Raw genomic sequence first — 227,654 nt, forward strand, 5'->3', positions numbered from 1 at the left:
GTGCACGACACCACCGCCATGCTTATCGAACTCGGGGCGATCATCCTCGCCCTGGGGCTCCTGGGACGCCTCGCCGGACGGGTGGGCTTCTCGCCCATACCCCTGTACCTGCTGGCCGGACTCGCCTTCGGCCAGGGCGGCATCCTGCCGCTGCAGGCCAGTGAGGAGTTCGTCGCCACCGGCGCCGAGATAGGCGTCATCCTCCTGCTGCTCCTGCTCGGCCTGGAGTACAGCGCCTCCGAACTCGTCACGACGCTGAAGACCCAATACCCCTCCGGCGCGGTCGACTTCGTCCTCAACGCCGTGCCGGGGGCCGCGATGGCGTTCCTGCTGGGCTGGGGACCGGTGGCCGCCGTCGCCCTGGCCGGAGTCACCTGGATCTCCTCGTCCGGGGTCATCGCGAAGGTGCTGGGCGACCTGCGCAGGCTCGGCAACCGCGAGACGCCGGTCGTCCTCGGCGTGCTGGTCCTGGAAGACCTGGCCATGGCGGTCTATCTGCCGATCCTCACCGCGCTGCTGGCCGGGGCGGGCCTGGCGGGCGGGGCCGTCACCCTGCTGATCTCGCTGGGCACGGTCGGCGCCGTCCTCTACGTGGCGCTGCGGCACGGCAGGCTGGTCAGCCGGGCGGTGTCCTCGGACAGCGCCGAGATGCTCCTCCTGGCCGTCCTCGGGCTGACCCTTCTCGTGGCGGGTCTCGCCCAGCACTTGCACGTGTCCGCGGCCGTGGGTGCGTTCCTGGTCGGCATAGCCCTGTCCGGCGAGGTCGCCGAGGGCGCCAGCAGTCTCCTGACCCCGCTGCGGGACCTGTTCGCCGCGGTGTTCTTCGTCTTCTTCGGTCTGCACACGGACCCCGCCGCCATCCCGCCCGTGCTGCTGCCCGCGCTCGCCCTGGCCGCCGTCACGACCCTGACGAAGATCGCCACCGGCTACTGGGCCGCCCGCCGTGCCGGGATCTCGCCCCGGGGCCGCTGGCGGGCGGGCGGCACGCTCGTCGCGCGCGGCGAGTTCTCCATCGTCATCGCCGGCCTCGCCGTCGGCACCGAACCCCGCATCGGCCCCCTGGCCACGGCCTACGTCCTGATCCTGGTCGTCCTGGGGCCCTTGGCCACCCGCTGGACGGAGCCCCTCGCCACCCGCGTCACCCGCCGAGCGGCTGCCCGGACATCGCTCGCCGGCCCGCCCAAGGAACCGGCCCCGGCGCACCGTTGACCTGACCCGCCGGGGGGATCCCGGCACGGCCGTCGTGCCGCTCGAGGAGGGCGCCCGTGTCCGCCGACCCGCCGACCCGCCGACCCGCCGCACCAGGGCGCCCGGGACCACCCCGCCGCTCCCGCCGACCGCCCTGATGCGCTGCCCGCCCGGCCGGGTCGGCTGTCCGGATCGGGTGTTCTCCCGGAGCCGAGCTTGCTGGCACCCTGGCGAGCACCCGGGGGAACGGCCGGGGGCCAGGGGAGAATTGCCGTTCAAGTGGACCGGAGGGAAGCGCCGGCATGATCGAGTGGAAGCCCCTGGGCACCGGAGCGAGGCCCGTCCCCCAGCCCGTGGCCACACCGCTGGTGTGGGCCGGGGCCGGCGGTGGCGCGCTGGTGCTGGTGGCGCTCACCAACACCGTGGTGGGGTCGGACCGGCCCGAACTGGCCCTGTCCGCCCTGTCCCTGCTGGCCGCCCTGCTGGGCCTGTGCGCACGGTTCACGGCCGCCCCCGGGACGGCCGTGCTGTGCTGGCTGTTCCTCAACGGCTTCGCCATCCCGCCCGCAGGTGTCCTCACCTGGGCCGGTCACCGCGACACCACCTGGCTGGCCTGCCTGTTCACCGCCGCCCTCGTCGGCACCGGCCTGGCCCGCCTCGTCCACGCCCGCGCCGCCTACCGCCGTCTGGCCCCCGACCGGCCCCGCCCCGGCACCGCGGCCGGCGACGTACCGTACGACTCCTGACACGAGGTCACGGAACCGAGGGGACACCGGACGTGGGGCGGGTACTCGTCATCGGCGGCGGAGCGGCCGGCACCGCCGCCGCGCTCGCCCTGCACAAGGCCGGCTTCGGCGTCACGGTGTACGAGGCCCACCCGGACGCGGCAGAGGACATCGGCGCGTTCCTCACCCTGGCGAGCAACGGCATGCGCGCCCTCGCACAGATCGACGCCGCCACCGCGGTCACCGCCCTCGGCTTCCCGCTGACCGGGATGAGGATGCTCGACGGCTCCGGCGCCCAGAGGGCGGCCCGGCCCCTCGGGGAAGCGGAGGACCCGGTCCTGCGATACCGGTGCCTGCGCCGCGGCGACCTCAACGTCGCCCTCCAGGCCGAGGCGGCACGCCGAGGCATCCCGGTCCGGCACGGCGCCCGCCTCGTCTCCGTCCGGGACGGCCCGGACCACGTCACCGCGCACTTCGCCGACGGCAGCGCCGCGACCGGTGACCTGCTCATCGGCGCCGACGGCCTGAACTCCACCGTCCGCCGGTCGATCGCCCCCACCGCCCGCCCCCGGTACGCGGGGGAGCGGGTCTTCTACGGCCGCACCACCGACGCGCCCCGCACCGCCGCGACCGGCCTCATCACCTTCATCCGCGGCAGCACCGCCGTCTTCGGTCATACGGTGTCTCCCGAGGGCGAGACGTACTGGTTCGCCCGCGTCGCCGCCGACCCGCTGTCCCCCGAGGAGCTCGCGTACGGCACAGCGGCCCGCCGTGACCTCCTCGTCAGGCTCCTGCGCGAGGACCCCACCCCGGCCGCCGGCATCGTCGCGGCCACGGGCGACGACATCCTGGTCACCGGCGCCACGGAACTGCCCACGGGCATGCCCTGGCGCTCGGCCCGCTGCCTGCTCATCGGCGACGCGGCCCACGCGGCCTCCCCGGCCACCGGCCAAGGCGCCTCGATGGCCCTGGAGGACGCCGTCATCCTGGCCAAGGCCCTGCGCGACGCCCCGGACCCCGGCACCGCGCTGACCACCTACGAAACCCTCCGCCGCCCCCGGGTGGAACACAACATCACCGTCAGCGGCCACATCTCCCGGGGCATCCCCATCCGCCCGGCCGCGCCCGCGCCCCGCCCCGGCGACGAGGATCTGATCCGCCGGCTGGAGTGGGACGGCCGTTGACCCCCGTGCGGTGAGGCGGGGAGTCAGACGGCGACAGCCGACACGGTGACCGGGATGTTGCCGCGGGTGGCCTTGGAGTAGGGGCAGATCCGATGCGCCGCGGCGCCCAGTTCCGTGGCCGTCTCCTGGTCGACGCCGCCGAGTTCCAGGTTCAGGACGGCGGCCAGGCCGAACTCGCCGTCGTCCCCGTGGTGGAGGGTGATCTCGGCGGTGATGGCGGTGCTCGCCGGCCTGACCTTGCGCTCGGCGGCGGCTCGGCGCACGGCCCCCAGGAAGCAGGCCGCCCAGCCCGCCGCGAACAACTGCTCCGGGTTGGTGGCGTCTCCGGCGCCGCCCAGCTCCTTCGGTAGGGCCAGCGTGGTCCGCAGCAGTCCGTCCTCGGACCGCACGGTACCGCCGTTGCGGCCCTCTCCGTCGACCTGCACGACGGCGGTGTAGCTGACTGCCATGACTCTCTCCATTCGTCACCGGTTCAAGCGGTGACGAGATCGTGGCAGCACATGCCATCGGTCGTCAAGGTCGGGCTTCGAGGGCGACTGAATCCATTCGTCACCGGTTTGACCGGTGATGAATCGCGTGCCACAGTCAGGCATCGCACAAGCCGGTGCATGTCACACCACGGAGGTCCACGTGATCGACAGGCGGAGTTTCGGCAAGGCCCTGGGAGTGGGCGCGGGCGCGGCCGCCGTGGCACTGGCCGGGCCGCGTAGCGCGTCAGCGGTTGCGGCTGTGCCCGCCGTCGGCGACACCCCGGGCGCACCCACCGCATTTCCGCGGATCAAGCAGATCAGGGCCGGTGTGCTGGACGTCGGCTACGCCGAACTGGGCCCCGCCCACGGCCCCGCGGTCATCTGCCTGCACGGCTGGCCCTACGACATCCACAGCTACGTCGAGGTCGCCCCGCTGCTCGCCGAGCGGGGATACCGGGTGATCGTCCCGTATCTGCGCGGCCACGGCACCACGCGCTTCCTGTCCGCCCGGACGTTCCGCAACGCCCAGCAGTCGGCGATCGCCATGGACGTCATCGCGCTGATGGACGCCCTGAAGATCGAGCGGGCCGTGCTCGCGGGTTTCGACTGGGGCTCACGGACCGCCGACATCGTCGCCGCGCTCCACCCCGAACGCTGCAAGGCGCTGGTGTCGGTGAGCGGCTACCTCGTCACCAACCTCGAGGCCAACCTGAGGCCGCTGGCGCCCAAGGCCGAACTGGCCTGGTGGTACCAGTACTACTTCGCCACCGAGCGCGGCCGGCTCGCCATGGAGGACAAGGCCCTGCGCCACGACCTGACCCGGCTCGTCTGGGACACGGTCTCCCCGACCTGGGACTTCGACGACGCCACGTTCGAGCGCACCGCCGCGGCCTTCGACAACCCCGACTACGCGGCCGTCGTCGTCCACAACTACCGCTGGCGGCTGAGCCTCGCCGACGGGGAACGCCGCTACGACGGTCTCGAGAAGCGCCTCGCCGCCCGCCCCACGATCGGTGTCCCCACCCTCACCCTCGACGCCGAGCGGGATCCCTTCACCGCTCCGGGCGACGGCGCCTCCTACCGGGACCGTTTCACGGGCCCGTACGAGCACCGGACCCTGCCGGGCATCGGCCACAACGTGCCCCAGGAGGCGCCCACGGCCTTCGCCCGGGCCGTCATCGACGCGGATCACCTGACCGGTCGAGGGACGATGTGAACAACGGCTCCCACAAGGGGTGTTCGTCCGATCGCGGGGCACGCGCGACTCCACTGACCCGCCCACCCGCATGCCCCGCGTCGGTCCGGACGACGGCGCTCAGCCGCCGACGTACCAGCTGAAACCGCCGTTGCTGCTGGCCACGGCCACGAGCACGAGCCACAGCACCACGTCGACGACGCCGAGGATGATGCCCGCCTTCGCCATGCCGGCGCCGTTCTTGACCGATGCCTGGCGACGGGCGACGGCACCGAAGATGATGGCCAGCGGGCCGAGGACGATGTTCAGCAGGAACAGGCCGATGATGCCGCAGCACAGGCTCGCGATCGCCAGGCCGTTGGTGCGCGAACCGGAGGACGCGGCAGAGGAACCGCCATAACTCGCCATGGAAAACTCCCAGTTGTCGATGGCACGGACCGAATGGGCCGCACTCTCCTCACTTTCGACTTGTTTTGTTCGAATGCCCCTCTGTGGCGTTCCCATGACAACCAATTCGGGAGAGTGTCCCCGTCAGCCCTCGTGCACCAGCCCGGCGACGTGTGCGGTGACCGTGTCGAGGATGCCCGTCCAGGCCGAGTCGTCGCCCAACACGAGGAAGTTGAGGGTCAGTCCGTCGGTCATGGCGGCCAGATAACGGGCCAGGACGGGCACGGGTACGCGCAGGCGCAGCCCCATGGACTGCGCCAGCTGGTCGATGAGCTCGGTGTACGCCTCGGCGTACAGCTCGTACTGACGGCGCGCCAGGTGTTCGAACCCGGGCTGACGCAGGGCGTACTGCGTCAGCTCATAGGTGAGCATGTGCTCGTCGGGATGGGCCCGGACGTGGTCCCAGTACGCCTGGAAGCCGGCCCGGACGGTCTCCTCGAGGGTGGTCCTGGGTTGTAGGGCCTCCTTCACCACCGTCACATAGTGCCCGGTGATGGTGGTGATGACGGACTCGATCAACCGCTGCTTGGAGTCGAAGCAGTAGTGGACGACGCTCAGCGAGACGCCCGCCTCGGCGGCGATGGACCGGGTCGTCGTCCTGGGGACGCCGTCCCGGGCCATCGCCCTGATCGCCGCTTCGGTGAGCTGTCGCCGCCGCTCGGCGGACGGCAACCGTGCCATGGAGCCCCTCTCGTGGGCGTCAGCCGCTGTGGACGCCGACCTCGTGGAGGGAGTAGCCCCAGCCGGTGCCGCGCTCCAGCCCGTGGACGCGGACGTACCGGGCCGGTGTGCCGGCGAACCGCGCGGTGTCCAGGCCGCCGTCGCCGGCGGCTGTCGACCAGGCGGTCCGCCAGTTCGTCCCGTCGGCGGAGAGCTCGATCCGGTACGACTTCGCGTACGCGCGCTCCCAGTCGAGGGTGACCCGCCCGACGGCCCGGGTGGAGCCGAGGTCGACCTGGTACCACTGGTCGTCGCTCCAGTCGCTGGCCCAGCGGGTGCGGCGGTCCCCGTCGACGGCCCGGTGCGGCTGGTAGCTCGTGAACAGGCTCCACTCCGAGGAACTGGCCGACGCGGCGGAACCGGCCGCCAGATCGACCCCGGCCTCGTGGTTCTCGGAGGCCGCCCAGGTGTCGAGGTAGGACTCGGCGCCCCGGAACAGGTCGTCGACCGTGTCCTGGCCGCCGACCCGGCGGATGTCCTCGATCCAGTCCGGGACGAGGCCGTAGTGCGCGGCGCCGTCGGTGTTCAGGTCCCAGGTGCGCTCGCCGGTGGTCTGCCGGTCGATGACCGAGCCGCCGTCGACGCTCTTGAAGGGATACGTGACCTTGTTCGGCGCGTCGGCCCCGCGCGGCCCCGGCCAGCCGCCGACACCGTTCATGTCGGTGCCGTACCCGTAGCCCACGCCGTACTCGTCCCGCAGGGCCTCGGTGCGCCTCGCCTCCGCGACGAAGCCCTCGGAGCCGTGCATGTACTGGGCGATGAAGCCGCCGAGCCCGTAGACCCGCTCGGTCCAGTCCATGTCCATCCAGCTGTGCGAGGAGAGCACGCCGGGGTACGACTCGGCCTCGAAGATGTCGAGCACCCGGCCGGTGGCCTTGACGCTCATGTGGTCGATCTCCAGCATCATCTTGCGTTTCATCATGCCGCGCACGGCGTATTCGCCGAGGTCGGTGAGCCCTCGCACGTTGCACTGGGCGTCCGCGCCGTACGACGGGACCTCCTCGCCGGCCGGGAGCTTCTTCTCGGCCGCGGGCGCCGCCGCGTTGCCGATGGGGTTGTCGTGCTGCGGGCCCGTGCACTTCTCGGTCTTCCAGTACGTGCCGGTCGACAGGAACTGCCCGACGTTGATGGCCGTCCCGAGCGATCCCGAGTCGAAGCGCACGCCGCACAGGGCGTTGTCGAACTTGTGGCACAGGAACATGCTGCGCACACCCAGCGCGTGCAGTTCGTCCAGGCCCTTGTCGATGTCGGCCCTGCTGCACTGCGCGATGTCCAGGACCTGCTTGCAGCCGAAGGGCTCGGAGGTCTCGACCCCCATGATCACCGCGAGCTTGCCCTGCTCGATGACCTCGCGGGCCTGTGCGCTGTCGGTGACGACCCGGAACCAGCCCTTGCCGGGCCCGCCGTACATCCGGTCGACGAAGGCCTGCATGTCGTACGTCAGCTTGGCCTGGAGCCGGATGGACGTCATCTCGTCGCAGGAGCGGTCCTTGAAGAAGTACACCGAGCAGATCACACCGTTGGTGACGAGGTCGTTGACCAGCACCCGCTGCCCGCCGCGCCAGGCCCGCTCGATCCAGGCGTAGTAGTTCTGCTGGTGGGTCAGCGAGTCGTGCGCCGGCCAGTCCTTGAAGGTGGGCCAGCCGGTCGGGTCGTGCTTGCCGTCGCCCCCGTTGGTGATGAAGTCGAAGATCGCGAGCGAGCCGTCCGGGTAGTGCTCGGGGCAGTCCTTGAGCGCGTCGGCCACGCCCTGCTCGGAGAAGGCCTTTCCGCAGATCAGACGGCCGCCGAAGGCCTCGTTGGAGAAGATGTGGTCGTGCGCGTCGACGAAGCCGCGCACCTCGCCCTCGGCGTTCGTGCCGGTGAAGGGCTCGCCCGTGACGTTGATCCGGGAGTCCGGAGCGGGCCGCGCGGTCGGGTCCCACCAGCCGGTCCCGGCGGCCGAGCTCGGTGTCGGGCCGAGCGCGATCGACAGCACGAGCAGGAGGAGCGACACAACGGTGACGTGCTTGCGTCTGCGGTACGGGCGTCCGGAACTGGTCACAGCCCACGTCCCTCGGTCGGCGGGTCGCGCGGTCGTCTTGTCATGACCTCGCAAAGTGTGCGACGAGAATCGCCACTGCCGCTGAACGAGTCAAGGGTCCGGGACGGTTGACCTGATGACGGGGGGCCGGTTCACCCCGCGGCGGATTCCGGACCGGCCGGGGCGACAACAAACCCCAGGCCGCCGACCTGGGGTTCTCATGGGGCGGATGACCGGCCCCCGGCCGTCACGCGATCAGCGCGGACCGGGGTCGGATCCGGCGGCCGCTTGGTTCGCGGCGCGGCGGTACTCGGCGTTGATGCGCTGAGCCTCTTCGAGCTGGTCCTCGAGGATGACGATGCGGCAGGCGGCCTCGATCGGCGTACCCCGGTCGACGAGCTCGCGGGCGCGCGCGGCGATCCGCAGCTGGTAGCGGGAGTAGCGGCGGTGTCCGCCCTCCGAGCGCAGCGGAGTGATCAGGCGGGCCTCACCGATGGCTCGGAGGAAGCCCGGGGTGGTGCCGAGCATCTCTGCGGCCCTGCCCATGGTGTAGGCGGGGTAGTCGTCGTCGTCCAGCCGGTCGCTGAGCGGGGTATCTGCTTCCATGTCACCTCGTAGTACAACGCGTCGAGGGGCCCTGGTGCCGTACGGCACCAGGGCCCCGAAGGAAATTCAACACCATCTGTCGGCCCTCATGCTGTGCCGACCTTCTGTTTCCGCTACCCGGCCCGACAACGGGAGGGGTGCGGGGATCGCGGCTGCGTGACCGGGGACCACCATCCATTCCGGGGTCTTGCGGTACCCGGACCGAGAGCCTCCCGGGCCGGGCGATCCTGATGGCGTCTGCTCCTCCGTCCTTCCTTGCGTCTAGCTCGACTGTGTCTGACTGTGTCAACACGAAGAAGAGTAACCGCGGCACGTGCCAATGTCTACTCTGACAAAGACAGATTTTGGAGTGCGGGCGGTGCAGGGTTCCGGGAGCTCCAGTCGGCGGACGGAGGAGGCCGGCGGGCCGGGCACATGACAATGAGGGCCCTGCCGACGCGCGTCGGCAGGGCCCTCACTGGTTCCTGGTGGCGGCTGACCGCCCGTGTTTCACCCCTGGGGGAGGTCCCGGACCCGGACCCGGTCCGTGTAGGCGGGGGCGTCCCGGAGAACGCTGAGCCCGGCCAGGGTGACCAGACCCGTGCTCCGGTCGTCCCCGTCACAGAGGACGAGGTGGTCGACCCGGGCCCCGGCCATCAGGGACAGCGCCACCTCGACCGTCATGTCGTCACTGATCCGCGGCGCGTGGGCCATGGCGTGGTGCTGCGCCTGTACCGGCGTCAAGGGTGTCTCCTGCCGTAAAGGGGGTGGCTGGTGGGCGCGGGGCTCTACGCAGCCGAGCCGAAGCCGGTCCGCTGACCCCTGGGGCGCGCCGCCTCGCCGACGGGGCGGCCCTGGCCGGCGGGGCGGCGGCCCCGGCGGCCCCGGGACGGGGCGGACGCGCCGCGGGGGCGTTCCGCGCGCGGCGCGGGGATGACGACCGGGACACCGGAAGGGGCCTGGGCGCCGGTGATGCGGTTCAGCTCCGCCTCGCCGGACCGTACCTGGGCGATCTGCGGGGTGATGCCCGCCGACGTCATCAGCCGGCTCATGCCACGACGCTGGGCCGGGGTCACCAGGGTGACCACGCTGCCGGACTCGCCGGCGCGGGCGGTACGGCCGCCGCGGTGCAGGTAGTCCTTGTGGTCGCTGGGCGGGTCCACGTTGACGACCAGGTCGAGGTTGTCCACGTGGATGCCGCGGGCGGCGACGTTGGTCGCCACCAGTACGGTCACGTCCCCGCTCTTGAACTGGGCGAGGGTCCGGGTCCGCTGCGGCTGGGACTTGCCGCCGTGCAGGGCCGCGGCGCGCACGCCGCTGCTCAGCAGGTGAGCGGTCAGCCGGTCCACCGCGTGCTTGGTGTCGAGGAACATGATCACCCGGCCGTCGCGGGCCGCGATCTCGGTGGTCGTCCGGTGCTTGTCCGCGTCGTGCACGTGGAGGACGTGGTGCTCCATGGTGGTGACCGCGCCCGCGGACGGGTCGACGGAGTGCACCACCGGGTCGTTCAGGTACGTGCGGACCAGCCGGTCGACGTTGCGGTCCAGGGTGGCGGAGAAGAGCATCCGCTGTCCGCCCGGGCGCACCTGGTCGAGCAGGGCGGTGACCTGCGGCATGAAGCCCATGTCGGCCATCTGGTCGGCCTCGTCGAGGACGGTGATGCCGACGTCGTTCAGGCGGCAGTCGCCCCGGTCGATGAGGTCCTTGAGCCGGCCGGGCGTCGCGACGACGACCTCGGCCCCGGAGCGCAGCGCGCCGGCCTGCTTGCCGAGGGACATCCCACCGACGACGGTGGCCAGCCGCAGGCTGACGGAGCGGGCGTACGGAGTGAGCGCGTCGGTGACCTGCTGGGCGAGCTCACGGGTGGGCACGAGGACGAGCGCGAGCGGCTGCCGCGGCTCGGCACGCTGCCCCGCCGTACGGGCCAGCACGGCGAGACCGAAGGCCAGGGTCTTGCCCGAGCCGGTGCGGCCACGGCCGAGTACGTCCCGGCCGGCCAGGGAGTTCGGCAGGGTCGCGCCCTGGATCGGGAACGGCGCGGTCACGCCTTCGCGGCCGAGCGTGGCCAGCAGCCGCGCGGGCATGTCGAGATCGGCGAACGCCTCGACGGCGGGCAGCGGGGGTGTGACCGTCTTCGGCAGGGCGAACTCGCCCTGGGGAGCCCGGCGGCTGCCGTAGCTCTGGGCGCGGCGCGGAGCACCGGAGCGGCGGCCGGCGCCGTCGCCTGTGGAGAAACGGTCACGGGTACGGGATGTGTGGGCACGCTTCATGCGGGACCTTCCTTGATGGGCACGTAGCAAGGAAAATCCGCAGCAGAGGAGCGGCGCAGAGAATCTCGAGACGAGCCGAATCGATACGGCCGGTTCGGACCGGCGGGAAAAAAGCAGCGAGCTGGGGCCCGCACCCCAGAGGTGCGGGCCCCAGCTGCGAAATATGCGCGAGCGCCGGTGTCAGGCGGGCACGATGTTCTCGGCCGTCGGGCCCTTCTGGCCCTGCGCGATGTCGAACGACACCTTCTGGCCTTCCAGCAGCTCGCGGAAGCCCTGGGTGGCGATGTTCGAGTAGTGGGCGAAGACGTCGGCGCCGCCGCCGTCCTGCTCGATGAAGCCGAAGCCCTTTTCCGCGTTGAACCACTTCACGGTGCCAGTAGCCATTTTGTTTCTCCTTCGGAGGCGGTTTCGGGAATCCACCCTGTGTGAATTCCGTGTCGCCGTGATGATTACCCCGTAGGAAATGAACCTTCTGGCAACCACACCTGCAACTGAGATCGACAGTAGCACGGTGCGATCGGGCCGGTGCCGTGCGAAATTTCCGTGCGGGACGGCGTGCGAGGAATATTCGGCGGGCCCCGCTTCTATTTCTCATTTTGCGAGCACAGATATTGCCGTCCGGGGGCGCGCCCCTTCCTGACGTGCCCGCGCGTGCCGGCGCTGTGACCTCCGGCAACGGTGGCGAGCGACCGCCACCGCCGTCGGCGCGCGGCGCGGTGGCGAACGCGCCGGAATCCCGCTCCCGCGACGAAGGTCACATCACCCGTGCGGACGTGCCCGGCCGATGACTACGTGGACATGTCACGCCCATGGCTCCCGCCGCTCTACCAGGGCACCACTCCCTCGTCGTCGAAGAAGCCGCCGGACGGACCGTCGTCGGGCAGCGTCGAGAGCCGGATCGCGACCGCCGCGCCCTGCTCCGGGGTGCGGACGCCGCGAAAGCCGTTGAGGTCGGTCGCGCAGTAGCCCGGGCAGGCGGCGTTGACGAGGATGCCCGTGTCGCGGAGTTCCTTGGCGTACTGGACGGTGACGGCGTTGAGGAAGGTCTTGGACGGCGTGTAGGCGACGGAGATCGGGCCGGTGTCGCTGCCGGGGGTGGTCTGCCGGGTGAGTGACCCGACGCCGCTGGACATGTTCACGATCCGCGGGGACGCCGAGCGGCGCAGCAACGGCAGCATCGCGTTGGTGACGCGGATGACGCCGATCACGTTGGTCTCCACCACCGTCCGCACCGTCGCCGGGCCGACCGTGGTGGGCATCTGCGGCACACCGCCGGTGATCCCGGCGTTGTTGACCAGCACGTCGAGACGCCCGGCGCTCTCCTCGATCAGCCCGGCGGCGCCGGTCACACTCGCGTCGTCGGTCACGTCGAGCGGTACGCCGAACGCGTCGACGCCGGCCGCCCGCAGTTTCGCCACGGCCGTCTCGCGCCGCTCCTCGTCCCGGGCGCCGACCCCGACCCGCCAGCCGAGGGCGCCCAGGCCGACGGCGATCTCGTATCCGATGCCCTTGTTCGCGCCGGTCACCAGCGCGATGGTCTGTTCGCTCATGCGGTCGATCCTGTGCGAGCCCGGGGGCGGCCGGCCAACACCGATCGGGTGGTGCGCGATACCGCACAGGTATCGACCCAGGTCGGAGCAGTAGCATGACGGCGTGGAGACAAGGGAGCTGCGGTACTTCGTCGCCGTCGCCGAGGAGCTGCACTTCGGCAGGGCCGCGGAGCGGCTCGGGATCGCGCAGCCCCCGCTGTCCCGGGCGATCGCCCGGCTGGAACGGCGTCTCCAGGCGCCGCTGCTGGAGCGGACCAGTCGCGTGGTCACCCTGACGGAGGCCGGGGCGGTACTCCTGCGGGAGGCCCGGGCGGCGCTCGCCGCCGTGGAGGCCGCCGAACGCCGCACCCGTCGCGCCGCACTCGCCGCGACCGGCCAGGCCGGCGTGGTCCTCGCCACGAAGGCCGGCGCGTCCAGCGAACTGCTGGCGAAGCTGCTCGACGCCTACGCGGCCGAACCCGACGCGGTCAGCGTCGATCTGCTCCTGTGCGGCATGGGCGAGCAGGGCCCGATGCTGCGCGACGGCCGGGCCGACGTGGCACTGCTGCACCTGCCGTTCGACACCACGGCCGGCCTCGACACCGAAGAGCTCGGCACGGAGGGCCAGGTCGCGGTTCTCCCGGCCGGACACCCGCTCACCGCGCGGCCCCACGTCCGCACGGCCGACGTCACCGGCCTGCCCGACCTGCCGATGCCGCGCTGGCCGGGCCCCGACGGCAGCTACCCGGACGGCCCCGGCCCGCAAGCCCGGGACCATACGCAGCTGCTCCAGTTGATCGCACTGGGCCGTGCCTGCTGGATCGCGCCGGAGTCGTGCCGGACCCACCTGCGGGAGGGTCTCACCGCCGTACCGGTCCTGGACGCGCCGGCGGTCACCACACTGATCGCCTGGCCGCCCCACAGCAGGTCCCGGGCGGTGGCGGGGCTGATCCGGACGGCGATGCGGGTGAGCTCGTGAGAGGGCGGTGCCGCCATGCGCCCCTGACATCCGCCGACACTCCGATAGCATGTTCGAGCTCGCGATGGTCCCTCCATCGCTCTCCATCTCCCCAGCCATTCGGATGAATCGGCCAACAGATTGAAAGCCAGGGCATCGCGGGTGTCTTCGCGAATAAGCGGCGTGACGTCACGGGGCGCGTGGCGCCATGGGCGCGCGATGCTGTGGATCGCGGCGGCCGTGGTCGCGTGCGGATTTCTCATCGCGCTGGAGATCGCCGCCCGCCGCTACGGCGAACCGGGGCCGATCACCACCCAGGTGCAGGCCCTGATCCTCGCTCCCAAGGCGGGCCCCCTGTACGGCGGTCTGGTGCTGATGATGGTGGTGCTCACCTGGCGGCAACGGCTCATCGCGGCCGGCGCCGCCCTGGGCATCGACGCCGCCCTCCTGCCGGTGCGATGGGCTGTGGGCGCCGACATGTCCGACGGCAACGTCCTCGGCACCGGTGCCCTGTGGGTGATGCTGGGCTTCGCGGTCGTCGCCGTCACGCGCCGCACCGGCGGTGAACGCGTCCTGCTGCTCAAGGGCGTCGGCCTGGGCCTGTTGCTGGTGGCCGCCCGCAAGACCGGCGACACCTGGCTCCTCATCACGTCCAAGACCCGCCCGACGGTCCTCGACCAGTACGTGGCGATGGCCGATCACGCGCTCGGCAACCCGTCATGGCTGGCGGGCCGGCTGGTCGAGGCCACCGACCCGGTCAGCAGCCATGTTCTGCAACTGGTCTACGGCCAGCTCGCGGTGGCCGCGGTCGTCGTCGCCTTCCACCAGCTGCGCCACGTGGCGGTCGAGCGCCGCTTCCCGAGCCATCACCTGGTGCGCACGTTCCTGGTGATCGGCCTTCTCGGGCCGGGCATCTACATGCTCTTCCCGGTGGTCGGCCCGGTCTTCGCCTACGGCCCGGGCGCCTCCGGCACCGGCGGCGTGGAGTGGGCGGCGGCCAACCTGTGGCCGCACACGTCACTGCCGATCAGCACCCCGGCCCCGATGACGTACGACGGGATCACCCCCCGCAACTGCATGCCCAGCCTGCACACGGCGTGGGCCGTCGCGATCTTCATCCACACCCGCGGGACCCCGCGGATCCTGCGGTACGCGGGCACGTTCTGGCTGATCACCACGCTGGCCGCGACCCTGGGATTCGGCTACCACTACGGCGTGGACCTCGTCGCAGGGGTGGTCTTCGCCCTCACCATCGAGGCAGCCCTGCGCTCGCTCCAGCGCGGCTGGGACCGGCGAGGAATCCGGCTGGTCGTCCACGGCACCGCGATCTTCGTCGCGCTCCTGCTGTCCTACCGCTACCTGCCGATGGACATGGCCCGGTATCCGGAGGTGTCCGGGCCCCTTCTCATCCTGGCGATGGCCTCGGTGATCCACGGCTATGTACGCACCACCGCACGGTGGGCGGCCGACCCGGCCGAACCCGCCGGGAGCCCCCCTGTGCGGCTGGGCGGCCCCCGGGCCCCGGAAGCGGACACCGCACGGGAGGACGCCGTGCCGGAAGGGCACGAGGGTCCTGCTCCCGCGCCGGCTCCTTCACCGGAGCTGCGCTGACCCCTCGCCCGCCGCTCCGGCCGGAGCGGCCGGGGCGACGTCCCTCATCCGCGTGCGGCGGTCCAGGTGATGTGCGGGGGTTCGACCCGTGCGCACAGGGGCCCGCCCTGCGCGTCGGTCAGGCCGAGGCGTCCGACCAGCAGCCCTTCGCGGGCCGCGGCGGCGAGCACATCGGCGGGGATGACATCGAGCATGAGCTTGGCGCGACGGAACATCGTGAACATGCCCGACTCGTCGACCGTCCCCCACGACAGGTAGATGAACCGCCGGCCCAGACGGTCCTGCACGTACGGCCCCCGGACCTCGGTGCCGGCCGGCGAGGTGCTCGTGGTGCACTCCAGGGTCCAGGTCGCGCGGGACGCGTCACCGGGCTGTGGATCGAGGAGTTCGGCCGGACGGTCGCGGCGTTGCACGGCGACGTGGATGTTGCCGCGGGCGGGCACTTCGCCGTCGGCGGAGGCGGGGCGGGTGCGGCCGGGCAGGTCGACGGCGTCGATGCGGATGCGCATGACGGCCATCATCCCCTCCTGCCCTTCCCGGTGTCCGGGCACCGCCCGGATCGTGGCCCCCGCCCTGAACGAACCGGCCTCGCGCCCCCCGCAGGTCACTGCGGGAACTCACCCTCGGCGCCGTCGGCGTGGTGCTGGGGCAGCGGTATCACCACCCGCCCGACGTCACCCCCCGAGGCGTCGAGGTCTCGCCGCTGCTCGACGACCCGCTGCTCGCTCACCACGGCCGGCCGGGGATGGAGGGCCGCATCGACCACGCCGAGCTGGCGACGCCGCTCAGCTTCAACCACTTCCTCGGCAGGGAGAGGGGCGACTTCATGTCTCTCACCCACACCCCGCAGCGGTTCGCCTTGCGTGACCTCGGCGCCCACACCCACGTCCCCGGCCTCCTTCCTCACCGGCCAGGACGTGGCCTCGGCAGGCGTCAGCGGCGCCATCATGGGCGGCGTCGTCGCGGCCTCCGCCGCCCTGGAGCGCGACGTGCTCCAGGACCTCGCGACCGGGTGAGTTCCTCACCGAGGGAGCCCACGCCGACACCCGCTTCCATGAAGGGTGTCGGCGGCCCGGCCGGAGTCACCGGTCCTCCCGCCGGGGGCCGTCCGCGGTGGCCGGAACGGCCGGACGGGTCCGGCCCGTGCCGGTGTCGATCAGGATCTGCTGAGCCTGCTTGGGGCTGCCGGTGCGCACCGCTTCGGTCATCGCGGCCCGCGCCGCCTCGGGGGACGCGTCCGGTGGGACCACCAGCAGGGAGAAGTGGTCCTGGTCCCCTCGGGTCACGAGCGCGGTGTCGTCGCCCACGGAGAAGACGTCGATGTGCACCACACGGTCGTCGACGGACATCCGCGTCGGCATGTCGTCCCAGGCCGCGGAGTCCAGGCCGATCCGTGTGATCGGCCCGAGGCGCTCGGTCAGTGCGCTGATCAGGCCGGGCAGTTCGGCGGCGAGATTCCTGGAGCGGGGCCACCACGCACCGTCGAGGATGCTCCGGCGTTCGTGGGTGGTGGTGAGCCGCAGGAGCGCCGTTCCGGGACGCAGGGATTCGTGTGCGCCGTCCGCCAGCAAACCGGCCGGAGGCGCGGAATCGGGATCGGGCATCGTGCTCACCTGCCTGTTCGGGGCGGCCCTCCTCGCGTCCACGCTACTCCTGGAGCGTCAGGCGCGGTCGCCGAGCGCGGCGGTCATGATCGGCTCGGCCGCCTCCTCGGTGGTGCCGGGCGGCACGACCAGCAGGTCCCAGCGGCCGTGGCCGGGGGCGAGCAGGACGACGGTGTCCGGGGCGTGCGCCGCGACCGTCTTCCGCAGCCGGACGACCTGGTTGGCGACGAGCATCCGGCCGGGCGCCGCGGACCAGGCCGCTCCGTTCACCGTGACGCCGGCGATGTGCCCCCAGGCGCGTGGCAGTGCGGCGAGCAACTGCGGAAGCTCGGCCAGAAGGTCGTAGGAGCGCGGCCACCACACGCCGTCGAGGCGACGCGGCAGTGCGCTGTGGGGCGCGAGGCGCAGGCGGAGGCGAGGGCGGACGGGCGGTGCGGGCGGCGATGCTGTGGTGATCACGGTGTCTCCTTCGACGGGTCGGGAAGCGGTGGGCCCGGGTCGGGCGCGGCGGGCGGCGAGACGGTCCGGCCTGGGCCAGCGCACGTCGGACACCCGGCCGAGGCGTTCGAGGAGGCGGATGACGGCGGCCGAGGGGTCGAGGTCTGGCCCCGGTCGTCGCCGCGGGCGGGCACCGCGCCGTCGGACGGGAAGGGCGCCGTTCCGTCGTACCCCTGCGGCGGGCGGGCGGGACCCGGCGGGACCTGTGCCGGTGAGGGGGAACGGTCGCGGAAGAATCGAGCGGCATGACGGGGCTCCTCGGCCTCGTGCGGGGGATTCCTCCCGCCGGGCCGACACGAGGGACCGAGAGGGACGCGGCCGGGTGCTCGGCCACTGTTGTGACGTGGAAGGGGGGCCGTCAGGCGAGGCACGCTCTCCTGAGCCGCTGCGGGTGGGGCGGTGTTCCGGCTGCGCGCCGGTCGCCTGCGGAAACGCGGTGCCACGACAGGGGCGTCGAGGGCGGGTGACACAGGCCGCCAGGTGCGGAACCCGTCCGGGCGGGGAACCGCCCGGTGTCATCGTGTGCCGGGGGTCGGAAGCCGGTCCGTCACCGGTGTGCGTCGTCCCCTCGGTCCCTTCAGCCTACCTGGCGGGCAGCGAAAAGGGGGTTACGGACCGTAACAGATGCGGGAGGGGAGCGGAGCCGGGGCGCGCCTCGGTGCTGCGCCGAGGTGGTCGGCCGCAGCGGCCCGAGCCGCGCGGCTGCGGCGGTTTCCGTCCGGGGCGGGAGGACGAGCCCGCAAGGGGGCGTGGCCGCGGGAGTACGGTGGAAGACACCGAGGGCATGTCGCACGCCGGCTCCGACACCGGTGCCGCTCTCGGCGACCGACGACGCCGGGCCGGATCGCCCGTGCCCGGGGCAGGGCTTGCCTCATGACCGTGAACGTGCCGGTTCCGCCGACGACCACAGAATGTCCCGGGCGTCCTGTTGGTTCGAATCCGCCCGCGATGCGGAAGCCCGGCACGGCGAGGCCGGAACGCGGCTCCTCACCGCGAGAGGGACAGCGCGTCCGCGCGCTGACCCGGCGTCAGATCGAGGACCATCTGCAGGAACTGGGCGATCTGTACGCGGAGACGTCCGGCGGCGGCCCCTGGGCGTGGAACCAGGCCCGCGGCGCCTTCCTGCGGCGGCTGGCGGCCGACGTACAACGACCGGGGTTCGAGCTGCTGGTCGCGGAGACCACCGCGCTGACCGGATGCGCCTACGGCTTTCCCGTACGTGGCGACGGCCCTTGGTGGGAGGGCTTCGACGGATACCTTCCGGGGCGGCTGCTCCGTCTCGCCGCCTCCGGACGGCTCTTCGTGATCTCGGGGATCCACGTTCCCTCCCGCGTACGCCGGCAGAACCAGGACCGTGCCTGGAACCTCGCCCGGCGGTTGCAGAGACGGCTGCTCACCGACCACGGTGCCGCCGTCGCCGTCACACTGGTCAACCGCTCCGACCACAGGACCGTCGAGGCGCTGCTGTCCTGGGGGTGGCGCTCCATCGAGGGCGACACACCTCCGCTCGGCCCGTTCCGCGTTCTGGTCCTCGAGGCCTGAGCACCGTCTCCCGCCTCACCGCGGCCCGGTTCTCACGGCGACGGCAGGCGCAGGGCGAGGAGGGCCACGTCGTCCGTGCTGCCGGGCGGCATGCGGGCGGGCAGCTGGTCACACAGTGTGTCCAGCGGCTCGTGGGCGAGCGCGAGGGCGTGGCGGCGCAGACGGGCGAGGCCGGTGTCCAGGTCGCTGCCGGGGATCTCGATCAGACCGTCGGTGTAGAGCAGCAGGGTGGAACCCGGCGGCAGGACCTCCGCGGCGCTCGGCCGGCCGGCGCCGGTGCCCGGAGGGGCGCCGAGGAGGACTCCTTGTCCGGCTTCGAGGTACCGCGCCTGTCCGTCCTCGGTCAGCAGGAGGGGCGGCGGATGCCCGGCGCTGGTCCACCGCAGCGTCCACGGGCCGGTGTGCGGGTCGCCTTCGAGCAGGGCGAGGACGAGGGTGGCCATGGGGACGGTGGTGATGGCGGGCATGGCGTCGTCGAGGCGGTCGACGACGGCACCGGGCGGGCCGCTGTGGTCCCAGGCCAGTGAGCGCAGGATGCCGTGCAGTTGCGCCATTCCGGCCGCCGCGGTCAGGTCGTGGCCCACGACGTCGCCGATCACCAGCGCGAGCGTGCCGTCCTTCCGCTCGAACGCGTCGTACCAGTCGCCGCCCACCTGGGAGCCGGCCGGGGCGGGCTGGTAGCGGGCGGCCAGCCGCAGGCGGCCGGGCTGGGGCAGCGGGGCGAGCAGGTTGCGCTGCATGGCCTCGGCGACGGCGCGCTGGCGGCCGAAGCGGCGGGCGTTGTCGATGACCAGGCCGACCCGGCGGCCGATGTCGCTCACCACGGTCAGGTCGTCGGTGTCGAAGGGGTGCGCCGGGTCGGTGCGCACCAGCGTCAGGGCGCCGGTGACCTGCTGCCGGGAGCCCAGCGGCACCGTGACGGCGGAGGTGGCACGGGCGGCCCGCAGGAAGCCGCTGTGAACGGCGGCCAGGGCCGAGTCGGTCGGTGCGGTCACGTCGGCCTCGCGCTGCAGGACGGGATCACCGCCGTTCAGCACCCGGACCAGAGGGGAGCGGGCTTCCTCCCCGGCCTCGGGAAGGCGCTCGTGCCAGTCCTCCTGTGCGGCGTCCCGGCCCTCGGGGCCCGTCACCGCCACGCGGTGGACCTGTCCGGAACCGGACCGGAGGTCGACCGCCGCCCAGTCGGCGAGGCGCGGCACCAGCAGGCGGCCCAGTCGGGCGAGGGCCTCATCGGTCTCCAGCGTCTGACCGAGTACGTCCGTGATCTCCGCGACCAGTGTCAGCCGCTCGGTGAGGTCCTCCAGAGCACGTGTGTAGGCCGCACGCTCCCGACGCGCGCTGCGGTCGGCGGCCGCGTCGGTGAACAGCACGGCCATGCCCGTGAAGACGCCGTCGTCCGTCAGGGGAGAAGCGGACCAGGAGATCGCGACCAGGCGGCCGTCACCGCGCCGGCAGAGGTGGCCCTCCCCGCGTGCCTCGGCCCTCTCGGCCACGGCCCGCAGCAGCGGGCACTGCTCCCGGGGGACGCTGCCGCCGTCCGCGTCGCGGTGCAGCAGGTCGTGTGCGTCCTCCCCGCGCATCGACGACGCGGCGCGCCCCAGCAGCCGCTCGGCGGCCGGATTGACCGCGAGGATCCGTCCGGCGGGATCCACCACGATCAGGGCCGTGCCCAGCTGCCCGACGACCCGCTGCCAGAATCCCGGCTCGGCCGCCGACCGCCACCGCCCTTCACCTGCCACACCCTCCACGATGCCGCCCCCTCCGTCATGGAAACCCTCTCCGAAGACCGCGGGCGCATCGGCGGACCGACACACCAGTGGATCGATAATCCCCCGACTCGGTGCCGATCAGCTCGGCGATCTCGCCTGGTCATGCGTTCCCTCGGCGCGAGCCGCTGCCTGCTGCCCCCGACGCACTGTCCGCGGCCTCTTCGCCTCGCGTGCGAACCGAGCGGCGGCCACCCTGTACGGCACAGCCCCAGACTGCCGGAACAACGCCCGCTCGATGAACGCGACTTCGGCCTCGGCCCCCGGCCTGCCCTGGACGACGAAGCATCCCCGGGTCGCTGACCTGGGGGTTTCACATGGAGCGGGTGACGGGAATCGAACTTGCGCTCTGAGCTCGGCAAACCGCGATCACACGCGGCCCGTTCGAGCACCGGGCGGGGCTCAGATCCAGGAACGCGACGAGCCCCGGGCCTCGGGAACGCTCGTGGAAGTCGCCGGAGTCGCTGAAGTCGTTCGTACCGCCGCCGGCCGCCTCAGTGCGCGGCTTGCCGCATGACCAACCTCTTTGCGCGACCAGGGGATTGACCCCTCGCTCGAACCAGTGCTCACCGTGAACAAGGCAACGGCTACGGCTTCTTACAGCACGCGCAAAGCCTGGTCGGCGTCACGTTCACGCCTGGCGAGCGCGTGGAGCACGGCCTGATCGCCGTGCCGGTCACGGGCGGCTGCGACAAGGACATCGACTGCAATGGCGAGCGTGGCTTCGGGCGTCTGCCCGTCAGCGCCCACGCTCAGAACCAGGTCATCAAGGTGCACTGCCAATTCGACGCATCGGGTTTGGAGATAGCCGTCGAGCAGCATTTCCTCTCCAGGCCGGTGGAGGATGGCCACGCGCCGATCGGCTGGCTCTTGGCCCAGCCGTTGTGCCAGCCTTTGCCATGCAGCGCGCGCCTGCTCAGCCACGGCGGCGGGGCCGGCGGCTGCCGTCTCCTCGCTCCGCGCGCGCACGCCGACGTTGAGCGCGGAGTCCGGCAAAGACGTGCCGACGAGCCGCGCGTAGTAGCGCACGGGCGATACCGGCTCCGAGCCGGCCGTCTCGCCGTCGAGAAACCATTCGACCTGCAGGACGCTGCGCGCAAGGTGACCGGCCAGTCCACCCACCGTCATCCCCGGCAGCACTGACTCCTCGCCCCAGCAACGCGCCACCTCTTCCGTGGCCAGCAGCTGCACAGCCCGCTCGGCGCCCAGCAGGTATGCCTTGCGTATTCCCTCAGTCATGCGAGGCATCTTGCCCGCGCCAAGATCGTCACGGCCGGGGCGTTCACATGATGGAACCTTCGCCATGATGGGGACGAGCGATCGGTCTCCTCACCCGGGCGGACACCGGCAAGGGTGGTGGAGACGACGTACTTCGGTGTCACCTTGTAGTCGGCGAAGTAGTCGGCGAAGTCCTCCATGTCGGCCACACCGGGCGGGCTGAACACCTCGCAGCTCGCGCAACAGCGACGAGCGGTGCATGACCCGCCTCAACCGGTGTCACGGCATTTGACGCGGTCCTGGCTCGGTGGTCCAAACGAAACCGCCCAGCGCTTACGCAGCGGCTGGACCCGGGCGTCAGCCGTCACCGGCCCTTGCCTTGGAGCGCGATCCAGCACCTAGCGTCTCCGTCATGACGACACCTCAGCACAAGATCGGGTCGGGTTTCGGTGCCCGGAGCACCGCGGACGACGTCCTGAGCGGGATCGACCTGTCCGGCAGCACTGCGATCGTCACCGGTGGCTACTCGGGACTCGGGCTGGAGACAACGCGCGCCCTGGCGGGTGCCGGAGCCCGCGTCGTGGTCCCCGCCCGGCGACGGGCGGCCGCTCAGGAAGCGGTCGAGGGCATCGACGGCGTCGAGATCCACGACCTCGACCTGTCCGACCTCGAAAGCGTCCGCGGTTTCGCCGAGCGGTTCCTGGCCTCGGGTCGCGAGGTCGACATCGTGATCAACAATGCGGGGATCATGGCCTGCCCCGAGACACGTGTCGGCCCGGGGTGGGAGGCACAGTTCGCCACCAACCACCTCGGTCACTATGCGCTGATCAACCATCTCTGGCCGGCGATCGCGCGCGGTGGTGCGCGGGTGGTCGCCGTGTCCTCCGGCGCCCACGGCATCACCGGCATGCGGTGGGACGACGTGCAGTTCGAGCGTGGCTACGACAGATGGCAGGCGTACGGGCAGGCGAAGACGGCGAACGTGCTGTTCGCCGTGCAGCTCGACGCGCTCGGCCGCGACGCCGGAGTCAGAGCGTTCGCGCTGCATCCGGGCAGCATCCTCACCCCGCTGCAGCGCCACCTCGCGAAGGCGGAGATGGTCGACGCGGGCTGGATCGATGAGAACGGCACCCCGACCGATCCCACCTTCAAGACGCCCGGGCAGGGGGCGGCGACGCAGGTGTGGGCGGCGACCTCCCCCCGGCTGGCGGGCATGGGCGGCGTGTACTGCGAGGACTGCGACATAGCCGAGCCGGCCGGCGACGGCTCGGAAGGCGGCGTGCACGCCCACGCGACCGACCCCGAGCAGGCCGCCCGCCTGTGGGCGCTGTCGGCCGACCTCACGGGCGTCGACGCTTTCGCGGCGGCACCGTAGGCCCGGACGTCGCGGGTCACCCCTTCAGGTCTGTGGCCGGCCCCCGGGCCGGCCGCACCATACGAATCAACGACCCGCGAGGTAAGGGCCTACTGTCTCCTCATCCGGATACCGACGGCCTTCGTCCGTCAAGCGGGGAGAACCTCCCGCCGGCCACCGCCTGATCAGTCGGGCGTGGGAAGGCGCGCGGGCGCGGTGTTGCTCACCTGCTGGAAGATGTCTGCACGTCACCCCGCACCGCCGGTGAACGGGTCTCGGCACCGCGCTGCTCTCCCGCGCCGCGGCGGCCGTCGCCGAGTGCGCGAGGGGAAACGCCATGTACCTGTGGGTGCTCGAACAGAACGCGGCGGCCCAGGAGTTCTACCGAGCCCTGGGTGGCACCTGCGTCGAAGAAGCACCGGTTTCACCGCCCGGCGGCGTGGCGTCCCGGCTCGCAGGATCCCCCGCCAAGCTTCGCTTCACCTGGCCCGACGCCTCGCTGCTCGCGCCGGCCGGCGCACGGCACGGCATGCCGACCATCCGAAGGAGCACGCCATGACCCCTGACGCGCGTACCGGCGTCGACCACTACGACCGGCTGCTCGCCGAGCACTACACCTGGATGCTGGGGGGCCACGTCCACGAAGTCGCCGCCCGGCAGGCCGAGTTGCTTGCGGAACTCGGCCTGGCGGGGACCGAAGACGATACAGCCGTCGACCTGGGCTGCGGCTCCGGTGCGCAGACGCTGGCGCTGATCCGCCTCGGTTTCTCCCCCGTGATCGCGGTGGACACCAGCCGCCGGCTGCTCGACGAACTCCTCTCGTACGTCGGGGACACCGAGGCGGTGCGGCCGATGCACGGCGACATCCGCACCGTGCTGCCCGAGGCGGCCGAACCGGGCACGGTCGCGGCAGTCGTCTGCATGGGGGACACGCTTCCCCACCTCCCGTCCAAGGCGGACGTCCCCGTACTGCTCGGCCACATCTGCCGTGCCCTCGTCCCGGGCGGCCACTTCGTGGTCACTTACCGCGATCTCACCACGGAGTTGCGCGGCACGGACCGTTTCATCCCGGTCCGCAGCAGCGACGACCGGCTGCTCACCTGCTTCCTCGAATACCGCGACGAGGACACGGTGATCGTCCACGACCTGCTCCACACTCGGACGAACGGCGCCTGGCAACAACACACGGGCAGCTACCCCGAGCTGCGACTCGGGTCCTCCTGGCTGGTGGAACAGTGCCGGGCCGCAGGACTGGACGTCCGCCACGACGCCGCGGACTCCAGAGGGATGCGGATCCTGCACGCCGTGAAGCCCTGACGGGCGTTCGGCTCTCGTGCGGCACCGGCGACGACCGTGCGGTGACGACCTCGCGGACGGCTGCGGTCTCGGGCCCGGCGCCTTCCCGGTCGGCGAACGGCGGGTGCCCGGCGCCGACCAGAGGCGAGGGGCGGCGGCCTCACTTTGAGAGGGCGGGTTGGAGTGCCGGTCGCAGACCGGTGCGGCCATCAGCGCACGTCGTCGAATGATCGACTGGCAGGGACGCCGGGCCCTGCACGTCGAGTGGCGGGCTATCGATTTCGTCTGTCGCGGCCAACCTCGCGACAGACGAAAAGGCTCCCCTCGGAAATGCTGCTCCAGACGCACTGCCCCCCGCTTCCTTTGCGATCGCTGGGTCACCTGGTCGGAATAGCCCGGTCCGTGTATCGCTGCTTTTCGGCCGTCGAGTGGGCGTGCATGCCCATCGGCATGGCGACCGGCATGCGCAGGCTCAGGTCGGCGGAGCGAGGGTGGCCAGGGGCCTCGATGGCCGAGCCGTGGCCTTGTGGCGCACCGCACCGGCGAGGGCGGCAGCTGGTCTCGGAGAGCGTGTGCGCGGCAGCCGGCGATCGCCGCAGCGAAATCGACAGACCCGGCATCAGTGACGCACGCCGTCTGACCGCACCGCATCGGCCCGATGGTTTCGAGTTCACCGGCCGGTGCGGCGCTCGCACTGAAAGCCAGTGGCGCCGGTAGGAAGATTACTGCATCCGGCCCAGATTTCCCGAAGTCAAATTATTTTCGGAATGCTGTGCGCCGTTTGACTGAGTATCAATTCTTCTGTCTTGTTGCCACCGTTTTCACGGATATTTCTGCGTAATATGCGGCGGCGTAAGAGCAACAAGGCTTCCCGGGTGATCGGTAGGGCCCGGTACGCCACGGTCCTCACAGGAAATGGCCTTTAAATGAAGCTGAAGATCCCTCAAGCGGCTGACCGGCGTTCCCTGTCCGGCGTGCTCGCTTCGACCCTTGCGGCGACGGTCGCTGCCGTGATGGTCGCCGTGACGCCGACCCCCGCGCTCGCGATCGCCACGGCCCCGGGACTGGGCACAGCGGCCAGCTATTCCGTTCTGGCGGGTCAGGGAGTGACCAACACCGGCCCGACCGTGCTCTACAACGACCTCGGGACCGCCCCGAATCCGGCCGTGACCGGTTTCCCGCCCGGCGAGGTGCGCGGCGCGGTGCACCGCGCGGACGCCCAGGCCTTCCAGGCCAAGGCCGACCTGGTCCAGGCGTACAACAACGCGGCCGGCCAGGCACAGGACTTCGCGCTCGATTCGGTGATCGGCGCGGGCCAGACGCTGGACCCCGGTGTCTACACCCGTGAGTCCGGCGGTGTCCAGATCAACGGCACTCTGACCCTGGACGCCCACGGAGACCCCAACGCCGTCTGGGTCTTCCAGATCCCCTCGACCCTGATCACGGCGTCGTCCAGCCAGATCCTCCTCACCAACGGCGCTTCGGCGTGCAACGTGTACTGGCAGGTCGGAAGTTCGGCCACCCTCGGCACCAACTCCGTCTTCGTGGGCACCATCATGGCGCTGACCTCGATCAGCGTGACGACGGGGACGAACATCGAGGGCCGGGCGCTGGCGCGTAACGGCTCCGTGACGCTCGACAACAACAGGATCTTCCTCGGCGGGTGCGCGGGTGCCACCACGGGGGGCACGACGACGGGCACGACGACGGGCACGACGACGGGCACGACCACGGGCACGACCACGGGCACGACCACGGGCACGACCACGGGCACGACGACCGGAACCACCGCGGGTAGCACCGGCGGAGGGCTCCTCGGCGGCGGCCTCGTCAGCGGCGGCCTCGTGACCGGCGGCCTGCTGGGCGGACCCATCGCCTCGCCCGGCAGCACCGCGGGCAACGTCGCCGGCAGCACGTCCGGGAACACCGAGGGCAACACGGCCGGCAACACCACCGGCGGTAACGGAGGCGCCAACGGCGGCGCCAACGGCGGCGCCAACGGTGGCGGGCACGGCGGCGACCACGACAACGGGCCGGGCCACGACGACAAGCCCGGCAGGCCCGGTCACCACAAGCCCGGTGGGCCCGGCCACGACGACAAGCCCGGCAGGCCCGGCCACCACAAGCCCGGTCACGGCGACGAGTCCGACCACGGCAAGCGGCCCCACGAGGAGTACGGCTACGGCAAGCAGCCCCACGAGGCCTACGGCTACGGCAAGCAGCCCCACGAGAACTACGGCTACGGCGGGACGCCCGAGGGCCATGAGGTCGGCGACGACTCCAAGGGCCACGACGGCTAGGCAACGCACTGCGATCAGCCGGCTCGCCTGAGGACGGCGTGCGGCGGAATCTCTTCGAGTCCGCCGCACGCCGCCTCGGCGTGAGCGGCCGATGCGAGAAAGGCAGGTAGGCGATGTCGAGCGGAATTGACGCAGCGGACGTCAAGGAAATCCGGCATTCCGAATCCGGTCCGGTTGTTCAGGACCGTCCTGACGCCACGGCGGCTCCACCCAAGGTGCCGAGAGGTGCCCGTCTACTGAAAGCGGGCCTTTGCGCCGTAGTGGTCTCGTGCCTGGCGGCGAGTGTCGTCCATGTGCTTCTGGTGTTCCTCCATGTGGCACCGGCCAACACCGTCTCCAAGCGTTACGGCTCGCAGATCAATGGGTGGGTGTTCCCCTTCTTCGAGCAGAATTGGCGGCTTTTCGCGCCGGATCCGGAGTCCGTCAACCGGCAGATCCTGGCCAGAACCGCCCACACCGATTCCGATGGTTCGGTCCGGGTGAGTCCCTGGTTCGACCTGACCGCCGTGGACGGCTCCGCGGTCGAACACCAGGCGTTCCCTAGCCACACGGCGCAGAACATGCTGCGCCGTGCCTGGTCCGGCTATGCCGACTCGCACGGAGGAGATGACAGCGTGCGCACGGAACGCGCCGTGATGATGCGGAAGTACCTGGCCAACATCGCCGCGGACCGTCTCGCCGCCCATGGAGGCGGCACTTTCGACTTCGTCCAGCTCCGTGTCGTCACGCGGCCCGTCGCCGCGCCCGGACCGGCGGTCGGTGATCGCCCGCCGAAGCCCTCCGAGAACCGGCTTCTGCCCTGGTGGAAGGTGACCCGCCATGCGAAATGAGACGCAGAGGACGGGGCTTGCCCGCGCCGACCGGTGGCTCGGCGACCGGATGCACGCGGTGTGGGACCTCCTGACCGGGCGTCCGGTGTCCCTCTACGCCGCGTCGGTGCTGCGCATCGGCTACGGGCTGCTCTACCTGGTCTTCCTCCTGCGCGAGTTCCCGCACCGGGACGAGATCTGGGGCCCCGGATCTCCGTGGACACCCGCCCTGGCCCAGGAGCTCTTCGAACAGACGGGCTGGGTCAGCGTCCTGGCCCTGTCCGGCAGCCGGGCCTACTTCGAGCTCTGCTACGCGCTGGCCCTCGTCACGTCCGCGCTGTTCATGCTGGGCTGGCGTACCCGCATCATGTCCGTCCTCTTCGCCGTCGTGGTGACCTCGTTCCACGCTCGCGCGATCTTCATGACGGACGGGGGCGACAACCTGATCCTGCTGATGGCCCTCTATCTCGTCCTCACCGCCTCCGGCCGGCGCTGGTCTCTCGACGCGCGCAGAAACAGGAGGAAGCCGGCCCCTGCCGACAGCGCGCCGCAACCGCCGGGAAAGCCCCTCGCACGGCAACTCCGCGACAGCCGGACCACCTTGGTCACGGCGGTGCACAACTGCGGCATGTTCCTCATCGCGGCGCAGGTCTGTCTTCTCTACGGATCAGCCGGCCTGTACAAGGTCCAGGGCGGTACCTGGGGCAGCGGCACCGCGCTCCATTACGCCCTGAACCTCGAGCTGTTCCGGCCCTGGCCGGTGCTCTCGCACTTCGTCGACGAGCACACGCTCCTGATCGCCGTCGCCGGTTACCTGACCGTGCTCCTCCAGGTGGCCTTCCCGTTCGTGCTGTTCGGCAGACTCAAGTACCCCGTCCTCACCATGCTGCTGGGCATGCACATCGGCATCGCCGTGCTCATGGGCCTGCCTCTGTTCTCCGGGGCGATGATCGTCGCGGACGCGGTGTTCCTTCCCGACCGCTTCTACACCCTTCTGCCTCACCTCCGCCGACGCGTGGGACGGCGGAGGACCAGCACAGGGCCGGCACCGGCCCGAGCGGCGGACGCCGGGGTGGTACCCGCGCAAGGCGGGCCCGGCGGAGCACTCGGCTCGCAGCATCCCGTCGTGCTCCCCGCCGAGCGGAAAGACACCCATGACCGCGCTGAGGCCGCGCCCCCTCGGCTTCCCTCCCCAGGGTCCTGACCCAGTGCCCGGGCGGCAGGCATCCTCCGGCACCGCCCAAGGGGAGCACCTGGTCACGGCTGCCGCTTCTCGCGGACGGCCGAGGCCTGCCGGGTGTCCGCCCCGGAGTTGACGTGCCGCTGGGTCTCGTGGGGGCCGTGCCAGTCCAGACACATGACGGTGGCGTCGTCCTCGAGCCGGCCACCGGCGGCGTCCCGGACCTCCGACGTCAGGGCCAGCGCGGCCTCCCGCGGGTGCAGGTCCCGGGTGTGCTTCACCAGGGCGGCGAGGTCGACCTTGCCGCCATGACGTTCGACCATGCCGTCGGTGAACATCAGCAGACGGTCACCGGGGCGCAGATCGAGGTCCTGGACGCGGTAGGGGTGGGGCGCGAACACGGACAGCCCGAAGGGATGGTCCACCTCGCAGGGGACCACTTCCACATCCCCCTGGCGCATGCGGAGCGGCCAGGGGTGACCGGCGTTGACGAACTGGGCCTGCCCCGTGCGCAGATGGATGCGCAGCAACTGCCCGGTGGCGTGACCGTGGCCGTGATCGGCCAGGGCCCGGTCCGCCAGACGGGCCTGCTCCAGGAGACCGGCTCCCGCGCGGCGGGCGCCGCGCAGGGCGCTCACCAGGACCGTGGCGGCCAGGGCGGCGTCGAGGTCGTGGCCCATGGGGTCGGTCACCGACACATGCAGGGTGTCGCGGTCCAGGGTGTAGTCGAACGTGTCGCCGCTGAGGTTCTCGGAGGGCTCCAGGCTCCCGCACAGGGTGAACTGCGCGGCCTCGCAGGACAGTGAGGGGGGCAGGAGCTGGTACTGGATCTCTGCCGCCAGGGTGGGAGGCCTGGAGCGCTTTCCCCAGGTGTAGAGATCGGTGAAGCGCCCGTTGGCGATCACGATGTAGGCCAGGACGTGGGCGGCCTCCCCGACCGCGTCGAGGACGTCCTCGCCGGGATCGGCCGGCAGGAGCAGTTCCAGCAGCCCGATCGCGTCCCCCCGGTTCGTCACCGGCATGATCACCCGATGCCCCTGGCCCGTCGCCTCCTGATACAGCCGCTGGGTGCGGATCACCTCTTCGTAGACGCTGCCGAACATCGGGATCCGTTCCGCCTCCCGGCCACCCGTCGCAGGGGCGGTCGACAGCCGCGCCACGGCCTTTCCCGTCAGATCCACGATGAGGAACGAGACCCTCGCCGCCTCGAAGCGCTGCCGCAGGTCCTCCGCGACCACGTCGGCGGCGTCCACCGGCGCTGCCGTCTCCGCCGCTGTCAGCAACCGGGGAAGCCCACTCTGCCCACCACTCACGACCGTGGTTCCTTCCGCCGGCCCCTTGTCAGCTTGAGATCCTCTGCGATGAACGTCGATCCGCGGACGGTCACCATGAGGGAAAGCTGTCGCGTCATGCGATCGCGGACCGGGGCGGGTCCCGACGTACGCCCGCGGACCGGGGCGGGCCCTGACGTAGGCCCGCGGACCGGGTTGCGCGATCCAGCCCGTCGCGCTCCGTGTGCATTCACGCCGAACAACTCCTCATCGGGCAGCCGATGTCATCCGGCCGGCCGAAGCGCGGTTTCTGTGATGAGAACGGCGGCGGTGACCGGGCCGGGGGTGTCGGAGGCGGCTGCCTCCGCCACGGCGGCCCGGACGGCGCGGGCGACTTCCAGCGGATGGTGTCCGGGGGCGACCGCGATCTGGACCTCGATGTGGCGGCTGGGCGGGTCGCCCTCGTGCCTCACCTTGATCGGGCGGCCTCCCAGCACCGCGGTGAGGCGGGCGACGCCGGGAACGGCCGCCGCGACACCGGCCAGCCTCCCGGCGGGTCCTGGCGCGGGTCCTGTTCCGGTCATGGGCGAGCTTCGCCCGGCTGTGGCTTCCCGCTGTGGCCTCATGGCCCTCTTCGCGATCGGCGGCCTGACGACCGTCTCCGGGCCCTCCTCGAGATCCGTGACGCTCAGGTCAGCCGTCACGACGGTCAGGCCGAGCCCTTCGGTGGCCGCGCGGAGCAGTGTGCTCCGCACCTGTTCCGCCGTCTGCGGCAGTGGTCGCCCGAGGGAGGCCGTGAAGGCGGCCTCCATCCTGAGCGGGCCGGGCGGTAGCGCGCCGACCGGCGGACGGACGGCCGGCTCGGACACGGGCTCGAGCGGCGCCGCCCCGATGCGCAGAGAGTCCACCCGGGCGTCGGGAATCCCGGTGACAGCCCCTCTGAGGGCCCGGACTGCTGCTTGCTCGGTGATCCATGTCCCGTCCTCGGACCCACCGAGCGGGAGCAGCCGGCCCAGCTCGAGCTGATATCGGGCCGCCTGCGTCCACGTCTCAGTTTTCACTGGCCTCTCGCTTCTTTTTCTGTCCCAATCCCCGAAACCATACTAAAAGGAATATATTGGAAAGATGTGATAGCCGGGCTTGTTGAGGGAGGAATATCCCGATGACTGAGAACGCCGGCGTAAGGCACGGTGGAGCGCCCGGGTCCCGCGGCCGGACGGCGATCGCCGACGTGGTGGTGGAGAAGATCGCCGGAATGGCGGCGCGGGACGTGCGCGGCGTCTATGCCCTGGGCAGCGGATTCGCCCGCTCGATGGGCTCCGTGCGCGAGCGGGTGCCCGGCGCCGGTGGTGGCAAGTCCGTCACGCGCGGGGTCAGCGTCGAGGTCGGTGAGCAGCAGGCGGCCATCGATCTGGAGATCGTCGTGGACTACGGCGTCTCCATCACGGACGTGGCCGGTGAGGTGCGGGAGAGCGTGATCTCCGCTGTGGAACGGATGGCGGGCCGGGACGTCGTGGAAGTCAACATCATGGTCAGCGACGTGAAGCTCCCCGAAGAGGAGGACGAAGAGGAAGAGCGCCAGCGGATCCGGTAGCCGGGGCGGAGCAGTCCACTTGAGTGAAGGAGCGCGTGATGAGCAGGGCCGTGGTGGGCCTGATCGCGGGAATGGCGCTGGGTTTCGCCGCCTATTTCGGTAGCTTCTGGGCTTTCGTGCTGGTGCTCGGGCTGGGCGTCGTCGGTCTCGTGGTCGGGCGGTTGACGGAAGGTGACCTCCAACCGGGCGACTTCGTCCGCCGCCGAGACCGGCAGGACCGGATCCGCGATGACCGGCGACGGGCACGGGGAGACTGGCGGCAGTGACCGGTGAGGCCGGCCGGCGCCCTGGCATCCCCCGCCGGGAGCGCGGGGCGATCACCGTCGCCGACCGGGTCGTCGAGAAGATCGCTTCCCAGGTGGCGGGCGAGGCACTGAGCCGGTTCACCGGGTCGGTCGGTCACGTCCCACCCGGTCGCCGGGTGCCACGCGTGACCGCGTCCGTGCGGCGGGCACCGGAGCGGGCTGCCGCCCGAGGGGACGGCGAGTCCGCCGCCGGGCGGCAGGCGGTGGTCGGCGAGGTACGGATGCGTATCACCGTCGAGCTCGGCTATCCGTCCGACATCGGGGCGCAGTGCGCCGCTGTGCGCCGGGAGGTTGCCGAACGTCTCAGGACCTGGGCCGGCATGGAGGTCTCCGACGTCGCGGTGTCGGTCGAGCGGCTGCACTCGGTGCACGCGCTGCACACGGACCAGGAGAGGGTGAGATGAGCGCGCACACCCGGCGGCAGCCGACCGGTGACAGCGACCTTTCCTCCGGCCCCGGACAGGCGGACCCCTCCGTGGACGGCACCCCGGGCACGGGCTCGACGGCAGGGGCCGAGGCACCGCGCCGGCCGGCGCGCCGTTTCTGGTCCGCGCGGCGGTTCCCCGCGGCGTTGGTGGCCCTGCTGTCCGTCGCGGCCGTCGGACTGCTCCTGTACGACGTGGTCTCGGTTCGGGCGGGCCGGTCCGCGATGCGCTGGCGGCGTCGGCTCGCCGAGGAACTGGCCACACGTCCGCTCGATGACGTCTGGGTGATCGTCGGAGCCGCGGTGGCGCTGGCGCTCGGCCTGTGGCTCGTCCTGCTGGCGGTGACGCCGGGGCGGCGCGGACTGCTGCCCATGCGGCGGCCCACCGGCGTCTCCGGGACGCAGGAGGTCCGCGCCGGGCTGGACCGCCGCGCGGCAGCGCTGATCCTGCGCGACCGGGCCGTGCGGGTGCCCGGCGTCCGGTCGGCGCGGGTCATGGTCGGCCGCCGGAAGGTCAAAGCCCGGGCGTGGGCGCATTTCCGCGATCCCGAGGAGGTTCGCTCGGACCTGGACGCCGCGCTGGGCGAAGCCGTGACGTCCTTGGGCCTCGCCCGCCACCCCACGCTGACCGTGCGCGTCAGGCGCCCGAAGAAGGACTGAGGGGGTCCCGATGCGCACGAAGGTGAACCGGGTGCTGCTGGGACTGCTCGGCCTCGCGCTCTTCGTCCTGGGCGGCGGCGTGCTACTGGGCGGGCTGGACCTGCAGCGCCGCTGGGGCTTCGGCATGCCGGGCTGGTGGCCCTTCCGCGGACCGGACGACGTGGTGCTGGGCACCGAGGGACGCCTCCGGTGGCGGGACGAAGGATGGTGGTGGCCGACCGTCATCGCGGTGCTCGCCGTGCTGCTGGTCCTGCTGATGTGGTGGCTGCTCGCACAGCGCAGACACCGCCTGGGCCAGGTCGTCGTCGACGGCGAGGACGGCGCGGCGTCCTCTCTCGACGGCCGCGCGCTGGAGGGCGTGATCAGGGAGGAGGCGCAGGCCTTGGACGGGGTCTCGCGGGCAGCGGTACGGCTGGCGGGCCGCCGTACCGCTCCGGCCGCACGCGTGCGGCTGGTGCTGGAGCCGCACGCGGACCCGGAACGGATGCTGGAGCGACTGAGCCGCGAGACGCTCGCCCACGCGCGGGAGTCGGCGGGCCTGGACCGTCTGCCGTCTGAAGTCCGGCTCCGGGAAGCCCGTCACCGCGCCGACCGGGTCGCCTGAAAGCCGCGTTCCCCGGCCCCTACGAGGGGCCCCTACGAGGGGACCCGGGCGTTCCGGAGCGGAGCTCCGGCCTGATGGAGGCTGAGGAGGGCCAGCCGGTAGGAGGTGATCAGCCCGGTCTCCACGTAGTCCACGCCCAGCTCCTCGCAGTAGCGCCGGACGATGGTCCGGGCCTTGCGCAGGTTGGGGCTGGGCATGCTGGGAAACAAGTGGTGCTCGATCTGGTGGTTCAGCCCGCCCAGAGCGATGTCGGTGAGCCGGCCGCCGCTGACGTTGCGCGAGGTGAGGACCTGGCGGCGCAGGAAGTCCGGGCGGTCCTCGCCCTTCAGGATCGGCATGCCCTTGTGGTTGGGCGCGAAGAGGGAGCCGAGGTAGACGCCGAACAGGCACTGGTGGACGGCGAGGAACGCGAACGCCATACCGGGCGGCAGCAGCCAGAACAGGACGCTCAGATAGACGACGAAGTGTCCGAACAGCAGCGCCCCGTCGAGGCCTCGGTGCTTGAGTGAGCGATTGGCCAGCGCCTTCACACTCGACACGTGGAGGTTGAAGCCCTCCAGCGTGAGGAGCGGGAAGAACAGGAACGCCTGCCAGCGGCCGATCAGGCGGGGGAGCCCCTTGGCGGCCCGGGCCTGGTCCTGGGACCAGACCAGCAGGTCGGGGTCGAGGTCGGGGTCGAGTTCCTCGTGGTTGGGGTTGGCGTGGTGGCGGGTGTGCTTGTCCTGCCACCAGCCGTAGCCCATTCCGATGCCGGCGCCGGCCATCCGTCCGGACACCTCGCTGGCCCGGCGTCGGCGGAAGACCTGGCGGTGGGCCGCGTCATGCGCGAGCAGGGCGACCTGGCCGAACACGACCGCCAGGAAAGCGGCGACCGCCAGGGTCCACCAACTGTCGCCGATGAGTGCGACGACCGCCCATCCGCTGACGTAGAGCCCGGTCACGACTGTGATCCGCAGTGCGTAGTAGCCGGGACGGCGCCCCATCAGGCCGGCATCGGCGATCTTTCTGGACAGTCGGGCGAAGTCGCTGCCGGACGTCCCCGAGGGCGGGGGGCGGACCGTGGTGTTCGTGGCCATGGTGGTGACACTCTCTCCGGGAGGGAAGATCGGCGCCGCCCCGGGGCCGCTGAGACCGGACCGCAGACGGGGTTGCGCTTGCTGCTTCGTCGGCCGACGGCCGCGCAGGCCCTCCTCTGCATGGGGTTCCCTGCCGGGCAGGTCTCACACCGCGTCAGCACAGGCTTCCGAGACGGTCCCCGGGGCACCGCGGCGGCGGGAGTGCCGGCCGCGTGGGAGGACGGAACGCGCGAGGGGTGACCCAACAGGCCTTCCCACTGTGCCGGCAGGCCCCCTGGGCGCTGTCCGGCTGCGTTCACCTGCGGTCATGGGCGGCTGACCGAAGGCTCCGGCACGGGTCCTCGCCGCTGTGCGCAGGGGCCTGCGCGTGCCCACTCCGGAGAATCGTTACCGCAGCGTAACTTATCAAGGCGCTACCAACTTTAACTACCAGTGCTAGTTTTCGCGCACCCTGCATCGAAGCAGCGCGAGGAGTGCACTGTGAGCCGCTACAGAAGCCGTCCGCGTTCCACGTTCAACCGCCTGACCGCCGCCGCGATCGCCGCCGTCGCCTGCGTCGGTGTCGGCGCGACCCCCGCCGGCGCCGCCACCGGGACCGACACCGAACCTGTTGTGTCCCGGGGAGTCACCATCCCGGCCTTCTACACCCCGCCCGCCCAACTGCCGACCGCCAACGGCGCCTTGATCCGGCAAGAGCCCCTCCCCCTCGGACTCTCGCTGCCCGGCCTCGACGGCCGTCCCCTGCCGGGCACGGCCACCCGCCTGATGTACAAGTCCACCGACTCGAGCGGAACGCCCGTCGCGGTGACCGGCGCCTACATCGAGCCGTCGGCGCAGTGGAAGGGCGACGGGCCCCGCCCCCTGGTGGCGGTGGCCTCGGGGACCATGGGCCAGGGCGACCAGTGCGCGCCGTCGTTCGCCCTGCAACACCCGCTCACCGTCGGCGCGGAGACCCTGTCCATCGCCTACGACAACCTGGCGGTCTACCGTCTCCTCGCCACCGGAGCGGCGGTCGTCGTCACCGACTACGTCGGTCTGGGCGCAACCGACCGTCTGCACACCTACGTCAACCGCCTGGACGAGGCGCACGCGGTGCTGGACGCCGTCCGTGCGGCGCGCAATCTCCCCGGCACGTCCCTCACCTCCGGCTCCCGCGTCGGCCTGTACGGCTACAGCGAGGGTGGCGGCGCCAGCGCCTCGGCGGCCGAAATCCAGCCCAGCTACGCGCCCGACGTGCGGCTGGCCGGCACATACGCGGGCGCGCCCCCCGCCAACCTGACGGCGGTCATGAAGGGGATCGACGGAAGCGCCCTGGTCAGCGCTCTGGGCTGGGCGATCAACGGCTTCTCCCAGACCTACCCCGACCTGCGCAGCGTCACCGAGGCGAACCTCAACGACGCCGGACGCAAGGCTCTGGCCGACACGTCGACCATGTGCGTCGGCGAAGCGGTCATCGGCTACGGCTTCACCCGGAGCACGGCGTGGACGACCAGTGGCAAGTCCATCGCCGACATCATCGCCGCCGAACCCCGCGCGCAGGCCGTCCTCGACGAACAGCGCATCGGGACGCTCAAGCCGTCCGGTCCGGTCCGTGTCGCCACCGGCGTCTACGACGACATCGTTCCGCACGCCCAGGCCCGCCAGCTGGCCGTGGACTGGTGCCGCAAGGGCGGCAACGTCACCTACGCGGCCGTCGACCTGCCCAACCTCGGCGACAGGATCCTCACCAACCACCTCGCCCCCCTCCTCACCGACCAGGGAGCGGCGATCTCCTGGCTCACCGACCGTCTGGAGGGCGACCCGACCGCGTCCAACTGCTGGACGATGCCCTTCCAGCCCTGATGGAGCCGTCCGGCGGCCCGCCCACCGCGGCGGCCGCCGGCCGAGCGTCGCTCATTCGGCGCGAGTAGCCCGCTGAGCCGTGAAGGAACGGCGGATCCACGCTCCGAGGCGGTGCCGTGCGTGTGCGGGTTCGCACTGCGGCTTGTGCCGCTCGGCAGTGCCGGCCTGTCCGTGGAGAGCCCTTGACGAGTCCCGAAAGGTGACGGCATGTCAGGACACCGTCTCGCCGGTGATCATCCGCAGGGAGGATGTAAGGCGCATTGATGGCCCATGAGGATTACCCCGACCTCGGCCGAGACCAGGGAAGGACAAGCCTTGCGCATCACCCGATTCGTCGGAATCATCCTCGGCGCCACGCTGTTGACGGCCACCGCGGTGCCGACTGCGTCAGCCGGCACCGAAAACGCGTCGACGACCGAGTCCTTAGACCGTGCCGCTCTGCGCACCACGCTGGGTGCCGTCCACGAAGCGGGCATGTACGGCAGCTACTCGTCCGTCCGTGAGGGGTCCGAGCGGTGGACCGGCGCGTCCGGGCTCGCCGACGTGGACACCGGACGTCCGGTCAGGCCCGGCATGCGACACCGAGTGGGCAGCATCAGCAAGACGTTCACCGCCGTCGCGGTGCTCCAGCAGGTGGAACGCGGCCGAATACGGCTCGACGCGCCCATCGGCGAGTACCTCCCGGACCTGATCCAGGGGGAGCGGGGCCGGGACGTGACCGTGCGGATGCTTCTCAACCACACCAGCGGTATCGGCGACTACATAGGGGGCGCCTTCCCGTCCCTCACCCACAACTCGACGGCCAGCCTCGACGAAGAACGCTTCCGTTCCATCCGGCCCGAGGAACTGGTGCGGCTCGGTCTGACAGCACCCGCCACGGGACGGCCCGGCGAGCAGCCGGGGTCGTACTCCAACACCAACTACGTGATCGCCGGGCTGCTCCTGGAGAAGGTCACCGGCAAGGACGCCGGGACGTACATCACCCGCAACGTCATAGACCGGGCCGGGCTGCGCGCCACCTCCTATCCGCGAACCCCGTACATCAAGGGCCCGCACTCCCGGATGTACGAATCGTTCTACGGCCTGATCGACCCGCCGCGTGACTACAGCGTCTACAACATGTCCTGGGCGTCCACCGCGGGCTCGATCGTCTCGACCACCGACGACCTGAACCGCTTCTATCGCGGCCTGCTGGCGGGCAGGCTGATCGGACCAGCGGCCCTGGAGGAGATGCTGCGCACGGTCCGCGTCACCGCCGGCGGCACCACTATCGACTACGGCCTCGGCATCTACACGCTCGACCTGCCCGGCTGCGGCCGCTTCTGGGGCCACGACGGAGCGGTCTTCGGAGCCGGCACGATCGCGCTGTCCAGCCGCGACGGCAAGCGCCAACTCGCCATGGGCTGGAACCTCATGAAGTACCAGCGCCTCAACGAGGACGGCACCGCGCTCGAGCCGAGCGCGATCGACGACGCCATCAACGTGCACATCGTCAAGGCGCTCTGCCGTACCCCGAAGTCCCGTGAGGCGGCCGCAGACGCCCGGCGACCGCTTCCCGAGGGGCTGCCCGGCGCGGACCTCTCTTCCGGTCAGTGGGTCACCCGCCGCTGAGACCGGGCCGGTCCGGCGCCGCATGGCGTCAGGGCGCGGGCGCTATGGCCCGTGCCCCGGCGGGTGGGCCCAGGGCCCCGCTCGATGCAGACATCGGTGATCCAGACGATCAGCGGTTCTGGCACGCGCCCACTGATCACAGCGGACAGCACAAGGGCCCAGGTCCTTGACCTGGGCCCTCATCATGGAGCGGGTGACGAGAATCGAACTCGCGCTCTTGGCTTGGGAAGCGACGGCGCTTACAGGTCGGCATGGCTTTTGACCTGCGGGTATACCGTTGTGGTGGCGCGGCCGCACGGCCTGGTCGCACCGCTGCCGACCGTGGCTGTCCGCGTGTACGGGCACGCCAGGGGCACGCGTCAGAGGACCCGAGTCGGGCCCTGCCGCCCAGAAGCGGCGTGGAAGCAGCCATCGCCATCGCACAGACCCGCTCCCGCCCGCGCTCAGCCGGTTCTCCAGGCGTCCGGCGACGGCCACGACCTCTGGCCAGGCGGATGCCTGGAGATACTCTGCGTCGGTGTCGTGGGGTGCCTCGGCCGCCGCGGCGTTGAGCGCGGCACCGAGCTGTCTCATCAGGACGACCTCTTCGTCACTTCGAAGGCTGACGCCGAGGTACCGCTCTGGCTCGTCGGCGTCGCAGAAGTCGTCGAAGAGTGTGTGGAAGACATGGTCCAAGTCTTCGAACGCCGATGGGTGAAGCCACACGTCCCGCTGCCATGGTGGATTGGCCAGAGCCAAGACAACGGGTACGACGTGGACTCGGTGGTTCGCTATGAGTCGGGCGGCTTCGCTCACGGGTCGAGCGTAGCGACGGTAGCCGGTGGGAGGCGCCGGCGTTCCTGGAACACCGCTTGAGGAGTTCGAACCGAAACTCTCACCGGTCGGATGCCGCGGTGTCTGAGCCGATGCCGACGAGCGCCCGAGGCTGCTGGCGTACGTCGTCGTTGATGTCGACCGGGGATGTCAGGTGACACCCACGGGATCGGTGACGGACGGCGGTCGACTGCACAGTTGATTCCGCGTTCCGGTTCCCGGGGACAGAGTTACGTAGCACGGGCCCTCAGGGGCGGGTGGGGATGGCCGCCGTCGAGGGGCGGGCGGACTGTCCGGTGAGGTTTTCGGGCCGCAGGAGTGCGTCCAGTCGGTCGGCGGTGAGCAAGCCGGCCTCGGCGGCGAGGTCCCTGACGGCGCGGCCGGTGGCCAGGGCCTGGCGGGCGAGGGAGGTGCTGGCGGCGTACCCGATGTGCGGGGCGAGCGCGGTGACCAGTCCGATGGAGCGGTGGACACTGTCGTGAAGGTGTTCGCGGTTGGCGGTGATGCCCAGGACGCAGCGGGTGGCGAGGGTGTCGCAGGCGGCCCGCAGGTGGGTCAGGGAGCGCAACAGGCTGTAGGCGATGACGGGTTCGAAGGCGTTGAGCTGGAGCTGCCCGGCTTCGGCGGCCATGGTGACGGTCAGGTCGTTGCCGATGACCTCGAAGGCGACCTGGTTGACGACTTCGGGGATCACCGGGTTGACCTTGCCGGGCATGATCGACGAACCCGCCTGTACCGGCGGCAAGTTGATCTCGCCGAGTCCGGTGGTGGGGCCGGACGAGGTCAGGCGCAGGTCGTTGCAGGTCTTGGAGAGTTTCACGGCGACGCGCTTGAGGACGCCGGAGAGCTGGACGAAGGCCCCGCAGTCCTGGGTGGCCTCGATGAAGTCGCCCGCGGGCCGGACGGGTTCGCCGCTGATCTCGGCTAGATACGCGCAGGCGAGTTCGGCGTAGCGGGGGTGGGCGTTGATGCCTGTGCCGATGGCGGTGCCGCCGAGATGGGACTCCAGCAGCAGTGCGGCGGCCTCGGTGAGGCGGTGGCGGTCCTCCTGGATCATGACGGCGTAGGTGGTGAATTCCTGGCCCAGCGTCATGGGGACGGCGTCCTGGAGTTGGGTTCGGCCCATCTTCAGTACGTCGCCGAACTCCGTCGCCTTCTCGCTGAACGCCGTGGCGAGCGCCCTCAGCGAGTCACCGAGCCGGCGCAGTGAGGTGACCAGGGCCAGGCGTACGGCGGTGGGGTAGACGTCGTTGGTGCTCTGGCCGAGGTTGACGTGGTCGAGGGGGTGGATCACGTCGTACCGGCCGCGAGAGTGGCCCAGGATCTCCAGGGCTCGGTTGGCGATGACCTCGTTGGTGTTCATGTTCGTGGAGGTTCCGGCCCCGCCCTGGACGGGGTCGACGACGAACTGCTCGGTGAACTCTCCGGCCCGGATCTCCTCGCAGGCGCGGATGATCGCTCCGGCGATGTAGGGATGCAGCAGGCCGAGGTCGCGGTTGGCCTGGGCGGCAGCCTGCTTGACCGCGGCCAGAGCGGCGATCAGATCGGGGAACTGGGCGATGGCCGACCCCGTGATCGCGAAATTCTCCACGGCCCGCACGGTGTGCACCCCGTAGTAGGCGTCGGCCGGGACCTCCTTGTCTCCGACCAGGTCGTTCTCGATGCGCGTGGGCTGCGCCATCTACTGCTCCTCGTTCGTGGGCCCCTTGACAGGCCATCGTTCTCGGCCTCAGTGTTACCGCCCAACATGCAGAACGCAATATATTGCGCACGTCAGGAGGTCTCATGGACACCGCTCGTCCCCGCCCAACCAGCACAGACACCCCACCGGTCCGCCCCTCGGTGTTCTGGCGGCGCTGTCTCCGTATGCCGATCGGCGTCCAGTCGGTCATCGCCGTCGGCCTCGGCGCTCTCATCGGATCTCTCGCCCCTTCCGCGGGCGAGCAGATGAAGATCCTCGGAGACGTGTTCCTGAACCTGGTGCAGGTCGTCGTCCTGCCCCTGGTCTTCCCGCTCATCGTGCTGGGCATCGCCCGCATGGAGTCGGTCAAGAAGGTCGGCCGGATCGCCGGCAAGGCCATCCTCTACTTCGAGATCGTCACCACCGTCGTCCTGCTGATCGCGGTGGGGCTGGCCAAGCTCACGGGGATCGGCAAGGGCGCCCCCGTCCACGGAGCCGACGCCGAGGGCCTGGACGGTCTGAGCCAGGGCATCGACTTCCACGAACTGGTCCTGCACGCCGTACCGAAGAACATCTTCGCCGCGTTCGGCGAGGGCAACCTGCTCGGCGCGATCGTCTTCGCCCTCCTCGTGGGCGTGGCGATGGCCGCGATCGGGGAGAAGTCCGAACCCTTCGCCTCGGTCCTGGAGTCCGTCGCCGCGGTGATGTTCAAGGTCGTCGGCTACGTCATCCGGGTCGCGCCGCTGGGCGTGCTCGGCTTCATCTCGTACGACGTCGCCTACTACGGCTTCGGTAACCTGCGCAGCCTGCTGGGCTTCATCGCCGTGGTCTACGCGGGTCTGGCCATCGTCATCGGCGTGCTCTTCCCGCTCATCGCCGCGATCTACCGCGTCCGCTACGTCGAGTTGCTGAAGTCGATCGCCGGGCTGGCCGGGATCGCCTTCGTCACCCGCAGCTCCGAGTCCGTACTGGCGCCCCTGATGGGCAAGTTGGAGGACTTCGGCGTCAGCCGCTCCACGACCTCCTTCGTCGTTCCCCTCGGCTACTCCTTCAACACCGACGGCTCGGTCCTCTACCAGGCGGCCGCGCTGGTCTTCCTCGCCAACGCCTACGGCGCGGACACCTCCCTGCCCGCCCTGCTGCTCATGGTCGGCGTGCTGGTGATCCTCTCCAAAGGCATGGCCGGCGTCGCCTCCGCCTCGATCGTCGTCCTCATCGCCGCCGGAAACTCCATCGGCCTGCCCGCCGAAGGCGTCGCCCTGCTCCTCGGCGTCGACTTCATCGTCGACATGGCCCGCACCGGTGTGAACGTCATCGGCAACTCCCTTGCAGCCGCCGTCGTCGACAGCTCCGAGAACCGGCGCGAAATCAAACGCGGCAGCCGCCGACCCTCCCACACCCCGGCCGAGCCCGAGGCCACGGCCCTCCAGAAGGAACCCGCACAGTGATCCCCCCTTCTCCCACCACCGAGATCATCGGCGTCCTCGGCGGTATGGGGCCGGCAGCCACCGCCGACTTCTACGCCAAGCTCGTCTCGACGACCCCCGGCTCCAGCGACCAGAACCACCTCCGGACGGTCATCTGGTCCGACCCCACCATCCCCGACCGCACCGAGGCCCTCCTGGGCGACGGACCCGACCCCACCCCCTGGCTCCTCCACGGCTGCCGCGTCCTGCGTGAGGCAGGCGCCACCGTCATCGCCATCCCCTGCAACACCGCCCACGCCTTCGTCCCGCGTATCGCCGACCACGTCGGCCTGCCCATCGTCCACATGATCGGCGAGGCCGCACATCGCCTCACCAGCCTGCGGCCGCGCGTGCACACCGCCGGACTGCTCGCCACGACCGGCACCGTCCGGGTCGGCCTGTACCAGGAGTGGCTGGACCGCTTCGGCATCCGCCTCGTACTCCCCGATGCCCCCAGCCAGGACCACGAAGTCATGACCGCCATCCACGCGGTGAAGGCGGGCACCCGCGACGACACGACGACCGCGCTCCTGTCCCGCGCAGCACGACGCCTGACCGAACAAGGCGCGCAGGCGGTCATCGCCGGCTGCACCGAAATCCCGCTCGGCCTTCCCGCCGACGCCGTGGACGTCCCCCTCATCGACCCGGCGCTCGCCCTGGCCCAGGCCCTGATCCGCAGGGCCACAACCGAAAGGACAACCGAAAGCACAGCCGGGTAGGACGAGAAGCAGCGATGTACTGTACGCAATATGTCACTCGACCGTCCCGTCTCTCGCCGCCTCCTCAGTGACGAGGTCTTCGACCGCCTGCGCGACTCCATCGTGCGTGGGGAACTCGTCCCCGGTGAGAAGGTCAAGGACGGTGAGCTCGCCGAGCGCCTCGGCCTCAGCCGCACCCCGGTGCGCGAGGCGCTCGCCCGGCTCGCCGACATCGGCCTGGTCGAAGCGAAGCCCGGTGTCTACACCCGCATCACCACCCTCAACCGCCGCGACGTCGAAAAGACCCTCGCCGTCCTGCGCGCGCTCGACCAACTCGCCGTGGAGACAGCGGTTCCGGTCATGACCGAGCAGGACCTGCAGCGCATGCGCGAGGCCAACCGCGACTTCGAACGGGCCGTCGCCGCCAACGACACCGCAGCAGCCCTGGCCGCGGACGACCGCTTCCACGCCGTCCCCATCGCGGCCGCGGACAACCCCGTGCTCAGCCGAATCGTCGAGCAGCTCCATCCGCAGATCCACCGCATCCTCTACCGCAAGTTCTCCACTCTGCTGGGCGGCCGCAACACCATCGAACACCACGACCATCTCGTGGAGGTCTGCGCCGACGGCGACGCACGCGCAGCCGCCGAACTCTCCGGACGCCACTGGTCCGAACTCGGCGGACACATCAACGAACTGTTCGACACCAACCAGTTCGCCGAAGCAGCGACCGGCTGAACGCCGACGCCGACGCCGGCGTGACGCTCCCGTTGGAGTAGCCGGCTGCGAACGTCTCCGCCCCTGAGGACGAGGAAGGCCCCGACCACAACCGGTCGGGGCCTTCCTCGTTCTCTCACGGCGTCGGATCAGAAGAGTGCCTTGTAGCCCTGCCATCCGGTGGCGATCTTCACCCGGCCGGAGAACGAGCCGTTGCCGTTGCCGCTGTTGCGCCACAGGTTGCCGGAGGTGTCCCGGGAGACGAGGTCCGCCTTCCCGTCACGGGTGATGTCCCCGACGCCGACGACGACGTCGTACGCCGCACCCCAGTCGTCGAACACCTTCGTCCGGGACGCGAACTTCCCTGTGCCCGTGCCGTTGTAGCGCCACAGCTCGTTCGAGGCGTCCTGCGCCAGCAGTTCCCCGTGGCCGTCGCCGTTCAGATCCCCGACCCCGACGATCTTCTTGTAGCCCCGCCAGTCGTCGTACAGCTTCACCCGCGTCGCCAGCTTCCCGTCGCTGGTGCCCTTGTGCAGGTACACCGCCCCGGTGGAGGAGTTGCGGGTGATCAGATCCGCCAGCCCGTCACCGGTGATGTCCCCCGGCGAGGTCAGCACGTTGTACTGGTTCCAGCCCGTGCCCAGCGAGACGTACGACGTCGACGGCGTGACCGCCTTCCCGCAGCCCGGCCGGTATGCCCGCAGGGAGCCGTCGGCCATCCGCACCAGCACGTCGTTGCACCGGTCACCGTTCACGTCCCCGAACGGGATCGCCCTGACCGATGCCGACCAGCCCGAGCCGCTGGTCTTGCCCGAGAAGACACCCGTACCGGAACCATGGTGGAAGGTGAGCGAGCCGCTGGAGTTCAGCGTCAGCAGATCCCCGACGCCGTCCGGCACCGAACCGGTACCCGCGTGGTCCCTGGGCGCCGCCGTGATGACGCGTGCGGAGGACTCGGCAGTCGTGCTCTCCCAGCCGCTCTTGCGTGCGGTGACGGCCACGGTCACCTTCTTGCCGCGCAGCGAGGCGGGCACCAGGTACGTGGAGGCGGTGGCCCCCGAGATCACCTGGCCGTCGGCCTTCCACTGGTAGGTGTACGAGTCGGGGGCCGGCGTCCAGGAGCCGGGCGCGGCGGTGAGCTTGGAGCCGACCCGGGCGGTGCCGGTGACGGCCGGCGCCGTGGTGTTCTTCAGCGGGGCCGCGCTGACCGTGAAGGAGCCACGCGGGTACTCCCAGCCGTTGTGGGTGAGGACGCTGAGGTTCCAGTCGCCCGGGGTGAGTCCGGTCAGGTCCAGAACGGCCGTCAGGGACTTCCGGTCGGAGGCCACCGAGGTGGTGGTGGACACGACCGTCTTGCCGGACTTGCTGATCCGGACCTTGTCGTCCTCGTGCAGGGCGGTGCCCGTCACGGTCACCGTGGTCTTGGTGCCGCTGACGCCGCTGGCCGGGGTGACCGTGCCGACGGTGATCTTCTCGGTGCCGCAGAGTGAGGACGTGCAGACGAGTTCCGCCCTGTAGGCGGTCTGCGAGGCCTTCTCGGGCAGCCCGACGACCAGGATGCTCGGGGTGACCTCCGTCGTGTACGGCTCATTCACGGAGCACTTGTAGCCGGTCGGGATGTGCAGCGTGCAGGTGTTGTCCAGGCTGGGGTCGTACAGCGCGGGCACGGCCGTCTGGGTCCCGCCCGCGGTGTCGCTGACCACGAAGTCGAAGCGGTCGCTGTACGCGGTGGGCAGTGCTGCGCAGACCGCGGTGTGCTGTTCGTCCAGGGTGCCGGTGACCGGCCCGTACCCGTAGCTGACGTTCGGGGCCTTGGCGCACTCGGCGGCCGGTCCGGCGGATGTCGCGATGCGCAGCGCGTCGAACCGGTAGGACTCGGCGGCCGACCGGTTCGTCGGGACGGTGACGAGGACCTGGTAGCTGGTGGAGCCGGTGACCGCGCACGCCTTGTTGCGGTACGAGCAGACGGCGTCGCCCTCCGCGTCGTACACCAGGATGTTGGCGGTGCCCAGCGGGTCGCGGACATCGAGGTGCAGGGTGTCGCCGGCGTCGGCGGTGGTCACCTGACGGCATCGCAGCAGGCCGGGTGCGGCCGGAGTGCCGCCCGTGGACGGGCCGTCCACCGCGGTCGCCGGGTTCGCCGCGCAGCCCTGGGCGGTGGCGGTGACGTCACGCCGGGCGAGGGTGTACTCGGCGGCGGTGTCGCGGCCGGTGACCAGCACCGTGTGCGCGACGCCCGGGGCGAGGGCACAGGTGGTCCAGGTGGACAGGGAGGGCGAGACGTCACAGACCTGCTTGCCGTCGGCGTCCAGCACCGAGAACTCGGCGGTGGAGCCACCGGAGACGGCCCGCAGCTGGAGGTTCTCCATCGCACTGTGGTCGTCCGCCGGGATGGACAGGCAGTGTGAGAAGACGCCGTCGCCGGTGCCGAACCGGGCCGTGGCGCCGCCGACGGTGAAGTCGCCCGCAGGAATGGCCGGGCAGCCGTTCGCCGTGTCGGTGCGGTGCAGGGCGAGGCGGTACGAGCCGGTCGCCGTGTTGTCGTCGTCGGTGGACACCAGGGCGCGGAACGGGGCGGAGCCGGTCAGCGCGCAGGTGCCCGTGCCGAGGGACTCCCAGTCGCATCGCTGGACGCCGTCGGCGTCGACGACCACGACCTCCGGCTGCGGAGCAGGGCCGCTCAGGGGCGTCAGCGCGGCCATCCGGGCACCCACGGGCAGCGGCAGTGTCAGGCAGTCGATCTCGCCCGCCGTGGCGAAGGTGCCCCGGTGGGTGCCGAGTTCGACGGGCTCGCAGCCGGCAGTGCCGGCGCGGTCGAGGATGAGGGTGGCGTGGTCGGTGAGGACGGTGTAGTCACCGGCGGGGATGCCGCAGCCGGCGCACACGGTCTTCCCCTCGCGGTTGTACACGGCGAGGGAGGAACGGGCCCCGTCCGTCACCTCGTACACCCTGTACCGTCCCGCCGCCGCGGCGGTGAAGACCTTGCAGCCGGTGGCCGGATCCACCGTGGTGGCCGCGGAGTTGTACGCGTTCACGGGGACACGCGCACACCCCGCGGGGTCGGACAACCGGCGGATCTTCAGGGTGTACGGGGCGGGGAAGCCGCGCTCGGCCTGGCGGACGTGCCCCAGCACCCGGTACGGCCCGTCGCCGGGCAGCACACACCCGTCGCTGTCGTCCTCGTTGAAGTGCGGGCAGATATGGGCACCCGTCTCATCGGTGATCCAGTCGACGCTCTCGCCGTACGTGTCGGTGCCGAAGTCGACCGTGATCCGCTCGCCGGCCTTTCCCTTGAACGGATGACACACGAGGCCGTACGGGGAGACCGCGGATCCGGTGACCGGGGGCAGGTCCCACGAGGTGCCGGTCTCCTGCGCACAGCCCGCGGTGGCGGCCAGCGGGGTGACGGTCACGGGGATCTCGCGGCTCCCGGTCCCCCAGCTGGTGTTGGTCAGCTTCAGGGTGAAGGCGCCGGCGCGCGGCAGCACGCACCAGCCGCTGCCCCACGTGGCGTCGTAGCAGTCCAACTGGGTCTCACCGTCGAAGACCTCGGCGGTCGTCGCGGTCCTCTCCGTCAACACGCGGTGCAGGCCGGGCTGCTCGGCGGTGAAGGTGAAGCAGGCACTGCCGTCGGAGTCGACCGTCGCCTTGCCCACCGCGGAACCCGGGTCGCCGAAGGGGGCGAGCGGAAGGGTGGCGCAGTCTTCGGCGGCGGAGGCCGGGGCGGACGACGCGGTACTGCCGGCCATGGTGGCCGATGTGGTGGCATCGGACGCGGCCGTGGTCATGGTGCCGTCGGACGCCTGTGCCGCGCCGACCGGGAGAAAGGTCGTCAGCAGGACCGACAGTGTGAGTGTGAACAGGAGCGCGGTGTACGCCGCGGATCTCCCGCGTACGCACAGGCGGTAGGGCATTGCGTTCCCCCCGGGACGGCGTCGAGCGACGCAGGTGAATGCCGGGGCCCCGGGTGACCGCGGGTCGAGGGCGGCGCACGGCGAAATCAGGCGAATGATCGCACAGGTGTGCCTCTTGATACACCTGTTGTCGGGGGTCTCGGAGCCACCCGCCGAACTGGGCACGCGACACCGCCGCGAAGAAGAACGCGACGAGCCGTGCGGAACGAATCTGGCACGCGGCGAGGGATCGCTGCGAGCAACTGAAGGCCCAGGTCTTTGCGACGACGGGGCTACTCGTCGCCGTAGGCCCCTGGGATGTGGCGCCGCGATGCCGCACACCCGGGCCACCGGTCTGGACAACAAAGAACCCCCGGGCCTCTGACCTGGGGGTTTCACATGGAGCGGGTGACGAGAATCGAACTCGCGCTCTCAGCTTGGGAAGCTGATGTTCTACCATTAAACTACACCCGCGTAAGACGCCGACGGAGTCGGTGTCCGAACGGTCGCCACTTTACCTCATGCCAGGCCCCCGGTGTTCGCGCCGCGGGGCCTGAAGCCGTTTCAGGGGTGGGATGCGGCTGCGGGGGAACGGAGTTGGGGCGTACGGTGGAGGGCCTGAGAGGGTCCGGGCGGGACCGGAGTGCCGCCTGGAGGGCCGTTCCTTTGATCCCGTACTGTGGCTTTTGTCGTCAGGCAAGCAGCAGCCAGACGCGGCTCTTGGGGAAGGGACTCTTGGACTTGATGGAGCGCACCGTCGTCCGTTGTGCCGATGGGCACGTGTTCAGCACCGCTTCGTTCCCGATGCAGCAGGCCGAGCGGCTCGGCCCCGGGCGGCTGCTTCGGTGTCCGCGATGTGCGCGGCTCCGGAGCGTGGTGCCCGTCAGCTATCAGAAGCGGTAGCAGCAGCGGCGGCCGCAGCAGCGGTAACGGACAAAGCTAGAGGCAACAGGCATAAGGCGCGCGGAGACGTCCGGTTGTGGTCGCTCCGCGCGCCTTGCGTATCCTCGGGGCGTGCTTCTCTCAGACAAGGACATCCGGGCCGAGATCGACGCCGGACGCGTACGCATCGATCCGTATGACGAATCGATGGTGCAGCCGTCGAGCATCGACGTGCGCCTCGACCGCTACTTCCGGGTGTTCGAGAATCACCGGTACCCCCACATCGACCCCGCCGTCGAGCAGTCCGACCTGACCCGGCTCGTGGAGCCGGAGGGGGACGAGCCGTTCATCCTGCACCCCGGCGAGTTCGTCCTGGCCAGCACCTACGAGGTCATCACGCTGCCCGACGATCTCGCCTCCCGGCTGGAGGGGAAGAGTTCGCTGGGCCGGCTGGGGCTGGTCACGCACTCGACCGCCGGGTTCATCGATCCCGGGTTCAGCGGCCACGTGACCCTGGAGCTGTCCAACCTCGCCACCCTGCCGATCAAGCTCTGGCCGGGCATGAAGATCGGGCAGCTGTGCATGTTCAAGCTGAGCTCGCCCGCCGACTTCCCGTACGGGAGCGAGCGGTACGGGTCCCGGTACCAGGGGCAGCGCGGGCCGACCGCCTCGCGGTCCTTCCTCAACTTCCATCGGACCCAGGTGTGAGCGGCACGGGCATGAGTGACGTACGGGAAAACCTGACCTACGAGAAGTTCGGCGTCGCCGTGCGCGAGCTCGCGCAGGCCATCGCCGACGACGGGTACGAGCCCGACGTGGTCCTCAGCATCGCCCGCGGCGGCGTCTTCGTGGCCGGCGGGCTCGCCTACGCCCTCGACTGCAAGAACATCCACCTGGTGAACGTCGAGTTCTACACCGGTGTGGGGACGACGCTCGAGATGCCGGTCATGCTCGCGCCCGTCCCGAACGTGATCGACTTCTCGCAGAAGAAGGTCCTGATCACCGACGACGTCGCCGACACCGGCAAGACGCTCAAGCTGGTGCGCGACTTCTGCCTCGACACCGTCGCCGAGGTGCGCAGCGCCGTCGTCTACGAGAAGTCGCAGTCGCTGGTGAAGTGCGAGTACGTGTGGAAGCGGACCGACGACTGGATCAACTTCCCGTGGAGTGTGGAACCGCCCGTGGTACGGCGGGCCGGCCAGGTGCTCGACGCCTGACCGGCGTGAGAAGAAGAGGGGCTCCCCGGTGGGGAGCCCCTCTCTCGTGTGTGCGGGACCTCAGACCGTGCCCAGCTTCACGATCGACAGCAGGGCGATCAGCTGGATCGCCGACGCGCCGAGCGCCTTCGGCCAGGGCAGGTCGTGGGAGCGGCCGACCATGAGGGTCAGCAGCGCACCGCCCGCGACCCAGGTGGCCCAGCCCAGCACCTGGACGAACATCGCGTCGCCGCCCGCGAACATCGCGAAGACCAGCCGGGGCGCGTCCGAGAGGGACATGATCAGCATCGACAGGCCCACCGTGGGCTGCCAGGCGCCGTCGCCGCCGAGCTGGCGGGCCAGGGTGTGGGTGACCACGCCCAGGACGAAGGCGCTCAGCACCATCGCGACGGCCGTCGTCAGGACGATCGGCACCGCGTTCGACAGTGTGGCGTTTATGGCATCCGCGCGGGCGCCGTCGAAGCCGAAGACGGCGAGCAGGCCGTAGAGGAACGTGACGATGAGGGCCGGGCCCCACATCGAGTAGTCCCGCATCTGGAGGAACGTCTGGTTGGGGGCGAGGACGATCCCCCGGAGCAGGGCCTTCCAGTGCAGGCGCGGGCCGATGGGGCCGGGCGGCGGGGCGGCCGCGCCGGCCCGGTAGGTGTCGCCCTGCGTGTAGGGGTCCTCGCCGACCGAGAAGGCCTGGGTGTGGCCCGGGTTGTTCGCCGCGTACGGGTCGGGCGGGCCCTGCGGGCCGGGCGGGTACGCGCCGTCGCCGAAGTACTCCGGCTCGCCCTGGCCGCCGTAGCCCCCGCCGTGCCCGGCGTTCGGCTGCGGCCAGGAGGGGCCGCCGCCGTTGCCGTAGGGCTGCGGCGCCTGCGGGTACGGCTGCGGCGCCTGCGGGTAGCCGTACGACGGCCCCTGCGGCGTCTGCTGCCCGTTCGGAGGGTTGTGCGGTCGCGTCTGAGGAGCGCCGTTGTTCCGGCCGCGTCCGATCCTGAATCCAGCCACGCCTTCGAACGTACCTGGTCCCCGGCGGTGGCGTGCCGGGCCCGGGCTTCCGGGCCCGGCTTTGCGGCCGAGCTGTGACATCCCTTAAGGGACTGGGGCCTTGGGGATCCGTGGGGGGGTTCGGCCGTACGGGCCCTTGCCCCGGTCCGCGTCGACCGGAGTCGGGCTTCGCCCGGGGCCCGGACCGGACCCCTCGCCCGGGTCCGGCCGCGCTCGGTCTCCGTCAGTCGGGGAGCGAGCCCCCGAGCTCCGGCAGGGTGATCGCGCCGGTCTTCGTCGGCACCGTGCCCGTGCCCGGCATGAGCAGCGCGCCGTTCGCCGCGCCGACGGCCAGATCGGCCTTGCCGTCGGCGGTCAGGTCGCGCAGGCGGACGGTGTAGCCGAAGGCGGCGTGGGAGTCGGCCGGGCCGAGTACCGTCTGGGCGATCCACGAGGAGCGCGCGCCGCTGAGGCCGCCGGAGCCGCCGCGGAAGACGTGGACTCCGCCCTGGTCCTGGTCGCCCGCGACGTCCTCGTGCGGGACGCCGACCGCGAGGTCCGCGTAGCCGTCGCCGTTGGCGTCGGCGGCCGAGATCGCGTAGCCGAAGTTGTCGTCGGCCTCCGGGCTGCCGGAGACGCCCGAGGTGGCCTGGGTGAGGGTGACCGACGTGCCCGGGCCCGACGAGGTGCCGCGCCAGATGGTGACCGCGCCCTTGCCGTTGTCCTTGTCGGGCACGCCGAGGACGATGTCGCCGTAGCCGTTCTTGTCGAAGTCGCCGACGACAGGGCTCGGGTAGAGGCCCTCCTGCCGGTCGCTGAGGGTCTTGGACGCGCCCGAGGCGAGGCCGGAGGAGGTGCCCTTCAGGTACCAGGCGCGCTCGCGGATGTCGCTGCCGGTGATCTCCGTGCCGATGACCACCAGGTCGGTCCTGCCGTCCCCGTCGACCTTTCCGGCCCCGAGAGCGGAGGAGTACCAGCCGCCGGACTCCTTGTCGATCTTGCTCACCTTGCCGGTGGTGCCGGACTTGGTGAAGGGGCCGCGGTACAGCCACGCCTCCTCGCCGCCGATCACGGCCAGGTCGGGGGAGCCGTCGCCGGTGAAGTCGCCGGTCGCCAGGTCGCGGCCGAAGTGGCCGACGGAGCCGCCGAGGGGGGTGATGCCGGTGCCGCCGGACAGGCCGGACTTCGAGCCCCACAGGACGGTGACCGTGCCGCGGTAGTCGTCGGCGCCCACGTGCTCGAACGGGTTGCCGACGACGAGGTCCGCGTAGCCGTCCTTGTTGAGGTCGGCGCTCGCGAGGGACGCGCCGAACTGGTCGTCCTCCTCACCGGAGCCGGGGACGCCGGCGCTGTCCTGGTGGAGGAACGTCGGATGGGTGGTGTCGAGGCCGGTGGCGGTGCCGTACACGACGGTGATCGTGCCGCCCTCGCGGCCGACGTCGTCGTAGCCGCCGTAGGCGAGGTCGCGGCGGCCGTCGCCGTTGAAGTCGTCGTAGTGCTTGGCCGGCGCCGCGGCGGCGGGGCCGGCGAGGAACACGGGGGTGACGCCGGTCGCCAGCAGGGCGGCGACCAGGGCGGTCGTGGCGGATCTGCGCATGGGGTTCTCCTGGTTCGTCAGCCGGTGAGGCCGGTGCCGAAGGCACCGTAGGAGCGGGTCTGGCCGAGGCTGCCCGGGCCGAAGGTGCGGGCGCCCTCGGTGACGGGGCCGCCGGCGGAACCGCGCAGGGTCGTGATCGCGCCGATGCCCTCGTCCTCGAAGCCGGCGGTGACGGTGAAGTCGGCGTGGCCGTCCTTGGTGACATCGGCCAGCAGGACGTCGGAGCCGAAGTAGTCGATGGCCTCGGCCGAGCCCGGGACGCCGGCGGTGTCCTGGGTGACGGTGCGGGCGCCGGTGCGCGAGACGCCGGAGGCCGAGCCGTTCATCAGGATCGTGGCGCCGGTGTCCTCGATGGTGCCGACGTCCTCGAAGACGACGCCGATCGCGAGGTCGCCGTAGCCGTCGCCGTCGGCGTCGCCGATGGAGACCGCCCCGCCGAAGCCGTCGTTCGCCTCGTCGGCGCCGGGGACGCCCTCGGAGTCCTGGGTGAGCTCGGCCATGGGCGCGTCGCCGTTGACGGGGCCGCCCTCGGAGCCGCGGATGACGACGACCCGGCCGCCGAGGCTGCCGCTGTGGTCGTCGTCCCTGGTGAAGACGTTGCCGAGGGCGATCTCGTCGTAACCGTCGCCGTCGATGTCGCCGAGGGCGATCGACGTGCCGCCGTTCAGGGGCCGGGGGACCGAGGTGTCCGGGCCGCTGGGGGAGCCGAGGTAGGCGACGCCCTTGGACCAGCTGCCCGACTCGTCCGAGTCGAGACGGACGCGATAGGTGAGGACCAGGTCCGAGCGGCCGTCCTTGTTCGTGTCGCCCGCGTCCATGGCGTCGACGAGGTACGCCGTCTCCGGTGTGGAGATCTTCTGCGCGGCGCCGGTGGTGCCGGTCGTGGTGAAGGGGCCGCGAACGGCGTAGACGTGCGACGAGCCCGTGCCTACGGCCAGGTCGGCCTTGCCGTCGCCGTCGAAGTCGCCGGCGGTCAGCAGCCTGCCCCAGTTGTCGTGCCCGGAGACGGCCGGGTCCTTGACCGTCGTGCCGTTCTTCAGGCCGCTCGCCGAGCCCCACAGCACGGTGACGGAGCCGCCGTCCTCGTCCGTGCCGACGTCCTCGCCGGAGGAGCCGACCGCGAGGTCGGTGTAGCCGTCGCCGTTGAGGTCGGCCACGGCGAGCGCGTCACCGAAGGTGTCCTCGGCCTCGGCGGCGCCGGGCACGCCGGCGGTGTTCTGGCTGACCACGGTCCGCCTGACCGGGTCGAGACCGTCGGCGCCGCCGTAGACCACGGCGACGTAGCCGGCCATGCCCAGGCCGTCGACCTTGGCGTAGGGGGCGGCGAACGCGACGTCACCGTAGCCGTCGCCGTTGAAGTCGGCCCTGGGGCCGGTGGCGGGCGCGGCGGTGGCCGCCGTCACGGGCAGCGCCGTGAGCAGGCCGGACGTCAGGGCCGTGGCCAGGAGGAGGGTGCGCTTGCGCATCGGGGTCCTCATCGGGTCGTCGGGTCGGGTGGTGGTGATCAGGAGGTGAGGGCGGTGCCGTAGCCCGGGGCGCCGGCCGTCGAGATGCCGGTCGTGCCCGGGCCGAAGCTCGTCGAGCCCGAGGCCGTCGGACCGGTCGAAGTGGAGCGCAGGGACCAGACCGCGCCGTCGCCGGCGTTCTCGCCGGGCGCGGAGACGGACAGGTCGGCGCGGCGGTCGCCGGTGTGGTCGGTGAGCGCGACGCGCTCGCCGAACCGGTCGCCCTGCTCCGAGGCGCCGGGCACACCGGCGGTGTTCTGGGTGTACGACGTCGCGCCCTTGGTCGTCAGGCCGGACGCCGAGCCGTACAGCACGGTGACCGCCCCGGCGGAGCCGTTCTCGCCCGGGGCGCCGATCGCCAGGTCGGCGTACCCGTCGCCGTTGGCGTCGCCGAGCGAGACGCCGCTGCCGAAGCGGTCGCCCTTCTCGGAGGCGCCGGGCACACCGGAGGTGTCCTGGGTGAGGACGAGCGGGGCGCGGTCCGGGTCCGGGCCCTCGGGGCCGCCGTAGACGACGGCGACCTTGCCGCCGAGGACGCCCGCCGGGTCGGCGGAGGCCTCCCGGTCGTTGCCCACGGCTATGTCGTCGTGGCCGTCGCCGTCGATGTCCCCGACGGCGGAGACGTACCCGGCGGGCAGCCGTTGCAGCCAGTCGTTGTAGTTGCCGATCTTCATGTCGGCCAGGGCGGTCGTCGCGTCGTCGGTGTGCGCGGCGCGGCCGTGCAGGACCACCCGGGGGTGACCGTCGCCGGTGATGTCACCGGCGGACAGGTGGGTGACACCGTAGGAGGAGGCCCACCCGTCGTTGCGCGAGCCGGAACCGCCGTTGGAGGCGCTGGTCCTGGTGATCGGGCCGCTCACCAGGGAGAGAGTGATCGGTCCGGTGGAGCCGACCGCCACGTCGGTGCCCCCGTCGCCGTCGAAGTCGCCGGCGGCCAGGGTCTGGCCGTAGCGGTCGTAGTCGGTGCTGAAGAAGCTGAACAGGGAACGGGCGCCGGACAGGCCGGAGGCGCCGCCCCAGACGATGGTGACCGTGCCGTCGTTGTTGTCGCTGCCGTCCTCGCCGGGCGTGCCGATCAGCAGATCGGCGTAGCCGTCGGTGTCGAGGTCCGCGGAGGTGAGCGCGGAGCCGAAGGCGTCGTCGGCCTCGGCGGCGCCCGGCATGCCGGCGGTGTTCTGCGTCAGGAGCGTGCGCGTGGAGCTCTTCGGGCCGCTCGTGCTGCCGTAGACGACGGTCACGGCGCCCGCCTTCGCCTGCCCCGAGACCGTGGCGCCCGGCGCGCCGATGGCGAGGTCGGTGCGGCCGTCGCCGTTGAAGTCGTAGGGGGCGGCGGCCGTCGCCGCGTGCGCGGCGGGGACGGACAGGGTGAGGGCGAGCGGGCTCAGGGCCGCGGCGAGGACGGCGGTGGTGATGCGGGTGCGCCGGGGCGTACGTGCCTCATGGGGGAGTCGTCGGATCGTCACTGGGCCACCGCCGAACCGAGGTTGACGCTGCCCTTGAGGGAGACGGCGGTGGTGGTGATGCCCTGTGCGCCGCTCGTGGTCAGGCCGGAGGCGGAGCCGCGCAGGGTCCACAGGCCGCCCGTGGAGTTCTCGCCGTGGACGCCGACGACCAGGTCCGCCTTGCCGTCCTTGGTCACGTCGCTCAGGCCGACCGAGGAACCGAAACGGTCCGAGGACTCGGCGGATCCGGGCACGCCGGCGGTGTCCTGGGTGTACGACTTCGCGCCGGTGGTCTTCAGGCCGGAGGCGGAGCCGAACAGCACGGTCACCGAGCCCGCGTCCGTCGCCGAGCCGATGTCCTCGCCAGGGGCGGAGACCACGACGTCGGCGTACCCGTCGCCGTTGATGTCGCCGGTGCTCACCGCGCCGCCGAAACCGTCCTCGGCCTCGCCCGCGCCGGGCACGCCCTCGGTGTCCTGGTGGACGACGGTGGGCTGCTGGGCCGGGTCGGGGCCGTTCGGGCCGCCGTACCAGACGGTGATCTGGCCGCCCTTGTGGCCGCCGGGCTTGAGGTCGTACGGGTCCGCGTAGTCGCCGAGGACGAGGTCGCCGTAGCCGTCGCGGTTGATGTCGCCGATGGAGCCGGGGTAACCGTCGGCGTTCGGCAGATCGGCCATCTTGTACGTCATGCCGGTCCAGCTGAAGTAGTCGATCTGGCCGCGGGTGTCGCCGTCCACGTTGAACGGGTAGACGCGCTCGGCCGCGCCGTCGCCGGTCATGTCACCCGCGAACACCTCGAACGTCGTGCCGACCTCGCCGACGCGGGTGTGGGTCAGCGGGCCGCCGGTGCGGGTGAAGGGGCCCTGGTAGAGGCGGGTGTGGCTCTGGCCGGTGAGGGTGACGTCCGTGTCGCCGTCCCCGTCGAAGTCGCCGGTGGCGATGCCCCGGGAGAAGTTGCCGTACTCGGCGAGCGTCGACGGCTGCGGCAGTCCCTTTCCGCTGGTCAGGCCCGACTTGCTGCCCCACAGGACGGTGCCGGAGCCGACGCCGTCCCGGTCCCCGACGCTCTCGTTGCTCGCGCCGACGACGAGGTCGGAGTAGCCGTCCCGGTCCAGGTCGCCGGCAGCCAGGGCGGAGCCGAACAGGTCGCCGGACTCGGCGGTGCCGGGTACGCCCGTGGAGTCCTGGGTGATGACGGCCCTGCGGGTGGCCGAGACCCCGGACGCCGAGCCGTACAGCACGACGACGGCACCGGCGCAGGAGGCGGAACCGACATCGGCGCACGCGGCGCCGGCCGCGACGTCCCGGTATCCGTCACCGTTGAAGTCGCCGGCGAGGCCGGAGGGCGCGGCGGTGGCGGGGGTGGTGGTGAGCAGGCCGGTGGTGAGCGTGGCGGCCAGCAGAAGGGTGCGCTTGCGCAAGGTGGGGCTCCGGGTGGGAAGGGGCCGGACCTGGGAGGCCCGGCCCCGAAGCGGGTTGCGGGGTGGCTCCGCCGGCGCGGGTGGCCGAGGCGGTGCGGGTGGCTCCGCCGGGCGCGGGTGGCCCGGTGGATGCGGGTGGCTTGGTCGGGCTCGGGTGGCCCGGTGGGTGCGGGTGGCTCGGCCGGGTGTTGGCCGCTCGGCCGGACTCAGGTGGTCCGGTGGGTGCGGGTGGCTCGGCCGGGCGTTGGCCGCTCGGCCGGACTCAGGTGGCCCGGTCGGTGCGGGTGGCTTTGCCGGGCCGGTGGCTCGGCCGGTGCGGGTGGCTCCGCCGGGCGTTGGCCGCTCGGTCGGAGCCCGGTGCCTCGGTCGGTGCCGGGTGGCTCGGTCGGTGCCAGGGGCTCAGTCGGCGAAGTTGGCGCCGAAGTTCGGGTAGCCCGTCGTCGAGACGCCCGAGTCGCTGGGGGAGACGGTGCGCGAACCCGTGGCGGTGATCTTCGTACCGTTGGACGGCAGGTAGAGGACCGCGCCGTTGCCGTCGTTCTCGTACGAGCCGGCCACTACGTCGGCGTGGCCGTCGCCGGTGACGTCGTCGAGCTTCACGTCGGTGCCGAGGAAGTCGCCCTTCTCGTCCGAGCCGGGGACGCCCGCGGTGCTCTGCGCGAAGGACTGGGTGCCGGAGGAGGTGTTGATGCCGGACGCCGAGCCGTACAGCACGACGAGCTGGCCGGCGTCGGTGACGGAGCCGATGTCCTCGCCCGCGACCCCGACCACGAGGTCCTGGTAGCCGTCGCCGTCGACGTCGCCGAGGTCCAGCTCGTAGCCGAAGTAGTCGTTCTTCTCCGAGCTGCCCGGGATGCTGCCGGTGTTCTGGGTGATGCCGGTGGTGGAGCCGACGCCGTCCGCGGCGCCGTAGGTGATCCACACCTTGCCGCCGTCGGCGGCCTCCGGGAAGGTCACGCCGTCGTCGGTCTTGTTCCAGTGCATGCCGGTGACGATGTCGCCGTAGCCGTCGCCGTTGATGTCGCCGATGCCGGTGATGACACCGGACTTCAGCGGCCGGGCGCCGGTGGCGGACAGGCCGGACCCCGTGCCGAGGAGGAGATGGTTGGCGTTCCAGTACTGGCCGGTGGCGGTCTCGAAGCCGTCGACGACCAGGTCGGTGCGGCGGTCGCCGTTGACGTCGCCCGCGGTGATGTTGAGCGGCCCGGAGCCGTCGCCCGACGCCTGGACCGGCGTCTTGACGCCGTACCGGCCCTTGACCGCCGTGCCGGAGGCGCTGATGCCGCCCTTGAGCACGTAGACGGTGTCGGAGGTGTTGCCGACGGCCAGGTCCGCCTTGCCGTCGCCGTCGAAGTCGCCGGCGGCGAGGTTCCTGCCCCAGCGGTCGTGCCGGGTGGGGGCCGGGTCCGCGATCGAGACGCCCTTGCCGGTGATGCCCTGGGCCGAGCCCCACAGGACCGCGACGGCGCCGCCGTCCTTGTCGCCGCCGACGTCCTCCATCGGGGAGGAGACGGCGAGGTCGTCGTAGCCGTCGCCGTTGAAGTCGGCGTGGGCGCTGTCGGCGCCGAACACGTCACCGGTCTCGGCCGTGCCCGGGTTGCCGGTGGTGTTCTGGCTGATCGCGGACCGCTTCGCGGAGGACACTCCGGTCTTCGTGCCGTACAGGACGACGAGCTGACCGGCGTCCTTCTTGCCGCCCACGTACGCGCCGGAGGCGGAGAACGCCACGTCGCCGATGCCGTCGCCGTTGAAGTCGGCCCGCGGGGCGTGTGTGCCGTCCGCGGCCGTCGCCGGGCCGGCCGTGGCCGAGAGCAGCGTGCCGGTCAGCGCGGCTGCCGCGGCGGTCGCCAGGGCGAGCCGCAGGCGGGGGCGCCGGGACGGGTGGGCGGACATGTGCCGGCGCCCCGAGGGACGCTCGTGCTGCTGCATGCGGGGTCTCCTGCTGCATGCGGGGGATGTCTGGCGGACATCCACAGTCGATGAAGGGCCGGACTGTCCGTGTTCGCCGGGAGTTGTCCGGGCGTTCACGGGTGTTCGGCGATCAAGAGACCCCTGGAGTGACGTAAGGGTTGTACGTGAGTTCGGTGAGTTTCCGGGGTGTGCGGGGCGCGGTGATGGTCCGGCACGGCCGGGCGGCACGACGGGTGCGCGGGCCGGTCACTCGACGGGCGTCGCCGACCCGGCGCAGCCGAACGCGTGGTGCTCAGGCGTTCTGGAGATCCTTCGACCCCGCGCGGTGACGACCGGCCCCGGGCAGCGCCGTCTTCGCCGTCAGCCCCCGCGACTGCCACGCGTTGTCGCGCAGCTTGAACAGCGCCCAGTACCGCGTCGGGCACAGCAGCACGATGTTCATGAACACGGCCGCCGGGGTGCCGACGAGCCAGGAGTGCCAGCGCTGGCGCGTGGTCATGTCCGGGCGCATCAGGACGTAGAGCCCGGACTGACCGAAGCGCACCACCAGGTACACGGCGAGATACAGCAGGGCGATGCCGGGGTTGTGGTACCGCCCGCCGAGCGTCAGGAGCGACATGACGACGATCCAGGCCAGCATCACCGGCGTGATGACGAGCTGGAGCAGCCCGAACGTCGGCGATATGAGCTGCTTCAGCGACAGCCGCGCGTACACGAACGGCAGCATCCACCACCACGAGCGCGCCCAGCGCAGCCGCTGCCGGTAGGTCTTCCGCAGGGTCGTCGGCATGTCGGTGACGACCCCGGCCTCGTTGACGGCCACGACCTCGCCGCGCATGAGCGCCCTGAGCGCCAGCCAGCGGTCGTCGCCCGTGCCGCACTCCACCTCGTAGGCGTCGAGGTGGTCGTAGAGGAGCTCGGCCCGGTAGAGCGCCAGGGCGCCCGAGGTGGTCTCCAGGGCTCCGAGCATGGAGCGCGAGGAGCGCATCATCACGCACGAGGTGCCGATGTCGATGTCCGCGGCCCGGGAGACCCAGGTCTCCTCGAAGTTGCGGATGTAGATCATGCCGGTCGTGGCCTGGATCCGCGGGTTGCTCATGGCCCTCAGCTGCTGCTCCAGCGCGTCCGGGAAGGGCTCACCGTCGGAGTCGATGGTGAGCACGTACGCGAAGTGCTTGTCCTGCTCCTGGAGGTGCCGCAGCACGGTGACCTGGGCCCCGCGCTTGCCCTTGTTCTCCTGCCGGTGCCAGAAGACCCGGGGGTGCTCGAAGGGTTCGACGGGATGCCGGCGCGAGCCGTCGTCGATGACGTGGATCTCGTCGATCGGATGGGTCTGGGCCAGCAGCGACCGCACCGTGCGGTGCAGATTCCCGGTGGGCTCCTCGAAGGCCGGGACGATCGCCACCGTTCGGCCCGGGGCGACCGGGAGGTGGGTGAAGGACCGGCCTTTCAGGAACGACACCAGGCAGAGCACGATCACGGTCATGCCCAGCCACCAGTAGAACGTCAGGATCGGGCTCTTCGACTGCAGGTGCACCACCACGGTGGCGGCGGCCAGAGCCGCCACCACCACAGCGGTCACCACGGTGAGCCTCACCCGCGGAGCCCGGCCCTGGAACGCGCTCAAGCGGTCACTCGCTTGCCGCGGGTCGCCATGCGGAATGCCGCGACACCGCCGATCACGAGGAGCATGGCCGCGAGCACGATCCACCCGAGCGCGGTTCCGCCGGTCGCCGCCAGGGCGGCTCCGCCCGTGGCGGTCCCGATCGCCGCGCCCACACCGTTCTGTCCGTACATGTCGTTCCTCTTTCCTTCCGTGGCTCTCTCAGAGCCGTTCGATGTGGGGGGCGCCGGTCATGACGCCGCGGGTGTCGAGTACGTAGGCGGCCTCGGCGGCGAGCCGGACGAGGTCGAACTCGGCGTGCGGGGTGAGCAGGACGACGGCGTCGAAGTCGCCGACGGTGGCCGCCGCGGACGTCGATCCGAAGGGGATGTCCCGGCAACCGCCCTCCGCCACCGCCAGATGGGGGTCCACGACGGTGACGCCCGCGCCCATCTGCCGCAGCCGGTCGATGACTTCGACGGCAGGCGACTGGCGGGCGTCCGAGGTGCCCGGCTTGTAGGCGGCGCCGAGGGCGAGGATGCGCGCCCCGTGCACGCTCCGCCGGAACCGCCGGCTCAGGGCGTCCTGAAGCCGCCGCACCACGTAATCCGGCTGGCTCTCGTTGATGTCCTGGGCCAGCTCGATGAGCCGGAAGGTCTGCCCGTGCCGCGCCTTGACGTGGTGGCTCAGGTAGACCGGGTCGATCGGCAGGCAGTGCCCGCCCACGCCGGGCCCCGGCAGGAACTTGGTGAACCCGAACGGCTTGGTCGCCGCGAGCTCCAGTGTGTGCCAGACATCCACCCCGAGGGTGTGGGCCATCCGCGAAAGCTCGTTGACCAGCGCGATGTTGACGTGCCGATAGGTGTTCTCGAACACCTTCGCCAGCTCGGCCTCTTCGAGCCCGGAGGCGGGCACGGTGACATCGGTGACGGTGTCGTAGAAGTCCTTCACCCGCCGCAGGCAGTCCTCGGTCAGCCCGGCGACGATCTTCGGTGTGTTCTCCAGACGCCAGTCGGCGTTGCCGGGATCGATGCGCTCGGGGCTGAACCCGACGTGGAAGTCCCGCCCGGCGACGAGGCCGGAGCCCTCCTCCAGCAGCGGGACGAGGACGTCGCGGGTGGTGCCGGGGTGGGTCGTCGACTCGAGCACGACGGTGGCGCCCGGCTCGATCCAGCGAGCGAGCACGCGACCGGCGTCCCGTACGCAACTCAGGTCCGGGGCACGGTCGGTGAGCGGCGTCGGCACGGTGATGACGGCGACGTCGAACCCCTTGAGGTCCTGCGGGTCGGAAGTCGCGTAGTACGCGTCCGAACCGAGCACCGCCTGGAGCCGGTCGTCGCCGATGTCCTCGACGTACGACGACCCGGAGGCCAGCGCCTCGCAACGCGCCCGGTCGGGCTCGTAGCCGGTGACCGCGTGGCCGGCCTCGGCGGCCCTCACGGCCAGGGGCAGGCCGACATAGCCCTGCCCCAGCACACATATGTGCATGGTGGATTCCTCACCCCTGAAGTACGGCCGCCTGTTCCTGAAGCAGGCGGCCGTGGCGTGGTACTGCGTGAGAAGCGGTGTGGGAACGGCACCACCACCGCGTCACCGGTCTGCCGGGCCCCCTTGCCCGATCATGCGCAAAGCGCAACCGGCGATCTTCACAAACCCCCCTCATTTGTGGACCTTCATGGTTCAACAATAATTCGCTGAACGGAACCCTCTTTACTGTTTCGATATGTGAAGTGCGCTGCTGCTGGCGTTCGTTGAGGGATGGCGCCTGGTCAACGGCCGAAACTGGCGGTCTGTCGGATCTGACGATCTTCACAATCGATCGAACAGGCGACCCCGTCGAGCGCGTCGGGCCGGATGCGTTCGCGAATATCGCGCGCCCCCTGTGTGCGCCCCCCGTACCACCGCTGCGCGCTGATGCTGGTTACCCGTGGTCATCCCAGGTCGAGGAAACTCGCGCGACCACCGTCAACGCCGTGCGATAGAAAGGGTGTTCGGCCGTAGGGACGGCCTTGACGCATTCCTGTGGGGGGACCTTGTTCAGAAACCGGGCGGCCTCGGCCGCCATCGGTGTCGTCGCACTCCTGGTGACCGGCACTCCGGCGGCGCAGGCCGCGGAGGCGCAGGCTCCTGATGTGCGGTACGCGCACAGCGCCACGGGTGATCTCGGCACCCTGGAGGTCGGCATCAGCTCCGACAGCGCCATCACGGGCATCCGGGCCCACCTCGTCTCCGCGGCCACGGGGCAGGAGGTCGCCGTCGTGGAGAGCGACGCGTTCGGCCTCGTCTCCGGCACGCCGGAGGACGGCGTGTGGCGCACGAAGCAGCCTCTCGACCTCCCCGACCTGGGCAGCTACGACGTCCGGATCGAGGCCACGGACGCCGACGGTGACCGCGGCGTCGACAACTCCGCGGGCACGCTCGCCTATTTCGTCGCGGCGGTGTTCGAGGACGTACACCCCGACCGCACGGAGATCGACACCGACCACCGCCAGGTGCGCATCGACGGCACCCTGAAGGGACGCTGGCCGGCGACCCGCGAGCTGAAGCCCCTGGCGGATCACCGGGTGGATCTCGACGTGGACAACTGGACGGAGAACACCGTCCGCACCGACGCGCAGGGCCGCTTCTCCGGCACGGTCACCGTGAACGACGCGGTACCGGTCCAGGCCGTCTACCGGCACGACAGCGCCAACCCGTACGTGCTGTACGGGGAGTCCGAGTCGACGCGGATCGACATCCGTCAGGTGGCCACCCGCTGGACCTTCGAGACCCCGGCGGAAGTTCGGACGATCGACTACGGACAGCAGGTCACCGTCACGGCGACACTGGAGCGCGAGACCCGGCAGGGCTGGGTGCCCTTCGAGGGCCAGAGCGGCGGCGTCCTCTACGAGGCCTCCTCCGGCAACAACTGGACCAGCGTCGGCTACTTCACCACCGGCGCGGACGGCAAGGCCACCACCTTCACCCACACCCCGGGGGAGACCGGCACCTTCCGCGTGGCGTCCCACAGCGACGACCCGTTCATCGCCTCCGCCTCCGCGAACAGCGCCGAGATCACCGTCCTGCGCGCCTCGGTGTTCACCTCGTTCTCGGCCGCTCGCACACAGGACGGTGGCGTGCGCGTGGAGGGGGCGATGGACTTCCCCGACGGCTGGACCCCCGCGGACATCCCGGTGCACATCCAGTACTCGCGGGACGGCAAGCGCTGGACGGACCTGGTGACGGCGCAGGCCTCCTGGTCCGGTCAAGGCCACGCCTTCTCGGCGGACATCGCCGAAGGGCGGCGGGGTTACTACCGCGCCCGGTTCGACAAGACGGAGTCGTTCCGCGCGGCGACGTCGGAGGCCGTGAGAGTGGGCCACTGACGTCCCTGGTGTGCCGCGCGCGCCGACGCGCTCGGGACGAGCCTTCCGGACTCGACGTACCGGTGCAGGCCGTCCCGGACGCGTCGGCGCCGCGGTCGCACCGTTCAGCGGATGCCGGAAGCCGGCCGGTCCGCGATGACCCGTGTACGCGGCGAGCCGTCGGCCGTTCCCGCGTCACACCGGGGCCGGCAGAGCACGCACGTGGTCCCGTGCGTGGTCTCTGCGGCGGCGTCGCGCGGCATCGGCACCGGCATCAATTCACGGTCACGTAGATCTTGCGCACGGTTTCGATGGTCTTCCAGACACCGACGTAGCCGGGCTTCATCACGAAGCTGTCGCCTGCCTTGTAGATCACCGGCTCGCCACCTTCCGGCGTGAGTTCGACGACGCCGGAGAGGATGTGGCAGAACTCGAAGGTGTCGCCCTTGATCGAGCGGGTCTCGCCGGGCGTCGCTTCCCAGATGCCCGTTTTGATCGTCTCCTCGCAGGCGACGTCCAGGGGCCAGGTCTTGTAGGCGGGGCTGCCCGAGATCAGGCGCTCCGGGAGGGGCCCGGACTCCTTCGGGGCGAAGGAGGGGTCGGTGTCGATGGTCTTCAGAAGCGACATGATCTTGCCTTTCCTGGGTGCTTGAGCAGCCGGTGCGCCCGACGCGTCGGGCCCGGGCCCGGGCCCGGCCCCTGCCCGGCCACGGCCTCGGGCCGCCACGGGGTGGCCTGGCGAAGGCGCGGCGACAGCGGGGTCATGTTCGTCTCCCGGCCTGCGTCGTCGTTCTGCCACGGCCTCCTGAGCATGTCGATGGCTCCGGACGGCGCCAATACGTGATCTGTCCAGCCGGGGTGCGGTACCTGGACGCAGTGTCAACCGCCCCGGTCCCCGGTGGAGCCGGCACAGCCGGACCGGCTCCGGAACGCCGACGCCCCCTGCCCGATGACTCAGGGCAGGGGGCGTCAGGACGACCGGCGGGGAGCGTCTACTTCACCGGCTCCGGTTCCGGTGCGTTCTCCGAGTCCGCCGTACCGGCCGGCGGCTCGTCGTCGTCGCCGTCGTCGGCCTCCGCCTGGACCGGTGTCTTGACCGAGTCCAGCAGCAGCTGGGCGACGTCCACGACCTGGATGGACTCCTTCGCCTTGCCGTCGTTCTTCTTGCCGTTGACGGAGTCCGTGAGCATGACCAGGCAGAACGGGCAGGCCGTCGACACGATGTCGGGGTTGACCGACAGCGCCTCGTCGACGCGCTCGTTGTTGATGCGCTTGCCGATGCGCTCTTCCATCCACATCCGGGCGCCACCCGCGCCGCAGCAGAAGCCGCGCTCCTTGTGGCGGTGCATCTCCTCGTTGCGGATGCCCGGGACGCTGGCGATGATCTCGCGCGGGGGCGAGTAGATCTTGTTGTGGCGGCCCAGGTAGCACGGGTCGTGGTACGTGATGATGCCCTCGACCGGCGTGACCGGGATCAGCTTGCCCTCGTCGACGAGGTGCTGGAGCAGCTGCGTGTGGTGGATGACCTCGTAGTCGCCGCCGAGCTGCGGGTACTCGTTGCCGAGCGTGTTGAGGCAGTGCGGGCAGGTGGCGACGATCTTCTTGGAGGACTTCGGCTTCGCCGACTCGGGCGTCACCTTGCCCTCGTCGTCCATCTCCTCGCCGAACGCCATGTTCAGCGCCATGACGTTCTCCATGCCGAGCTCCTGGAACAGGGGCTCGTTGCCGAGACGCCGGGCGGAGTCACCGGTGCACTTCTCGTCGCCGCCCATGATCGCGAACTTGACGCCCGCGATGTGGAGGAGTTCCGCGAAGGCCTTCGTGGTCTTCTTCGCGCGGTCCTCCAGGGCACCGGCGCAGCCGACCCAGTACAGGTACTCGACCTCGGACAGGTCCTCGATGTCCTTGCCGACGACCGGGACCTCGAAGTCGACCTCCTTGAGCCACTCCAGGCGCTGCTTCTTCGCCAGGCCCCAGGGGTTGCCCTTCTTCTCCAGGTTCTTGAGCATCGTGCCCGCCTCGGACGGGAACGAGGACTCGATCATCACCTGGTAGCGGCGCATGTCGACGATGTGGTCGACGTGCTCGATGTCCACCGGGCACTGCTCGACGCAGGCGCCGCAGGTGGTGCAGGACCACAGGACGTCGGGGTCGATGACGCCGTTCTCCTCGGCGGTGCCGATCAGCGGGCGCTCGGCCTCCGCCAGCGCGGACGCCGGGACGTCCTTGAGCGCCTCGGGCGACGCCTTCTCCTCGCCCTCCATCGTCTTGCCGCCGCCGGCCAGCAGGTACGGCGCCTTGGCGTGCGCGTGGTCCCGCAGGGACATGATCAGCAGCTTGGGGGAGAGGGGCTTGCCCGTGTTCCAGGCGGGGCACTGCGACTGGCAGCGGCCGCACTCGGTGCAGGTGGAGAAGTCCAGCAGGCCCTTCCAGGAGAACTGCTCGACCTGGGAGACGCCGAAGACGTCGTCGTCGCCCGGGTCGGTGAAGTCGATCGGCTTGCCGCCCGACGTCATGGGCTGCAACGCCCCGAGAGCCGTTCCGCCCGACGCCTCGCGCTTGAACCAGATGTTCGGGAAGGCGAGGAAGCGGTGCCAGGCGACACCCATGTTGGTGTTGAGCGACACCACGATCATCCAGATGAACGAGGTGCCGATCTTGATCATCGCGACCAGGTAGACCAGGTTCTGCAGCGCCGTGACCGACAGGCCCTTGAAGGCGAGGACCAGGGGGTACGAGGCGAAGTACGAGGCCTCGTAGTGGTCGACGTGGTGGAGCGCGCCCTCCAGGCCCCGCAGCACGTAGATGGCCAGGCCGATGGTGAGGATGACGTACTCGACGAAGTACGCCTGGCCGGCCTTGGAGCCGGCGAAGCGGGACTTGCGGCCCGGGCGGCTGGGCAGGTTCAGCAGGCGGATCACGATGAGCACCGCGATGCCCAGGATCGTCATCACGCCGATGAACTCGATGTACAGCTCGAACGGCAGGAACTCACCGACGACCGGCAGCACCCAGTCGGCCTGGAACAGCTGGCCGAAGGCCTGGGCGAGGGTCGGCGGGAGGGTCAGGAAGCCCACGGCGACGAACCAGTGGGCGACACCGACGATGCCCCACCGGTTCATGCGCGTGTGCCCGAGGAACTCCTTCACCAGGGTCACGCTGCGCTGGTAGGGGTTGTCGGTCCGCGCACCGGCCGGGACCGGCTGGCCCAGCTTGAAGTACCGGACGAACTGGCCGATCGCGCGTGCGAGCAGCGCGACGCCGACCACGGTCAGAACCAGCGACACGATGATCGCGGCGAGTTGCATGGGGGCTCCTCGGGCCTGCGAGGGGTTTCGTCGGGGTGACCTGTCGTTCTTCAGGCTTCCCCGAAATTACTAAGCGGTAACTTATGCAGTCCGTCTGAGACTACCCTCATCCTCCGCCGCACTGTAGCCGGGTGGGCAGTGATCTGAATCGCTGAGGGTTGCCTCAGAAACGGGCCGGTTTCGGCAGGGATCCCGTCGCACGTCGCGGCGTGACCCGGCCGTGATCCCCTCGTGTTATTCATACCGAATTGTCATAATCCCGCCTACCTTATATCCGTGCTCTACGGGATCACCGCCGCCGCCACCGCCCTCCTCCTCACCGCCCTGCTCGCGGCCGCCCTGCGGGCCCCCGCCCTGCGGCTTCGGCTGACCGAGCGGCGGCGGCAGCGTGACGTGCCGTTGTCCGGGGGCGTGGCCGTCGTGCTCGTCACGGGGCTGGTCGTGGGGGCCGGGGGGTGGTGGGGGGTCGCGCCGGCCGCCGATGAGGCGCGCGGGGTGCTCGTCGCCGCGGGCGCGGTCGCCCTGCTCGGGCTGGTCGACGACGTGTGGCGGCTGCGGCGGCGGGTGCTGGTCGCCGGCACGGGCGTGGCGGCCGCGTGTGTCGTGCCGTACGGGGAGACGGGGGTGGCGACCGGCCTGCTGGCCGTCGTGTGGGTCGTGGCGGTGGTGTTCGGACTGCGGGGGCTCGACCACGCCGACGGGCTGGCGGGTACGGCCGGGGTCGTGGCCGCCTTCGGGGTGGCGGCCTGCGCGGCCGTCGAGGTGATGGACGGGATCGCGGGGCTGATGAGCGTGCTGGCCGCCGCCCTGACCGGGTTCCTGCTGCACAACTGGCACCCCGCGCGCGTGGCGCTGGGCAGTTGCGGGTCCATGTCCGCGGGGTTCGTGATCGCCGTGGGGGCCGTGTACGCCCGGGCCGGGTCCGGGATCGGGGAGAGTGCGGGGGTGCTGTTCGCGCTGACCGCGGTGGCCGCCGCCGATGCCGTCCTCGTGCTGGGGACGCGACGGCTGGCCGGCCGGGCGGTGTTCCGCAGCGGGCCCGATCATCTCGCGCACCGGCTGCGGCGGCTCGGGCTGACCGCGCCGGGGGCGGTTCTGCTGCTGGGGACCGGGGCGTTGTCGGCGATGCTCGTCGGGGTACTCGCGCATGCCGGCCGGATCGGCTCCGGCGCCCTGTGGTGGGTGGTGGGAGGGGCGCTCGTCATGGTGTTCGCCCTCGCGCGGGTCCCTGTGTACGGACCTCGACGCAGCGTATCCCCGCAGGTCAGAGCGCCATTGCGTGTAAGGAACGGATAAGAGTTGAGCCTGCCCGACTCAGCTCTGTTGACCGGTCGGGGGCCGTCGTGCACACTTGAGTCCGTTCCACTCAAGTCAGCTGGAGGAATCACAATGGCACGTGCGGTCGGCATCGACCTGGGCACGACTAACTCCGTCGTCAGCGTTCTGGAGGGCGGCGAGCCCACCGTCATCACCAACGCCGAGGGCGCCAGGACCACGCCGTCCGTCGTCGCCTTCGCCAAGAACGGTGAGGTGCTCGTCGGAGAGGTGGCCAAGCGCCAGGCGGTCACGAACGTGGACCGGACCATCCGCTCCGTCAAGCGTCACATGGGCACCGACTGGAAGATCGAGCTGGACGGGAAGCCCTTCAACCCGCAGCAGATCAGCGCCTTCGTGCTCCAGAAGCTCAAGCGCGACGCCGAGGCCTACCTGGGCGAGAAGGTGACCGACGCGGTCATCACCGTCCCGGCGTACTTCAACGACTCCGAGCGCCAGGCCACGAAGGAGGCCGGCGAGATCGCCGGTCTGAACGTGCTGCGCATCGTCAACGAGCCGACCGCGGCCGCCCTGGCGTACGGCCTCGACAAGGACGACCAGACCATCCTGGTCTTCGACCTCGGTGGCGGTACGTTCGACGTCTCGCTGCTGGAGATCGGCGACGGTGTCGTCGAGGTGAAGGCCACCAACGGTGACAACCACCTCGGTGGTGACGACTGGGACCAGCGCGTCGTCGACTACCTGGTCCAGCAGTTCCAGTCCGGTCACGGCGTGGACCTGGGCAAGGACAAGATGGCCCTGCAGCGTCTGCGCGAGGCCGCCGAGAAGGCGAAGATCGAGCTGTCCTCGTCCACCGAGACCTCGATCAACCTGCCCTACATCACCGCCTCCGCCGAGGGCCCCCTGCACCTCGACGAGAAGCTCACCCGCGCCCAGTTCCAGCAGCTGACCGCGGACCTCCTGGAGCGCTGCAAGACGCCGTTCCACAACGTCATCAAGGACGCGGGCATCTCCATCAGCGAGATCGACCACGTCGTCCTCGTCGGCGGCTCGACCCGTATGCCCGCCGTCGCCGAGCTCGTCAAGGAGCTGACCGGCGGCAAGGACGCCAACAAGGGCGTCAACCCGGACGAGGTCGTCGCCATCGGCGCCGCCCTGCAGGCCGGTGTCCTCAAGGGCGAGGTCAAGGACGTCCTGCTCCTCGACGTCACCCCGCTGTCCCTCGGCATCGAGACCAAGGGCGGCATCATGACCAAGCTCATCGAGCGGAACACGACGATCCCGACCAAGCGGTCCGAGATCTTCACCACCGCCGAGGACAACCAGCCGTCCGTGCAGATCCAGGTCTACCAGGGCGAGCGCGAGATCGCGGCGTACAACAAGAAGCTCGGGATGTTCGAGCTGACCGGTCTGCCGCCGGCGCCCCGCGGCGTCCCGCAGATCGAGGTGTCCTTCGACATCGACGCCAACGGCATCATGCACGTGACCGCCAAGGACCTGGGCACGGGCAAGGAGCAGAAGATGACCGTCACCGGCGGCTCCTCGCTGCCGAAGGACGAGGTCGACCGCATGCGCCAGGAGGCCGAGCAGTACGCGGAGGAGGACCACAAGCGCCGCGAGGCCGCCGAGTCCCGCAACCAGGGCGAGCAGCTCGTCTACCAGACCGAGAAGTTCCTCAAGGACAACGAGGACAAGGTCCCGGGCGACATCAAGACCGAGGTCGAGGAGGCCGTCGCCGAGCTGAAGGAGAAGCTCAAGGGCGAGGACTCCGCCGAGATCCGCACGGCCACGGAGAAGGTCGCGGCCGTCTCGCAGAAGCTCGGCCAGGCCATGTACGCGGACGCCAATGCGGCCCAGGCCGCCGGTGGCCCCGCGGGTGACGCCGGTGCCGCCGGTGGTGCCAAGGCCGCCGACGACGACGTCGTGGACGCCGAGATCGTGGACGACGAGCGGAAGGACGGTGCCGCGTGACGGAGGAGACCCCGGGCTTCGACGAGCAGCAGTCGCAGCAGCCCGACGTCCCTTCCGGCGCCACCTCCGACGACGCCGAGCCGAAGGCCGCCTCCCCCTCCCCGGAGGAGGGGGCGGCCCCGGCCGGGGACACGGGCCAGGACGTGGCTCTGGTGGCCCAGCTGGACCAGGCCCGCACCGCGCTCAACGAGCGCACGGCGGACCTCCAGCGCCTCCAGGCCGAGTTCCAGAACTACCGCCGCCGGGTCGAGCGTGACCGGATCGCGGTCAAGGAGATCGCCATCGCGAACCTCCTGACCGAGCTCCTGCCCGTGCTCGACGACATCGGCCGCGCGCGTGAACACGGCGAACTGGTCGGCGGCTTCAAGTCCGTCGCCGAGTCGCTGGAGAGCACCGCGGCGAAGATGGGCCTGCAGCAGTTCGGCAAGGAGGGCGAGCCCTTCGACCCGACGATCCACGAAGCCCTGATGCACAGCTACGCACCGGACGTCACCGAGACGACCTGCGTGGCGATCCTGCAGCCCGGGTACCGGATCGGCGAGCGCACCATCCGCCCCGCGCGGGTGGCGGTGGCCGAGCCCCAGCCGGGGGCGCAGACGGTCAAGGCGGACGAGTCCGCCGACGCCGACGACAAGGAGAGCGGTGGCCCGGACGAGGGCTGACGTCATAGACGAAGGGAAGGAGGGGCGTCGAGGATGAGCACCAAGGACTTCATCGAGAAGGACTACTACAAGGTCCTCGGCGTCCCCAAGGACGCCACCGAGGCCGAGATCAAGAAGGCGTACCGGAAGCTCGCCCGCGAGTTCCACCCGGACGCCAACAAGGGCAACGTCAAGGCGGAGGAGCGCTTCAAGGAGATCTCCGAGGCCAACGACATCCTCGGCGACCCCAAGAAGCGCAAGGAGTACGACGACGCGCGCGCCCTCTTCGGCAACGGCGGCTTCCGCCCGGGGCCGGGCGGCGCGGGCGGCTCCTTCAACTTCGACCTGGGTGACCTCTTCGGAGGCGGCGCCCAGGGCGGCGGTCAGGGAGCCGGCGGCTTCGGCGGCGGACTCGGTGACGTCTTCGGGGGCCTGTTCAACCGCGGCGGCGCGGGCGGACCGGGGACACGCGCGCACCCCCGGCGCGGCCAGGACATCGAGTCCGAGGTCACGCTCAGCTTCACCGAGGCGATCGAGGGCGCGACCGTCCCGCTGCGGATGTCGTCGCAGTCCCCCTGCAAGGCCTGTTCGGGCACCGGCGACAAGAACGGCACACCCCGCGTGTGCCCGACCTGCGTCGGCACCGGGCAGGTCGCCCGGGGCAGCGGCGGCGGCTTCTCCCTCACCGACCCCTGCCCGGACTGCAAGGGCCGCGGCCTGATCGCGGAGAACGCCTGCGAGGTCTGCAAGGGCAGCGGCCGGGCCAAGTCCTCGCGGACCATGCAGGTGCGCATCCCCGCGGGCGTCAGCGACGGCCAGCGGATCCGGCTGCGCGGCAAGGGAGCACCGGGCGAGCGCGGCGGCCCGGCGGGCGACCTGTACGTGGTGGTGCACGTCGACTCCCACCCGGTGTTCGGCCGCAAGGAGGACAACCTCACGGTCACCGTCCCGGTGACCTTCGCCGAGGCGGCCCTCGGTGGTGAGGTGCGGGTACCCACCCTGGGCGGCCCGCCCGTCACCCTGAAGCTGCCTCCGGGCACGCCCAACGGGCGCACCATGCGCGCCCGGGGCAAGGGCGCGGTCCGCAAGGACGGCACCCGCGGGGACCTCCTGGTCACCGTCGAGGTGAGTGTTCCGAAGGACCTGACGGGGAAGGCTCGTGACGCGCTCGAGGCGTATCGCGAGGTGACCGCGGAGGAGGATCCGCGGGCGGATCTGTTCCAGGCCGCGAAGGGAGCATGAGTCAGATGGACGGTCGTCGGCGCAACCCGTATGAACTGACCGAGGAAACCCCGGTCTACGTCATCTCGGTGGCGGCCCAGCTGTCCGGCCTGCATCCCCAGACCCTGCGCCAGTACGACCGGCTGGGCCTGGTGTCCCCCGACCGCACCGCCGGCCGGGGCCGCCGCTACTCGGCGCGCGACATCGAGCTGCTGCGCACGGTCCAGCAGTTGTCGCAGGACGAGGGCATCAACCTGGCCGGAATCAAGCGCATCATCGAACTGGAGAACCAGGTCGCCGCGCTCCAGGCCCGGGTCGCCGAGCTGGAGGACGCGCTCGACGGCGCGGCGGCGGCGATGCGCCAGCGCGAGGCGGCGGTGCACGCGTCCTACCGCCGCGATCTGGTGCCGTACCAGGAGGTGCAGCAGACCAGCGCGCTGGTGGTGTGGCGGCCGAAGAGGCAGCAGCAGTCCGACTGACGCGCAGGCGACGCGAGAGGGCCGGGAGTCGACTCCCGGCCCTTTTCGTATGCCTTGGGCCGGTTTCACCCGTTCTCCTGTGGATGACCTGAACGTGCGCGGCACTTGCAGATGATTCCGCAGGGTCTTCACAACTGCTGCGGAGCGTGGTGTTGTCATCTCGTTAAGTGGTTCCGCTTGACGCTGGGGGTCGCGTCCGCGTTGGCTTTTCAGTCACATGGGCGGAAAGCTGCGCCCACGTCCGAATCACACGCGAAGTGAGCTCCCGAATGCGTCGTATCGCCATATCCGTGGCAGCCGCCACGATGTCCGTCACGCTCGCCGGCTGCGGCGTGCTCAACGCGACCGGGAGCAGTGACGACGCGAGCCCGGCGAAGGGCAACGACATCACCGTCGGACTGCTGCTGCCGGAGAAGGCGAACACGCGGTACGAGAACTTCGACTACCCCATCATCAAGACGAAGGTCGAGTCGCTCACCAACGACAAGGGCCGCGTCGCGTACGCCAACGCGGAGGCGAGCGCGGACAAGCAGGCGAGCCAGCTGCAGCAGATGATCGACGACCGGGTCGACGTGATCCTGCTGGACGCCGTCGACTCGCACGCCATCGCGAGCGGCGTGAAGAAGGCGAAGGAGGCCGGCATTCCGGTCATCGCCTACGACCGGTTGGCCGAGGGCCCGATCGACGCCTACATCTCCTTCGACAACGAGCTGGTCGGCGAGGTCCAGGGCCGCACCCTGCTGGAGGCCATCGGCGAGAAGGCGAGCCTCTCCGACAAGATCGTCATGATGAACGGCTCGCCCACGGACCCGAACGCCAAGCAGTTCAAGGCCGGGGCGATGTCCGAGCTGAACGGCAAGGTGACGATCGCCGCGTCCTTCGACACCAAGGACTGGAAGCCGGAGAACGCCGAGGCCAACATGGCCCAGGCGATCGAGAAGATCGGCAAGGGCGACATCGCCGCGGTGTACTCCGCCAACGACGGCATGGCCGGCGGCATCGTCAAGGCGCTGCAGGCAGCGGGCGTGACCGAACTGCCGCCCATCACCGGGCAGGACGCGGAGCTGCCGGCCGTGCAGCGGATCATCAGCGGCGAGCAGTACATGAGCGTCTACAAGTCGTACCCGCAGGAGGCGGAGAACGCCGCGGAGATGGCCGTCGCCAAGGTCCAGGGCCGCGACATCCAGTTCGCCGCCCTGACCCGGGACAAGGTCGACAGCCCCACGGACAAGGGCATCCCGGCGCAGCTCGTGCCCGTGGTCGCGCTCACCAGGGAGAACATCAAGGACACGGTGGTCGCGGACGACATCTACAAGCTGGCGGACATCTGCACGGCCAAGTACAGGGCGGCGTGCCAGGCCATCGGCCTGAAGTAAGCGCGGGCGGGAGACTGACGCGGGACTGCCAACCTCCCTGCCAACGCCGCTGCGGGCGCGCGGGCGGTGGAAGGGTCGGATCGTCCGATGACGACCCGACCCTCTGGAGGTTCGAGATGAAGGCAATGCGCCGTGTCCTGGCGTCCGCGGTACTGGCCCTGTCGATCGGTGGTCTGGTGGCGCCCGCCGTGTCCGCGGCACCGGCTCAGGTGTCCGGGCAGGTGGCCGTCTCGGCCGCGGACGACCTGGCCGCCGCCCGGAACTGCCGTGCCGGGGACAACCACGACGAGGTCGCCGCCAAGTTCATCTCCCGCTGCAAGAAGGGCTCCATCCGGCGGGAGTTCCCCACGGACCGCCTGTCGCGCACGCTCGGCGAGATCTTCGCGGGCAAGCAGCGCGGCGACCGGGATGATGTCAAGGCGTGGAAGCTGCTGAACGACCGCCGCTTCGACAAGTAGCGGAGGGCGTTCGGCGCGTTGACCGACGTGCGGACAGGAGCGAGCGTGACCGACCTAACCGGTGCCGAGCAGCCGGCCCCGCAGCCCTACGTCGCCCTGGTGGTGATGGAGGCGACCACCTCCGGACCGGCCCCGGCCGGGGAACCGGAGCAGCCCCTGTACCAGGAGAACTTCGTCCTGGTGCACGCGACCGACGAGCGGTCCGCCAGAGAGCGGGCCGAGCGGCGGGCGCGCGCGGCGGAGACCAGCTACCTGAACGACCGGCAGGAGACGGTCACCTGGCGACTGAAGGCGATCGTCGACGTGAAGGAGGCCGAGGACACCGACCTCGGCAGTGACGCCGACCTGTACACGCGTCACTTCCGCGACTGGGCGGCGTACGAGCGGGTGGAGCCACTGCTCGCCCGCGAGGACGACACCCCCTAGCCGCGAGCGGCCGCTCGGCCCGGGCCGGGCACGGGGACGGACACCGTCTCCCGTGCCCGGCCCGGCCGCGTTTCGCGTCCCGTCGTGAACCGGAGCCCGGCGCGCGGCTACGTACCGGGCATGCGACACGACACGACAGCCGCCGCCCCGACGCCGGCGGAACGCGACAAGCCCTCGCTGGTGACCGTGACCGGCACGGAACTGACCCGGCTCAAGCGGGGATTCCTCGTCTGGTACCACCTGCTGGCACCGGTGATCATCACCGTTCCGCTCTTCCTCGGCGCCCTCGGCTCCTCGGAGGCCAAGTCGGGGCAGACCTTCGAGGTGTTCCGGAACGTCACGCTGGAGTTCTGGGGCGTCCTCGTCCCGATGACAGCGGGCCTCGCCGCGGCGCTCTCGGTCCGCGCGGACCAGGACGCGTGGCGGCTGCTGCTCTCCTACGGTGTGCCGCGCGGCCGGTACTTCGTGGGGAAGGTGGCCGCCCTGGGCGTGCTCGGCTTCGTCTCGTCCACCGTCCTGCTCGTGATGCTCACCCTCGGCGCCGCGCTCAGCGGGCAGTTCCCGGACGCCCTCGGAACCGTCGCCGCCGCCGTCTACCTGCCCTGGCTGGTGGGCCTGTCCATGACGGCGATGGCGACGCTGGTGGCCGTCGTGTGGGGCATGGGCCCGAGCATCGGGGTGGGCGTCGCCGGGCTGCTGTGCGGGGCGCTGGTCTCCGACAAGACGTTCTGGTTCGCTGTGCCCTTCGCCTGGCCGATGCGGGTGGTGCTGCCGCTGGCCGGGATCGGGCCGAACGGCGTGCCGCTGCCCGACGACAGCCCCGTCACCGACCCCGGTGCCATCCCGCTCGCCGTGATCCTCGCCGCGGTCCTGTCCGCCGTGCTGCTCGCCGTGGGGCGACTTCACATGATCCGTAAGGAGATCTGAGATGAGCCACGCGCTGTTGATCCGTGACCTGCACAAGCACTACGGCGCCCACCGGGCCCTGGACGGGGTGGACCTGACGGTCGAGCCGGGCGAGGTCTACGGTCTGCTCGGCCCGAACGGTGCCGGGAAGACCACCCTGATGAAGGTGCTGCTGGGGCTCCAGAGGCCGACCCGCGGCACGCTGGAGATCCTCGGCAGGCCCGTGGGGCGCGAGAGTCTCGCCGAGGTCGGGGCGCTCATCGAAGTGCCGGGCCTGTGGCCCCAGCTCACGGCCGACGAGACCCTGGGCATCCACGCCCGGCTACGCGGGGTGCCCACCGAGTGGATCGACCCGGCACTGGAACTGGTCGGCATGACCGGCGCGCGGCAGCGCAGGGTGAAGGAGTACTCGCTCGGCATGCGCTGGCGGCTCGGTATCGCGGTGGCCCTGCTGGCCCGGCCGCGGCTGATCGTCCTGGACGAGCCGACGAACGGTCTGGACCCGGTGGGCATCCGGGAGATGCGCGGCATCATCCGGTCGCTGGCCGGCCAGGGGGTGGCGGTGCTCATCGCCAGCCACCAGCTGGCGGAAGTGGCCCAGGTGTGCGACCGGGTGCAGGTTCTGGTGGCCGGCCGGACCCGGTACGAGGGGCCGGTGGACGGACTCGCCGTCGACGGGAACGTGGAAGCGGGCTTCTTCCGCTTGGTGGAGACGGCCGACGCGGGAATCCGCTAGCCCGGTGGCGCCCCGCACCACCGCGCCGGGGCCCCGCCCACCGAGAACGGCACGGGCCCGGGAGCCCGGTGGGGCCGGGTTGTGGTGCCGGAGGGGGCAGGGGAGGAGTCCCACGGCACCGGGAGTGGCCGGGCTCGGGAGCCTGGTGGGACCGGGTTGTGGTGCCGGAGGGGGCAGGGGAGGAGTCCCACGGCACCGGGAGTGGCCGGGCTCGGGAGCCTGGTGGGGCCGAATTGTGGTGCCGGAGGGGGCAGGGGAGGAGTCCCACGGCACCGGGAGTGGCCGGGCTCGGGAGCCTGGTGGGGCCGGGTTGGGGTGTTGGGAGGGGTCGGGGGAGGAGTCCCACGGCGCCGGGAAGTGGGCGGGAACTCGGTGGGGGTTGGGCGGGGTGTCGGGGTGCCGCGTCGGGCCGGGGCCGGTGCGGCACCCCCTGCGATGCCGGTGTCAGCCGGCTCGGCGGATGCGCTCGCGCGGGCCGTCCTCGCCGATCAGGCCGAGCTCGGCCGCACGGGCGTGCAGCTCGCTGCGGCCGGACACGCCGAAGGTGTCGTACAGCCGGCGGATGCGCCGGTACATCGACCGCTCCGAGCAGTAGTTGCGCCGGGCGATCTCCGACACCGTCGCCGGGGAGCACAGCATCCGCAGCAACTCGGCGTCGTAGCCGGCCCCGCCGCCCGGCTGCGGGCGGGGCGGGATCCGCGGCGACGCCGGGAGGGCCGGGCCCGGTGCCGCCGCGGCGGGCCGGTGCACGGGACCGTCCGGCAGGTAGCACAGCCGGACCGGGGTGGAGGGCGCGCCGGGCGCGCGGTGGGCGCGCAACTGCGCGAGCAACAGGTCGGTCTGCCGTTCCTCGGTGATGGCGAGGTTGAAGACGGAACTCGCCCCCGCGCGTATGGCGTCGTGGGTCAGGTGTCCCGAGACGTCGTCGGTGACCGCGACCAGCAGGGCCATGGCGTGCCGGGTGCGCAGCGCGCGCAGCCGGTCCGCCTGGAGTTCGCTGGACACCGGCAGGAGGACGGGCAGCTGGGGCTCGCCGGGAGCGGCCAGCCGGGCGTCGTCGACGAAGTCGACGCGGTCGAGCCCGGCCAGCAGGAGGCTGAGCGGGGTGTCCGGCGTCGACAGGAGGGCCTGAAGGCCGGCGTGCGCGAGGACGTGAAGACGGTTTTTGACAATGAGCTGCGGCACAGCGTTGTTCCCCCGTGGTTCGTCAATCTGCGGTGGGCAGAAGGCAGAGCGCCGCATGGTCCGGGCGGCGCTGCGAGGGCCGGTGGTCAGCCGGCGGCCCCACAGAGTCTCAGTGTCTTGGTCAGCAGGGATCCGAGACTGATCGGGTCGCCGTCGTCGCCCTTGGCGCGCAGCGGGCCGATGTCGCGGTAACCGGCGTCACGGGCGCGGTCGTTCAGCGCGTACGTGGTGCCGTCGGGGCTGGTGAAGAGGGCCTGGTTGTCCTTTCCGCACCGGGCGGTGCCGTGGTCGACGGTGAGCGGCCAGGTGTAGCCGAGGTTGCGCTCGCTGATGCGCTGGGTGGTGGAGGTCGGGCTGGGCAGGGGCTCCGGGCGGGTGGTGCTCGGATGGGAGGTGCCGCTGCCGCCGCAGGCGGTGAGCAGAAACGGCAGGGCAGCGCACAGGGCGAGGACCGGCCCGGTCCTGGACCGCAGGGCCGGTCCGGGGCGGGTGGTGTGGGGGGATGCGGTGTCGTGAGTCATGTACTGGCTACCTCGCTGGAACTCGCGGATGAACTCTCGGATGAGGCAGAAGCGTTGACGGAGCGGCCGGTGGCCTTGAGGAGCGCCGCGTAGCCGTCCTCGAGGGTGGGGGGAACGGGCCGGGCGCCGGCCGGGGCGGCGGTGGCGACGACTCGGTACTCGGGTCCCGCCGCAGTGGTGACGGCGCTGACCACCTCCGCGCCCGGCGGTGGTGCCGGCGCGCCGGCCGGCAGTACGTACGTGCAGCCGGCCGCGTGGCTGACGAGCGCGGCGGTGGTGTCGTGGAAGACCAGCCGCCCCGCCGTGAGCACGGCGACCTCCGGGCAGGTCTGGGCCACGTCGTCGAGGATGTGGGTGGACAACAGCACGGTGCGGCCGCCGCCCAGCCCGGCCAGCAGGGCGCGGAACCGCATCCGCTCGTGGGGGTCGAGGCCGGCGGTCGGTTCGTCCACGATCAGCAGGGACGGATCGCCGAGCAGCGCCTGGGCGATGCCGACCCGCCGCCGCATGCCGCCTGAGAAGCCGCCCAGCCGCTCCCGTCCGACCTCCTCGAGGCCGACCTCGGCCAGCCGTGTCTCCACCTGCCTGCGGCGTTCCCGCTTGTCGTGCAGCCCTTTCAGCACGGCGATGTAGTCGAGGAACTCCCGGGCCGACAGGTCCGGATACAGGGAGAGCTCCTGTGGCAGATACCCCAGGGCCCGCTTCATCGCGGTCAGACCCGCCGTGGTGGCCAGATCATGGCCCCCGACGACCACGCGGCCCGAGGTGGGCCGCAACACCCCGGTCAGGATGCGCAGCAGCGTGGTCTTCCCGGCACCGTTGGCACCCAGCAGACCGACCGTGCCGCCCTCGATGTGCAGGTCGACCTGGTCCAGAGCGCGCCGGCCACCCGAGTGGACCTTGGTCAGGCGTTCCGTCGTGATGTTCATCGGGGTCAGGCTCCGTGTCGTCGAAGACGTGCGGTGAGGAGACAGAGGGCGTGGCACCCCGCGGCGGTCAGCAGCACCAGGGCGAGGTTCAGCAGGGCGGACGTCGTGGTGACGTCCGGGCGCAGGGGACCGGCCGCGCCGCGCGCCGCCCAGATGTCCGGGGCGCCGGCCCAGGCCACCAGGGGGTAGCCGCCGAGCGGCGACAGCACCGTGCCGGTGGGAGTGGGCACGGGGGAGAACCGGGGCGGGAAATTGGTCGCCCACAGCCACAGCACCACCGTGACGGCCCGTGCGGCTGCCGTCGGCATCAGCACACCGAGCAGCCCGGCCACGGCCGCCGCCAGCACCGCGGCGGGCAGAACGGCCGTACCCAGGGCCGCCACGGCCGCGGCCAGGGGTCTGCCGCTGCCGGCGGTGAGCGACAGGAACGCCCCGTAGGCCAGGAGCAGCGCGGCGACCGGGGCCAGTGCGGTGAGCAGCGGACCGAGCAGGGAGCCCATGAGGCGGGGCAGCCGGCCGGCGGGGGTCGCGGCCAGCAGCTCCGGCAGGCCCCGGGCCTCCAGGTTGCGGCGCAGCCGGTCGGTCAGCGCCAGGGCCAGACCGAGCGTGCAGAAGGAGTTGACGAGCACGGCGGTGACACCGACCCGGGCCACGGGATCCGAGGCGCCGGTGACGACCGGGGAGGTGAACGCGAGCAGCAGGGTGAGCGCGACCAGCGGCAGCACGGCGGCCCAGACGGCACGGCGCCGGGCCGCCATCAGCACCTCGTAGCGGATGCTCCACAGCAGCGCGGCCGTACGGGCTCCAGGGGCCGGTACCGCCGTGCGGGCCCGGCTCTGTGGTGTTCCGTGTGCGGACACTCAACCCTCCTGGTGATCCCTCGTCAGAACGCCCGACCGTTCCGCGTCGCCGAGAGTCTGCAGGGCGAGGGCGGTCAGGGCGATGCCGGTCATGGAGGCGGGCAGCCCCTGGGGAGCGCCGTGCGGCGCGATCCGGTCGACCAGCAGCAGTTTGGCCAGGCACACCGCGGCGATCAGACCCGCGCCGGCGCCCGCCGACCCGGCCCGCACGGTGGCCCACACCGCGCAGCCCGTCAGCAGCACCGTCAGTCCGGCGAGTTCGGTCAGCAGGACGGCGATGCCCAGGGGCCGGTCGGTGGCGGTGAGCGCGACGGCCAGGCCGACAGCGGCGGCGGCCGTCACCCCGGCCGGCCAGCACAGGCGGCGGGCCACGGTCCGCGGATAGCCGGTGGGCAGCGTCAGGTGCAGTTCCGCCATCGGTTCCCGGGCGACCACGGTCGCACAGGCCAGGGCCGTGGTGGCGGGCACCGCCGTGGTGATCAGCGCCCGGGAGAGCAGCGCCCCGCCGCCCGGCCCGGTGGCCGTCGCCGCCCACGCCGTGAGTGCGGCGAGGAGCGGCAGGACCAGGGCGCCACGCCCGCAGCGACGGGCCTCGTGGAGCCATGCGTGCCAGGCGCCGGCAGTCATCACGTACTCCTCTCTGCGGCTCGGAGGCCGCCGCCTCTTCGCAGGGCCGGGGGAGTACCCGGCGAGAAGACGGCGGCCACCCTGTACGTAGCGCCAGGACGGCCAGGGGTTCACAGGAGTTGCGGTTCGCTTTTCCCGTGGTGGTCACCTCAGGGAGCGTGTCCGGACGGATAGCGGCGCATGGCCGTGGCGGCCCAGGCGAGCAGGAGAACCGACACGGCCACGGTCCACGGCGTGGTGGACAGCACGTGCCCCAGGACGGCCTCCAACGGCGACGACACCAGCCCCTGAGGCCCTGTCACGACGCCTGCCAGCCACAGGGTGCCGCCTGCCGCCGCTCCGGCCGCCGGCGCGACGCGCACCGCGAGGGACAGGGCGAGTGACGCGGCCAGCAGCGCCTCGCCCAGCCAGTCGGTCACCACCGGCCACCACCCCGGCCCCCCGACCAGCGCCGAGCACAGCACGGCCAGGAGCAGGTCGGCGCCGAGCACGACGGCCATCCGGGCGAGGAACACGGTGCCGGGAGGCAAGGGAAGGGTGAACTGCAGTTCGTGACGCGGATCCCGGCGCGGTGATGCCACGGTGAGGGCCGCCGGCAGGACCAGCAGCACGCACACCGCGCCGAACAGCCGCAGCCCGAGGCGTTCCTCGCTGAGCATGGGCGCCAGCACCGCGGCCGCGATCAGCCCGATCGCGGTCAGCGGAGCCAGTGACCGAGGCAGCATCGCGGCCTCGGTCCGGGCGAGTTGCCAGGCCAGACGCCAGGGGGAGGGGAAGCGCGGCATCCGGTGCGCGGCGGCCGGGCCGTGCGGGGAGGGAACCGGTGCCGGCGGTGCGCCCGCCCCGGCTCCGGGCGCCCGGGCGTCTTCCGGCGCATGCCCGGCCGCTCCGGCGGCGTCCCGGGGGCCGGCCGTCGCGGCGGCCAGCGCGGGCCCCAGCAACCGGTCGAAGGACGGTACGGCCAGGGTGCGGACGTCCTCCGCCTCGACCGCCGCCCGCCCGACGGCGCGCCAGTCCGCGAGCCGGGTCCGGCAGCCGGCGCACTCGGCCAGGTGCCGCGTCCGGGCGGCCTGCTGTTCACCGGGCGTGTCCCGCACCAGCCGGACCAGTTCCTCGTCCGCGAGGTGTTCACTCATCGTCGTCCTGTTCCTTCCAGCCGCGAGGCGGCGAGCATGCTGCCCAGCCGCCTGCGCGCGTGGGACATCCGGCTTTTGACGGTGCCCACCGGGATGCCGAGGACGGCGGCCACCTCCGGGTAGGCGAGTTCTTCCACGAGGACCAGCCCCAGCACTTCACGCAGGTGTTCGGGCAAGGCGCGTACGGCCTCCCGCAGCTCGGTGCGCTCGGCGGCCACCATGACCTGTTCCTCCACCCCGGGATCCGGGTGCGGCACGTGCTCCGCCTCGGCGAGATCGGTGAGGTGCGGGCGCGACCGGCGCAGCTGGTTGTGCGCCTGCCGACGCGCCACCCCGAGCAGCCAGCTGCGGACCGAGGACTCCCCGCGGAAGCCGGCCGCGGACCGCCACACCGCGAGCCAGGACTCCTGCAGGATCTCCTCCGCCACGGCCGGTTCGGAGGTGAGTCTGCGGATCAGGCGCAGCATGGCGGCCGCGTGCCGCTCGTACAGGGTCCGCAGGGCGGTCTGGTCACCACGGGCGGCGGCGGTCAGCAGGGCTTCGTCCGAACACACATGAAGTACGTAGCGCGCGGTGCTGCCATGGTTCACGTCGGCACCGAAACTTTCGGCCACTTCCGCGGGGCCGCTTCCGCGGCCACCGCAGCGGTGATTCCGGTGGCGCCCCGGCGTAACCACCGCTGCCAGGGGACTGCCATTACTGCCAGCCCGGCCGCGAGCCGTTGAGCGCCCGCCTCGGGGCATGGTTGCGTGCTCCACGGATCGATCCGACGAACACATTTCCGGTTCTTCCGACGAAGGAGCCTGACATGGGCACGCACGGAATCGCACAGCACGACGAGGCCGACCTGTTCGACCTCGACCTGGAGATCGGCGTGGAGAAGTCGGTCGCCGGCCCGGCCATCACGTCCATCTCCTACTGCACGCCGGGTTGCACCAGCGACGGCGGCGGTTCGGGCTGCAGCCACTGCTGCTGACGCCCTGCCCCCGGAGGCCGGCCGGGACCCCGGCCGGCCTCCGGGCCTCGCTCCCGTCCGAAAACGGGCCCTCGCGCAAACCGGCCCGCCCACCGATGCCGGCCCGTCCACACAAGGGGGAAGATCTTGGGGGACACGCTGTTCCGCGCGGCGGACCTCTTCCTGCTCCGCGCACCCGCGGCCCAGGCCGCCGCACCGGGCCCGACCCTCCCCGGGGACGGCACCCCGCCCGAGGACACCGGTGCCTGCGTGGCGCTGCTGGCCGGTGCCGCCGCCGATCCCGTCCTGGACGAGGCCCTTCTCCTCGCCTCACCCGCGCTCAGCGCGCTCGTGCGCCGCGTGGCCCGGCAGGGAGACGCGGGACTCACCGCGAGCCGGCTGCGCCGGGCCGCCCTGGCCGTGCTGCGCTACGACATCCGGATGCGGACCCGGCCCACCCCCTTCGGCCTCTTCGCGGGCGTGACGACAGGGGAGTTCGACTCCACGGCCAAGGCCGCGCGCGGCACCGGGCACCGCACCCGCACCCACGTCGACATGCAGTGGCTGACCAAGGTGACGCACCGTCTCGAGCAGGACCCGACCGTGCGGGCCGCCCTGGACGTGCAGGCCCACCAGGCGCTGACCGTCCGTGGCGACCGGCTGGTCCTGACCGCCCCCTCGGCCCCGGCGACGGCGCCGGGCGCGGACGGCGAAGGCCACGCCACCGTGTCCGTACGCAACACCCCGGTGGTGGCGCGGGCCGTGCGGGAGTCCCGCGGGCCGGTGCCGTACCCCTTGCTCGTCGAACGGCTCACCGCGGCCTTCCCGGGCGCGCCCGAGAACCGGGTGCGGTCCCTGCTGGACGAGCTGATCCGGCAGGAGATCCTGATCAGTTCACTGCGGCCGCCGCTGAACGGCGGCGACCCCCTGCGGCACGTGCTGACCGTCCTGGACGCGGTACCGGACGCGTCCCCGGCCGCCGAACAGGTCCGCACCGCGCTGCACCGTCTCGACCGCGACCGCGCCGCCTACGACGCGCGGCCACCGGGCGCGGGGCGGGAGTCGCTGCGCCGGATGCTCGACGCCGCACGGGAGGTCGAGCGGGACGACACGCCCCTGCACATCGACACCCGGCTCGACGCCGTCCTGCACCTGCCATACACGGTGCGCGAGGAGATCGAGCGGGCGGCGGACGTGATGTACCGGCTGTCGCGGCCGAAACGCGGGCTGTTCGCGCTGCGCGACTACCACCGGCGTTTCCTCGACGTGTACGGCGCCGACCGCCTGGTGCCCGTTCTGGACCTCCTCGACCCGGCCACCGGACTGGGGGCGCCGGCCGGTTACGGCTGGCCCAACAGCGAGGCCGCCCCGCAGCCGCCGGACGACGTGCGCACCGCCCGACGCGACCGGGCCATGGCGCGACTCGCGGCCACGGCGCTGCGCGACCGGCGGCGCGAGATCGTCATCACCGACGCGGAGCTGGCCGAACTGGCGCACGACGAGCCCGAGCCGCAGTCGGTCCAGAACTCCTGCGAGATCACCGTGCAGGTGGTCGCCGCCTCCACGGAAGCGCTGACCGACGGCGAGTTCCTCGTGTTCCTGTCGCCCTCGCCCGGGTCCCACCGCGCCGGTTCCACCTTCGCCCGCTTCGCCGACCAGGAACCCGGCTGGGGCGGCCCGTTCGCCGAACTGCACCGGCGCTCACCGGTGCACGTCGAGGGTGCCGTCGCCGCCGACCTGGCGTTCCGGACCAGGTCGGGCCGGGCGTCCAACCTCGCGCACACCGTCCCCGCGACCGGCCGGCGGATCTCCGTCGGCGTGCCCGACGCACCCGGTGTGGAGGAACTGCGCCTCGCCGACATCGGGATCGGCGCGACCCTGGACCGGCTGACCGCCGTCCACCTGCCCACGGGCCGGGAGATCGTGCCCGTGCTCGGCAACATGGTCAGCGCCCCGGCCCAGGCGCCCAACGCGGCCCGGCTGCTGTGGGAGATCGGCCTGGAGGGGCAGCGCCTGTGGGAGCCGTGGAACTGGGGGCCGCTCGCCCAGGCGCCGTGCGTGCCCAGGATCCGCTACGGCCGCTTCGTCCTGGCCGGGGCCGTCTGGCGGCTCGACGAACTGCGCGGACCCGCCGAGGACGCCCGCACCACCGGACGCGAGGGATGGGACGGGGCGGTCGGCGCGTGGCGTGAGCGGTGGGACGTGCCGCGCCAGGTCCTCGCCGTCACCGCCGACCAGCGGCTGCTGCTCGACCTCGACCACGTCTGGCACCGGGAACTGCTGCGCGACCAACTGCTGCGCAACCCCGACCTCATCGCCCAGGAGGTGCCGGGCGAACACGAAGGCCTGCTGGACAGCCCGCTCGCCGGGCACACGGCGGAACTCGTCGTGCCGCTCGCCCGCCGCTCCGCCGCCCCGGCGTACCGCCCGTACGCCGGCCACCTGTCGGCGCGGCGCACCGTCCACGGGCTCGGCGGCGACTGGCTCCACCTCAAGCTCCACGGCTCCGCGCGCACCCAGGACGACCTGGTGCGCACCCATCTGCCCGACCTGGTCGGGCGGGCCCGCGAGCTCGGTGCCGACCGGTGGTTCTTCATCCGCTACACCGACGACGCCGGCCACCACCTGAGAGTGCGGTTGCACGCCGACCGCCGCACGCTGTGGGGCCCGGTCGCCGCGTCCGTCGGCGAGCTCCTGGACGACTGGCAGCGGCGGGGTCTGCTGCGCTCCCACGTGGTGGCGCAGTACGACCCGGAGACCGAGCGGTACGGCGGCGCCGACGCCATCGAGGCCGCGGAGGACGTCTTCCGGTACGACAGCGAGGCCGCCGTGGAACTGCTGCGCATCGCCCACGAGACCGGCCGGGGCCACCCGTCCGACGCCGGCCCCGGCCCGCTGACCGGCTGCCGGGTGGACGATCTCGCCGTGATCTCCTGCGCGGCCCTCGCCCACGCCTTCGGGCCCCCCGACCCCGGGCACCCGCTGCTCGTCGAGGACTGCGGGGACGACGCCGCGGCGGCCTGGCTGTCCATGACCGGGTCGCGACGCGATCTGCCCGCCGCGTTCCGTGAACGAGCCGCCCACTGGCGCCGTGTGGTCGATCCGTACGGAGGCTGGCCGGAGTTGTCCGCCGACCCGCTGGGCGCCCGCGTGCTCAGCGCCCTGCGCGACCGGGACGACGCCGTGCGCAGGCTCGGCCGGCTCGTCAGGGACACCCGCGAGACCCCGGACGGGCGGGTCGTGGGCAGCCTGATGCACATGGTGTGCAACCGGCTGCTGGGCGGATCCACCGCCCGGGAGACGACCGTGCTCGGCATCGCCCGGGGCGCCGTACAGGACCACCTCAACCGCCGGAGGCATGTGTCATGAGCCCCACCGCCGGTACACCGGACCTCGCGCCGGCCCCCTGGGCGGAGCAGGCCCGCCACGCCGTCACCCTGGTCGCCGAGCGGCTCGCCGACCCCGAGTCGGTGGCCGCCGTGGCCTCCCGGGACGACAACCGGGACCCCGTGTACGACGCCGTCATGTGGGGCCCCCTCACCCTGGCCAACGGCCTGCCCGGCACCGCCCTGCTGTACGGCGAGCTGTCGCGCGAGAACCCCTCGTGGCGCACGGTGGCCCACCGGCACCTGGCCGCCGCCGGCCGGGCGATGGCCGACGCGCCCAGCCGGGGCCTCTTCTCCGGGCCTGCCGCCCTGCTCGCCGCCGCCCAGACCTGCGCCGGTGCCGACGGGCACTACGCCTCGCTGCGCCGGCGCCTGGCCGCCTGGGTCGCGGACGACCAGCTCGAACGGCTCGCGGCCTTCCGGGCCCGCGCCGCGCGCGGTGAGGAGGGCGTCGACTGGGCCGCCTACGACCTGATCAACGGGCTGTCGGGAACGACACGGCTGCTGCTCGACGCGGTGGACGACCCGGCGGAGGGTTCCCCGGAGGTGGCCCGGGCACTGGACGCCTCGCTGCGTCACCTGGTCGCGATCACCGAGCCGGTGGAGGCGGCGGTCCCGGGGGGCACCCGCACCGTGCCCGGCTGGTGGGTGCCGGCCGCCCTGCAGATCAGCGACCGGGACCGGCGCGACTACCCCCGGGGCGACTTCAACCTCGGCCTGGCGCACGGCATCGCCGGCCCGCTCACGGTCCTGGCGGCCGCCGCCGAACGCGGCCGGCACGTGCCGGGCCTGACGCAGGCCCTGCACCGCATCGCCGACTGGCTGCTGGGATGGACGCTGCACGACGACACCGGCCCCTACTGGCCGGCCCGGGCGGGCTGGGACGACGAGACGGCCGCCGAGCGGCCCCGGGCCCTGTTCACCCGGACCGCCTGGTGCTACGGCACGCCGGGCGTCGCCGCGGCCCTGCACCATGCGGGCCGGGTCCTGGACGAGCCGGACTGGTGCGCCGCCGCGGTGGACGCCCTGCACGCGGCGCTGCGCCGGGACGAGGCGCGCTGGGCGGTCGACGGCCCGACCGTCTGCCACGGCTACGCCGGCCTCCTCGCGGTCCTCTCCCGCGTCACCCGCGACGCACACGACCCCGTGCTGGAAACGGGCCGGACCCGGCTGACCGGCCTGATCCTGGACTGCCTCGACGAGGACGCCCCGTTCGGCTTCCGCCACCTGATGCGTTTCCCCGCCGCCGCGCACTCACCCGTCCCGCATCGCGCCCTGGATGTCGCCGGGATGCTGGAGGGTGCGGCGGGCGTCGCCCTGGCCCTGTTGCCGGACCGCCCCGGACCGCTGCCCTGGGACCGATGTCTGGGGCTGGCATGAGCGGCACACGGCCCGGCACGGCGGGCCCGCGGGACAGCCTGACGGCCATCGCGCAGGAGGAACGGACAGACATCCGGGAGGAGCGGCACGTGGGTGTACGGGTGGACGACTCGGTGAGCCACACGGCCGGCGCGGCCACCCCCCGGCCGGGACCGGCGGGAGTGGCGGCCTACGAGGTGCGGGGGCTGGTGGTCCGCTACGGGAAGGTCACCGCGGTCCACGGCGTCGACATCGCCTCCCCGCCCGGCCGGATCACGGCACTGCTCGGGCCGAACGGCGCCGGCAAGTCGAGCCTGATGCGGGTGCTGTCGACCGCCTCCCGCCCGGACGGGGGCAGTGTGCGGATCTTCGGCCACGACGTACGCCGGTCACCGACGGCCGCCCGGCGGGCGCTGGGGCTGGTCTTCCAGGAACGCACCCTGGACAAGGAACTGTCCGTGGAACGCAACCTGTGGTTCCACGCCCGGCTGTTCGGGATGCGCCGCTCCGACGCCCGGGCACGCATCACGCTGATGCTCGACCTGTTCGGGCTCGCAGACCGTCGGCGACAGCCCGTCGAGGAGCTGTCCGGCGGTCTCGCCCGGCGGGTGGAGATCGCCCGTGCCCTGCTGCACCGGCCCGGGCTGCTGCTGCTCGACGAGCCGACCAACGGCCTCGACCCGAGCGCCCGCAGCGACGTGTGGACCGACCTGACCCGGCTGCGCGACGAGCTCGGCGTGACGGTGCTGTACTCCACGCACTACATGGACGAGGCCGAGTACGCCGACGAGATCGTGATCCTGCGCGAGGGCCGGGTGGTCCGGCAGGGCAGCGCGGCCCGGCTCAAGAGCAGCCTGGACTCCTCGCGGATCGTGGTGACGAGCGACGACGACGCCCGCGCCGCCGCCCAGCTGCGCGCCGCCGGGTTCGACCCGCTCACCGAGCCGGACGGCCTCGCCGTGCACTGCTCCGATCCCGAGACGCGGATCGCCGACGTGGCGCGCGCCGTGGAGGTGCCCGGCCTGACGCTCGCCGTGCGGCACCCCTCCATGAACGACGTTTATCTGGCCGCGGCCGAGGACAGGCAGGTGAGCACCCCATGACCACCGACATCGCCGCCGGACCCGTCAGGCCTGCCCCGGGCACCGCGGACGGCGCCGGGGAAACGCTCGCGGACCGTCTGTCCACCGGCCTGCGCGCCATCTCGGTCATCGCCCACCGGGACCTGCTGCGCCAGGTCAAGCGGCCGGGCATGCTGGTCAGCCAGGCCGTGCAGATCGTGTTCTTCGTCCTCGTCTACGCCGTCGGCTTCGACGGCATGATCGGCTCGGTCGGCTCCGGGACCCCGTTCAGCGCCTATGTGTTCCCCGGCATCATCGCCATCCAGGTCGTCTCGGTCGGTGTGGCCTCCGGGCAGACGTACGCCTGGGACCGGGAGTACGGAGTGCTGCGCGAACTGCTCGTCGCCCCGGTGCCCCGGATCTGCCTGCCGCTGGGCAAGGTCGCGGCGGGCGCCGGAATGGTCACCGTGCAGAGCGTGGTGATGCTCGCCTTCGCCCCGCTCGCCGGAGTGCCGCTCACTCCGTTCCGGTTCGCCGCGGCGGCCGGCTGCTTCGCGCTCACCGCCGCGCTGTTCAGCGTCATCGGCCTGTGCCTGGCCACCCTCATCCAGCGGGTGCAGACCCTGCAGTCGACCGTCCAGCTCGCCATGTTCCCGATGCTGTTCCTGTCCGGCTCGGTGTTCAGCCCGCAGGACGCCCCGGGCTGGCTGGCCGCCGCCATGCACCTGAACCCGATGACGTACGCGGTGGACCTGGCCCGGCAGTGTCTGCTCGGGGGCGCGGGCCTCCACCCCTGGCAGGCGGACCTCGCCGCGCTGTGCGCCGTCCTGGCCCTGGCCCTGACGCTGCTGCGGCTGCGGAGCGGCCGGTGAGCGCGTCGGACACCCGCTCCCGCGCCCCGGGTGCGGCCGTCCCCGACGACCCGGCCGTAGCCCTGCTGTCGGGCGTGATCCGGTGGCTGGAGGAGCATCTGGCCTGGTTCGACCCCGACCAGTGGGAACGGATGCTGCCGCGGCGGCCGTTCCGGCCCGGACCGCTTCTCGAACTGCTCGGTCTCCTGCGCCTGCTGGACCGGGCCGCCCCGGCGCGCGTGCGTGTCCCCGCGGCCCTGCGTGAGGGCGCGCTCGCGCTGGCCGAGCGCGTCGTCGACGACCCCGGCTTCGCGACGCGGCTGCGCCGCGCCGACCCGTACTTCCCCTACCACCTCAACCTGGTCGCGCTGCTCGGGATACTGGGCCGCCCCCGGCCCGCGCTGCGCGAGGAGTGCCTGGCCCTGCTCGCCGTCGGCGCCGGCGGGCACACCCGGCCCCACAAGCCCGTCCTCAACCGGCTCGAGATGCGCTTCTTCCTCGACCGCGCGGGGATCGCGGCCCCGCCCGGGCTGCCCGACACCGCCACGCTCTACGGGCAGAGCCTGCCCGCCCTCGGGCCGGATCCGCTCTTCCTCGACGACAGCGAGACCTACGCCTTCACCCACGCGCTGTTCTACGCCACGGACTTCGGCGCGCGTCCCCTGCCGGCCGGCGAGCCGGACCCCGGCCTCCTGCTGGAGACCGTGCTCCTGCTGCTCGACGTCGACCTGACGCGCGGTCACCTCGACCTCGTCGCGGAACTGCTGCTGTGCGCGGACCTGCTGTGCCCGGCGGGACCGCGGGACGGGGACGGGCCGGACGGGGATCCCGTGACGCGAGGCTGGGACACGCTGGCCCGTGCCCAGCGACCCGACGGAGCGGTGCCCGGACCGGTGCACCGGCCGGAGCGACTGCCCGGCCTGACGGGAGAGAAGGCGGACGCCTACCTCTTCGGCACCTGCTACCACACCACGCTGGCCGCAGGGCTGGCCGCGGCGGTCCGCCTGAACTCCCGCTCCGGGGCGGGCCGCGTGGCCCGCCGGCCGGAGCCCGCCCGCGCGACGCCACCGCACACCGCACCCTTCGCCACCACGTCCCCGGACGCGGCCCCCGACGCGGACGAGATCCGCCGCTGGTCCGCGACCGTCCGCGCCGCGGCGGCCCGGGCGACCGACCAGGAGCGGACGGCCTGGTCCACCGCCGGGCAAGCGCTGTTGGTGGTGTGTGCCCAGCGGCACGACCGGCCCGGGCTGGCCGCGGTGCTGGGCGCCCTGCGGGCACTGGGGCGGGACGGCACGCCCCTGGCACGGTCCGCCGCCGCGCTGCTCGCGGCGGGCTGGTGCGCCTCCGCCACCGACGGCTCCGGTCCCGCCCCGCACGACTGACCGGCCGGTCGGTCGCGCAACGCTGCACGCACATCACCCGGCGTGCAGTCACCGGCCCGCGGCGCCCCGCACATACCGGTCTCAAGGGGGCCGAAAAGCGGTTCGGTTGGGGTCGAGCCGTGTTGCGGAGCACGGCCCGTCCGCGCATAGTTGCGCTGCGGAAAGACGGCGGAACCGGGGGTGGGATGGGCGATGGCCGGGCACGGGGCGGATGAGCATCCCCATGGTGCCGACCGACTGTGCGAGGCCGGGGACCGCGTGTACTCCCGGGCCGTACGGCGCGGCCGGGTGCCGCGCCGGGACGCGGAACCGGTGCCCTGCCTGCTGGAACTCGCCCTGCTGCACCCGGACCCCGACGACATGGACTGGCTGGTGCCGACCTCCCCGCAGGAGGTCATGACCCGGCTGCTGCGCGGGATGTACGACGAGGTCAGTGCCAGCCAGCGGCGGCTGGGCTCGGCCGTCACGGCCGTCGAGTGGTACGCCGGACTGGGCCGCCAGGTGCGGCCGGCCGCGTCGGCGGCGGAGGGCCCGGCGATCCGGGTCCTGGACGGACTCGCCCGGATCCAGGCCGCGATGGACGAGGCGACCCGGGCGTGCACGGCCGAGGTGCTCACGGTCCAGCCCGGTGGCATCCGCCGCGAGGCGGAGCTGTCCGAGGGGCTGCACCGGGCGCTGGCCCTGCGGGGCCGCGGGGTGCGGATGCGGGACCTGTACACCCATGTCGCCCGGCACGGGCAGGGGTTGCTGAACTATCTGGAGCTGATGGGCGACGCGGTGGAGGCGCGCACGCTGGACGAGGTGATCGACCGGCTGATCCTCTTCGACCGGACGGTGGCCTTCATCCCCGCCAACACCGACCGCACGATGGCCCTGGAACTGCGGCACCCCGCGCTCGTCTCCTACCTCGTCACCGTCTTCGACCGGCTGTGGCGTCTCGCCATCCCCCTCACGGCCCCGCTCCCCGACACCGGCATCGAGGGCATCTCCCACCGGGAGCAGTCCATCGCGGCGCTGCTGGCGGAGGGGCACCAGGACGCGGTGATCGCGGAGCGGCTGGGGATCAGCGTGCGGACGTGCCGGGCGCACATCGCCCGGCTGTCGGAGACGCTGGGGGCGGCGAGCCGTACGCAACTCGGCGTGCGCATCGCCCAGGCGGGCCTGGACGGCTCACAACACTCCGCACCGCCCCTCAGTCTTCCTGGTCAAGAATCCCCGAGCGTCCGATGAGGAACCCGAGCTGCGCCCTGCTCTGACTGCCCAGCGTCGCGGCGAGCTTGGCGATGTGGACGCGGGCGGTGCGGATGTTCATGCCGAGCCGGTCGGCGATCACGGCGTCGGTGTGGCCCTCGACCAGGAGGGCCGCTATGGCGTGCTGGCGGGCGGTGATGCCGTTGTGGGAGGGCTGGGGGGCGGCTTCGGGGTACATGGGCGTGGCCAGGCGCCAGAGGCGGTCGAAGGTGACGGCCAGGTGATCCACGAGGGCCGGGTGCCGGATCTCCAGAGCGAGTTTGCCGTCCTCGCCGGCCGGGACGAAGGCCACCGTGCGGTCGATGAGGACAAGGCGGTCGGGGACTTCGTCCAGCGTGCGGATCTGGACGTCGCCCTTCAGGCGCTCACAACGGGCCACGATGATCGGAAAGTGACGCAACGTGTGCGGGTACAGGGTGCGGATGCGGCAACCACGGTCCAGTGCTGCCTGGTCACGGCCGAGCGAAGCGGCGTCGGCGACCTGACCGCGTTCGCCGGTGAGGCCGGCGCGGGGCTGGACGGTGATCAATTCCTCGGAGGCATCGGCCATCGCGTCGGTGATGGCCCGATTGATCCGCTCTGTGCCGGTGAGGAGCTGGATCGTGGGAGTGCCGTCGGCCGTGCGGTGCGGGTCGGCGATCCGCATCAGGGAGCCGAATGTCTCGGCCAGCCGTGCCTCGCGCTGCCGTTCGCTCGCGATCCGTTCCTCGGAGCTCCGCAGCAGCCGGTGCAGCGCGACGACCGGGGCGACGGGCTCCAGCCGGGTGGCGTCGTCGAGGGCGGGGTGCAGCAGACCCAGGTCGACGAGGCAGGGGGCGGCCTGGGCGTCCTCGGCCGGTAACCGCCCCTGGCGCAGTGCCCGTTCGTACAGGTCCGTGCCCGCGGGGCACAGATCCTCCGTGCCGTGCTCGCGGTGCCGTGCGCTCACTGCGCCGCGCCCTGCGGCTCCAGGATGCCGGACTGCGCGATGAGGTAGCCCAGTTGGGCGCGGCTCCCGCTGCCCAATGCCGACGCCAGCTTGGCGATATGGGCCCGGCAGGTACGGACGTTCATGCCGAGGCGGCGGGCGATGGCTTCGTCGACGTGGCCCTCGACCAGGAGCTTGGCGATGGAGTGCTGGATCTCCGTGATGCCGTCGGGGGCGGTTTCGTAAGGGGCGCCGGCGCTCAGCGGGACGGCTCGGTCCCACATGAATTCGAAGACCTTGATCAGGTAGGAGACCAGCCCGGGATGACGGAGCTCGAGAGCGACCTTCTGGTCGTCGCGCGTGGGGATGAAGGCGACCGTCTCGTCGCAGATGATGAGCCGCTCGACCAGTCCGTCGATGGTCCGGTGTTCCACCTTGCCGTCGGGGAACTGGCCGGCGTAGGTGAGCCTCTCGGGGTTGTACCGCGCCGTGTGCGGATACAGCGTCCGTATGCGCACACCACGTTCGATCAGCGGCCGGTCGCGTTCCAGACCCTGGATCAGGCTGCGTTCGGGCCGGTGACCGCTCGGCTGGATCGTGAGCATCTCGGTCTGGCACTGGGCCGTGGCCAGGTTGAGTGCCGCATTGATGCGCTCGCTGCCCTCCAGCACCGTGATGGAGTCGCTGGTGGTCGTGGCCTGTGCGCTGAGCGCCATGAAAGGGGCGAAGGTGTCGGACAGTTCGATCGACACACGCCTGCGCTCGGTGATCTCGTTCTCGATGGGATTGAGCCGCTGCGCGAGCGCCACGGCCGGGGGGATGGGACGCAGCCAGTCCGGGTCGTCGGGGTCCGGGTGGAGAAGGGCGAACTCCATCAGGCAGGGCGCCGCTTCGACGTCCGTTCGCAGAACGCGTCCCGCACGCAGGGCGTTCGCGTAAAGTCGGCCACCTTCCTCGCACATCTCGGTCACCACATGGGGATGTGTCACCTTGGTCCGATTCGTTGTCAAATCTCCACCCCCCAGGGTCCTGAACATGCAGGAACATGATGCATCGATTCTGTGGCCATGACGTGCCCGAATGAGCCATCGTCGTATTCGACGGGGGAAGAGGGGACCTTCAAGTGAGGACGAAGCCGACTATGCGTAACAGAATGCTTCGCTTGGGGCTTGTCGCCGCCTTCTCTGCCGTCGTGGCCTTCGGAACTGTGAGTGGCCTGTCGGGTGCGAACGGCGATGACCGGGCGGACAGTGTCTGGCCGGCGGCTGCCAAGAGTCATGTTCTGGCCGACAGTGTGTGGCCGGCTGCGGCCCGGTCCGTGGTGCCCACGGCAGCCGGATCCGGGAGCTGACCGTGACCACTCCACCCGACGACCGCTCCTTCCGTCGTGAGATGGCCACCGCCTACCGATCGGGCTGGCACTTCATCGACCTGGTCACCGCCATCCCCCACAGCGGTGACTCGTTGATGGTGACTGTCTTCGGCGAGCCGGTGGTCGTCACGCGGGACGACGACGAGGACGTACGGGCGTACCGGTGTCTGCGGCGGCCTCGGGGGGCGCCGCAGCCAGTGCGATGTGCCGTACGGTACGGAATGATCTTTGTGAACCTGGACCAACGGGATCACCAGCAGGTGGAGGCCGACTCCCCTGTCCCGCGGACCATCTCTGCCACCCCCCGCAGTGCCTGACGCGATTCCCCCGTCGTAACAGATCGCTCAGGTGCTTCCCCCCGCAGCGGCGTCACCGTGACCTGAACACGGTGACGCCGCTGCAGTTTTCCGGGACATTTCCGGGTATCGACCCAGTCCGGGGGTGGCCGGATCCAATCGATCACCGGTGTGGATATTCACTTCGCTCAACCTCGCCCCATGGCCCGCGTCAGGTGGATCTCGATCACCACGCGCGCCGGGTTCGGCGACGGGGTCCTGCCGTAGCGCTCCGCGTAGCGCCGCACCGCCTCGGCGACCCGGTCCGGCTCCTCGCTCACGAAGGCCCGCCCCTCCAGCGTCGCCCAGCGGCGGCCCTCCAGCTGGCAGACGGCCACGGCCGCGCCCTGCTCCCCGGCGGCCCGCACGTACCGCACCTTCGCGCTCGCCCGGTTGGTGATCACCCGAGCCAGACGGGCCTCGGGATCGTATGTGACCCCGACGGGTACCAGATGCGGAGTGCCGTCCGGGCGGGGAGTCGTCAGGGTGCACAGGTGCCGCTCCCGCCAGAAGCCGAGATACGACGGGTCCGGAGCGCCCGGGTCGACGGAGTACTTGGTCGCCATGCCCCGGAACTTAGACCCTCCGGCCCTCCCGGAACCGTCCTTGAGTGCACTAGACTCAACTTTGTGCAAGCCGTTCGGGTCAGTGCAAGGAGGAGAACGCGAAGGTGGACGCCGAGCTGACCAACCGGAGCCGGGACGCGATCAACGCTGCCAGCAACCGGGCCGTGACCGAGGGGCACCCCGACCTCACCCCGGCCCATCTGCTGCTCGCGCTGCTCCAGGGACAGGACAACGAGAACATCACCGACCTGCTCGCCGCGGTCGACGCCGACCAGGCGGCCGTACGCGCCGGAGCCGAGCGCGTGCTCGCCGGGCTGCCGAGCGTGACCGGGTCGACCGTCGCGCCGCCCCAGCCCAACCGCGAGATGCTCGCCGTCGTCGCCGACGCGCAGGCCCGCGCCAAGGAGCTGGGGGACGAGTACCTCTCCACCGAGCACCTCCTCGTCGCCCTGGCCGCGAAGGGCGGCGCGGCCGGCGAGGTGCTGGCCCGGCAGGGGGCCGACGCCAAGAAGCTCCAGGCCGCCTTCCAGAAGACGCGGGGACAGCGCCGGGTGACCACGGCCGACCCCGAGGGGCAGTACAAGGCCCTGGAGAAGTTCGGGACCGACTTCACCGCCGCCGCGCGGGAGGGGAAGCTCGACCCCGTCATCGGCCGGGACCAGGAGATCCGGCGCGTGGTGCAGGTGCTGTCGCGGCGGACCAAGAACAACCCGGTGCTGATCGGCGAGCCCGGCGTCGGCAAGACCGCCGTCGTCGAGGGGCTCGCCCAGCGGATCGTCAAGGGTGACGTGCCGGAGTCGCTGAAGGACAAGCGGCTCGTCGCGCTCGACCTGGGAGCCATGGTCGCGGGCGCGAAGTACCGGGGCGAGTTCGAGGAGCGGCTCAAGACCGTCCTCGCCGAGATCAAGGACTCTGACGGGCAGATCATCACCTTCATCGACGAGCTGCACACCGTCGTCGGGGCCGGTGCCGGCGGCGACTCCGCCATGGACGCCGGCAACATGCTGAAGCCGATGCTGGCCCGCGGCGAGCTGCGCATGGTCGGTGCGACCACGCTCGACGAGTACCGCGAGCGGATCGAGAAGGACCCCGCCCTGGAGCGGCGCTTCCAGCAGGTGCTGGTCGCCGAGCCGAGCGTCGAGGACTCCATCGCGATCCTGCGCGGACTCAAGGGCCGCTACGAGGCCCACCACAAGGTGCAGATCGCCGACAGCGCCCTGGTCGCGGCGGCGACCCTGTCCGACCGGTACATCACCTCCCGCTTCCTGCCCGACAAGGCCATCGACCTCGTCGACGAGGCCGCCTCGCGGCTGCGCATGGAGATCGACTCCTCGCCCGTCGAGATCGACGAACTCCAGCGCGCCGTCGACCGGCTCAAGATGGAGGAGCTGGCGATCGGCAAGGAGACCGACGCGGCCTCCCGCGAGCGCCTGGAGAAGCTGCGCCGCGACCTCGCCGACAAGGAGGAGGAGCTGCGGGGCCTCACCGCCCGCTGGGAGAAGGAGAAGCAGTCCCTCAACCGCGTCGGTGAACTGAAGGAACGCCTCGACGAGATCCGCGGCCAGGCCGAACGCGCCCAGCGCGACGGCGACTTCGACACCGCCTCCAAGCTCCTCTACGGCGAGATCCCGGCCCTGGAGAAGGAACTGGAGGCCGCCTCCGAGGCCGAGGAGGAGGTCGCCAAGGACACCATGGTCAAGGAGGAGGTCGGCGCCGACGACATCGCCGACGTCGTCGCCTCCTGGACGGGCATCCCCGCCGGGCGGCTGCTGGAGGGCGAGACGCAGAAGCTGCTGCGCATGGAGGACGAGCTGGGCAAGCGGCTCATCGGCCAGACCGAGGCCGTGCGCGCGGTGTCCGACGCCGTACGCCGCAGCCGCGCCGGGATCGCCGACCCCGACCGGCCCACCGGATCCTTCCTCTTCCTCGGCCCGACCGGCGTCGGCAAGACCGAGCTGGCCAAGGCCCTCGCCCACTTCCTCTTCGACGACGAGCGGGCGATGGTCCGCATCGACATGTCGGAGTACAGCGAGAAGCACAGCGTGGCCCGGCTGGTCGGCGCCCCGCCCGGATACGTCGGCTACGAGGAGGGCGGCCAGCTCACGGAGGCCGTGCGCAGGCGGCCGTACTCCGTCGTCCTGCTGGACGAGGTGGAGAAGGCGCACCCCGAGGTCTTCGACATCCTGCTCCAGGTGCTGGACGACGGGCGCCTGACCGACGGACAGGGCCGCACGGTCGACTTCCGCAACACCATCCTGGTGCTGACGTCGAACCTCGGCAGCCAGTTCCTCGTCGATCCGATCACCAGCGAGCAGGAGAAGAAGGAGCAGGTCCTGGAGGTGGTGCGGACCTCCTTCAAGCCGGAGTTCCTCAACCGCCTGGACGACCTGGTCGTCTTCGCCGCGCTGACCAAGTCCGAGCTGGAGCGCATCGCGAAGCTCCAGCTGGACCGCCTGGCCAAGCGGCTCGCCGAGCGGCGCCTCGCCCTGGACATCACGCCCGAGGCCCTGGCCTGGCTCGCCGAGGAGGGCCTGGACCCGGCGTACGGCGCCCGGCCGCTGCGGCGGCTCGTCCAGTCCGCCATCGGCGACCGGCTCGCCAAGGAGATCCTGTCCGGGGAGATCAAGGACGGCGACACGGTCCGGGTGGACCGCTTCGAGGACGGGCTCCTGGTGGGCCCGGCCACGGGCAAGACGCTGTAAAACCTCACATCGTGAACGCCGAGAAGCGCACCAGCGCCGTCTCGGCGTTCTCGTACTCCACCCGCACCTGCACCACGTGCGCCTCCGCCGTGCCGGGGAGGCCGTCCTCGTGGGTCACGTCGAGGCAGAGCGCCCCGCAGACGCCGCCGCCGGTGCGGGGCTCCGGGGCGTCCGGGTACGTCTCGCGCAGCCAGTCGCTCACGTCCTCGCGGGGCATCCGCAGCACCGCCGAGTACGACGTGTCGATGCCCCGCTGCACGGTGCAGTCCCGGACGCGGGCGTGCGCGGGGGGCTCGGCGGCGCCGAAGGCCAGGGCCTCGGTGCAGGGGACCGTGGCCGCCGCGCCCGCACGGGTGCCGTCGTCGTCGTCCGAGTAGGCCCACAAGAACAGGCCGACGATCAGGACGCCGAGCACCACCACGGGCAGTGCCAGGAACGGCAGGATGATGCCCCACCGGGTATGACCTCTGTCCGCTGCCTGCATGACTGCGTCCCCCTTTGTCGGCTGCTCAGGAGGACGGTTCGGGGTACCCGGAGGTTGCGGTTGACCGGATCGTGTCAGCCGACGGCTGACAGGGTCTGTCGGGGCTTGCCACCCCCCTCCCCGCATGGGGGAGGATGGCGGAATCCGTACGAAGGGAAATTCACGGTGACCATCGACCCGTCCTCGATTCCGAACTTCGGGGGCCAGCCCGAGCCGCAGCCCGGCGGCCCGGCCGGCCCCGTCGTCCCGGATCAGGACCTCGTGAAGCAGCTCCTCGACCAGATGGAGCTCAAGTACGTCGTCGACGACGAGGGAGACCTCGCGGCGCCGTGGGAGCAGTTCCGCACCTACTTCATGTTCCGGGGTGAGGGAGACCAGCAGGTCTTCTCCGTGCGGACGTTCTACGACCGGCCTCACGAGATCGAGGCCAAGCCGCAGATCCTGGAGTCGATCGACGACTGGAACCGCCGCACGCTGTGGCCCAAGGTCTACAGCCACACCCACGACGACGGCACGGTCCGCCTGATCGGCGAGGCCCAGATGCTGATCGGCATGGGTGTCAGCCTGGAGCACTTCGTCTCCTCGACGGTCAGCTGGGTGCGCGCCGCGATCGAGTTCGACAAGTGGCTCGTCGAGCAGCTCGGTCTCGAAGAGGAGATCAACGAGGCGGAGAAGCCCGAGGACGACGAGTAGGCCCTCCCACCGGGGCCCCTACGGCGCGTCGGCGCGTACGCACAGGTACGCGCTGTACGCGCCGTTTGCCTTTTTCGCACACGGACGGACCCGGCCCTGCGCCGTTGTTTCCGAGGAATAGAGTGAACGGCTTGCTGAAGATCGTGAGAGAGGGAGCAGGGGTGCGCCGGTTACTGGGCGTAGCGGTTCTAATTGCGGGGATGGCGCTCGCGTTCTGGTTGGTCTTGGGGCCTACCGCTGACTGGGAGGGCGGCGCGAGGTTCGTGCGCTTCGCCCTCTTGCTGAGCTGCTTCCTGGTGATCGGCGGTGGCGTGCGGTTGATCTACCCCGACAAGCCCCCTCACGAGCCGACCGAGGTCGCCGGGTAATCCCGGCCAAGGTCAGCCGCTACGAGGTGATTTACGGTCGCCTGCGGGCGGCAGCACTGCCCCCGGTCACGTCACTCGACATGATCCGGTCCGCGAGGGGGGCGACTGCCGTGGCCGAATGTCCCGTCCCGGTGTTCCCGTCCCGATCTGAGCAACGCCGCCTGGCGCGAGAGCAGTTTCGTCCCTGAAGCGGCCTTTCGGGCTCACCGGGCCCTTGTCCGCGAGGGCCCGGCAGGCCACTGACCTCCTGAAAGAACCGGGGACAGAACTACCCGCCCACCCACCCTCCCCGCGCCGGAAGGCGGGCGTCACCCGTCCGAGTGACCAGCTTGCAGGCGCGGGTAACGGGCCGTTACGTTCGCCGCGACAACCGCAAACAGATACGGCCCCCGGCCGGGACGGCAATCCCGATCGAGGGCCTGACCGATCAGGAAGTAGACGCCTTCCCGATGGCTGACCCGCAGTCTAACGCGCCCCTGCGCGCCGACGCCGGAGCTCCGACTTCCGGCGTGATCCACGTACGCACCCGCCTCACCGCCGACTTCACGGTGATCTCCAACGCCCTCGCCCAGCGGCGCGGCAGCGCGGTCACGGTCGGCGTAGCGGCGTACATCGCCTCCCTGCCCGATGGCTGCCCCGTGACCATCACCGCCCTGTGCGAGCACTTCAGCGAGGGCGAGATCCTCATCTCGCGAGCGCTCAGGGAACTCGAATCGGCCGGGTACCTGGAGCGCCGCCGCGAACGGACGCCCACCGGGCAGGTGCGCACCCGGACGTACTTCTACGACGTACCCCGGAGCGAAGGCCCGGACGACCCGCCCGAGCCGCCGAAGCCACGGCCACGGAAGCAGCCCACCGTCCCGGAGACCCGACGGGCGGCGGCGCCCGCTCCCGCTCCTGAGGAGCCCGGCGGCCCGGCACCCGCACTCGCCGACGCCGACCCCGAGGCCGTCGCCGTACTGACCGCCCTGCGCCGGGTCGACCCCCGCCTCGTCCTCTCCGCCCAGGAGGCCGCCCGCCTGGCACCGGCCGTCGCCGAGTGGCTGGCGGCCGGTGTGGGGTCAGGGGAGATCACCGAGTTGCTGACGGTACGGCTCCCCGACCGTTTCCGGGCCCGCCCGGCAAGCGTCCTGGCCTTCCGCCTCCGGGAAACCCCGCTGCCGTTGCCCTCCCCTGCGCCGCTCCCGCCGAGCGCCGAGCGCCCGGCCGTGCTGCCCTTCCAGACCTGCGACGGCTGCGAGCGCGCCTTCCGCGCCCCGCGGCCCGGACACTGCCGGAGCTGCCGGGACCGTCTCGCCGGGGAACGTCTGGGTGCGGTGGGCTGAGCCGGTGGGGCTCATGGTGGCCTGTCGCCCGACATCCGAATGGAGGTAGAGCTGGGTGTCGGCTGGGTGCCGAAGGAAGGACCGGCTCGCGGTACTGTTCAGCGGGCGCGGCCTTTCCGGGAATTTCCGGAGGAATGAATTCCGGAGGAGTGAATTCCGGAGGCGCGTCGGTATCAACGGTGCTGGCATCGTGCAGGGCCTCCTGAGGAGAATCGTTGAGCGCGCGCATCCTGGTCGCCGAAGACGACGAAAAACAATCTCGTCTCATCCGGATTTATCTGGAACGGGAAGGCAACGCGGTGCAGGTCGTGGCCGACGGCCGGGCAGCGCTGGAACGGGCGCGTTCGACGGGGCCGGATCTCATCGTTCTCGATGTGATGCTGCCGCTCGTCGACGGACTCGACGTATGCCGCATTCTGCGTGCCGAGGCCTTCGAGGTGCCGATTCTGCTGCTGACCGCCCGCAGCACCGAGGAGGACATGCTCCTCGGCCTCGACCTGGGGGCCGACGACTACCTCACCAAGCCGTACAGTCCCCGCGAACTCACCGCGCGGGTACGGGCGTTGCTGCGGCGCTCCAGGAAAGGCGGCGCGGCCGGGAGCGAGGTGCTGCGGGTCGGCGCGGTCGAACTGGACACCGCCCGCTTCGAGGTCCGGGTGGCAGGCCGTCCGGTGGCGCTGACCTCCAAGGAGTTCTCGATCCTGGAGGCTCTGGCCCGCGAGCCGGGGCGGGTGTTCACCCGGGCCCAGATCATCGAGCGTGCCTTCGGCTTCGACAGCGATGTACTCGAGCGCACGGTGGACGCGCATGTGCGCAACCTGCGCCGCAAGCTGGGGGACGACCCGGCCCGGCCGCGCCATCTGGAGACCGTGTACGGCCGGGGATACCGCCTGGTGGAAGGCTCAGCGCCGGCCCGAGCACTCGCGGGGTCCTGACGGGGTCGATCAGCCGGCGTCGGCCTGCGACGGCCGGGCCATGGGGAGGGCGACGGTGAAGGTCGTGCCGACGCCAACGGCGCTCTTCACGTCTATCGTCCCCTGGTGGTCGGTCACGATCTGGCGGGCGATGGACAGCCCCAGGCCACTTCCTCCGGTGGCGCGGCCCCGTGCCGCGTCCGCCCGCCAGAAGCGGTCGAAGAGATGGGGCAGGTCCTCGGCCGGTATCCCGGTTCCGGTGTCCCGCACCTGCATGAACGCAAGATCGCCGTGCCGGCCCAGGACCAGTGCCACCGTGCCGCCCGGTGCTGTGGCCCTCAGCGCGTTGCCGACCAGATTGCCGACGACCTGGCGCAGTCGGTCGGCGTCGGCGATGACGTCCACAGGCCGCGGCGCCTCCAGCCGCAGCGCGACACCTGCCGCGTCGGCCTGGGCACGGTGAGCCGTGCCGGCGGCTTCGAGGAGCTCACGCAGGTCGACGCGCACTCGGTGGTAGGTGAGTGCACCGGCCTCGGCCAGCGCGAGATCCTGCAGGTCGTCGACGATCCGCTGCTGCAGCAGTGCCTCCTCGTGGAGGGAATCGAGCAGCTCGGGGGTCGGCTCGACGACCCCGTCCCGCAGGGCCTCCAGATAGCCGCGCAGATTGGCCAGCGGAGTGCGCAGCTCGTGGGCGATGTCACCGGTGAGGCGGCGCTGGCGTTGCTCGACGGCCTGGATGGACTCCGCCATCCGGTTGAAGGCACGGCCGAGTTGGGCGATCTCGTCCCGGCCGGAGACGGGGACCCGCCGCCCCAGGTCTCCCTCGCCCAGCCCCCCGGCGGCCAGGGTCATGGCACGGACCGGGCGCAGCACCGCCCGGCTCAGGAGCAGGGCGCCGAGCACGGCGGCGAGGGCGACGCCGCCTGCGACGGCCATCGTGGGTGCCGCGGCCAGGGTGGGCGGGGACTCGTCCCGGACGCCGAGACGGATCACCAGGCGTGGCGGGGCGGCGGAGCCCACGCGCTCGTTGAACACCCGCTGCAGGCAGGTGATGAACTGCTGCTCCGACTCGCATGTCCGGATCACCTCGAGGTCCTGCGGAGTCTGCGGGTCCGGTTCGCCTTTCGGCTCCTTGCACTGTTCCGGCCGGCCCTCTGTGCTGGTCCGCGGCACTCCGGTGGCGTCCGGCCGGGCCGTCACCTCGGCCCCCGCCCGGGTCAGACAGGCCGCGTACGCCGCTTCGGCCCGGTACTGGGCGATCGCGGTCGCCGTCAGCTTCATCGAGGTCCGCGGTAGCTGTCCCGCGGGGATCCGCACAAGGGGACGCGGATCGACCAGCACGGGCGGCTGGTCGCTCACCGGGCGGGGGGCACGGCCCGCGAGCGCGTCGGAATCGGCGAGCAGGACGTCGTTCTCGGTGGCGACCCGGATGCGCTGGCCGGTGTCCTTGGCCAGGCGGCTCACCGTCGGCGAGAGGCCCTCCCAGGTGCCGTGCGCGAATCCGTACGCGCGCAGGTCGCCGGTGATCCGGGAGACCTCCTGCCGTCCCGCGGTGACACTCTCCTGGACCTGGCGGTTCGCCTGACGCAGGGTCAACCAGGCGGTGGCGGCGGTGGCGGCCATCGCGACCAGCATCACCAGGCCGAGTACCCGCAGCCGGAAGCTCATCGCGTGCCACCCCGCCCACCTGTCAGGACGTGTGTGTTCAACGGGACTCGGATGTTCGTCAAGGGGGCGCTTCCGGACGAAAGGACTGTGGAGTGGCGCATTTCCTCTTCCGGTATTTTCGGTCTCTCGTGGGCAATTATTGGACGGTTGAGGACGGAATGCTTTCTTCAGTGTCTTTTTGGCTGTGATCGTACTGACGCCACTTGCACACCGATTGATGCAGTGGTCGCTGTTTCGCTCAGGTGTGATCCAACGGCCTGGGGGAGCAGTGCCAACAGAAAACGCATTCATGGGGGTTCAAAAGTGAAGCGTCGACTCGCGGCGGTCGTACCCGCCCTGGCGGCGGTGGCCATGGCCGTCCCGCTCGCCCTCTCCACCCCGGCCACCGCAGCCGCGTCCTGCGGCAGGACCGCCTCCGACATGGACAGCAGCGCCTGGAACAGGACGGCCAACGGCGCCAACGAGAGAAGCGGATCCAGCACCAGCTGCGCCAGCAATGGCATCGCCTACAACACCCACCGTCTCGACTACCACTGTTACACGCGCATCGGCAGCACCGATGAGACCTGGACGTACCTCCGCAACGACACCACCGGTACGTCCGGCTGGGTCCGCGACGACCTGCTGAGCGACGGCGGCAGCCTCGTGTACTGCGGCTTCTAGTACGTCGGCCGGCACTCCCGCAGGAGTGATGAGCAGGCCGGACTGATGGTGCGTCAGGGGCGGTCTCGTCGAGGCCGCCCCTGACCCGTACGACGGGCGGGCCGTTCAGGGGCCGGACAGGGCCTCCGTCGGCGACAGCCGGCTCGCCCGCACCGCCGGATACAGCCCGGCGATCATGCCGATGACGAGGGTGCAGCCGATCCCCGCCGCACTCGCCCACACCGGGACGACCGTCGGCCAGTCGCGGCTGAGGGCGTAGGCCGCCGTGATCGCGGTCCCCAGCACCGTCCCGCCGAGGCCGCCGATGAGCGACAGCAGCAGCGACTCCGTCACGAACTGGGTCCGGATCTGGCCGCGGGTCGCCCCCAGCGCCCGGCGCAGGCCGATCTCCGGGCGCCGCTCCAGGACCGAGATGACCATCGTGTTGCCGACCCCCACGCCACCGACGAGCAGGGCCACGCCACCGAGGCCGAGCAGCAGCCCGGTCAGCGCCGACTCGGTGGCCTCGCGGGCGGCGAGCGCGTCGGAGGGCCGGGAGATCTGGACCTGGCCCGGTTTCTCCGGGTACGCCGTGGCCGGCAGGACGGTCCGTACCTCCGCGACCTGGCTGTCCTCGGCGCGGACATAGACCGTCGACGGATGGCCGTCGAAGCGCAGGTACGTCCGGGCCGCCGGCCAGCCGACCAGCGCCGCGCTGTCGAGCTCCGGCGCGAGCGGTACGGGATCGAGGACGCCGACGAGGGAGAACCAGCGGCCGCCGAGCCAGACCCGGGTCCCCGGCGCGTACACGTCGAGCCGCCGCGCGGCCGTGGAGCCGAGCACGACCGCCGGGTACTCCTCGGTCGCGGAATCCAGCCAGCGGCCCCGGCGGACGTGGCCGCCGACTGCCGGCAGCAGGCCCCTGCCGGCCGCGAGGACATCGAGGGAGCCGGTGCGGCCGATGGCGATGTGCTCATTGCGGTAGACGTGTGCGGCGGTCGCGCCGGTGGCGGCGACCTGCTGCACGGGCGGGATGCGGCCGATCATCGCGACGGCCTCGTGGGGCAGCTTGGCCTCGGTGCCGTCGAGCGTGTCGCCGGGGGCGACCCGCAGCAGATTGGTGCCGAGCGCGTCGAGTCGGCGGTCCACCTCCGACCGGCCGGAGCCGGAGATTCCGACCACCGCGATCATGGCGGCGACGCCGATCGCGATCCCGAGCGCGGAGAGGAAGACCCGCAGGGGACGAGTCCGCAGCCCGGTCCCACCGAGCCGCACGACGTCCCGGGGACCGAGGCGGGCGGCCCGCAGCCGGCCGCCCCTGCCACCGGCGGCACCGCTCGCTCGTCCGCGTCCGCGTCCGCGACCGTGTCCGGCGTCCGTGCCGGTGCCGGACGGCGGGGTGGGTGGGGCGTCGTCCATGGGCAGGCCGTTCGTCGTACCGTCGGTCATCGGACCGCCTCGCTCGGTGCGTCCGTGGTCGCGGTGTCCGCCACCACGCGGCCGTCGCGCATCTCGATACGGCGGGGCAGTCCGGCCGCGATCTCCCGGTCGTGGGTGATGATCACGACCGTGGTCCCGGCGGCGTGCAGCTCGCGCAGCAGACCGAGTACGGCCTCCCCGGAAGCGGAGTCCAGGTTGCCGGTCGGCTCGTCCGCCAGCAGGACCGCCGGTTCGCCGATCACCGCCCGGGCCACCGCCACCCGCTGGCGCTCGCCGCCGGACAGCTGGTGCGGAAGGTGGTGGACGCGGTGGCTGAGGCCGACCCGTTCCAGTGCCACCGCCGCCCTGGCCCGGCGGTGGCGCAGCGGAACCCCGGCGTACAGCAGCCCGTCGGCCACCGAGTCCAGGACCGGAACTCCTACCGCCAGATGGAACTGCTGGAAGACGAAGCCGATCCGGGTGGCCCGCAGCGCAGACACCTCACGGTCCGTCAGCTTCGCCACGTCGTGGCCGTCGACCAGCACCCGTCCGGCGGAGGGCCGGTCGAGGCTGCCCATGAGGTTCAGCATGCTGGACTTGCCCGAGCCCGACGGGCCGACGACCGCGACGAGTTCGCCGCGCCCGATGCTCAGGCTCACGTCCCGAACGGCCGCCACACCACCGGGGTACGTCTTGGAGACCGCGTCGAACTCCACGACCGCCGACGCTCCGCTCACTCGGGGATCCTCACCTTCATGCCCTCGCGAACCGCGCTTCCGCTCACTTCCACCCGGCCGTCCGCGAAGAGCCCGGTCTTCACCGCGACGAACCGGCCGTCCGCGGTCTCCAGGCCGTGGCCGCCCTCGGCAAGGGCGACCAGCGCGGCGACCGGGACGGTGAGGACGTCTGTCCGTTCCCGCCCCACGTACTCGACGGTGACCGGCGCGCTCTCCAGCCTTCCCACGGATTTCTGGTCCTTGATGGTGATGGTCACCGGAACCGTCGGTGCCCCGGAGCCACCCTCCCCGCCTCCCTCCTCGGGTGCGGTCGCCTTCTTCCCCACCGAGGCCACCTCGCCCTTCACCGATGTCCCGTCGGGCAGCCCGATCGTGACGGCGGCGCCGCGCACGGCCCAGGAGTCCTCCTCCGCCGAGGCGTTGACGACGACCTTCCGAGACGTACCGGTGTACGTGAGGACGTCCTCGGTGACTGCCGAGCCGAGCCGGACCCCCGCGTGGCCGATCCGCACCTCGCCGGCGGAGTAGACGACGTCCCCGACGCCGACCGTGCCGGTCTGGGGAAGCCCGAGGGATTTCTGCCAGCGCTTGACCGCGCGGGCGGTGAGGCCGGTGAACTCCTCGTCGACTGTGAAGCCGGTGTAGCCGAGAGCGGCGAGATTGCTCTCGAACTGCAGGACGTCCATCCCGCGCAGAGTGCCCCGTGTCCCTCCGGCCCCGGCGCCACCCGGCGCCGGCGATCCGGAGGGAGCCGGGGCCTTGGAGGCGTCGTCCGTGAGGCCCTGGTCACCCCTGCCCTGGGCGTCCTCCTCGGTCCCGGCGTCCTGCCGGGTGCCCTGCCGGGCGCCCGCGGTCAGGCCCAGATCGCGGTACATCGGCAGCGTCCCGTACAGCAGCACCACCGGCCGGTCGTCGACGCGCAGCAGGGTGCCGCCGCGCTGCACCGTCCGGCTTTCCGCGGGCAGCCAGGTCACGGTGCCCGTCGCCTTGACCGGCAGCGGTATCTCAGTGCCGTAGCCCAACTGGCCGTCCACCGTGGTGCGTTCGGTCAGCGTAGCCCGGGTGACCGGGACGGTGGAGCCTGAGCGGGGCGGGGCGGAGGAGCCGTCCTCCGCGCCGCCCCCGCCGAGGCCCAGCGCACCGACCACGGCGACTGCCGCCACGACGAGCAAAGCCGAGGCCACCAGGACCGCACGCCGGCCGCGCCGTCCGCGCGGCGGCGGCGCGGGAGCCGCCCCGCGCTCGTGATCGGTCTGCATGACCGTCTCCGTCATCGTCAGCCCTTGCCCTCGGGCTGGTCCACCGGGTCGCCGATGATCGGAGCGCAGACACGGGTGGCACGCTTGGCTCCCGCCGACGTCTGGTCCCACTCGGAGCCCTGCGCGGTCCCGTCGGGACCGGGATCGGGGAAGTCGGGGGCGCCGTTCTTCTGCATGCAGTCGGCGTAGTCACGCTTGACCTTGATCTGCTCGGGAGTGAGCTTGGGCTGGTTGGCGTTCTCGAGGCTCTCGGGGACGGCCGCCTTGAGCGAGGCGCACTTTTCGGAGGCGTTCAGGAACTTCGTGTCCTTCTTCAACGCCGCGTTGTCGCCGAAGTCGACCTGCCCCTTGGCGTCCGGGTCGGGGGCGTCGACCCCGTTGTCCCGCAGACATTTCACCCACTCGCGCTGGGCGCTCACATACGCGGCCACGTCGTCGCGACCGCCCGGCGCGGCCGTCTTGCCGGACGCTTTGTCGCCGCCGGCCGTAGGGACCTTCGGGGTGTCGCCCTCGCCGCCGCAGCCGACCAGGGTGATCGCCATGACCGACGCCGACACCACGGCCATCAGCACCCGGTTCGTCCTCATTGGTTCTCCCGCCTCCTGTCGGACCCGACCGCGGGCGCGGCGGGCATCCCGACCGTAGGCCGGAGGTCGTGAAAAACCTTTGAAGAACCTGTCATCCGATCATGCGGGCGCGCTTCGCGCGAGGCGCCATGTGCCCCCAGTGCCCTCGGCACCCCGATGCGCCTCCGGGGCGACGGGGGTCCTTCTTCCCGGGCGAAGCCGGGACGGAGGAGGGCTGGGCACAGTTCCTGGTTGCGGCGGCCTCGGCCGGAACAGGGGTGACAGGGTGCGGGAGGGCCGGCCGGCCGCTCGCGTCGGCACCCTCCGTCACTCGACGCGCCGCGCGAGCGGACCCCCCAGGCGGGTGCGGCCCCCGCGGCCTGAGCTACGACTTCAGGCGCTTCACGGCCTCCTGGAGGACCTTGGTCTGCTTGCAGAACGCGAACCGTACGAAGGGCGCGCCCTCCTCGCGGTGGTCGTAGAAGACCGCGTTGGGGATGGCGACGACCCCGGCGCGTTCCGGCAGGCCGCGGCAGAAGGCGAAGCCGTCCGTCTCGCCGAGGGGGCGGATGTCGGTGGTGATGAAGTAGGTGCCCGAGGGGCGGAAGACCCGGAACCCGGCCTCCGCCAGGCCCGCCGCCAGCAGGTCCCGCTTGGCCAGCATGTCGGCGCGAAAGTCGGCGAAGTACGACTCGGGCAGGGCGAGCGCCTCGGCGACCGCGTACTGGAACGGGCCCGCCGAGACGTACGTCAGGTACTGCTTCGCCGAGCGCACCGCCGTGACCAGCTCCGGGGCCGACGTCACCCAGCCGACCTTCCAACCCGTGAACGAAAATGTTTTTCCGCTGCTTGAAATAGTGACCGTGCGCTTGCGCATCCCCGGGAACGTCGCGAGCGGCACGTGCTCGGCGTCGTCGAAGACCAGGTGCTCGTACACCTCGTCCGTCACCACCAGCAGGTCGCGCTCCACCGCCAGCTCGGCGATCGCGGCCAGCTCCTCGCGGCTGAGGACGGTGCCGGTCGGGTTGTGCGGGGTGTTGATCAGCAGCAGCCGGGTGCGGTCGGTGACGGCGTCGCGCAGCTCGTCGAGGTCGAGACGGAACCGGCCCTCCTCCTCGTGCGCCCGCAGGGTGACCGGCACCCGGCGCCCGCCGGCCATGGCGATGCACGCCGCGTAGGAGTCGTAGTACGGCTCGAAGGCGATCACCTCGTCCCCGGGCTCCACCAGGGCCAGCAGAGCGGCGGCGATGGCCTCCGTGGCGCCGGCGGTGACCAGGACCTCCGTGTCGGGGTCGTAGGACAGGCCGTAGCGGCGCTGCTGGTGGGCGGTGATCGCGGCGCGCAGCTCGGGGACGCCGGGGCCCGGCGGGTACTGGTTGCCGCGGCCGTCCCGCAGGGCCCGTACGGCCGCCTCCCGGATCTCCTCGGGGCCGTCGGTGTCGGGGAAGCCCTGCCCGAGGTTGATGGCACCGGTGCTCAGGGCCAGGGCGGACATCTCGGCGAAGATCGTCGTCCCGAACTCGGCGAGCCGGCGGTTCAGCAGGGGGCGCGCGCTGGAGGTCATGCCGGTCATCCTGCGCCGAAGCTCTGGAGTTCCTCAACTCCGCTTTGGGCCGTGAGCGGGGAGGGCATCACCGCTTCACGCAAGAGCGAGGCGCCCACGGGGGGCCGCTTCGGGGGAACGAAAGGAGGGTGACGCCATGATCGTCGGCATCATCCTGGCGGTGGTCGGAGTCGTCCTGGTCGGGGCGCTGGTCTCCAAGGCCCGCAGGGGCTCTTCCGGACGGACGGCGCGTCGCGGGGCGTGGGCGTCCACCGGCTCGAGCAGCAGCAGCCACAACAGCTGGTGGGCCGGCGGGGGAGACTCCGGCTCCTCCGGCGGCGGGCACCACGGGGGGCACTCCTGCGGCGGCGGATCGTCCTGCGGGGGCGGGTCGTCCTGCGGAGGCGGCGGCGGTGGCTGCGGCGGCGGAGGCAGCTGACCTACGCCGGCCGTCTCACCGCGGGGAAGCCGCATCCACCGAGCGCGGGGTCCGCACCCGGACCCCGCGTTGTCATGTGCGGATCGGAGCTGCCCGGACGGATGAGCCCTCGAATGTCTGTCGAGCGGCTCGGGATGATTTCGGCACAATTCCATGCCTGTAGGACAGCTGGCGCCGCGCGCTCTCGGTCAGGGCGTCACTCCGGCAACTGTGCGCGCCGCGCGGCCCCTTCGAAGGCCGGACGAAATCCCGGGCTCCCGTCCGTCGCGGCGCCGGGCGCGAACCACGGCGCACCGGCGCACGCCTCCCCGGCCCCGGCGCACGCCGTAGTTGAACAGTTGAGCTGTGGAGCCCTCTGAGGGATGGAAACCCTACGAACTTGGGTAAAAACGCTGTGGCGGTGCCACCGTTCATGATTCCCTCTAAGCCACCGACGCAGCCCCTCGGACGTCTCGCGGACACCTTCCTGTAACCGGCCGACCGGGCTGACCCGGGCCGACATCCCCCGGTGCGACCGGGGCGCAGCGGACCCCTCTCCCTCTCCTTTTGTGTGCTTGCGGAGCCGATCCATGCTCACGACCCTGAACACCTCCTACACCGACACGCGCGCGGCCGATCTCGCCTGGGCCCTGGGGCGCGAGCCGCTTCCCGCACTGGCCACGCTCGACCTCGAACTGGCGGACACCAAACTGCAGTTGCGGCTCCTCGGTGCGTCCCACCAGGTCCTGCTGGAGGAGGAGCGGGGCGTCTGTTCGGAGACGGTGGCGTGCATCGCCGGCAGCAGCACTCCGCTGCCGCTCGGCGTCGCCAAGCGGGTGGACGACTGGGAGTACGAGTTCGCGGCCCGGGTCGAGGTCCTCTCACCCGGCTCCTTCGCGGGCCGCGCCCAGGAGTTGCTGGCCCTCGTCTCCGACCACCCGCACGGCCTCGTCGGCGTCTTCCCCGGCAGCCCGTACGCCTTCACGGCCCTGCTCGCCCAGCACCACGAAGGGCAGGTGCACTGGCGGACCTGGCACGCCTACCCGCAGGACGGGCAGTTGGTGGCGACCCGTACGAAGGTGGGCGTGCGCGTACCGGCGACGGCCTTCGTCAACTGACCGCGGCCGAGGGCTGCGCGGCCCACCGGACCGCATACGGTGATCCGGATCTCGTACCGATGCCCGGCGTCTGTAAACCGGCACCACACGTGTGGGTGACGAACCGCGGTCGAGGCGTGACGTAACGTCGCAGAGTGATCGAGCCGCACGCGCCCGCCCCGCCCGGTTGCCCGCCGCCCTGGAGCGACCCGGGCGGCCCCGGCGGCCCGGCGCGACTGCCCGTCCGGCCCGGCACCGGACGGTTCCTGGTCCTCGCGGGAGTGTTCGTCTGCGCGGCCTGCGGACTCGTGTACGAACTGGAACTCGTCGCGCTCGCCTCGTACTTGATGGGCGACTCCGTCACACAGGCGTCCGTCGTGCTCTCCGTCATGGTCTTCGCGATGGGCATCGGCTCCCTCGCCGCGAAGCGGCTGCGCCGGCTCGCCGCGGCCGGCTTCGGTGCCGTCGAGGCCACCCTCGCGCTCGTCGGCGGGTGCAGCGCGATGGCCCTGTACGCCGTGTTCGCCTGGACCGGCGACTGGGGCGGCGTGTGGGCCAGCGGGCCGCGCTGCCTGCTCGTCGCCTTCTCCCTGGCCACCGGACTGCTCATCGGTGCCGAGGTCCCGCTGCTGATGGAGCTGATCCAGCGCATCCGGCGCCAGGACGCGGGCGGCGCGGTCGCCGACCTGTTCGCCGCCGACTACGTCGGTGCCCTCGTCGGCGGCCTCGCCTTCCCCTTCCTTCTGCTGCCCCACTTCGGCCAGTTGACCGGCGCGCTGCTCACCGGCGCGGTCAACGCGGTCGTCGGCGGTGCGCTGGTGCTCGGCCTGTTCCGCCGGGACCTGACCCGGCGCGCCCGGTGGCTGCTGCTGCTCGGCAACGCCCTCGTCCTCGCGATCCTCGCCTCGGCGGCCGTCCTCGTCGACGACTTCGAACAGGCCGCGCGGCAGGCGGTGTACGGCGGGGACGTCCGCGTGGCGCGCCAGAGCGGGGTGCAGGAGATCGTCCTCACCGGGGGCACGCACGGCAGGCCCCTCGACCTGTTCCTCGACGGCCGCCTGCGGGTCAGCGGACGCGACGAACCGCGCTGCCACGAGGCCCTCGTCCACCCCGCGATGAGCGGGCCGCACGCCCGCGTGCTGATCCTCGGCGGCGGCGACGGCCTGGCGGCACGCGAGGTGCTGCGCCACCCCGGAGTGGACCGGGTCGACGTCGTCGAACCGGATGCGGAGGTGGTCCGGCTGGCCCGCACCGACCCGGGCCTGTCCGCACTCAACCAGCACGCGTTCGGCGACCCGCGGGTGGGAGTGACGACCGAGGACGCCTTCGGCTGGCTGCGCGGAGCGGACCCGGCGACGTACGACGTGGTCGTCTCGGATCTGCCGGACCCGGGGATCACGGCGAGCACGAAGCTGTACTCGCAGGAGTTCTACGGCCTCGCCCGGCGCGTGCTGGCCCCCGGCGGGCGGCTGGTGGTGCACGCCGGGCCGGTCGCGGCCGGCCCCCGGGTCTACTGGACGGTCGAGGCGACGCTGCGCGCGGCCGGTTTCGACACCGCCCCCTACGGCACCGGCGGCCGCCACACCGGCTCCGACCGCTCCCGGGCGCTCCGGGACCGGGGTTTCGTCCTGGCCGCCCGCACGGACCCGCGCGCGCGGCTCGACCCGGACGGTCCGCGGCCGAGGGTCCTCACGGAGGAGCTGCTGGCGGCGGGGGAGCGGGCGGCGCGGGCGACGCGCATCGAGGGGTTGCCGGCGTCGACGCTGGTGCATCCGCGGTACTGAGGGAGCCGCGCCCCCAAGGGGCCGGGAGGATACGCCTGGCGGGGGTGGATCGGGGGCGAATCCCTCAGGCGGGGGTGCGTTTCGGGCTCCGCTGGGTAGAGTCCGTCGACATGGAGCACGAGGTGTTCGTTCCGGTTCCGGCGGAGCGGCTCAGGGAGGTGCTGGACGACCCGGCGCGGGTCGCCCGGGCTGTTCCCGGGCTCCAGCAGGACGCCGGCGCCGAGCCCGTCGCCGGACGGCTGAAGATCCGGGTCGGCAGCCACTCCGTCACGTACCGGGGTGCCATGCGGGTGCTCCGGCGGGACGACGACGCGTACGCCGTCGAGGGTGAGGTGCAGGAGGCGCGCGGCAGCGGCTCGGTCCGGTTCGCCCTGCGGATCGCCCTGCGCGAGGCCGCGGACGGCTGCACCCTCGTGTACGACGGCACCGCCTCCGCGGACGGCCGGATCAAGGACCTCCCCGCGGACGCGGTGGACGGGGCGGTCGCCCGGCTGCTGAACCGTTTCGCGGAGCAGCTGGCCGCGACGGCCGCGGACGCGGACGACGAGGCGCCGCGGCCCCCGGCCGGGGCCGGCGCGGGGGAAGGGGCGCAGGCCCCTGCCGATACCGGTCTCACCGAGGAACCCCCGGCCTCCGAGCGCCCCTCCGTCTTCGGCGCCGATGTCCCGCCGTCCCCGCTCGGAGCCGCGGACGAGGACGACGAGGAGGGCATCGCCGAGGCGGCGCACGCGCGGCGGACCATGATCGGGCGCAGTGCCGAGGAGGTGGACCACGCGCCGCCGCGCGGCCGGTACGCCCCCGTTCCGGCGCCGCAGACCGTGACGCCCGCGGCCCCCCTGCGCTGGGCGGCCCCGGCGGCGGCGCTGGCGCTGGCGTCGGCCGTCGTGGCGGTCCGGGCCCTGCGCAGACGTCGCTGAGCCGTTCGGCAGCCGGACGGGCCCGCGGGCGGGGCGGACATGGCCGAAGCACCCCGCACCCCGTGAGGCCCTCTTGATCACCGCAGTAGGGTCGTCCCGTGAGTGACGAAGACATCACGCTGACCGCGGGTGACGCGGAGGTGACCGTGCAGCCGGGCAACGGCGGCCGGGTGGGAGGGCTGCGGATCGGCGGCGTCGAACTGCTCCGCCAGGGTGAGCGGTTCGGGTGCTTCCCGATGGTGCCGTGGTGCGGACGGATCCGGGACGGACGGTTCCTTGACGGCGCCGAAGTGCGCCAGATGCCCCTCAACGCCCCGCCCCACGCCATCCACGGCACCGTCCGCGACGGCGCCTGGCGCACCGCCCGCACGAGCACGGACGAGGCCGTCCTCACGTACGAACTCGTCGACCCCTGGCCCTACCCGGGCCGCGTCACCCAGATCGTCGCCCTCACCGAGGACGCGCTGACGCTGACGATGTCCGTCGAGACGTACGAGTCGTCCTTCCCGGCGCAGATCGGCTGGCACCCCTGGTTCAACCGGAACCTCGGCGGGGAGGACGTGACCCTCCACTTCGACCCCGCCTGGCAGGAGGAGCGAGGCGAGGACCACCTGCCCACCGGCAACCGCCTCGACCCGAGGCCCGGCCCCTGGGACGACTGCTTCGGGATGCCCGGCGGCGTCGACGTCACCCTGACCTGGCCCGGGCAGCTGGAGCTGCAGGTGGCGAGCCGCCAGGAGTGGGTCGTCGTCTACGACGAGCAGGAGGCGGCCGTGTGCGTGGAGCCGCAGACCGGCCCGCCCAACGGCCTCAACACGTCGCCGCGCCTGGTCACACCCCTGGAGCCGCTGGAGGCCGCCACCACCTGGAGCTGGCGCCGCCTCTAAGCTGGGCGCCATGACGGACACGCGTGGCGCGCTGCTGCAGCAGATCAAGGACAAGGCCGTGGTGCACGGCAAGGTGACCCTGTCGTCGGGCCTCGAGGCCGACTACTACGTCGACCTGCGCCGCATCACCCTCGACGGCGAGGCCGCCCCGCTCGTCGGGCAGGTGCTGCTGGACCTGACCGGCGAGCTGGAGTTCGACGCCGTCGGCGGCCTCACCATGGGCGCCGACCCGGTCGCCGCCGCCATGCTGCACGCGGCCGCCGCGCGCGGGAAGCGCCTGGACGCCTTCGTCGTGCGCAAGGCCGCCAAGGCGCACGGTCTGCAGCGGCGCGTCGAGGGTCCGGACATCGCGGGCCGCCGCGTGCTGGTCGTCGAGGACACCTCCACCACCGGCGGCTCCCCGCTCACCGCCGTCGAGGCGGTCCGTGAGGCCGGGGCCGAGGTCGTCGCCGTCGCGACCATCGTCGACCGGGCGACCGGCGCCGCCGAGAAGATCCAGGAGGGGGCCGGGGTGCCGTACCTCTTCGCCTTCTCGAAGGACGAGCTGGGCCTCGACTGACCAGGGCGTGGACGGTGGCCTGGACCTTCCGGCCAAGTCTGGAAAGATGGGGCCGACGATGACGTCGCACCCCAAGGTCTAGGTCAGGGCCGTTAGACACAGCAGTACGTCAACCCGCAGATACAAGGAGCGGACGCATGCCCATCGCAACTCCCGAGGTCTACAACGAGATGCTGGACCGGGCGAAGGCAGGAAAGTTCGCCTACCCGGCCATCAACGTGACCTCCACCCAGACCCTGCACGCGGCCCTGCGCGGTTTCGCTGAGGCGGAGAGCGACGGCATCGTCCAGATCTCCACGGGTGGCGCCGAGTTCCTGGGCGGTCAGTACAGCAAGGACATGGTGACCGGCGCGGTCGCCCTGGCCGAGTTCGCGCACATCGTCGCCGAGAAGTACCCGGTGAACATCGCGCTGCACACCGACCACTGCCCCAAGGACAAGCTCGACGGGTACGTACGTCCGCTGCTGGCCCTGTCCCAGAAGCGTGTCGAGGCCGGTCTGAACCCGCTGTTCCAGTCGCACATGTGGGACGGCTCGGCCGAGACCCTCGCCGACAACCTCTCCATCGCGCAGGAGCTGCTGGAGCAGGCCCGCGCCGCGAAGATCATCCTCGAGGTGGAGATCACCCCGACCGGTGGCGAGGAGGACGGCGTCACCCACGAGATCAACGACTCCCTCTACACCACGGTCGACGACGCGATCCGCACCGCCGAGGCCCTCGGCCTGGGCGAGAAGGGCCGCTACCTGCTGGCCGCGTCCTTCGGCAACGTGCACGGCGTGTACAAGCCGGGCAACGTCGTCCTGCGTCCCGAGCTGCTGAAGGAGCTGAACGAGGGCGTCGCCGCCAAGTTCGGCAAGGGCTCCCCGTTCGACTTCGTCTTCCACGGCGGCTCCGGCTCCACCGAGGAGGAGATCCGCACCGCGCTGGAGAACGGCGTCGTCAAGATGAACATCGACACCGACACCCAGTACGCGTTCACGCGCCCGGTCGCGGACCACATGTTCCGCAACTACGACGGTGTCCTGAAGGTCGACGGCGAGGTCGGCAACAAGAAGACCTACGACCCGCGCACCTGGGGCAAGCTGGCCGAGGCCTCCATGTCCGCGCGCGTCGTCGAGGCCTGCGGTCACCTGCGTTCGACCGGCACGAAGATCAAGTAGTCCCGGTCCGCTCGCGTCGAGCCCGGCACCTCCTCGGGTGCCGGGCTCTTCCGTATGCTCCCTGCATGCCCGATGTCCGGTTGGCCTCCCCGCAGGGCAAGTGGGTCCTGCTCACCACCGTCCTCGGCTCCAGCATGGCGATGCTGGACTCGACCGTCGTCAACGTGGCCCTGCCGCGCATCGGCCGCGACCTCGACGCGAACCTGTCCGCGCTGCAGTGGACGGTCAACGCGTACATGGTCACGCTGGCCGGGCTGATCCTGCTGGGCGGGGCGCTCGGGGACCGGTTCGGGCGGCGGAAGGTGTTCGTCATCGGTGTGGTGTGGTTCGCGGTGGCGTCGCTGCTGTGCGGGATCGCGCCGAACGCGGGCGTGCTGATCGCGGCGCGGGCCCTGCAAGGGGTGGGCGGCGCGCTCCTCACTCCCGGGTCGCTGGCGCTGATCCAGGCGTCCTTCCATCCCGACGACCGGGGGCGGGCCGTGGGCCTGTGGTCCGGCTTCGGCGGGATCGGGGCGGCGGTCGGGCCGTTCGTCGGCGGCTGGCTGGTGGACGGGCCGGGCTGGCGGTGGGTGTTCCTGCTGAACGTGCCGCTCGCACTGCTGTGCGTGCCCGTCGCGCTGCGGCACGTGCCCGAGTCGGGCGGGGGACAGCGGGCGCACGGGCGGTTCGACGTGCTCGGGGCCGTGCTGGGGGCGCTGGCCCTCGCGCTGGTGACGTACGCGCTCATCGAGGCGAGCGGGGGCGGTGCGGTGGTGGCGGTCTCGGCGGTGGCCGGGCTGGCCGCGGCCGTCGCGTTCGTGCTCGTCGAGCGGCGCCGGCCCGATCCGATGATGCCGCCGGACATCTTCGCGTCCCGGCAGTTCACGGCCGTCAACATCGTCACGCTGTGCGTGTACGCGGCCCTCGGCGGGTTCTTCTTCCTCGCCGCGCTCCAGCTCCAGGTGGTCGTGGGCTACTCGGCCCTCGCCGCCGGTACGGCGCTGCTGCCCACGACCGTGCTGATGCTGCTGCTGTCCGCGCGCTCCGGGGAGCTGGCCGACCGGATCGGGCCGCGGATCCCGCTGACGGTGGGGCCGCTGCTGTGCGCGGCCGGGATGCTGCTGATGCTGCGGGTCGGGCCCGGGGCGTCCTACCTCGCCGATGTGCTGCCGGCGCTGGTGGTGCTCGGACTGGGCCTGGTCACGCTGGTGGCGCCGCTGACGGCGACGGTGCTGGGCTCGGTGAGCGTGGCGCGGGCCGGACTGGCCAGCGGCATCAACAACGCGGCGGCCCGGGCGGCGGGTCTGATCGCGGTGGCGGCGCTGCCGCTGCTGGTGGGGATGGGGGAGGAGGCGTACCGGGAGCCGGCCGCCTTCGACACGGCGTTCGGGAAGGCGATGGGGTGGTGTGCGGGGGCGCTGGTGGTGGGCGCGGTGATCGCGGCCGCCGTGGTGCGCAGGCCGCCGCCGGACTGCAAGCGGCCGGAGTGCCTGCGGCAGGGCGGCGTGACGGCGCCGCCGCTGGAGGGGGAGCCGGTGCGGAAGGCCTTGTCGTAGCAGCGGTTGCGGGGCCTTACGTGGGACCGGGTGTGGGGTCTCGCCGTGAAGTCGTCCGGTCCGTCCCCCCGCCCCCTGCGCTGTGCCGGTCGGCATGGCGCAGACTTGACCCCATGTCCATTCACGAGAACCTTCTCGGGGGTCCGCCCCCGACCCATCTCCCCGACGACCCCGGGCCGCGGGAAATGCTCGCGTCGGGTGCCGCGTCCGCCGAGGTCGCCGGTGCGCACCCCACCTCCTCGCTCGCCTGGGCGCAGCTCGCCGACGAGGCGTTCGAGCGGGGCGCCGCCGTGGAGTCCTACGCGTACGCCCGCACGGGCTACCACCGCGGTCTGGACGCGCTGCGCCGCAACGGCTGGAAGGGCCACGGCCCCGTGCCGTGGGAGCACGAGCCGAACCGCGGCTTCCTGCGCGCCCTGCACGCCCTCGCCCGCGCCGCGCAGGCGATCGGCGAGCAGGAGGAGTACGAGCGCTGCTCCCAGTTCCTGAAGGACTCCTCGCCGACGGCGGCGCAGGTCCTGGGCTGAGAACACGGTCCGTGCACGCGAGGCCCGTCCACGAAAGGCGGGCCTTGCGGTTTCGGGGGACCATTGCGGAAGATGCCCCTGGGGACCGGGGCCCCCGTGTCGGATTCGGCAGGGGCGGACCGCTACCCGGAGTAATACGCAGGAGACAGCGATGTCCCACGAGGCTCACGAGCCCGAGACCCCGCATCTCGACTTCCACGGCACGACGCCGTACGAGGACTACGTCAAGGCGGACGTGCTCACGCACCTCCAGCACACCCTCTCCGACGATCCCGGAGAGATGGTCTTCCTGGTGACGACCCAGGTGATGGAGCTGTGGTTCACCGTCATCGTCCACGAGTGGGAGACGGCGGCACGCGCGCTCAGGGGTGACGACATCCCCACCGCCACCGCCGCGCTCAAGAGGTCGGTACGCGAGCTGGAGGCGCTCAACCACTCCTGGAGGCCGCTCGCCCAGCTCACACCGGCCCAGTTCAACTCCTACCGCAGCGCCCTCGGTGAGGGCTCCGGCTTCCAGTCGGCGATGTACCGGCGCATGGAGTTCCTGCTCGGCGACAAGTCCGCGTCGATGCTCGTCCCGCACCGGGGCGCCCCGCGCGTGCACGCCGAGCTGGAGAAGGCGCTGCACGAGCCGAGCCTGTACGACGAGGTCGTGCGGCTGCTCGCGCGGCGCGGGTACGACATCCCGGAGACCGTGCTGGGGCGCGACGTCTCGAAGCGCTACGAGCCGTCGCCGCAGGTGGAGGCGGCCTGGACGGCCGTCTACTCGGGCGACGAGAGCGACGAGGTCGCCCGGCTGGGCGAGGCGCTGAGCGATGTCGCCGAGCTGGTGTGGCGCTGGCGCAACGACCACCTGGTCGCCACCCGCCGTGCCATGGGCGCCAAGACCGGCACCGGCGGTTCCGCCGGGGTGGCGTGGCTGGAGAAGCGCGCGCAGAAGAACGTCTTCCCCGAGCTGTGGACGGCGCGGTCCTATGTCTGAGCTGACCGTGCGCGCGGAGAAGCTGGACGCCGTCGACGAACTGGCGGCCAAGCGCGCCGAGTTCGTCCTCGACGACACGGTCTACCTCGACGGCAACTCGCTGGGCGCGCTGCCCGCCGTCGTGCCCGGCCGGGTCGAGGACGTCGTACGCCGCCAGTGGGGCGAGCTGCGCATCCGGTCGTGGGAGGAGAGCGGCTGGTGGACGGCGCCCGAGCGGATCGGTGACCGGATCGCCCCGCTGGTCGGGGCGGCGCCCGGCCAGGTCGTGGTGGGCGACTCGACGAGTGTCAACGTCTTCAAGGCACTGGTCGGCGCGGTGCGGATGGCCGGGGGCGGCCGTGACGAGCTCCTCGTCGACGCGACGACCTTCCCCACCGACGGGTACATCGCCGAGTCCGCCGCCCGTATGACCGGCTGCACCCTGCGGCCCGTGGCGCCGGCGGACGTGCCGGGCGCGCTGGGCGACCGCACCGCCGCCGTCCTGCTCAACCACGTCGACTACCGCACCGGCCGGCTGCACGACCTGCCGGGACTGACGGCCGCCGTGCACGAGGCCGGGGCGATCGCCGTCTGGGACCTGTGCCACAGCGCGGGCGCGCTGCCGGTCGGGCTGGACGAGCACGGCGTGGATCTCGCGGTCGGCTGCACCTACAAGTACCTGAACGGCGGCCCCGGTTCACCGGCGTACCTGTATGTGCGCGGCGAGCTGCAGGACCGCTTCGACTCGCCGCTGCCCGGCTGGAACTCGCACGCCGAGCCGTTCGGCATGCGGACCGGTTACGAGCCGGCCCCCGGTGCCCTGCGCGGCCGGGTCGGCACGCCCGACATCCTCTCGATGCTCGCCCTGGAGGCGGCCCTGGAGGTCTGGGACGGGGTGTCGGTCGAGGCCGTGCGGGCCAAGTCCCTCGCGCTGACGGACTTCTTCCTGGAGTGCGTGGCGGCTCATGTGCCCGAGGGCCGGGTCGAGTGCGTGACGCCGGTGCCGCACGAGGAGCGGGGCAGCCAGATCGCCCTGCGCTGCCCCGACGCCGGTGACGTCATGAAACGGCTGATCGAGCAGGGTGTGGTCGGTGACTTCAGGGCGCCGGACGTGCTGCGGTTCGGCTTCACACCGCTGTACGTCGGGTTCGCGGATGTGGAGCGGGCGGCACGGGTGCTGGCGCGGACGCTGGCCTGAGCGGCGGCGGCGGCCGGGACGCCCCTGCGGCGTCCCGGCCCCCGCCGCCCCGTCCGGGCTTCACCGAGCGTGACAACCGCGTGTCCCCGCACGTCACGCGCCTGGTACCGTCCCGGCCAACGGCTGACCCCTCAACTGGTCGGCCGCGTACGGTTCATCGCTGGAAGGTTGGAGCATGACGGACGACGTCGCAGCAGCACGGGCCGCTGCCGAGGAGAAGTCGGCCTTCTCCCACGCGCCCGTCGACCCCGACGCCACCGCGGCCTACGGCGACCACCCCGACCAGGTGATCGACTTCTTCGCACCGCGCCGCGAGGGCGGCCCCGGACCGGCCCCGGTCGTCGTCGTGCTGCACGGCGGTGCCTGGCGGGCGCCGCACGACCGGCGTCACCTCAGCCCCTTCGCGGGCTTCCTCGCCCGCCGCGGGTTCGCCGTGGCCAGCGTCGAGTACCGGCGCGGTGGCGGCGCCGACTCCGTCGCGGGCCGCTGGCCCGACACCTTCGACGACGTCGCCGCGGCGCTGGACGCCCTCCCGGCGCTGGTCCGGGAGGTGCTGCCGCAGGCCGACCCGCGCCGTACGGTCCTCACCGGTCACTCGGCGGGCGGGCATCTCGCGCTGTGGGGTGCCGCCCGGCACGTCCTGCCGGCCGGCTCGCCCTGGCGCGGCGGCAGTCCGGTGACGCTGCGCGGCGTCGTCGCCCTCGCCCCGATCGCGGATCTCGCGATCGCCGACAAGCTGGACGTGTGCGGCGGTGCCGCGCGCCAACTGCTCGGCGGGGACGAGTACTTCGCCGAGCGGCAGCCGTACGCGGACCCGGCGCTGCTGCTGCCCACCGGCATCGCCACCACCCTCGTCCAGGGCCGCGCGGACCTCGACGTGCCGCAGGCGGTCGCCGAGTCGTACGCGGAAGCGGCGGCGAAGGCCGGGGAGATGGTGGGGGTCACGCTGCTGGAGGACGTGGGGCACTTCCCGCTCATCGACCCGGCGGCGGACGCGTGCGCGGTGGTGCTGGAGGAGATCGCGCAACTGGCCTGGTGAGCGGCGCGCCGCGCGGCTTCCCGGCGGTTCCCGGGTGACGTCCTCGGCGAACCCGTAGGAGGGGTGCCCGGTCATACCCGTAGTACCTGAGAGCTACGCCGCAGGTGAGTTCCCCGGTGGGACGCGGACGAGGCGTCCCGCTCCGTAACTTCCCTTCCACGCGGACCCGATGGGCGGGTGCGCTGGAGGGGGACGGCCATGGGGCCCGCATCGGAGTACCGCCGTGGCGACGGGGGTGGCCGCCGCGCCGGCCGATGGCGCCGCGCCGCGCTCGCCGCCCTCATCACGGGTGCGGTGGTTCTCCCCCTCTCCGCGGCCGTGCGGCCGGAGACCCCCGCACCGCCCCCCGCCTCCCTCGCACCGCTCAGCGCGTCGACACTCGACGAGGCGTACGCGGCCAACCGGGCCAATGCCGCCGAGGCGGCCCGCATGGCCGCCGCGCACCACGACCGGGGCCGCGCCGCGACGGACCGCCGTCTGGCCGCCCCGGCCCGGCACCTCCTGCGCTTCGACGGCCGTGGCTCCGGCCGGGTGACGGAGGTCCTCGGCGACCTCGCCCGGGCCGACCGCGTCGCCGTCCTGGTCCCCGGCTCCGACACGAGCCTCGACACCTACGGCCGGTTCCACGCGGCGGCCGCCGCGCTGCACCGGCAGCTCGCCCGGCAGGTCCCGGCGGGCACCCACACCGCGGTCGTGGCCTGGCTGGGCTACGAGACACCGGGCACGGTCAGCACGACGGTCACGACGACCGGAAGGGCGGAGCAGGCCGCCCCGCGACTGCGCACGCTCGTCGCCGACCTGCGGGCGATCGCCGGTACCGGAGCGCGCATCTCACTGCTCTGCCACTCCTACGGCTCGGTCGTCTGCGGCCGTTCCGCCGCCGGGCTCCCCGTCGACGACATCGCGCTCGTCGGCAGCCCCGGCACCGGCGCGGACACCGCCGCCGATCTGCACACCCGCGCCCGCGTCTGGGCGGCCCGGGGCACCGACGACTGGGTGGAGCACGTACCGCACCTCAGCGCGGACCTGTTCGGCACCACCGTCGGCTTCGGCACCGACCCCGTCTCCCCGGCCTTCGGCGCCCGGGCCTTCGCGGCCGGTGACGCCGGCCACAGCACGTACTTCAGCCCCGGTTCGACCTCCCTGACCAACCTGGCCCGGATCGTCCTGGGCGAGACCAAGGCGGTGACCCATGACTGACCTCGGCCTACGAGGTGTCCGGCGGACGGTGCACCGCGGTGCCGGCCGCATCGCCACGGCCACCCCGCCCGGCCGCGACCGGGCCGTGGACGCCCTGCGGGCCGCCGCCGTCCTCGGTGTCGTCCTCGGGCACTGGCTGGTCACGGCCCTGGTCTCCGACGGCCGCACGCTGCGCACGGCGAGCCCCCTGCAGCACATGCCCTGGCTGACGCCCGTCTCCTGGGTGTTCCAGACCCTCGCCGTGTTCTTCCTGGTCGGCGGTCATGTCGCCACCCGCGGCTACACCTCGGCCCGTGCCCGTGGCGTCCCCTACCGCCAGTGGCTGACAGGCCGTCTCACCCGGTTGTTCACGCCGGTCGCGGCCGTCCTCACCCTGTGGACGGTCACCGCACTCGCACTGCTGCTGTCGGGCGCCGAGTTCGGCACGGTGCGCACCCTGGTGAAGCTGGCCCTGGCCCCGCTGTGGTTCCTCGTGGTGTTCGCGGGGCTGACGGCGGCGACCCCGCTGCTCACCCGGCTCAACCCGCTCTGGCCGCTGGCCGTCGTCCTGCACGTGGACCTGCTGCGTTTCGGCCTCGGCGGTCCCGCCTGGCTGGGCTGGGTCAACGTGGCGGCCGGCTGGACGGTGCCGTACACGCTGGGCGCGGCCTGGACCCGCGGCGAGCTGGAGCGCCCCCGCGCGGGCTGGGTCCTGCTCGGTACCGGGGCGGCGGCCACCGCGGCACTCATCGCGTGGGCGGGGTACCCGGCGTCGATGGTCGGCGTCCCGGGCGAGGGCATGTCCAACCTGGACCCGCCGACCCTGGCCGTCGTCACCTTCGGCCTGGCCCAGTGCGGTCTCGCCCTGCTGCTGCGCGAGCGGCTGCGGCACGTCTTGCGCGCGCCCGTGGCGTGGGCGGCGGTGGCGCTCGTCAACCTCTCTGCGATGACCGTCTTCCTCTGGCACCAGACGGCCCTGATGGCCACGACCGCCACCGGCCTCCTCGCGGGCCGGCTGCCCGGCCTGCACACGGTGCCCGACGGGCTCGGCTGGGTCGGAGCCCGGCTCCTGTGGCTGCCCGTGTTCGCGCTCGCCCTCACGGTCTGCTGGGCCGCCTTTCGTTCCTTCGAGCGGCGCGGCGACCGGGCCCGCGGATCCCGGGTGGTGCGGGCGCACCGTCCGTCCGACCGGGCCGCAGCGGCGAAGGCGCGTCATGTCTAGGGTGGGCCGCGTGACGGACACGGGGGTGGGCCGCGCGCTGCGAGCGCGCGGCACGGGCTGGCTGCGGGGCGTGCGCGAGGACCTGTGGACCGTCCGGGCGGACCCGTTGCCGCCCTCCACCTGGCTGCGCTGGCTGCCGCACGGGCTGCTGTGCCTGGCCGCGTTCGGCATCGTGGTCGGCGGGGCGGGCGATCTGGTGGACAACGGGAATCTCGGTTCCGGCCTGGCCCTGCTGGTCGCGGGCGGGCAGGGCGGCGCCGTGGTGCTGGGGATGTGGCGGCCGGTGCCGGCGTGGTGGCTGTCCCTGGTGGCGTTCACCCTGGGCGCTGCCACGGTGCGCACCCGGATGGGCTTCGACCTGGAGACCTACACCTGGCCCTGGACCGCCGCCGGAATCATCGCCCAGATGTTCGTGCTGCTGCTGCTGGCGCTGCGGGTGCCCACCCGTGCGGCGGTGGTGGCCCTGGCGGTGACCGGACTCGTCACCCACGTCTTCGAGAGACTGTGGACCGGGGAGCGCTACGACACCACCGGCGTGCTCGCGATCTCCCTGTTCACCGTCGTGGTGATACTCGGCACCGCCCTGCGCGGCCGGCGCGTGGCCCGCGCGCAACTCGTCGAGCAGACCACGCTCACCGCCGAGGAACGCACCCGGCGCACCCTGCTGGAGGAGCGCAGCCGCATCGCGCGGGAGCTGCACGACGTGGTGGCCCACCACATGTCGGTCATCTCCATCCAGGCGCAGGTCGCCCCGCATCTCGTCGAGAACCCGCCCGACGAGCTCAGGGAGAACCTCGCGGGCATCCGGCAGAACGCGCTGGAGGCCCTGACCGAACTGCGCCGGGTGCTGGGTGTGCTGCGCTCGGAGCACGCCGGGCCGGGTGATCCGCTCGCCGGTCCGGGCGGCGACACCACCCCGCACGCCCCGCAGCCCACGCTCGACCGGCTCGACGCGCTGGTGGAGAACACGCGGGCCGCCGGCCGCGAGGTCGTCACCGACATCAACGGCGAGCGGCGCCCGATGCCGCCCGGCGTGGAGCTGTCGGCGTACCGGATCGTGCAGGAGGCGCTGAGCAACGCCCTGCGGCACGCGCCCGGCGCGAGGATCATGGTCCGTCTCACCTACGAGCCGGACGGCCTGGAAGTGGAGATCGTCAACGGCCGCCCCACCGCACCCCCGCCCCCGTCGACGGGGGCGGGGCACGGACTGCTCGGTATGCGGGAGCGGGTCGCGATGCTCGGCGGCACCATGACCGCGCACCCGTGGCACTGGGACGGTTTCAAGGTCACCGCCTTCCTCCCCGACACCCCGCCCGCCGGCACCCCCGGCACCGACCACCCCACGGCCCCCCGCGGAGGGACTTCATGACGAGCGGCACCGGAGAGCCCATCCGGGTTCTCATCGTCGACGACCAGGCGATGGTCCGGCAGGGCTTCACCGTGCTGCTCGGCATCCAGCCCGACATAGAGGTCGTCGGCGAGGCGCGGGACGGCGCGGAGGCCCAGGTGAGAACCGCCGAGACCACCCCCGACGTCGTCCTCATGGACATCCGCATGCCCGGCGTCGGCGGCATCGAGGCGACCGAGCGCATCACGGCCGCGTACCCGGACATCAGGGTGCTGGTGCTCACCACCTTCGACCTCGACGAGTACGTGTACGACGCGCTGCGCGCCGGGGCCTCCGGGTTCCTGCTGAAGGACGCGTCGTCGGAGCAGCTCGCCGAGGCGGTCCGGGTGGTCGCGGCCGGGGACGCGCTGCTCGCCCCGGTCATCACGCGCAAGCTCATCGCCGAGTTCTCCCGGCTGGACGGCAGGCCCCGCATCCCGCTCAAGGAACGCGTCGGCGACCTCACCGAGCGGGAGACGGAGGTGCTCGCGCTGATCGCGCAGGGCCTGTCGAACGCGGAGATCTCCCGGCATCTGTTCGTGGCCGAGCAGACGGTGAAGACCCACGTCGGCCGGATCCTGGTGAAGCTGGGCCTCAGGGACCGGACGCAGGCCGCGGTGTTTGCCTACGAGTCGGGGCTGGTGCGGCCGTCGGGGTACTGAGGGCGGTGCCGGTCCTCCCCGGTCACCCCCGTAGTACCTGAGAGGGACGCTCTATGACCCCTCTCACTGGGGACGACCGCGACCCCGGGGTACGCCTACCGTTCTGTACGTGACCGAGACGACTCACATACAGACCACGCCGCCGGGGGACGGGGCGGGCGGGGCGGGCGGGGCCAAGCCGCGCAGCCCGGAGTACCGGGTGGCCGTGGACTCCCTGCGCGGGCTGCGGGAGGACCTCTTCCGCGACGCCTTCGCCTACCGGCCGCTGCCCCGAAGAAGCCCGGACGGACGCTTCCTCCGGCGGCTGCCGGCACGGCCGCGGGAGTACGCGGCCTGGGCGCCGCACGCCCTGATCATCCTGGCCGCTCTGATCACCCTGCTGCTCGCAGGCGTCGACACCGGCGGCTGGCCACTGCTCATGGTGCCGCTGACCGTGATCCCGGTGCTGATGACCATGACCCGGCCGGTGGGGGCGTTCTGGCTGTCGATGGCCGCCACTCCGATCACCGGCCTGCTCGGCAGCAGTTGGGGCGAATGGCCGTGGCAGGCCGGCAGCTTCGCCTGCCATCTCACGGTGCTGACGGTCGTGGCGATGCGCACCAGGCCGCGCACGGCGGGGTGGATGTGGGCGATGACCGCGCTGTACGCCCTCGTCGCGGACACCGGCATCGGCCCGAACGACATGTACGGCACCAACTCCGCGCCCATGCTGGTCTTCTCGGCGATGATCCTGCTCTGCGTCACCGTCTGGCACGTCCGCCGGGACGCCGTGCAGGAGGTCACTGCCCAGCAGACGGTCACCGCGCACGAGCGCTCCCGCCGCACGCTGCTGGAAGAGCGCACCACGATCGCCCGCGAGCTGCACGACGTCGTCGCCCACCACATGTCGGTGGTCGCCATCCAGGCGGAGGCCGCGCCCTACCGGGTGGACAACCCGCCGCCGGAGCTGGAGAAGGCCTTCGCCACGATCCGGGAGAACGCGGTGGCGGCCCTGACCGAACTGCGCCGCGTGCTGGGCGTCGTCCGCGCCGAGGACTACGAGGCCCCGGACGCCCCGCAGCCCACGCTCGCCGACCTGGACGGGCTGCTGGCCAACGTGCGGGAGGCCGGGCTGGCGGTGGACAAGGCGGTGACCGGGGCGGTGCGGGAACTGCCGCAGGGCGTGGAGCTGTCGGCGTACCGCATCGTGCAGGAGGCGCTCAGCAACACCCTGCGGCACGCGCCGGGCGCGACGGCCCGCGTCGAGATCGGGTACGTTCTCGGCGGCCTGGGCCTGCGCATCGTCAACGGCCCGCCGCCCAACCCGAGCCTGATCAAGCCCTCGCCCGGCGCCGGGCACGGCATCACCGGCATGCGGGAGCGGGTGTCGATGCTGAACGGCGAGATGACGGCGGGCGGCACGGACGACGGAGGTTACGAGGTGGCGGTGTTCCTGCCGGTCACCCTGCCGGACGAGGACGACGCATGACCATCCGGGTCCTGATCGCGGACGACCAGATGATGGTGCGCGAGGGCTTCTCGGTCCTGCTGAACGCGATGCCGGACATCGAGGTCGTCGGCGAGGCGGTGAACGGCCGGGAGGCCGTCGCGAAGGTCCGCGAGCTCGCCCCGGACGTGGTGCTGATGGACATCCGCATGCCCGAGCTGAACGGCATCGAGGCGACCCGCGAGATCGTCGCCGCCGACGGCGCGGCGAAGGTGCTGGTGCTGACCACCTTCGACCTCGACGAGTACGTGTACCAGGCGTTGCGCGCGGGTGCCTCCGGGTTCCTCCTCAAGGACGCCTCGGCCCGCCAGCTCGCCGACGGGGTGCGCGTGGTGGCCTCCGGGGAGGCCCTGCTGGCCCCGTCGGTGACCAGACGGCTGATCACCGAGTTCTCCAAGCTCTCCGCGACCCCGCGCCTGATGCCGTCCGCGCAGGCGGCGTACGGGGACCTCACCGACCGCGAGACGGAGGTGCTGGTCCTCATCGCGCAGGGCCTGTCGAACTCGGAGATAGCGGAGCGGCTGGTGGTCGCCGAGTCGACGATCAAGACCCATGTCAGCCGGATCCTGGTGAAGCTGGGCCTCAGGGACCGGACACAGGCGGCGGTGTTCGCCTACGAGGCGCGGCTGGTGACGCCCGGATAGCCGGCCCAGGGCAGCCGGGGACGTCGCCCCGCGGGCACGGGGGCCCGGGGCGACGCGGACGGGTCAGTCCAGCTGCATGGGGGTGCAGTCGCTGACGTACGCCTTGGAGACCCAGCCGGTGGTGCCCTTGGCCAGCCCGCTCTTCGACTAGACGCGCGGCTTGCAGGGCATCTCGGCGGCGGTGGCGGCCGGGGCGCTGGTCGCGACCGCACCGGCGGTCAGCGACAGGGCCGGCATGGCCGAGGCGGCCAGCCGAGCGGGGACGCGGGTGCGGAGCCTGGTTCGCTGCTGTGTCATGTGGTTCTTTCCGTGCGAAAGACTTGCGCCGCAGAAGCGGCAGGCCCAGCCTAACGATCTTGCTCCGGCGGCCCGCCTCGGCCATCTGAAAGAACACCCCTGGTCAGAGACGGGGGTGGGGGGCTAGCGTCCCGGCATGGCTGCATTCGACCCGTGGGACCCGGCGTTCCTCACCGACCCGTACCCCGCCTACGCCGAGCTGCGTGCCCGGGGCCGCGTGCACTGGTTCGAGCCCACGAACCAGTGGCTCGTCCCGCACCACGCGGACGTCTCGGCACTGCTGCGCGACCGGCGCCTCGGCCGGACGTACCAGCACCGGTTCACGCACGAGGAGTTCGGCCGCGCCGCGCCCCCGCCGGAGCACGAGCCGTTCCACACGCTCAACGACCACGGGATGCTCGACCTGGAGCCGCCGGACCACACCCGGATCCGCCGCCTGGTGTCGAAGGCGTTCACGCCGCGCACGGTGGAGCGGCTGAAGCCGTATGTGCGGGGGCTGGCCGACGCACTGGTGTCGGACCTGGTCGCGGCGGGTGGCGGCGATCTGCTGAAGGACGTGGCCGAGCCGCTGCCCGTAGCGGTGATCGCCGAGATGCTGGGCATCCCGGAGTCCGACCGGGCCCCGCTGCGCCCCTGGTCGGCGGACATCTGCGGGATGTACGAGCTGAACCCGTCCGAGGAGACGGCGGCGAAGGCGGTCCGGGCATCGGTCGAGTTCTCCGACTACCTGCGCGAGCTGATCGCGGCCCGCCGCAAGGAGCCGGGCGAGGACCTCGTCTCGGGTCTCATCGAGGCCCACGACGAGGGCGACCGCCTCACCGAGCAGGAGATGATCTCCACCTGCGTCCTGCTGCTCAACGCCGGCCACGAGGCCACGGTGAACGCCACGGTCAACGGCTGGTACGCCCTGTTCCGCAACCCCTCCCAGCTCGAACTGCTGCGCGCGGACCACACGCTCGTCCCCTCCGCGATCGAGGAGCTGATGCGCTACGACACCCCGCTCCAGCTGTTCGAACGCTGGGTCCTGGACGACATCGAGATCGCCGGTACGACGATCCCCCGGGGCGCGGAGATCGCCATGCTCTTCGGCTCCGCCAACCACGACGACTCGGTGTTCCCGAACCCGTCCGCCCTCGATCTGACCCGGGCGGACAACCCCCACATCTCCTTCAGCGCCGGTATCCACTACTGCATCGGCGCCCCCCTGGCCCGTATCGAGCTGGCGGCCTCGATGGGGGCGCTGCTGGAGAGGGCCCCGACGCTCCGGCTCGCCACCGAGCCGGAGAGGAAGCCGAACTTCGTGATCAGGGGGCTGGAGGGACTGGCCGTCGAGGTGGGCTGATCACGGTCGGGGCGTACCTCGGCCGATCACGTCGTCATGTCCCGCCGCCGCAACCCCGCCAGCCCGCCGGCCACCAGCACCGCCGCCAGCCCGGTCAGCACCAGCACCGGCCCCCAGTGCACGGAGCCGCCCGGCAGCTTCGGCAGGTGCCCGAACGGGGAGACGTCCAGCACCGCCTGCGGCACGTCCAGCGCGGGCCCGACCCAGCCGATCAGGAGCACCGCCCCGGCGACGCCCCATGCCGCCAGGGCCGCCCGGGGCAGGACCCCGTACAGCAGCACCGCCAGCCCGCCGATCACCCACACCGCCGGAAGCTGCACCAGACACGCGCCCAGGACGGGGCCGGTCTCCTTGCCGTAGCCGACGGCGAGGCCCAGTCCGGCCAGGAGCATGATCAGGGCGGCGCCGCCGAAGGCGATCAGCAGGTGCCCGGCGGCCCAGCGCAGGCGGCCGACCGCGTTCGCCAGGACCGGTTCCGCCCGGGCCGACGTCTCCTCGCCGTGCAGACGCAGCACCGACGCCACGATGTACAGCGATGCGACCAGGCCGAGCATGCCGGTCATCGACGCCAGGAACGCGTCCGTCAGGCCGGAGTGGCCGCCCATCCGCTCGAAGATCTTCCGGGCGTTCTCGTTGTCGCCCACCAGGTCCGCCGCACCCTCGGTCATACCGCCGTAGACGACCCCGGCCAGGAAGAAGCCGACGCTCCAGCCCAGCACGCCGCCCCGCTGCAACCTCCAGGCCAGGGCGCCCGCGCTGCCCAGACGCCCGGACGCGGGGCCGGGGCGGGTCGGCAGGAAGCTCATGCCGAGGTCCCGGCGGCCGGCCAGTGCGTAGGCCACCGCGCCCTGGAGGACCACCGCCCCGGCGGGCAGCGCCGGCACCCACCAGCGCTCGGAGGCGTACGGTCGCAGGTTCTCGAGCCAGCCCAGCGGTGAGAGCCAGGTCAGGAGGGACGAACCGTCGTCCGTGGCCGAGTCGCCCGCCGCGCGCAGGACGAACGCGGCCCCGAGCACCGCCGCTGTCAGGCCGCGTGCCAGCCGGGCGCTCTCCGTCAGTTGCGCGACGATCGCGGCCATCGTGGCGAAGACCATCCCGGTCCCGGCGATCCCGAGCCCGAGGGCCAGGGCCCCGGTGGTGCCCTGGCCGGCCAGCCCGGCCGTCAGCAGCAGCGCCAGCACCCCGTTCGCGACCGCCGCAGCCAGCAGGGCCGCCGTCAGGGAGGCCCGGCGGCCCACCGTCCCGGACGCCACCAGCTCCTGACGGCCGCTCTCCTCCTCGTCCCGGGTGTGCCGCACGACGACCAGCAGGCTCATCACGGCCGCCAGGGCACCGGCGTAGACGCCGGTCCGCCAGGCCGTCAGGGCGCCCAGCGAGTCGCCGAAGACCGGGCCGACCATCGCGCGCAGCGAGGAGTTGGTCTCCACCTGCCGGATCAGGTCTGCGCGTTCGGCGGGGGTGCCGTAGAGGCCCTCCAGCGTGCCCGGCATGGAGAGGACCATCAGCGCGTTCACCGCGATCCACACCGGGACCATCAGCCGGTCGCGGCGCAGCGCGAACCGCAACAACGTCCCCGTGCCGGCCAGTTGCCGTGAACTGCCGGGCCTCACCGCGAAGCTCGTCGTCATCGGGACTCCTCCGGGCTCTTTGCCCGGTAGTGCCGCAGGAACAGCTCCTCCAGCGTCGGCGGTGCCGACGTCAGCGACCGGACGCCCGACTCGCTCAGCGACCGCAGGGCGCCGTCCAGCCGGCCGGTGTCGACCTGGAACCGGACGCGGTGCCCCCGCACGTCGAGGTCGTGCACACCGGGCAGCTCCGCCAGGCCGTTGGGCGGGCCCGCCAGCTCGGCGACGACGCTGGTGCGGGTCAGGTGGCGCAGGTCGGCGAGCGAACCGCTCTCGACCGTACGGCCCTTGCGGATGATGCTCACCCGGTCGCACAGCTCCTCGACCTCGCTGAGGATGTGGGAGGAGAGCAGGACCGTCCGGCCCCGGTCGCGCTCCTCCTCGACGCAGCGCCGGAAGACCGCCTCCATCAGCGGGTCCAGGCCCGAGGTCGGCTCGTCCAGGATCAGCAGGTCGACGTCCGAGGCGAACGCGGCGACCAGGGCGACCTTCTGCCGGTTGCCCTTGGAGTAGGTGCGGCCCTTCTTGGTGGGGTCGAGTTCGAAGCGCTCGACCAGCTCCGCGCGGCGCCGCGCGTCGAGCCCTCCGCGCAGCCGGCCGTAGAGGTCGATGACCTCACCGCCGGTGAGGTTGCGCCACAGCGTCACGTCCCCGGGGACGTAGGCGATCCGGCGGTGCACCTCCACCGCGTCCGTCCACGGGTCGCGGCCGAGCACCTGAGCGGCGCCCGAGTCGGCGCGCAGCAGGCCGAGCAGGACCCGGATGGCGGTGGACTTCCCGGCGCCGTTGGGGCCGAGGAAGCCGTGGACCTCGCCGGCGGCGACCTCCAGGTCGAGCCCGTCGAGAGCGTGCGTCCGCCCGAAGGACTTGTGCAGTCCGGAGACTGTGATGGCTTTCGTCACGCTTCAGAACGTACGCTTCTTTCAGAAGTTTGTGAAGATAAAGAAGCCTATGAAGCGCGGCTAGGATGAGTTCCATGGCGGAATCAGCCGGGAGCGGCCGGGACGTGGAGGCCGTGTCGAGGTTCGTGGAGTCCTTCGCGGCGCAGCTCGTCGAGGCGGGGATGCAGCGCATGCCCGCCCGGGTCTTCGCCGCGCTCCTGTCCTGCGACGAGGGCTCGATGACCTCCGCCGAGCTGGGGGAGCAGCTGCGGATCAGCCCCGCGGCGGTCTCCGGGGCGGTGCGCTACCTGGCCCAGACGCACATGGTCTCGCGTGAGCGGGAACCGGGCTCGCGCCGGGAGCGCTACCGGGTGCACGGAGAGCAGTGGTACGAGGCCCTGACCAACCGGGAGGCCGTCCTGAAGCGGTGGGAGGTCGCCCTGCGCGAGGGCGTCACGAGCCTCGGCTCCGACACCCCGGCCGGCCGCCGCCTGGCGGAGACCCTCGCGTTCTTCGAGTTCCTCGAGGGCGAGATCGCGGAGCTGATGGAACGCTGGCGCGTGCACCGGGCCAGGACGTTCGGACCGGATGCCGAGCGCTGACTCACTGCCCGGACGGCACCGTCAGCCCCCACGCCCCCTCCCGCACCACCCACGTCCGGGTCCGCACCGGCCCCGACACCACCGAGTCGGCCCGGTAGCGGAAGTGTGCCCCGGACACCGTCACCGTCCGGCCCTCCGCCAGCAGCGGTGAGGCCTCCGCGCCCACGGACACCGGTCTGACCTCCACCGACGCGATCCCCGCCGCGGACGGTGACACCGACACCGCCTCCACCGGCTGGTTCAGGTCGACGAGGGTCTCGCCGTCCACCTCGACCCGCAGCCGCGACGGCCCCGGCTCCGGCGCGGCGGCGAGCCGGGACGGGCGGCCCGCCGGAACCAGGGTCCGGACCAGGGACTGGCAGGTCCGCAGCCACGGGTGGCCCGGCGCGTGGCCGGGGTCCGGCGCGGCCTGCGGGCCGGTCCCGGCCGGGGAGGGCGACAACGGCGGTATCCGCAGTGCGCCGAGCACCACCCCGTCACTGTCGTCGACCATCAGGTCCATCCGCCGCTCGACCCCGTCGAGCACCGCACGCGCCGCCGCCACCGTCCCCGTCGGCACCCCGAGCGACCGGGCCAGGGACTGCGCACCACCGACCGGCACCACCGACAGCGCGCATCCGGCCAGCTCCCGGTGGCGGTGCAGCAGCGCCACCGCACGGATCAGGGCCCGGTCGTCGCCGACCACCACCGGACGCCGGGAGCCCCGCCGGGCCAGCGCCCGCGCGAATTCCTCGGGCCCGTCCGGCAGGCACAGCTTCATGCCGGCACCCGCGCCGAGCACGTCTTTCGCGATCCTGACGGACTCTCCGTCCGACCGGCGGGCGACCGGGTCGACCACCACCAGCAGCTGCTCGGACGTCGCGGAAGTCGCCACCTCGGCCATGCCTCGCTTCCTCGGGTAGCATCTTTGTGCAAGAGCCCCTTGCGCTATTGCGCCAGGGGCTTCGTCTATTCCGGGGCATCCGGTCCGACGGTTGGCGGCCAACGGCGGTCGCGGTGCACGCGACAGCTGTTCCTCCGCGTACGCCCTCGACCATGGACATGCCCCGCCCGGAAGGGGTGTACGCGCGTGCCCGCACTTGTGCTGCTCGGTGCTCAGTGGGGTGACGAAGGCAAGGGAAAGGCCACCGACCTGCTCGGTGGTTCAGTGGATTATGTAGTGCGCTACCAGGGCGGCAACAACGCCGGCCACACGGTGGTCGTGGGTGACCAGAAGTACGCACTGCACCTCCTCCCTTCCGGAATCCTGTCTCCCGGCTGCACGCCGGTCATCGGTAACGGCGTCGTCGTCGACCCGTCGGTCCTGCTCTCCGAGCTGAGCGGTCTGAACGAGCGTGGCGTCGACACGTCCAAGCTCCTCATCAGCGGAAACGCGCACATCATCACGCCGTACAACGTGACGGTGGACAAGGTGACCGAGCGGTTCCTCGGCAAGCGGAAGATCGGCACGACCGGGCGCGGCATCGGCCCGACCTACGCCGACAAGATCAACCGCGTCGGCATCCGCGTGCAGGACCTGTACGACGAGTCGATCCTCACGCAGAAGGTCGAGGCGGCCCTCGACGTCAAGAACCAGATCCTCACCAAGCTCTACAACCGGCGCGCGATCGCCGTGGACCAGGTGGTCGAGGAACTGCTGGCCTACGCCGACAAGCTCGCGCCGTACGTCGCCGACACCGTCCTGGTCCTCAACCAGGCGCTGGAGGAGGACAAGGTCGTCCTGTTCGAGGGCGGTCAGGGCACCCTGCTCGACATCGACCACGGCACGTATCCCTTCGTGACCTCGTCGAACCCGACCGCGGGCGGCGCCTGCACCGGCGCCGGTGTCGGTCCGACGAAGATCAGCCGGGTCATCGGCATCCTCAAGGCGTACACGACCCGCGTCGGCGCCGGTCCGTTCCCGACCGAGCTGTTCGACGAGGACGGCGAGGCGCTGCGCCGCATCGGCGGTGAGCGCGGTGTCACCACCGGCCGTGACCGCCGCTGCGGCTGGTTCGACGCGGTCATCGCCCGCTACGCGACCCGCGTGAACGGCCTGACCGACTTCTTCCTCACCAAGCTCGACGTCCTCACCGGCTGGGAGCAGATCCCGGTCTGTGTGGCGTACGAGATCGACGGCAAGCGTGTCGAGGAGCTCCCGTACTCCCAGACCGACTTCCACCACGCCAAGCCGGTCTACGAGATGCTCCCGGGGTGGAACGAGGACATCTCCAAGGCGAAGACCTTCGGTGACCTGCCGAAGAACGCCCAGGCGTACGTGAAGGCGCTGGAGGAGATGTCCGGCGCCCCGATCTCCGCGATCGGTGTGGGCCCGGGCCGGGACGAGACGATCGAGATCAACTCGTTCATCTGATCCGCCCCCGCGTCCGCAGGCCGCCCCCCGTGCGCACGGGGGGCGGCCCGCGTTCTCCCGCAGGGAGAGTTGCCGGGAACGGGCATACGCTGGAAGCCATACCCCCGCGTGCGTCGACCAGAAGAAGGTGAGTGCGATGCGCGTACTGCTCAAGGCGTCCATGGACACGGAGAAGGCCAACGAGGCCATCCGGAACGGCACCATGGGGAAGCTGATCCAGGAGTCGCTGGAACAGATCAAACCCGAAGCGGCCTACTTCACCTCCGACCACGGCAAGCGCACCGCTTTCCTGGTCTTCGACATGCAGGACAGTTCGCAGATGCCGGTGCTCAGCGAGCCCTTCTTCCTCCAGCTCAACGCGGAGATCACCTACACGCCGGTGATGAACGTCGAGGACGTGCAGAAGGGCCTCTCCCAGCTGGGACGCTGAGCCCGGCGAGGCTCAGCTGAAGACGATCATCGACCCCTGGGCGAGGCTGCGGGTCACGGCCGCGTGCAGCCCGAGCCACACGTGCCGTTCACGGGCGAACGGGCTCGGGTCGTACGGGGCGGGAACGGCCGGTTCCTCCAGCTCCGTCGGTGCGAGCGGCGGCTGGGGGGCCGCCGGCGGGTTGGCCGGGTCGATGCCGAGCGCCGGGGCGACCAGCTCCAGCTCCCGCAGCAGGGCGTGCGAGGAGCCCAGCGGGCCGCCGCCCGCGAGGAGATCGTCGTCGGCGAGCGGACGGGGGAAGTCGACGGGGACGTAGGCGCCGGCGTGGTCGTAGTGCCAGACCAGGTGCGACTGCTGGGCCGTCGACTCGAACATCTCCAGCAGCTGCTCGTAGTCGCCGCCCAGTTCGTCCACCGGCGTCACCGGCAGGCCGCACACCTGGAGCAGATAGACGCGGCGCAGGAAGTGCAGCGCGTCGTAGTCGAAGCCCGCGACCGGCGCGACCTCGCCGTTCAGGCCCGGCATGTACTGGTACACCGGCACCGGCGGCAGACCGGCCTCCGCGAGCACCTTGTTGTATTGCGCGAGTTCCTCGGCGAAGGGGTTGTCCGGCGTGTGGCACAACACGTCGACGAGCGGTACCAGCCACAGGTCACAGGCCAAAGAAGGCTCCTCGCTCAGCGCGGTGGTCGGGTAGCACGATGGTCAAGAAGGGTAGCGGTGCGGCACGGTCACGGCTCCCGCCGTGCATGTCCCATACCCATACGGACAGCGACGACTCGGGTCATCCGGAGGCGAGACGCTCGATCAGGCTGAGCGAGTGCGTGTTGTACGCGGCGATGATCGCCCGGGCGGTGTCGTTGTCGCGGTCGATCAGGGCGTCGACCAGCTCGGTGTGACCGGCCCACAGCTCGCCGCGCAGATCGGTGAGCCGGCGCAGGTGCTGCACCGCGCAGACCCAGGTCTGGACGCGCAGCCGGTGCAGGAAGTCGGCGAGGTAGGGGTTGCCGAAGCAGGCGCCGAGCTCGCGCCAGAAGCGCAGGTCGTAGCCGATGAGGACGGTGAGATCACCGGCGGCTGCGGCCCGCTGTGCCTCCTCGCCGCGCCTGCGGACCCCGGCGACGACGGCGGCGGACCGGGGATCGTCCGGCCGCACCGCGTTGGGGCGTCCCTCGGTGAGCGCGAGGAACATCCCCTCGATGACCAGCCCGCGGGCCTCGATCATGCCGCGGAAGTCCTCGACCGAGTACTCGTGGACCCGGAAGCCGCGGTGCTGGTCGGCTTCCAGGAGCCCCTGTGCCGAGAGGTCGACGAGCGCCTCGCGCACCGGCGTCGCGGAGACCCCGTACTGCTCGGCGATCTCCTTGACCGTGAACTCCTGCCCCGGCTGGAGCCGCCCGGCCAGCACCTCGTCACGAAGAGCGTCGGCGATCTGCTGCCGCAGGGTGCTGCGCGTCACGGCGCCGTTGCCGGTGCTGGCGGGCATGGTCAGGGCGTCTCCCTCGTGGCGTTCGGGTGGCGTGCGCGTACATGTCTACGAGCACGCCACCTTACGCGTTCGAATGAGGCGCGAGAATGTCGGTTACTGACGGGTTTACAGGTCTTTACCGGGTGTACTCGTCCGCCACCGAGAGGGCCGAGTCCAGCGCCGCGAGCCCCTCCTTCAGCTCCGCCTCGCTGATGTTGCAGGGCGGCACCACGTGCGTCCGGTTCATGTTCACGAACGGCCACAGCCCGCCCTTCTTGGCGGCGGCGGCGAAGGCGGCCATGGGCGCGTTGGCCTCACCGGCCGCGTTGTACGGCACCAGCGGTTCCCGCGTCCCGCGGTCGCGCACCAGCTCCAGTGCCCAGAACATGCCCACGCCGCGCACCTCGCCGACGCTCGGGTGCCGCTCGGCGAGCGCCCGCAGTTCCGGCCCGACGACGGACTCGCCGAGCCGGGCCGCGTTCTCGACGACGCCCTCCTCGGCCATCACGCCGATCGTCGCGACGGCGGCGGCGCACGCCAGCGGATGCCCGGAGTAGGTCAGACCGCCGGGGTAGGGCCGCTTCCCGAAGGTCTCCGCGATCGCGGCGGAGATCGCCACCCCGCCCAGCGGCACATATCCGCTGTTCACGCCCTTGGCGAAGGTGAGCAGGTCGGGCGTGACGTCGAACAGGTCCGCCGCGAACCACTCACCGGTCCGCCCGAACCCGGCCATGACCTCGTCCAGGACGAAGACGATCCCGTGCTTGTCACAGATCTCCCGCACCCCGGCGAGATAGCCGGGCGGCGGGACCATGATCCCGGCCGTGCCCGGGATCGTCTCCAGGATGATCGCCGCGACGGTCGAGGGCCCCTCGAAGGCGATCGTCGTCTCCAGGTGCTCCAGCGCCCGCGCGCACTCCTGCTCCTCCGTCTCGGCGTAGAAGCGGGAGCGGTAGAGGTAGGGCGCCCAGAAGTGCACGACCCCGGCCGTGCCGCTGTCGGAGGCCCAGCGGCGCGGGTCGCCGGTGAGGTTCACAGCCTGCTGCGTACCGCCGTGGTACGAGCGGTACGCCGACAACACCTTCGGGCGGCCCGTGTGCAGGCGGGCCATCCGGATCGCGTGCTCGACGGCGTCGGCGCCGCCGTTGGTGAAGAAGATCTTGTCCAGGTCGCCGGGGGTCCGCTCGGCGATCAGCCGGGCCGCCTCCGACCGGGCCTCGACCGCGAAGGCGGGGGCGAAGGTGGTCATCTTCGCGGCCTGCTCCTGGATCGCGGCGACGATCTTCGGGTGCTGGTAGCCGACGTTCGTGTAGACGAGCCCGCTGGAGAAGTCGAGGTAGCGCCGGCCGTCGTAGTCCCAGAAGTACGACCCCTCGGCACCGGCGACGGCGAGCGGGTCGATGAGCTCCTGAGCGGACCAGGAGTGGAACACGTGGTCACGGTCGGCGGCCTTCACGGCGGCGCCGGCTTCGGGGTTCGGCTGAGGGGTCATGCGGGCGAGCGTAGGTGCGGGGGAGAGGGCGGTGAAATCGGCGGCCTGTCTGGCGTCGGCGGCATTCCGCGACAGGTTGTCCAGACGGGACCGAGCTATTGACAGCATGCTGCGTTCTAGACAGAATACTGTCATAAGCGCACGGGACCGAGGAGGAGCCATGAACGCCACCACCGCCCGGCACGGCAAGCCCGTCCATCTCGCCGTCTACGACACCCTCGCCGACTGGGAGACCGGCCACGCCACGGCCCAGCTCGCCCGCGCCGGCCGGGAGATCCGCACCGTCGGCCCGTCCACGGCCACGGTGAGGAGCGTCGGCGGCCTGCGCATCCGGCCCGACCTCGCCCTGGACGACCTGCGCCCCGAGGACAGCGCGCTGCTGATCCTCCCGGGCGCCGACCTCTGGGACACCTCGGGCGACCTCGCCCCCTTCGCCCGCAAGGCCCGGGAATTCCTCGGCGCGGGCGTCCCGGTCGCCGCGATCTGCGGCGCCACCGCCGGCCTCGCCCGGGAGGGCCTGCTCGACGACCGCGATCACACCAGCGCGGTCTCCTTCTACCTGGCCGCGACCGGCTACGCGGGCGGCGGACGCTACGTCGAGGCCGACGCGGTCACCGACGCCGGCCTGGTCACCGCGGGTCCGACCGAACCGGTCGCCTTCGCCCGCGAGATCCTCCGCCTGCTCGGGGTCTACGAAGGCGAGGTGCTCGACGCCTGGTACCGGCTGTTCCACGACTCCGATGCACAGGCGTACGGGGTGCTGGAGAAGGCCGGCGCGCTGTGAGCCGCGAACGCCAGGACCTGCTCAGCCGCAGCGCCCTCGGGGTGTTCCGGCTCAACGGCCAGTTCCTCGCCGTCGCGGAGGAACTGGCCCGGCCCGCCGGGCTCACGGCCGCCTGGTGGCAGGTGCTCGGCGCGGTCCTCGGGGAACCGCTGCCCGTCTCCGGCATCGCCCGCGCCATGGGCATCACACGGCAGAGCGTGCAGCGCATCGCCGACCTGCTGGTCGAGCGGGGCCTGGCGGAGTACCGGCCCAACCCGGCGCACCGCCGCGCCAAGCTCCTCGCGCCGACCGGCGAGGGCCGTGCGGCGATCGCCCGGATCGACCCCGGGCACGCGGCGTTCGCCGACCGGCTGGCCGAGGCGTTCGGGGAGACGGAGCTCACGGAGGCGGTACGGACGCTGGAACGGCTGTCGAAGGCACTCGACCAGGCGGGGCTGCCCCACCCTTCGCCTGTTACGGAACCGTAGACGTTGCCCGGGCCGCCCCGGCCCCGACCCGCACTATTCTCGATCCGTTGCTCGCGTGTGGGGGGAAGGCGGCTGAGCGATGGAGAAGCTGGGGCCCGGGGACCCGCAACGGATCGGCGCGTATCGGCTGCTGGCGCGGCTCGGTGCCGGGGGCATGGGGCACGTCTATCTGGCCCGCTCGGAGCGTGGCCGCACGGTCGCCGTGAAGCTGGTCCGTGAGGAACTCGCCGCGCAGGAGGAGTTCCGGGAGCGGTTCCGGCAGGAGGTGCAGGCCGCGCGGCGGGTCGGCGGCTACTGGACCGCGCCGGTGCTGGACGCGGACACCGAGGCGGCGGTGCCGTGGGTCGCCACGGGGTATGTCGCCGGGCCGAGTCTCCAGCAGGTCGTCGGGCACGACCACGGTGCCCTGCCCGAGCGGACGGTCCGCATCCTCGCGGCCGGGCTCGCGCACGCGCTCAAGGACATCCACGCCGCCGGCATCGTCCACCGCGACCTCAAGCCGTCCAACGTGCTGGTCACCATCGACGGCCCGCGCGTCATCGACTTCGGCATCGCCCGCGCGCTGGAGACGGTGACGGACGGCGGGCTCACGCGCACCGGCGCGCTCGTCGGATCACCCGGCTTCATGGCGCCCGAGCAGGTGCGCGGCGACCGCATCACCCCGGCGTGCGACGTCTTCTGCCTCGGCTCGGTCCTCGCCTACGCCGCGACCGGCGCCCTGCCCTTCGGCACCGCCAACAGCGGCGTGCACGCCCTGATGTTCCGCATCGCCCAGGAGGAACCGGACCTGGAGGGCGTCCCCGAGGGCATCGCCGACCTCGTCCGGGACTGCCTGCGCAAGGACCCCGCCGCCCGGCCCTCCCTCGACCGCGTCCTGCAACGCACGGGCGCCGACGACACCGTCTCCGACGGCCGCGCCCTCGACCCGTGGCTGCCGAGCGCACTGGTCGCCCAGCTGGGGCGGCACGCCGTGCGGCTGCTGGACGCGGAGGATCCGGAAGGCGAGGGGGGCGGCACTCCCGCGGCGCGGCAGGGCGGTGCCGTGGCGCTGCCGGCCGGTACCGCCGAGCGTCCCGGAGCCGAGCCGGCCGATCAGCGCGGCTCCGCCCCCGGCGCCGTCCCACCGCCTGTCCCCTCCGGGGCCCCCGGTCCCGGGCCCGGTCCCGCCGCACCGCCCGCCCCGGCCGGGTCCGGTCCCGGCCCGACCCCCGAACACGCGCCCGCCGCCGACGAGTCGTCGCCACGCCCGGCGCTGCCCGCCGCGACCCCCGGGCCGCCTCCGCCGGGCCTGCCGGGGGAGGGGCCGCCGGTGAACCATCTGCCCACCATGGTCGCGGGGCAGAGCGCGCCCCCGGCGCCCCGGCAGCTCCCGGCCGCCGGTGCCCCGTCCCACCCGCACATGCAGCCGGCTCCGGCCCCGTACCCGGCGTACGGCTACCCCCAGCAGCACCCCCAGCCCGGTGTCCCGGGCGTCGCCCCGCCCCACCCCGCCTACGGCGGTCTCGGTTCCACCCCGCCCTACGGCCCGCCGCCCTACGGCCCGACCCCGCCGTACGGCCCCCCGCAGCCGCCGCCGCGAGGAGGCGGTCGTTCCACCGCGCTGCTGGTCGTGATCGCCCTGGTCGTCGCGCTCGCCGCGGGCGGGTCGGTGTACGCGCTGATGCAGGGCGGCGGTGACGACCGGGCCGACGACGGCCCCGGCCCCACACACAGCACGGGCGCGCCCCCGACCACCCCGGGCCCGTCCCCGACGGCCTCGCGGCCCGACACCTCCTCCTCCCCGGCGGACGGCACGATCCCGACCGGGTACCTCGGCACCTGGTCCACGACCATCGACAACGCCGACGGTGAGCACAGCCGTTCGCTCACCATCCAGCAGGGTGAACCGGGCGACCCGGTCCTGTCCCTCGTGGCCGACGGCCCGACCAAGGGCGGCGGTACCTACCACTGCGTGTTCGAGGGGCGGTTGACCACGGAGCCCGGTTCGGACGGTGCGCTGAAGATCGGCCCGTCCAGCGTGAAGACCGGACAGCCCCGCACGGCGTGCACCCCGGGCGCGGCCACCGAGGTCACCCTCCTCCCGGACGGCACGCTCCAGCGTGTGAACACCAGCAGCGGGGAACGGCTGACGTACACGAAGCAGTGACCGACTCCTGTGGGACAGGAGGTCGTTGAACGTCGGGCGAATTCCGGCCGACGAACACCGGAGGGGCGCTCGCGCGGCCGTACGGTGACCGGACGATCGAAGCGTCCGGGCGGCGGCGGGGGCACCCACGAGGGAGTGGTTGAGCCTACGACGGGAACACCCTGCGCATCCCGCGCGTCCCGCTCAACCGCAGTGACCCCTTCAAGCTGCTCGTGCTCCTGTCCGGCGGGGACGTCGGCGACGAGATCCGGCGGTCGGCGGACTGCGCGACGGCGAGGTGCACCCCAACCGCAGTGCCACGCCGGACGAGAAGCCCCCGCTGTTCAGCCGGGCCGCACGGCTGATCGCCCTCGCGCTCACGGCGAGCGCGGTCACCCTGGCGGCGATCGTCGTCGCCCAGGACGACACCCCGCCCCCGATCGGCTGCGCGAGCGGCACCCTCACCCTCACCGGTTCCACCGCGTTCGCCCCCGTCCTGCGCGAGGTGGCCGCGAAGTACGAGCGGGACTGCGGCGGCGATCCGGTCATCGACGTGGACGCCCACGGCTCGACGGTCGGGATACGCGAACTCACGGCGGCCGGCGCCCGGGCGAAACGGGACTCCCGGGATCCCCCGCCGGTGGTGGCCCTGTCGGACGGCCCCAAGCCCGCCGGCCTGCCCGACCTGCGGGAGAACCGGGTGGCGGTGTCCGTCTTCGCACTCGTGGTCAACGACGACGTGAAGCTGACGAACCTGTCGACCGGCGACGTCCGGCGCCTCTACCGGGGCGGGATCCGCAACGGGCGGCAGGTCGGCGGCCCCGACCTGCCCGTGCGCCTCGTCAGCCGGGACGCCAACTCCGGGGCGAGATCGCCGACTCCTCCGTCGACTGCCTCCACAAGGACGCCCCGACGGCAGCCGTCCCGCGCTGCGAACTCGACTCGACCGAACAGGTCCTGGCCACGGTCGCCGGCCTTCCCGGCGCCCTCGGCTACAGCGAACTCAATCTGGCCGCCCGCGCCAAGGGCCTGCACTCCCTGCGCCTGGACGGTGATCCCGCCTCGGCCGACGCCATCGAGCACGGCACCAGCGACTACCCCCACCGCGAGATCGAGTACGCCTACACCTACGGCCGCCCCCCGGCCGGCTCCCTGGCGTCGAGCTTCCTCCCGTACCCGGCCCGCGGCAACGGCCAGGACGTCATCCGCACCCACCGCCCTCTGCCGTGCTGGACCCCGGAAGGGCTCACCCTGTGCGCGCGCGACGGCGGGAGCTGAGGCTCCTCAGCGCGGTTCCGGCGGCCGCTGCCGGGGCATGTTCGGTCGCGCGCCCCCCGCCGGAGGCACGGCGAACCGCCCGTTCACCCCCGCCTCGGGGCCGCGCGCCGGCCCGGGGAACACCACCGCCTGCAACCCCACCGGCGCGGCACCCCCCGACCGGAACTCCCCCATCCAGTCCGCCGTCTCCACCCGCACCAGTTCCGTCACGTCCTCGGAGAACCTCCGCAGCACCCCGAGGCACCGCTCGGCGGCCTCGCCGGCCGTCCCCTCCGCCGGCCCCAGCACCTCCCGCACGCTCTCCGCCGCCCAGTCGAACTGCAACGCCTGAAGCCGCCGCTGCACGGCCTGTGCGGTGGCCACGTCCCGCATCCACCCGGACGTCACCCCGAAGTACCGGTCGACGGCCACGCACGCGGCGCCCAGCAGCAGCGCCAGGCACCCCCAGGGGGCAATCCCGTCCGCGACGCCGGTCAGATCCAGCAGGGGCAGCGCGACCCCGGTGACCGCCCCGGCCGCGGCCCCGCAGCGCAGCACCCGCGCGCACCGCCGCTTCCACACCCGGTCCACGAGGTACCAGGCCGCCGTCCGCAGCGCCCCGCGCTCCACCCACCGGTACAGCTCGTCCAGCCGGACCGCCGGCTCGCCCCAGTCCCCGAGCGGGAAGACCCGCCCGGTCAGATCGCCCGGCCGCAGCCCGGCCGCCGCCTGCTCGCCCCGCCCGTCCTGAGGCGGCCCCTCGGGCTGCATCTCCGGCTGACCCACCCGGCACTCCTCACTGACCACGAACGACCACGCACGGTTCACTCACCGATCACGCTGCGCGAGGGGCGAAAGACCGCCTCCCGAACGCGCCCGACCCTTCCTACCTCCCAATGGGTGGCGAAGACGTAGCTTTCGCCTCTTTTCCGCCCGGAAGTATTCCTTGATCGGGTATAGGGCGCGAGGGGGACTCACTCGAAAGAGTGCTGGGGCGACGGCAGCCCCGACCACGTAGGCTCGTGCCGAACGGGAAAACCCGTACCGAGCAAGGAGCTGATCGTGATCCCCGGTGGTGGCCAGCCCAATATGCAGCAGCTGCTCCAGCAGGCCCAGAAGATGCAACAGGACCTGGCACAGGCGCAGGAGGAACTGGCGCAGACGGAGGTCGACGGGCAGGCGGGCGGCGGTCTGGTGACGGCCACCGTCACCGGCGCCGGCGAGCTGCGCGCCCTGAAGATCGACCCGAAGGCGGTGGATCCCGAGGACACCGAGACCCTCGCCGACCTGGTCGTGGCGGCCGTCCAGGCGGCCAACGAGAACGCGCAGACGCTCCAGCAGCAGAAGCTGGGCCCGCTCACGCAGGGGCTGGGCGGCGGCGGCATCCCCGGCCTGCCGTTCTGACCCGGCGCACCGCCTTCCTCGGACAGGCGGCTGACAACTACGGTACGTACGGGACGGTGCGTACCGACCCCGAAGACCCAGGAAGGGCAGTCCGTTGTACGAAGGCGTGGTCCAGGACCTGATCGACGAGCTGGGGCGGCTGCCCGGCGTCGGTCCGAAGAGCGCGCAGCGGATCGCCTTCCACATCCTCCAGGCCGAGCCGACGGACGTACGGCGTCTCGCGCAGGCCCTGATGGAGGTCAAGGCGAAGGTCCGCTTCTGCGCGGCCTGCGGCAACGTCGCGCAGGAGGAACTGTGCAGCATCTGCCGCGACACCCGGCGCGACCCGGCCGTCATCTGCGTGGTCGAGGAGCCGAAGGACGTCGTGGCGATCGAGCGCACGCGTGAGTTCCGGGGCCGCTACCACGTCCTGGGCGGCGCGATCAGCCCGATCGACGGGGTCGGCCCGGACGATCTGCGCATCAGGGAGCTGCTGGCCCGTCTCGCCGACGGCACGGTCACCGAGCTCATCCTCGCCACGGACCCGAACCTGGAGGGCGAGGCGACGGCGACGTACCTCGCCCGCATGATCAAGCCCATGGGCCTGAAGGTCACCCGCCTGGCCAGCGGCCTCCCGGTGGGTGGCGACCTGGAATACGCGGACGAGGTCACACTCGGCCGCGCCTTCGAGGGGAGACGACTCCTAGATGTCTGACGCCACGCTGCACGCGACCGACCAGAACCCGGACGATTTCGCGGTCCAGATCGCGGACCAGATCGAGAGCTTCCTGGTCGCCGTCACGGAGGTCGCGAAGGGCGACGAGCCGGAATCGGCCGTGCCCTTCCTCCTCCTGGAGGTCTCGCAACTCCTCCTGGCCGGCGGCCGGCTCGGCGCGCACGAGGACATCGTGCCCGACGAGCGCTACGAACCCGACTCGGGCCCCGAGCCGGACGTCGACGCGCTCCGCGAGAACCTGGCCCGCCTGCTGGACCCGATCGACGTCTACTCGGAGGTCTTCGACCCCTACGAGCCCCGCAAGGCGCCCGTGCCGGCCCGGATCTCCGACGACCTGGCCGACGTCATGGCCGACCTGCGCCACGGCATGTCCCACTACCGCGCGGGCCGCACCAGCGAGGCCCTGTGGTGGTGGCAGTTCTCCTACTTCTCCAACTGGGGCTCCACCGCGTCGGCCACCCTCCGGGCCCTGCAGTCGATCCTCGCCCACGTCCGCCTCAACCAGCCCCTCGCCGAACTCGACGGCCTGGACACGGACCAGGGCATGGGCGACGACACCCTGGAGATCGAGGCGGGCCGGGTGATGGCCGAGGAGATCGCCGGGCCCCTGGGTCTGCGCCCGGCGAAGTAACCGGTCAGATCCGAACGGCCGTACCGGTGACGCCGATTCCGCTGTGCGGGTCCGCCGGCACCGACACCGTGATCGTGCTCGGGCGTCCCATGTCCGCACCCTGATGGATCGTCAGCGTCGCGGGCACGGGCACGAGTTCGAGTTCCCTCAGGTAACCGCCGAACGCGGCAGCCGCCGCTCCCGTCGCCGGGTCCTCGACCACGCCGCCGGGCGGGAAGGGGTTGCGGGCGTGGTAGACGGTGGGTGACTCCCGCCGCACCAGGTCGATCGTGGTCCAGTCCCTGCGGGCCATGAGGGCGGTGAGCGCCGCCATGTCGTAGTCCAGGTCCGCCAGCCGATCCCGGCTCGCGGCGGCGACGATCGGGTGCCAGGCACCGGCGAAGGCCACACGGGGCGGCAGTGCCGGGTCCAGGTCATCGGCGGACCAGCCGAGGATCGCGAGCAGCGCGGCGAGGTCGGCCTCCTCGAGCGGGACGGTGCGCGGCGCGACGCTCACCAGGGTCGCCACGAGGGTGCCGTCCGCCGCGCGGTCCGTGGTGACGGTGACCGGGCCCGCCGCGGTGCGCAGCGGCAGTCGCCCGGTGCCGTGCCGTTCCGCGTGGGCGACGGCCGTGGCGATCGTCGCGTGGCCGCAGAACGGCACCTCCGCCAGGGGGCTGAAGTAGCGGACGTCCAGGGAGCCGTCGCCGGACTCCATCGCGAACGCCGTTTCCGAGTAGCCCAGTTCGGCCGCGGCCGCCAGCATCGCCGCGTCGTCGGCGCCGCTCGCGTCGAGCACCACCCCCGCCGGGTTGCCGCCCTCGGGATCCGTGCTGAACGCCACGTAGCGCAGTATCTCCATGCCCCGACGGTAGCGCCCGGCCCCCTGTCACGCAGCGTGATTTGGGGGCTCCTTGTACGGGCCCTGTACGCGGGCTGTACGACCCCTGACCGGTGAAACGCGAGGCTGGAGCCACTTCCACCGCAGAGAACGCGGAGGCAGGTCAACTCCCCTCGAACGCACTGGAGACGACATGAACCGTCGCCCCGTCCGCAGTCGCATAGCCGTCGCCACCGCCACCGCGGTCCTGGCCACGGGCACCTTCGCCCTCGGCGCCGGGATCGCCGGAGCCGACTCCGGGAGCAAGGGCACGAAGCACGCCGAGCCGGTGACCAAGGCGCAGGTGCTCAGTCTGTTCGACCGCTGGAACGCCGCGCTGGGGACCGGTGACCCGAAGAAGGTCGCCGACCTGTACGCGAAGGACGCGGTCCTGCTGCCGACCGTCTCCAACCAGGTCCGCACGGACAGAGCCGGGATCGTCGACTACTTCGAGCACTTCCTGCGGAACAAGCCGGTCGGGACGAAGGTCGAGTCGGTCGTCAACGTCCTCGACCGTGACACCGTCATCGACACCGGTGTGTACGAGTTCGTGCTCACCGACCACGACACGGGCGAGAAGAGAACCGTCAAGGCCCGCTACACCTACGCCTACGAGAAGCAGTCCGACGGCACGTGGCTGATCGTGAACCACCACTCCTCGAAGATGCCGCAGGGCTGAGCCGGGTCAGCCGCCGCCCCGGTGGGACGCCCGGAGCGTGATCGTCACGCACAGGCCTCCACCGGGCGAGTCCGTCAGCGCCACGGTCCCGCCGTCGTCCGTCGCCAGCTGCCTGACGACGGCGAGACCGAGGCCGGAGCCGGACTTGCCGGTCAGGCCCTGGCCACGCCAGAAACGGTCGAAGGCACGGGACTTCTCGGCGTCCGACATGCCGGGTCCCTCGTCCAGGACCGACACCCCCACCACATCGCCCCGGGGCTCCACCCGCACGGTGATCGTTCCGCCGTCGGGCGAGACCTCCAGGGCGTTGGAGAGCACGTTGTCCAGCATCTGGTCCAGGGCACCAGGGCTGGCCAGCACGGACGGCCGGCCGTCGATACTCCCCCTGAGCGCGATGGTGACTCCGCGCTCGTCGGCGGCCGGCCTCCACACGGCGAGCCGCTCCCGCACGATGTCCATCAGCGGGAGCGGCTCGGCCGCCGTCACCTTCGCCTCGGCCCGGGCCAGCACCAGCAGCCCGCTGACCAGCCGGCTCATCCGCACGACCTCCGCCGTCGCCTGCTCCACGTCCTCCCGTACGAACTCGTCGTCCACCCCGTCCGCGATGTTGTCCAGGGACAGCCGCAGCGCCGTCAGCGGGGTGCGCAGCTGGTGGGAGGCGTCCGCGACGAAGATGCGCTGGGCCGCGATCAGGGTGTCCAGGCGTTCGGCGCCCTGGTTGAGGGTGCGTGCCAGGGTCTGGGTCTCGGGCGGGCCCGTCACGGGGGAGCGGGCGGTCAGATCGCCGTCGCTGAACTTGCTGGCCATGTCGTTGAGCTGGCGCAGCGGTCTGGTCAGGCGCCGGGCCACCCCGACGCCGAGCAGGGCGGCCACCCCGAGGACGAGCACGGCGAGGACCGCCCGGAAGCCCCAGATCTGCCACAGCCGGCCGGTCATCTCGTCGGTCGAGTAGATGATGCGTACGGCGCCGACGACCCGGTCCGTGCCGGCCGCGCGGGCGGGCACGGTGATCACCAGTTCGGGGCCCCAGATGAAGGAGGAGCCCCAGTCGGTCGTGGGCGTGCCGTCCTTCAGGGCCCGGGTCAGTGCCGCGTCGGCCGTCGGCCGCGGAAGGTCCGCCGGGCAGTTCGCGGTGCGGGTCACCTGGATCTCGTCGTCGTAGGCCCTGGCCATCTTCTCCAGGGCCTCGCAGGAGGCGGGCCGGCCGTCGCCCAGCAGCAGGGCCATGGCGTCGGCCTCGCGCAGGACGGCCGACTTGGTGTCGCCGCGCAGCTGGCCCGTGAGCGTGAACGCCACCGGCACGGTGAACAGCGCGATCGCGACCGCGACGAGCAGGACGTAACTGCGGACGAGCTGGCGGATCATGAGGCGCCGCCGGCCCCGCCCGTGCCGCCGCCCCCGCTGCCGCCGCCCGCGCCCGCGCCCGCGTCGGTGTCGGCGCCGGTGTCCCTGATGATCTCCAGCCGGAAGCCGACCCCGCGCACGGCCTCGATGGTGATCGCCCCCGCGAGCTTGCGCCGCAGCGCCGCCACGTGCACGTCCAGTGTCTTCGTCGGCCCGAACCAGTTCGCGTCCCAGACCGCTTCCATGATCTGCTCGCGCGACATCAGCGCCCCGGGCTCCTCGGTGAGGAAGGCCAGCAGGTCGTACTCCTTGGGCGCGAGGGCGACCTCCTCGCCGTCGAGGCGCACCCGGGCCGCCCTGCGGTCGACGGTCAGGCGGGTGCCGTAGCGGTCGGGGCCGGGGTCGGGCGTGCCCGTCGGGGTGCGGGGCTGTGTGCGGCGCATGACCGCCCTTATCCGCGCGATGACCTCCCGGACGCCGAACGGCTTGGAGACGTAGTCGTCCGCGCCGAGCTCCAGGCCGACCACCCGGTCGGTCTCGTCGCTGCGGGCGCTGATCACGATGATCGGCACGTCGCCGCGCTCGCGCAGCGTCTTGCAGACGTCCAGGCCGTCGGTGTCGGGCAGGCCGAGATCCAGCAGGACGACGTCGTACGGACCTTCGTGCCGCAGGGCCGCCCCGCCCGTGGTGACCCACTCGACCTCGAAGCCGTAGCGCTTCAGGCCACGGCGCAGGGACTCGGCGACCGGTTCATCGTCTTCCACCAGGAGTACGCGCACAGGCGAACCCTAATGCTTGAAAGTTGGGTCACCGGGATCGTCCGGAGGAGGGTTGTGACCCCGGGCACTTTCCCGAGTGGCCCGTGCCCAGATGGGCATGAGCGACTCTGGACGGGCGGGCCGGGATCTCACCATGCGATATCGCGGAGGGGTTTTTCGGACGCTCGTTAGACTGAGCCGACCGCGGTACGAATGCGTATGAGCGGACAGAGACGGATTGAGCGAGGAGCGCACGTGGGCCTTGTCGTGCAGAAGTACGGAGGCTCCTCCGTAGCCGATGCCGAGGGCATCAAGCGCGTCGCCAAGCGGATCGTGGAAGCGAAGCAGAACGGCAACCAGGTGGTTGCCGTGGTTTCCGCGATGGGCGACACGACGGACGAGCTGATCGATCTCGCCGAGCAGGTTTCCCCGATGCCTGCCGGGCGCGAGCTCGACATGCTGCTGACCGCCGGAGAGCGGATCTCCATGGCCCTGCTGGCCATGGCGATCAAAAAGCTGGGCCACGAGGCCCAGTCGTTCACCGGCAGCCAGGCAGGTGTCATCACCGACTCGGTCCACAACAAGGCCCGGATCATCGACGTCACGCCGGGCCGGATCAAGACCTCGGTGGACGAGGGCAACATCGCGATCGTCGCCGGTTTCCAGGGCGTCAGCCAGGACACCAAGGACATCACCACCCTCGGCCGCGGCGGCTCCGACACCACGGCGGTGGCTCTCGCCGCCGCCCTCGACGCCGACGTCTGCGAGATCTACACCGACGTCGACGGCGTGTTCACCGCCGACCCGCGTGTGGTGAAGAAGGCCCGGAAGATCGACTGGATCTCCTTCGAGGACATGCTCGAACTGGCGGCATCCGGGTCGAAGGTGCTGCTCCACCGCTGCGTGGAGTACGCCCGCCGGTACAACATCCCGATCCACGTCCGGTCCAGCTTCAGCGGACTTCAGGGCACCTGGGTCAGCAGCGAGCCGATTACGCAAGGGGACAAGCAGGTGGAGCAGGCTCTCATCTCCGGTGTCGCGCACGACACCTCCGAGGCCAAGGTCACGGTCGTCGGTGTGCCGGACAAGCCGGGCGAGGCGGCCTCGATCTTCCGCACGATCGCCGACGCCGAGATCAACATCGACATGGTCGTGCAGAACGTGTCCGCCGCCTCCACGGGCCTGACGGACATCTCCTTCACGCTGCCGAAGACCGAGGGCCGCAAGGCCATCGACGCGCTCGAGAAGAACAAGGCCGGCATCGGCTTCGACTCGCTGCGCTACGACGACCAGATCGGCAAGATCTCCCTCGTCGGCGCCGGCATGAAGACCAACCCGGGCGTCACGGCCGACTTCTTCACGGCCCTGTCCGACGCGGGCGTGAACATCGAGCTGATCTCGACCTCCGAGATCCGTATCTCGGTCGTCACGCGCGCCGACGACGTGCCCGAGGCCGTCCGCGCCGTGCACTCCGCGTTCGGGCTCGACTCCGACAGCGACGAGGCCGTCGTCTACGGAGGCACCGGCCGCTGATGGCCGATCTCCGACAGGACGCCCGGACCGGACGGTCCGGGCGTCCGACGCTTGCCGTGGTGGGGGCGACCGGAGCCGTCGGCACGGTCATGCTCCGGATCCTGTCCCAGCGGGCCGACGTGTGGGGCGAGATCCGGCTGATCGCCTCCCCGCGCTCGGCCGGCCGCAAACTGACCGTGCGCGGCGAGGAGACCGAGGTCGTCGCGCTCGCCGAGGAGGCCTTCGACGGCGTCGACGTCGCCATGTTCGACGTCCCCGACGAGGTCGCCGAGCGGTGGGCGCCCGTCGCCGCCGCCAAGGGCGCGGTGGTCGTCGACAACTCCGGCGTGTTCCGGATGGACCCGGACGTGCCGCTCGTCGTGCCCGAGGTCAACCCGCACGCCGTGCGGATGCGTCCGCGCGGGATCATCGCCAACCCCAGCTGCACGACGCTCTCCATGATCGTCGCCCTGGGCGCGCTGCACGCCGAGTTCGGGCTGCGCGAGCTGGTCGCCTCCTCCTACCAGGCCGTCAGCGGCGCCGGGCGCGCCGGCGTGGAGACCCTGCGCCGGCAGCTCTCCCTCGTCGCCGGCACGGAGCTCGGCACCAGTCCCGGCGACGTCCGCCGGGCCGTCGGGGACCACACCGGGCCGTTCCCGGAGCCGGTCGCCCTGAACGTCGTGCCGTGGGCCGGTACGGCCCAGGAGGACGGCTGGTCGTCGGAGGAGCTGAAGGTGCGGGACGAGTCCCGCAAGATCCTCGGGCTGCCCGGCCTCCCCGTGACCGTCACCTGTGTCCGGGTTCCCGTGATCACCACGCACTCCCTGACCGTGCACGCCCGCTTCGAGGGCGAGGTCACCGTCGCCAAGGCCCGCGAGATCCTCGCCACAGCGCCCGGCGTCGTGCTGTTCGACAATCCGGCCGCCGGGGAGTTCCCGACCCCCGCCGACGTGGTCGGCACCGATCCGACCTGGGTCGGGCGGGTCCGGCGGGCGCTGGACGACCCCACGGCGCTCGAACTGTTCGTGTGCGGGGACAATCTGCGCAAGGGCTCCGCGCTCAACACCGCGCAGATCGCCGAGCTGGTCGCGGCCGAGTTGTCCTGAACCCGGTGGTCCGCCCGGTTTTCGTGAAGTTTCGCCGTGCCGAAAACCCCGCGGCCGATGTCATAGGCGGTTTGTAGGATCTGCGGACGACATGTGAGCCGGTCGATGGTCGGGATCACTTGTCCCGGGCGCTTCGACAGCAGAGGATTTACCTCCCCGCTCTCCGCAACCGCGCGAAGGGCGGGGAGCGTCTTTGCGGTCGCCCTTCGACCGTGGGAGCGCTTCATCAGGCGTGGGGACGCCTGGAACCGGGCGTGGGGACGTCCGTTCACATCTGGACATAGGGGAAGAGCGGGACGCATGAGGGCATTTGATGCACCATCGGTTGTGCTGCCTGACGCGGGTAGACCGTCGACGGCGACGGTCGGCGTGAAAGTGATGCCCGGCACGTACAACCCTCACAGGGGTACGCGTGTCCAACAGGCGTGGCAGAGGTACTCGACTTCAGCGCGGCACGCGGCACGGTCCTTCGACCGCCCCGTCCGGCGGCTCTCCGACCCCGCATGCCCGGTACGCCCGGTGGCATGCCGGTGATCGCGCCCGTGCCCGCAGCGCGGCCGGCCCGCATACCCAACCAGCGCGACGGCGCGGAGGACGGCGTAGCGGCCGGCACCACCGTCGACCACCTCACCGAGACCTACCGGGCGCACTACCGCTCGCTGCTGGGTCTCGCGGCGCTCCTCCTCGACGACACCGCCTCCTGCGAGGACGTCGTCCAGGAGGCGTTCATCCGTGTCCACTCCGCCCGCAAGCGGGTCCGCGAGCCCGAGAAGACCCTGGCGTACCTGCGCCAGACCGTCGTCAACCTCTCGCGCTCCGCACTGCGCCGCCGCATACTCGGCCTGAAGCTGCTGTCGAAGCCCATGCCCGACATGGCCAGCGCCGAGGAAGGTGCCTACGACCAGCTGGAGCGCGACTCCCTGATCAAGGCGATGAAGGGGCTGCAGCGCCGCCAGCGCGAGGTGCTGGTGCTGCGCTACTTCGCGGACATGACCGAGGCGCAGGTCGCCGAGACGCTCGGCATATCGCTGGGCTCGGTCAAGGCGTACGGCTCGCGCGGCATCGCGGCACTCAGGGTCGCCATGGAGGCGCCGGCATGAGTGACGGCAACGGCGCGGGCGGCAAGGGGCGCGACCGCCCCGAGCCCGCCGAGCGCCTGGACGGGTGGCAGGCGCCGACAAGGCTGCACGGGCAAGATCCGAAGCAATCGCACGCTGGGAACGGAACTGTGAACCACGGCCCCGACGATCAGAACCCCGAAGGGTTCGACTCGGACGAGCTGGACCTGCGCACGATGCTGCACCAAGTGGTGCAGGAGGTGGAACCGCGCGACGGCACCCTGGACTATCTGCGGAAGGCGGTGCCGCAGCGGCGGGCCCGCAAGCGGCAGGCCGTCGTCGGCATGGCGGCCGCCGCCCTCTTCATCGGCACCGCCATCCCCGCCCTCGTACACGTCTCCAACGCCACCGGCTCCGACGCCAACCCGTCCGTCGCCGGGCACGCCTCCGAAACCCAGGGCGGCGCGAGCGAGGGCAAGGGCCCGGACGGCGGCGAGAGCACCTCGGGCGGCTCCTCCGGCAAGGCCGAGGACAAGGAGAAGGGCGACAAGAAGGAGAAGGACAAGGGCAAGGGAACCGGCGCCTCCACCGGCGCGTCCCAGGGCGGTACCGACCCCTCCTCCACCACCGCCGCCGGCATCCCGGCCTGCACCCCGGCCCAGCTCGGCCCCGCCTCCGGAAGCAGCAACGCCCCGGACTCCACGGGCGCGGTCTCCGGCTCCTTCCGCGTCGTCAACGTCTCCGGCGCGGCCTGTACGGTCACCGGCCCCGGCTCGGTGAGCGCGCTGCCGCAGGGCGCGGCCGACATGAGCAAGGTCGGTGCGGTCCGGCACACCGCAGGGGACGCGGCGGCCGGGCTCCTGCCCGACCCGTCCCTGGAGGCCGCCCAGCTGGTGCTCCAGCCGGGCCTCGGCTACGACGTGAAGTTCGCCTGGGTGCCCTCCGAGACCTGCCCCACCCCCGGCGGCAGCGTCGGCGGCCCCGACCCGAGCCCGGACCCGACCCCGTCGGAGGACCCGGCGACCACGGCCGGCACCTCCACCGGCGGCGACACGGGCACGGCACCCCAGCTGGCCACGGAGGACGGCACGGTCGACGGCAGCGTCGCGGTGGCCTACACCCCGGGCACCGGCTCGGGCGGTACCTCGGTCACGGTGTCCAACGCGTGCGCGGGGACGGTGTACTGGACGGGAGTCCTGGCGGGGTCGTAACCGCCCGGACGCGAGCATGCGGGCGGGGGCGGGCGCACCGGCGGCCCGTTCCGCCCGGCCGCGGCCCGGGCGGAGATGCCGCTCACCTCACGGCGGCATCCACGGCGACCGGCTCCTCGTCCGCCACCAGCCCCAGCTCCGCGTCCCGCGCGAACTCCACCTCACGGCGCAGCAGCCGGAACCACATGAAGATCACGAACCCCACGAAGGCGAACCACTCGGCGGTGTAGCCCAGGTTCTGGAAGGCCTTCAGATCCAGCCCCGAGTCCGGTGGCGCGGCGGCCGGCACCGCCTTCATCCCCGAGTCGCCCTTCGACAACGTGACCCAGGCGTCGTACACGTCGTACGGCACCAGGTTCACCAGTGACGCCGCGCTGATCGCCGACGTCTGCCCGGCCGGCAGCCCGCCCTGCGCACTGACCCCGTTGTCCCCCGGCGTCTCCGAGGCCTGCAGCGCCCCGGTGACGGTGACCTCACCGGCCGGCGGGGCGGGAACCTTCGCCGTGCCGGCGGAACCGGGCAGCCATCCCCGTACCACCGGCAGCGCCTCACCCGAGCCGGTCCGCAGCAGCGTCAGCACGTAGAAGCCCTGCCTGCCGTCGAGCTCCCGCCCGGGCACCAGCAACTGCTTGCCGTAGCGTCCGGTCGCGGTGACGAGCTTGCCGGACGTCGCCTTGTCCACCGGCAGCATGTCCGCGAGCGGCCGGGGCGCCTCGTGCCGGGCCTCGGAGACCTGCTCGGTCGCGGCGCGATGGTCCTGCACGCGGTCCTCGAACCGGCCCAGCTGCCAGGACCCCATGAAGATGCAGAAGGGGATGGACAACAGCACGAAGACGTTGATCCCCCACCATCGGGGCGTCAGCAGAAACCGGTACACACCCCCACGGTACGGGGCTGTCGGGCGGCCCCGGCCCGCGGGGTCGGCGATGAAGCGGGCCCGTGGGCCGGTTCCGGACGGCGGACGAGCCCCGGACGGTCGGTCCTTGCGGGCCCGGATCGAGTACATCAGCGGAATCCGCGGCCGGTCCGCCGGAAAGCGGAAGTAGCCGTCCCGCCGCTCGAAGCTCCCGAACCGCCGGAACAGCGACACGTCGTGCTCGTGCAGGAACTCGATCCGCAGCCCGGCCGCCGCGAGCGCCGTGACGACCTCGCCGACCGGGTGCTGCCACTCGACCCGGCGGCTGTGCGTGAACTCGGCACCCTCGGCCGCGTACGACCCCGGTCCCTCCTCCACCCAGGCGCCACGGGCGAAGTAGTCGTGCGCCACCCGCGAGCCGGTCTCGGCGTCGAGCACGTCGGTGAGCGGGTGGAACTCGGAGAGGTACAGGAACCCGCCGGGCGCCACCAGCGACGCGGCGGTCTCGGCCCAGCGCCCGATGTCGGGCAGCCAGCACAGCGCGCCGACGCCGGTGTACACGATGTCGTACGCCGGGTCCGGGACCGCGTCCGCCGCGTCGTACACGTCCGCCGCGACGAACGCCGCCCGGTCCGGGCCGAGGCCGAGGTCCCCGGCCAGAGTCCGGGCCAGGTCGATCGCGGGTTCGGAGAAGTCGAGCCCGACGACACGGGCGGCGCCGTGCCGGGCCCAGGACAGCGTGTCGAGTCCGATGTGGCACTGGAGGTGCAGCAGGGAGCGGTTGCCGACCTCGCCCACCTCGGCGAGCTCGAAGTCGCGCAGGGGGTCCTGACCGGCCCGGAAGGCGTCGAGGTCGTAGAAATCACCCGCGATGTGCAGCGGGACCCGCTCGTCCCAGTGGGCGCGGTTGGCCTCGTTCCGGTCGGCCGGGGTGGGGGAGTGCAAGTGTGCGACTCCTGACCTGCTCGGAGGGGGACCGGTGGAGGTTATCCACAGGCTGGGGACCTCGCCAGCGAATTGTCGGCCGGTGCGGGCACTATGGGGCCATGACTGAGAGCAACGGGTCCGACGCGCGTCATCAGCGGGACCAGCACGAGCAGGACGTACGGGCGGGACAGCAGGAGCGGATGCCCGAGTGGGAGAAGCGCTTTCGGGCGCCGCGGGTGTCCCTGCCCGACTGGGCGGAGGACGCACCGGACCGCTCCCTGTTCGTCTCGAACGCCACCGGGACGTACGAGCTGTACGCCTGGGACCGGTCGACGGGCGAGCAGCGCCAGGTGACGGACCGGCCGAACGGCACCACGGACGGCGTGCTGTCCCCGGACGGCGCGTGGATCTGGTGGTTCGACGACAAGGACGGCGACGAGTTCGGCGTGTGGCGCCGCCAGCCCTTCGAGGGCGGCCCGGACGAACCGGCCGCCGCGGGCCTGGAGGCCTCCTACCCGGCGGGCCTCGCCCTCGGCCGCGACGGGCGCACGGCCGTCGTGGGCCGTTCCACGGACGAGGACGGCACGACCATCCACCTCGTGCGCACCGGCGGGGAACCGGTGGAGATCTACCGTCACCGCGAGTCGGCCGGCGTCGGCGACCTCTCCCACGACGGCTCGCTCATCGCCGTCGAGCACACCGAGCACGGCGACGCGATGCATTCGGCGCTGCGCGTCCTGCGCCCCGACGGCACGGCGGTCGCCGACCTCGACGACACCGAGGGCGGCACCCGTGAGCTGGGCCTGGAGGTCCTCGGCTTCGCCCCCGTCGACGGCGACACGCGCCTGCTCATCGGCCACCAGCGCCGCGGCCGCTGGGAACCCCTGGTGTGGGACGTGGCCACCGGCGAGCAGACGGACCTGGCGCTGGAGCTGCCGGGCGACGTCAGCGCCGAGTGGTACCCGGACGGCACCGGTCTGCTCATCGTGCACAGCTTCGAGGCCCGCAGCGAGCTCTTCCGCTACGACCTGGCCGGCCGCGCCCTGACGGAGATCCCGACCCCGCCCGGCACGGTCTCCGGCGCGACGGCCCGGCCCGACGGCAGCGTGGAGTACCTGTGGTCCTCGGCCGCCGAGCCGCCGGCGGTCCGCTCCACGACGGGCGGTGTCGTGCTCGACCCGCCCGGCATGAAGTCCCCCGGATCGGTGCCGGTGGAGGACGTGTGGGTGGACGGGCCGGGAGGGCGCATCCACGCCCTCGTCCAGAAGCCGCAGGGCACCACCGGCCCGCTCCCCACGGTCTTCGACATCCACGGCGGCCCCACCTGGCACGACAGCGACTCCTTCGCCGCGGCCCCGGCGGCCTGGGTCGATCACGGCTATGCGGTGATCCGTGTCAACTACCGCGGCTCCACGGGCTACGGCCGTGCCTGGACGGACGCCCTGAAGCACCGGGTCGGCCTCATCGAGCTCGAGGACATCGCCGCCGTCCGCGCATGGGCCGTCGACTCCGGTCTGGCCGACCCCGAGCGCCTGATCCTCACCGGCGGCTCCTGGGGCGGCTACCTGACGCTCCTCGGCCTCGGCGTCCAGCCCGACGCGTGGGCCCTCGGCATCGCGGCGGTCCCGGTCGCCGACTACGTCACGGCGTACCACGACGAGATGGAAGCGCTGAAGGCGATGGACCGCACCCTCCTCGGCGGCACCCCCGAGGAGGTCCCCGAGCGCTTCGAGGCCTCGTCCCCCCTCACCTACGTCGACCAGGTCAAGGCCCCGGTCTACATCTCGGCCGGTGTCAACGACCCGCGCTGCCCGATCCGCCAGATCGAGAACTACGTCAAGTGCCTGGAGGCCAGAGGCGCGGTCCACGAGGTCTACCGCTACGACGCCGGTCACGGCTCCCTGGTGGTGGACGAGCGGATCAAGCAGGTCAGGCTGGAGCTGGAGTTCGCGGAGCGGCACCTGGGCTCACGTCCGTAACCCGGGACGGCGGGCCCAGCCGGCACCCCACCGCGCCGGCTGCGACGCCGCGCATCTCGTGACGCCGAGCGTGCGAACGCACCGCTCGGCGTCACGTTCACGCCCCGGCCCGCTCCCGCCGCCTGCGCCCCAGCAGCTCCGCCAGCCCCCGCCGCGTCGCGGCCAGCACCACCCGGTCCCCAGCCCCGAGCACATACGTAGGAGGCAGATCCCACACCAGCCCCGAGGCCGACGGCAGCCGCTCCTCGCCCGGCGTCTCCGGTTCGCCCCGCCGCCCGCCAGGAGGTGACGTGTTGAGCGCCAGCACCCGCCAGGCCCCGGCCCGGAACGCCTCCGCCACGGTCCGCCCCTCCAACTGCGGATGCCCGGCCACATCCACCTCGGCGAACAGCAGCACCCGCCGCTCCACCGGAATCGCCCCGAGGATCTGCCGCCCCATCATCGCCCCGGCGAACGCGGGCGCGGCCAGATGCGACACACTCCGGCTCCGCGTCAGGGCGCGCGGGTGCGCCGCCCGCAGCGTGCGGTACACGGCCGTCGCGAAATCGTCGTCGTACAGCCGCAGCACCACCCGCAGATCGGGCCGCACGGACCGCGCGTACAGCGAGGCCTCCAGATTCGTCGTGTCCGCACTGGTCAGCGCCAGCAGCGCATGCGCGCGGTGGATCTTCGCGGCCTCCAGCACGCCCTCCTGCGTGACATCCCCGAGCACCACCGGCACCCGCAGCCGCCGCGCCGTGGCCATCCCCCGGGCGTCCGGATCGGACTCCACGCACACCACCGGGATGTGCAGCTCCCGCAGCCGCGTCAGCACCCGCGTCCCGATCTTGCCGAGCCCGAGCAGCACCACGTGCCCGCCGAGCCCTCGCGGCGGCTTCCGCAACGCGGACGCGCTGCGGAACGTGCCGAGAGCTTCCAGCACCGCGGCCAGCAGCACCGGCAGCAGCAGCAGTCCGACCAGACCGGAGAGCAGTTGCAGCACCTGCTGCCCCGTCGACTTGTGGAACGCGGGATCGTTGATGCCGAACAGATCGAGCAGCGTGACGTACGTGGCGTACAGCGGATGCTCGCCGGTCACGATCGTCAACGCCACGGCGAGAGCCAGCACACAGCCCACCAGCCCGGCCAGCGACCACCGCAGCCGCCGCGAGAACAGCGAGGCGAACGGCGGCACACCACCCCGCCCGGCAGGCAGGGACGGCCCGGAGTACGACACCTGCTCCAGAACCACGGTCCCGCGCCCGGTCGCCGACGCCACGGCCGCCTCGTCCGGCAGGAGTTGCGGCCCGAGCTCCCCGCTGCCCTCCGAACCGTCCGCACCGGCCGGGTCGTTGCTCGTCGCGGACAGCAAGGCCAGCGTGCACAGCCCCGGGTCGGCCACCTCGCCCGGCCGCGGCGGCTGCCGCTCCACCGCACGCAGCACGAGCCCTTCCGTCTGGACGACCTTGCTGGTGCCGACCAGGGCGGTGGCGGCCAGTGCGGGCGCGGCCGTGTCGGCATCGGACAGCACCGTCGTGGACGCGTCGAGGCCCGCTCCCGGTCCGTCCCCGGAGGCGACGGCGGCGGTCTGGTCCAGCAACTCCTCGATGTGCTGCCCCAACCGCCGGTTGTAGAGCCGCAGTACGAGGCGGACACGAGGGTTGAGCCGGCGGGCGGTGAGCGCGGCCCGGATGTTGGTCTCGTCGTCGTCGTACACGAGCGCCAGCGCCGCCGCCCGTTCGGCGCCCACCTCGGTGAGCACGGCCTCGGTGACCTCGGCGGCCTCCACGACCTGCTCGTTCGAGGCCGGTTCGCCACTCGTGCCGGTCCGGTTGACGGCGGCGTTCACGACCCGGTCGAGCAGCGCCGCCGAGGCGGCCCGGGCCCGCCCGACCACGGGCCGGCGCACCCGTCTGCCCGAGGGCGGCACGACGAGCGTGACCTGCTCGGCGTAGACACCGCGGAGTTCGGCGGCCAGCCGGTGCGCGAGCCCGTCGTCCCCGCACACGATCATGTGCGCGGCCGGATCACTCGGCTGACCTTGGTTCGGAACGCTCCCCACGAGGAGAAGACTGCCTCACCGGGACGGCCGGTTCCAGAAGGGGACGGTGTCGCCTGAACGCCCGGCCGTCTTCGTCCGTACGCAAGGGGAGGGAATGGGGAAAGCCCCGCGCACCACCGGAGGTACCGGGCCCGTGGCCACCACGAAGACCGCCCCGCACGACAGCGCCGAGCGCGAGGACACCGAGGCGGACGGCGGCGCGGAAGAGGGCCGGCACCTCAACTCCGCCCTCCTGCTGACTCTTCTGCTGCTCACGGCGGTGATGTTCCAGGACCCGATCCGCGGGGCCCTGGCCGCGCCGGTGATGCAGAGCTGGATGACGGTGTTCGTCGCGGTCATGGTCCAGGCGCTGCCGTTCCTGGTGCTCGGCGTGCTGCTGTCGGCGGCGATCGCGGTGTTCGTGCCACCGTCGTTCTTCGCCCGGGCCCTGCCGAAACACCCCGCCCTGGCGGTCCCCGTCGCGGGCGCGGCGGGCGCGGTTCTGCCGGGCTGCGAGTGCGCGTCCGTCCCGGTGGCCGGCGCTCTGGTCCGCCGAGGCGTCACACCCGCGGCGGCCCTGGCCTTCCTCCTCTCGGCGCCCGCCATCAACCCGATCGTGCTGACGGCCACGGCCGTGGCGTTCCCCGGCAACCCGGAGATGGTCCTGGCCCGCTTCGTCGCGAGCCTGCTGGTGGCCTGCTCGATGGGCTGGCTCTGGCACCGCCTCGGCCGCACCGACTGGCTGCGCCCCCCGGAGCGGACGTCGTACGAGGGGCAGGGCAGGGGAGAGGCCTTCTGGGGCTCGGTCCGGCACGACGTGACGCACGCGGGCGGTTACCTGGTGATCGGCGCGATGGCCGCGGCGACCCTGAAGGCGATGGTCCCGGCGGACTGGCTGAGCCTCGCGGCCGGCCACCCCGTGCTGTCGGTCCTGGTCCTCGCGGCCCTGGCCGTCCTGCTCTCCATCTGCTCGGAGGCCGACGCGTTCGTGGCGGCGTCCCTGACCCAGTTCTCCCTGACCGCACGCCTGACGTTCCTGGTGGTCGGCCCGATGATCGACCTGAAACTCTTCGCGATGCAGGCGGGCACCTTCGGCCGCGTCTTCGCCCTGCGCTTCGCCCCCGCGACCTTCGCCCTGGCCGTCGTCGTATCGGCCCTGACCGGAACGGTCCTGCTGTGAACCGCCTGGCCCAGACGGCCCTCCTCTTCCTCCTCGGCGCGACCCTCCTGCACGCCGGCACGACCGACCTCTACCTGCGCTACGTCAAGGAGGGCCTGCGCCCCCTGGTCCTCCTGGCGGGCGCGGTCCTCATCACCACGGCGGCGGCAACCCTCTGGTACGACCGCCGCAGCGCCCCCGGCCACGACCACCACCACCGCGAACCCCGCGTCTCCTGGCTCCTCACGCTCCCGGTCCTCGCCCTGATCCTGGTCGCCCCGCCGGCCCTGGGCTCCTACAGCGCGGCCCACACCGGCACGGCCCTGACGAAACCCTTCGGCTTCCCGGCGCTCCCCACCGGTGACGCGCCCCTGCGCCTCGCCGTGGCCGACTACGCCGGCCGCGCGATCTACGACGACGGCCGCTCCCTGCGCGACCGCGAGTTGAAGATCACCGGCTTCATCACCCTGGACCGGACGGGCACCCCCTACCTGGTCCGCATGGGCCTCAACTGCTGCGCGGCGGACGCCCAGCCGGTCAAGATCGCCCTGACGGGCGACATCCCACCGGTCCTGCGCCCGGACACCTGGCTGGAGATCACCGGCAGGTACACACCCCGCCGCACGAAGGACCCGGTCAACAACGGCCCCGTCCCGTACCTCCAGGTCACGACGGCCAGGCCGGTCCCCACCCCGCACGACCCGTACGACGAGACGTGGAACACCTGAACTGCGGCGTAGCACAGCCTCTTCGGGGTACTCGTGAAGGACCGCTGATCAGCGAGGGATACGCATGACCACACTCCCAGGCGAGCACACGGCGAAACTCGACCGGCCGTTCCTGCCGGAGGCGGTCCGCGAGGAACTGGCGAAGGCCGACCACCGAGCGGGCCTGACCCTGGCCACCCTCGGCGCGACCCTGACCGCCCTCCTCACCGCGATCACCGCCGGCGTCATCACCCCCACCCAGTACGCGACGATCCCCCAACTCCTCCTCTGGACCGGCTGCGCGGCCTGCGCCCCGTCCCTGGTCCTCCTGAGCCTGGCGAGAAGGCCCCACCCGGTCCCGACGGCCGACGCCCCACCCCAGCTCCTGGTTCGCACGACGTGCACGAAGCACCGCCGCATTCGGCAGGCGATGGCGTGGAGCGCGGTCTTCCTGGCGCTCACCTTGGCGGGAACGCTCGCCGGGCTGCTGTCCTAGGGCCGAACGGGCCGCGAACCGGGCGCTGAAAGCGGACCGGGACCAGTCTGCACATCAAGCCACATGTCTTCGTGTCAGTTTGCCGGAGCACGCCCCGACGACAGCATGGGCAGGCTTGAACGGCGCGCTGCGCCGCGGAGTGTGACCGCCCTGAGCCAGGGCGCCTCGATACATGACCATCTGTTACGTCCCGAACTGCTGGAGTTCGCCCACGTCGTGGCCGACGAGAATCGCCGTCCCCAAGCACAAGGCTCCTGGACGGCGTCCGCGATCTCGTAGGGGTTCTCCGTGCCTACGGCTTCACCGGATCACCGTTCCCCATGCTCAGCCACCACACATGGTCGTCGCGGGTGAGGTCGAGTGCCTGCTGCTGGCCGTCGTTGAAGCGGAGGTTCACAGTGGTCAGGCCCGGTGCGACGGGGTCGGCCACAACTGCTTCGACCGGCTTGTCGGCGTGTGTGCCGAACTCGGCGATCAGGCGTTGGGCGGCCTCCTCCCGATCGGTGTACCACGGGGCACCGATCCCGGCGAGGTCCGCGGCGTCACCGCCCCGGAGGCGTTGGGCGTACACCTTGAGGACCAATTCGACCTCGTAGGCGACCTCCTCGGCCTCGGGGTAGGTGGACTCCGCGGCGCGTACCGTCACCTTCACCTCGGGAGTGTCCCGCAATGCGTAGGGGGCCGCCGGTTCGCGGAGCAGCCACCATGCGAGGGCGCCTCCGCCCAGACACAGGGCGACGAGCGCCGCTGTGAGCCATTTGAGTCCTGAGGTCCTGGGCATCAGCACCACTCCGGCCTGACGCGATGGATGTTCGCCCACGTGCCCCTCTGGCTTCTGACGTAGGTGTCGAGGCGCTGGTTCAGACGGTTGTTGTTGTGCGCGCTCACGTAGGCCGCCGCTTCTTCCAGCCGCCGTCGGGCGGCACCTCACCCACGTTCCAAGGTGTCGAGGTCGGGCCGGAGGCTTTCCGGGCGTGAGTCTCACTCCGGACGGTGCGGCTCGACGTCGACCACCCGGCCAAGACCTTCTCCCAGAGTTTTCCCAAACGATCTCAGAAACCACTCAAGGGCCTGACCCGCGCTGCGGATCAGGCCCCTGACCTGGTACTTCACTGTCGGGGTGGCGGGATTTGAACCCACGACCTCTTCGTCCCGAACGAAGCGCGCTGCCAAGCTGCGCTACACCCCGATGTCGCTGCTGTCGCGGCGACGACGTTTACTTTAGCCCACCGGTGGCTAGAGACGAAATCCGGTTTTGCCGCGGTGGCGGATGGGGTTCGGGCGGGCATGGTCGAGGGCCACGAGGAGCACGGCCAGGGCGTAGAAGGAGAGGCCCAGGAGGAGGGCGTTGCCGAGGACGCGTTTGAAGCCGTCCTGGCCGACGTCCAGGAACGGGTAGAGGTAGCGGTCCTGGGTGCCCGGGAGGAGCAGCTCGCCTCGGACGAGGCAGAAGGCCAGGTAGGCCAACGGGTAGAGGAGCCAGGTGCTGGCCTGGCGGAGGTGCAGGCGGCCGGGGGACGTGAGCAGGAGCCAGTCCAGTACCGCTGCTATCGGGGTCACCGTGTGCAGTAGGACGTGGGGGAGGGCCTGCCAGCCCGTCGGGGCGGCGGCCTCGCCCGTGAGGGAGAAGGGGCTCGCCTCGTTCGCCAGCAGCAGGTGGTGCACCAGAGCCGCGATGACGACGTAGAGCAGCGTCGCGCCCAGCACGGCACCGGGCAAGGGGCGGCGTGCCGTCCACGCGCGGCGGGCGGCGAGGGTCATGACCAGCGCCAGCAGCATGTTGCTCTGGATCGCGAAGTGGCTGAGGGTCCGGGACGGGTCGCCGAGGAGCAGCTCCAGCGTCACGCCCGCGGCCGCCACGAGGGCGATCATCAGGCGGTAGGTCGCGGCCGCGGGGCGGCGGACCGGGGTGACGACGGCCGTGGCGGGCACGGGGGCGGGCTTCAGCGCAGGCGGGGACGGGATCGCGGGGAGGTCCGGGATGTCCCGGGGTATCGGGGCGGTCATGCCCCCACGCTGGCAGAAACGGACATAGGGGGCGATGTGGGCGGGGCTGTGTGGGTTACCCGGCCGGGCCCCGACGCGCCACGTCTTGGGCCCGCCTTTCGGGCTTCCCCCGTGCCCCTACCGGGCGGCCCGAGGGGCCCTACCCGGTAGGACCCCTCGCGCTTCCGCTCGATCCTCTCGCCCTACCTCCCCACGTCCTCGCGCGCGACCAACGTCAGCAACGTGGCCTCCGGAGGGCAAGCGAACCGTACGGGTGTGTAGCGGTTCGTGCCGCAGCCCGCCGAGACGTGGAGGTACGACGTACGACCCTCCGCCGTGTGCGTGGACAGGCCCTTCACGCGGTCCGTGTCGAGGTCGCAGTTGGTGACCAGGGCGCCGTAGAAGGGGATGCACAGCTGGCCGCCGTGGGTGTGGCCGGCCAGGATCAGGGGGTAGGCGTCGGCCGTGAAGGCGTCCAGGGTGCGCAGGTACGGGGCGTGCACGACGCCCATGGAGAAGTCCGCCGCCTCGGACGGGCCGCCCGCCACCCGCGCGTAGCGGTCCCGCTTGATGTGCGGGTCGTCCAGGCCCGTGAGCTCCACCGAGACGCCCTCGAGCTTGAGCTCGCCGCGCGCGTTCGTCAGGTTCAGCCAGCCCGCGGCGTCGAAACCGTCGCGCAGGTCCTCCCACGGGTTGTGCACCACGCCCTCGGCCGGCGCGTTGCCGTTGAGCCCGTGGCGGCCCTGGGCCTTCTCGAGCAGGTAGCGGGCGGGGTTGCGCAGCTTGGGGCCGTAGTAGTCGTTGGAGCCGAAGACGTACGCGCCGGGGAACTCCATCAGAGGACCGAGGGCGTCCAGGACCTCCGGCACGCCCTCCGGGTCGGAGAGGTTGTCGCCCGTGTTGATCACGAAGTCGGGGCGCAGACCCGCCAGGGACCGCAGCCAGCGCTGCTTCTTGCGCTGGCCGCCGACCATGTGGATGTCGGAGACCTGGAGCACACGCAGGGGGCGCATTCCCGGAGGCAGGACCGGGACGGTGACCCGGCGGAGGCGGAAGGAGCGGGCCTCGAAGCCCGCGGCGTACAACAGACCGGCGGCACCAGCCGCCGCGATTCCCAGGGGGACTCCGTATCGCGCGCGCATACGACCATCGTGTCAGACCCCGGCCGTTGCCCGTGCCCGGGCGGTGCCCGAAATCCCCTGACGGCGCCGGGCCTTTGGAGGCCCGCCCCGCAAATCGAGGGGCGCCGTTCGTCCCGCACCTGCGACAATCGGCCCATGACCACGCTCAAGTCGAAGCTGCAGGAAGACCTCAACGTTGCGATCAAGGAGCGCGACGAGCTCCGCTCCTCGACGCTCCGGCTGACGCTCGCCGCGATCACCAAGGAGGAGGTCGCGGGCAAGGAGAAGCGCGAGCTCTCCGACGACGAGGTCCAGAAGGTGATCACCCGGGAGGCGAAGAAGCGGCGTGAGGCGGCCGACGCCTTCGCGCAGGGCGGTCGTGCCGAGCAGGCCGAGCGGGAGAAGGCGGAGGGCGAGGTGCTCGCCACGTACCTGCCGCAGCAGCTGTCGGACGAGCAGCTCCAGGAGATCGTCGCCCAGGCCGTCGAGGAGGCCAAGGCGGCCGGTGCCGAGGGGCCGCGGGCCATGGGCGCGGTCATGAAGATCGTGAACCCGAAGGTGGCCGGCCAGGCCGAGGGCGGCCGTGTCGCCGCCGCGGTGAAGAAGCTGCTGGCCGGCTGACCTCTCAGCCGGACGAAAACGGCCCCCTCCTACCCATGCGGGTAAGAGGGGGCCGTCTTCGTCACACCGCCGGCTCAGCCCCGAGCCGGCCGTCACACCGCCGGCTCAGCCCCGAGTCGGCCGTCACACCGCCGGCTCCCCAGTCGGCCGCCACACGCCGGCTCAGCCGAACCGGCCACCGTTGCCGTTCCCGCCGTTGCCCTGGCCCCGGATGAAGCCCTCCGGGATGGAGAACGAAGGCGTGGGCTCGTCGCCGCCTCCGCCGTTGCTGCCGCCGACCAGGCCGCCGATGAAGCCGTCGTTGTCGCCGTTGCCCCCGTCGTCACGGCCGCCGCCGTCCCCGTCCTCGCCGTCACCGTCGCCGCGGTCCCGCGGCTTGCTGTCGGGGATGTGGACGTCGTTGAAGTCCTCGACCGGCTTGCCCTCCAGCGCGCCGGACATCATGTCGCCCCAGATCGGGCCGGGAACCTCGCCACCGAAGACCTTGCCGTACGAGCGGCCGCCGATGGTGATGCCCACCATCTTCCGCTTGTGCGCGGGGTCGCCGACCCACACGGCACCGGCCATGTTCGGCGTGTAACCCACGAACCAGGCCGCGTAGCGCTCGTCCGTCGTACCGGTCTTACCGGCGCTGGGGCGGCTGCCGAGGCCGGCCTTCTTACCCGTACCGTCCTCGACGACGCCCTTCAGCAGGGCGTTGATGGTGTCGGCGGTGTTCTCCGACATCGCGCGCGAGCAGGTCGACTTCGGGACCTTGAGCGACGTGGTCTTGTCGCCGACGCGCCGGCTGACCGACTCGATGGCGACCGGTGTGCAGTACATGCCGCGCGAGGCGAAGGTCGCGTACGCGTTCGCCATGGTCAGCGGGGACATCTCCTGGGTGCCCAGAGCGATGGAGGGCACCTGCGGCATCTTGTCGCCGTCGGCCCGCACGACGCCCATCTTCTTCGCCATGGTCGTCACCGGGCAGATGCCGATGTCGCTGATCATCTGCACGTAGTAGGTGTTGACCGACTTGGCGGTCGCCTCCCGCATGTCGTACGGGCCGACCTCGGAGGAGTTCTCGTTCTGGAGCTTGGCCGGGTTGTTGGGGTCGTTCATCCACCGCTTGCCGTCACAGGCCGAGACCGGGCTCGGGTACGGCATCTGGTACGGCGAGGAGTAGACCTTGTTCGCCGGCATGCCGTCCTCCAGGGCGGCGGCGGCCACGATCGGCTTGAACGTCGAACCGGGCTGGTAGCCCATGCCGCCGCCCATCGACTGGTCGACCGAGAGGTTGATCTGCGTCTCGTTCTTCTTGAAGCCGTACGGACGCGACTGGCCCATGGCGAGGATCTTGCCGGTGCCGGGCTGGACGAGGGTGGCGGCGGTGGCCACCTCGTCGCTCTTGTAGACGTGGTCCTTGATGGAGGCCTGCGCCGCGTTCTGGGACTGCGGGTCCATGGTCGTGCGGATCGTGAGACCGCCCTGGTTCCAGATCTTCGCGCGCTTCTCCTTGGTCTTGCCGAAGACCGGGTCGTTCAGGAAGACCTCGCGCACGTAGTCGCAGAAGAAGCCGGCGCCCTTGACCGCCGTGATGCAGCCGTTCTTGGGCTTGCTGACCTTCAGGCCGAGCGGTGCCTTCATCGCGTCGGCGGCCTGCGCCCTGGAGATGTCGCCGACGGCCGCCATGCGCTGCAGCACGGTGTTGCGGCGCTTGGTGGCCTCCGCCTCGTCGTTGACCGGGTCGTACCGGCTGGGCGACTGGACGATGCCGGCGAGCAGGGCCGACTGCTCCAGGCTGAGGTCCTTGGCGGACCTGGAGAAGTAGCGCTGGGCGGCGGCCTCGACACCGTAGGCCTGCTGGCCGAAGAACGTGATGTTCAGGTAGTTCTCGAGGATCTTCTTCTTGCCCAGCTCCTCCTCGACCTGGATCGCGTACTTGAGCTCGCGGATCTTGCGGCCGATGGTCTGCTGGGTGGCCTGCGCGACCTTGGTCGGGTCGTCGCCCGCCTCCTCGACGAAGACGTTCTTCACGTACTGCTGCGTCAGGGTGGAGGCGCCCTCGGAGACCCCGCCGGTCTGCGCGTTCTTGTTGAGGGCGCGCAGGACGCCCTTCAGGTCGACCGCGCCGTGCTCGTAGAAGCGCGAGTCCTCGATGGCGACGATCGCCTTCTGCATGTACGGCGAGATGTCCTTGAGGGGGACCACCGTGCGGTCGCGTGAGTAGACCGTGGCGATCGGGCCGCCGTCGGCGTCGAGGATGGTGGTGCGCTGACTCAGCGGCGGTGTCTTCATGGTGGCCGGGAGATCGTCGAAGCTTTCGACCGATCCCTTGGCCGCCAGTCCCAGCGCGCCCACCGCCGGGAGGGCGATGCCGGCCAGCACGGCTCCCGCGAGGACACTGACACCGAGGAACTTGGCGGCCTGCTGCGTGGGAGACAGACCACCGCCCGAGCGCTTCTTTGGCATGAGGGCAGCCTACGTTCTCATTCGCCGGACAGGCGTATAGGCCTTGGCCTAAGCTGCCCTCAACTGTCACAGCAGTGAGGTCACGTATCAATACGTCCGGCGACCCCGAATCGTTCCGGGTGTTCCCCAACTTTTTTGGTGGGGCCGTGTCCGAATCCGCCTCGTGTGTCATGCGGCGTCCGTTGTGACGCAACTGAACTGTCCCGGTTTGTCGGGAAGGTTACGCATGTCGCCAGCTCACTCCCCCGGGTGATCTGCCGCTTACCCATAGTCCGTTCGGGCCATTCAAGATTGGGCCCGAAGGGGGTGTTGCGCTGTGCCCACCTTCCGTAACGTCCTCAACTGGCGGCGGTGAATATGCCGCTGCCGCCGTGGGGGAGCCTCGATTCGGGAGAGGACGGCGCCGGTATGGGCTGGGTAACCGACTGGAGTGCGCAGGCGGCCTGCCGCACTACCGATCCGGATGAACTGTTCGTTCAAGGAGCAGCGCAGAACAGGGCCAAGGCGGTGTGCACCGGATGCCCGGTGCGCACGGAGTGCCTGGCCGACGCGCTCGACAACCGCGTCGAGTTCGGCGTGTGGGGAGGCATGACGGAGCGGGAGCGCCGCGCACTGCTGCGCAGGCGTCCCACTGTGACCTCCTGGCGCCGGCTGCTGGAGACGGCGCGCACGGAGTACGAGCGGGGGTGCGGTGTCATGCCCCTCGACGACGACGAGATCTACGAGAACTACGCGGCGGTGAGCTGAGGGCTCCCCTCCGGGAGCTCCCCAGGTCCAGGTCTGAGGGCCCCTTGCCGGGCCCTTCGCCATCGCCTGTGAGCCCTCAGCCGTCGCTCACGGGCCCTACGCCCTCGCCGGGTTGCCCTCAGGCACTCGCCTCGGGCTGGTCGGCGGGGTCGGGAAGCTCGCGTTCGTCGGCCGCGAGCCGGTTGCCGATGGCGCGCAGTCCCGAGAGGTCGTGCACGTCGCCGGGCAGCGCGGCCACTTCCGTCACGGCCACCTCGGGGTGGAGCGCGGTGAAGCGGTCACGCGTGCGCTGCTCACGGGAGAGCACCTGCATGCGATCGGCGTGCAGCCTCAGCAGGCCGGCCGTGAGCTGGTCGACGGACCGCTCGGTGTCCTCAGCGTGCTCGGTGTCCTCGGCGTCTTCGGTGGGGGAGCCATCCTCGGGAGCCGATGCCGGAGCCTGAGCTGGTGTTCCGGGCGTGGGAGATTCTGAACTGTCCTGTGTGTCGGTGGAGTTACGAAGTACTGCTTTCCCGCCCTCCTGATCCACAATGCGGGGCTCTTCAAGATTTTCCGCGGCGGCGAGCGCCCGCTCGGCCGACAGCCGGTCGGCGCCGCTGCCGTGCACCCGGTTGAGCACCAGACCGGCGAGCGGCATGTCCTCCGCGGCCAGCCGCTCCACGAAGTAGGCGGCCTCGCGCAGCGCGTCCCGCTCCGGGGCCGCGACCACGAGGAACGCCGTACCGGGTGCCTGGAGCAGCTTGTACGTCGCGTCCGCGCGGGTGCGGAAGCCGCCGAAGGTCGTGTCCATCGCGGACACGAACGTCTGGACGTCCTTGAGGAGCTGACCGCCCAGCAGCTTGCCGAGGGTGCCGGTCATCATCGACATCCCGACGTTCAGGAACTTCATCCCGGCGCGGCCGCCCAGCTTCGCCGGTGCCGTCAGCAGCCGGATCAGCCGGCCGTCCAGGAACGACCCGAGCCGCTTGGGCGCGTCCAGGAAGTCCAGCGCCGAGCGGGACGGCGGGGTGTCGACGACGATCAGGTCCCACTCGTCCCGGGCGCGCAGCTGCCCGAGCTTCTCCATCGCCATGTACTCCTGCGTGCCCGCGAAGCCCGCGGAGAGCGACTGGTAGAAGGGGTTGCCCAGGATGGCGGCCGCCCGCTCACCGTCCGCGTGCGCCTCGACGATCTCGTCGAAGGTGCGCTTCATGTCGAGCATCATCGCGTGCAGCTCGCCGCCCGCTGAGTCGTCGATGCCCTTCACCCGGCGCGGGGTGTTGTCCAGGGAGTCGATGCCCATGGACTGGGCGAGCCGGCGGGCCGGATCGATGGTCAGGACGACCACCTTGCGGCCCCGCTCGGCCGCGCGCAGGCCCAGCGCCGCCGCGGTCGTGGTCTTGCCGACCCCGCCCGAGCCGCAGCAGACCACGATCCGGGTGGTGGGGTCCTCCAGCAGCGGATCGATGTCGAGCAGGCGTGCGGGGGCGAGGTGCGGGCGGGCCGGGTCGTGGGTGTGCGCCGGGTCCGGACGACTCATGACATCCCCTGCTTCCGACTCATGACGGGCTGTGCCTGTCTGTCCTGGCTCATGACACGCCCTGCTCGCGCAGCTCGCGGGCCAGCTTGTACAGCCCCGCCAGATCCATGCCCTCGGCGAACAGCGGCAGTTCGTGCAGCGGCAGGCCCAGCTCGGTCAGGACCGCACGCTGCTCGTGCTCCAGCGTGTACCGCTCGGCGTACTCCGCGGCCTGCGCGAGCAGCGGGTCCACCAGCCGCTCGGCGTGCCCGCCGCGCCGCGCCCCGCCGAGCCCGGCGGCCGACAGGGACCGCGCGACAGTGGAACGCGGGACCGTGCGTACGAGTTCCAGGTCGGTCTCGTCCAACACCTCCGGGCGGACCATGTTCACGATGATCCGCCCCACCGGAAGCCGGGCCGAACGCAGCTCGGCGATGCCGTCCGCGGTCTCCTGGACGGGCATCTCCTCCAGCAGCGTCACCAGGTGCACGGCCGTCTCCGGCGACTTCAGCACCCGCATCACCGCCTGCGCCTGATTGTGTATCGGGCCGATCTTGGCGAGGCCCGCGACCTCGTCGTTCACGTTCAGGAAGCGGGTGATCCGCCCGGTCGGCGGGGCGTCCATCACGACGTAGTCGTACGCGAACCGGCCGCTGCGCTCCTTGCGCCGCACCGCCTCGCAGGCCTTCCCGGTCAGGAGGACGTCCCTGAGGCCGGGCGCGATGGTGGTGGCGAAGTCGATCGCGCCGAGCTTCTTCAGGGCCCGCCCGGCGCTGCCCAGCTTGTAGAACATCTGGAGGTAGTCCAGAAGGGCCAGTTCGGGGTCGATGGCGAGTGCGTACACCTCCCCGCCCCCGGGTGCTACCGCGATTTTCCGTTCCTCATAAGGCAGCGCCTCCGTTTCGAAGAGCTGCGCGATGCCCTGACGGCCCTCGACCTCGACGAGAAGCGTCCGCTTCCCCTCCGTGGCCAGGGCCAGCGCTAGGGCCGCGGCCACCGTGGTCTTGCCGGTACCGCCCTTGCCGCTGACGACCTGGAGCCTGCTCACGTATTCGAGCCTAACCAGTCCGCGCCCGGGCTACGCGGGAGGCTGTGGACAACCGCGACCGTGGCCTGTGGACGACCGGGGCCGTGGGCGGCCGTGTGACCCCCTGCGGCAGCGGCTAGAGTCGGCCGCATGACCAAGTGGGAATACGCAACCGTGCCGCTGCTCGTCCACGCCACGAAGCAGATTCTGGACACCTGGGGCGAGGACGGCTGGGAGCTCGTCCAGGTCGTGCCCGGGCCGAACAACCCCGAGCAGCTCGTGGCCTACCTGAAGCGGGCGAAGCAGTAGTGGGCGCCGTCGAGGCGAAGCTGGCCGAGCTCGGCCTGAGCCTTCCCGACGTGGTCCCGCCGCTGGCCGCGTACCAGCCGGCCGTGCAGTCCGGCCCCTACGTCTACACCGCCGGGCAGCTCCCGATGGTGGACGGCAAGCTTCCGGTCACCGGCAAGGTCGGCGCGGAGGTCACCCCGGAGGAGGCCAAGGAGCTGGCACGCACGTGTGCGCTGAACGCCCTGGCCGCCGTCAAGTCCGTCGCCGGTGACCTGGACCGCATCGCGCGCGTGGTGAAGGTGGTCGGTTTCGTGGCCTCGGCCTCGGACTTCACGGGCCAGCCCGCGGTGCTGAACGGCGCGAGCGAGCTGCTCGGCCAGGTGCTCGGCGACAAGGGCGTGCACGCGCGCAGCGCGGTGGGCGTGGCCGTGCTGCCGCTGGACGCGCCGGTCGAGGTCGAGATCCAGGTGGAGCTCGCGTAGCACCCGCCCGGCACCCTCTTCGACGGCCCCAGCTGCGCGATCCGTCTCCGGGGCCACTCGAACATCCGCCCGTCACGGGATAGCCTCGCGCCCATGGCGAACGGTCAGTGGTACCCCCCGGAGTGGCCGGACCGCATCCGCGCCCTCGCGGCCGGCACCCTCACCCCGGTGACCCCGAAGCGCGCGGCCACCGTCATGCTCCTGAAGGACACCGGCAGCGGCCCCGCCGTCCACATGCTGCGCAGACGCGCCTCCATGGCCTTCGCCGGAGGCGCGTACGCCTATCCGGGCGGCGGGGTCGATCCGCGCGACGACGACCATCACGTCCGCTGGGCGGGCCCCACGCGCGCGTGGTGGGCGGACCGGCTCGGCGTCGACGAGGCGGCGGCCCAGGCGATCGTCTGCGCGGCCGTACGGGAGACGTACGAGGAGGCGGGCGTGCTGCTCGCCGGGCCGGCCTCCGACTCGGTCGTCGGTGACACCACGGGCGCCGACTGGGAGGCGGACCGTGCCGCCCTGGTCGCCCGGGACCTGTCCTTCGCGGAGTTCCTGGACCGCCGCGGACTCGTCCTGCGCTCGGACCTGCTCGGCGCCTGGACCCGCTGGATCACCCCGGAGTTCGAGTCCCGCCGCTACGACACCTGGTTCTTCGTGGCCGCGCTCCCCGAGGGGCAGCGCACCCGCAACGCCTCGACGGAGGCCGACCGCACGGTGTGGATCGCCCCGCGTGAGGCGGCGGCCGGTTACGACAAGGGCGAGCTGCTGATGATGCCGCCGACCATCGCGACCCTGCGCCAGCTGACGGCGTACGAGACGGCCGCCCGGGCGCTCGATGCCGCCCCGGGCCGTGACCTCACGCCCGTCCTGGCCACCGCCCGTCTGGTGGACGGCGAGATCGTGCTGTCCTGGCCGGGCCACGACGAGTTCACCAAGCACATCCCGACCGGTGGAGCCACCGCATGACGGACGCAGCAGCCCTTCCCGGCCAGCCCCGCGGCGGGGTCCTCTCGGGACCCGCCACCGCGCGGGCCGTGAACGTCCTGGCGCCCAACGCGTCGGCGATGACCCTGGACGGCACCAACACCTGGATCCTCGCCGAGCCGGACTCGGACCTCGCCGTCGTGGTCGACCCGGGCCCGCTGGACGACACGCACCTGCGCCGGGTCGTCGCCACGGCCGAACAGGCCGGCAAGCGCGTCGCCCTCACCCTGCTGACCCACGGTCATCCCGACCACGCCGAGGGCGCCGCCCGGTTCGCCGAACTGACCGGCACGCGCGTGCGTGCCCTCGACCCGGCACTGCGCCTGGGCGACGAGGGCCTGGCCGCCGGAGACGTGATCACCACCGGCGGGCTGGAACTGCGCGTCGTACCGACCCCCGGCCACACCGCCGACTCGCTCTGTTTCCACCTCCCGGCCGACCGGGCGGTCCTCACCGGCGACACGATCCTCGGCCGCGGCACGACGGTCGTGGCACACCCCGACGGCCGCCTGGGCGACTACCTGGACTCCCTGCGGCGCCTGCGCTCCCTCACGGTCGACGACGGCGTGCACACGGTCCTGCCCGGCCACGGCCCGGTCCTGGACGACGCCCAGGGTGCCGTCGAGTACTACCTCGCCCACCGCGCCAACCGCCTCGCCCAGGTCGAGACAGCCGTCGAGGACGGCTACCGCACCGCCACGGAAGTCGTCACCCACGTCTACGCCGACGTGGACCGCTCCCTGTGGCCGGCGGCGGAACTGTCGGTACGGGCCCAGATGGACTACCTGGAGGAGCACGGGCTCATCTGACCGCGCCCGGACACGACGTCGGGCCCCGTCTCGTGTGAGACGGGGCCCGATGACGTACGGCAGGGGTGCGCGGGTCAGCGCGAGCGCTTGGCGAGGCGTTCCACGTCCAGGAGGATCACCGCGCGGGCCTCCAGGCGCAGCCAGCCGCGCTGGGCGAAGTCCGCGAGGGCCTTGTTGACCGTCTCGCGGGACGCGCCGACCAGCTGGGCCAGCTCCTCCTGCGTGAGGTCGTGGACGACGTGGATGCCCTCCTCGGACTGCACGCCGAACCGGCGGGACAGGTCGAGCAGGGCGCGGGCGACACGGCCCGGGACGTCCGAGAAGACGAGGTCGGACATCGCGTCGTTGGTCTTGCGCAGCCGGCGGGCGACGGCGCGCAGGAGCGCGGTGGCTACCTCCGGGCGGGCGTTCAGCCAGGGCTGGAGGTCGCCGTGGCCGAGGCCGAGCAGCTTGACCTCGGTCAGAGCCGTGGCGGTCGCCGTGCGCGGGCCCGGGTCGAACAGCGAGAGCTCGCCGATGAGCTCGCCGGGGCCGACCACGGCGAGCATGTTCTCGCGGCCGTCGGGGGATGTGCGGTGGAGCTTCACCTTGCCCTCGGTGACCACGTACAGGCGGTCACCGGGGTCGCCCTCGTGGAACAGCGAGTCACCGCGGGCGAGGGTCACCTCACTCATGGAGGCGCGGAGCTCCGCGGCCTGCTCGTCATCGAGCGCCGCGAAGAGCGGATTGCGCCGCAGAACGTCGTCCACGAGTTCTCTCCTATTCGACCTGCTCAGGGGATCTTGCTCCCCCGTGTACCGAGGGACCGTGGTGCCCATTTTGTCGGGCGGTCCAAACAGTGTGATCTGTCACAAGGATGCCGCACACGTGTCCCGGGGTACGCGGCAGGGGTCCAATTGGGCGCCGATCTTCAGGGGCCGGCGCGGATGCCGGTGCCGGGCCTTAGGCTGGCCGGGTGTCCAAATCGCCGGTGAGAGCACAGGCCGAGGGGGCTGCGCGGGTGGTTGTACGTCGCGATTCCGCTGTGGGCGAACAGAGCCCCGATGGCGGTAGGAAAACGGCGAAAGAGAACAAGACGGAACCGGTGAAGAAGACGGCCTCCGCGAAGAAGGCCGCGTCTGCGAAGAAGACGGCTTCCGCGAAGAAGGCCGTGTCTGCGAAGAAGGCCGCGACCGCGGAGAAGACGGTGACCGCGGAGAAGACCGCGACCGCGAAGAAGGCCGCGTCCAAGGCCTCCACCGCCAAGAAGGCCTCGAAGGGCGCCGCCGTGAAGAAGGCGCCCGCCGCCAAGAAGGTCGTGGTCGCGCCGCAGAAGGCCACCGCCCGTCTCGAGGGCGCCGCCCCCGCCAAGGCCGTCGTCCACCCGCCGGGCGACGAGTCGCCCACCGCCCTGGTCCGCCGGGCCCGCCGCATCAACCGCGAGCTCGCCGAGGTCTATCCGTACGCGCACCCCGAGCTGGACTTCGAGAACCCCTTCCAACTGGTCGTCGCCACCGTCCTGTCCGCCCAGACGACCGACCTGCGCGTCAACCAGACGACACCCTCCCTCTTCGCCGCGTACCCGGCCCCGGAGGACCTGGCCGCCGCCAACCCCGAGGAAGTGGAGGAGATCCTCCGCCCGTGCGGCTTCTTCCGGGCCAAGACGAAGTCGGTCATAGGGCTGTCGAAGGCCTTGGTGGAGGACTTCGGCGGTGAGGTGCCCGGCCGTCTGGAGGACCTGGTCAAGCTGCCCGGCGTCGGCCGCAAGACCGCGTTCGTCGTGCTGGGCAACGCCTTCGGGCGCCCCGGCATCACCGTCGACACGCATTTCCAGCGCCTGGTGCGCCGCTGGCGGTGGACCGCCGAGACCGACCCGGACAAGATCGAGGCCGCCGTCGGCGCGCTCTTCCCGAAGAGCGACTGGACGGATCTCTCGCATCACGTGATCTGGCACGGCCGCCGTATCTGCCACGCCCGCAAGCCCGCGTGCGGCGCCTGCCCGATCGCCCCGCTCTGCCCGGCGTACGGCGAGGGCGAGACCGACCCGGAGAAGGCGAAGAAGCTCCTCAAGTACGAGAAGGGCGGCTTCCCCGGACAGCGTCTGAAGCCCCCGCAGGCCTATCTGGACGCGGGCGGCACACCGGCGCCGCCGCTGGGGGCCGGATGAGCTGCACGAGCCTCCCGGCGCGCCGTCCGAGCCCTCCGGCTGGCCGTCCGACGAGCCCGACGCGCCTGCCTTTCAGGGGATTGAGGGCGCTCGTGGAACGATCTCGGGCTCGCCGTGCGTTGGATGCGGCAGGACGACGGGGGTGGCGATGACGCGGGCGAGCGACACACAGGGCGGCCCGGTGGCCCTGAGCAAGGAAGGACTGCCCGGCTGGCTGCACCCGGTGGTGCACGCCGTGGAGACGGTCCGGCCCGGCCAGCTGAGCCGGTTCCTGCCGCCGGCGGACGGGGCGGGGCGTCAGTCCGCCGTGCTGGTCCTGTTCGGTGAGGGCGCGCACGGACCGGAGCTGCTGCTGATGGAGCGTGCGAGCTCCCTGCGCTCGCACGCCGGCCAGCCCTCCTTCCCGGGCGGTGCCCTCGACCCGGAGGACGGCGACCCGTCCGGCGACGGCCCGCTGCGGGCCGCCCTGCGCGAGGCGGAGGAGGAGACGGGCCTGGACCCCTCGGGCGTCCAGCTCTTCGGCGTCCTGCCCCGGCTGTACATCCCGGTCAGCGGCTTCGTCGTCACACCGGTGCTGGGCTGGTGGCGCGAACCGACGCCGGTCGGAGTCGTCGATCCGAACGAGACCGCACGCGTCTTCACCGTCCCCGTGGCGGATCTCACGGATCCCGCCAACCGCGCGACCGCCGTTCACCCCAGCGGCCACCGAGGTCCGGCATTTCTGGTCGAATCGGCCCTTGTCTGGGGTTTCACGGCCGGAATCATCGACCGGCTGCTGCACTTCGCGGGCTGGGAGCGGCCCTGGGACCGGGAGAAGCAGGTCCCGCTCGACTGGCGCGCATGACAGGGTGGCTGCCGTGAACGTGCTGGACATCTTGTTGCTGGTCGCCGCCGTGTGGTTCGCGGTCGTGGGGTACCGCCAGGGGTTCGTCGTCGGCATCCTGTCGGTGACCGGCTTCCTGGGCGGCGGCCTCGTCGCGGTCTACCTGCTGCCCGTCATCTGGGACGCGCTGACGGACAACGCGGAGGTGAGCACGACCGCCGCCGTCGTCGCGGTCGTCGTCGTCATCGTCTGCGCATCCGTCGGCCAGGCCCTCACCACCCACCTCGGCAACAAGTTGCGCCGGCACATCACCTGGTCCCCGGCCCGGGCCCTGGACGCCACCGGCGGCGCCCTCGTCAACGTCGTGGCGATGCTCCTGGTCGCCTGGCTGATCGGCTCCGCCCTCGCGGGCACGACGCTGCCGACCCTCGGCAAGGAGGTCCGCAACTCCAAGGTGCTGCTGGGTGTCTCGCAGGCGCTGCCGGAGCAGGCGGCCACCTGGTTCGCGGACTTCTCCTCCGTCCTCGCACAGAACGGCTTCCCGCAGGTCTTCAGCCCGTTCTCGAACGAGCCGATCACCGACGTCCAGCCGCCCGACCCGGCGCTCGCGAACAGCGCCGTGGCCAACCGTGCCCAGCGCTCCATCGTCAAGGTCATGGGCACGGCCCCGAGCTGCGGCAAGGTCCTGGAGGGCACCGGCTTCGTCTTCTCCGGCCGCCGTGTGATGACCAACGCGCACGTGGTGGGCGGGGTCGACGAGCCGACCGTGCAGATAGGCGGCGAGGGCAGGAAGTACGACGCCAAGGTCGTGCTCTACGACTGGCGGCGCGACATCGCCGTCCTCGACGTGCCGGATCTCAAGGCGCCCGTGCTGCGGTTCACCGAGAAGGACGCGAGCAGCGGTGACGGCGCGATCGTCGCCGGCTTCCCGGAGAACGGGGCGTACGACGTCCGGGCCGCGCGCGTGCGGGGCCGCATCACGGCCAACGGCCCGGACATCTACCACCGCGGCACGGTCCGCCGCGACGTCTACTCCCTCTTCGCGACCGTCCGCCAGGGCAACTCCGGCGGCCCGCTGCTCACGCCCGACGGCAAGGTCTACGGCGTCGTCTTCGCCAAGTCGCTCGACGACGCCCAGACGGGATACGCGCTGACCGTGGACGAGATCCAGGAGGACATCACCAAGGGGCGCACCGCCGACCAGCAGGTGGGCAGCGACAGCTGCGCCCTCTAGGAGCGGTCCTGGAGCGGGAGGTGTCGGGGCGTCACTCGCGCGAGTGACGCCTCAGTCGCGTGTGGGACGCAGTCGTACGGAGACCCAGCGGGCCCGGCGGCGGAGGATACGCGGAATACCGACCCGGGGGTCCGCGGTCGCCATCTGCGGTGCGCCGCTTCGCCGGTGGGGGTTCGCACCGCCCGCCGAGCGGCGATTGCGGGTTGCGTCACTGTAGTCGTGCGTCCAGCCCATACCCCGACGTGTGCCCCCGCCCCATGGTCGATAACCGCTCCCGGGGCGTCCAATTGGCCTATGCGCCGGGCAATTGGCCGTTCGTCAGACATGCGTTCAGGTGCCGGTGGGGCGGGTGGGGCCGACCGGTCACCGGTCGGGTTCGGGATCCCGCAGCCAGTTGATGAGTTCCGAGGAGAACGCGACCGGGTCCTCCTCGTGCGGGAAGTGTCCGAGGCCGTCGAACAGGCGCCAGCGGTAGGGGGCTTCGACGTACTCGCCGGACCCGGCCGCGCTGCGCGTGCGCATCACGGGGTCGAGCGAGCCGTGCAGATGGAGCGTCGGCACCCGCACGGGCCGCTTCATCCGCCGGTTGAACTGGATGCCGTCCGGGCGGGCCAGGGAGCGCACCATCCAGCGGTACGGCTCGACCGCGCAGTGTGCGGCGGAGGGGATGCACATGGCGCGGCGGTACGTCTGCAGCGCCTCCTCCTCGGGCGGGCGCGGCCCGGACCATTCCTGGATCAGCTCCGCGACGAGCGCACCGTCGTCGGCGGTGAGCTGCCGCTCCGGGATCCAGGGCCGCTGGAACCCCCAGATGTGTGAACCGGCGCGGGTCTGCTTGACGTCCCTCAGCATGGCCGAACGCCAGCGCCGCGGGTGCGGCATGGACGCGACCGCGAGCCGCCGCACCAGCTTGGGGCGCATCGCGGCCGCCGTCCACGCGAGATATCCGCCCAGGTCGTGGCCGACCAGCGCGGCGTCCGGCTCGCCGAGGGAGCGGATGACGCCGGTGACGTCGAGCGCGAGGTTGGCGGGGTCGTAGCCGCGCGGCGTGCGGTCGCTGCCGCCGACGCCCCGCAGGTCCATGGCGACGGCCCGGAAGCCCGCGTCGGCGAGCGCGACCATCTGGTGCCGCCAGGTCCACCAGAACTGCGGGAAGCCGTGCAGCAGCAGCACCAGGGGCCCGTCACCCAGCTCGGCGATGTGGAAGCGGGCGCCGTTGGCGGCGACGTCGCGGTGGCTCCAGGGGCCGTCCAGCAGGACGGCCGGAGCCGGGGGTGCCGAAGGTGATTGCCCCGGAGGGAGGGAGGAGCCCGTCATGAGGACGAGCGTGCCACAGCCTCGATGGCCTCGGGGACCCGGTCCTTCGGGAGCTCCGGCCGCGGGTGCGGCTTGGCCTTCTGCAGCACGACCGCGGTCTTCTTCATCGACGCGGCGACCTTCTGCGGGCCCTTGCTCTTCTTGGCCTTCTTCGCGAAGGCCACGCCGACCAGTGCGAGGACGAGCGCGACCAGCACGTTCGCCGCGAACGACAGCAGGAAGCAGACCGCGAGGTTCCAGTCGCTCCAGGTGCGGATGCCGTACGCCAGCGCGAAGTTCAGCATCGGCAGGGAGAAGATCAGCACCGCACCGGCCGCCGAGAAGGCCCCGCCGCTGGTCGCGCCGCGCTTCACGTCCTGTTTGAGCTGCGCCTTCGCCAGTGCGATCTCGTCGTGCACCAGCGCCGACATTTCCGCCGTCGCCGAGGCGAACAGCTGGCCGATGCTGCGTTCGGCGCCGACCGGGCTGCCGTCGGGTGCGCTCATCGCGGTCTCCCTCTTCTGCGTACGGTCCGATGTCCGCGTCTTCTGTCTGACCCGTGCGCGGTCGTCCGACTGCGCACGGCATGACTGCGTACGGTCCCGTCTTTTGTACCGTCTCGTCAGATCATGCCGGACGGTGGTGGTCCTCGCCTGCCCCGCCCGGCACTTCGGCAAGCCCGTGGCGCGCGGCTGCCTTCTCACGGGCGATCTTGCGGTGTTCGGCGGCCTTGCGCTCGTAGAGCGCGGCGAGCCGCAGGTGGTACGCCGGATCGTCCTCCTCGTAGACGTCCGGGATGCCGTCGGCGTCCTCGTCGCGCTCCTCGTCCGCCCACAGCCTGCGGTACTTGGCGTTCCGCATTTTCAGCAGGACGGTCGCGAGTGTCGCGGCGATCAGCGAGCCCAGCAGGACGGCGGCCTTGACCTCGTTCGTCATCGTCTGGTCCCCCTCGAAGGCGAGTTCGCCGATGAGCAGCGAGACGGTGAAGCCGATGCCGGCGAGGGCCGCCACGGCGAACACGTCCGCCCAGGCGAGGTCGTCGCTGAGCGACGCCCGGGTGAAACGGGCCGCCAGCCACGTCCCGCCGAAGATGCCGAGTGCCTTGCCGAGCACGAGCCCGAGGACGACACCGAGGGTCTCGGGCCGGGTGAACACGTCGGCGAGCGCCCCGCCGGACACTGCGACCCCCGCGCTGAACAGGGCGAACAGGGGGACGGCCAGCCCCGCGGACAGGGGCCGTACGAGGTGCTCGACGCGCTCGCCGGGGGAGCGGTCCTCGCCCTCGTGGCGGTGGCAGCGCAGCATCAGGCCCATGGCGACACCGGCGATGGTGGCGTGGATGCCGCTGTTGTACATCAGCGCCCAGATGACGAGGGCGAGCGGCAGGTACACGTACCAGCCGCGGACGCCCTTGCGCAGCAGCAGCCAGAAGAGCAGCAGACCGGCGGCGGCACCGCCGAGGGTGGCGAAGTTCAGGTCGGCGGTGAAGAACACCGCGATGATCAGGATCGCGAAGAGGTCGTCGACGACGGCGAGCGTGAGCAGGAAGGCCCGCAGCGCACTCGGCAGGGACGTGCCGATGACGGCGAGCACGGCGAGCGCGAACGCGATGTCGGTGGCGGTCGGCACGGCCCAGCCGGCCAGGGAGCCACCGCCGGCGACGGTGGTGACGGTGTAGACGAGCGCCGGTACGGCCATGCCGCAGAGCGCGGCGACGACCGGGAGCGCGGCGGCCTTCGGGTCCCGCAGATCGCCCGCCACGAGTTCCCGCTTGAGCTCGATCCCCGCGACGAAGAAGAAGACCGCCAGCAGCCCGTCGGCGGCCCAGTGCGCGATCGACAGGTCGAGGCCGAGGGCGGCGGGGCCCACGTGGAAGTGGGAGACGCTCTCGTAACTGTCACGCACGGCGGGGATGTTCGCCCAGAGCAGCGCGGCGACCGCGGCCGCGAGCAGCAGCACCCCGCCGACGGTCTCCGTGCGCAGCGCGTCCGTCACGTAGGTCCGCTCGGGCAGTGACAGCCGGCCGAGGACCTTGCGAGGGGTGGTGGAGCGAGGCGCGGTCACGGAGAACCTCCGGTCGGTGGGCAGGACGGAGCACATGCCGACCAGACTTCCCGGCGCACCATGGAGCACTTGTTTTTGCTTAGTCTAGGAAAACGTACGGCTGTGCGCATCCGGCGGTCCCTCGCCGCCGGGGCGCCCCGGCGGAGGGCACCCGATGATCGGGTGCCCTCCGCCGGCTCCGCCGTTCCGCTGCCGCGATCAGTCCTCGCTGGAGGCGGCGGGCAGCTTGGCCTGGATGAGGTCCATGACCGTGGAGTCGGTCAGCGTGGTGACGTCACCCAGCTGACGGTTCTCGGCGACGTCCCGCAGCAGCCGGCGCATGATCTTGCCGGAGCGGGTCTTGGGCAGCTCGGCGACCGGCAGGATCCGCTTGGGCTTGGCGATCGGGCCGAGGGTGTTGCCGACGTGGGCGCGCAGCTCGGCGACCAGGGTCTCGGTCTCCGTGGCCGTGCCGCGCAGGATCACGAAGGCGACGATCGCCTGTCCGGTCGTCTCATCCGACGCGCCGACCACGGCCGCCTCGGCGACCGAGGGGTGGGAGACCAGCGCGGACTCGACCTCGGTGGTGGAGATGTTGTGCCCGGAGACGAGCATGACGTCGTCGACCCGGCCGAGCAGCCAGATGTCGCCGTCGTCGTCCTTCTTGGCGCCGTCACCGGCGAAGTACTTGCCCTCGAAGCGCGACCAGTAGGTGTCGATGAAGCGCTGGTCGTCGCCCCAGATGGTGCGCAGCATCGACGGCCACGGCTCGGTGAGCACCAGGTATCCGCCACCGCCGTTGGGCACCTCGTTGGCCTCGTCGTCGACGACCGTCGCGGCGATGCCGGGCAGCGGGGTCTGCGCCGAACCGGGCTTGGTCGCGGTCACGCCCGGCAGCGGCGTGATCATCATGGAGCCGGTCTCGGTCTGCCACCAGGTGTCGACGACCGGGGTGCGGTCGCCGCCGATGTTCTTGCGGTACCAGATCCACGCCTCGGGGTTGATCGGCTCGCCCACCGAGCCCAGCACGCGCAGGCTGGACAGGTCGAACTTGGCGGGGATGTCGTCGCCCCACTTCATGAACGTACGGATCGCGGTCGGCGCGGTGTACAGGATCGTGACCCCGTACTTCTGCACGATCTCCCAGAAGCGGCCCTGGTGCGGGGTGTCCGGGGTGCCCTCGTACATGACCTGCGTCGCGCCGTTGGCCAGGGGGCCGTAGACGATGTACGAGTGTCCGGTGACCCAGCCGACGTCGGCCGTGCACCAGTAGACGTCCGTCTCGGGCTTGAGGTCGAAGACGGCGTGGTGGGTGTAGGCGGTCTGCGTGAGGTAACCGCCGGAGGTGTGCAGGATGCCCTTCGGCTTACCCGTGGTGCCCGAGGTGTAGAGGATGAACAGCGGGTGCTCGGCGTTGAACGGCTGCGGGGTGTGCTCGGCGCTCTGCCGCCCCACCAGGTCGTGCCACCACACGTCGCGGCCCTCGGTGAAGGCGACCTCCTGGCCCGTGCGCCGCACGACCAGGACGTGCTCGACGGTGCCCGCCTTCTCGACGGCCTCGTCCACGGCCGGCTTGAGCGCGGAGGGCTTGCCGCGCCGGTAGCCGCCGTCGGAGGTGATGATCACGCGAGCGTCGGCGTCCTGGATGCGGGTGGCGAGCGCGTCCGAGGAGAAACCGCCGAAGACGACCGAGTGCGCGGCGCCGATCCGGGCGCAGGCCAGCATCGCGATCGCCGTCTCGGGGATCATCGGCATGTAGACGGCGACCCGGTCGCCCGCCTGGACTCCCAGCTCCAGCAGAGCGTTGGCCGCCTTGGAGACCTCGTCCTTGAGCTCGGCGTAGGTGATCGCGCGGCTGTCGCCGGGCTCGCCCTCGAAGTGGATGGCGACCCGGTCGCCGTGTCCGGCTTCCACGTGCCGGTCGACGCAGTTGTAGGCGACGTTGAGCTCGCCGTCCTGGAACCACTTGGCGAACGGCGGGTTCGACCAGTCGAGCGTCTCGGTGGGCTCCTTGGCCCAGGTCAGCCGGCGGGCCTGCTCGGCCCAGAAGCCGAGCCTGTCAGCCTTGGCCTGCTCATACGCCTCCGCGGTGACGTTGGCGTTCGCGGCCAGGTCGGCGGGGGGTGCGAACCTGCGCTCTTCCTTGAGCAGGTTGGCCAGGCTCTCGTTGCTCACGGCATCTGCCTTTCCCAGGGTGTCCGTTGTGTCCCAGGCCACAGCTCATCAGACCCGAGGGTGCGATGACAAGGGCCGACCGCCGATTGGTTTAGACCTGTTGGGTGGTGCTGTCGACGGCGGGGTTCATCCGTAGCCACGGACGCCGACCAGGGAAAGTTCACCGCGTGTGCGGCCCGTCATCGGAGCGCGGCGGAGCGGGAGGAGCCGTGGCGGTAGTCCTGCGAGGCTCGCCGACCGGACCGGAGATGGGGGCAACCGTCCGGAGCACCGACGGGGCGGGGTCGGGCCCGGGTGGGCCAGGGGTGTGCCCCCACCGCCGATCGGGGGCACACCCTCATCCGGTGCCGGGCGGGGACAGAGCCCCACCCGGCGCCGGGCTCACGCCGTCAGGTCCGACTCGCGTACCCGGTCGAAGACGCCGCCGGTGTCCGTCTCGGTGAGCAGGTACGCCTCGGCCTCGCCCACGTGGAAGTACATCCCGTGCAGCTCCAGGGCGCCCTCGCCGAGGGCCCGGGCCACCGAGTCGTGGGCACGCAGGTGCTCCAGCTGCTGGACCACGTTCGTGAGGCACAGCTGCTCGACCGCGTCCTCGGGGGAGCGCCCGGCGAGCCTGCCCCAGGAGGCGGTGTCGTCGGCCATGCGCTCCAGGCTCGGCAGCCCGTGCCGCAGCCATCGCTTCAGCGGGGTCCGGGCGCCTCCGGGCTCGGAGTTGAGCAGGGCCTGCATGGCGCCGCATCCCGAGTGCCCGCACACCGTGATGGACCGCACCCGCAGGACGTCCACGGCGTACTCGATCGCGGCCGACACCGAGTCGTCGCCGCTCTCCTCGCCGGGACGCGGGACGAGGTTGCCCACGTTGCGCACGACGAACAGGTCGCCCGGGCCACTGGCGGTGATCATCGAGGTGACCAGTCGGGAGTCGGCGCAGGTCAGGAAGAGCTGCGAGGGCCGCTGCCCCTCACGCGCCAGCCGGGCCAGCTCGCTGCGCACCAGAGGGGCGGTGTTGCGCTGGAACGCGCTGATGCCGCGCGCCAGTTCGTGCCCGCTGGCTCCGCCGGTGCCCGTCGGGTCCGGCTCGGAGCGGTCCGACCCGTCCGGGTTCTTCTCGGCGGGGGACACGGACTGCGGACCGTCGCACTGGTGGTTGCGCCAGGGTGTCCAGGGCCGGCAACGGCAGCCGGTGAGGGCCTGGGGCTCGGAGACGCGGGTGCCGGGATGCCGGCCGGTGATCTCCACCGTGCCGCCCTGTGCGGTGTGCGTCTTCTGCCAGTCCTGCAAGGTCTCGTACGCCGCGTGGTCCATGAACGACCCGTCCAGTTCGACGACGGTGTCGGCACCGTGGGGCACGAGATGCAGGGTCCGGCTGAGCCGTGGCACCGCGAGGAACGTCAACTGGCCTCTGACGTGGACGTGATGGACTCCTTCCCTTTCCTCGTGCGTGATGCGGGTGCGGGTGAGGCGGTGCAGGGCGACGCCGACGGCCATGGCGATGCCGAGCGCCACGCCCTCCAGGACGCCGAAGGAGACCACGCCGAGGGTGGTCACGGCGTAGACCCACACTTCCCGGTGGCGCGTCACGGTGCGGATGTGGTTCAGGGACACCATCTGGATACCGACGGCCATCACCAGGGCGGCGAGCGAGGCGAGCGGGATGAGCTCCAGGATGGGGACCATCAGCAGCGTGGCGATCACTACGAGAACGCCGTGCAGCATCGTGGAGTTCCGGCTGACCGCTCCCGCGTGCACATTCGCCGAACTCCGCACGGCCACACCGGCGATGGGCAGTCCGCCGAGCGAGCCGGAGACGATGTTGGCCGCGCCCTGCCCGAGCAGTTCACGGTCGAGGCGGGAGCGCCCGACGCGGGCGGGCAGGCCCGGGCGGCCGGCCACCAGCTTGTCCACGGCGACCGCGCCGAGCAGCGACTGCACGCTGCACACCAGCGTGGTCGTGAGCACGGCGGCGACCAGGCCGAGCACGGGGCCCTCGGGCAGCCCGGCCAGGGCGTGGTTGCTCCAGGACGGCAGGTCGACCTTGGGCAGGCGGAGACCGGCGAGGGCGGCGACCGCGGTGGCCCCGGCGACGGCGATGAGCGCGGCCGGGATCTTGCGCAGCAGATGTCCGGCCCGGCCGGGCAGTCTCGGCCAGAGCAGGAGCAGCGCCAGGGTCAGCACGCTGACCGACACGGCCTCGGGGCGCATGTCCGCCAACTGGGCGGGCAGCGCGCGGAGGTTGTCCGGGACGGAGCTCTGCGGTGTGCCGCCGAGCACGATGTGCAGTTGAGCGACGGCGATGGTGACGCCGATCCCGGCGAGCATGCCGTGCACGATGGCGGGGCTGACGGCGAGAGCGCCACGGGCCACGCGCAGGCAGCCCAGGCCGAGTTGCGCGAGACCGGCGAGGACGGTGATGGCGCAGGTCGTCCGCCAGCCGTAGCGCTGGATGAGGTCGGCGGTCACCACGGTGAGTCCGGCGGCGGGTCCGCTCACCTGGAGCGGGGAGCCGCCCAGCCGCCCGGCGACCAGTCCGCCGACGGCGGCGGCGACGAGGCCGGCTTGCAGAGGGGCGCCGGTCGCGAGGGCGATGCCCAGGGACAGGGGCAGGGCGATCAGGAAGACCGCGATCGAGGCCGACACATCGGCACCCGCGATGCGGAATCGGCGGGGCCCGGCCGGTGGCGGACTGTGGGGCGGATGCGTGCGCTCGGTTCGGTTCGGGTCGGCGGCGCGTGTGGGGACGCAGGCTGACATGGTTTCCCGTCTCCTCCGGGGCTGCGGCGGTCGCGTCATTGGGGGTCCCGCTCGGGGCGGGGTTCGGTCGCGGCGGTCACGGCGTAAATCGGCGGGATGAATCAACGCTCGGTAAACGGATCGTAATGCAGAGTAAAGGGCGAGCATAGACTTTACGGGCAAATGGGTGAATAGATCACTCTGAAGAGTGAAGTGGCCATTTGATCGGCTTGTCGTACTAATTCCTTCTCGATCTCGTGTGAATGTGGCGGCGCTGTCCGCACCCGAGAGAAGGAAGAAGGTGGGCGGAACATGGCCGCCACCCCCAGGATCGCCGCGGGCTCCGTGATCGCCGCGGTCTGCGCCGCATCGCTCGCCGGTTGCGCGACCGGCACCCCCCGGCAGGAGAACCCCGACCCGCAGAAGGCGACGCCGGCACAGGCGCCGAAGAGCGCGGTCCGGCTGATCGGAGACGGCTCCACCGCCTACACCGGCGCCCAGCCCCACCTGCCCAGGCCCGAACGGCTGCGGCCCGGTCAGAAGCCCCCGCAGTTCGTCGTCTTCTCCTGGGACGGCGCGGGCGAGGACGGCCAGAAGCTGTTCTCCCACTTCCGCAAGGTCGCCAAGAAGAACAACGCGACCATGACGTACTTCCTGAGCGGCGTGTACATGCTGCCGGACGAGGAACGCGACCAGTACCGCCCGCCCCAGCACTCCCCGGGCCGCTCCGACATCGGCTTCAACGACCGCCGGGGCATCGCCGCCACCGTGAAGCAGCTGCGCCTGGCCTGGCTGGAAGGCAACGAGATCGGCACCCACTTCAACGGCCACTTCTGCGGCAGCGGCGGCGGTGTCGGCGAGTGGTCCGTGCAGGACTGGAAGGACGAGATCTCCCAGGCCAAGCGGTTCGTGAAGACCTGGAAGACCAACACCGGCCTGAAAGGCGCCTCCCCGCTCCCCTTCGACTACGACAAGGAGCTCATCGGCGCCCGCACCCCCTGCCTCGAAGGCCAGCGCAACTTCATGAGGGCCGCCCGTGACCTGGGCTTCCGTTATGACACCAGCGGTGTCAACGACCAGGTCTGGCCGAAGAAGAAGCAGGGCCTGTGGGACGTGTCCATGCAGCTGGTGCCGTTCCCCGGTCACTCCTTCGAGCAGCTCACCATGGACTACAACTTCATGGTCAACCAGTCGGGCACCGCCACCCAGGGCAACCCCGCCAAGTTCGACTACTGGGGCGACCAGATGCGCGACGGCCTGCTCAAGGGCTTCTCGCGGGCCTACGACGGCAACCGCGCGCCCCTGATCATCGGCAACCACTTCGAGTCCTGGAACGGCGGCACCTACATGCGGGCCGTCGAGGAGGTCATCGAGACGGTGTGCACCAAGGAGGAGGTGCGCTGCGTGTCGTTCCGGCAGCTCGTGGACTGGCTGGACGCGCAGGACCCGAAGACGCTGGAGAAGCTGCGCAGCCTGCCGGTCGGCCAGGCGCCCAGGGAGGGCTGGGCGTCCTTCCTGTCGGACCGTCCCGCCCCGGCGCCCAAGGGCGTGCCGGGCGCTCCTGCGGCCAAGGGCTAGTCCTTCGGGCGGACGTGGCCGGGCGCACGCGCGCGTGAAGAAGGCCACTCCGCCGCGGGGCGGGGCCCCGGGGTGCGTAGGGTCGTACTCATGAGTACAGCAGGCGCGACCGCCGATCCCCTCGCGGCCCTGGGGGCGCTGCCCGGAGTGGCCGATTCCGTGGAGTCCGTACGCAAGGCCGTCGACCGGGTCTACGGGCACCGGGTCATGCGGCGGCGCAGTAACGCGATCACCTCCGAGGCCGCCCTGCGCGGCGCCCGAGGCTCGGCCGCGCTGTCCGGCGCGGACTGGGCCCTGGAGGAGGTGCGCCGGCGTACGGACTTCAGTGGTGACGACGAGGCCCGCACCGTGGGTGCCGCCCTACGGCTCACCGCGGAGGCGGGCCAGCTGCTCTCCATCTGGCGGCAGTCGCCCCTGCGTGTACTGGCCCGGCTGCACCTGGTGGCGGCCGCCGGCAAGGGCGACGAGGTGGGGCGGCCCCGCAAGGAGGGCGAGCCGGTCGACGAACCGGTCGTCGGGCTGCCGCTGCCGGGCGCCGCGGAGACGCACGGCCGGCTGGACGGGCTGGCCGGACTGATCATCGCCGGCGGCTCCGCACCGGCGCTGGTGACGGCCGCCGTCGTGCACGGCGAACTTCTCGCGCTGCGCCCCTTCACGTCCCACAACGGCCTGGTCGCGCGCACGGCCGAACGCATCGTCCTGGTGGGCAGCGGGTTGGACCCGAAGTCGGTCTGCGCGGCCGAGGTCGGCCACGCCGAGCTGGGACGCGACGCCTACCTGAAGGCCCTGGGCGGGTACGTCTCCGGTACCCCCGAGGGCGTGGCCGCCTGGATCGCCCACTGCGGCAGGGCCGTCGAACTGGGGGCCCGGGAGTCGATGGCGGTGTGCGAGGCGCTGCAACGCGGAGCGGCCTGATATCGCCCGGCGGAAAAAGTGATGCGGCGGTACGAGTTCTCGTACCGCCGCTGGCATGAGCATCGGGTTACCAAGCGTCCTCGATATATGCCCATCAGGCCGGGAACTTTGCCCGTCACCTGGTGCGGCTGGCCCGTATTCGACGGGTCGACGTCGCGTGGGTGCCCGGTGTTCATGCTCGGTCCGTGGGGCCAAATGCGTTAAAAAGGTGATCCTCGCGGATGTCCTTGGTCTCGCGGGCCGTTGAGTCCTTTGTACTCCTGACCCGCAGTGAGCGGAAGTCCAGACTGCACTTCTTTACTTTTGGGTTCAAATAGGGCGGTGCGTCGCTCCAGGTCAAGCGACCGTCGCCCGGCGCCTGTTCGCGTACCAGACGAGTCCCGCGGTGGCCGCGGCGGCGCCTATGGCGGCGACCGCGACGAGCGCCGGACGCGGCGGTACGGAGAACGCCGGGATGCGCTGCTTGAGCCGGACGGGGCGGTGGAAGTCGAGGATCGGCCACCCGCGCGCGAGGGCCTCGCGGCGCAGCGCCCGGTCCGGGTTCACGGCGTGCGGATGGCCGACGGACTCCAGCATCGGCACATCGGTCGCCGAGTCGCTGTAGGCGTAGCAGCGGCTGAGGTCGTATCCCTCGGACTCGGCCAGTTCCCTGACGGCCTCGGCCTTGGTCGGGCCGTAGGCGTAGTACTCCACCTCGCCGGTGAAGCAGCCGTCCTCGCCCACGACCATGCGGGTGGCGACCACACGGTCCGCGCCGAGCAGGTCGCCGATCGGCTCGACCACTTCGGCGCCCGACGTGGACACGATGACGACGTCGCGTCCGGCGGTGTGGTGCTCCTCGATCAGGGAGGCCGCCTCGTCGTAGATGATCGGGTCGATCAGGTCGTGCAGTGTCTCGGCGACGATCTCCTTGACCTGCTGCACGTTCCAGCCCCGGCACAGGGCGGACAGATATGCGCGCATGCGCTCCATCTGGTCGTGGTCGGCGCCGCCGGCGAGGAAGACGAACTGGGCATATGCGGTGCGCAAGACGGCCCTGCGGTTGATCAGACCGCCTTGGTAGAACGACTTGCTGAACGTGAGGGTGCTCGACTTCGCAATGACCGTCTTGTCCAGGTCAAAGAAGGCGGCTGTGCGGGGCAACGAGTGGTTTTCCACGTCCCAGAGCATAGGGGCAGCCCATTCGGCGTAAGGTGGGGCGCGTGGGTTTGCCTGAGAAGGCTCTCGGGTACACCATGGAAGTCACGGATCGTTCGCGACCGTGCTAACCCGGCCCGACTCCTCCCCCCCCGAGTCGGCCGTGGGGACGACCCCCGCTCTCCCCCCCGGCGGGGGTCGTCGCATGTCCGGGTGGGTTTTCTCCTTCTTTTCACGGCCTGACAGCCGGTCCGGCAGAGCACTGGGCGAGCATTGACATGCTCATGCTCTATCACTCTGCGTAGTGGTCAGACTGCTCTGTGGAAGTCGTGCAGAGGGTCTGAGCGGCTCACCGCTATGGGTGAAGGCGATATTCACAACCCCCGGCACGTCCACAGTTATCCACCAAGATCCACACGATTTCGGGGATCGCTGCACCGTGATTCCGACGCATCCCGCTCGCGGCGAGTTCATGGCCGGTTCCGAGTGCCCGGGGGCGTTGGGCCGGTTTTCGTCGGCCGTTCACAGGGAGGCCGCTCGTCGGTTCTTCCCACGTTTGGGAATCGCGGGGCCGCAGGGGCCGCGCGCGTCACGCAGCGAAGGGGGATGGACACCGTGGCCGGAACCGTCACACACGACCCGCCGCCGACCGCCGGAGGCCGGCAGGGCGGACCGCTGATCGTCACCGAGGACACCGAACTCCTCGACGATCTGCTCCGCCTGTGCGCGGCGGCGGGCGCCACACCCGAGGTGCACCACGGGGTGCCGGAGCGCAGAGGCGGCTGGGAGGCCGCGCCGCTGGTCCTGGTGGGCGACGACGCCGCGCGGAGGGTGCGCGGGGCCGCGCGCAGAAGGGGCGTCGTCCTCGTCGGCCGGGACCAGGACGACTCCGGGGTGTGGCGCCGGGCCGTCGAGATCGGCGCCGAGCACGTCCTGATGCTGCCCGACGGTGAGCAGTGGCTGGTCGACCGGATCGCCGACGTGGCCGAGGGCGTCGGCCGGCCCGCCCTCACCGTGGGCGTCATCGGCGGCCGGGGCGGGGCCGGAGCGTCCACGCTCTCCTGTGCCCTCGCCGTCACCTCCGCGCGGGAGGGACTGCGCACCCTCCTCGTGGACGCCGATCCGCTGGGCGGCGGACTCGACGTACTCCTCGGCGGTGAGACGGCCGAAGGGCTGCGCTGGCCCGCCTTCGCCTCCTCACGCGGCCGGGTCGGCGGGGGAGCCCTGGAGGAGTCGCTGCCCGAGCTGCACTCGCTTCGGGTGCTCAGCTGGGATCGCGGCGACCGGATCGCCGTCCCGCCGCAGGCGGTGCGCGCGGTGCTCGCGGCGGCCCGGCGCCGGGGAGGCACGGTCGTGGTCGACCTGCCGCGCCGGATCGACGACGGTGTCGCCGAGGTCCTCTCGCAGCTGGACCTGGGCGTGCTGGTGGTGCCCGCCGAGCTGCGGGCCGTCGCGGCCGCGGGGCGGGTGGCCTCCGCGGTCGGCATGGTCCTGCGGGACCTGCGGGTGGCGGTCCGCGGGCCGTACCCGCCGGGACTCGACGACCGTGAGGTGGCCCGGCTGCTCGGACTGCCCCTGGTCGGCGAGGTACCGGACGAGCCGGGGCTGGCGCGCCCGGACGAGGGCACGGCGCCACCGGGCACCGCTCCTCGGGGACCGCTCGCCCGGTTCTGCAAGGGGTTCTGGGAGCGGGCGCTCGTCGAGGCGGGTGCGGCATGAGCACCCTGGCCGCATACGAGGGCGCGGCTCTGCTCGACGGGGTGCGGCGGTGGCTGGCCGAGAGCGGGGCCGAGCCGACCCCCGCACGCGTGGCGCAGGCCCTGCGGGAGCAGGGGCGGGTCCTCGGAGACGCAGAGGTCCTGGGGGCCGCCGCACAGTTGCGGTCCGAGCTGGTCGGCAGCGGGCCGTTGGAGCCGCTCCTCGCCGATCCGTCGGTGACGGACGTGCTGGTGTCGGCCCCGGACCGGGTCTGGGTGGACCGGGGCGGCGGACTGGAGCTGACGCCGGTGCGGTTCGCGGACGCGGCGGCCGTACGACGGCTCGCCCAGCGTCTCGCCGCCGTGGCCGGACGCCGTCTGGACGATGCCCGGCCCTGGGCCGACGCCCGGCTGCCCGACGGGACGCGGTTGCACGCGGTGCTGCCGCCGGTGGCCGTCGGCTGCGCCTGCCTGTCGCTGCGGGTCGTGCGGCCCCGTGCCTTCACCCTCGGCGAGCTGGTCGCGGCGGGCACGGTGCCGCCCGGCGGGGACCGCGTGCTGCGGGCGCTGCTCGACGCCCGGCTGTCCTTCCTGGTCAGCGGCGGAACCGGCACCGGCAAGACCACGCTGCTGAGCGCCCTGCTGGGACTGGTGGGGCCGGACGAGCGGATCGTCCTCGCCGAGGACTCGGCGGAACTGCGACCCGATCATCCGCACGTCGTGCGGCTGGAGACCAGACCCGCCAACCAGGAGGGCGCGGGCCTCGTCACCCTCGAGGATCTGGTGCGTCAGGCGCTGCGGATGCGGCCCGACCGGCTGGTCGTGGGCGAGGTGCGCGGGCCCGAAGTGGTGCATCTGCTGGCCGCGTTGAACACCGGGCACGAGGGCGGCTGCGGGACCGTGCACGCCAACGCCGCCGCCGATGTACCGGCCCGGCTGGAGGCGCTCGGCACGGCCGCCGGGCTCGACCGGGCCGCGCTGCACAGCCAACTGGCGGCCGCCCTCTCGGTGGTGCTGCATCTGGTGCGCGACCGCTCCGGGCGGCGGCGGATCGCCGAGGTGCACGTGCTGGAGCGGGACCCGTCGGGTCTGGTGCGGACGGTGCCGGCGCTGCGGTGGGGAGCGCAGGCGTTCGTGCGGGAGCGGGGCTGGGAGCGGCTGCGGGGGCTGCTTCGGGGTGAGGCGAGCGGGAGCGGGCCGGACGAGGCCGCGGTGTTGGGGGCCGGTCATGACGGGGGTGCCTGAGATGTCGGCGGGTGTGGCGGTGGTGTGCATGGGGGCGGCCGTCTGGCTGCTGGGCGAGCGGGAGGAGGCGGCGCGGCGGGCGCGGTTGCTGTTCGCGGGTGGCGGGGCCGTCGCGCACGGACCGCCCGGGTGGCGGTGGCTGACCGGTGGTCTGCGGCGCGTCCGCGGGCGGCTCGGGGCCGAATGGTGGTCGGCGGTGGCCGGGCTGGTGCTGGCGGTGCCCGGGGCGTCGGTGCTGCCGGTCGTCCTGGGGGCGGCCGGGGTGCCGTTGCTGCGGCGGGCCCGGCTGGCCGGCGGGGCGCGGCGGGACCGGGAACAGCGGGCCGACGCGGTGATCGCGTTGTGCGGGGCGCTCGCCGGGGAGGTACGGGCCGGACGCCAGCCGGGCGAGGCGCTGCTGCGGGCCGCGCGGGACTGCGGCGGACTCGCGGACGCCCAGGTGACGGTGCTGGCGGCGGCGCGGTTCGGCGGTGATGTGCCGGACGCGCTCGCGACGGCGGCACGGCAACCGGGTGCCGAGGGACTGCTCGGCCTGGCGGCGTGCTGGCGGGTCGCCGTGGACCAAGGCGCGGGACTGGCGGCCGGACTCGACCGGCTCGCCGCCGCCTTGCGCGCCGAACGTGATCAACGGTCCGACCTGCGTGCCCAGTTGGCGGGCGCCCGGGCCACAGCGGTGATGCTCGCCGGGCTGCCGGCCCTGGGCCTCGCCATCGGCACCGCGCTCGGTGCCGATCCCCTCCACGTCCTGCTGCACACGGGGGCGGGGCTGGGCTGCCTGGCGACCGGCGGGGTGCTGGAGGGCCTGGGGCTGTGGTGGGTGGGGCGGATCGTACGGAGCGCGGAGGAAGTGGCATGAGCGGAGACGTTGTCCACAGGCTGGGGGTGGCCGTGGGGATCGTGGCGCTCTGCGCATGGTCGGCGCGGTGGTTGGTCACCTCCCGGCGCCGCCGGAGGACGCGCCGGCGACTGGCCGGGCTGTCGAGGGCCCGGGAGGTGACAGCTCCTGTCCCACGCCTGGCCCTGCGCGAGATCGCCCGGGCTTGGCTGCCCCCGGCGGGCGTGGCGTGCGCCGGATGGGCGCTGGTCGGGGGTCTCGCCGGGGTCGCCGTGGGGCTGGCCGGCGCGGTGGGCGTGTGGCGGTGGCGGCTGAGGCGGGAGACGGCCGGCGCGGACCCGCGAGCATCCGGCCTCGCCGAGGCGGCGCGGCAACTGCCCCTCGCCGCCGACCTGCTGGCGGCCTGCATCGCGGCGGGCGCCGGCCCGGTGATCGCGGCGCAGGCGGTGGGTGAGGCCCTCGGTGGCCCCGTCGGCGATGCCCTCGCCCGAGGTGCGGCGGAGGTGCGGCTGGGTGGGGAACCGGGTGCAGCCTGGCGGAGGTTGGGTGCCCTCCCGGGCGCCGGAGGCCTGGCCGGGCTGCTGGAACGAGCCGGTGTGTCCGGGCTGCCCGCCGCCGCGCCGGTCGCACGGCTCGCCGCCGAGGCCCGTGCCGACTGGGGCCGCGCCGCGACGGTCAGGGCCCGCCGGGCGGGCGTGATGGTCAGTGCGCCGGTCGGGCTGTGCTTCCTGCCCGCGTTCATCGCGGTCGGCGTGCTGCCCGTGGTGATCGGGCTCGCCGGCGGGGTGCTCGGAGGGGGTGGTGGATGACGCGAGGACGGACCGGAAGCAAGTGAGCGACAACCAGCAGAAGTTCGGACTCTTTCCTACGGAGGTCGAGATGTATCAGGTGGTACGGGCACGACTGCGTGCCCTGGTGAGCGGGATGCGCACGGCACGGAGCGACAGGGGGATGGTCACCTCCGAGTACGCGATGGGAATCATCGCCGCGGTGGCGTTCGCGGTGGTGCTCTACAAGGTCGTCACGAGCGGGCCGGTCAGCGCGGAGCTGCAAGCCATCGTGAAGGGAGCCCTCAATGCGCGGATGTGAGCGGGGCGCCGACCGGGGGTTCGTCACGGCGGAGTCGGCCGTGGTGCTGCCCGTGCTGGTGATGTTCGCGACGGCTCTGGTGTGGGGGCTGCTGGCCGTGGCCGCACAGATCCAGTGTGTGGACGCGGCGCGGACGGGAGCGCGTGCGGCGGCCCGCCAGGACCCGCCCGGCGCGGTCGTGAAGCTGACCCGTGAGGCCGCGCCGCCCGGCGCGAAGGTGACCGTCAGCCGGGACGCGGAGCAGGTCCGGGTGGTCGTCGTGGCCGCACCGCCGGTGCTGCGCGGTCTGTCCTTCACCGTGCGCGAGGAGGCCGTGGCGTCGGTGGAGGAGGCGGTGGGCACGTGAGGCGCCGCCGGGCGAGGGCCGGATCCGGCCGGAGGACGGCGGCCATGGGCCGGCGCGCCGGTTCGGACCGCGGGTCCGCGACCGTCTGGAGCGTGGGGGCGATCGCCGTCCTGTGCGTGGTGTTCGGTGTGGTCCTCGCGCTCGGGCAGGCCGTCGTGATCCGGCATCGTGCGGCGGGCGGTGCGGATCTCGCGGCGCTCGCCGCGGCGGACCACTGGGCCGAGGGCGGTGCGGCCGCCTGTGCCCGGGCAGGCCGGGTGGCCCGGGCACAGGGCGTGCGGCTCGCGCGGTGCGAGGTCACCGGACAGATCTCGGACGTCACGGCGGCGTCGGGACGGGGGCCGTTCACGGCGGAGGTCAGGGCGCGGGCGGGGCCTGCGACGGCTTCGCCGGGCCTCCCGTCGGCTGCTCAGCTGCTCCGTCCGCCGTCTCCTCCTCCCGCGGAGCGCCCTCCTTCGCTTCGGGAGCCCCCTCCAGCAGCACCGTGAGGAGGCGCACCGCCCCCCTCTTGTGCAACGGATCGTTGCCGTTGCCGCACTTGGGGGACTGGATGCAGGACGGACAGCCGGCCTCGCACTCGCAGGAGGCGATGGCCTGGCGGGTGGCGGACAGCCACGTGCGGGCGGTGTGGAAGGCGCGCTCCGCGAAGCCCGCGCCGCCCGGATGGCCGTCGTAGACGAAGACCGTGGGCAGGAGCGTGTCGGGGTGGAGCGGGACCGACACGCCGCCGATGTCCCAGCGGTCGCAGGTCGCGAAGAGGGGCAGCAGGCCGATCGACGCGTGTTCGGCCGCGTGCAGGGAGCCGCCGAGGATCTCCGGGTTGATCCGCGCCCGGTCCAGCTGGTCCTCGGTGACGGTCCACCACACGGCGCGGGTGCGCAGCGTACGGGGAGGGAGGTCGAGTTTGGTCTCGCCGAGCACTTCACCGGTGATGAGCCGTCTGCGCAGGAAGGAGACGACCTGGTTGGTGACCTCGACGGAGCCGTAGCAGAGGCGGCCGTCGCCCCAGGGGATCTCGACGTCCGTCTCCAGGACGGAGATCGACGTCGTGTCCCGGGCGACCGTGGAGTACGGCGGGGCGGCCTCCTCGACGAGGGCGACGGAGTCCTCCAGGTCCAGCGACCGCACCAGGTAGGTGCGGCCCTGGTGGAGGTGGACCGCCCCCTCGTGCACCGTCGAGTGCGCGGCGCCGGCGTCCACTGTGCCGAGCAGCCGGCCCGTGCCGGTCTCCACGACCTGGACCGGGCGTCCGCCCTCGCCCCGGATGTCCGTCAGGTCGGCGGCGCGCTCCCGGCGGGTCCAGTGCCAGGCCTTGGTGCGGCGGCGCAGCAGCTTCGCGGCCTCCAGCTGGGGCAGCAGGCCCTCGCTGGCGGGGCCGAACAGGTCGAGGTCCTCGTCCGTCAGGGGCAGCTCCGCGGCGGCGGCGCACAGGTGCGGAGCCAGCACGTAGGGGTTGTCGGGGTCGAGGACGGTCGATTCGACGGGCTGGTCGAACAGGGCCTCGGGGTGGTGGACGAGGAAGGTGTCCAGCGGGTCGTCACGGGCGACCAGAACGGCCAGCGCCCCCTGCCCCGACCGTCCGGCCCGGCCCGCCTGCTGCCACAGAGAGGCTCGCGTGCCCGGGTAGCCGGCGATGACGACCGCGTCGAGGCCGGAGATGTCGATGCCGAGTTCGAGGGCGTTCGTCGCCGCGAGGCCCAGCAGTTCACCCGAATGGAGGGCTTGTTCGAGTGCGCGGCGCTCCTCCGGCAGGTAACCGCCCCGGTACGCCGCGACACGCCGGGCCAGCGACCGGTCGACCTCGGCCAGACGCTCCTTGGAGATGACCGAGATCAGCTCGGCGCCACGCCGGGAGCGGACGAAGGTGACCGAGCGCACGCCCTGCAGGGTGAGGTCGGTCAGCAGGTCGGCGGCCTCGGCGGTGGCCGTACGGCGGACGGGGGCGCCCCTTTCCCCGTGCAGTTCGGTCAGCGGCGGTTCCCAGAGGGCGAACACCAGTTCACCGCGCGGAGAGGCGTCGTCGGCCACCTCCAGCACCGGCACGCCGGTGAGGCGGCGGGCGGCCACCGCGGGCTCGGCGGCGGTCGCGGAGGCCAGCAGGAACACGGGCGACGCGCCGTAGCGGGCGCACAGGCGGCGCAATCGGCGCAGCACTTGGGCGACGTGGGAGCCGAAGACGCCGCGGTAGGTGTGGCACTCGTCGATGACGACGTACTTCAGCGACTTCAGGAAGGAGGACCAGCGGGGGTGGGAGGGCAGGATGCCGCGGTGCAGCATGTCCGGGTTGGTCAGGACGTAGTTGGCGTACTGACGGATCCACTCGCGTTCCTCGAACGGAGTATCGCCGTCGTACACGGCTGCGCGTACCGAATTGCCCAGGGGATGTGAAAGTTCCTTCACGGAGCGGCACTGGTCCGCCGCGAGGGCCTTGGTCGGAGCCAGGTAGAGAGTGGTCGCGCCGCGGCCGTTCGGGGCCTCGGCGCCCTCCAGGAGAGTGGACAGGACCGGCACGAGGTAGGCCAGGGACTTGCCGGAGGCCGTGCCGGTGGCGACGACGACCGAGTCGCCGTCGAGGGCGTGCTCGGCGGCGCGTGCCTGGTGGGCCCAGGGATGTTCGATGCCCGCGGCCCGCACGGCGGCGACGACCTCCGCGCGGATCCGGTCCGGCCAGACGGCATGCCGACCCGCACGCGGGGGCAAGTGCTCCGTATGAGTAATGCGCGAAGCCCTGCCCGGGCCGGACGCGAGCCGGTCCAGGACCGCGCCCGGCGCGGGTCGGGAGGCGGGGTCCGTCGGGGTTCGATCGGATCGGTGATTCTTGGCCATCGGCACCGAGTGTGTCACTGGCGTGACGGACAATGGAGCCAAGGCGTCGTGCACGCCTGCCGGTAAGTGATTGAATGCCATCGCGGCTGGCGAAGCGTCCAGGGGCTGAAGCCGAATGCCCCTAGGGCGACCGCTCGATAGCAAGGTGCTGGAGGATCCGTGGACCTGTCCCTGTCGACCGAAACCATGGGCGATCGCACGATCGTCAGGGTCGGTGGCGAAATCGACGTATATACCGCGCCCAAGCTGCGCGAGCAGTTGGTCGAGCTGGTGAACGACGGCAGTTTCCACCTTGTCGTCGACATGGAGGGCGTGGACTTCCTCGACTCCACCGGGCTCGGCGTACTGGTCGGCGGCCTGAAGCGTGTGCGGGCCCATGAGGGCTCCCTGCGCCTGGTCTGCAACCAGGAGCGCATTTTGAAGATCTTCCGCATCACCGGCCTCACCAAGGTGTTCCCGATTCACACCTCGGTCGAGGAAGCGGTTGCGGCCACCGACTGACACCGGTCCCGGGCCATGTGCCCGGGCCGGCCGGCATTCGGCAGAAGTGACAAGCGAGGGGGCCCGGGTTTCGCCGGCCCGGAGCCTCCCGACAGCACGCCCGTAGTTGCGAGGGGGATGCATGGCCACCGTTGAGCTCCGCTTCAGCGCGCTGCCCGAGCACGTCAGGACCGCCCGGCTGGTGGCGGCAGCGGTGGCGCGCAGGGCCGGAGTGGACGAGGCCGTCCTCGACGAGGTCAGGCTCGCCGTCGGCGAGGCGTGCACCCGAGCCGTCGGGCTGCACCAGACCGGCGGGATCTCGGCACCGGTGAAGGTGCTGTTGATCGAGGAGGAGAAGCAGTTCTCCATCGAGGTCGGCGACGAGGCCCCGCACGCGGTCTCCGGCGAGCGCGGACCCGGCGACTCCGACGGGGAGGCCGACGAGGACGAGATGGGCCTCGCGGTCATCAGTGGACTCGTCGACGACGTCGAGGTCAGCGCGGGCGAGCACGGCGGGCTGATCAAGATGACCTGGCCGACCACACCGCCGCCGACGATTCTGGTCTGACCCCGCCACCGCACACCCCGTTCTCGACGAAGGGCCCCACCCGTGGGGCCCTTCGTCATGTGCGGGTGTCAGTGCTCGCCTTTACAGTAGTTCCTGTGCCGTTCATCGCGTGAATTCGTTCACGATCATTCGCGCGCCCCGCGGCAGCCTCAGAATGCTTTCAGGGCATTACCTCGGAAGACCAATTCCGTTTATCGCGCTCTGTTTTGATCAGGTTCCGGTACCTACAATCCCGTCCACATCTTGAGCTCAGCCCAAGCGTCAAGGAGGACGAATGGCGGGGCTTTCCCTCTCACAACAGTCGGGCCATCCCACCGACCTCGCAGCCGCCGTACTGACCGATGGCAACCGCGTTCTCATCGTGGTCATCGCGGTCGTGGCACTGGCGGCACTGGCGGTCGCGGGCGTCCTGGTGCGCCAGGTACTCGCGGCCGGCGAGGGCACCGACAGCATGAAGAAGATCGCGGCAGCGGTCCAGGAAGGCGCGAACGCCTATCTGGCCCGTCAGCTGCGCACGCTCGGCGTATTCGCCGTGGTCGTGTTCTTCCTGCTCATGCTGCTGCCCGCGGACGACTGGAATCAGCGTGCCGGACGTTCGGTGTTCTTCCTGATCGGAGCGGCGTTCTCGGCAGCCACCGGCTATATCGGCATGTGGCTCGCCGTACGCAGCAATGTGCGTGTCGCCGCGGCGGCGCGTGAAGCCACCCCGGCTCAAGGCGAGCCGGAAAAGGATCTGACCACCGTCTCGCACAAGGCGATGAAGATCGCCTTTCGCACGGGCGGCGTGGTCGGCATGTTCACGGTGGGCCTCGGCCTGCTCGGCGCCTCCTGCGTGGTGCTGGTGTACGCGGCCGACGCGCCGAAGGTGCTCGAGGGCTTCGGCCTCGGAGCCGCGCTGATCGCGATGTTCATGCGTGTCGGCGGCGGCATCTTCACCAAGGCCGCCGACGTCGGCGCCGACCTGGTCGGCAAGGTCGAGCAGGGCATTCCGGAGGACGACCCGCGCAATGCCGCGACCATCGCCGACAACGTGGGCGACAACGTCGGCGACTGCGCGGGCATGGCGGCCGACCTCTTCGAGTCGTACGCCGTGACCCTCGTCGCCGCGCTGATCCTGGGCTCGGCCGCCTTCGGCGACGCCGGGCTCGGCTTCCCGCTGCTGGTGCCGGCGATCGGCGTGATCACCGCCATGATCGGCATCTTCGCGGTGGCGCCCAGGCGCGCCGACCGCAGCGGCATGAGCGCCATCAACCGCGGGTTCTTCATCTCCGCGGTGATCTCGCTGGTGCTGGTGGCGGTGGCCGTCTTCGTCTATCTGCCCGGGAAGTACTCCGAGCTCGACGGGGTCTCCGACACCGCGATCCTGGGCAAGGACGGCGACCCGCGGGTCCTCGCGCTGATCGCGGTGGCCATCGGCATCGTGCTCGCCGCCCTGATCCAGCAACTGACCGGCTATTTCACCGAGACCACCCGCCGCCCCGTCAGGGACATCGGCAAGAGCTCGCTCACCGGCCCGGCCACCGTCGTCCTCGCCGGTATCTCCGTCGGTCTCGAATCCGCCGTCTACACCGCCCTGTTGATCGGCCTCGGGGTGTACGGGGCGTTCCTGCTCGGCGGCACGTCCATCATGCTGGCGCTGTTCGCGGTGGCACTGGCCGGCACCGGTCTGCTCACCACGGTCGGTGTGATCGTCGCGATGGACACCTTCGGGCCGGTCTCCGACAACGCGCAGGGCATCGCGGAGATGTCCGGCGACGTCGAGGGTGCGGGCGCGCAGGTGCTCACCAACCTGGACGCGGTCGGCAACACCACCAAGGCGATCACCAAGGGCATCGCCATCGCCACGGCCGTGCTCGCGGCGGCGGCGCTGTTCGGGTCGTACCGCGACGCGATCTTCACCGGCGCGCGGGACGTGGGCGAGAAACTCAGCGGGGACGGCGCCCCGATGAGTCTGATGATGGACATCTCGCAGCCCAACAACCTCGTGGGTCTCATCGCCGGCGCGGCGGTCGTCTTCCTCTTCTCGGGACTGGCGATCAACGCCGTGTCGCGGTCGGCGGGTTCCGTGGTCTACGAGGTACGGCGGCAGTTCCGCGAGAAGCCCGGGATCATGGACTACACCGAGACTCCGGAGTACGGCAAGGTCGTCGACATCTGCACCAAGGACGCCCTGCGCGAGCTGGCAACCCCCGGTCTGCTGGCCGTGCTGGCGCCCATCTTCATCGGGTTCACGCTCGGCGTCGGCCCGCTCGGCGCGTTCCTGGCGGGCGCGATCGGCGCGGGCACGCTGATGGCGGTGTTCCTCGCCAACTCCGGTGGCGCCTGGGACAACGCCAAGAAACTCGTCGAGGACGGCCACCATGGAGGCAAGGGTGGCGAGGCCCACGCGGCGACCGTGATCGGCGACACCGTCGGCGACCCGTTCAAGGACACCGCCGGTCCCGCGATCAACCCGCTGCTGAAGGTCATGAACCTGGTGGCCCTGCTCATCGCGCCCGCGGTGATCAAGTTCTCCTACGGCCCGGACAAGAGCATCGGGGTGCGGATCCTGATCGCCGCCCTCGCGTTCGTCGTGATCGCCGGGGCGGTGTACGTGTCGAAGCGGCGAGGAATCGCCATGGGTGACGAAGACAACGCCGGGACGGAGCCCAAGTCGGCCGATCCGGCGGTGGTTTCGTAGGGAGGTCCTTCGAGCCCCGGCTCAAGGTGCGGGCGGGCGGCGCGCATTGACGCGTCGCCCGCCCGCTCTTTGTGGGTACACGATCACGCGTGAGCCTTCTCTCGCTTGGTGCAAAAGGTTACAAAATGGTCTTAATAGACGTTCGGCGTGCGGTTGCCGTGCATCCGGCGTGTATGTTCCGGGGCCGAGAGCCATGGAAGGGACCAAACCGGTGAACAAGAAGCTCGCGGCCGCACTGTCCGGCGGTGCGGTACTGGTACTGGCGCTGTCGGGCTGCGGCGGCGACGACGGCAACGACAAGCTGGACTCCTGGGCCAAGCAGGTCTGTGACGCCGTGCAGCCGCAGGCCAAGAAGATCGAGTCGGCCAATGCCGCGATCCAGAAGGAGACCTCCGACAACAGCACGCCGGAGGACGTCCAGAAGACCGACGCGCAGGCCTTCCAGGACATGTCCGACGCCTACAAGGCGATCGGAACCGCCGTGAACAAGGCCGGGGCGCCGGACGTCGAGAACGGCGAGAAGAAGCAGCAGGACGCGGTCAAGGAGCTCAACGCGATCTCCACCTCGTACGCCTCCCTGAAGAAGCAGGTCGACGGGCTCGACACCAAGGACCAGGGCAAGTTCGCCGACGGCCTGAAGGACATCGCCACCGAGCTGGACAAGCTGAGCCAGAGCGGGAACGACGCCCTCAGGAACCTGGAGGAGGGCGAGGTCGGCCAGGCCATGGCCCAGCAGTCCAGCTGCAAGGCGGCCACGGCGTCGGCGGGAGCCACCCAGAGCTGAGGGACCGAGCAGCACACGGCGGGGCGACGGGAGCACGACGGCTGACCCGGTGGTGACCGCACCGACGGCACTTGATGTAGCGGGTGGCACGCACGCGCCCGGCCGTACACGCGCAAGCGCCCGCGCGATACCCCGCGGCACGAGCACGTGCGACACCCGTAGCGGCGGCCACAATGGGGGCGTGAGTAACGCCAGCCAGTCACCCCTGCCCCCGCTGCCCGCCTCCGACCGCCCCGATGTCGCCGCCCGGCTCCGGGACGCCCTGCTCGCGGCCTCCTTCACCGCCGACGGACTGCTCGACCTGCTCGGCGCCCCCGCGTACGCGGCGCTGGCCCGGAGCGAGACCGTGCCCGCGCTCCGGGCGACCCGCGGCGACACGCCGCTGGAGATGCTCGTCCGGCTGTTCCTGCTCCAGCAGCCCGTGCCGCACGCGCGCGTGGCGGACGTCCTGCCCGTCGACGCCTGCCTGGAGAGCGGCTGGCTGGCCCCGGCCGGCGGGGACGAACTCGCCGCCACGGTGGATGTCCGGCCCTATGGCGGGCCCGGCGGCGAGGACTGGTTCATCGTCTCGGACCTCGGCTGCGCGGTCGGCGGCGCCGGCGGCATCGGCCGGCGTGAGGAAGGGGTCGTCCTCGGAGTCGGCGGCGCCTCCACGACCCTCGCCGGCATCACCGTCCGCACGCCCGTCGCGGCCGCGCTCGACCTCGGCACCGGCTCCGGCATCCAGGCCCTGCACGCGGCGCAGCACGCCACGCGCGTGGCGGCCACCGACCTCAACCCGCGTGCTCTGCACATCACCGCCCTCACGCTGGCGCTGTCCGGCGCGGCGGCCGCCGAGCTGCGCGAGGGATCCCTCTTCGAGCCGGTCCGGGCTGACGAGACGTTCGACCTGATCGTCTCGAACCCGCCCTTCGTGATCTCTCCCGGTGCGCGGCTCACCTACCGTGACGGCGGGATGGGCGGGGACGATCTGTGCCGCACGCTCGTTCACGGAGCGGGCGATCGCCTGAACGAGGGCGGGTTCGCGCAGTTCCTCGCCAACTGGCAGCACGTGGAAGGAGAGGACTGGCAGGACCGGCTCAGGTCATGGGTGCCCCAGGGCTGCGACGCGTGGATCGTGCAGCGCGAGGTGCAGGACATCAACCAGTACGCCGAGCTGTGGCTGCGTGACGCCGGCGATCACCAGGGCGACGCGGCGGAGTACCAGGCGCGGTACGACGCGTGGCTCGACGAGTTCGAGGCGCGCAAGGTGAAGGCCGTCGGCTTCGGCTGGATCACCCTGCGCAGGACGAGCGCGGCCGTGCCCTCGATCACCGTGGAGGAGTGGCCGCACCCGGTCGAGCAGCCGCTCGGTGACACGATCCGGGCCCACTTCGACCGGCTCGACCACCTGCGCGACCACGACGACGCCGCGCTGCTCGAAGGGCATTTCCGGCTCGCCGCGGAGGTCGTGCAGGAGCAGGTCGGGCTGCCGGGGGCCGAGGACCCCGAGCACGTCGTACTGCGCCAGAACCGCGGCATGCGCCGGGCGACCCGGGTGGACACGGTCGGCGCGGGCTTCGCGGGTGTCTGCGACGGCACGATGAGCGCGGGGCGCATCCTCGACGCCATCGCCCAGCTGATCGGGGAGGACCCGGTGCTGCTGCGTGACCGCACCCCGGCCCAGATCCGGCTGCTGGTCGAGCAGGGGTACCTGGAGCCGGTCCGCTGAGAGGGCGGCCGGGCCGGAGGAGATCCCTCGCCGAGAGCCGCTTCATCGGGTCCGCCGAGGAGGCTCGCCAACAAATTCGAGTCGATTTGGACACCTCGTCCGAGACGGTTCGTGAGGAACCGGACGCCCTTGATCCACCGCTGTGCCGCGCCCGTGTTCACCTCGGGTTCGCCTGCCCGCCGCCCGCGCGTGTCAGCCTCCCGGGGCTGACACGGGGCGGACAGGAGACAAGGGGCACGGCGGGCCATGGAGAGCGAACCGGCGATCTTCGCGGGAGTGGTGTTCTCCCTGTTCGGAGGCGGGCTGCTGGCGTGGACCGCGACCTGCGTGCGCCGGCGCAGGCCCGTCGCCCACGGGGTGAGCTCTGTCCCGTCGGCGACCCTCGCGGGGGTCGTCGCGGTGCTCGCCCTGGCGATCGGAACGTGGTGCTTCAGCCGCCTCTGAGGCTCCCACCGCGGACGTGTCCGCCGGTGACCGGGAGGTCGCACTCCGCACAGGGCCCGGCCTGCTCCGGGCACTCCGGGCGGCAGGATTGGTGGTAGTCGGGTTACCGTTCGAGTGGCCGTTGCGGGCTTTTCCCGTTTGACACGGGGGCGGGATGTACCGTCACACTCCGCAGCGTCACCACGTACCCCAGCCCCGGTAAGCGACTCCGGGGAGGCCCCAGCGTCGACCGGAGAGAAGAGCGAAGTTGTCCCCGACCAGCGAGACCGCGAAGGGCGGCCGCCGACTCGTCATCGTCGAGTCGCCTGCCAAGGCGAAGACGATCAAGGGCTATCTCGGTCCCGGATACATTGTCGAGGCGAGCGTCGGGCACATCCGCGACCTTCCCAACGGCGCCGCCGAGGTGCCCGAGAAGTACACCGGCGAGGTCCGCCGCCTCGGTGTGGACGTCGAACATGACTTCCAGCCGATCTATGTGGTCAACGCCGACAAGAAGGCGCAGGTCAAGAAGCTCAAGGACCTGCTGAAGGAGTCGGACGAACTCTTCCTCGCCACCGATGAGGACCGCGAGGGCGAGGCCATCGCCTGGCACCTCCAGGAGGTGCTCAAGCCCAAGGTCCCGGTCAAGCGGATGGTCTTCCACGAGATCACCAAGGCCGCGATCCAGGCCGCCGTGGCCAACCCGCGCGAGCTCAACCAGAAGCTCGTCGACGCCCAGGAGACCCGCCGCATCCTCGACCGCCTCTACGGCTACGAGGTCTCGCCGGTCCTGTGGAAGAAGGTCATGCCGCGGTTGTCCGCGGGCCGTGTCCAGTCGGTGGCCACACGACTCGTCGTGGAGCGGGAACGCGAGCGCATCGCGTTCCGTTCGGCTGAGTACTGGGACCTGACGGGCACCTTCGCGACCGGCCGCGCCGGAGACTCGTCGGACCCGTCGTCGCTGGTCGCGCGCCTGCAGACCGTCGACGGCAGGCGGGTCGCGCAGGGCCGCGACTTCGACTCCCTGGGACAACCGAAGAGCGCGAACACCCTCCACCTCGACGAGGCGAACGCCCGCGCCCTGGCCGCCGCGCTGGAGCAGACGCGGTTCGCCGTCCGCTCCGTCGAGTCCAAGCCGTACCGCCGCTCGCCGTACGCCCCGTTCCGTACGACGACGCTGCAGCAGGAGGCCAGCCGCAAGCTCGGCTTCGGCGCGAAGGCCACGATGCAGGTCGCGCAGAAGCTGTACGAGAACGGCTACATCACCTACATGCGTACGGACTCCACGACCCTGAGCGACACGGCGGTCTCCGCCGCCCGCGCCCAGGTCACGCAGCTGTACGGCGCCGACTACCTGCCGCCGCAGCCGAGGACGTACGCCGGGAAGGTCAAGAACGCGCAGGAGGCGCACGAGGCGATCCGCCCCTCGGGTGATCGTTTCCGCACTCCCGCCGAGACCGGACTGACCGGTGACCAGTTCAAGCTGTACGAGCTGATCTGGAAGCGGACCGTCGCCTCCCAGATGAAGGACGCCACCGGCAACAGCGTCACGGTGAAGATCGGCGGCACGGCGGCCGACGGCCGGGACGTCGAGTTCAGCGCGTCCGGCAAGACGATCACCTTCCACGGCTTCCTGAAGGCCTACGTCGAGGGTGCCGACGACCCGAACGCCGAGCTGGACGACCGCGAGCGCCGGCTGCCGCAGGTCTCCGAGGGTGACGCCCTGAGCGCCGAGGAGATCACGGTCGACGGGCACGCCACCAAGCCCCCGGCCCGCTACACCGAGGCGTCCCTGGTCAAGGAGCTCGAAGAGCGCGAGATCGGCCGTCCGTCGACGTACGCGTCGATCATCGGCACGATCCTCGACCGCGGCTACGTCTTCAAGAAGGGCACGGCCCTGGTGCCGTCCTTCCTGTCCTTCGCCGTGGTCAACCTCCTGGAGAAGCACTTCGGGCGGCTCGTCGACTACGACTTCACCGCCAAGATGGAGGACGACCTCGACCGCATCGCCCGCGGTGAGGCGCAGTCCGTGCCCTGGCTGAAGCGGTTCTACTTCGGTGAGGGCACGGTCAGCGGCGGCGCGGCCGACGCCGGCAACGGCGACGGGGACCACCTCGGCGGCCTCAAGGAGCTGGTGACGGACCTGGGCGCGATCGACGCACGTGAGGTGTCGTCGTTCCCGGTGGCCAACGACATCGTGCTGCGGGTCGGCCGCTACGGGCCCTACATCGAGCGCGGCGAGAAGGACACCGAGCAGCACCAGCGCGCCGACATCCCCGAGGACCTCGCGCCGGACGAGCTGACCGTCGACCTCGCGGAGGAGCTGCTCGCCAAGCCGAGCGGTGACTACGAGCTGGGCACGGACCCCGCCACCGGCCACACGATCGTCGCCAAGGACGGCCGCTACGGCCCGTATGTCACGGAGGTCCTCCCCGAGGGCACCCCGAAGACGGGCAAGAACGCGGTCAAGCCGCGCACGGCGTCCCTGTTCAAGACGATGTCCCTCGACACGGTGACCCTCGACGAGGCCCTCAAGCTGATGTCGCTGCCGCGTGTCGTCGGCGTCGACGCCGAGGGCCAGGAGATCACCGCGCAGAACGGCCGCTACGGCCCGTATCTGAAGAAGGGCACCGACTCGCGCTCGCTCCAGGCCGAGGAGCAGCTCTTCACGATCACGCTGGAGGAGGCGCTGGCGATCTACGCCCAGCCCAAGCAGCGTGGCCGGGCGGCCGCCAAGCCGCCGCTGAAGGAGCTGGGCACCGACCCGGTGAGCGAGAAGCCGGTCGTGGTCAAGGACGGCCGCTTCGGCCCGTACGTCACCGACGGGGAGACCAACGCGACCCTGCGCTCCGGCGACAGTGTCGAGGAGATCACTCCTGAGCGCGGTTTCGAGCTGCTCGCCGAGAAGCGCGCCAAGGGGCCGGCGAAGAAGACCGCGAAGAAGGCGGCCAAGAAGGCGCCGGCGAAGAAGACGACCACGGCCAAGAAGACCGCGGCGAAGAAGACCACGACCGCGAAGAAGACGACGGCGAAGAAGACCACCGCCGTGAAGAAGACGGCCGCCAAGACGGCGACGGCCGCCAAGTCCACGGAGGACTGAGGCCGTTCGAGCCCTGTTCGGAATCCGGACCACCGCGCCCGGATCTTCGCCCAGGGTTCGGAAAGCGAACGCCCCGGCAACACTTCGGTGTCGGGGCGTGCGCATGCCAGGCCGCGCCCTCCAGGGTGACGGTGGCTCCCGATAGGCTGAACGCATGACGCGAGCCGACCACCCAACGGCCCCTCAGCCCGCCCCCGACGATGCCCTGGTCGCGGACTCCCGCGAGCGTGCCGTCCGCGCCCTGCTGCGCCGTCCGCAGCTGAAGCGGTTGTGGAGCGCACAGCTCGTGGGGGGCGTAGGGGACACCCTCGCCCTTCTCGTGCTGGTCGTCCTCGCGCTCCAGGCGGCCGTCGCCGAAGGCTCGTTCGGGGGTGGCTACCGGGGCGTGGCGTTCGCAGTGGCGACCGTTTTCGGGGTGCGCATCCTCGCGACGCTCCTGTTCGGCGCCGTTCTGCTCGGCCCGCTCACCGCCCTCACCTCGCAGGACGGTCCCCTCGACCGCCGCTGGACCATGGTGGGCGCCGACGGGCTGCGCGCGGCGCTGCTCATCGTCGCGCCCCTGTGGATCGACTGGACGCCCGAGGACGCACTGGCCGTCCTTCTCGTCACGGCTTTCGTGACCGGGATCGCCGAGCGGTTCTGGACGGTGTGCCGCGAGAGCGCGGCCCCCGCGCTGCTGCCCGCCCCGCCGCCGGAGGGCGCGACGGTCCGGCCCCTGCCCGACCACATGGACGCCCTGCGCCGCCTGTCGCTGCGCACCGGCTTCGTGGCGATTCCCCTCGCGGCCGTCGCGCTGGTCGTGGCGTCCTTGTTCAACAACCTTCTCGGCGCCGGCATCGACTGGTTCGGCCAGCACCAGGCGGCCCTCGCCTCCTACGTGGCCGCCGGGCTCTTCGCCGCGTCCCTGTCCGTGCTGACCTTCCTGGAACTGCCCGGCACGCGCACCCCGCGCGCGCGGTCGCCGCTCGAGGGGCTGCGCCGCCCGAAGACCGGCACCGGCACCGACAAGGGCCGCACCGGCGCCATGCCACTGCTGGTCCTGGCCTGCGCCGCCGTCGCCGCGGCGGTGTCGGCCGCGGTCGCCGTCGCCGTGCTGCACGCCAAGGACCTGGGCGGCGGCCCGGTGCTCTACGGCCTGTTCGTGGCCGCGCTGACCGGCGGTGTCGTCGTCGGCATCCGCACGGCGCCCGCCCTCATGCCCGCCCTGTCCCGCCGCAGGCTGCTCGCGCTGACGATCGCCTTCACCGGTGTCGCCCTGCTGGCCGCCGGGCTGGTCCCGGACGTCACCACCGTGCTGCTGATCCTCGCGCTGGCCGGCGTCGGCGCGGGCATGTCCGCCAACATCGGCCACACCCTGCTCGACCAGGAGACCGAGGAGTACCGGCGGCCCCGCACGACGGAGCACCTGCACGCGGTCGTCCGGGTCTGCGTGGCGCTCGGCGCGGTGATCGCCCCGCTGGTGGCGGCGGCGATCGGCCCGCACCGGCTGGAGAGCGGCAAGTTCGTCTTCGCACACGGCGGCGCGGCCTTCATGCTGATGCTGGCCGGCGCCCTGCTGCTGCCGGTCGCCGCGCTGGTGCTGGCCAAGGTCGACGACCGTTCCGGCGTGCCCCTGAGGCAGGACCTGAAGGACGCGCTGCTCGGCGGCGACGACCCGGAGCCCGGAACCGCGGCTTCCGGCTTCTTCATCGCCCTGGAGGGCGGCGACGGGGCCGGCAAGTCCACGCAGGCCGAGGCGCTCGCCGAGTGGATCCGCGGCAAGGGCCACGAGGTCGTGCTGACACGCGAGCCGGGGGCGACGCCGGTCGGCAAGCGGCTGCGGTCGATCCTGCTGGACGTGTCGAGCGCGGGCCTGTCCCACCGCGCGGAGGCCCTGCTGTACGCGGCCGACCGGGCCGAGCACATCGACACCGTCGTACGGCCCGCCCTGGAGCGCGGCGCCGTCGTCATCTCCGACCGGTACATCGACTCGTCCGTCGCCTACCAGGGCGCCGGCCGCGACCTGTCGCCGACCGAGATCGCCCGCATCAACCGCTGGGCGACGAACGGGCTGGTGCCGCATCTGACCGTCCTGCTGGACGTCGCGCCGGAGACCGCCCGCGAGCGGTTCACCGAGGCGCCGGACCGGCTGGAGTCGGAGCCCGCCGAGTTCCACGCGCGCGTGCGGGCCGGATTCCTCACCCTGGCCGCGGCCGACGCCGGGCGGTACCTGGTGGTGGACGCCGGCCAGGAGCCCGAAGCCGTCACGACCGTCATCCGGCACCGGCTCGACCAGGTGCTGCCGCTGTCCGAGGCCGAGATCGAGGCCCGCGAGGAGGCGCGCAGGAAGGCCGAGGAGGAAGCCCGCCGCAAGGCCGAGGAAGAGGCCGCCCGCAAGGCCGAGGAGGAGCGCCTGGAGCGCGAGCGCCAGGAGCAGCTCGCCAAGCTGCGTGCCGAGGAGGAGGAGCGCAAGCGCCGCGAGCTGGAGGAGGCGCAGCGCCGCGAAGCCGAACGGCAGGCGGAGGAGGCCCGGCGCCGCGCCGAGGAAGCGCGCCGGAAGGCCGAGGAGGAGCGCGCCCGGCTCCTCGCGGAGGAGAAGGCCCGCGCCGAGGAGGAGGCCCGCCGCAAGGCCGAGGAGGAGCGTCGCCGCAAGCAGGCCGAGGAGGAGGCGCGCCTGCGTGCCGAGGCCGAGGCGCTCCGCCTGGAGAAGCAGCGCAAGGCCGAGCAGGCTCTGCTGCGGGCCGAGGAGGCACGGCGGCTCGCGGAGGCGGCGGCCGCCGCGGCCGAGGTCGGCCCCAAGAGCTCTGCCCCGAAGCGCGCCGCGGGTTCCGCGGCCCCGGCTCAGGACGCGGCGACCGTGCCGACGCCCGTGGTGGCCCCCGGTGGCACGGGTGACGACACGACGGTGCTGCGCCCGGTGCGGGACGCAGAGCGTGGTGCCGACCGGACCTCCGGTGAATCCGAGGCGGAGGTGACCGCCGAGCTGCCGAAGCCGCCGGTTCCGCCGGCCGGTGACCAGACCGAGGTGCTGCCGCAGGTGCGCGACCGGGACGCCGGTGCGGCCGACGAGACGGCGGTGCTGCCCCCGGTCCGCCCGGACGCCGAGGAGACGGCGGTGCTGCCCCCGGTCCGGCCGGGCGACGCCGAGGAGACGGCCGTACTCCCGCCGGTGCGCGGGGACGAACCGGCGGATCGGGTACCGCCCGGGTACTTCCGCGAGGACGCCCCGGCCGCCCGCCCCGACGGCACCGAGGACCGGACGCGGGAGATGCCCCAGGTCGACGCCGACGGGACGCCGCGCCGCCGCCGGTCCGACTGGGCCGAGGAGACGCCGCTGGACGACCTGCCCTCGCTGGCGGACGAGCTGCTCGGACCGCACGACGACGCGCCGGACGAGGGGCGCGGACGCCGGGGCAGGGGCGGCCGGGGGCGCTGACGCCTCCGGCGGACGGACGCGGGAGCCCGGACTCCGCCACCGCGGGGCCGGGCGGGGGCGGCAGGCGTTGTCACCGGTCGCCCCCACAATGGATCTCGCAAACGCAGTACGTGACGGAAGGGCGGCGTGACCCATGACCGTGTGGGACGACCTCGTCGGGCAGGAGAGGGTGAGCGAGCAGCTGGCCGCCGCCGCTCGGGACGCCGACGCCCTGGTCACCGCGGCCACCACCGGCACCCCGCCGCCCGAGGCGTCGAAGATGACGCACGCGTGGCTGTTCACGGGCCCTCCGGGGGCCGGGCGCAACCAGGCGGCGCGGGCGTTCGCGGCGGCGCTCCAGTGCGTCAGCCCGGACCGCGCCCTCGGCGGCTCCCCGGGCTGCGGCTTCTGCGACGGCTGCCACACGGCGCTGATCGGCACGCACGCCGACGTCACCACCGTCGCCGCCGTCGGCACGCAGATCCTCGCCGACGACATGCGCGACACCGTCCGCAAGTCGTTCACCTCGCCGGCGACCGGCCGCTGGCAGATCATCCTCGTCGAGGACGCCGAGCGGCTGAACGAGAAGTCGGCCAACGCCGTCCTCAAGGCCGTCGAGGAGCCCGCTCCGCGCACGGTCTGGCTGCTGTGCGCCCCCTCCATCGAGGACGTCCTGCCGACCATCCGCTCCCGGTGCCGCCACCTGAACCTGAGCACGCCCAGGGTCGACGCCGTCGCCGACATGCTCGTCCGCCGCGAGGGCATCGAGCCGGACGTCGCCGCGGCGGCGGCCCGCGCGACCCAGGGCCATGTCGACCGGGCGCGTCGCCTGGCCACCGACCCGGCCGCGCGGGAGCGCCGAGCCGCCGTGCTCAGGCTGCCGCTGCGCGTCGAGGACGTCGGCGGTGCGCTCAAGGCCGCCCAGGAGCTCGTCGACGCGGCCGCCGAGGACGCCAAGCAGCTCGCGGAGGAGACGGACTCCAAGGAGACAGACGAGCTGAAGGCCGCACTCGGCGCTGTCCAGGGCGGGCGCATGCCCCGCGGCACCGCGGGCGTGATGAAGGACTTGGAGGACAAGCAGAAGCGCCGCAGAACGCGCACGCAGCGTGACAGCCTCGACCTGGCCCTGACCGATCTCACGGCCTTCTACCGCGACGTCCTCGCCCTCCAGCTCGGCTCGCGCGTGGCCATCGCCAACGCCGATGCCGAGGACGCCCTGGAGCGTCTCGCCCGCTCCGGTTCCCCGGAGTCCACCCTCCGCCGCATCGAGGCGATCGCCGCCTGCCGCGACGCCCTCGACCGCAATGTGGCGCCGCTGCTCGCGGTGGAGGCGATGACGATGGCGCTCAGAGCGGGCTGAGGGGCCGGCAGGGCGAGAGCGCCGGCCGCCGCACGAGCCGCACACCGGGTTGACGCCGTCACTCGTACGAGGCACGGCGTGCACGCAGGGCACTCAATCCGTCGCCCAGAGTTACGCTCGCTGGATGTACACACGGCGCATCCCCCGCTCCGCCTCCGACTCCGGCGGTGTCCACCGCAGGACACGAAACCGGGCCAAGACCGCCGCCGGTCTCCTCGCCACGGCCGCGCTGCTCGTCTCCGCGTGCTCCTCCGGGAGCGCGACGACGTCCTCCGCCTCCGCGGCGGCGGAGGCGGCGCTGGTCGCGCTGCCGAAGGCCACCCCCGCGGCGCTCTCGTCGTACTACGGGCAGAAGCCGGCCTGGCGCGGCTGCGGCGTCCCGGGCTTCGAGTGCGCCACCCTCAAGGCGCCGCTGGACTACGCCAAGCCGTCCTCCGGCGACATCCGTCTCGCCGTCACCCGCAAGAAGGCCACCGGCCCGGGCAAGCGGCTGGGCTCGCTGCTCGTGAACCCCGGCGGGCCGGGCGGCTCGGCGATCGGCTACGTGCAGGCGTACGCGGGCATCGGCTACCCGGCCGAGGTGCGTGCCCGCTACGACATGGTGGCGGTGGACCCGCGCGGCGTGGCCCGCAGCGAGCCCGTCGAGTGCCTGGACGGGCCGGCCATGGACACGTACACGCAGACGGACACCACACCCGACGACGGGAAGGAGGCGGACGGGCTGGTCACGGCGTACCGGACGTTCGCCGAGGGCTGCGGCGCGGACGCCCCCCGGCTGCTGCGCCATGTGTCCACCGTGGAGGCGGCCCGGGACATGGACATCGTGCGGGCGGCGCTCGGCGACAAGAAGCTGAACTTCGTCGGCGCCTCGTACGGCACCTTCCTGGGGGCGACGTACGCCGGGCTCTTCCCGGACCGGGCGGGCCGGCTGGTGCTGGACGGCGCGATGGACCCGTCGCTGCCGGCCCGGCGGCTGAACCTCGAACAGACGGCGGGGTTCGAGACGGCGTTCCGGTCGTTCGCGAAGGACTGCGTGCGGCAGACGGACTGCCCGCTGGGCGGCAAGGGCTCCTCGCCCGAGCAAGTGGGCAAGAACCTCAAGGCGTTCTTCGACAAGCTGGACGCCCGCCCCGCCGCCGCCGGCGCCGCCGGCGGCCGCAAGCTCACCGAGTCGCTCGCCACGACCGGCGTGATCGCGGCCATGTACGACGAGGGCTCGTGGGAGCAGCTGCGCGAGGCGCTGACGACCGCGATGAAGGAGAACGACGGCTCCGGACTCCTCGCCCTGTCCGACGGCTACTACGAGCGGGACGCCGACGGCGCCTACAGCAACCTGATGTTCGCCAACGCGGCGGTGAACTGCCTGGACCTGCCACCCTCCTTCGCCACCCCCGAGGAGGTGCGCAGGGCACTGCCCGAGTTCGAGAAGGCGTCGCCGGTCTTCGGTGAGGGCCTGGCGTGGTCCGCCCTGAACTGTGCGTACTGGCCGGTGCACGCCACGGGCGAGCCGCACCGCATCGAGGCGAAGGGCGCGGCGCCCATCGTCGTGGTCGGCACGACCCGGGACCCCGCGACCCCGTACCGCTGGGCGCGGGCCCTGGCCGGTCAGCTCTCCTCGGGGCGCCTGCTCACCTACGAGGGCGACGGCCACACGGCCTACGGCCGCGGCAGCTCCTGCATCGACCGGACGATCAACGCCTACCTCCTGCGCGGCACCCCGCCCACGGACGGAAAGCGCTGCTCATAGCCCTGATCCCAGCCCCGGAAGGCCCGCCTCCTGGGCTGGTGCGGAGCACCCTCGGAAACTGTGTAGACTTACCGTCGTTGCTGATCGCACCATGGTGCGGACAGCGCGCCGCCTTAGCTCAGATGGCCAGAGCAACGCACTCGTAATGCGTAGGTCTCGGGTTCGAATCCCGAAGGCGGCTCCACTGAAACCCCAGGCCGGACGCAATCCAGCCTGGGGTTTTCGCGTGGTTCAGCGGGTGCTTTCCCGCTCCACAGGAAGCCACAGCTCGGCGTCGGCCTGCGTGCCGTCGTCGGACAGGCGGGTGCGGAGGATTTCCGGGCCGGGGCGGGTGCGATAGGGGTTGGACGGGAACCACTCGGTGAACACGTCGCGCCAGAGTTCCTGGATGGCCTCGGGGGCCGGGCCCGACGTGGTGAAGACCGCCCAGGTGCCCGGCGGGACCGGGAGCGTGGTGGTGCCCTCGGGTGCCGGGGCCGGGGCGGGGTCCGAGGTGATCACGGCCTGGTAGTAGTCGAGTTCCGTGCCCTCCGCACGGCTCGGGTCCAGGTCGTCGCAGACCGCGACGATGCCCCGCGGCTCCTGGTCGGACAGTTTCCCCAGGTGTTCCACAGCCGGCTTGTCGAGGCCGCGGACGAAGTCGATGATCGCCTGGTTCGGGCCGGAGTGGATGAGCGGGACCCGGGCCTTGAAGCCCGTGACGGTGAAGCCCGGGCGGTCGATGACGCGGTAATGCATGCTGCTGCTCCCTTCGACGGTGAGGCGGAAGGTCAACCGGGGCTGGGAGACGAGCGCGGCGCCGGTGCGCCGGGCCTCGCCCGGGCCCACGCCGTGCATCGCGCGGAACGCCCGCGCGAACGCCTCGCCCGAGCCGTAGCCGTAGCGGACCGCGATCTCCAGCAGTGTCGCGTCCCCCGACAGCACCTCCGCGCCCGCGACCGTCAGCCGACGGCGGCGGATGTACTCCGACAGGGGCATGCCTGCCAGGGCGGAGAACATGCGGCGCAGGTGGTACTCCGAGGTGTACGCCGTGCGCGCCAGGTCCGCTGCGTCGACGGTTCGGTCGAGGTTCCGTTCGATCCGGTCCATCGCCTGGTTGAGCCGGTCCAGCACGTCCGGTCTCCTTCCTTTTCGTGCCCTCACGCTAGGCAGCGCGGGTCCCGCCGCACCCGACATCCCGTGCCCGCTCCGGTCGGGTGCCGCCTGCGCTGATCGGCGCAGGCGAACCGCCGTCGGGCAGGCGTACGCGAGTCGTCCCTGCCGTGAACGGCTAGCATCGCCCGTCGACCCGTCAGTTGCCGACCGGATGAGGTGAGGACATGGGGGCGCCCAGGATCGCCGTCGCCGTGGTGACGATGGGCAACCGGCCCGAAGAGGTCGACGCCCTGCTGGAGTCCGTGGCCAAGCAGGACGTGCCGCCCGAGCGGATCGTCATCGTCGGCAACGGCTGCCCGCTGCCCGACTTCGCCCGGCGGCTGTCGCTGCCCGGCGAGGTCACCGCCGTCGAGCTCGACGAGAACGTCGGCTGTCCCGGCGGCCGCAACGCGGCCCTGGCGCGGCTGCGCGAGTTCGGCGACATCGACGTCGTGGTGGACCTGGACGACGACGGTCTGCTCGTCGACCCCGATGTGCTGCGCCGGGTGCGCGACCTGTACGCCGCCGACGAGCGGCTCGGCATCGTCGGCTTCCGTATCGTCGACGAGCTCGGTGAGACGCAGCAGCGGCACGTGCCGCGGATCGGCAACGCGGAGCCCGGCCGGGGCGGTTACGTCACCGGCTTCCTCGGCGGTGGGCACGCGCTGCGCATGGCGATGCTCGACGAGATCGGCGACTGGCCCGCCGAGTTCTTCTTCGCGCACGAGGAGACCGACCTCGCGTGGCGCGCGGTGGATGCCGGGTGGCGGATCCTGTACGCGCCGGAGCTGCTGCTGCGGCATCCGAAGACCTCGCCCGCCCGGCACGCCATCTACTACCGGGTGAACGCCCGCAACCGGGTCTGGCTGGCCCGTCGCCGGCTTCCGCTCCTGCTCGTCCCGGTCCATCTGGGCGTGTGGGTGCTGCTCACCCTGGCCCGGAACCGGTCGGGCGCCGGGCTGCGCGCGTGGTGCGGCGGATTCGTGGAAGGCGTACGGGAGCCGGCGGGGGAGCGGCGGCCCATGCGGTGGCGGACGGTGTGGCGGCTCACCCGGCTGGGGCGGCCGCCCGTCATCTGACGTGCCGGGGAGAAGGAGAGGCCCCGGCCGTTCACCTCCGCCGACCGGGACCCGGACCCGGCCGCGGCGGCGACACTCCCCCGAGTTGCGCGTCCAGACGCGCGTACCGCCGGGCCAGATCCGATGGAGTGATCACATCAGGCTTTGCCAACCGATCGCTAACATGTGGCCAACGGTTCGCCGTTGGGTCGTCCGCCGATTGGCCTGAAGTCGCCGAACCGAGGTCCGGGAGGGCCGGGACGGCGGCCGATCCCGGTGGAGCCGACGAAGGTCGAGGTGGCGGGAATCCGACGCCCAGGGGTGGAAACGCGTCAAGGCGGGGGGCACGGGGGTATGCGGTTCGGGCTGCTGGGGCCGCCGGCGCTGTTCTCCGACGACCGGGGCGGCGGCCGGGGTGAAGCCCGGGTCGTCGCGAGCCCCAAGTCCCGTGTCCTGCTGGCCGCGTTGCTCCTCGACGCCGGGCGGGTCGTCTCCGTCGATTCGCTCAAGGACGCCCTGTGGGGCGGGGCACCGCCCGTTTCCGCCCAGGCCTCGCTGCACAATCACATCGCCCGGGTGCGGCGGCTGCTCGACGATCCCGAGCGGCTGCGCACCGTGCCGTCCGGGTATGTGCTGCGGCTCGACGAGGGTGAGCTAGACGTCCACGTCTTCGACGCCCACGTCACCGCGGCGCGTGCCGCGCACACCGGCCGGGACTGGGAGCGCGTCGTGCGCGAGTGCGAGGCCGCGCTCGCCCTGTGGCGTGGCGCGCCGCTGGCCGGACTGCCGTCCGAGGTGGGCGGGTACGCCTTCGCGCAGCGGTTGTGCGAGGCCCGGCTGCTGATTCTGGAGTGGCGCTACGACGCCGAGCTGGCACTGGGCGGCCCGCGGGTGCACGAGCTGGTGCCGGAGCTTGCCGCGTTGACCGGCGAGTATCCGCTTCGGGAGGTGTTCCACCGGCATCTGATGCTGGCCCTGTACCGCACCGGCCGGCAGGCCGAGGCCCTGGCCGTCCACCGCGACCTGCGCACCCGCCTCGTCGGCCAACTCGGCATCGAGCCGGGGCCGGGGGTGCGGGAGGCGCATGTGGAAGTGCTGCGGGGAGCTGTGGGGGAGGGTGGTTCGGCGCAGCCCCGTGAACCGGGACCCTCGCCCGCCCAACTGCCTCCGCCACCGCTCCACTTCGTCGGACGCACCGCCGTGCGCGATTGCCTGTGCCGTGTTCTCACGGCACCCGATCCGCACCCCACCGTCGTCATCAGCGGTATGGCCGGTGTCGGCAAGAGCGCGCTCGCGCTGCATGTCGCCCATCAGTTGGCGAAACGTTTCCCCGATGGGCAGCTCCACCTCGACCTGCACGGCGCCACCCCGGGCATGACCCCCCTCACCCCCGGTCAGGCGCTCACCGCCCTGCTGCGTGACCTCGGCACCGAACCCTGCCGCATCCCGGAACACGTGGACGCGGCCTCCGCGTTGCTGCGCTCGCTGCTCGCGCCGACCCGGACGCTCCTGGTGCTGGACGACGCCGCGAGCGCCGCACAGGTACGGCCGCTGCTGCCGGGTGGCACCGGATGCGCGGTGATCGTCACCAGCCGGTCGCCGCTGACCGCCCTCGACGGCGCGGCCCGGTTCCCACTCGCCCCGCTGTCGGACGAGGAAAGCGCCGAGCTTCTGCGCGCCGCCTCCGGCCGCGACGGCCTGGACGGCACGGACGCCGCCCGCCTCCTCGTCCAGCTCACCGGCCGTCTCCCGCTGGCCCTGCGCGTCGTCGCCGCGCGACTCGCCGCCCGCCGGGCCCTGACCCCCGACGTCCTCGCCGGACAACTGGCCGCCGCTGACGGACGGTTGCACCATCTGGACTACGACGACCTGAGCGTTCGGCGCTCCCTGGCCGTCGCCTACGACGCGCTCGCCGCCTCCGGGCGCGAGGCCGACCGGGACGCGGCCCGCACCCTGCGCCGCATCGGCTCGCTCGACCTGCCCGCGTACGGCGCCCCTCTGCTCGCCCGCCTCACCGGTATCGGCGAACCCCGCACCGAGGCCGCCCTGGACCGCCTCCTCGACGTGGCCCTGCTGGAGGAGACCACGTACGGCCACTGGGCACCGCACGGCCTGGTGCGCGACTTCGCCCGTGAACTGGCCGGAGAGCCGGACGCCGGCGACATCGTCGACACGGCACTGCACTGGTACGCCGCCGTCGCCGAGCGCGTCCTCGTCGCCATCGTCGAGCCCGGCCCCGACCAGGACGACCGCCGTCGCCCCACCGCGAGCCGGCCGAGCGGCCACGCGGCCCACCTCGGCACCGTCGCCCCCTTCGCCGGCCCCGAGGAGGCCTTCGCCTGGGGCGACAGGGAGCTGGAGAACGTCGTCACCCTGGTCCAGCGGTACGCGGACGACCCCTCCGCGCGGCGGGCGGGCCTGGTCTGCACGCTCGTCCGGCTGATCGTCCCCTACGCGCATAGACGAGGCCGCGTCGCCGAGATGGAGGTGCTCGGGCGGGCCGGCCTCCGGGTGGCGCGGCGGCTCGGTGACGCGGCGGCGGAGGCGTACGCGCTGGTCGACCTCGCCGGGCTGCACTTCCTCACCGGCCGGCAGAACGAGGCCCTCGCCCTCAACGACCTCGCGCTCGCCATCTGGCGCCGGCTGGACCACCCCTCCTGGATCCGCCGCTGTCTCAACAACCGCGGCCTGCTGCTGGACGGGCTCGGCCGGGCCACCGAGGCGGGCGAGGCGCTGGCACGGAGCCTGGAGTACGCACGCCGGCTGAACGACCCGTACGGCGAGGCCGTCACCCACAGCCACCTCGGCAACCTCATCGAGCACACCGATCCGCGGGCCGCGATCGAGCGGCACCGGCGTTCGCTCGCCCTCGGGAACGAGATCGGCGCCGTCATCGTGCGGCACTCCGCGCACTGCAACATCGGGTACGCGCATCTGCGGCTCGGTGAACCGGCCGCCGCGCTCCCGCACTTCGAGGAGAGCCTGCGCATCCTCGGCGGCCACGGCGACTGGCACGGCGAGTCCCGCACCCGGCTCGGCCTGGTGCGCGCGCTGCGGCTGCTGGGCCTCGGCCGCAGGGCCGCCCGCGAGTGCGCCGAGCTGCTCGGCCGGGCCGACGCCCGCGCCGACCACTACACCGGCGCGCTCGCCCGCCACCAGCACGGTCTGCTGCTGCGCGAGCGCGGGCACCTCGGCCGGGCTCGCGAGGAGTGGTGCTCGGCTCTCGCGGCGCTGGAGGGGACGGACGAACGGGCGGTGGTCACCGAACTGCGTGAGCTGCTGGCGTCCCCCGCCTGATCACTCGCCTGATCACTCGCCTGATCACTTGGCGTCCGCGTAGCACTCGACCACCGCCGTGGTGAACGGGAACCTGACCGGCGTCTCACCGAAGGTCAGCCGCCCGGCCAGGGCCGCCGCCTCGCGGATCGCCGCGACGACCGCCTCCGTCTCCTCCTCGGGGCAGTGCACGATCACCTCGTCGTGCTGGAAGAAGACCAGCTCGGCCGCCAGCTCCGCGCAGCTCTTGCGCAGCGCGGCGAGCAGCAGCAGCGCCCAGTCGGCGGCGCTGCCCTGGACGACGAAGTTGCGGGCGAAGCGACCGCGGGCACGGGCGTTGGTGGAGGCGTAGCCCGGCACCCACGGGGCGCCGGTGCCGGGCTGGTCGCCGTCCTCGGGGGCGACGGAGGCGGAGGGGATGCCGGCTTCCTCGGTCGCGTCGTCCGTCCCCCGGGCCGCGGGCGGGCAGGTCCGGCCGAGCCACGTCCGCACGAGCCGGCCCTCCTCACCGGCCCGGGCCGCGTCGTCGACGTAGGCCACCGCTGTGGGGAAGCGGCGTCTGAGCGCGGCGAGGTTCTTCAGGCCGTCGCCGGAGGTCTGGCCGTAGACCGCGCCGAGCACGGCGAGTTTGGCCTGGGCGCGGTCACCGGAGAAGGCGCGGTCGGAGACGGACTGGTACAGGTCGCTCTCCCGGCCGGCCACCTCCATCAGGCCCGGGTCGCGAGAGATCGCCGCGAGGACGCGCGGTTCCATCTGGTCGGCGTCGGCGACGACGAGCCGCCAGCCGGGGTCGGCTACCACCGCCCGCCGGATCACCTTGGGGATCTGGAGTCCGCCCCCGCCGTTGGTGACCCAGCGCCCGGTGACCGTGCCGCCCGCGAGGAACTCGGGCCGGAAGCGGCCCTCGCGGACCCAGTCCTGGAGCCAGGACCAGCCGTGGGCCACCCAGATGCGGTACAGCTTCTTGTACTCGATGAGGGGCTTCACGGCAGGGTGGTCGACCGACTCGAGTTCCCAGCGGCGGGTCGAGGAGACCTTGACACCGGCCTGGGAGAAAGCCTTGACCACGTCGGCGGGCAGGTCGGGCCGGACCCGTCTGCCGAACGCGGCGGACACCTCGTCGGCCAGCTCGGCCAGCCGGCGTGGCTCGCCGCCGCCCGCGTACCGCTCGCCCAGCAGGTCGTGCAGCAGCGCGCGGTGCACCTCGGCGCTCCAGGGCAGCCCGGCGCGGTTCATCTCGGCGGCCACCAGCGTGCCCGCCGACTCGGCGGCCGTCAGCAGCCGCATGCGGTCGGGGTGCTCGGCGCTCTCGTGCCGCCGCTGCTGCTCGGCGTAGACGGCGAGGAGGTCCGGCAGGGGCAGGTGGACGCCCTGGGGTTCGAACAGGGAGGACTGGGAGCCCGGCTCGGCCGACCGCTGCGGCGGATCGGGTGGTACGGGGCCGCCGCGCAGCCGGGCCAGGGCGGCCGCGGCCGAGCGTGGCTCCCCGTACCGCCCCTCGTGGCCGAGGAGGAGGGTCTCGGCGGCCTCTATGTCGTAGCACCGCTCGACTCGCACCCCCGCGGCGAGCAGGCGCGGGTAGACCTCGGCGGTGGACCGCCAGACCCAGCGTGAGACGCCGGGACGGCTCCGGACGGCCTCGGCGGGATCCGCCTCCCGCCGCACCGGGCCGGAGGGCAGCCCGTCCGGACCGAGGGGGGCGATGTCCGCGCCGCCGTCCTCGGCCGGAGCGAGCGCCCACCGGTCGGCCATGCTGCGAGTGTGCCAGGGGGGTCTGACAACGCCCTGCCGGCGCAGGCCCCGTCAGGACTCGTCCAGCACCTGCCTCTGCGCCTGCACGATCTTCTCCAGCACCGCCGCGACGTACCGCTCGGTCCGCTCCTTGTCGACGCCGAGGCCGCTGAGGACGCCCTCGCCGTTCTCGTGCTCCAGCAGGGCGAGCAGGATGTGTTCGGTGCCGATGTAGTTGTGGCCCAGGCGCAGGGCCTCGCGGAAGGTGAGCTCCAGGACCTTCTTGGCGGCCTGGCCGTACGGCACCAGCTCCGGGACCTCGTCGACGGCGGGCGGGAGAGCCGCCGTCGCCGCCTCGCGGACCGCGTCGAGGGAGACGCCCTGCTCGACGATCGCCTTCGCGGCGAGGCCCTCGGGCTCGGCCAGCAGTCCGAGGACGAGGTGCTCGGGCACGCCCTCGGCGTTGCGCGCGGCCTTGGACTCGTTGTGGGCGGTCATGACCACGTTCCGCGCCCGCACCGTGTAGCGGCTGAAGCCCTGGCTGGGGTCGAGGTCGGCCGACTCCTTCGGCACGAACCGCTTCTGGGCGGCCTGCCGGGTGACGCCCATGCTCTTGCCGATGTCGGTCCAGGACGCGCCGGACCGCCGGGCCTGGTCGACGAAGTGGCCGATCAGATGGTCGGCCACGTCGCCCAGGTGGTCCGCGGCGATCACCGCGTCCTGGAGCTGGTCCAGCGGCTCCTCGTGCACCTTCTTGATGGCCGCGATGAGGTCGTCGAGACGGATGGATGACGTGGTGTCGGGGTTCGTCATGTGTCAACCGTAGGTTGCACCCCTCTGACTGTCAACCTCGGGTTGACACCTGTCCGCGGTTCCGGCCCCTCCGCGACGGCGTGGCACCATCGGCCCGTGAGTACGTCCAGCACCGTCGACCGCGCCTTCGCGGCGGCCCTCTACGCGACCGGCGAGACGGCCCTCGACACCGGCGCGTCCCTGCTCGCCTCCGACCCCGCGGCGGACGCCGAACTCGCCCTGCGTGGACAGGAGTTCGTGGCGGCGGCCTGGCGGCGCGGCTGGCAGCCGGCCGACGTCGTACGGATCGTCCGGCGCGAGCTGGACGACGTGCACGTGCTCCTCGCCGCCGCGCTGATCCGCGCACAGGCACCCGTCGACGGGCCCCGGGGCCGCCGCTGGAACACGCAGCTCGCGGACCTGCCCGCCGACGCCCCGCCCCGCACCGACCGCTTCTCGCACGCCACGGCCGTGCTGGAGCTGTACCGCCTGCTGCTGCGGCTGCCGACGCTGGAGGCGCTCGACGAGGCGCCGGGGGAGGCGCGCACCGAGTCCCGGATGCTCACCCGCATCCGCGCCCTGCTCGCCAAGGCGGAGGCGACCGGCTTCCCGGAGGAGGCCGAGGCGCTCAGCGCCAAGGCGCAGGAGCTGATGGCCCGCCACAGTGTCGACGAGGCGCTGCTCGCGGCGCGGGCCCCCTCGCCGGACACGCCCGGGGCCTGCCGGATCGGCGTCGAGCCGCCGTACGAGCAGGCCAAGGCGGTGCTGCTGGACGCCGTCGCCGGTGCCAACCACTGCCGGGCGGTGTGGAACGAACCCCTCGGCTTCTCGACCGTCGTCGGCTTCGAAACCGACCTGGAGGCGGTCGAACTCCTCTACACCTCACTCCTCGTGCAGGCCACATCCGCGATGACCAAGGCGGAGGCCGTGCAACGGGCGGGTGGCCGCAAGCGCACCAAGACGTTCCGGCAGTCCTTCCTCGCGGCCTACGCCCACCGCATCGGCACCCGCCTGACAGCGGCCGCGGAGACCCAGGTGACCGACGACCTGCTCCCGGTCCTCGCCTCCCGCGAGGTGGCGGTCACCGGGCGGCTGGACCGGATGTTCCCGCAGACGACCACGACCCGGCTGCGCGGGGTGAGCGACGCGGCGGGCTGGACGGAGGGCGCGCAGGCGGCGGACCGGGCCCAGGTCCGGCACCGGCCGCCGTTGCGCTGATCTCCTCCGCGCCGATCCCCGGTCAGTCGCCCGAGGTCTCGAAGCCGCTCACCGAGGCCTCCGTTCCATCCGTCCGGGCGACCTCGCCGTACGTCCACTCCAGCTCGTGCGCCGTGTTGGTGTCGCCGGGCAGGGTGAAGGACGCCTTGTGCACGTCGAGGCTCTTCGCGGAGCCCGCCTCGCCCCGGACGTAGGTGATCGTGAAGGACGTGGTGCCGCCCTTCCCGAGGGTCAGCGACTGGGCCTTCGCGCCCTCGTCCGGGGAGATGGACGTCGTGCCGTCCTCGAACTGCAGGTCCACGCCGGGGAAGCCCTTCAGCGTGCACTGTGCGCCCTTGTTGGTGAGCGTGACGGTGACGGTGCCGGTGTCGCCGGCGGCCGGGGCGGCGCCGGCGCCGACCTCCACGCCCATGTCGCCGATCGCGCAGGCCGAGTCGCTCGGCCGGTCAGCGTTCTTGACGTCGTCGCCACCGGCCTTGTCGTCGCTGCAGCCGGTCAGCAGGACCGTCGCGGCGAGGGCGGCGGCCAGGGTGAGGGGATAGGTGCGCATGGGGTCCTCTGGGCGTGTCGAACGAAAGCGGCTTCGGGCCCCTGGATCATCACGCACGCGCCTGCCGCAGGGGCACGCGCCCCCTGCGATTCCCCCGAACGCCGGACGAGCGGACACCGCGCCCGGTCCCAGCACGCGTGCCCCGGCCGTGCCGCAGCATGCACCGGGTCTGTATCCCCAAGCCCGGACGGGCAGGTGGTGCTCCCTGGCCGGTTTCCCGACGCGCCTCGCCGGTGCACCCGTCCTCGGACGCCGGACGGCCACGCACCCCCGGTGGCCGTCCGGCGCCGGGCGGAACCCCGCCCTGCCGGGCTGGGCAAGCGACTGGCCGCCTGGGGCGCGGCCCGGACTGTGTCGCTCCGGTGGCCGTCCGGCGCCGGGCGGAACCCCGCCCTGCCGGGCTGGGCAAGCGACTGGCCGCCTGGGGCGCGGCCCGGACTGTGTGGCTCCGGTGGCCGTCCGGCGCAGGGCGGAACCCTGCCCTGCCAGGCCCGGCAAGCGACTGCCCACCCCGTCCGCCGCCCGGACGATGTCGCTCCGGCCGCCGCCCGGGCCCCGGACACACACCCCCGCCGTTCCCCCCTCAACACCGGACGGGCCGTACCGTCCGAGGGCGGTCGCGGCCCGTCCGTAAAAGGTCAGCTGTCAGCCGAGGCTCGCCGTCGGCAGGCCCGTCGGGAGTTTGCCGCCCTCCGCCTTCGTGTACGTCTCCGCGCCGAGGCCGCCCTCCCAGGTGACCTTCAGGCTGCTCCCGTTCACGGAGTCGACCATGCCGGACGCCCGGTCCTTGGAACCGTCCGTGCACTTCAGGCGGATCATCCGCATCCCGGACGCCTCGCCCGCCGTGCCGCTGCACACGCTCCCGCCGGTGGCGAACAGCGCGGCCTGCTTGCCGGTGATCACCAAGGCCACGGCCTTGCCGCCGGTCGTCGCGAGCCAGCTGCCCTCCAGCTCGCCGGCCGGCCCACCGGAGCCGGCGTCGCCGGAGCCGCCGACCGTTCCGGCGGACGCCGACAGGGACGGGGCCGGGCTGGAGGCCGAGTCGTCGCCCGAGTCGCCGCCACTGCTGCACGCGGTCAGCGCGAGTGCGCCCGCCAGCCCCGCGGCGGCCGCCGCGGCACGCACGGCGCCGGAGCGGCGCGAGAAGATCACCGATGACACTGCAAGCCCCCAAGCTGTAGCCGGCCGACCGGCCGGCCGGTCCGGACGGCACCGGCCGGCCTCATGGCCGGAACGATCGCAGCAAGCTACCAGGGCACGTCAAGAGCCCTCGGGAACGCCTCTTACCAGGACGACTTGCGCACGCCGGGCAGATACCCCGCGTGCGCCTGCTCCCGCAGACTCACCCGGGACAGCCCGAACGCCCGGAAGTAGCCGCGCGGACGGCCGTCCACCTGGTCGCGGTTGCGTACGCGCGTGGCGCTCGCGTCGCGCGGCTGCCTGCGCAACTCCGCCTGCGCGGCGAGCCGGTCGGCCTCCGTCGACGAGGGCCGCCGGATGATCTCCTTCAGTTCGGCCCGCCGGGCGGCGTAGCGCGCGACGATCTCCTGCCGCCGGTCGTTCTTCGCGATCTTGCTCTTCTTGGCCATCAGATCCTCACTCCCCGGGCGCGGATCCGGGCGACGGCCGCCTCGACCCCGATCGTGTCGACGGTCTTGATCCCCCTGGCGCTCAGCCGGAGCCGGACGTAGCGGCCCTCGCTCGGCAGCCAGTAGCGCTTGGACTGGATGTTGGGGTCGAACCGGCGTGACGTGCGCCGGTGGGAGTGCGAGATGCGGTTGCCGAAGCCGGGCCGGGTGCCGGTCAGCATGCAGTGCGCGGACATGGTGGTGACGTACCTCTCTGCCTAAGCAATGGAAATGGATTTCATTTTCAGTATCATAGCGGCATGGCACGCAACGAACTCCGGCCGGTCATCAAGCTCCGGTCCACCGCCGGGACCGGCTTCACCTACGTGACCCGCAAGAACCGCCGCAACGACCCGGACCGACTGACCCTGCGCAAGTTCGATCCCGTCGCCGGCCGCCACGTCGACTTCCGAGAGGAGCGCTGACCATGCGCCAGGGAATCCACCCGGAGTACGGCCCCGTCGTCTTCCGCGACCGTGCCGCGAACTACGCCTTCCTCACCCGCTCGACCATGACGAGCGAGAAGACGATCGAGTGGGAGGACGGCCGGACCTACCCGGTCGTGGACGTCGAGATCTCCGACGTCAGCCACCCCTTCTACACCGGCACGGCCCGCGTCCTGGACACCGCCGGCCGCGTGGAGCGCTTCGAGCGCCGGTACGGAAAGAAGGGCTGACCCGGTGCCCGAGCTCCCCGTCGTGATCGTCGGCGGGCTGCACGCCGACGCCCGCAGGGCGGCCGTCGCGCGGCTGCTCGCCGACGTGCCCGGCAGCGTGGTCCTCCACCACGACCTGTCGACGGCCGCCGCGGGCACGGTCGTACGGACCGTCAGGGACGCCTCCGGACTCCTCGACGCGGGGGAGGCGCCGCTCGTCAACGACTGCGCGTGCTGCGCCCTGCGCGAGGACCTGGTGCCGGAGCTGGAGCGGCTGCGGGACGCCGGAGCCACCCGGCTCGCGGTCGTCGAGCTGTGGGACTCCGTCGAGCCCAAGGCCATGGCCGAGGTCGTCACGGCCGGCGGGCTCACCGTCAGCGGCGTGATCACCGCCGTCGACCCGGCCCTGGTCCTGCCGTACCTCGGCAACGGCGACGACCTGGCCGACGGCGGTCTCGCCGCCGCCGCGACCGACCAGCGCACGGTCGCCGACACCTTCGCGCGCCAGCTGGAGTACGCCCCCGTCCTCGCGGTCGCCGACTCCCCGGAGGCCGACGACGAGGACCGCGAGTTGCTCGCGCAACTGCATCCGACGGCCCGCCAGGCTCCGATCGGGCAAGAGGCCCCCGCAGGCCCCTCCGACGACGGTCTGACGGTGCCGACCCCACGCCGGCGCCCGCTCTCGTCCCTGGCCCGGGCCGCCCTGGCGGGCTTCGATGTCGAGGCGGCCGCCGCCGCCCAGCATCCGGCCTGCGCCCTGCTGCCCGCCGAGGCCGACGCGCACGGCGTCTCCACCCTGGTCTGGAGCCGGCGCCGTCCCTTCCACCCGGAGCGGCTCTACGCCGCGCTGGAGGACCTGACTTGCGCGGCCGCCCGCAGTCGCGGCCGGTTCTGGCTCGCCGACAAGCCCGACACGCTGTTCCACTGGGACGCGGCGGGCGGGGCCCTGTGCGTGGAGAGCGCGGGCCCGTGGCTGGCCTCCCTGCCGGACGCGGCCTGGGAGATGGTCCCGCCGGTGCGCCGCGCCGCCGCCGCACTGGACTGGCACCCCGAGCACGGTGACCGCGGCCAGCACCTCGTCTTCACCTCGCCCGGCCTCGACCGGGACGGCCTGGAGCGGCTGCTGGAGTCCTGCCTGCTCACCGATGCCGAGTACGCCGCCGGGCGCGATGCCTGGCAGCGGCTGCCGCACGCCTTCGACACCCTCCT

General features: G+C 71.9%; 203 protein-coding genes, 3 tRNA genes and 4 pseudogenes (1 of these 210 cut by a window edge). 124 read left to right on the plus strand and 86 right to left on the minus strand.

Translation table 11 applies throughout. The features are described from left to right. The 3 genes from ACFY9E_RS14400 (at position 1) to ACFY9E_RS14410 (ending at position 3,097) form a co-directional block, all read left to right on the plus strand. A complete protein-coding gene (locus ACFY9E_RS14400) occupies positions 1-1,209 on the plus strand; it encodes a cation:proton antiporter (RefSeq protein WP_390982989.1) in 1,209 nt (402 codons plus the stop codon). Between the two features lie 281 nt (positions 1,210-1,490). Continuing rightward, positions 1,491-1,934, plus strand: coding sequence for a hypothetical protein (locus ACFY9E_RS14405; RefSeq protein WP_390982992.1), 444 nt, complete (start codon positions 1,491-1,493; stop codon positions 1,932-1,934). 32 nt (positions 1,935-1,966) lie between these two features. Next, on the plus strand, positions 1,967-3,097 hold the full coding sequence (locus ACFY9E_RS14410) for an FAD-dependent monooxygenase (protein WP_390982995.1): 1,131 nt from the start codon (positions 1,967-1,969) through the stop codon (positions 3,095-3,097). A gap of 23 nt (positions 3,098-3,120) precedes the next feature. Here the strand turns inward: ACFY9E_RS14410 and ACFY9E_RS14415 are convergent, their stop codons facing one another. Further along, a complete protein-coding gene (locus ACFY9E_RS14415; protein WP_390982998.1) occupies positions 3,121-3,546 on the minus strand; it encodes an Ohr family peroxiredoxin in 426 nt (141 codons plus the stop codon). Between the two features lie 181 nt (positions 3,547-3,727). On the opposite strand from ACFY9E_RS14415, the gene ACFY9E_RS14420 reads away from it, so the two are divergent. Continuing rightward, positions 3,728-4,783: an alpha/beta fold hydrolase gene (locus ACFY9E_RS14420; RefSeq protein ID WP_390983001.1), complete on the plus strand. Its 1,056-nt coding sequence runs from the start codon at positions 3,728-3,730 to the stop codon at positions 4,781-4,783. A gap of 99 nt (positions 4,784-4,882) precedes the next feature. On the opposite strand, the gene ACFY9E_RS14425 is transcribed toward ACFY9E_RS14420, so the two are convergent. The 8 genes from ACFY9E_RS14425 to ACFY9E_RS14460 form a co-directional block, all read right to left on the minus strand. Next, positions 4,883-5,170: a DUF4190 domain-containing protein gene (locus ACFY9E_RS14425; RefSeq protein WP_390983004.1), complete on the minus strand. Its 288-nt coding sequence runs from the start codon at positions 5,168-5,170 to the stop codon at positions 4,883-4,885. A gap of 123 nt (positions 5,171-5,293) precedes the next feature. Continuing rightward, entirely contained in the window at positions 5,294-5,890 is a 597-nt protein-coding gene (locus ACFY9E_RS14430) for a TetR family transcriptional regulator C-terminal domain-containing protein (RefSeq protein WP_390983007.1), read from the minus strand. Positions 5,891-5,909: 19 nt separating this feature from the next. Continuing rightward, positions 5,910-7,973 carry a discoidin domain-containing protein gene (locus tag ACFY9E_RS14435; RefSeq protein WP_390983010.1) on the minus strand — a complete coding sequence of 688 codons (2,064 nt, stop codon included), beginning with the start codon at positions 7,971-7,973 and terminating at the stop codon, positions 5,910-5,912. 234 nt (positions 7,974-8,207) lie between these two features. After that, the gene (locus ACFY9E_RS14440) at positions 8,208-8,558 is read right to left on the minus strand and encodes a MerR family transcriptional regulator (protein ID WP_390983013.1); all 351 of its coding nucleotides are present in this window, start codon (positions 8,556-8,558) and stop codon (positions 8,208-8,210) included. Positions 8,559-9,047: 489 nt separating this feature from the next. Then, on the minus strand, positions 9,048-9,281 hold the full coding sequence (locus ACFY9E_RS14445) for a CBS domain-containing protein (protein ID WP_390983016.1): 234 nt from the start codon (positions 9,279-9,281) through the stop codon (positions 9,048-9,050). A 44-nt stretch (positions 9,282-9,325) separates the two neighbouring features. Next, positions 9,326-10,807: a DEAD/DEAH box helicase gene (locus tag ACFY9E_RS14450; protein WP_390983019.1), complete on the minus strand. Its 1,482-nt coding sequence runs from the start codon at positions 10,805-10,807 to the stop codon at positions 9,326-9,328. 180 nt (positions 10,808-10,987) lie between these two features. Continuing rightward, positions 10,988-11,191 (minus strand): cold-shock protein, encoded by a 204-nt coding sequence (locus tag ACFY9E_RS14455; RefSeq protein ID WP_028799214.1) that lies wholly within the window; start codon positions 11,189-11,191, stop codon positions 10,988-10,990. Positions 11,192-11,631: 440 nt separating this feature from the next. Then, positions 11,632-12,357 carry an SDR family NAD(P)-dependent oxidoreductase gene (locus ACFY9E_RS14460; RefSeq protein WP_390983022.1) on the minus strand — a complete coding sequence of 242 codons (726 nt, stop codon included), beginning with the start codon at positions 12,355-12,357 and terminating at the stop codon, positions 11,632-11,634. Positions 12,358-12,460: 103 nt separating this feature from the next. Between ACFY9E_RS14460 and ACFY9E_RS14465 the strand changes: the two genes are divergently transcribed. Together ACFY9E_RS14465 and ACFY9E_RS14470 are read left to right on the plus strand one after the other, a co-directional pair. Then, on the plus strand, positions 12,461-13,315 hold the full coding sequence (locus tag ACFY9E_RS14465) for a LysR family transcriptional regulator (RefSeq protein WP_390983024.1): 855 nt from the start codon (positions 12,461-12,463) through the stop codon (positions 13,313-13,315). Between the two features lie 198 nt (positions 13,316-13,513). Next, a complete protein-coding gene (locus tag ACFY9E_RS14470; protein WP_390983027.1) occupies positions 13,514-14,905 on the plus strand; it encodes a DUF5933 domain-containing protein in 1,392 nt (463 codons plus the stop codon). 44 nt (positions 14,906-14,949) lie between these two features. Here ACFY9E_RS14470 and ACFY9E_RS14475 read toward each other — a convergent pair whose 3' ends face one another. Both ACFY9E_RS14475 and ACFY9E_RS14480 read right to left on the minus strand, forming a co-directional pair. Continuing rightward, entirely contained in the window at positions 14,950-15,414 is a 465-nt protein-coding gene (locus ACFY9E_RS14475) for a DUF5990 family protein (RefSeq protein WP_390983030.1), read from the minus strand. A 95-nt stretch (positions 15,415-15,509) separates the two neighbouring features. Continuing rightward, positions 15,510-15,704: a hypothetical protein gene (locus tag ACFY9E_RS14480; protein WP_390983033.1), complete on the minus strand. Its 195-nt coding sequence runs from the start codon at positions 15,702-15,704 to the stop codon at positions 15,510-15,512. A 64-nt stretch (positions 15,705-15,768) separates the two neighbouring features. Here ACFY9E_RS14480 and ACFY9E_RS14485 point away from each other — a divergent pair, with 64 nt between their 5' ends. Then, complete coding sequence (locus ACFY9E_RS14485) at positions 15,769-15,921, plus strand: hypothetical protein (RefSeq protein WP_390983035.1); 153 nt, start codon at positions 15,769-15,771, stop codon at positions 15,919-15,921. 66 nt (positions 15,922-15,987) lie between these two features. Here the strand turns inward: ACFY9E_RS14485 and ACFY9E_RS14490 are convergent, their stop codons facing one another. Both ACFY9E_RS14490 and ACFY9E_RS14495 read right to left on the minus strand, forming a co-directional pair. Continuing rightward, entirely contained in the window at positions 15,988-16,509 is a 522-nt protein-coding gene (locus ACFY9E_RS14490; protein WP_390983037.1) for a DUF5994 family protein, read from the minus strand. Positions 16,510-16,566: 57 nt separating this feature from the next. Continuing rightward, on the minus strand, positions 16,567-16,968 hold the full coding sequence (locus ACFY9E_RS14495) for a DUF5994 family protein (RefSeq protein WP_390983040.1): 402 nt from the start codon (positions 16,966-16,968) through the stop codon (positions 16,567-16,569). Between the two features lie 987 nt (positions 16,969-17,955). Between ACFY9E_RS14495 and ACFY9E_RS14500 the strand changes: the two genes are divergently transcribed. Continuing rightward, entirely contained in the window at positions 17,956-18,549 is a 594-nt protein-coding gene (locus ACFY9E_RS14500) for a hypothetical protein (RefSeq protein WP_390983042.1), read from the plus strand. Between the two features lie 32 nt (positions 18,550-18,581). Here ACFY9E_RS14500 and ACFY9E_RS14505 read toward each other — a convergent pair whose 3' ends face one another. Together ACFY9E_RS14505 and ACFY9E_RS14510 are read right to left on the minus strand one after the other, a co-directional pair. Continuing rightward, positions 18,582-20,288 (minus strand): SpoIIE family protein phosphatase, encoded by a 1,707-nt coding sequence (locus ACFY9E_RS14505; protein WP_390983045.1) that lies wholly within the window; start codon positions 20,286-20,288, stop codon positions 18,582-18,584. Positions 20,289-20,912: 624 nt separating this feature from the next. Further along, positions 20,913-21,554, minus strand: a complete 642-nt coding sequence (locus ACFY9E_RS14510; RefSeq protein WP_390983048.1) for a maleylpyruvate isomerase N-terminal domain-containing protein — start codon at positions 21,552-21,554, stop codon at positions 20,913-20,915. A 391-nt stretch (positions 21,555-21,945) separates the two neighbouring features. On the opposite strand from ACFY9E_RS14510, the gene ACFY9E_RS14515 reads away from it, so the two are divergent. From ACFY9E_RS14515 to ACFY9E_RS14540, 6 genes and pseudogenes are all read left to right on the plus strand, one after another. Beyond that, positions 21,946-22,908, plus strand: coding sequence for an oxidoreductase (locus ACFY9E_RS14515; protein ID WP_390983050.1), 963 nt, complete (start codon positions 21,946-21,948; stop codon positions 22,906-22,908). Between the two features lie 262 nt (positions 22,909-23,170). Beyond that, positions 23,171-23,446, plus strand: a pseudogene (locus ACFY9E_RS14520) (hypothetical protein); the annotation flags it as partial. Continuing rightward, positions 23,443-24,204, plus strand: coding sequence for a methyltransferase domain-containing protein (locus ACFY9E_RS14525; RefSeq protein ID WP_390983052.1), 762 nt, complete (start codon positions 23,443-23,445; stop codon positions 24,202-24,204). The pseudogene ACFY9E_RS14520 and the gene ACFY9E_RS14525, both read left to right, overlap by 4 nt. Positions 24,205-25,109: 905 nt before the next feature. Next, positions 25,110-26,483, plus strand: a complete 1,374-nt coding sequence (locus tag ACFY9E_RS14530; protein ID WP_390983054.1) for an ice-binding family protein — start codon at positions 25,110-25,112, stop codon at positions 26,481-26,483. 113 nt (positions 26,484-26,596) lie between these two features. Next, entirely contained in the window at positions 26,597-27,313 is a 717-nt protein-coding gene (locus ACFY9E_RS14535; protein WP_390983057.1) for a DUF5819 family protein, read from the plus strand. Beyond that, positions 27,303-28,496, plus strand: a complete 1,194-nt coding sequence (locus ACFY9E_RS14540; protein WP_390983059.1) for an HTTM domain-containing protein — start codon at positions 27,303-27,305, stop codon at positions 28,494-28,496. Before ACFY9E_RS14535 ends, ACFY9E_RS14540 begins: the two co-directional genes overlap by 11 nt. A gap of 53 nt (positions 28,497-28,549) precedes the next feature. Here the strand turns inward: ACFY9E_RS14540 and ACFY9E_RS14545 are convergent, their stop codons facing one another. Further along, positions 28,550-29,785: a SpoIIE family protein phosphatase gene (locus ACFY9E_RS14545; RefSeq protein WP_390983061.1), complete on the minus strand. Its 1,236-nt coding sequence runs from the start codon at positions 29,783-29,785 to the stop codon at positions 28,550-28,552. 242 nt (positions 29,786-30,027) lie between these two features. Then, complete coding sequence (locus tag ACFY9E_RS14550) at positions 30,028-30,804, minus strand: hypothetical protein (protein ID WP_390983063.1); 777 nt, start codon at positions 30,802-30,804, stop codon at positions 30,028-30,030. A 101-nt stretch (positions 30,805-30,905) separates the two neighbouring features. Here ACFY9E_RS14550 and ACFY9E_RS14555 point away from each other — a divergent pair, with 101 nt between their 5' ends. Genes ACFY9E_RS14555 through amaP form a run of 5 tightly spaced genes read left to right on the plus strand, consistent with a single transcriptional unit; the run spans position 30,906 to position 33,330 of the window. Then, on the plus strand, positions 30,906-31,337 hold the full coding sequence (locus ACFY9E_RS14555) for an Asp23/Gls24 family envelope stress response protein (RefSeq protein ID WP_390983065.1): 432 nt from the start codon (positions 30,906-30,908) through the stop codon (positions 31,335-31,337). A gap of 38 nt (positions 31,338-31,375) precedes the next feature. Continuing rightward, on the plus strand, positions 31,376-31,603 hold the full coding sequence (locus tag ACFY9E_RS14560; RefSeq protein WP_390983067.1) for a hypothetical protein: 228 nt from the start codon (positions 31,376-31,378) through the stop codon (positions 31,601-31,603). Next, a complete protein-coding gene (locus tag ACFY9E_RS14565; protein WP_390983069.1) occupies positions 31,600-32,046 on the plus strand; it encodes an Asp23/Gls24 family envelope stress response protein in 447 nt (148 codons plus the stop codon). Before ACFY9E_RS14560 ends, ACFY9E_RS14565 begins: the two co-directional genes overlap by 4 nt. Next, positions 32,043-32,726, plus strand: a complete 684-nt coding sequence (locus ACFY9E_RS14570) for a DUF6286 domain-containing protein (RefSeq protein ID WP_390983071.1) — start codon at positions 32,043-32,045, stop codon at positions 32,724-32,726. The genes ACFY9E_RS14565 and ACFY9E_RS14570 overlap by 4 nt, the downstream gene beginning before the upstream one ends. 10 nt (positions 32,727-32,736) lie before the next feature. After that, positions 32,737-33,330, plus strand: a complete 594-nt coding sequence (amaP, locus tag ACFY9E_RS14575) for an alkaline shock response membrane anchor protein AmaP (RefSeq protein WP_390983074.1) — start codon at positions 32,737-32,739, stop codon at positions 33,328-33,330. A 32-nt stretch (positions 33,331-33,362) separates the two neighbouring features. Here the strand turns inward: amaP and ACFY9E_RS14580 are convergent, their stop codons facing one another. Beyond that, positions 33,363-34,406, minus strand: a complete 1,044-nt coding sequence (locus tag ACFY9E_RS14580) for a fatty acid desaturase (protein WP_390983077.1) — start codon at positions 34,404-34,406, stop codon at positions 33,363-33,365. Between the two features lie 480 nt (positions 34,407-34,886). Between ACFY9E_RS14580 and ACFY9E_RS14585 the strand changes: the two genes are divergently transcribed. Then, positions 34,887-36,248, plus strand: coding sequence for a lipase family protein (locus ACFY9E_RS14585; protein ID WP_390983080.1), 1,362 nt, complete (start codon positions 34,887-34,889; stop codon positions 36,246-36,248). Between the two features lie 315 nt (positions 36,249-36,563). Beyond that, positions 36,564-37,859 carry a serine hydrolase gene (locus ACFY9E_RS14590; protein WP_390983083.1) on the plus strand — a complete coding sequence of 432 codons (1,296 nt, stop codon included), beginning with the start codon at positions 36,564-36,566 and terminating at the stop codon, positions 37,857-37,859. Positions 37,860-38,919: 1,060 nt separating this feature from the next. Here the strand turns inward: ACFY9E_RS14590 and ACFY9E_RS14595 are convergent. After that, positions 38,920-40,353 (minus strand): aspartate ammonia-lyase, encoded by a 1,434-nt coding sequence (locus ACFY9E_RS14595; protein WP_390983085.1) that lies wholly within the window; start codon positions 40,351-40,353, stop codon positions 38,920-38,922. 104 nt (positions 40,354-40,457) lie between these two features. On the opposite strand from ACFY9E_RS14595, the gene ACFY9E_RS14600 reads away from it, so the two are divergent. The 3 genes from ACFY9E_RS14600 to ACFY9E_RS14610 are packed head-to-tail and all read left to right on the plus strand — an operon-like array spanning position 40,458 to position 43,255. Further along, on the plus strand, positions 40,458-41,801 hold the full coding sequence (locus ACFY9E_RS14600; RefSeq protein ID WP_390983087.1) for a cation:dicarboxylate symporter family transporter: 1,344 nt from the start codon (positions 40,458-40,460) through the stop codon (positions 41,799-41,801). Further along, complete coding sequence (locus tag ACFY9E_RS14605; protein ID WP_390983090.1) at positions 41,798-42,538, plus strand: amino acid racemase; 741 nt, start codon at positions 41,798-41,800, stop codon at positions 42,536-42,538. Before ACFY9E_RS14600 ends, ACFY9E_RS14605 begins: the two co-directional genes overlap by 4 nt. A 30-nt stretch (positions 42,539-42,568) precedes the next feature. Beyond that, on the plus strand, positions 42,569-43,255 hold the full coding sequence (locus tag ACFY9E_RS14610; protein WP_390983093.1) for an FCD domain-containing protein: 687 nt from the start codon (positions 42,569-42,571) through the stop codon (positions 43,253-43,255). 128 nt (positions 43,256-43,383) lie between these two features. Here ACFY9E_RS14610 and ACFY9E_RS14615 read toward each other — a convergent pair whose 3' ends face one another. Together ACFY9E_RS14615 and ACFY9E_RS14620 are read right to left on the minus strand one after the other, a co-directional pair. Further along, positions 43,384-47,148, minus strand: coding sequence for an FG-GAP-like repeat-containing protein (locus ACFY9E_RS14615; RefSeq protein WP_390983096.1), 3,765 nt, complete (start codon positions 47,146-47,148; stop codon positions 43,384-43,386). 379 nt (positions 47,149-47,527) lie between these two features. After that, positions 47,528-47,601, minus strand: a tRNA-Gly gene (locus ACFY9E_RS14620). Positions 47,602-48,141: 540 nt separating this feature from the next. Between ACFY9E_RS14620 and dcd the strand changes: the two genes are divergently transcribed. Together dcd and ACFY9E_RS14630 are read left to right on the plus strand one after the other, a co-directional pair. Further along, on the plus strand, positions 48,142-48,717 hold the full coding sequence (gene dcd, locus ACFY9E_RS14625) for a dCTP deaminase (RefSeq protein ID WP_390983098.1): 576 nt from the start codon (positions 48,142-48,144) through the stop codon (positions 48,715-48,717). Between the two features lie 11 nt (positions 48,718-48,728). Continuing rightward, positions 48,729-49,226 (plus strand): phosphoribosyltransferase family protein, encoded by a 498-nt coding sequence (locus tag ACFY9E_RS14630; RefSeq protein WP_390983099.1) that lies wholly within the window; start codon positions 48,729-48,731, stop codon positions 49,224-49,226. 60 nt (positions 49,227-49,286) lie between these two features. On the opposite strand, the gene ACFY9E_RS14635 is transcribed toward ACFY9E_RS14630, so the two are convergent. The 9 genes from ACFY9E_RS14635 to ACFY9E_RS14675 all read right to left on the minus strand — a co-directional run bounded on the left by ACFY9E_RS14635 (position 49,287) and on the right by ACFY9E_RS14675 (position 61,165). After that, on the minus strand, positions 49,287-50,300 hold the full coding sequence (locus ACFY9E_RS14635; protein ID WP_390983102.1) for a YIP1 family protein: 1,014 nt from the start codon (positions 50,298-50,300) through the stop codon (positions 49,287-49,289). 142 nt (positions 50,301-50,442) lie between these two features. After that, the gene (locus tag ACFY9E_RS14640; protein ID WP_390983105.1) at positions 50,443-51,795 is read right to left on the minus strand and encodes an FG-GAP-like repeat-containing protein; all 1,353 of its coding nucleotides are present in this window, start codon (positions 51,793-51,795) and stop codon (positions 50,443-50,445) included. A 17-nt stretch (positions 51,796-51,812) separates the two neighbouring features. Beyond that, positions 51,813-53,261, minus strand: a complete 1,449-nt coding sequence (locus ACFY9E_RS14645; protein WP_390983108.1) for an FG-GAP-like repeat-containing protein — start codon at positions 53,259-53,261, stop codon at positions 51,813-51,815. A 38-nt stretch (positions 53,262-53,299) separates the two neighbouring features. Continuing rightward, positions 53,300-54,763 carry a hypothetical protein gene (locus ACFY9E_RS14650; protein ID WP_390983110.1) on the minus strand — a complete coding sequence of 488 codons (1,464 nt, stop codon included), beginning with the start codon at positions 54,761-54,763 and terminating at the stop codon, positions 53,300-53,302. Beyond that, positions 54,760-56,163 (minus strand): FG-GAP-like repeat-containing protein, encoded by a 1,404-nt coding sequence (locus ACFY9E_RS14655; protein ID WP_390983113.1) that lies wholly within the window; start codon positions 56,161-56,163, stop codon positions 54,760-54,762. The genes ACFY9E_RS14650 and ACFY9E_RS14655 overlap by 4 nt, the downstream gene beginning before the upstream one ends. A gap of 399 nt (positions 56,164-56,562) precedes the next feature. After that, on the minus strand, positions 56,563-58,056 hold the full coding sequence (locus tag ACFY9E_RS14660) for an FG-GAP-like repeat-containing protein (RefSeq protein ID WP_390983697.1): 1,494 nt from the start codon (positions 58,054-58,056) through the stop codon (positions 56,563-56,565). 310 nt (positions 58,057-58,366) lie between these two features. Beyond that, complete coding sequence (locus ACFY9E_RS14665; RefSeq protein ID WP_390983115.1) at positions 58,367-59,656, minus strand: glycosyltransferase; 1,290 nt, start codon at positions 59,654-59,656, stop codon at positions 58,367-58,369. A 41-nt stretch (positions 59,657-59,697) separates the two neighbouring features. Continuing rightward, on the minus strand, positions 59,698-59,871 hold the full coding sequence (locus tag ACFY9E_RS14670; protein ID WP_361297021.1) for a hypothetical protein: 174 nt from the start codon (positions 59,869-59,871) through the stop codon (positions 59,698-59,700). Positions 59,872-59,899: 28 nt separating this feature from the next. Continuing rightward, a complete protein-coding gene (locus ACFY9E_RS14675; RefSeq protein ID WP_390983117.1) occupies positions 59,900-61,165 on the minus strand; it encodes a nucleotide sugar dehydrogenase in 1,266 nt (421 codons plus the stop codon). A 545-nt stretch (positions 61,166-61,710) separates the two neighbouring features. On the opposite strand from ACFY9E_RS14675, the gene ACFY9E_RS14680 reads away from it, so the two are divergent. Continuing rightward, positions 61,711-63,042, plus strand: a complete 1,332-nt coding sequence (locus ACFY9E_RS14680; RefSeq protein WP_390983120.1) for a hypothetical protein — start codon at positions 61,711-61,713, stop codon at positions 63,040-63,042. A 253-nt stretch (positions 63,043-63,295) separates the two neighbouring features. On the opposite strand, the gene ACFY9E_RS14685 is transcribed toward ACFY9E_RS14680, so the two are convergent. After that, positions 63,296-63,649: a cupin domain-containing protein gene (locus ACFY9E_RS14685; protein ID WP_390983123.1), complete on the minus strand. Its 354-nt coding sequence runs from the start codon at positions 63,647-63,649 to the stop codon at positions 63,296-63,298. A gap of 364 nt (positions 63,650-64,013) precedes the next feature. Then, on the minus strand, positions 64,014-66,329 hold the full coding sequence (locus tag ACFY9E_RS14690) for a heterodisulfide reductase-related iron-sulfur binding cluster (protein WP_390983126.1): 2,316 nt from the start codon (positions 66,327-66,329) through the stop codon (positions 64,014-64,016). A 276-nt stretch (positions 66,330-66,605) separates the two neighbouring features. On the opposite strand from ACFY9E_RS14690, the gene ACFY9E_RS14695 reads away from it, so the two are divergent. The 10 genes from ACFY9E_RS14695 (at position 66,606) to ACFY9E_RS14740 (ending at position 75,818) form a co-directional block, all read left to right on the plus strand. Continuing rightward, the gene (locus tag ACFY9E_RS14695; protein ID WP_390983129.1) at positions 66,606-67,625 is read left to right on the plus strand and encodes an undecaprenyl/decaprenyl-phosphate alpha-N-acetylglucosaminyl 1-phosphate transferase; all 1,020 of its coding nucleotides are present in this window, start codon (positions 66,606-66,608) and stop codon (positions 67,623-67,625) included. Between the two features lie 93 nt (positions 67,626-67,718). Next, complete coding sequence (gene dnaK, locus ACFY9E_RS14700; protein WP_390983130.1) at positions 67,719-69,575, plus strand: molecular chaperone DnaK; 1,857 nt, start codon at positions 67,719-67,721, stop codon at positions 69,573-69,575. Then, entirely contained in the window at positions 69,572-70,237 is a 666-nt protein-coding gene (gene grpE, locus ACFY9E_RS14705) for a nucleotide exchange factor GrpE (protein ID WP_390983133.1), read from the plus strand. Before dnaK ends, grpE begins: the two co-directional genes overlap by 4 nt. Before the next feature lie 33 nt (positions 70,238-70,270). Continuing rightward, a complete protein-coding gene (dnaJ, locus tag ACFY9E_RS14710) occupies positions 70,271-71,458 on the plus strand; it encodes a molecular chaperone DnaJ (protein ID WP_390983136.1) in 1,188 nt (395 codons plus the stop codon). Positions 71,459-71,463: 5 nt separating this feature from the next. After that, on the plus strand, positions 71,464-71,916 hold the full coding sequence (locus ACFY9E_RS14715; protein WP_031142455.1) for a heat shock protein transcriptional repressor HspR: 453 nt from the start codon (positions 71,464-71,466) through the stop codon (positions 71,914-71,916). 257 nt (positions 71,917-72,173) lie between these two features. Continuing rightward, positions 72,174-73,292 carry a substrate-binding domain-containing protein gene (locus ACFY9E_RS14720; protein WP_390983139.1) on the plus strand — a complete coding sequence of 373 codons (1,119 nt, stop codon included), beginning with the start codon at positions 72,174-72,176 and terminating at the stop codon, positions 73,290-73,292. A gap of 116 nt (positions 73,293-73,408) precedes the next feature. Next, the gene (locus ACFY9E_RS14725) at positions 73,409-73,750 is read left to right on the plus strand and encodes a hypothetical protein (RefSeq protein WP_390983141.1); all 342 of its coding nucleotides are present in this window, start codon (positions 73,409-73,411) and stop codon (positions 73,748-73,750) included. Positions 73,751-73,795: 45 nt separating this feature from the next. After that, positions 73,796-74,176 (plus strand): DUF4288 domain-containing protein, encoded by a 381-nt coding sequence (locus ACFY9E_RS14730; RefSeq protein WP_390983144.1) that lies wholly within the window; start codon positions 73,796-73,798, stop codon positions 74,174-74,176. A gap of 120 nt (positions 74,177-74,296) precedes the next feature. After that, positions 74,297-75,103 (plus strand): ABC transporter permease, encoded by an 807-nt coding sequence (locus ACFY9E_RS14735; RefSeq protein WP_390983147.1) that lies wholly within the window; start codon positions 74,297-74,299, stop codon positions 75,101-75,103. Between the two features lies 1 nt (position 75,104). Next, positions 75,105-75,818: an ATP-binding cassette domain-containing protein gene (locus ACFY9E_RS14740; RefSeq protein WP_390983150.1), complete on the plus strand. Its 714-nt coding sequence runs from the start codon at positions 75,105-75,107 to the stop codon at positions 75,816-75,818. A 444-nt stretch (positions 75,819-76,262) separates the two neighbouring features. Here the strand turns inward: ACFY9E_RS14740 and ACFY9E_RS14745 are convergent, their stop codons facing one another. The 7 genes from ACFY9E_RS14745 to ACFY9E_RS14775 form a co-directional block, all read right to left on the minus strand. Continuing rightward, positions 76,263-77,003, minus strand: coding sequence for a DNA-binding response regulator (locus tag ACFY9E_RS14745; protein WP_390983152.1), 741 nt, complete (start codon positions 77,001-77,003; stop codon positions 76,263-76,265). An 86-nt stretch (positions 77,004-77,089) separates the two neighbouring features. Next, positions 77,090-77,524 (minus strand): hypothetical protein, encoded by a 435-nt coding sequence (locus tag ACFY9E_RS14750; protein ID WP_390983155.1) that lies wholly within the window; start codon positions 77,522-77,524, stop codon positions 77,090-77,092. Further along, a complete protein-coding gene (locus ACFY9E_RS14755; protein WP_390983157.1) occupies positions 77,521-78,453 on the minus strand; it encodes an ATP-binding cassette domain-containing protein in 933 nt (310 codons plus the stop codon). The genes ACFY9E_RS14750 and ACFY9E_RS14755 overlap by 4 nt, the downstream gene beginning before the upstream one ends. Before the next feature lie 5 nt (positions 78,454-78,458). Beyond that, complete coding sequence (locus ACFY9E_RS14760; RefSeq protein ID WP_390983159.1) at positions 78,459-79,313, minus strand: hypothetical protein; 855 nt, start codon at positions 79,311-79,313, stop codon at positions 78,459-78,461. Then, the gene (locus tag ACFY9E_RS14765) at positions 79,314-79,940 is read right to left on the minus strand and encodes a hypothetical protein (RefSeq protein WP_390983162.1); all 627 of its coding nucleotides are present in this window, start codon (positions 79,938-79,940) and stop codon (positions 79,314-79,316) included. It abuts the gene before it with no gap. 149 nt (positions 79,941-80,089) lie between these two features. Further along, the gene (locus ACFY9E_RS14770; RefSeq protein ID WP_390983164.1) at positions 80,090-81,076 is read right to left on the minus strand and encodes a hypothetical protein; all 987 of its coding nucleotides are present in this window, start codon (positions 81,074-81,076) and stop codon (positions 80,090-80,092) included. Further along, the gene (locus tag ACFY9E_RS14775; RefSeq protein ID WP_390983167.1) at positions 81,073-81,666 is read right to left on the minus strand and encodes a sigma-70 family RNA polymerase sigma factor; all 594 of its coding nucleotides are present in this window, start codon (positions 81,664-81,666) and stop codon (positions 81,073-81,075) included. Before ACFY9E_RS14775 ends, ACFY9E_RS14770 begins: the two co-directional genes overlap by 4 nt. 218 nt (positions 81,667-81,884) lie before the next feature. Here ACFY9E_RS14775 and ACFY9E_RS14780 point away from each other — a divergent pair, with 218 nt between their 5' ends. From ACFY9E_RS14780 to ACFY9E_RS14810, 7 genes are all read left to right on the plus strand, one after another. After that, positions 81,885-82,052: a gallidermin/nisin family lantibiotic gene (locus tag ACFY9E_RS14780; RefSeq protein ID WP_086603600.1), complete on the plus strand. Its 168-nt coding sequence runs from the start codon at positions 81,885-81,887 to the stop codon at positions 82,050-82,052. A 126-nt stretch (positions 82,053-82,178) separates the two neighbouring features. Next, positions 82,179-85,400 (plus strand): thiopeptide-type bacteriocin biosynthesis protein, encoded by a 3,222-nt coding sequence (locus tag ACFY9E_RS14785; protein ID WP_390983171.1) that lies wholly within the window; start codon positions 82,179-82,181, stop codon positions 85,398-85,400. Beyond that, entirely contained in the window at positions 85,397-86,797 is a 1,401-nt protein-coding gene (locus ACFY9E_RS14790) for a lanthionine synthetase LanC family protein (protein ID WP_390983174.1), read from the plus strand. The genes ACFY9E_RS14785 and ACFY9E_RS14790 overlap by 4 nt, the downstream gene beginning before the upstream one ends. Beyond that, positions 86,794-87,879, plus strand: a complete 1,086-nt coding sequence (locus ACFY9E_RS14795) for an ATP-binding cassette domain-containing protein (RefSeq protein ID WP_390983177.1) — start codon at positions 86,794-86,796, stop codon at positions 87,877-87,879. Before ACFY9E_RS14790 ends, ACFY9E_RS14795 begins: the two co-directional genes overlap by 4 nt. After that, positions 87,876-88,709, plus strand: coding sequence for an ABC transporter permease (locus ACFY9E_RS14800; RefSeq protein ID WP_390983180.1), 834 nt, complete (start codon positions 87,876-87,878; stop codon positions 88,707-88,709). The genes ACFY9E_RS14795 and ACFY9E_RS14800 overlap by 4 nt, the downstream gene beginning before the upstream one ends. Then, positions 88,706-90,073 carry a DUF6895 family protein gene (locus ACFY9E_RS14805; RefSeq protein ID WP_390983183.1) on the plus strand — a complete coding sequence of 456 codons (1,368 nt, stop codon included), beginning with the start codon at positions 88,706-88,708 and terminating at the stop codon, positions 90,071-90,073. The genes ACFY9E_RS14800 and ACFY9E_RS14805 overlap by 4 nt, the downstream gene beginning before the upstream one ends. Positions 90,074-90,265: 192 nt before the next feature. Continuing rightward, on the plus strand, positions 90,266-91,303 hold the full coding sequence (locus tag ACFY9E_RS14810; RefSeq protein WP_390983186.1) for a LuxR C-terminal-related transcriptional regulator: 1,038 nt from the start codon (positions 90,266-90,268) through the stop codon (positions 91,301-91,303). Here the strand turns inward: ACFY9E_RS14810 and ACFY9E_RS14815 are convergent. Further along, positions 91,266-92,252 carry a helix-turn-helix transcriptional regulator gene (locus tag ACFY9E_RS14815; protein ID WP_390983188.1) on the minus strand — a complete coding sequence of 329 codons (987 nt, stop codon included), beginning with the start codon at positions 92,250-92,252 and terminating at the stop codon, positions 91,266-91,268. The two genes, ACFY9E_RS14810 and ACFY9E_RS14815, sit on opposite strands and share 38 nt — an antisense overlap. Beyond that, positions 92,249-93,268, minus strand: coding sequence for a helix-turn-helix transcriptional regulator (locus ACFY9E_RS14820; protein WP_390983190.1), 1,020 nt, complete (start codon positions 93,266-93,268; stop codon positions 92,249-92,251). The genes ACFY9E_RS14815 and ACFY9E_RS14820 overlap by 4 nt, the downstream gene beginning before the upstream one ends. 316 nt (positions 93,269-93,584) lie before the next feature. Between ACFY9E_RS14820 and ACFY9E_RS14825 the strand changes: the two genes are divergently transcribed. After that, on the plus strand, positions 93,585-93,920 hold the full coding sequence (locus ACFY9E_RS14825; RefSeq protein ID WP_283968140.1) for a hypothetical protein: 336 nt from the start codon (positions 93,585-93,587) through the stop codon (positions 93,918-93,920). A 167-nt stretch (positions 93,921-94,087) separates the two neighbouring features. Here ACFY9E_RS14825 and ACFY9E_RS14830 read toward each other — a convergent pair whose 3' ends face one another. Then, positions 94,088-94,504 (minus strand): pyridoxamine 5'-phosphate oxidase family protein, encoded by a 417-nt coding sequence (locus ACFY9E_RS14830; protein WP_030846382.1) that lies wholly within the window; start codon positions 94,502-94,504, stop codon positions 94,088-94,090. A 104-nt stretch (positions 94,505-94,608) separates the two neighbouring features. On the opposite strand from ACFY9E_RS14830, the gene clpB reads away from it, so the two are divergent. Continuing rightward, positions 94,609-97,206 (plus strand): ATP-dependent chaperone ClpB, encoded by a 2,598-nt coding sequence (gene clpB, locus ACFY9E_RS14835; protein WP_390983194.1) that lies wholly within the window; start codon positions 94,609-94,611, stop codon positions 97,204-97,206. Between the two features lie 4 nt (positions 97,207-97,210). On the opposite strand, the gene ACFY9E_RS14840 is transcribed toward clpB, so the two are convergent. Next, positions 97,211-97,690 (minus strand): hypothetical protein, encoded by a 480-nt coding sequence (locus ACFY9E_RS14840; protein WP_390983196.1) that lies wholly within the window; start codon positions 97,688-97,690, stop codon positions 97,211-97,213. A 165-nt stretch (positions 97,691-97,855) separates the two neighbouring features. Between ACFY9E_RS14840 and ACFY9E_RS14845 the strand changes: the two genes are divergently transcribed. The 4 genes from ACFY9E_RS14845 to ACFY9E_RS14860 all read left to right on the plus strand — a co-directional run bounded on the left by ACFY9E_RS14845 (position 97,856) and on the right by ACFY9E_RS14860 (position 101,011). Continuing rightward, positions 97,856-98,383, plus strand: a complete 528-nt coding sequence (locus ACFY9E_RS14845; protein WP_053670429.1) for a YbjN domain-containing protein — start codon at positions 97,856-97,858, stop codon at positions 98,381-98,383. A 131-nt stretch (positions 98,384-98,514) separates the two neighbouring features. Beyond that, positions 98,515-98,751: a hypothetical protein gene (locus ACFY9E_RS14850; RefSeq protein WP_390983199.1), complete on the plus strand. Its 237-nt coding sequence runs from the start codon at positions 98,515-98,517 to the stop codon at positions 98,749-98,751. A 449-nt stretch (positions 98,752-99,200) separates the two neighbouring features. Continuing rightward, positions 99,201-100,076 (plus strand): hypothetical protein, encoded by an 876-nt coding sequence (locus ACFY9E_RS14855; protein WP_390983202.1) that lies wholly within the window; start codon positions 99,201-99,203, stop codon positions 100,074-100,076. A gap of 215 nt (positions 100,077-100,291) precedes the next feature. Beyond that, the gene (locus ACFY9E_RS14860) at positions 100,292-101,011 is read left to right on the plus strand and encodes a response regulator (RefSeq protein WP_390983204.1); all 720 of its coding nucleotides are present in this window, start codon (positions 100,292-100,294) and stop codon (positions 101,009-101,011) included. 9 nt (positions 101,012-101,020) lie between these two features. Here the strand turns inward: ACFY9E_RS14860 and ACFY9E_RS14865 are convergent, their stop codons facing one another. Then, positions 101,021-102,658: an ATP-binding protein gene (locus ACFY9E_RS14865; protein ID WP_390983207.1), complete on the minus strand. Its 1,638-nt coding sequence runs from the start codon at positions 102,656-102,658 to the stop codon at positions 101,021-101,023. A gap of 303 nt (positions 102,659-102,961) precedes the next feature. Between ACFY9E_RS14865 and ACFY9E_RS14870 the strand changes: the two genes are divergently transcribed. Then, positions 102,962-103,321, plus strand: coding sequence for an SH3 domain-containing protein (locus ACFY9E_RS14870; RefSeq protein WP_390983210.1), 360 nt, complete (start codon positions 102,962-102,964; stop codon positions 103,319-103,321). Between the two features lie 105 nt (positions 103,322-103,426). Here the strand turns inward: ACFY9E_RS14870 and ACFY9E_RS14875 are convergent, their stop codons facing one another. The 5 genes from ACFY9E_RS14875 to ACFY9E_RS14895 form a co-directional block, all read right to left on the minus strand. Beyond that, positions 103,427-104,749 (minus strand): FtsX-like permease family protein, encoded by a 1,323-nt coding sequence (locus tag ACFY9E_RS14875; protein WP_390983213.1) that lies wholly within the window; start codon positions 104,747-104,749, stop codon positions 103,427-103,429. After that, on the minus strand, positions 104,746-105,456 hold the full coding sequence (locus ACFY9E_RS14880; protein ID WP_390983216.1) for an ATP-binding cassette domain-containing protein: 711 nt from the start codon (positions 105,454-105,456) through the stop codon (positions 104,746-104,748). Before ACFY9E_RS14880 ends, ACFY9E_RS14875 begins: the two co-directional genes overlap by 4 nt. Next, positions 105,453-106,715: a peptidoglycan-binding protein gene (locus tag ACFY9E_RS14885; protein ID WP_390983219.1), complete on the minus strand. Its 1,263-nt coding sequence runs from the start codon at positions 106,713-106,715 to the stop codon at positions 105,453-105,455. The genes ACFY9E_RS14880 and ACFY9E_RS14885 overlap by 4 nt, the downstream gene beginning before the upstream one ends. 17 nt (positions 106,716-106,732) lie before the next feature. Continuing rightward, on the minus strand, positions 106,733-107,302 hold the full coding sequence (locus ACFY9E_RS14890; protein WP_390983221.1) for a hypothetical protein: 570 nt from the start codon (positions 107,300-107,302) through the stop codon (positions 106,733-106,735). A gap of 364 nt (positions 107,303-107,666) precedes the next feature. After that, on the minus strand, positions 107,667-108,854 hold the full coding sequence (locus tag ACFY9E_RS14895; RefSeq protein ID WP_390983223.1) for a pyridoxal phosphate-dependent aminotransferase: 1,188 nt from the start codon (positions 108,852-108,854) through the stop codon (positions 107,667-107,669). A gap of 127 nt (positions 108,855-108,981) precedes the next feature. On the opposite strand from ACFY9E_RS14895, the gene ACFY9E_RS14900 reads away from it, so the two are divergent. The 18 genes from ACFY9E_RS14900 to ACFY9E_RS14985 all read left to right on the plus strand — a co-directional run bounded on the left by ACFY9E_RS14900 (position 108,982) and on the right by ACFY9E_RS14985 (position 127,486). After that, positions 108,982-109,263, plus strand: coding sequence for a hypothetical protein (locus ACFY9E_RS14900; RefSeq protein ID WP_390983226.1), 282 nt, complete (start codon positions 108,982-108,984; stop codon positions 109,261-109,263). Positions 109,264-109,832: 569 nt separating this feature from the next. Beyond that, positions 109,833-110,360 (plus strand): DUF2617 family protein, encoded by a 528-nt coding sequence (locus ACFY9E_RS14905; protein ID WP_390983229.1) that lies wholly within the window; start codon positions 109,833-109,835, stop codon positions 110,358-110,360. Positions 110,361-110,494: 134 nt separating this feature from the next. Next, entirely contained in the window at positions 110,495-112,123 is a 1,629-nt protein-coding gene (locus tag ACFY9E_RS14910; RefSeq protein WP_390983232.1) for a polyamine aminopropyltransferase, read from the plus strand. A 110-nt stretch (positions 112,124-112,233) separates the two neighbouring features. Then, entirely contained in the window at positions 112,234-113,040 is an 807-nt protein-coding gene (locus ACFY9E_RS14915) for an SRPBCC domain-containing protein (RefSeq protein ID WP_390983235.1), read from the plus strand. Positions 113,041-113,138: 98 nt separating this feature from the next. Further along, the gene (locus tag ACFY9E_RS14920; protein ID WP_390983238.1) at positions 113,139-113,927 is read left to right on the plus strand and encodes an aldose 1-epimerase; all 789 of its coding nucleotides are present in this window, start codon (positions 113,139-113,141) and stop codon (positions 113,925-113,927) included. Between the two features lie 10 nt (positions 113,928-113,937). Then, positions 113,938-114,486: an orotate phosphoribosyltransferase gene (gene pyrE / locus ACFY9E_RS14925; RefSeq protein ID WP_031142415.1), complete on the plus strand. Its 549-nt coding sequence runs from the start codon at positions 113,938-113,940 to the stop codon at positions 114,484-114,486. 137 nt (positions 114,487-114,623) lie between these two features. Then, positions 114,624-115,646 (plus strand): class II fructose-bisphosphate aldolase, encoded by a 1,023-nt coding sequence (fbaA, locus tag ACFY9E_RS14930; protein ID WP_390983240.1) that lies wholly within the window; start codon positions 114,624-114,626, stop codon positions 115,644-115,646. 65 nt (positions 115,647-115,711) lie between these two features. Next, complete coding sequence (locus ACFY9E_RS14935) at positions 115,712-117,181, plus strand: DHA2 family efflux MFS transporter permease subunit (protein WP_390983242.1); 1,470 nt, start codon at positions 115,712-115,714, stop codon at positions 117,179-117,181. Positions 117,182-117,294: 113 nt separating this feature from the next. Beyond that, the gene (locus tag ACFY9E_RS14940; protein WP_283968124.1) at positions 117,295-117,708 is read left to right on the plus strand and encodes a DUF3151 domain-containing protein; all 414 of its coding nucleotides are present in this window, start codon (positions 117,295-117,297) and stop codon (positions 117,706-117,708) included. A 151-nt stretch (positions 117,709-117,859) separates the two neighbouring features. Continuing rightward, a complete protein-coding gene (locus tag ACFY9E_RS14945; RefSeq protein WP_390983244.1) occupies positions 117,860-118,690 on the plus strand; it encodes a tryptophan 2,3-dioxygenase family protein in 831 nt (276 codons plus the stop codon). Continuing rightward, positions 118,683-119,867 carry a kynureninase gene (gene kynU / locus ACFY9E_RS14950; protein ID WP_390983245.1) on the plus strand — a complete coding sequence of 395 codons (1,185 nt, stop codon included), beginning with the start codon at positions 118,683-118,685 and terminating at the stop codon, positions 119,865-119,867. Before ACFY9E_RS14945 ends, kynU begins: the two co-directional genes overlap by 8 nt. Positions 119,868-120,042: 175 nt before the next feature. Next, positions 120,043-120,906 (plus strand): alpha/beta hydrolase fold domain-containing protein, encoded by an 864-nt coding sequence (locus ACFY9E_RS14955; protein WP_390983248.1) that lies wholly within the window; start codon positions 120,043-120,045, stop codon positions 120,904-120,906. A 198-nt stretch (positions 120,907-121,104) separates the two neighbouring features. Beyond that, positions 121,105-122,106, plus strand: a complete 1,002-nt coding sequence (locus ACFY9E_RS14960; protein WP_390983250.1) for an alpha/beta hydrolase — start codon at positions 121,105-121,107, stop codon at positions 122,104-122,106. Then, positions 122,099-123,307, plus strand: coding sequence for an acyltransferase family protein (locus tag ACFY9E_RS14965; RefSeq protein WP_390983253.1), 1,209 nt, complete (start codon positions 122,099-122,101; stop codon positions 123,305-123,307). Before ACFY9E_RS14960 ends, ACFY9E_RS14965 begins: the two co-directional genes overlap by 8 nt. Further along, positions 123,300-124,676 (plus strand): histidine kinase, encoded by a 1,377-nt coding sequence (locus tag ACFY9E_RS14970; RefSeq protein ID WP_390983255.1) that lies wholly within the window; start codon positions 123,300-123,302, stop codon positions 124,674-124,676. Before ACFY9E_RS14965 ends, ACFY9E_RS14970 begins: the two co-directional genes overlap by 8 nt. After that, positions 124,673-125,356, plus strand: coding sequence for a response regulator (locus ACFY9E_RS14975; RefSeq protein WP_390983258.1), 684 nt, complete (start codon positions 124,673-124,675; stop codon positions 125,354-125,356). The genes ACFY9E_RS14970 and ACFY9E_RS14975 overlap by 4 nt, the downstream gene beginning before the upstream one ends. Before the next feature lie 109 nt (positions 125,357-125,465). Beyond that, entirely contained in the window at positions 125,466-126,824 is a 1,359-nt protein-coding gene (locus tag ACFY9E_RS14980) for a histidine kinase (protein WP_390983261.1), read from the plus strand. After that, positions 126,821-127,486, plus strand: coding sequence for a response regulator (locus ACFY9E_RS14985; RefSeq protein ID WP_390983264.1), 666 nt, complete (start codon positions 126,821-126,823; stop codon positions 127,484-127,486). The genes ACFY9E_RS14980 and ACFY9E_RS14985 overlap by 4 nt, the downstream gene beginning before the upstream one ends. A gap of 147 nt (positions 127,487-127,633) precedes the next feature. Here the strand turns inward: ACFY9E_RS14985 and ACFY9E_RS14990 are convergent, their stop codons facing one another. Next, on the minus strand, positions 127,634-127,783 hold the full coding sequence (locus ACFY9E_RS14990) for a hypothetical protein (RefSeq protein ID WP_390983266.1): 150 nt from the start codon (positions 127,781-127,783) through the stop codon (positions 127,634-127,636). Positions 127,784-127,919: 136 nt separating this feature from the next. Here ACFY9E_RS14990 and ACFY9E_RS14995 point away from each other — a divergent pair, with 136 nt between their 5' ends. Then, positions 127,920-129,125, plus strand: a complete 1,206-nt coding sequence (locus ACFY9E_RS14995; RefSeq protein WP_390983269.1) for a cytochrome P450 — start codon at positions 127,920-127,922, stop codon at positions 129,123-129,125. A gap of 26 nt (positions 129,126-129,151) precedes the next feature. Here ACFY9E_RS14995 and ACFY9E_RS15000 read toward each other — a convergent pair whose 3' ends face one another. Both ACFY9E_RS15000 and ACFY9E_RS15005 read right to left on the minus strand, forming a co-directional pair. After that, complete coding sequence (locus ACFY9E_RS15000) at positions 129,152-130,753, minus strand: ABC transporter permease (RefSeq protein WP_390983272.1); 1,602 nt, start codon at positions 130,751-130,753, stop codon at positions 129,152-129,154. Beyond that, positions 130,750-131,652 carry an ATP-binding cassette domain-containing protein gene (locus ACFY9E_RS15005; protein WP_390983274.1) on the minus strand — a complete coding sequence of 301 codons (903 nt, stop codon included), beginning with the start codon at positions 131,650-131,652 and terminating at the stop codon, positions 130,750-130,752. Before ACFY9E_RS15005 ends, ACFY9E_RS15000 begins: the two co-directional genes overlap by 4 nt. 74 nt (positions 131,653-131,726) lie before the next feature. Between ACFY9E_RS15005 and ACFY9E_RS15010 the strand changes: the two genes are divergently transcribed. Further along, on the plus strand, positions 131,727-132,233 hold the full coding sequence (locus ACFY9E_RS15010; protein ID WP_390983276.1) for a MarR family transcriptional regulator: 507 nt from the start codon (positions 131,727-131,729) through the stop codon (positions 132,231-132,233). 1 nt (position 132,234) lies between these two features. Here the strand turns inward: ACFY9E_RS15010 and ACFY9E_RS15015 are convergent, their stop codons facing one another. Continuing rightward, positions 132,235-133,116 (minus strand): diacylglycerol kinase family protein, encoded by an 882-nt coding sequence (locus ACFY9E_RS15015; RefSeq protein WP_390983279.1) that lies wholly within the window; start codon positions 133,114-133,116, stop codon positions 132,235-132,237. A gap of 186 nt (positions 133,117-133,302) precedes the next feature. Here ACFY9E_RS15015 and ACFY9E_RS15020 point away from each other — a divergent pair, with 186 nt between their 5' ends. Then, on the plus strand, positions 133,303-134,586 hold the full coding sequence (locus ACFY9E_RS15020) for an adenylosuccinate synthase (protein WP_390983282.1): 1,284 nt from the start codon (positions 133,303-133,305) through the stop codon (positions 134,584-134,586). 136 nt (positions 134,587-134,722) lie between these two features. Then, positions 134,723-135,016 carry a hypothetical protein gene (locus ACFY9E_RS15025; RefSeq protein WP_390983285.1) on the plus strand — a complete coding sequence of 98 codons (294 nt, stop codon included), beginning with the start codon at positions 134,723-134,725 and terminating at the stop codon, positions 135,014-135,016. A gap of 12 nt (positions 135,017-135,028) precedes the next feature. Here ACFY9E_RS15025 and ACFY9E_RS15030 read toward each other — a convergent pair whose 3' ends face one another. From ACFY9E_RS15030 to ACFY9E_RS15040, 3 genes are all read right to left on the minus strand, one after another. Then, positions 135,029-135,679 (minus strand): hypothetical protein, encoded by a 651-nt coding sequence (locus tag ACFY9E_RS15030; RefSeq protein ID WP_390983288.1) that lies wholly within the window; start codon positions 135,677-135,679, stop codon positions 135,029-135,031. A 121-nt stretch (positions 135,680-135,800) separates the two neighbouring features. Beyond that, positions 135,801-136,502 (minus strand): GntR family transcriptional regulator, encoded by a 702-nt coding sequence (locus ACFY9E_RS15035; protein ID WP_390983291.1) that lies wholly within the window; start codon positions 136,500-136,502, stop codon positions 135,801-135,803. A gap of 118 nt (positions 136,503-136,620) precedes the next feature. Then, positions 136,621-137,976, minus strand: coding sequence for an aminotransferase class III-fold pyridoxal phosphate-dependent enzyme (locus ACFY9E_RS15040; RefSeq protein ID WP_390983294.1), 1,356 nt, complete (start codon positions 137,974-137,976; stop codon positions 136,621-136,623). Between the two features lie 160 nt (positions 137,977-138,136). Here ACFY9E_RS15040 and ACFY9E_RS15045 point away from each other — a divergent pair, with 160 nt between their 5' ends. The 4 genes and pseudogenes from ACFY9E_RS15045 to ACFY9E_RS15060 all read left to right on the plus strand — a co-directional run. After that, positions 138,137-138,760 (plus strand): DJ-1/PfpI family protein, encoded by a 624-nt coding sequence (locus ACFY9E_RS15045; RefSeq protein WP_390983297.1) that lies wholly within the window; start codon positions 138,137-138,139, stop codon positions 138,758-138,760. After that, entirely contained in the window at positions 138,757-139,227 is a 471-nt protein-coding gene (locus tag ACFY9E_RS15050) for a MarR family transcriptional regulator (RefSeq protein WP_390983300.1), read from the plus strand. The genes ACFY9E_RS15045 and ACFY9E_RS15050 overlap by 4 nt, the downstream gene beginning before the upstream one ends. A 79-nt stretch (positions 139,228-139,306) precedes the next feature. Beyond that, entirely contained in the window at positions 139,307-141,373 is a 2,067-nt protein-coding gene (locus ACFY9E_RS15055) for a protein kinase (RefSeq protein ID WP_390983303.1), read from the plus strand. A 146-nt stretch (positions 141,374-141,519) separates the two neighbouring features. Then, positions 141,520-142,630 (plus strand): annotated as a pseudogene (locus ACFY9E_RS15060) (substrate-binding domain-containing protein); the annotation flags it as partial. 6 nt (positions 142,631-142,636) lie between these two features. Here the strand turns inward: ACFY9E_RS15060 and ACFY9E_RS15065 are convergent. Next, positions 142,637-143,395, minus strand: a complete 759-nt coding sequence (locus tag ACFY9E_RS15065; protein WP_390983306.1) for an SLATT domain-containing protein — start codon at positions 143,393-143,395, stop codon at positions 142,637-142,639. Positions 143,396-143,671: 276 nt separating this feature from the next. Between ACFY9E_RS15065 and ACFY9E_RS15070 the strand changes: the two genes are divergently transcribed. The 3 genes from ACFY9E_RS15070 (at position 143,672) to ACFY9E_RS15080 (ending at position 145,359) form a co-directional block, all read left to right on the plus strand. Further along, positions 143,672-144,013 carry a YbaB/EbfC family nucleoid-associated protein gene (locus ACFY9E_RS15070; protein ID WP_390983308.1) on the plus strand — a complete coding sequence of 114 codons (342 nt, stop codon included), beginning with the start codon at positions 143,672-143,674 and terminating at the stop codon, positions 144,011-144,013. Positions 144,014-144,107: 94 nt separating this feature from the next. Beyond that, the gene (gene recR / locus ACFY9E_RS15075) at positions 144,108-144,707 is read left to right on the plus strand and encodes a recombination mediator RecR (protein WP_390983311.1); all 600 of its coding nucleotides are present in this window, start codon (positions 144,108-144,110) and stop codon (positions 144,705-144,707) included. Further along, positions 144,700-145,359 (plus strand): DUF5063 domain-containing protein, encoded by a 660-nt coding sequence (locus tag ACFY9E_RS15080; RefSeq protein ID WP_356652416.1) that lies wholly within the window; start codon positions 144,700-144,702, stop codon positions 145,357-145,359. Before recR ends, ACFY9E_RS15080 begins: the two co-directional genes overlap by 8 nt. Before the next feature lie 4 nt (positions 145,360-145,363). Here the strand turns inward: ACFY9E_RS15080 and ACFY9E_RS15085 are convergent, their stop codons facing one another. Then, on the minus strand, positions 145,364-146,200 hold the full coding sequence (locus ACFY9E_RS15085) for a PhzF family phenazine biosynthesis isomerase (RefSeq protein WP_390983314.1): 837 nt from the start codon (positions 146,198-146,200) through the stop codon (positions 145,364-145,366). A gap of 172 nt (positions 146,201-146,372) precedes the next feature. On the opposite strand from ACFY9E_RS15085, the gene ACFY9E_RS15090 reads away from it, so the two are divergent. Further along, on the plus strand, positions 146,373-146,897 hold the full coding sequence (locus ACFY9E_RS15090) for an SgcJ/EcaC family oxidoreductase (RefSeq protein WP_390983317.1): 525 nt from the start codon (positions 146,373-146,375) through the stop codon (positions 146,895-146,897). 6 nt (positions 146,898-146,903) lie between these two features. Here the strand turns inward: ACFY9E_RS15090 and ACFY9E_RS15095 are convergent, their stop codons facing one another. Next, positions 146,904-148,262 carry an ATP-binding protein gene (locus tag ACFY9E_RS15095; protein WP_390983320.1) on the minus strand — a complete coding sequence of 453 codons (1,359 nt, stop codon included), beginning with the start codon at positions 148,260-148,262 and terminating at the stop codon, positions 146,904-146,906. Next, positions 148,259-149,020 carry a response regulator gene (locus ACFY9E_RS15100; RefSeq protein ID WP_390983323.1) on the minus strand — a complete coding sequence of 254 codons (762 nt, stop codon included), beginning with the start codon at positions 149,018-149,020 and terminating at the stop codon, positions 148,259-148,261. Before ACFY9E_RS15100 ends, ACFY9E_RS15095 begins: the two co-directional genes overlap by 4 nt. Before the next feature lie 234 nt (positions 149,021-149,254). On the opposite strand from ACFY9E_RS15100, the gene ACFY9E_RS15105 reads away from it, so the two are divergent. The 4 genes from ACFY9E_RS15105 to ACFY9E_RS15120 all read left to right on the plus strand — a co-directional run bounded on the left by ACFY9E_RS15105 (position 149,255) and on the right by ACFY9E_RS15120 (position 153,886). Then, complete coding sequence (locus ACFY9E_RS15105) at positions 149,255-150,532, plus strand: aspartate kinase (protein ID WP_031140483.1); 1,278 nt, start codon at positions 149,255-149,257, stop codon at positions 150,530-150,532. Continuing rightward, positions 150,532-151,617, plus strand: coding sequence for an aspartate-semialdehyde dehydrogenase (locus ACFY9E_RS15110; RefSeq protein ID WP_390983326.1), 1,086 nt, complete (start codon positions 150,532-150,534; stop codon positions 151,615-151,617). The genes ACFY9E_RS15105 and ACFY9E_RS15110 overlap by 1 nt, the downstream gene beginning before the upstream one ends. A 524-nt stretch (positions 151,618-152,141) precedes the next feature. Next, positions 152,142-152,717: a SigE family RNA polymerase sigma factor gene (locus tag ACFY9E_RS15115; protein WP_390983329.1), complete on the plus strand. Its 576-nt coding sequence runs from the start codon at positions 152,142-152,144 to the stop codon at positions 152,715-152,717. Between the two features lie 128 nt (positions 152,718-152,845). Then, a complete protein-coding gene (locus ACFY9E_RS15120) occupies positions 152,846-153,886 on the plus strand; it encodes a hypothetical protein (protein ID WP_390983700.1) in 1,041 nt (346 codons plus the stop codon). An 82-nt stretch (positions 153,887-153,968) separates the two neighbouring features. Here ACFY9E_RS15120 and ACFY9E_RS15125 read toward each other — a convergent pair whose 3' ends face one another. Further along, positions 153,969-154,763 carry an SURF1 family cytochrome oxidase biogenesis protein gene (locus ACFY9E_RS15125; protein ID WP_390983703.1) on the minus strand — a complete coding sequence of 265 codons (795 nt, stop codon included), beginning with the start codon at positions 154,761-154,763 and terminating at the stop codon, positions 153,969-153,971. Between the two features lie 102 nt (positions 154,764-154,865). After that, positions 154,866-155,687 (minus strand): annotated as a pseudogene (locus ACFY9E_RS15130) (class I SAM-dependent methyltransferase); the annotation flags it as partial. Between the two features lie 101 nt (positions 155,688-155,788). Here ACFY9E_RS15130 and ACFY9E_RS15135 point away from each other — a divergent pair. After that, complete coding sequence (locus tag ACFY9E_RS15135; RefSeq protein WP_390983332.1) at positions 155,789-157,648, plus strand: prolyl oligopeptidase family serine peptidase; 1,860 nt, start codon at positions 155,789-155,791, stop codon at positions 157,646-157,648. A gap of 97 nt (positions 157,649-157,745) precedes the next feature. Here the strand turns inward: ACFY9E_RS15135 and ACFY9E_RS15140 are convergent, their stop codons facing one another. After that, the gene (locus tag ACFY9E_RS15140; RefSeq protein WP_390983705.1) at positions 157,746-159,641 is read right to left on the minus strand and encodes an NAD-binding protein; all 1,896 of its coding nucleotides are present in this window, start codon (positions 159,639-159,641) and stop codon (positions 157,746-157,748) included. 181 nt (positions 159,642-159,822) lie between these two features. On the opposite strand from ACFY9E_RS15140, the gene ACFY9E_RS15145 reads away from it, so the two are divergent. The 3 genes from ACFY9E_RS15145 to ACFY9E_RS15155 all read left to right on the plus strand — a co-directional run bounded on the left by ACFY9E_RS15145 (position 159,823) and on the right by ACFY9E_RS15155 (position 162,030). Continuing rightward, positions 159,823-160,848: a permease gene (locus ACFY9E_RS15145; protein ID WP_390983335.1), complete on the plus strand. Its 1,026-nt coding sequence runs from the start codon at positions 159,823-159,825 to the stop codon at positions 160,846-160,848. Next, positions 160,845-161,555 (plus strand): TIGR03943 family putative permease subunit, encoded by a 711-nt coding sequence (locus ACFY9E_RS15150; RefSeq protein WP_390983338.1) that lies wholly within the window; start codon positions 160,845-160,847, stop codon positions 161,553-161,555. The genes ACFY9E_RS15145 and ACFY9E_RS15150 overlap by 4 nt, the downstream gene beginning before the upstream one ends. A gap of 64 nt (positions 161,556-161,619) precedes the next feature. After that, positions 161,620-162,030: a hypothetical protein gene (locus tag ACFY9E_RS15155; RefSeq protein WP_390983341.1), complete on the plus strand. Its 411-nt coding sequence runs from the start codon at positions 161,620-161,622 to the stop codon at positions 162,028-162,030. 292 nt (positions 162,031-162,322) lie between these two features. Here the strand turns inward: ACFY9E_RS15155 and ACFY9E_RS15160 are convergent, their stop codons facing one another. The 4 genes from ACFY9E_RS15160 to ACFY9E_RS15175 form a co-directional block, all read right to left on the minus strand. After that, positions 162,323-162,811 carry a hypothetical protein gene (locus ACFY9E_RS15160; RefSeq protein WP_390983343.1) on the minus strand — a complete coding sequence of 163 codons (489 nt, stop codon included), beginning with the start codon at positions 162,809-162,811 and terminating at the stop codon, positions 162,323-162,325. Between the two features lie 334 nt (positions 162,812-163,145). After that, positions 163,146-163,219, minus strand: a tRNA-Pro gene (locus tag ACFY9E_RS15165). A gap of 47 nt (positions 163,220-163,266) precedes the next feature. Then, positions 163,267-164,037: a Pr6Pr family membrane protein gene (locus ACFY9E_RS15170; RefSeq protein WP_390983346.1), complete on the minus strand. Its 771-nt coding sequence runs from the start codon at positions 164,035-164,037 to the stop codon at positions 163,267-163,269. A gap of 182 nt (positions 164,038-164,219) precedes the next feature. Beyond that, on the minus strand, positions 164,220-165,158 hold the full coding sequence (locus ACFY9E_RS15175; RefSeq protein ID WP_390983348.1) for a metallophosphoesterase: 939 nt from the start codon (positions 165,156-165,158) through the stop codon (positions 164,220-164,222). Between the two features lie 135 nt (positions 165,159-165,293). On the opposite strand from ACFY9E_RS15175, the gene ACFY9E_RS15180 reads away from it, so the two are divergent. Beyond that, the gene (locus ACFY9E_RS15180; RefSeq protein WP_031105819.1) at positions 165,294-165,758 is read left to right on the plus strand and encodes a GatB/YqeY domain-containing protein; all 465 of its coding nucleotides are present in this window, start codon (positions 165,294-165,296) and stop codon (positions 165,756-165,758) included. Between the two features lie 162 nt (positions 165,759-165,920). Here ACFY9E_RS15180 and ACFY9E_RS15185 read toward each other — a convergent pair whose 3' ends face one another. Beyond that, a complete protein-coding gene (locus ACFY9E_RS15185) occupies positions 165,921-168,209 on the minus strand; it encodes a transglycosylase domain-containing protein (RefSeq protein ID WP_390983351.1) in 2,289 nt (762 codons plus the stop codon). A 408-nt stretch (positions 168,210-168,617) separates the two neighbouring features. On the opposite strand from ACFY9E_RS15185, the gene wblA reads away from it, so the two are divergent. Continuing rightward, positions 168,618-168,956, plus strand: a complete 339-nt coding sequence (gene wblA, locus ACFY9E_RS15190) for a transcriptional regulator WblA (protein WP_352115483.1) — start codon at positions 168,618-168,620, stop codon at positions 168,954-168,956. Positions 168,957-169,074: 118 nt separating this feature from the next. Here the strand turns inward: wblA and ACFY9E_RS15195 are convergent, their stop codons facing one another. Then, the gene (locus ACFY9E_RS15195) at positions 169,075-170,475 is read right to left on the minus strand and encodes an ArsA-related P-loop ATPase (protein WP_390983355.1); all 1,401 of its coding nucleotides are present in this window, start codon (positions 170,473-170,475) and stop codon (positions 169,075-169,077) included. Positions 170,476-170,524: 49 nt separating this feature from the next. After that, positions 170,525-171,502, minus strand: coding sequence for an ArsA-related P-loop ATPase (locus ACFY9E_RS15200; RefSeq protein ID WP_390983358.1), 978 nt, complete (start codon positions 171,500-171,502; stop codon positions 170,525-170,527). 129 nt (positions 171,503-171,631) lie between these two features. On the opposite strand from ACFY9E_RS15200, the gene ACFY9E_RS15205 reads away from it, so the two are divergent. The 4 genes from ACFY9E_RS15205 to ACFY9E_RS15220 all read left to right on the plus strand — a co-directional run bounded on the left by ACFY9E_RS15205 (position 171,632) and on the right by ACFY9E_RS15220 (position 174,041). Next, a complete protein-coding gene (locus ACFY9E_RS15205; protein ID WP_093708112.1) occupies positions 171,632-171,790 on the plus strand; it encodes a DUF4177 domain-containing protein in 159 nt (52 codons plus the stop codon). Then, on the plus strand, positions 171,790-172,251 hold the full coding sequence (locus ACFY9E_RS15210) for a RidA family protein (RefSeq protein ID WP_283968062.1): 462 nt from the start codon (positions 171,790-171,792) through the stop codon (positions 172,249-172,251). The genes ACFY9E_RS15205 and ACFY9E_RS15210 overlap by 1 nt, the downstream gene beginning before the upstream one ends. A gap of 93 nt (positions 172,252-172,344) precedes the next feature. Further along, on the plus strand, positions 172,345-173,214 hold the full coding sequence (locus ACFY9E_RS15215; RefSeq protein ID WP_390983362.1) for an NUDIX hydrolase: 870 nt from the start codon (positions 172,345-172,347) through the stop codon (positions 173,212-173,214). Continuing rightward, the gene (locus ACFY9E_RS15220; RefSeq protein ID WP_390983365.1) at positions 173,211-174,041 is read left to right on the plus strand and encodes an MBL fold metallo-hydrolase; all 831 of its coding nucleotides are present in this window, start codon (positions 173,211-173,213) and stop codon (positions 174,039-174,041) included. Before ACFY9E_RS15215 ends, ACFY9E_RS15220 begins: the two co-directional genes overlap by 4 nt. 74 nt (positions 174,042-174,115) lie before the next feature. Here the strand turns inward: ACFY9E_RS15220 and ACFY9E_RS15225 are convergent, their stop codons facing one another. Further along, a complete protein-coding gene (locus tag ACFY9E_RS15225; RefSeq protein ID WP_010031945.1) occupies positions 174,116-174,790 on the minus strand; it encodes a Crp/Fnr family transcriptional regulator in 675 nt (224 codons plus the stop codon). Between the two features lie 335 nt (positions 174,791-175,125). On the opposite strand from ACFY9E_RS15225, the gene nth reads away from it, so the two are divergent. From nth to ACFY9E_RS15240, 3 genes are all read left to right on the plus strand, one after another. Continuing rightward, positions 175,126-176,187 carry an endonuclease III gene (gene nth, locus ACFY9E_RS15230; protein WP_390983368.1) on the plus strand — a complete coding sequence of 354 codons (1,062 nt, stop codon included), beginning with the start codon at positions 175,126-175,128 and terminating at the stop codon, positions 176,185-176,187. 148 nt (positions 176,188-176,335) lie between these two features. Next, complete coding sequence (locus ACFY9E_RS15235; RefSeq protein WP_390983371.1) at positions 176,336-177,031, plus strand: NUDIX domain-containing protein; 696 nt, start codon at positions 176,336-176,338, stop codon at positions 177,029-177,031. A 13-nt stretch (positions 177,032-177,044) separates the two neighbouring features. Next, positions 177,045-178,244: a MarP family serine protease gene (locus tag ACFY9E_RS15240; RefSeq protein WP_390983374.1), complete on the plus strand. Its 1,200-nt coding sequence runs from the start codon at positions 177,045-177,047 to the stop codon at positions 178,242-178,244. 51 nt (positions 178,245-178,295) lie between these two features. Here ACFY9E_RS15240 and ACFY9E_RS15245 read toward each other — a convergent pair whose 3' ends face one another. The 6 genes from ACFY9E_RS15245 to ACFY9E_RS15270 all read right to left on the minus strand — a co-directional run bounded on the left by ACFY9E_RS15245 (position 178,296) and on the right by ACFY9E_RS15270 (position 186,509). Beyond that, entirely contained in the window at positions 178,296-178,478 is a 183-nt protein-coding gene (locus tag ACFY9E_RS15245; protein ID WP_283968055.1) for a hypothetical protein, read from the minus strand. A 129-nt stretch (positions 178,479-178,607) separates the two neighbouring features. Further along, positions 178,608-179,561, minus strand: coding sequence for an alpha/beta fold hydrolase (locus ACFY9E_RS15250; protein ID WP_390983378.1), 954 nt, complete (start codon positions 179,559-179,561; stop codon positions 178,608-178,610). Then, the gene (locus ACFY9E_RS15255; protein ID WP_390983381.1) at positions 179,558-180,046 is read right to left on the minus strand and encodes a phage holin family protein; all 489 of its coding nucleotides are present in this window, start codon (positions 180,044-180,046) and stop codon (positions 179,558-179,560) included. The genes ACFY9E_RS15250 and ACFY9E_RS15255 overlap by 4 nt, the downstream gene beginning before the upstream one ends. 121 nt (positions 180,047-180,167) lie before the next feature. Next, positions 180,168-181,604, minus strand: coding sequence for a Na+/H+ antiporter NhaA (gene nhaA, locus ACFY9E_RS15260; protein ID WP_390983383.1), 1,437 nt, complete (start codon positions 181,602-181,604; stop codon positions 180,168-180,170). Between the two features lie 198 nt (positions 181,605-181,802). Beyond that, on the minus strand, positions 181,803-183,758 hold the full coding sequence (acs, locus tag ACFY9E_RS15265; protein WP_390983386.1) for an acetate--CoA ligase: 1,956 nt from the start codon (positions 183,756-183,758) through the stop codon (positions 181,803-181,805). 381 nt (positions 183,759-184,139) lie between these two features. Beyond that, entirely contained in the window at positions 184,140-186,509 is a 2,370-nt protein-coding gene (locus tag ACFY9E_RS15270) for a SulP family inorganic anion transporter (RefSeq protein WP_390983388.1), read from the minus strand. Between the two features lie 291 nt (positions 186,510-186,800). Between ACFY9E_RS15270 and ACFY9E_RS15275 the strand changes: the two genes are divergently transcribed. Both ACFY9E_RS15275 and ACFY9E_RS15280 read left to right on the plus strand, forming a co-directional pair. Further along, the gene (locus ACFY9E_RS15275; RefSeq protein ID WP_390983391.1) at positions 186,801-188,066 is read left to right on the plus strand and encodes a hypothetical protein; all 1,266 of its coding nucleotides are present in this window, start codon (positions 186,801-186,803) and stop codon (positions 188,064-188,066) included. Between the two features lie 90 nt (positions 188,067-188,156). After that, on the plus strand, positions 188,157-188,981 hold the full coding sequence (locus ACFY9E_RS15280; protein WP_352115495.1) for an oxidoreductase: 825 nt from the start codon (positions 188,157-188,159) through the stop codon (positions 188,979-188,981). A 336-nt stretch (positions 188,982-189,317) separates the two neighbouring features. Here ACFY9E_RS15280 and ACFY9E_RS15285 read toward each other — a convergent pair whose 3' ends face one another. Next, positions 189,318-190,151: an HAD-IB family hydrolase gene (locus tag ACFY9E_RS15285; RefSeq protein WP_390983394.1), complete on the minus strand. Its 834-nt coding sequence runs from the start codon at positions 190,149-190,151 to the stop codon at positions 189,318-189,320. Between the two features lie 573 nt (positions 190,152-190,724). On the opposite strand from ACFY9E_RS15285, the gene ssd reads away from it, so the two are divergent. The 7 genes and pseudogenes from ssd to ACFY9E_RS15320 form a co-directional block, all read left to right on the plus strand. Then, on the plus strand, positions 190,725-191,837 hold the full coding sequence (ssd, locus tag ACFY9E_RS15290; RefSeq protein ID WP_390983397.1) for a septum site-determining protein Ssd: 1,113 nt from the start codon (positions 190,725-190,727) through the stop codon (positions 191,835-191,837). Continuing rightward, on the plus strand, positions 191,834-193,060 hold the full coding sequence (locus ACFY9E_RS15295; protein WP_390983400.1) for a TadA family conjugal transfer-associated ATPase: 1,227 nt from the start codon (positions 191,834-191,836) through the stop codon (positions 193,058-193,060). The genes ssd and ACFY9E_RS15295 overlap by 4 nt, the downstream gene beginning before the upstream one ends. After that, positions 193,044-193,916 (plus strand): type II secretion system F family protein, encoded by an 873-nt coding sequence (locus ACFY9E_RS15300; protein WP_390983402.1) that lies wholly within the window; start codon positions 193,044-193,046, stop codon positions 193,914-193,916. Before ACFY9E_RS15295 ends, ACFY9E_RS15300 begins: the two co-directional genes overlap by 17 nt. Then, positions 193,913-194,704: a type II secretion system F family protein gene (locus ACFY9E_RS15305; RefSeq protein ID WP_390983405.1), complete on the plus strand. Its 792-nt coding sequence runs from the start codon at positions 193,913-193,915 to the stop codon at positions 194,702-194,704. Before ACFY9E_RS15300 ends, ACFY9E_RS15305 begins: the two co-directional genes overlap by 4 nt. 70 nt (positions 194,705-194,774) lie before the next feature. Next, the gene (locus ACFY9E_RS15310; protein WP_390983708.1) at positions 194,775-194,984 is read left to right on the plus strand and encodes a DUF4244 domain-containing protein; all 210 of its coding nucleotides are present in this window, start codon (positions 194,775-194,777) and stop codon (positions 194,982-194,984) included. Then, positions 194,971-195,330 (plus strand): TadE family type IV pilus minor pilin, encoded by a 360-nt coding sequence (locus tag ACFY9E_RS15315; protein ID WP_390983407.1) that lies wholly within the window; start codon positions 194,971-194,973, stop codon positions 195,328-195,330. Before ACFY9E_RS15310 ends, ACFY9E_RS15315 begins: the two co-directional genes overlap by 14 nt. Before the next feature lie 44 nt (positions 195,331-195,374). Beyond that, positions 195,375-195,782: pseudogene (locus tag ACFY9E_RS15320) on the plus strand (Rv3654c family TadE-like protein); the annotation flags it as partial. On the opposite strand, the gene ACFY9E_RS15325 reads toward ACFY9E_RS15320, so the two are convergent. Beyond that, positions 195,688-198,237 carry a DEAD/DEAH box helicase gene (locus tag ACFY9E_RS15325; protein WP_390983409.1) on the minus strand — a complete coding sequence of 850 codons (2,550 nt, stop codon included), beginning with the start codon at positions 198,235-198,237 and terminating at the stop codon, positions 195,688-195,690. The pseudogene ACFY9E_RS15320 and the gene ACFY9E_RS15325 sit on opposite strands and share 95 nt — an antisense overlap. Positions 198,238-198,315: 78 nt before the next feature. Between ACFY9E_RS15325 and bldG the strand changes: the two genes are divergently transcribed. The 11 genes from bldG (at position 198,316) to ACFY9E_RS15380 (ending at position 214,587) form a co-directional block, all read left to right on the plus strand. Beyond that, positions 198,316-198,657, plus strand: a complete 342-nt coding sequence (gene bldG, locus ACFY9E_RS15330; RefSeq protein ID WP_003991900.1) for an anti-sigma factor antagonist BldG — start codon at positions 198,316-198,318, stop codon at positions 198,655-198,657. A 121-nt stretch (positions 198,658-198,778) separates the two neighbouring features. Continuing rightward, on the plus strand, positions 198,779-199,204 hold the full coding sequence (locus ACFY9E_RS15335) for an ATP-binding protein (RefSeq protein ID WP_390983412.1): 426 nt from the start codon (positions 198,779-198,781) through the stop codon (positions 199,202-199,204). Between the two features lie 274 nt (positions 199,205-199,478). Next, positions 199,479-201,884, plus strand: a complete 2,406-nt coding sequence (locus ACFY9E_RS15340) for a sodium-translocating pyrophosphatase (RefSeq protein WP_390983415.1) — start codon at positions 199,479-199,481, stop codon at positions 201,882-201,884. A gap of 193 nt (positions 201,885-202,077) precedes the next feature. Then, on the plus strand, positions 202,078-202,668 hold the full coding sequence (locus ACFY9E_RS15345; protein WP_390983418.1) for a small secreted protein: 591 nt from the start codon (positions 202,078-202,080) through the stop codon (positions 202,666-202,668). A 181-nt stretch (positions 202,669-202,849) separates the two neighbouring features. Further along, positions 202,850-204,379, plus strand: a complete 1,530-nt coding sequence (locus ACFY9E_RS15350; protein WP_390983421.1) for a methyltransferase — start codon at positions 202,850-202,852, stop codon at positions 204,377-204,379. A 246-nt stretch (positions 204,380-204,625) separates the two neighbouring features. Further along, positions 204,626-204,823, plus strand: coding sequence for a hypothetical protein (locus ACFY9E_RS15355; RefSeq protein WP_390983424.1), 198 nt, complete (start codon positions 204,626-204,628; stop codon positions 204,821-204,823). 247 nt (positions 204,824-205,070) lie between these two features. Then, positions 205,071-207,902 carry a type I DNA topoisomerase gene (topA, locus tag ACFY9E_RS15360; RefSeq protein WP_390983427.1) on the plus strand — a complete coding sequence of 944 codons (2,832 nt, stop codon included), beginning with the start codon at positions 205,071-205,073 and terminating at the stop codon, positions 207,900-207,902. 154 nt (positions 207,903-208,056) lie between these two features. After that, positions 208,057-211,317, plus strand: a complete 3,261-nt coding sequence (tmk, locus tag ACFY9E_RS15365) for a dTMP kinase (protein WP_390983430.1) — start codon at positions 208,057-208,059, stop codon at positions 211,315-211,317. A 133-nt stretch (positions 211,318-211,450) separates the two neighbouring features. Continuing rightward, the gene (locus ACFY9E_RS15370) at positions 211,451-212,656 is read left to right on the plus strand and encodes a DNA polymerase III subunit delta' (RefSeq protein WP_390983433.1); all 1,206 of its coding nucleotides are present in this window, start codon (positions 211,451-211,453) and stop codon (positions 212,654-212,656) included. Between the two features lie 124 nt (positions 212,657-212,780). After that, positions 212,781-214,403, plus strand: a complete 1,623-nt coding sequence (locus ACFY9E_RS15375) for an alpha/beta fold hydrolase (RefSeq protein WP_390983436.1) — start codon at positions 212,781-212,783, stop codon at positions 214,401-214,403. A 107-nt stretch (positions 214,404-214,510) separates the two neighbouring features. Further along, a tRNA-Thr gene (locus ACFY9E_RS15380) sits at positions 214,511-214,587 on the plus strand. 47 nt (positions 214,588-214,634) lie between these two features. On the opposite strand, the gene ACFY9E_RS15385 is transcribed toward ACFY9E_RS15380, so the two are convergent. Further along, positions 214,635-215,516 (minus strand): helix-turn-helix domain-containing protein, encoded by an 882-nt coding sequence (locus ACFY9E_RS15385; RefSeq protein WP_390983439.1) that lies wholly within the window; start codon positions 215,514-215,516, stop codon positions 214,635-214,637. Between the two features lie 206 nt (positions 215,517-215,722). On the opposite strand from ACFY9E_RS15385, the gene ACFY9E_RS15390 reads away from it, so the two are divergent. Beyond that, on the plus strand, positions 215,723-216,616 hold the full coding sequence (locus tag ACFY9E_RS15390) for a glycosyltransferase (protein WP_390983442.1): 894 nt from the start codon (positions 215,723-215,725) through the stop codon (positions 216,614-216,616). 333 nt (positions 216,617-216,949) lie between these two features. Next, positions 216,950-219,892 (plus strand): BTAD domain-containing putative transcriptional regulator, encoded by a 2,943-nt coding sequence (locus tag ACFY9E_RS15395; protein ID WP_390983445.1) that lies wholly within the window; start codon positions 216,950-216,952, stop codon positions 219,890-219,892. Positions 219,893-219,916: 24 nt separating this feature from the next. Here ACFY9E_RS15395 and ACFY9E_RS15400 read toward each other — a convergent pair whose 3' ends face one another. Both ACFY9E_RS15400 and ACFY9E_RS15405 read right to left on the minus strand, forming a co-directional pair. Further along, a complete protein-coding gene (locus ACFY9E_RS15400) occupies positions 219,917-221,623 on the minus strand; it encodes a bifunctional 3'-5' exonuclease/DNA polymerase (RefSeq protein ID WP_390983447.1) in 1,707 nt (568 codons plus the stop codon). 51 nt (positions 221,624-221,674) lie between these two features. Continuing rightward, positions 221,675-222,415, minus strand: a complete 741-nt coding sequence (locus tag ACFY9E_RS15405; protein WP_390983450.1) for a Clp protease N-terminal domain-containing protein — start codon at positions 222,413-222,415, stop codon at positions 221,675-221,677. 96 nt (positions 222,416-222,511) lie between these two features. Between ACFY9E_RS15405 and ACFY9E_RS15410 the strand changes: the two genes are divergently transcribed. Continuing rightward, positions 222,512-223,612 carry a DUF2786 domain-containing protein gene (locus ACFY9E_RS15410; protein ID WP_390983452.1) on the plus strand — a complete coding sequence of 367 codons (1,101 nt, stop codon included), beginning with the start codon at positions 222,512-222,514 and terminating at the stop codon, positions 223,610-223,612. Between the two features lie 22 nt (positions 223,613-223,634). On the opposite strand, the gene ACFY9E_RS15415 is transcribed toward ACFY9E_RS15410, so the two are convergent. The 4 genes from ACFY9E_RS15415 to rpmB all read right to left on the minus strand — a co-directional run bounded on the left by ACFY9E_RS15415 (position 223,635) and on the right by rpmB (position 225,987). Next, positions 223,635-224,162 (minus strand): DUF4232 domain-containing protein, encoded by a 528-nt coding sequence (locus ACFY9E_RS15415; RefSeq protein WP_390983455.1) that lies wholly within the window; start codon positions 224,160-224,162, stop codon positions 223,635-223,637. Between the two features lie 645 nt (positions 224,163-224,807). Further along, positions 224,808-225,314, minus strand: a complete 507-nt coding sequence (locus ACFY9E_RS15420; protein ID WP_390983458.1) for a hypothetical protein — start codon at positions 225,312-225,314, stop codon at positions 224,808-224,810. A gap of 131 nt (positions 225,315-225,445) precedes the next feature. Then, a complete protein-coding gene (gene rpsN / locus ACFY9E_RS15425) occupies positions 225,446-225,751 on the minus strand; it encodes a 30S ribosomal protein S14 (protein ID WP_390983461.1) in 306 nt (101 codons plus the stop codon). Next, entirely contained in the window at positions 225,751-225,987 is a 237-nt protein-coding gene (rpmB, locus tag ACFY9E_RS15430) for a 50S ribosomal protein L28 (RefSeq protein WP_390983464.1), read from the minus strand. The genes rpsN and rpmB overlap by 1 nt, the downstream gene beginning before the upstream one ends. Positions 225,988-226,050: 63 nt before the next feature. On the opposite strand from rpmB, the gene rpmG reads away from it, so the two are divergent. The 3 genes in view from rpmG to ACFY9E_RS15445 are tightly spaced (at most 4 nt apart) and all read left to right on the plus strand, a layout consistent with a single transcriptional unit that may run on beyond the window. Next, complete coding sequence (gene rpmG, locus ACFY9E_RS15435; protein WP_003991959.1) at positions 226,051-226,215, plus strand: 50S ribosomal protein L33; 165 nt, start codon at positions 226,051-226,053, stop codon at positions 226,213-226,215. A 2-nt stretch (positions 226,216-226,217) separates the two neighbouring features. After that, complete coding sequence (locus ACFY9E_RS15440) at positions 226,218-226,466, plus strand: type B 50S ribosomal protein L31 (RefSeq protein ID WP_390983467.1); 249 nt, start codon at positions 226,218-226,220, stop codon at positions 226,464-226,466. 4 nt (positions 226,467-226,470) lie between these two features. Next, positions 226,471-227,654, plus strand: the 5' portion of a protein-coding gene (locus ACFY9E_RS15445) for a GTP-binding protein (RefSeq protein WP_390983470.1). 10 nt of this gene lie beyond the right edge of the window; 1,184 of the gene's 1,194 nt are visible here — the first part of the coding sequence; it begins with the start codon at positions 226,471-226,473; the stop codon falls past the right edge of the window.

This window comes from Streptomyces sp. NPDC012466 (assembly GCF_042955215.1).
Classification (GTDB): domain Bacteria; phylum Actinomycetota; class Actinomycetes; order Streptomycetales; family Streptomycetaceae; genus Streptomyces.

Coding starts and splice junctions, on each gene's coding strand:
- ACFY9E_RS14405 (WP_390982992.1), top strand. CDS start 1,491: ATGATCGAGTGGAAGCCCCTGGGCACCGGAGCGAGGCCCGTCCCCCAG.
- ACFY9E_RS14415 (WP_390982998.1), bottom strand. CDS start 3,546: ATGGCAGTCAGCTACACCGCCGTCGTGCAGGTCGACGGAGAGGGCCGC.
- ACFY9E_RS14425 (WP_390983004.1), bottom strand. CDS start 5,170: ATGGCGAGTTATGGCGGTTCCTCTGCCGCGTCCTCCGGTTCGCGCACC.
- ACFY9E_RS14430 (WP_390983007.1), bottom strand. CDS start 5,890: ATGGCACGGTTGCCGTCCGCCGAGCGGCGGCGACAGCTCACCGAAGCG.
- ACFY9E_RS14440 (WP_390983013.1), bottom strand. CDS start 8,558: ATGGAAGCAGATACCCCGCTCAGCGACCGGCTGGACGACGACGACTAC.
- ACFY9E_RS14450 (WP_390983019.1), bottom strand. CDS start 10,807: ATGAAGCGTGCCCACACATCCCGTACCCGTGACCGTTTCTCCACAGGC.
- ACFY9E_RS14455 (WP_028799214.1), bottom strand. CDS start 11,191: ATGGCTACTGGCACCGTGAAGTGGTTCAACGCGGAAAAGGGCTTCGGC.
- ACFY9E_RS14460 (WP_390983022.1), bottom strand. CDS start 12,357: ATGAGCGAACAGACCATCGCGCTGGTGACCGGCGCGAACAAGGGCATC.
- ACFY9E_RS14470 (WP_390983027.1), top strand. CDS start 13,514: ATGCTGTGGATCGCGGCGGCCGTGGTCGCGTGCGGATTTCTCATCGCG.
- ACFY9E_RS14475 (WP_390983030.1), bottom strand. CDS start 15,414: ATGCGCATCCGCATCGACGCCGTCGACCTGCCCGGCCGCACCCGCCCC.
- ACFY9E_RS14490 (WP_390983037.1), bottom strand. CDS start 16,509: ATGCCCGATCCCGATTCCGCGCCTCCGGCCGGTTTGCTGGCGGACGGC.
- ACFY9E_RS14500 (WP_390983042.1), top strand. CDS start 17,956: ATGCGGAAGCCCGGCACGGCGAGGCCGGAACGCGGCTCCTCACCGCGA.
- ACFY9E_RS14510 (WP_390983048.1), bottom strand. CDS start 21,554: ATGACTGAGGGAATACGCAAGGCATACCTGCTGGGCGCCGAGCGGGCT.
- ACFY9E_RS14515 (WP_390983050.1), top strand. CDS start 21,946: ATGACGACACCTCAGCACAAGATCGGGTCGGGTTTCGGTGCCCGGAGC.
- ACFY9E_RS14525 (WP_390983052.1), top strand. CDS start 23,443: ATGACCCCTGACGCGCGTACCGGCGTCGACCACTACGACCGGCTGCTC.
- ACFY9E_RS14530 (WP_390983054.1), top strand. CDS start 25,110: ATGAAGCTGAAGATCCCTCAAGCGGCTGACCGGCGTTCCCTGTCCGGC.
- ACFY9E_RS14535 (WP_390983057.1), top strand. CDS start 26,597: ATGTCGAGCGGAATTGACGCAGCGGACGTCAAGGAAATCCGGCATTCC.
- ACFY9E_RS14540 (WP_390983059.1), top strand. CDS start 27,303: ATGCGAAATGAGACGCAGAGGACGGGGCTTGCCCGCGCCGACCGGTGG.
- ACFY9E_RS14555 (WP_390983065.1), top strand. CDS start 30,906: ATGACTGAGAACGCCGGCGTAAGGCACGGTGGAGCGCCCGGGTCCCGC.
- ACFY9E_RS14560 (WP_390983067.1), top strand. CDS start 31,376: ATGAGCAGGGCCGTGGTGGGCCTGATCGCGGGAATGGCGCTGGGTTTC.
- ACFY9E_RS14570 (WP_390983071.1), top strand. CDS start 32,043: ATGAGCGCGCACACCCGGCGGCAGCCGACCGGTGACAGCGACCTTTCC.
- amaP (WP_390983074.1), top strand. CDS start 32,737: ATGCGCACGAAGGTGAACCGGGTGCTGCTGGGACTGCTCGGCCTCGCG.
- ACFY9E_RS14580 (WP_390983077.1), bottom strand. CDS start 34,406: ATGGCCACGAACACCACGGTCCGCCCCCCGCCCTCGGGGACGTCCGGC.
- ACFY9E_RS14595 (WP_390983085.1), bottom strand. CDS start 40,353: ATGGCGCAGCCCACGCGCATCGAGAACGACCTGGTCGGAGACAAGGAG.
- ACFY9E_RS14600 (WP_390983087.1), top strand. CDS start 40,458: ATGGACACCGCTCGTCCCCGCCCAACCAGCACAGACACCCCACCGGTC.
- ACFY9E_RS14610 (WP_390983093.1), top strand. CDS start 42,569: ATGTCACTCGACCGTCCCGTCTCTCGCCGCCTCCTCAGTGACGAGGTC.
- ACFY9E_RS14615 (WP_390983096.1), bottom strand. CDS start 47,148: ATGCCCTACCGCCTGTGCGTACGCGGGAGATCCGCGGCGTACACCGCG.
- ACFY9E_RS14630 (WP_390983099.1), top strand. CDS start 48,729: ATGAGTGACGTACGGGAAAACCTGACCTACGAGAAGTTCGGCGTCGCC.
- ACFY9E_RS14635 (WP_390983102.1), bottom strand. CDS start 50,300: ATGTCACAGCTCGGCCGCAAAGCCGGGCCCGGAAGCCCGGGCCCGGCA.
- ACFY9E_RS14640 (WP_390983105.1), bottom strand. CDS start 51,795: ATGCGCAGATCCGCCACGACCGCCCTGGTCGCCGCCCTGCTGGCGACC.
- ACFY9E_RS14645 (WP_390983108.1), bottom strand. CDS start 53,261: ATGCGCAAGCGCACCCTCCTCCTGGCCACGGCCCTGACGTCCGGCCTG.
- ACFY9E_RS14660 (WP_390983697.1), bottom strand. CDS start 58,056: ATGTCCGCCCACCCGTCCCGGCGCCCCCGCCTGCGGCTCGCCCTGGCG.
- ACFY9E_RS14670 (WP_361297021.1), bottom strand. CDS start 59,871: ATGTACGGACAGAACGGTGTGGGCGCGGCGATCGGGACCGCCACGGGC.
- ACFY9E_RS14675 (WP_390983117.1), bottom strand. CDS start 61,165: ATGCACATATGTGTGCTGGGGCAGGGCTATGTCGGCCTGCCCCTGGCC.
- ACFY9E_RS14685 (WP_390983123.1), bottom strand. CDS start 63,649: ATGTCGCTTCTGAAGACCATCGACACCGACCCCTCCTTCGCCCCGAAG.
- ACFY9E_RS14690 (WP_390983126.1), bottom strand. CDS start 66,329: ATGCAACTCGCCGCGATCATCGTGTCGCTGGTTCTGACCGTGGTCGGC.
- dnaK (WP_390983130.1), top strand. CDS start 67,719: ATGGCACGTGCGGTCGGCATCGACCTGGGCACGACTAACTCCGTCGTC.
- dnaJ (WP_390983136.1), top strand. CDS start 70,271: ATGAGCACCAAGGACTTCATCGAGAAGGACTACTACAAGGTCCTCGGC.
- ACFY9E_RS14715 (WP_031142455.1), top strand. CDS start 71,464: ATGGACGGTCGTCGGCGCAACCCGTATGAACTGACCGAGGAAACCCCG.
- ACFY9E_RS14725 (WP_390983141.1), top strand. CDS start 73,409: ATGAAGGCAATGCGCCGTGTCCTGGCGTCCGCGGTACTGGCCCTGTCG.
- ACFY9E_RS14735 (WP_390983147.1), top strand. CDS start 74,297: ATGCGACACGACACGACAGCCGCCGCCCCGACGCCGGCGGAACGCGAC.
- ACFY9E_RS14740 (WP_390983150.1), top strand. CDS start 75,105: ATGAGCCACGCGCTGTTGATCCGTGACCTGCACAAGCACTACGGCGCC.
- ACFY9E_RS14750 (WP_390983155.1), bottom strand. CDS start 77,524: ATGACTCACGACACCGCATCCCCCCACACCACCCGCCCCGGACCGGCC.
- ACFY9E_RS14755 (WP_390983157.1), bottom strand. CDS start 78,453: ATGAACATCACGACGGAACGCCTGACCAAGGTCCACTCGGGTGGCCGG.
- ACFY9E_RS14765 (WP_390983162.1), bottom strand. CDS start 79,940: ATGACTGCCGGCGCCTGGCACGCATGGCTCCACGAGGCCCGTCGCTGC.
- ACFY9E_RS14770 (WP_390983164.1), bottom strand. CDS start 81,076: ATGAGTGAACACCTCGCGGACGAGGAACTGGTCCGGCTGGTGCGGGAC.
- ACFY9E_RS14780 (WP_086603600.1), top strand. CDS start 81,885: ATGGGCACGCACGGAATCGCACAGCACGACGAGGCCGACCTGTTCGAC.
- ACFY9E_RS14790 (WP_390983174.1), top strand. CDS start 85,397: ATGAGCCCCACCGCCGGTACACCGGACCTCGCGCCGGCCCCCTGGGCG.
- ACFY9E_RS14795 (WP_390983177.1), top strand. CDS start 86,794: ATGAGCGGCACACGGCCCGGCACGGCGGGCCCGCGGGACAGCCTGACG.
- ACFY9E_RS14800 (WP_390983180.1), top strand. CDS start 87,876: ATGACCACCGACATCGCCGCCGGACCCGTCAGGCCTGCCCCGGGCACC.
- ACFY9E_RS14810 (WP_390983186.1), top strand. CDS start 90,266: ATGGCCGGGCACGGGGCGGATGAGCATCCCCATGGTGCCGACCGACTG.
- ACFY9E_RS14820 (WP_390983190.1), bottom strand. CDS start 93,268: ATGTTCAGGACCCTGGGGGGTGGAGATTTGACAACGAATCGGACCAAG.
- ACFY9E_RS14830 (WP_030846382.1), bottom strand. CDS start 94,504: ATGGCGACCAAGTACTCCGTCGACCCGGGCGCTCCGGACCCGTCGTAT.
- ACFY9E_RS14840 (WP_390983196.1), bottom strand. CDS start 97,690: ATGCAGGCAGCGGACAGAGGTCATACCCGGTGGGGCATCATCCTGCCG.
- ACFY9E_RS14855 (WP_390983202.1), top strand. CDS start 99,201: ATGGCTGACCCGCAGTCTAACGCGCCCCTGCGCGCCGACGCCGGAGCT.
- ACFY9E_RS14865 (WP_390983207.1), bottom strand. CDS start 102,658: ATGAGCTTCCGGCTGCGGGTACTCGGCCTGGTGATGCTGGTCGCGATG.
- ACFY9E_RS14875 (WP_390983213.1), bottom strand. CDS start 104,749: ATGACCGACGGTACGACGAACGGCCTGCCCATGGACGACGCCCCACCC.
- ACFY9E_RS14885 (WP_390983219.1), bottom strand. CDS start 106,715: ATGCAGACCGATCACGAGCGCGGGGCGGCTCCCGCGCCGCCGCCGCGC.
- ACFY9E_RS14890 (WP_390983221.1), bottom strand. CDS start 107,302: ATGAGGACGAACCGGGTGCTGATGGCCGTGGTGTCGGCGTCGGTCATG.
- ACFY9E_RS14895 (WP_390983223.1), bottom strand. CDS start 108,854: ATGACCGGCATGACCTCCAGCGCGCGCCCCCTGCTGAACCGCCGGCTC.
- ACFY9E_RS14900 (WP_390983226.1), top strand. CDS start 108,982: ATGATCGTCGGCATCATCCTGGCGGTGGTCGGAGTCGTCCTGGTCGGG.
- ACFY9E_RS14905 (WP_390983229.1), top strand. CDS start 109,833: ATGCTCACGACCCTGAACACCTCCTACACCGACACGCGCGCGGCCGAT.
- ACFY9E_RS14915 (WP_390983235.1), top strand. CDS start 112,234: ATGGAGCACGAGGTGTTCGTTCCGGTTCCGGCGGAGCGGCTCAGGGAG.
- pyrE (WP_031142415.1), top strand. CDS start 113,938: ATGACGGACACGCGTGGCGCGCTGCTGCAGCAGATCAAGGACAAGGCC.
- fbaA (WP_390983240.1), top strand. CDS start 114,624: ATGCCCATCGCAACTCCCGAGGTCTACAACGAGATGCTGGACCGGGCG.
- ACFY9E_RS14935 (WP_390983242.1), top strand. CDS start 115,712: ATGCCCGATGTCCGGTTGGCCTCCCCGCAGGGCAAGTGGGTCCTGCTC.
- ACFY9E_RS14940 (WP_283968124.1), top strand. CDS start 117,295: ATGTCCATTCACGAGAACCTTCTCGGGGGTCCGCCCCCGACCCATCTC.
- ACFY9E_RS14945 (WP_390983244.1), top strand. CDS start 117,860: ATGTCCCACGAGGCTCACGAGCCCGAGACCCCGCATCTCGACTTCCAC.
- kynU (WP_390983245.1), top strand. CDS start 118,683: ATGTCTGAGCTGACCGTGCGCGCGGAGAAGCTGGACGCCGTCGACGAA.
- ACFY9E_RS14955 (WP_390983248.1), top strand. CDS start 120,043: ATGACGGACGACGTCGCAGCAGCACGGGCCGCTGCCGAGGAGAAGTCG.
- ACFY9E_RS14960 (WP_390983250.1), top strand. CDS start 121,105: ATGGGGCCCGCATCGGAGTACCGCCGTGGCGACGGGGGTGGCCGCCGC.
- ACFY9E_RS14965 (WP_390983253.1), top strand. CDS start 122,099: ATGACTGACCTCGGCCTACGAGGTGTCCGGCGGACGGTGCACCGCGGT.
- ACFY9E_RS14970 (WP_390983255.1), top strand. CDS start 123,300: ATGTCTAGGGTGGGCCGCGTGACGGACACGGGGGTGGGCCGCGCGCTG.
- ACFY9E_RS14975 (WP_390983258.1), top strand. CDS start 124,673: ATGACGAGCGGCACCGGAGAGCCCATCCGGGTTCTCATCGTCGACGAC.
- ACFY9E_RS14985 (WP_390983264.1), top strand. CDS start 126,821: ATGACCATCCGGGTCCTGATCGCGGACGACCAGATGATGGTGCGCGAG.
- ACFY9E_RS14990 (WP_390983266.1), bottom strand. CDS start 127,783: ATGACACAGCAGCGAACCAGGCTCCGCACCCGCGTCCCCGCTCGGCTG.
- ACFY9E_RS14995 (WP_390983269.1), top strand. CDS start 127,920: ATGGCTGCATTCGACCCGTGGGACCCGGCGTTCCTCACCGACCCGTAC.
- ACFY9E_RS15000 (WP_390983272.1), bottom strand. CDS start 130,753: ATGACGACGAGCTTCGCGGTGAGGCCCGGCAGTTCACGGCAACTGGCC.
- ACFY9E_RS15010 (WP_390983276.1), top strand. CDS start 131,727: ATGGCGGAATCAGCCGGGAGCGGCCGGGACGTGGAGGCCGTGTCGAGG.
- ACFY9E_RS15015 (WP_390983279.1), bottom strand. CDS start 133,116: ATGGCCGAGGTGGCGACTTCCGCGACGTCCGAGCAGCTGCTGGTGGTG.
- ACFY9E_RS15025 (WP_390983285.1), top strand. CDS start 134,723: ATGCGCGTACTGCTCAAGGCGTCCATGGACACGGAGAAGGCCAACGAG.
- ACFY9E_RS15035 (WP_390983291.1), bottom strand. CDS start 136,502: ATGCCCGCCAGCACCGGCAACGGCGCCGTGACGCGCAGCACCCTGCGG.
- ACFY9E_RS15040 (WP_390983294.1), bottom strand. CDS start 137,976: ATGACCCCTCAGCCGAACCCCGAAGCCGGCGCCGCCGTGAAGGCCGCC.
- ACFY9E_RS15045 (WP_390983297.1), top strand. CDS start 138,137: ATGAACGCCACCACCGCCCGGCACGGCAAGCCCGTCCATCTCGCCGTC.
- ACFY9E_RS15055 (WP_390983303.1), top strand. CDS start 139,307: ATGGAGAAGCTGGGGCCCGGGGACCCGCAACGGATCGGCGCGTATCGG.
- ACFY9E_RS15080 (WP_356652416.1), top strand. CDS start 144,700: ATGTCTGACGCCACGCTGCACGCGACCGACCAGAACCCGGACGATTTC.
- ACFY9E_RS15085 (WP_390983314.1), bottom strand. CDS start 146,200: ATGGAGATACTGCGCTACGTGGCGTTCAGCACGGATCCCGAGGGCGGC.
- ACFY9E_RS15090 (WP_390983317.1), top strand. CDS start 146,373: ATGAACCGTCGCCCCGTCCGCAGTCGCATAGCCGTCGCCACCGCCACC.
- ACFY9E_RS15095 (WP_390983320.1), bottom strand. CDS start 148,262: ATGATCCGCCAGCTCGTCCGCAGTTACGTCCTGCTCGTCGCGGTCGCG.
- ACFY9E_RS15110 (WP_390983326.1), top strand. CDS start 150,532: ATGGCCGATCTCCGACAGGACGCCCGGACCGGACGGTCCGGGCGTCCG.
- ACFY9E_RS15115 (WP_390983329.1), top strand. CDS start 152,142: ATGCCGGTGATCGCGCCCGTGCCCGCAGCGCGGCCGGCCCGCATACCC.
- ACFY9E_RS15135 (WP_390983332.1), top strand. CDS start 155,789: ATGACTGAGAGCAACGGGTCCGACGCGCGTCATCAGCGGGACCAGCAC.
- ACFY9E_RS15140 (WP_390983705.1), bottom strand. CDS start 159,641: ATGATCGTGTGCGGGGACGACGGGCTCGCGCACCGGCTGGCCGCCGAA.
- ACFY9E_RS15155 (WP_390983341.1), top strand. CDS start 161,620: ATGACCACACTCCCAGGCGAGCACACGGCGAAACTCGACCGGCCGTTC.
- ACFY9E_RS15160 (WP_390983343.1), bottom strand. CDS start 162,811: ATGCCCAGGACCTCAGGACTCAAATGGCTCACAGCGGCGCTCGTCGCC.
- ACFY9E_RS15170 (WP_390983346.1), bottom strand. CDS start 164,037: ATGACCGCCCCGATACCCCGGGACATCCCGGACCTCCCCGCGATCCCG.
- ACFY9E_RS15175 (WP_390983348.1), bottom strand. CDS start 165,158: ATGCGCGCGCGATACGGAGTCCCCCTGGGAATCGCGGCGGCTGGTGCC.
- ACFY9E_RS15180 (WP_031105819.1), top strand. CDS start 165,294: ATGACCACGCTCAAGTCGAAGCTGCAGGAAGACCTCAACGTTGCGATC.
- ACFY9E_RS15185 (WP_390983351.1), bottom strand. CDS start 168,209: ATGCCAAAGAAGCGCTCGGGCGGTGGTCTGTCTCCCACGCAGCAGGCC.
- wblA (WP_352115483.1), top strand. CDS start 168,618: ATGGGCTGGGTAACCGACTGGAGTGCGCAGGCGGCCTGCCGCACTACC.
- ACFY9E_RS15195 (WP_390983355.1), bottom strand. CDS start 170,475: ATGAGTCGTCCGGACCCGGCGCACACCCACGACCCGGCCCGCCCGCAC.
- ACFY9E_RS15205 (WP_093708112.1), top strand. CDS start 171,632: ATGACCAAGTGGGAATACGCAACCGTGCCGCTGCTCGTCCACGCCACG.
- ACFY9E_RS15215 (WP_390983362.1), top strand. CDS start 172,345: ATGGCGAACGGTCAGTGGTACCCCCCGGAGTGGCCGGACCGCATCCGC.
- ACFY9E_RS15220 (WP_390983365.1), top strand. CDS start 173,211: ATGACGGACGCAGCAGCCCTTCCCGGCCAGCCCCGCGGCGGGGTCCTC.
- ACFY9E_RS15235 (WP_390983371.1), top strand. CDS start 176,336: ATGACGCGGGCGAGCGACACACAGGGCGGCCCGGTGGCCCTGAGCAAG.
- ACFY9E_RS15245 (WP_283968055.1), bottom strand. CDS start 178,478: ATGGGCTGGACGCACGACTACAGTGACGCAACCCGCAATCGCCGCTCG.
- ACFY9E_RS15250 (WP_390983378.1), bottom strand. CDS start 179,561: ATGACGGGCTCCTCCCTCCCTCCGGGGCAATCACCTTCGGCACCCCCG.
- ACFY9E_RS15255 (WP_390983381.1), bottom strand. CDS start 180,046: ATGAGCGCACCCGACGGCAGCCCGGTCGGCGCCGAACGCAGCATCGGC.
- ACFY9E_RS15270 (WP_390983388.1), bottom strand. CDS start 186,509: ATGTCAGCCTGCGTCCCCACACGCGCCGCCGACCCGAACCGAACCGAG.
- ACFY9E_RS15275 (WP_390983391.1), top strand. CDS start 186,801: ATGGCCGCCACCCCCAGGATCGCCGCGGGCTCCGTGATCGCCGCGGTC.
- ACFY9E_RS15280 (WP_352115495.1), top strand. CDS start 188,157: ATGAGTACAGCAGGCGCGACCGCCGATCCCCTCGCGGCCCTGGGGGCG.
- ACFY9E_RS15285 (WP_390983394.1), bottom strand. CDS start 190,151: ATGCTCTGGGACGTGGAAAACCACTCGTTGCCCCGCACAGCCGCCTTC.
- ssd (WP_390983397.1), top strand. CDS start 190,725: ATGGACACCGTGGCCGGAACCGTCACACACGACCCGCCGCCGACCGCC.
- ACFY9E_RS15295 (WP_390983400.1), top strand. CDS start 191,834: ATGAGCACCCTGGCCGCATACGAGGGCGCGGCTCTGCTCGACGGGGTG.
- ACFY9E_RS15300 (WP_390983402.1), top strand. CDS start 193,044: ATGACGGGGGTGCCTGAGATGTCGGCGGGTGTGGCGGTGGTGTGCATG.
- ACFY9E_RS15305 (WP_390983405.1), top strand. CDS start 193,913: ATGAGCGGAGACGTTGTCCACAGGCTGGGGGTGGCCGTGGGGATCGTG.
- ACFY9E_RS15310 (WP_390983708.1), top strand. CDS start 194,775: ATGTATCAGGTGGTACGGGCACGACTGCGTGCCCTGGTGAGCGGGATG.
- ACFY9E_RS15315 (WP_390983407.1), top strand. CDS start 194,971: ATGCGCGGATGTGAGCGGGGCGCCGACCGGGGGTTCGTCACGGCGGAG.
- ACFY9E_RS15325 (WP_390983409.1), bottom strand. CDS start 198,237: ATGGCATTCAATCACTTACCGGCAGGCGTGCACGACGCCTTGGCTCCA.
- ACFY9E_RS15335 (WP_390983412.1), top strand. CDS start 198,779: ATGGCCACCGTTGAGCTCCGCTTCAGCGCGCTGCCCGAGCACGTCAGG.
- ACFY9E_RS15340 (WP_390983415.1), top strand. CDS start 199,479: ATGGCGGGGCTTTCCCTCTCACAACAGTCGGGCCATCCCACCGACCTC.
- ACFY9E_RS15345 (WP_390983418.1), top strand. CDS start 202,078: ATGGAAGGGACCAAACCGGTGAACAAGAAGCTCGCGGCCGCACTGTCC.
- ACFY9E_RS15355 (WP_390983424.1), top strand. CDS start 204,626: ATGGAGAGCGAACCGGCGATCTTCGCGGGAGTGGTGTTCTCCCTGTTC.
- tmk (WP_390983430.1), top strand. CDS start 208,057: ATGACGCGAGCCGACCACCCAACGGCCCCTCAGCCCGCCCCCGACGAT.
- ACFY9E_RS15370 (WP_390983433.1), top strand. CDS start 211,451: ATGACCGTGTGGGACGACCTCGTCGGGCAGGAGAGGGTGAGCGAGCAG.
- ACFY9E_RS15375 (WP_390983436.1), top strand. CDS start 212,781: ATGTACACACGGCGCATCCCCCGCTCCGCCTCCGACTCCGGCGGTGTC.
- ACFY9E_RS15390 (WP_390983442.1), top strand. CDS start 215,723: ATGGGGGCGCCCAGGATCGCCGTCGCCGTGGTGACGATGGGCAACCGG.
- ACFY9E_RS15395 (WP_390983445.1), top strand. CDS start 216,950: ATGCGGTTCGGGCTGCTGGGGCCGCCGGCGCTGTTCTCCGACGACCGG.
- ACFY9E_RS15400 (WP_390983447.1), bottom strand. CDS start 221,623: ATGGCCGACCGGTGGGCGCTCGCTCCGGCCGAGGACGGCGGCGCGGAC.
- ACFY9E_RS15405 (WP_390983450.1), bottom strand. CDS start 222,415: ATGACGAACCCCGACACCACGTCATCCATCCGTCTCGACGACCTCATC.
- ACFY9E_RS15415 (WP_390983455.1), bottom strand. CDS start 224,162: ATGCGCACCTATCCCCTCACCCTGGCCGCCGCCCTCGCCGCGACGGTC.
- rpsN (WP_390983461.1), bottom strand. CDS start 225,751: ATGGCCAAGAAGAGCAAGATCGCGAAGAACGACCGGCGGCAGGAGATC.
- rpmB (WP_390983464.1), bottom strand. CDS start 225,987: ATGTCCGCGCACTGCATGCTGACCGGCACCCGGCCCGGCTTCGGCAAC.
- rpmG (WP_003991959.1), top strand. CDS start 226,051: ATGGCACGCAACGAACTCCGGCCGGTCATCAAGCTCCGGTCCACCGCC.
- ACFY9E_RS15440 (WP_390983467.1), top strand. CDS start 226,218: ATGCGCCAGGGAATCCACCCGGAGTACGGCCCCGTCGTCTTCCGCGAC.